The sequence below is a fragment of the Nocardia sp. NPDC003482 genome (genome assembly GCF_053588115.1).
Map to the genome: position 1 here is coordinate 57,672 of NZ_JBSFPI010000012.1, position 177,884 is coordinate 235,555.

Genomic DNA, 177,884 nt, shown 5'->3' on the forward strand with positions numbered 1-177,884 from the left:
CGCCGCCGATGGTGAAGAAGTCGTCGTGCACGCCCAGATCGGCGGCGTCGACACCCAGCACCTCCGCCCACACCGCGGCGACGGCGCGTTCGGTGTCGGTGCGCGGGGCCTCGGAGCGCTCCCGGCGGTGTTCCGGATCGGGCAGCGCCTTGCGATCGACCTTCCCGCTGCGGGTGAGCGGGAGCGCGGCCAGCCGCACGAAATGCGACGGGACCATATACCCGGGCAGGCGCTCGGCGAGGTGGTCGGCCACGGTGGCCGCCGTCGCCTCGCCGGTGTAGTAGGCGACCAGAGTCGTCGCGTTTCCGCTGATCCGGGTGTGGACGATTCCCGTACCCACACCGGGGCATTCCCGTAGGGCGTTGTCGATCTCGCCGAGCGTCACGCGGTTGCCGCGGACCTTCACCTGGTCGTCGAGGCGGCCGAGATATTCGAGGGTGCCGTCCGCGAGCCAGCGGACCAGATCGCCGGTGCGGTAACGTCGCCCGCCGGGGACACGTTCGTCGGCGACGAAGGCGGCGGCGGTGAGGTCGTCGCGGCCGCGATATCCGCGTCCGACACCGACTCCCGCGATATTGAGTTCGCCCGGCACGCCGAGCGGGCAGCGCCGACCGCGGTCGTCGAGCACCAGCAGCGCGATATTGTCGATCGGCCGTCCGATCGGCACCCGCACCGGATCGTCGGTGAGTTCGATATGCGAGACGTCGACCGTGGCCTCGGTGGGTCCGTACAGGTTGATCAGCCGGACGTGCGGCAGGCCGAGGTCGGCGAACACCTGCCGGAAGCGCCGGACCAGGGCGGGGGCGAGCGCCTCACCGCTACAGAACACCAGGCGCAGCGAGCCCAGTCTCGTTGCGTCGATGGCGTTTTCGGTGAGGTGGTCCAGGAACGGTCCCAGCATGGACGGCACGAAGTGCAGGACCGAGACGCGGTGGCGCTCGATGGCGTCGGCGATGCGGCGCGGATCCCGTTCGCCGCCGTGCGGCAGCAGGGCGAGTCGCGCGCCGGTCACGGCCCACCACATCAGCTCCCAGACCGAGACGTCGAAGGTGGCGGGCGTCTTCTGGAGGATCACGTCGTCGGGGGTGATCGGGTAGGCGCGCTGCATCCAGGTGAGGCGGTTGACGACCGAAAGATGTTCGATCATCACACCTTTGGGCACGCCGGTCGAGCCGGAGGTGTAGATGATGTAGGAGAGATCGGTCGGCGACGCGCTGGGCTCGGTACGCGAAATACCTTGTGCGGAGCCCGGTTCCACGCGTGCGATGCCGAATTCCGTGGACAGCTCCTCGAATTCCGTGCCCGCGACGATCGCGCGGGCCGCGCAGTCGCGCAGGATCGTGCGAATGCGGGCCGCGGGGAAATCCGGATCGATGGGCACGTAGGCGCCGCCCGCGGCGAGCACGGCGTGCACGGCCACCACCAGATCCGGCGAACGGCGCAGCAGCAACGGCACCGGCTCCGCGCGGCGCAGGCCGAACTCCCGCAACCGCGCGGCCAGTGCGGCGACCCGGTCGCCGAACTCGCGGTAGGTCAGTACCGCGACCGTACCGTCGGCATCCGACCAGGACAGCGCGGGTGCCTGCGGCGTGCTCTCGATCCGCGCGGAGACGAGCCGATCGATCGTCGCCGACTCGTCCAGCGGAGCCGGGGGCGGTCCCTCGAAGGACCGCAAGCGGTCCACGTCCGCGGGAGCGAGCGGATCCAGTTCCCGCAGCGGCGTTCCCGGATGCCGCAGGCCCGTGTCGAGCAGCCCGAACACGTGCCGGATCAGGTCGTCGACGGCGAAATCCGCGTCGAACACATCGTCGGCGTAGAACACGTCGACCTCGAAGACGCCCTCCTCCTTCAGTTCCCGGACCACGATGTTCAGCGCGTCCAGCGAGTACCCGGAGGAGAGGATCTCCCGCTCGCTCACACCGACCGAGAGCCGCCCGTTCGGAACCGTCAGATAGGAGTAGGTGACGTCGAACAACGCGCCCGTGCCCGACCCCTGTTCGCGCAGCGCCTCCTGGAGATCGCCGAGCGGAAAGCGTTGGTGCGCCTTGATTTCCGCGACCGCTGCCGCCGTCCGGGTGAGCTGTTCGTCGAAGGTCGCGGACTCGTCGATCGGCACCAGCAGCGGCAGCATATTGGTGACATTGCCGACGGTGAGCATGTCCCCGGCGCGCCGGTTGAGCAACGGCACGCCGATCACGATATCGCCGTCGCGGTGGATACGGCGCAGGTACCAGGCCAGTGCGGTCGTCGTCACGGAGAAGACCGATTTCCCGGTGGCGCGCAGGCGTTTCGCGGCCTCCCGGTCGAAGCGCATCGTGCGCCGCGAGCGGGTGTGGTCGCTCGTGCCGGTGCGGCGCGTGAAGAGGGCGGGGGTGACGTCGGTGAACCGGTCCACCAGGACGTCGCGGTCGCGCCGATAGCGGGCGGAGGAGCGATAGTCGAGATCGGCCTCGATGACGTCGAGGTAGCTCGACGAGTTCGTCGGGATCGGCAGGTCGGTGCCGAGGTATTCCGCGCACAGCTGATACAGGGCGATCGAGAGCGCCCACCCGTCGGCGATCGCGTGGTGGGCGTTGAGATAGAAGACGAAGGATTCGGTGTCGTCGACGAGCGCGGCCGGACGGATCAACTGGCCGTCGGGCGGCAGCACCTCGTCGGTCGCCTGTCGCATCCAATCCCGCGCTGCCACACGGGGTTCCGGCTCGGCGAGGAAATCCACCACCTCGATCTCGTCGATGCCCTCGGCGGGCCGCTGGGTCATCGTGCGGGCATCGATCCGCAGCCGCAACGCGTCGTGCCGGTCCGCCACCGCACGCGCGCAGTCCTGGAGGCGGGGCAGATCCAATGGGGCATCGATGCGCACATAGCCCGCGAGCTGAGCGAGCGGCAGATCGGGAAACACCGTGTCCACCGTCAGGATGTCCCGCTGATACGGCGTCAACGGCCAGGCTGTACTCACTTCGGACCCCCCTCTGGGCTTGCGGAATCGATCGCCCCGTGCGGTCACGAAGCGAGGTGGACGTCGAACCGCACAAGCGAGCGTTCCGTGTGTTGTGCTGAGCGACAGGCGAATTCCGCGAGGTTCGCCGCGGGACGTCCCTTACCTCGGACGCGGGCGACATTGCCCGCGCACCTCCGAGGTTCGAACCAATGGCGAGTATGCCATTGGGAGATGTAACAGCATATCGATTCCGCTGTGAGGATTTGCACAAGGCCATGTGGTCGGCAATGAAATCTTCAAAGAGCGACCGGTTGGCCGCTTTTTGCGCCGGTCTCGTCTATGGGTCCTGACGGAGGCGAGGAGTTGCTGGGGGCCGGGACGGCGGGTACGCATTCGATGCTCCTCGGGCACAGCGGGTTTGGTATAGGTGGGGTGATCGGAGGCGTGGCGTCCGTACTGCGAGGAGCAGCTACCTCCGGGTAACCGACTGTGCGAGATCCTTTTACGCGTTCGCGGAGGCTTTGCCGGTTTCACGGAGTCGCGGCGACCCGAGCGATATGGTCCCGAGGGGCGGATGGTGGTTTATCCTTGGATTTCGGGCCGAAGCGTTCGACAGCGGGGGATGACGCAGTGGAGAACAGGCAGGATTCTCCCTTCGTCAGGTCGATGATCACTCGAATCGGTCGACGGGCCACCGCTTACTCGACCGAGGTCGATGAATTCCTGGCGCTGCCGGTAGCGGAGCGGCGCGGGCCACGCGAACAACAGCTAGTGGACTCCCTCACCGATTGCGTCGAATTCCTGCTGGGGAAATACGATCCACCCGGACTTCGGCGGCGAAGTGACGGACTCGTCTTCGATCACATCTACGAAGACGCTTTCCGGATGAAGCGTATCGCCGGATCCGGTGTCACGGATCTGCTGGCCGCATTTCTGGCGGCCGAAGTCGAGTATCGCGGTCCGTTGCGGCTGTCCAGAGCCCAGAATCGGGAGCTCGGCGCCGTTTACGAGCGTTTGGGCATCGCCCTGCGCGACCCGCTCCCGGCCCACGCGGCTCTCGCATTCCGGCGCGCGGCCAGCCAGTACTACCAGGATGAGGACAAGGAGGCTCAGGATCGTTGCCACCTGCGAATGCTGCGTGCGCGCCGACGTACGCAGCCGGTGCGGTGGCGTCGGATCGCCAGTGTCCTACCGGATTTGATCTGTGGCTACGGGTTCACCCCGTTCCGCATGCTGTTCTGGGTGGCCGCGCAATTGATCGTGTTCACCACGATCGTATGTCTCGGTTCCGATCAGGCCGTCATGTCCACGATCTACGAATGCCTCGCCAATTATCTGAATCCCTTGGGGCCCTCCGACACCGCCGGGCTGGAAGGCGCCGCCCGCCTCATCTTCGTGCTCGAGGCCTATACCGGACTGTTGACCACATCGGTATTCTTCGCGCTCCTGGTGCGGCGCTGGTTTCGGCTCTGATCACCACTCACTGTTGCCGATCTTGGATTTGCACAACAGATCGTATGTAGCGGTGGCCATTCGGTCGCGCAGCTGGTTGACCCTCGACGACCATTGTCTGCTGAAGCCGGGATCGTCCTCGACTTCCTGCCACAGACTCTCGAGCCGACCGGGAGTGTGCGCGCCCGGCATCCAGAGCGGAACGATCTGCTCCAGCACGGGCGCGAGGATGGTCACCGGATCATGTTTGACATAGCCGTAGCAGTCCGCCGTGGCGAGCAGGTTGGTGAGCGTGGTCAGCAGCCAATCATGAACCGCCAGATCCTCGCAGAACCGTTGCGCCGCTTCGAATCCGTCCTCGCCGATCCTGATCCGGACCGAGCGGAGCGTGTCGGAATCCATCGAGAACGCGAACGCGAACGGCCGCTCGTCGCCGGTGACAACCTCGGCCGCCCAACGCAATTGGGTCTCAGCGGCCCGAAAGGGCACCGCATGCTCGAGCTGGGTGTCCATCCGAAGGTCGGTGGCCATGCGTCCGCTGATCGACGCCAGATCCAGCCTGTCGGAGGGGCCGCCCTTCAGATACCCGACCGCCAGTCGTGCGCCGAGGTCGGCGTCGACGCCGCTCAGCGCCTCGACGGTGCCGACCTTCGCGAGGTAGTACGGCCACGGCCTGGGGTTGCTGTTCTCGGCCGCGACAACGCGAGTTCGCGACGAGCTCTGAAGGATTCGGCCGCCGACAACGAGGGCGCGGGTCAGAACGGTGCCGATACCGCGGACGGTGCGCCCGGACCGCACCGGAAGTTCGCAATCCACTCCCTCCGCGCAGTCCGCCGAGATCACCAGTGGCACAGGTCTTTCGCGCGAGAACACCGGGCTGCCCTGCCGCACGGCGCTGAGCAGTTCGACCGCGGCATCGGTGTCCACCACGTTCGGCGACGGCAGCAGGCACGTGCGGATGTGGCCCAGCACCACCGATGAGGGGGCGACGGTTCGGTCCGTGACGGCGTTCACGTCAGGCCTCATCGAGCAGCATGATCGACAGGCGGTCGGTGACATCCCTCGGCAGCCGGACCGTAACCGATTCGCGCGCAGCGCGATTCATGATCTGGTCGTACACATCCCTATCGATGTCCACATGGTCGAGAATGGTGTGTACGGCATGCTCGATTCCGAGGTACCGGCGCGGCAGGATGGACAACGCCCGGTACGCGGCGAACGGCTTCGCCGCGGGGTTCAATTGCGTCACGGTCGGCATCTCGCTCCACGTGTCCGGCCAGCCGTCGCTCGGCTTCCACGCGTGCGGTCGCGCGACAGCCGCGCCGTTGTATCGCAGCATGCCGAGCCGGAGAAGTTGCCAGACCGCGGCGAGCAGTGGGCACGACCAGCGCCTGTCGTCCGCGCCGGCCCGGGACACCTTGTCCCAGAGTTGGACATCCAGGAATATGGAGTGCTCTCGCCGACCATTCTGTACCGGTTCTCGATACGGTTGTTTGCGCATCGCTTGTATCGGATCGAAATCGGAGGATCGGCGGCCGTTGCACATCCAGCCCGAGTCGATATCGGGCGGGCGCTTCCCGCTGGTGTTTTCGATGGGTTCCGGGACGAGCCGAGACGTGACGACGTCCGCGAGCGGAATCGGAGTTGTGGTCGGGAGGCCGTCCACATATACGGGTGCGAGGGCGCAGCCCGCCTCTCTTGCGAGATAGTCGATCGAGAGTTTGCATTCGGCGGCCACGCCCAACAACTTGTCCAGAATTTTTGCCGGTTTCGTGGAGGGGCCGAAGAAGTCGTCGATCAGGAAACATGTGCTGACTCGCGCCCCCTTGCCGAATCTTGTTTCCGCGTCCTGCGTATGGAAATCCACGAGGCGCGCGACATACTGGAACTGCGATCGAATGTTGTCCTCGCCGTTGCGAAGATCGGACATATAGAAGTGGCCGGTTTCGATCGAGAGATGAGAGAGGGCGACCTCCTCCATCTTCGTATTTTCTGTCGATTCGCTGTATCCGCCGAATTCCTCTATTGTCATTCGTTCTCCCAAACGGCGTCCTCCACGAGGTCTGTGGCTATCTTCGTGAAGGAAAGGACGGTGCCCTCGTTGGCTATCTCCATGCTGACGTCGGAGTCCAGGATTATCTGTTCCCGCCATTGCAGTACCGGCTCTATGGGAGTGGAGCCCAGCACCACGCCATCGCCCAGCTCGTTCCTGATGGCGAGCCGCCGCAGGGTCTCGTTCTGCGTCTGCAACCACTCGGATTGCGCCTCGCGAGTACGGATCGACGCATCGCTCGCGAGCGGGACGGCGGTTCGAACATATCTGATCGAGCCGAGCAGCCGCTGGGCATCGTGCCCCCATTCCTTCGCGGCCTCCAGAAGTCCGTGGGGACCATGGATCAAGTCATTGGCCGCGAGGATATGCTGTCGTGTCCAGCGGTGAAAAATCAGCCAACGGACCACAGAATTGCGCAATTGTGGTGCGGCGGTCGCACGCAGGGCTATTTCCAGCGCGGCCGACCGACCCGCGCTCAGATCCACGATGATGATGTCGAATTCCTGCTCGAGGCGGACGAACAGTTCCGCGCATCGCCTGACTATCGCGTCATCGGAAGCGGAGAATTCTGCGCCGCCGCGATCTCCGGCGTAGAGAATCAGCTTGTACGGAGACCTCGGCGCACGCAATTCGACGCGACTGGTTTCTTTGCGCACATCATGTTTGGCAGGCGAAGTGTTCTCGCCCAACAGATATTGATGGAGACCCCTGCCGCCGCTCGTTCCTTTGTCCAGACCGCTGATCTCGAAAAGAGCTCCCGCGGTCGGCGAGCCGAAATCGAAATCGAGGTATGCGACGTTGCGACCCGCCGTGCTGAGGCGGTAAGCGATATTGCAACTCGTCACGGTTCGGCCCGTGCCGCCCTTGTCCGAGGTCGAGAATACGAGCATGGTCGTCACACGCTCCTCATGGCGTCGTCGGCGGCGAACTGCAATTTGTCCAGCCGCCGAAGGACTTCGGCGCAGATGCTCAGGGTCGTCGCGGGCCGCTCGTCCAGTGTGCTCCGGGCGCGGGCCACTTCCCGCACCATTTGCTCGAGCCCACGTTTGTTCGCGGAGTCCTCGCTCAGCTCGAGCAGCCTCTGGTTGAGCAGGTGCTCGGCCTCGGTGAGCGCCTCCAGCGCCCGCATTCGCGATGTCGAGGAGGACAGCGGAGGCTGGCGGAACATCTCGTCGGCGACCACCAGACATTCGATGACCCGCTCGGTCAGATACCAGGAGGGGGAGCAGTCGGCATCGAGCGGAGCCGGGTCCGGCGGCTCGTCGGGACCGCGCTCGAGTGCGAAGACCCGCTCGGCGTTGTCCCACAGTCCGGCGGCCGGTCCCTCCAGGAACGCGCGGCTTTCCAGATGCTCCATCGTGGATTGAGCGAGCCGGAGCAACCGGTCGCGAGTAGCCAGATCGCCGGAGAGTCGCGCGGTCTGAAGGGTTCGCTTGAGAAGTACCGGTTCGTAATCCGATACCGTCCAGTGCAGCAGCGGACCGTTGTCGACGGTCTCTGATCCCTTCAATTTCAGGCGAACGCCGGGGACATGGAGTTGGCGCGCGCTGTCGTCCTCGGTCACACGTCGGGTGATTTTCCCCCGGGTCGCCAATTCTTCGAAGATGGGCGCCGCTCTGGCGAGGTCGTCCTCGCTGGCCTCCCGGTTGAAAAGGTCTTGAATGAGTACGGCCGAGACGGAAAGACTGAAGTAATCCGATTCCTCGCCATCCGACGTTCGCCACGGAATGTCCTCGAGCGGCCATTTCCTCTCCCCGTAGCGCGCCATTGCGGACCAGTAACTCTGGGCGAGGTCTTTGCGTAGTTGCAGCGCATCGGACAATCGGCGTTGCACCGGATCCAAAAGCTCCCGGGTGTAGGTGGCCGTGAGGTCGTTGATACCGTCCAGCGCTACTACGGTGAAATAAAGATACGGCTGATCTATCGCAATGCCCGGCTCCTTGGCGATCGCCATATCGATGTCGACGAAGTTGACCGGTTCCGCCTGACGTGCGATGCCCCATGTCCAGCCGCATTCGAAGAGCAGCTTCGGATCCTTCAAATCCTCTTTGGATTCCTCGCTGAGGGTGAGATCCTGGCGGATACGAATACGAAGTCGTTCGAGCCGCTGGGCGACCCCGTCGATGACCTTCTCCGTGGGTTGATGGGTCTGATTGAACATGGAGAGCATGGCTCGACCGGCACGGGACCCGGGTTCGACGGTATGCACCACGAAGCTCCTGATCAGGCCCGTCATCGCCGCGGTCAGTCGGCGGCTGATGCGACTCCGGAGGAGTTCGACGCGCGAACCCATCGCGCTCTGGGGAGATCGTGAACTGAGGTAGCGACCATACGCACGCAAAAACTTCAAACCGGCTATGCAGAGCGTCAGCGACATCGAGTACGAATCCACCACATCCAATGCGAGCTGCCTGTCCGTCGGCGCGTTCTCGCTCTCGGAGGTCAGGTAGCGGTCCGCGGAGAAAGTGGGTTCCCCGGTGGGCTCCGTATAGCGGTCCAGATAACTCTCGAGTATCTCCACTATCTTCGGGCAGATATTCGTGCTGCGACCGAAGTAAGGTTCGAGTGCGGCGCGCACGTCGGCTTGAATGACGTCCGGATTGTCCAGCGCGAAGCTCTCGATTTCCGTCGCCGGATACAGGAGGCACAGCAACTGTTCCGCATCGCTGATCGAGTTCGCGCCGTCGCACCCGCCCCAGGTCCACTCGCCGCCGGCGCAACAATTTTCGAGAAGGGCTCGCCAAACGTCCAGGATCTGTTGCCTCGGCCGGATTTTCATCATCGCCGGTCCCTTGCTGTTCGTTGTGGATACGTCGCGCCGCGGTCAGATCGGGAACTCGGGCGGCGGAGATCGGTGGAAAACTAGCATGGTCAAAGACCTTTCACCAAGATCGGCACGCTTCGGACGTCAAGCAAACCAACCGTACGGACTTATCATTGATCGGTTTTGTCGGCGATACGAGCCACGGTGCTCGGATCCCCTATTTCGCCATTGTCCGACATCGACCGATCACGTTCGGTTCAACGAGCCGATGATCTTCGAGCACGACCGACCGGCGTCATCGTCGGACGATGCGCCGCGACACGGTTTCACCGCCGATATGCCCCAACTTCTCCGGGTTCCGCACCGCGTACAGCGCCGCGATCCGTCCCTCGTCCAACCGTGCGGTCAGTACCGTGTCCAACTTCCCGCCCAGGTACACCGCGAGCCCGGCTTGCCCGTTGACCACGATGGGGTGTAGCGCGAGGCCGGGAAGACGCGCGCTCTGGCCCAACAGCAGCCGAGCCACCTTGTCCGCCCCGGAGATCGGGCGGGGGATGGTCTGGGCGATGCCGCCGCCGTCGCCGATCAACACCACGTCGGGAGACAGGATGTCCATAAGTCGTTGCAGCTCACCGGTTTCCACGGCGTGTCGGAAGGCGGTGAGGGCGGCGTCGGTTTCTCGCGGGTCGACGGGGGTGCGGGGGCGGCGGGAGGCCACGTGGGTGCGGGCTCGGTGGGCTATCTGGCGGACGGTGGCGGGGGTTTTGTCCACGGCCTCGGCGATGTCGTCGTAGTCCATGGCGAAGACCTCGCGGAGGACGAAGACGGCGCGCTCGGTGGGGGTGAGGGTTTCCAGGACCAAGAGCATGGCGGTGGAGACGCTGTCGACGAGTTCGACGTCGTCGGCGATGTCGGGGGTGGTGAGCAGGGGTTCGGGGAGCCAGGAACCGACGTAGGTCTCCTTGCGGCGGTTGAGGGTTCGCAGACGGGTGAGGGATTGACGGGTGACGATGCGGACGAGGTAGGCGCGGGGGTCCTGGACGGTGGCGGGGTCGACGGTGGACCAGCGCAGCCAGGTCTCCTGGACGATGTCCTCGGCGTCGGCGGCCGAGCCCAGCATTTCGTAGGCGACCGTGAACAGCAGGTTGCGGTGGGCCACGAAAGGCTCGGTCTCGGGCATCGGTCCTCCAGTGTGGTGCGGGTCATATCGGGCGGGTGTCACGGAAGTCCGCGGCGCGGCGTCTTGATGCGCGTACGAACAACCCGCCAAGGAGTCATCATGAACCTCGCCCTCTGGATCGCCGCGAGCCTCCTCGCCCTCGTCGCGCTGACCGGCGGAATCAGCAAGACGTTCATTCCCAAGGACAAACTCGCCGAGATGCCGAACGGAAGCTGGACCGGGCACGCGAGCGCGGCCTTCGTCAAGACGCTCGGCGTTCTCGAACTGCTCGCGGCGCTCGGACTGATCCTGCCCGCCGCGCTCGACATCGCCCCGGTGCTGGTGCCCGTGACCGCGGTGTGCTGGATCGCGCTCATGATCGGCGCGATGATCACCCACTACCGCATGGGGGACATGAAGGTCATCGGACTGAATCTGGTCTATTTCGCGCTGGCCGTGTTCATCGCGTGGGGTCGATTCGGACCCGAGTCCTTCATCGGCTGAGCGCTTACTGGCATGCTGTCAATATGGCTGACATTCGCCTGGACGTCTCGGACTCCATCGCCACCATCACCCTCGACCGCCCGCGGCAGCTCAACGCCTTCACCACCGCCATGGGGAACGAGCTGATCGACGCCTTCGACCGCTATGATCACGACGATCGCGTTCGCGCGATCGTCGTGACCGGTGCCGGGCGTGCCTTCTGCGCGGGAGCGGATCTGTCCGGCGGCGCGGAAACCTTTGCGGCCGAGGAGGATTCGGAGTCGTTCCGGGACGGCGGCGGCGAGGTGGTGCTGCGCATGTTCGACTGCCGCAAGCCGATCATCGCGGCCGTCAACGGTCCGGCCGTGGGCGTCGGCATCACCATGACCCTCGCGGCGGACTTCCGCCTCGCCGTCGACACCGCCCGCATCGGCTTCGTGTTCAACCGGCGCGGCATCGTGCCCGAGTCCTGCTCGAGCTGGTTCCTGCCCCGGCTCGTTCCGATGCAGACGGCGCTGGACTGGGTGTATTCGGGTCGGCTGGTCGAGGCGGCCGAGGCGCGCGAGGCCGGGCTGTTCTACGGGCTGTACCCCGCCGACCAGCTGATGGACGAGGCGCTCGCGCTCGCCCGCCGGATCACCGAACATTCCGCGCCCGTCTCGGTCGGGCTGTCCCGGCAGATGTTGTGGCGCGGGCTCGGCGCGGACCATCCGATGATCTCCCATCGCGTCGAATCCCGCGGGATTCATCGGCGCGGCGCGAGCGCTGATGCGCGCGAAGGGGTTTCGGCGTTCCTGGAGAAGCGGCCGGCGCGCTTCGCTGACAGCGTCGACCGCGACTTCCCCGACATCTTCGGCGCGGATCTCGCGACGCCGCCGTTCCGCGCCGACGGCGTCAGCGCCGGGTGAGCCGGACCACCGGATACTCGCGGTCGGACTTCTGCTGATACTTCCCGTATCGGGGCTGGTCGGCCACGATCGCGGTCCACGCCGCGGCGCGCTCGTCGCCCGCGAGCCGCTCGGGCCGGACCGGGATCGGCTCCTCGCCGTGGAACTGGATCGACACCTGATCCGGATGCGCGGTCAGGTTGAGATACCAGTCCGGATCCCGGCGCCCGCCGCCGGAAGCGACCAGCAGCCAACCGTTTTCGCCGTCCGCGAACCAGGTCAGCGGGGAGCGCCTGGGCTGGCCGGTGCGGCGGCCCACGGTGTGCAGGATCAGCAGATCCATCCCGAGGTATTTGCCGCCCTTGCGCTCGATCCGCCGGACCGTCCGGGTGTTCATCCGCCGCTGTATCCCCAGCGACAGTTTCCGCAGTGTGCCGCGCTTTCGCTGGTCGTCCGCCATCGCGTCCTCCGATCGGTGTCGTTCGTGTGGGATTCACGCTAGGCCGAGCGGGGGAGCGAATCTTCTCGATTCCTGACGGGTCACGGAATCAGAATCGTCTTCCCTGGCAGACGGCCCGCGTCCGCGTCGGCGTGGACCGCGGCGAGTTCGGTCAGCGGGCGTCGGTCGGCGACGTCGAGGCGCAGGTCACCGGCGTCCACGGCGGCGACCAGCTCTGATAGCTGGGCCGCGTCCGGGCGGACGAAGACGCGGGCCGTGCGCACCCGGTCGGTGTCCTCGGCGGCGGGGGTCGTGGTGCTGACGAAGATTCCGCCGTCGGCGGTCAGGGCGACGAGGTCGGCGGTCTCCTCCGGGGTCGTGGGGACGAGGTCGAGCACGACGTCGAAGGGTTGCCCGGCGACCGCGAGCGGCCGGGTCGAGTAGTCGAGATGACCCAGGATCCGGTCGATTCCATACGCGCGCAAGCGATCCGCGCTGCGCGCGCCCGCGGTTCCGGTGACGATCGCGCCCGCGCGTTTCGCCAGTTGGACCGCGTAGCCACCGACCGCGCTCCCCGCGCCGTTGATCAGGATGGTCTGCCCGGCCTTCAGCTCGGCGTGTTCGAACAGGGCCTGCCAGGCCGTCAGCCCGACCACGGGCAGGCTCGCGGCGTCGGCGAGGGGCGTGGTGTGCGGGGCCGCGGCCAGCGCGTCGGCCGGGGCGAGCACGTACTCGGCCGCCGAACCGTCCCCGGTCATGGGCAACATGGCCACCACGGCGTCGCCGACGGTCCAATCGCCCACGCCCGCACCGAGTTCCGCGACGGTCCCGGCGACATCGATCCCGGGCGTGCGCGGGAACGTGGTCGGGAAAACGTCGGCCAGGTATCCGGCGCGCAGGGCGGTGTCGACAGGATTGAACGCGCTCGCGGCCACTTTCACCAGGACTTCGCCCGCGCCCGGCGAGGGGCGTGAAACATCCTCGTGCACAAGGACATCCGTGTCGCCGTAGCGGTGATAACGCACTGCCTTCATGATGCTCTCCCGGATCCATTTGCTTCGATTTCGAAGCATGTGAAGACCATAACCGCTTCGACTTCGAAGCAATAGGGGGAGTGGTGGTGACCCCGCTCACATCACTTCGATATCGAAGCAACTACGCTGCACACCGTGGCCGAACCCCTCGAACCCGAAGAGTTGCAGACCTATTTCGCGCTGATGGAGGCCGTCAGCCTGTTGCAGCACGCGGTGGAACAGCAGCTCCGGGCGGCCGCCGACCTCAGTTGGGTGCAGTTCCAGCTGCTGGCGCGGCTCGCCGGGTCGTCGGGACGGCTGACCATGACCGAACTGGCCGACGGCGTCGTCTACAGCCGCAGCGGCCTCACCCATCAGGCCGGACTCCTGGAACGGGCGGGCCTGATCACCCGCGCGCCCAGCCCCGACGATCAGCGCGCCACCCTGGTCACCCTCACGGCGGAGGGGCGCGGGCTCGTCGAGCGGGCGCTGCCCGGACATGTGGAGGTCGTGCGGCGGATGCTGTTCGATCCGCTGTCGGGGCGCGACATCCGCGCGCTCGGGGCGGTCATGACGCGCGTCCGTGACCATATGCGCGCCCAGCCGCCGCGCTCGGCCGCGACCCGGCGGCGCCGCGCCGCCGAATGACCGTGGGCGGCGGCTACTTTCGCGGATACACGTGGACGACCGAGCCGTCGAGATTCGCGGCCAGATACGCGCCGCCGTAATCGTCGGCCAGGTAGACGCGCAGCGTCGGGCGATTGTCGTTGAAGGTCCACGCCGGGTCGACGATCACATAGCGGTTGGTGGGCTTGGGGATGCCCAGCTGTTGGTCGGCCGCGGCGAAAAGCCCTGGGAGAACGGACCAATCGATCGAGCGCAGCGCGATGGTGGGATCCGACAGCTGACCGCCCGGTCCGGTCCGCGCGGCCTTGCCGTCGCGAAAGGTGAACTCGTCGTACAGCTTCGGCTGACCCGGCACCGGCGCGCCGGTATTGAGATAGGTCGGATAGATCGTGGTCTCGGTGAATTGCTCTCCCCCCGAAACCTTTTCGAGCGCGGCCACCGCCGTGCGCATCCCGTCCGGACTGTGCAGATCGACCTTCGCGGCGGCGACGGTGGTGGCCGCCACGGGCGGTCCGGGCACGGGAGCCAAGACGGTCCCCCCGAGCACAGAAGGCGTCCCCGGCCCGCCGAGACTCTCGCCCGGCGCGGACGCCGTGGGCCGCAGGACCAGCGCCGCGACGATCACGCCGACACACGCGACGCTCACCAACCCGGCCGCGATCCACACACCACGCGATCGCGAGGGGGCCGCCGACCGGAAACCGTCCGGGGCCGAGGGGGAGGGGGCGAAGCCGGGCGAGTGCGAGTCGGCTCGCGTGGTGGGGGAACCGAATCCGGCCGAATCCCGACCCGCCCCAGCCGAATACGAGGGCCCGGTGTCGACCGGGGCCGCGGACTCGGCAACCTGGGCGAGCATACGGTCCAGATCGTCGATGCCGGGGCGGAGGTTCGGGTCGGGCACCAGGAGGGCGTTCAGGACGGGCGCGAGCGGTCCGGCCCGCCGGGCTTGCGGCACTTCGCCTTTGATGACGGCCGCGAGCGTGGTCACCGAGGTCTCCCGGCGCATGGGCTGATAGCCCTCGACGGCCACGAACAGCACCAGGCCGAGCGACCACAGGTCCGAGGCCGGGTGACCCTCGATGCCGTTGAGGCGTTCGGGCGCGACGTATTCCAGCGAACCCACCACGCTGCCGGTGGAGGTGAGTCCGGTCTGCCCGTGCACGGCCGCGATGCCGAAATCGGTGAGCACCGGCGAACCGTCCTCGCGCAGCAGCACATTCGCTGGTTTCACGTCCCGGTGCAGCACACCGACCGTGTGCGCGGCGCGCAGCGCGGCCAGCACGCCGCGCCCGATCCGGGCGGTCCGCTGCGGGGACAGCGGACCCCCGGCGAGCAGATCGGACAGCGATCCGCCGCGCACGAGTTCCATGACGATCCACGGATGCTTCTCGGCGGGCGAGTCGACGATGTGATGGATGGCCACCACATTCGGATGTCCGATCCGGGCCAGGGCGCGGGCCTCGCGCAGCACCCGTTCGCGCTGCTGACGGTCCTGCGGGTCGTCGCGAACCTCCTTGAGCGCCACTTCGCGGTGCAGCGCCACATCGTAGGCGCGCCACACCGTACCCATACCGCCGCTGCCCAGCGGTTCGATCAACTCGAACCGCTGGTCGACCACCGTCCGCCCCGGATTCACCGGGTCAGCTTATGGTTTCGGCGGTCCCGGCGCGAGAGCGCTGTGCGCGGTCCCCCCGACAGGACCCGGCCCGTACCCGAGGGCGCTGTCAACGGGTGCGCAGGCACAGCGTGTAGCTGTTGAGCGCGCCGAGGGAACCGGTGACGGTGACCTCGTAGTAGGCGTCGGTATCGGGATAGGAGGTCTCGCACATGGATTGCCCGGAGGCGAACGGCACTCGCCCCAGCACCTCGGCCTCGGCGCGCGGGTCGGTGCAGGCCACCACCTCGACGTCGGGATTGTCGTCGTCGGTGCCGGTGTGCGGATGCTTGTTGTACACGCAGTCGCCCGCCTTGGCGGTGGACGGGCCGCTCGACTTGGGCGCCGGGGCGCTCGACCTGGTGGCCGGTGCGGTGGTCGGGGCGTGCCGAGTGGAGGTCGTCCCGGCCGTGAAAGCCGTTGCCGTGTGGTTCGTTCCGGACGACGAGCCGCCCGTCACCGCCGCCGCGACGATCACGCCGACCAGCGCGAGCGGCACCAGCAGCCCGATCATCTGCGGTCGTCTGGTCAGCGGCGCACCGGGGTTCATCGGCTGATAGGGGCTGCCCGGAATCGGGGGTGGCAGGGCGGCGACCTTCGACCGGGCGGGGAGATTGCTCAGCATGGTGATCGGATTGATGACGAACGACAGCAGTCCCCACCAGCCCTGCCACAGGCTGTCCCCGGTCATCCTGCGGAACGTCGCCAGCCCGCAGTCGCGGCAGAACGGCCCGCGCGCCGTGCGGAACTGCATGAGGAAGATCAGCCCGCGATGCGCGCGGAAGTTCACCGGTACGGCCGGGGTGGCCCCGCAGTGCGCGCAGTAGATGCCGTTGGCGGTCGAAGGTGGTTGCGGGACAGGTGGAAAGGACACATTCCCCCCAAATCGTGGTTTGCGATAACGGGACATTGAACCACAGCCGGTACGCCGGCGCGCACTCGAGACTTTGGTCCCTTGTGAGCCGTGTCGACGATCTGTCAGGGTGGGGCTCCGGCTCGAATTGAAAGTTGAACCTCATGTCCGTCCTGTTGTGGGTCGTATTGCCCTACAGCGCCTTTCTGTGTTTCCTCCTGGGGCAGGTGTGGCGCTATCGGCACGACCGGTTCGGCGCGCCCGAACTGGGACCCGACGCCGGGCGGCTGGAGCGATTCGGACCGGCGGTGTTCCGCCTGGGCGTCGGAGGTGTTCTCGTCGGCCGGGTGCTGGAACTGATCGGGTCGCAGCCGCGGGCGACGGGTTCGCTGCACGGCGTGGCCACGGTCGTCGAACAGGTCGCCCAGCCGCTCGCGGTGCTGGGCGCGCTGATGCTTCTGGTGCCGCCGCTGGTCGGGGCGGTGCCGCGCACGGTGGTGAGCCCGCTGGACCGGATCACCCTGCCCGTCCTCGCGGTCGCCGCGTTCACCCGGGTCGCGGTGAACTTCGCCCCGACCGCCACCGGCGGCGGCTTCCACACCACCGACACGCTGTTCGTCTGGGCGCGATCGCTGTGGGCCCTGCATCCGGATCCGGACAGCATCGCGCACGCGCCGCTGGTCTTCCAGGCCCGCGGCCTGGCGATCCTGCTGCTCATCGCGATCTGGCCGTACACCCGGCTGGGCGGCACCTTCGCCGGGCCGATCGTCCGTGCCCTGGACCGCCGCAGGAGCGCTCTGCGCCAACGTGTTTCGGTGCACGACCCGGTCCGATAGCGAGGTTTGAACGGGCGCCCTCCGGGGTACCCGCCGCACCCCCGATCGGGGTCCCGCGACACGCCGGGCGACACGCGAACCGAGCTGCGAAATTCGCTCTGTGCCTGCGGCGTGGTCCGGGCAAGTTCCGTTATCGTTCACCTCACTGTCCGATGCTGCTGCTGGCGCGCCAGGGCTGGTTCGTCGATCCGGAGCGTTATGGACCGGGTACGGCTGCCTGCCCGAACGTGGCCGAGACCGTCCCGAAAGATCGAGGGAACGTGCCCGCACCCGTTACTCTCACCGGCCGCCGCGTACGGCTGGAAACGCTTGCACCGCATCATGTTCCGGGGCTCGCCGAGGCGGGCGCCGGGGGCCGCGACGCCTATGCCTTCACCCCGGTGCCGCAGGGCCTCGACGAGGCCGCCCACTACGTGTCCCAGGCCGCCGCCGGCCATGCCGCGGGCACCGTGCTGGCCTTCGCCATCGTGTCCAACGCGGACGGCCGCGTGCTGGGATCGACGCGGTTCAGCCGCTTCGACTACTGGCAGGGGCCGCTGGTGTGGCCGATCGTGCACGGCCTGCCCTGCGGCGATCCCGTGCACGCGATCCCCGACGCCGCCGAGATCGGCAACACCTGGCTGTCGGTGCAGGCGCGCGGTTCGGGGGCCAATCTGGAGTCCAAATTCCTGCTGTTGCGGCATGCCTTCGAGGAGTGGCGGGTGCGGCGCATCGCCATGCGCGCCGATGTCCGAAATCTCCGCTCCCGCATAGCGATCGAGCGTCTGGGCGCCACCAGCGACGGCATCCGGCGGGCGCACTCGCGCGGGCTGGACGGCCAGGTGCGCAGCACGGCCTTCTACTCCATCCTCGACGAGGAATGGCCGACGGTGCGCGCCACGATCGAACGGCTGATGTCGTCGAGCAACCGGTTGCTCAACGCCTGAACCGGATCAGCCCGCGGTGACGAAACCGCGGGCGACCAGCCAGTCCCGCGCGACCACGGCCGGTTCGCGGCCGTCGATGTCGACCTGCCGGTTGAGTTCGGTGATCGTTTCGTTGGTCAGCAGCCGCGTGATCGGCGCGAGGACCTCGGCGACCCGCGGATGCGCGTCGGCGAACGCCTTGCGCATGACCAGGGCCGCGTTGTACTTCGGGAAGAAGCCCTGGTCGTCGTCGAGCAGCCGCAGGCCCAGCGCCGGGATGCGGCCGTCGGTGGCGGCGACCGAACCGAACTTGCAGGTCCCGTTGGCGACGGCGGTGAACACCAGCGCGTCCTGCATGATCTGCTTGCGCGCCTTGCCCGTATCGATCCCGTACTTGCGGGCCATGCCGGGGAAACCGTCCTGGCGGACACTGAATTCGGTGCCCAGGCAGGTGTTCGCCGCGCCCGGATCGCTGTTCACCAGCTTCGCGTAGTCCGACAACGTGACCGCCCCGCCCGGGGTGGTCACCAGCGCGTAGGTGTTGTTCATCGGGGCCATATCGGCCCAGGTCATGCCGTGCGCGGCGAGGTCGGCGTCGCGGACGGCCTGAAATTGCTTGTCCGAGTCGGGAATCGGGTTCTCGTTGCCGAGGTAGTTGATCCAGCCGGTGCCGGTGTAGTCGAAGGCCACGTCGACCTGACCGTGCAGCTGGGCGTCGCGCAGACTGTTGGAGCCGGTGATGTCGGTGAGGTCGCGCACCTCGGCCCCGGCGGCGGTGAGCGCGAACTCGATCAGGTAGCCCAGGATGTTCTGTTCGGTGAAGTCCTTGGAGCCCACCGTGATTCGCACGCCCTTCAGATCGGGCACGGGCTGGATCGAGGCGGGCCCGACCCGCAGCGGCACCGCGCCCCCGGCCTCCAAACCGCATCCGGCCAGCAGGCCGAGGATGAGCAGCAGCAGCGGAAGTCGTCTCATCGCAGCCCCCTGGGGCCGAGGAAGCGTTCGGCCAGCGCGCCCAGCCAGTCCACCAGCAGCGCCAGCGCGACCGCCAGCAGCGCCCCCACCCACAGCGTCACATTGTCGCGCAGCTTGTAGCCGGTATCGATGAGGATGCCGAGCCCGCCCGCGCTGACCAGGAACGACAGCGTCGCGGTCCCGACCGCCAGCACCAGCGAGGTGCGCAGCCCGGCGAGGATGTAGGGGACGGCGAGCGGAAACTCGATGCGGCGCAACACCGTTGCCGTCGACATGCCCTGCCCGCGACCCGCGTCGACCAGCGTCGGATCCACCTGCTGATACCCCAGAATCGTGTTGCGCAGCACCGGAAGCAGCGAATAGATCGCGACCGGTCCGACGCCCACCCAGAACCCGGTGGTCTCGGTCCACAGATACGCCAGCACGATCAGGCCGATGGTCGGCGCGGCCATGCCGACATTGGCGATGCCGACGAAAACCGGTGCGAGGGAACGATATCGGGGCCGGGTGAGCAGCGTGCCCAGCGGCACCGCGATCACCACGACGATCACCATGACCGTCAGGGTGATCACCACGTGCTGCCGGGTGGCGGTGGTGATGTTGCTCGCCGACAGGCTGGCCCGCTGGGTGACGGTCAGCTGCCGGTCGAACGCCCACACCAGCACCCCGACCGCCAGCGCCAGGGCCAGCACCGGCTGCGCCAGCAACCGGATCCGTTCCGCGCGCCGTTCGGTGCCCGGTCCCGCCGTGCTCATGGCCGCGACTCCGCGCGCCGTTCGGTGCCCGCCGTGCTCATGGCCGCGACTCCGCGCGCAGCCGGGCCAGATGGGTGACGAGGGTGTCGATGGCGATCAGGCCGAGGTATTCGCCGTCGTCCCCGGTGACCACGGCCTGCGCGGTGGCCTCGGTGAGCATGGTCTCGAGCGCCTCCTGCAACGTGGCGCGGCAGGGCACCGTGCCGGTCACCGGCGAGCCGAGGTCGGTCAGCGAATCCGCGTGCGCGAGTTGCTCTTTCGACACCCAGCGCAGCGGGCGGCCGGCGTCGTCGAGGATCAGGCCCCAGTCCTGGTCGCCGAGCGCGGCGCGCAGGGTGTCGGCCGGGTCGGTGACGCGGGCGGTGGGGCTGGGGGTGGGGCTGGGGGTGGGCTCGATGTCGGCGACCCGCGCGAGGGTGAGCTGTTTGAGCGCGGCGTCGGTGCCGATGAATCCGGCGACCGTCTCGTCGGCGGGGTCGGCCAGGATCGCGGCCGGAGTGTCGTATTGCAGGACGCGGGAACCCTTGCCCAGCACCGCGATTCGATCACCGAGCTTGACGGCCTCGTTGAAGTCGTGGGTGACGAACACGATCGTCTTGTGCAGCTCGGCCTGCAACCGCAGCAGCTCGTCCTGCAACAGTCCGCGGGTGATCGGATCGACCGCGCCGAACGGCTCGTCCATCAACAGCACCGGCGGATCGGCGGCCAGCGCACGGGCCACGCCGACGCGCTGCTGCTGACCGCCCGACAGCTGCCGGGGGTAGCGGCCGCGGAACTCGTCCGGGTCGAGCCCGACCAGCGTGAGCATCTCGTCGACGCGGGCCGCGATGCGCTTGCGATCCCAGCCGAGCAGGCCGGGCACGGTGGCGATATTGCGGGCGACGGTCAGGTGCGGGAACAGTCCGGCCTGCTGGATCGAGTAGCCGATGCCGCGGCGCAGCCGGTCCGCGTCCATGCCGGTGATATCGCGCCCGGCGATCGTGATGGTCCCCGAGGTGGGTTCGATGAGCCGGTTGATCATGCGCATCGTGGTCGTCTTGCCGCAGCCGGACGGGCCCACCAGGACCGCGATCTCGCCCGCCGGGACGGTCAGCGAGATGTTGTCGACGGCCGGATCACGTTGTCCCGGATAGCTTTTGGACACCGAGTCCAATACGATCTCGGCCCGCTCGGTATCAGTCACGAATTCCCCTCGGGGTGGTGAGGCGGCCGATCAGCAGCAGCACGCCGTCGAGCAGCAGCGCCAGCACGATGATCAGCAGGGTTCCGGTGAGCGCGTGCGGGACCGCGGTCGGGCTGCCGATCCGCGCCAGCCCGGAGAAGATCAGATTGCCCAGGCCGGGGCCCTTGGCGTACGCGGCCATGGCGAGGATGCCCATGATCATCTGGGTGCTGACCCGGATCCCGGCCAGGATCGACGGCCACGCCAGCGGCAGTTCGATCCGGGCGAGCACGCGCAGCCGGTTCATCCCGACCCCGCGCGCGGCGTCGGCCACGGCCGGATCCACCCCGGCCAGTCCGACGATGGTGTTGCGCAGGATCGGCAGCAGCGCGTACAGCACCAGCACGGTGACCGTCGGCCGTACGCCCAGTCCCAGCACGGGGATGAGCAGGCCGAGCAGCGCGAAGGACGGGACGGTCAGGATGATGCTCGCGGCGGCGGTCGACAGCGCCGAACCCCACGGGCTGCGCTGGACCGCCACGGCGACGAGCACCGCGACGACGGTCGCGATGAGCACCGACTGAACCACCGCGGACACGTGCAGATACGAGTCGGTGAGCAGTTGAATCCGGTGGTCGACAACGAAATTCCACAACGTGTTCAGGTGCCGCCCTCCCACCTTCTCGGCGTCCGCGCGGGGTGAGTGTATCGGCGTCGGGCCCGTCGGCGCGGCATTTCGGGTGGTTTGTGGCGTGCCGGGTGCCGCGGGCGACGACCTTTGGCCAAAATCACCACTACGAACCGGCGGCCGTTGCGGGTAAGGTCGTTGCGGTCGTCTGCGAAACGTATTCGCCCACGCGGTGGATATCTCGACTGGCGGGGGAGGGCGCCACGCGCGCCGAGCCCTACGATGAACCCGGCGGTGCCCGGCAGCGCCGCCGTCGCGGTCCCTGTCCTGCTGCCCCCTCATCGGCAGGACGGGGATCTGCATCGTGCAGGGCCCTATTCCGATACAGCGAGGTTGTTCCGAACTCATGGCGTGGATCGACTACGGCGAATTCGGTGAGCGTTTCGTACGCCACGCGGTGACACCCGCGCGCATCGAGGCCGCGGTCTCCGGAATAGCCGGGGACGGAATGACTCTCGGGCCGTTCTCCCTCGGGCCCGCCGGCTTGGCCGGACTGGTCGCCGAGGGCAAGATCGGCGCACCCGTCATCGCCCGCAGCGGTCCCGACGTCACCTTCGAGGTGCGGGTCCCGGTGAGCATGCATGTCACCGTCACCCTGGGCGGGCAGCGATTACGGCTCGAGGCCGTGGTCGAGATCGATCTCACGCTGCACGCGCGGACCGCGGATCCGCTGCTGGTCGTGATCGATATCCGCCGAATCCGCTCGCGCGACGTGAGTTTCGTGATGCGCGCCCAGGCCGTCGGCGCGGCGTTCGAGGTACTGCTCGATCCGATTGCGGTCCTGATGCAGCGCGAGGTGGCCAACCGGCTCAACGCCGCGATCGCCGATCCGGCGGCGCGGCGCGGTCGAGTGTTCGACGTCGAGGCCATCATGAACGGCGCACGCTCCGAACATCGTTCGGCCGAGCGGTTCGAGTGGATCGACTACGAGGAGTTCGGCCGCCGGTTCTTCCCGCGCATAGTCACCGCCGACCGGGTGCGGGAAGTGGTGCGCGGCATGGCCGGACGGCCGATCGAGGTGGGACCGATCCAGGCCGGACCGCGAGAGGCGGCGACGGTCGAGGTCACCGGCGTCATCCGAGTACCCCGCGTGACCCCGCGCCCCGGCGACGATCCGGTGACGTTCGACCTGGTGGTACCGGTCGAGCTGAACGTCGTCGTGGATGTCTTGAAGGCCAACCGCTATCGCGCCGACGTGGAGATCCCCTTGGTCCTCGTCGCCCGCGCCGCCGACCCGCTGCTCATCGTCATAGACGCGGAACCCCCTGCGGCCGAGCACATTTCGGTGATCATGGAAGCCGAGGGCTGGCGCGCCAAGGCGCTGGGCGCGGTCGGGGGGATTCGCAAGCAGATCGCGGCGCAGGTGGCCCGGGTGGTCCGGAAGGAGCTGGCGGATCCGAAGGGGCGGACGATCGATGTGGCGGCTCGGCTGGACAAGTTGGTGTAGCGCAACCCCTGTGACTCGTGATGCCGCTGAGCCCCCTGAGCCTGGCGGTTCTGCTGTGCATGTGGTGAAATGAGGCGACGTTCGAGGCTCCCGGCGCGCGGATGGCATCTGTGATGCCGTCGGGGAAGGTGCGCCGGGTTTTTCCTGTGGTGGGTTCCGCGTGGAGGAGGTCGTCGATGCGTTCCGGGTCTTTGTCGCGGCGGGCGTTGTTGGGGGGTGCGGCCGGGGTTGTCGTGGGGGCGGCGGTGTCGCCTCGGGCGTGGGGGGTGGGACGGGCTCGGCTGGGGACGTTGGTGGACTACGCGGGTGGGGTGCCCGCGGCGGAGGCGATCAAGGCGGCGGGGCACGCGGGGGCGATTCGGTATGTGTCGGATCGGCGGCCGGGGGCGGAGTGGATGGTGGGGAAACCCTTGCTGGCGAGGGAGGTCGACGCGCTGCACGAGGCCGGGTTGAGCATCGTGTCGTGCTATCAGTTCGGGAAGGGGCCGACCGCGGATTGGCGGGGTGGGCTCGAGGCCGGGAAGAAGCACGCGGATCGGGCGTTGCAGCTGCATCGGGAGGCGGGTGGACCCGACGGGGTGCCGATCTACGCGTCCATCGATGACAATCCCTCGGCCGCGGACTTCGCGGCGATGATCGCGCCGTATCTGCTCGGATGGCAATCGGTCGTCGGCAACGAGAACCTCGGGGTCTACGCCAACTCGCCCACCATCGACCTGGCGTCCGTCGCGGGCCTGGGTTCCTGGTTCTGGCAACACAATTGGGGCACCCCGCCGGGATTCGTACACCCCGAGGCCCACCTACACCAGTTCGAGATCGACGACCGGACCGTCGACGGCGTCGGCGTGGATGTGAACGCCATCCTCGCCCCGGAGTACGGGCAGTGGTGAGCGCGCCCGTCACCCGAGGGGCCGCTGGTGCGGCCGTGGTGCATCGCCCCTAGGTCTGGCAGTGACAGGTCGGATCCTTGCTCAGATCCGGCTCGTCCGGCATGACCCGCAGCGCGGGCCGGGCCTCGGGCGCCGCGCGCTCGCCCATCCAGGACAGCAGCGACCAGCGCGACAACCCGGAGAACGCCGAACCCACACTGAAGAACGACCCGGCCGAGCAGATCGACAGCACCGAACCGACGCTGCCGACCGACAGGATGGAGTAGGCCGAGCCGATCGACAGGATCGAGCCCTCCGACCGGATCGACAGAATGGACCGGTGGGAGCGGCTCGACAGCACCGACTTGTAGGAGCGGCGCGACATCACCGAACGGGTGGGACGCGCTGGTACTGCTGACCGTTCGATCTGATCGACAGTCGCCATGAATAGGGGTCTACCACAGCCCCGGACCGATCCGGTGCGGATTTCCCCGAGTGTCGCGTATGGGCCGCTTGCCGGACCTCAGCGGGCGACGGTGAAGAAGCCCAGCGTCGGCAGGAACGAGCAGGTGATCGGCGCCTGATCCGCGGCGGGCTGAGTCGTCAGCGAACCGGACACCACGGCCACCACGCGACCCGCGCCGGTGTCGGCGATCGCGGACAGCGTCGCCGGGCCGTCGGGGTTGATGTGCGCGGCATCGGTCAGCGGCAGCGTGCCGCCCCGGCCGGAGTCGAGGTTGTACCACTGCACGACCAGCGGCGGATTCTGCTGCGGGACAAGACCTTTGGTGCCCAGCGCGGTGAACACGAAACCGGCCTGACCGGCCGCCGGACCCGGCGGGGGCAGTTCGGCGGGACCGGGCACGGCCAGCGCGGTGCCGACCGAATCGGCGCCCGGGCCGATGCAGCCGCGGCCGATGCTCGGGTAGAGGAACTGCGCGATGGCCGGGCCGTCCTGCGGGATGTCCGGGCCGCCGCCGTTGCTGCCGCTGAGGAACGCGATGATGGCCTGCAACGTCGTCTTGATCTGCGGCGGAATGCCGGGGCTGTTGAGCAGGTTCTGCGCCTGATCGAGGATGGTCTGCTGACCGGGCGAGGCGATATTGCCCGCCTGCGCGGCCGCGCCCACGATGGCGGGCGCGAGGTTGGCGAGCACGTCGACCGGGACACCCTCGGGCACCAGCGGAACGGTCGCGGACGTCTGCGGCTTCGGGGCCGGGGCTGCGACCGCCATCGATGACGCGGTCAGTGTCGCACCGGCCGTCAAGGCCACCACTGACAATGCGAACCGCGTTCCTCTGCTGCGAAGCACTGGTGTAGCCGTCCTTACCTCGGGTACCACAACGTCGGCGATGCTGGGCGCATCGTTGCGCGTCACTCTAGGGATCGAGTCCAGCGTTGTACAGCCATGGTGTGATCTTGCCTGCACTTGCCGCTCCGGTCGGCGAACCGGCCGGTGCGTCGTCAGAAGATACCCCTGATTAATCTTGTCCAGGCCCGGCACCCGACCCGAAAGCTTGCGCGCCGTGACTCGAAATCCGCGATCGGCCCTCGGCGGACGCCGGTTGGCCGTCGCCGCACTGGGCCTGTCGGTGCTGATCCGACTGTTGTGGATGGCCACCCCCAACGGGATGAACCTCGTCGATCTGCACGTCTACGTAGGGGGTGCGGCCGATCTGGGCACCGGACACCTCTACGACTTCACCTACGCGGAGAAGACGCCGGACTTCCCGCTGCCGTTCACCTATCCGCCGTTCGCGGCCGTCGTGTTCTATCCGCTGCACTATCTGCCGTTCACGGCGGTGGCGATCGGCTGGCTGCTGTTGATCGTGGCGGCGCTGTACGCGGTGGTGCGGCTGAGCCTGTCGCTGCTGCTCGGCGCGGCCGCGCGCGAAAGTCGTTGGCGCACCGCGGCGATCGGCTGGACCGCGGTCGGCATGTGGCTCGAGCCCGTGCGCACGACCATCGACTACGGGCAGGTCAATGTGTTCCTGGTGCTCGCCGGGATGCTCGCCGCCTACTCCGCGCGGTGGTGGGTGTCGGGTCTGCTGGTGGGCGTGGCCGCCGGGGTGAAGCTGACCCCGGCCGTCACCGGCCTCTATCTCGCCGGGCGCCGGCGCTGGGCGGCGGCGGTGTGCTCGGCGGTGGTGTTCGCCGCGACCGTGGGCCTGAGCTTCCTGCTCTCGGCGGAGGAGACGCGGACCTACTTCGGCCCGCTGCTGGGCGACGCGAATCGGATCGGGCCGGTGGGTTCGGTGTGGAATCAGTCGCTGCGCGGGGCGTTCACCCGGCTGCTCGGGCACGACGCGGGCTCGCCGTGGGAACTGGCCGGGCATCGAATCCCGTTCGGGCCGTGGTGGCTCGGGGCCGTGCTGGTGATCGCGGTGATCGCGGTCCTGGCCTGGCGGGCGCTGGCCTTCGACGATCGTCTGGGCACGCTGCTGGTGGTGCAGCTGTTCGGGCTGATGGTCTCGCCGATCTCGTGGTCGCATCACTTCGTGTGGCTGCTGCCGCTGATCCTGTGGCTGCTGTACGGGCCGTTGCGCGCGGCCGCGGGCGCCCGGGTCCTGGCCGGGTACTGGTTGATCACCACCCTGGTCGGCGTGCCCTGGATCCTGTCGTTCTTCCAGCCCACCATCTGGACGATCTCCCGGCCGGGCATTCTGTCGTGGCTGGGCGCGGTCGACGTGATCGGCGTGGTCGCGCTGTTCGTGTGGATCATCCGGGTCGGCCCCCGGCACGAGAGGACCGAGCCGGGGGACGAACCCGTCAGCTCCGCGCGGCCAGCCGATCGATCTCCCGCGCCAGATCCACATCCAGCCGGGTGAGCCCGTCGGCGTCGTGGGTGGACAGCGTGAAAGTGACCCGGCGCCAACGGATATCGATATCGGGATGATGGTTGGCCGCCTCCGCGGCCTCGGCGACCCGGCCGACCAGGTCGATTCCGGCCAGGAAGCTCGGGGCCTCGACCGTGCGGGTGATGGAATCGCCCGTGCGGGTCCACTCGGGCAGCCCGGTGAGGGCGGTGGCGATCTCGTCGTCGGTGAGTCGTGGAGTACCCATGTCTCCGGTGTACCCACTGTCCGGACCGACACCGGAATTGGTCGTCCCCGGTATTTCGGTACTGTGTAGCTGGCCGCATGCCCGGTGAGTTCCTACCGCACCTGTCTTGCTCGTCCCCTCTACGGCGAGGGTCGGCCGAACCACATCATTCAGCAGGAGGATTCAAACGTGTCGTCTGTCGAGTTCCGTAACGTGGCCATCGTTGCGCACGTCGACCACGGCAAGACGACGCTGGTCGATGCCATGCTCAGGCAGTCCGGTGCGTTCGCCGAGCGAGCCGAACCGGTCGACCGGGTGATGGATTCCGGCGATCTCGAGCGCGAGAAGGGCATCACCATTCTCGCCAAGAACACCGCCGTGCACCGGCACAACCCCGACGGCAGCGTCACCGTGATCAATGTCATCGACACCCCCGGCCACGCCGACTTCGGCGGCGAGGTCGAGCGCGGGCTGTCGATGGTCGACGGCGTCGTGCTGCTGGTCGACGCCTCCGAGGGCCCGCTGCCGCAGACCCGGTTCGTGCTGCGCAAGGCGCTGGCCGCGTCGCTGCCGGTGATCCTGGTGGTCAACAAGACCGACCGGCCCGACGCCCGCATCGCCGAGGTCGTCGAGGAGAGCCACGACCTGCTGCTGGATCTGGCGTCCGATCTCGACGACGAGGCCGCCGAGGCCGCCGAACTCGCGCTGGATCTGCCGGTGCTCTACGCCTCCGGCCGCGAGGGCAAGGCGTCCACCGAACGGCCCGAGAACGGGCACGCCCCCGACGCGGAGAACCTCGACGCGCTGTTCGAGATCCTGCTCAACTACATCCCCGCGCCGAAGGGCGATGCCGCCGCCCCGTTGCAGGCGCACGTCACCAACCTCGACGCCTCGCCGTTCCTGGGCCGGTTGGCGCTGCTGCGCATCCACAACGGCACCCTGCGCAAGGGGCAGAACGTGGCGTGGATGAGCGCCGAGGGCGTCAAGCCGGTCAAGATCACCGAGCTGCTCAAAACCGTTGGCGTGGAACGCAATCCGGCGGAGGAGGCGGTCGCGGGCGATATCGTCGCGGTCGCGGGCATCCCGGACATCATGATCGGTGACACGCTCGCCGATCCGGAGAATCCGGTCGCGTTGCCGCGCATCACCGTCGACCAGCCCGCAATCTCGGTGACGGTCGGCATCAACACCTCCCCGCTCGCCGGGCGCAACGGCGGCACCAAGCTGACCGCCCGCATGGTGAAGGCGCGGCTGGACCAGGAACTGGTCGGCAACGTGTCGCTGCGGGTGCTCAATACCGAACGCCCCGACACCTGGGAGGTGCAGGGCCGCGGTGAGCTGGCGCTGGCCATCCTGGTGGAGACCATGCGCCGCGAGGGTTTCGAGCTGACCGTGGGCAAGCCGCAGGTGGTCACCCGCACCGTCGACGGCAAGGTGCACGAGCCGTTCGAGGAGCTGACCGTCGACGTGCCCGAGGAGTACCTGGGCGCGGTCACCCAGCTGCTGGCCGCCCGCAAGGGCAAGATGGTGCAGATGACCAACCACGGATCCGGTTGGGTCCGAATGGAATTCATCGTGCCCTCGCGCGGGCTGATCGGTTTCCGCACCGACTTCCTCACCGAGACCCGCGGTACCGGCATCGCCAACGCCGTCTCGCACGGATACGCGCCGTGGGCGGGGGAGATCCGCGCCCGGCACACCGGGTCGCTGGTGTCCGACCGCGCGGGCAGCGTCACCGGGTACGCCATGCTCCAGCTCGCCGACCGCGGCACCTTCTTCGTCGAGCCCGGCGCGGAGACCTACGAGGGCATGGTGGTGGGCATCAACCCGCGCGCCGAGGACCTCGACATCAATGTCACCCGCGAGAAGAAGCTGACCAATATGCGCAGCGCGACCGGTGACGTGCTCGAGACGCTGGCCCGCCCGCTGGTGCTGGATCTCGAGGGCGCCCTGGAGTTCTGCGCGGGCGACGAGTGCGTCGAGGTCGGTCCGAACGTCGTCCGCGTCCGCAAGGTCATCCTGAGCGCCACCGAGCGCGCCCGCGACCTGTCCCGCCGCAAGGCCCGCGACCGCGCCGCCCAGAACGCGTAGGCCCCTCCGGGTCCCTCGGGTCCCTCCCCGGGCCCGGCGGAACGACGAATGCAGGACGGTAGAGTGCCCAGCGTGATGCCGGGGGCAGTGAGACACACGACGGCGCGTGTAGTGGTGGTGCTGGCGACCCTCGTGACGGTGGTCGCCGGGTGTACCGCGAATCCGCCGCCGCCCATCGAGAGCACCGACAGCCCGAAGACGACCCCGGCCAAACCCACCAAGAGCACGGTGGTGGTGGCCGTGGACGACATCGGGATCGGATTCAATCCGCATCTGCGGTCCAATCAGTCGCCCGCGACCAATGCCGTTGCGTCGCTGGTGTTTCCGAGCCCGTTCAAGCCGGTGCCCGCGCCCAACGCGCCGGGCGCGACGGAGTGGGTGCCCGACACCGCGCTGATGGCCTCGGCCGATGTGACCGCGCAGGAGCCGTTCACGATCACCTACAAGATCCTCAACCAGGCGTCGTGGTCGGACGGGGCGCCGATCGCGGCGGAGGATTTCCGGTACCTGTGGCAGCAGATGATCACGCAGCCCGGGGTGGTTGATCCGGCAGGGTATCGGCTGATCGCCGACATCGCCTCCTCCGACGGCGGCAAGACCGTGACCGTCACCATGAACGCGCCCTATCCGGCGTGGCGGGAGCTGTTCACCGATCTGCTGCCCTCGCATCTGCTCAAGGATCAGCCGGGCGGATTCCAGCGGGCGCTGGCCGTGGAGCGCGGGCTGATCAATCAGAATCCCATCTCCGGCGGGCAGTTCCGGGTCACCCAGGCCGACTCGGGCCGGGAGGAGATCCTGCTCGATCGCAACGATCGCTACTGGGGTACGCCCGCGGTACCGGATCAGATCCTGATGCGCCGGGGCGGGACCGCCGCGCAGCTGGCCGAGTCGCTGCGCGCGGGGGACGCGCAGCTGGCGCTCGCGCACGGGGGAGCGGCCTTGCAGGCGCAGCTGGCCGCGATCCCGGCCGTGCGCACCGCCGTGATGGCCCAGGCGCGCGAGATGCAGCTGGCCCTCAACGCCCGCACGGGTGAGCTGGCCGATCCGCGGGTGCGCCGGGCCGTGCTGGCGCTGCTGGATCCGGCGCTGCTCGCGACCGTCGGGGCGCAGACCGGGGCGTGGGTGGAACCCGCTCGCGCCCAGACGCTTTCGCCGTCGGATCCGGGCTATGTGGCGACCGCGCCGCCGCGACCGTCGGCGGACGAGGCGTACGCGCTGCTGGCGCAGGCCGGATTCGGGCGCGCTCCCGAACAGCCGCAAGGCAATTCGCCGACCTCGCCCGCCCCGCAGCCGCGCCCGATCGCCAAGAACGGCAAGACGCTCACGGTGCGGATCGGGGCGGTCGACAAGGATCCGACGACGCTCGCCGTGGCCAGCACCGCCGCGGACCAGTTGCGCAGCGCGGGCGTCGACGCCAGCGTGCGCAGCCTGCCCGCCGACGAGCTGTACGGCAAGAACCTGCTCGACGGCAGCGTGGACGCGATCGTCGGCTGGGAACGCTCCGGGCAGGACGCCTCGACGCTGCTGGCCTCCCGCTACGGCTGCCCGCCGCCGCCCCCGGCCACGCCCGAGGAGGACACCGCCCAGCTGGACGCGATGCGCAAGGCGCCCAGCAATGTGTCCGGGGTGTGTGATCCGGCGTTGCAGGCGCAGATCGACAACGGGTTGCGCGGCATCGATGTGCCCCGGACCCTCGCCGACGCCGAGCCGAAGCTGTGGGAGCTGGCGACCGTGCTGCCGATCGTGCAGGACAGCGGGGTCGCCGCGGTCAGTTCGCGGATGGACGGGGTGTCGCTGAGCGGCTCGACCCAGATCGGGATGTTCGCCGGGGCGGCCACCTGGCGGCGGTTGTCGTGACGACCGGTGGCATCGTCCTCGTCCACGCGCACCCCGACGACGAGACCATCGTCACCGGCGGGACCATCGCGCACTATCGCCGCCGCGGCGTCCCCGTGACGGTCGTGACGTGCACCCTCGGCGAGGAGGGCGAGGTCATCGGGGCCCGATGGGCGCGCCTGGTGAGCGCCGAGGCCGATCAGCTCGGCGGCTACCGGATCGGCGAACTCGACCGCGCCCTGGCCGAATTGGGCGCGGGCCCACCGCATTTCCTCGGCGGCGCGGGGCGCTGGCGCGACTCCGGCATGACCGGCACGACCGCGGATCCGCAACCGATGGAACCCCTCCATCCGCGCGCGTTCGTGAAGTCCGGGGACGCGGCGGTCGACGAACTCGTGCGCGTCCTGCTGGATCTGCGCCCCCGCGTGGTGGTCGGCTACGACCCCCGCGGCGGCTACGGCCACCCCGACCACCGCCACGCCCACCGCGTCACCATGGCCGCCGTCGACGCCGCCGCCGAAAACGGTTGGGCCACACCGAAGGTCTACTGGACCGTCACCGACGCCACCGTCCTGCGCCGCCACACCGAGGCGCTGGCCCGCCGCACGGTCGACCGGCTCCCCGGCGCGCTGCCGTCCGGCTGGCGCCTCCCCGCCGAGGGCGAATTACCTTGTGTCGCCAGCGATTCGGTAACCACCACCATCGACGTCTCCGACGTCCTCCCCGCCAAACGCGCCGCCCTGCGCGCCCACGCCACCCAGGTCACCGTCGCCCCCTCGGGCCGCGAATTCGCGCTGTCCAACAACATCGCCCAACCGATCCTCCCCGAGGAGCACTACCTGCTCGTCCGCGGCCGCCTGGGCCCGGTAGCCGCCGACGGCCGCGAGGACGACCTCCTGGCGGGCCTGCCCGACTAGAGTCCCCCCTCATGACCGAGCTAACCAGCTGCCGCCCCAACCTCGAGGTCCACGACCTGGAACCCACGGTCACCCACCTCACCGCGATCCTCGGTTTCGAGCTCGAACTGCTCGAGCCCGAAATGGGCCTGGCCCTACTCCACCGCGACACGGTGGGCCTGGCCGTCGTCCGCACGACGAACCCAGCGGTCAACGAGACCACCGCGTGTTATATCGGCGTCACGGGTGTCGACGAGTTCTACCGGCACTGCGGTTCGCTGGGCGCGACCATTTCGGTGGATTTGACCGATCACCCTTGGGGGCTACGGGATTTCGTGGTGGAGATCCCGGGCGGACATCGCTTGGCCTTCGGCGAGCGGATCGTCGCGACCGGGGCTGATACCGGCGGCATAGACTGATCAACATGTACAACTGGGCCCTGCAGGATGCCATTGCGGCGTTCGTTCAAAGCCAGCAGCCGTATTGGCAGGCGCAGCATGAGCTTTATCTGGCGGTGTTGCACGGGTTCGTGGAGATGCAGAGTCAGGTGTTGACGCTGCTCGGCTTTCCGCCGGTGCCGTGACGGCCGCGGCTGTCGGACGCGCCGGGGTGGCGGCGCGGGGGCCGGTGTGGGGGGTGGTCGGGGCGCTGGTGGCGGGGGTGTTGGTGGTCGACGGGGTGTTGTCGCTGGCGCTCGAGGTGCTGTATCTGCCGATGTATGTGGGGGCGACGCCGGTGCCGGTCACGGCGGCGGTGGCGGCGGTGGTGAATGTGTTGCTGGTCGCCGGAATGGGGGTTGTGGCGTCGCGGCCCGCGGCGTTGGGGTTGCCGTTGATCGCGTGGCTGCTGGGATATTTGATCTGTTCGACCGCGGGGCCGGGTGGGGACGTGCTGTTGCCCGCGGACTGGACGGCATTGTTGCTGTTGGCTTGCGGTCTGATCCCCGCGGGGTTCTATCTGTTCCGGCGCGCGTTTCCGGCTCGGGGGTGAGGGCGGTCCCGCGCCGGCGGTTCTTCATTAGCCGTTCGTGTGCTGTTGGTTCGCCGCGAATTCGGCTGGACCGCAATTCGATTCGGCGTGGCCGGGCCGTGTCACGAATATGCGCTATGTGTAGTTGAAATGGGATGTTTTCGTTACTCTCTCTCGCTGTACGGGTGAACCGCACTTCGGGCAGCGCGAGGAGGTCGGGCGGTGCAATGGGCAGGACTGCGCCGAGATGGGGTGCGGGGTCGGGTGAGTGTGCGCGTGCGGTTGCTCGCGATCGTGCTCATCTCCAGCATCACACTGTTGGCGATCGGTGTCGGCGCGGCGGCGTATCTGGTCAAATCGGGCCGCGAGGCCAAGGACTGGGCCGAGCTGGCCAGTAGTACGACCGCTCCCGCGATCGCGATGGTGCAGGGCTTCGAGGAGGAGCGCCGCCTGTCGATGCTGTATCTGGCGGGGGATCCGGACGCCCAGCGGCTGCTCGTCCCGGCCCGGCAGAAGTCCGACGAGGCGCTGGCCCTGGTGATCGCCCGCGGCGACGCCGCGCGAAAGTTGAACCCCGCCAACGCCAAAGCCGATATCGAGGGCTACAACAAGCTGTTCAACGCGGTCCCGCAGGTGCGCGCCGGCGTGGACGCCCGACAGGCCCCGCCGGAACAGATCTTCGGCTTCTACACCCAGGTGATCGGGACGATCATCGCGGCGTCCATGCTGGCCGCCCGCGTCGCCCCGGACGCCGCGGTCGCGGTCGAACTGGGATACGGCGTGGATCCGTTGCGCGCGGGCGAGGCCCTCTCGATCGCCGACTCCCTCGGCGCGGTGGGCCTGACCCTCGGCGAGCTGACCCCGCAGCAACTCGTCGAATTCAACGCGCACGTCGGCGAATTCCGCGGCGAGATGGCCTATTCGGCGGCCACGCTGAAGGGGCAGCGGCTCGACGAGCTGAAGACGCTGATGGCCTCCCCCGACTATCAGAACGTGATCGCCATGCAGGACGCGATCATGCTGCGCGGCCCGGTCACCCCCGAGACGAGCGACACGTCCTCCCGTTCGGCGCGCGACGCCCGGCCCGCCACCGCGACGGTCCCGCTGCCGAGCACGACCGCGGCCTGGCAGGACGCGTCGGTCCGCGTGACCCAGCGCCTGCTGAAGCTGTGGGAGGACCAGAGCCAGGACGCGCACGTCGTCGCCCGGCAGCAGGGCGACGACACCGAGCGGCGCTCGCTGCTCGGCGGCGCGGCCGTGCTCGCGATCTCGCTGCTGGCGTTCGTGCTCGCGCTGCTGCTGGCCAACCGGTTCATCGGCCGGATGCGCCGATTGCGCGGGGAGACACTGGAATTGGCCGACGAGCGGCTGCCGGATCTGATGCGCCGCCTCGGCGAGGGCAAACCGATCGACGTGACCGAGGAGGGTTCCCGGCTGGACTTCGGTTCCGACGAACTGGGCCAGGTCGCGAGCGCGTTCAACCGTGCCCACGTCGCGGCCGTCTCGGCCGCGGTCGCCGAGGCCAAGACCCGCACCGGCGTCAACGCGGTCTTCCTCAACATCGCCCACCGCAGCCAGGTCGTGGTGCATCGCCAGCTGGCGCTGCTCGATCAGGCCGAGCGCCGCGAGGAGAACTCCGATCAGCTCGAATTGCTGTTCCAGCTCGACCATCTCGCGACCCGCGCCCGCCGCAACGCCGAGAACCTGATCATCCTCGGCGGCGAGCAGCCGGGCCGCCGCTGGCGCAAACCGGTGCGGTTGGTGGATCTGGTGCGCGGCGCGGTCGCGGAGAGCCTCGACTACACCCGCATCCAGACCGGCCGCGTGCCGGAGGTCGCGGTGATCAGCAGCGCGGTCGCCGACCTCATCCACCTGCTGGCCGAGCTCATGGACAACGCCACCGCCTTCTCCCCGCCGCAGGCACGGGTGGAGGTGACCGGCGCGATCGTCGGCCGCGGCGTCGCGGTCGAGATCATCGACCAGGGACTGGGCATGTCCGAGACCGAGTTCGCCGAGCGCAACGACCTGCTCGCCAACCCGCCGGACTTCAGCGTCGCGGCGCTGTCCAGCAACACCCGCCTCGGCCTGTTCGTGGTCGGGAAATTGGCCAACCGCCACGGGATTTCGGTGAAGCTGGGCGAATCCGACTACGGCGGCGTGCGGGCCGTGGTGGTCGTCCCGACCGCCCTGCTGGCCACCGACGCGACCCCCGAGGAGCCCGAGCGGCAGCCCGTCGCGATCCCCGACCGGCAGCCCGCCGCGCTCGCGGCCGCGCCCGAGCGATCCGGGCGGGCCGAGCGCCCCGAGCGGATCGAACGCGTGGAACGGGTCGAACCCGCCCCCGAACCGGTGGCGCACCGCTCGGCCTGGTTCACCCCCGCCTCGGAATCCGGCGGTTTCCCGGCGGTCCCGAAGGGCTTGGCGGACAATGGGTTCCACGCCGCCCCGCCGCCCCCGGCGCCGGTGGTCAAGCCGCCGCTGCCGCGTCGGCAGCGGCAGTCGGTCACCGCGACCGACGAGCCGCCAGCGGTCGCGCCCGCGCGCCAGCGCAGCGCCGACCAGGCGCGCTCCCTGATGAGCGCGATCGAGCACGGAACCCGGGAGGGCCGCCGCTCGCGCGCCGAATCCGATTCCAGCGCAACATCTTTCACCCGACGAGAAGGCGACGATGACTACTTCCCAGCGAACTGACCTCGGCTGGCTGCTCGACGATCTGATCAACGGGCTGTCCGGCGCCGAGTCCGCGGTGCTGTTGTCGACCGACGGACTGCTACTGGGCCGGTCCCGCGGGCTGGAACAGTCCGAGGCCGAACGCTTCTCGGCGATGGCCTCGGCCCTGCACAGCCTGGCGCGCAGTGCCGGTCACCATTTCAAGGCCGGTGGCGTGTGCCAGACGGTGATCGAACTCGATCACGCGGTGCTGTTCATCACCTCGGCGGGCGCCAACGCGTGCCTGGCCCTGCTGGCCGCCGAGAACGCCGATATGGGCATGGTGGCCTACGAGATGAATCAGACCGTGCAGCGGGTCGGTTCGCATCTCGGCGTCGATCCGCGCCCGCAACAGACCCGGCCGACACCACAGCCATGAACGACGAACGCGAATCCTGGTACGAGGAGGACGCCGGGCCCCTGGTCCGGCTCTATGCCGTCACGCGCGGCCGGGGTCGCGTCGCGCGTCCGGAACTGAATATGGCGACGCTGGTCGTCGACGCCCATCGCGGCGCGGCGCTGCGCCGCACCGAGCCCGAGTACATCGCGATCGTCGAGCTGTGCCGGACCCCGCAGTCGGTGGCGGAGGTCTCCGCCCGTCTCCGGCTGCCCCTGACCCTCACCAAGGTGCTCATCGGTGATCTCATCGACGACGGCCGCCTCGTCTACCGGGCGCCGCACACCACCGTGACCGTCGAATCCGAGCTGAGCCTGCTCCAGGCCGTCCTCGAGGGTATCCGCGCCCTCTGAAGAAGAATCGGGCCCCGGGTTGTTGGGACGAGGCCCGGAGACGTCCGTGCGACGGCTCAGATCAACTGGGAGACAAGCCGTTTGGCGTTCATGTAACCGATGGCCTCGATGGAGACCATCGGGTTGACGCCCGAGGAGGTCGGGAAGCAGGAGGCGTCGGCGACGACGATATTGGGGACCTCCCAGGTGGCCCCGTCGGGGTTGGTGGCCGACATCTCGGCGCTGCCGCCCATCCGGGCCGAGCCCATGATGTGCAGGGCGCCCAGCGAGCACCGGCCGGGACCGTAGCCCGCGGCCTCGCAGGCGGCGGAGAACTCGGCGTGCGACCCCGTGCGGCCGGGCTCGTAGGAGATGCCCGCCTGATGGCCGGAGAAGATGCGCGTGGCGCCCGCGGCCTCCAGAATGCTTGCGGCGCCCTGGATTCCGGTGTGCAGATGCGCGGCGTCGTAATCCGACAGCCGGTACTTGACCACCGGCTCACCGGTCTTGTCGATGGTGACCTGCCCCGGATCGCGGTCGCGGGTGATGATGCCGATGGCGTTCGTGCGCCCGAAGTTCGACATCACCTCGCGGTGGCTCTCCGCCCCGCGCCAGCTCATGAAGCCGATCGCCGCGCCCGGATGCAGCGGCCCGGTCTCGTAGATGACGCCGTAGCCGTTGCCGTCCAGATCCGCGTGCCGGCGGCAGATCCGGCCCTGCAACGCGCCCTCCCAGGGCCGGATCTCCTCGTCGAACAGGCCGAAGACCGCGGCGGCGGGATGCAGGCGCAGGTACCGGCCGATGTTGTCGTTGCGCAGGCCCGATCGCCGCAGCAGCGCGGGGGTCTGCAACGCGCCCGCGGACACCACGACCGCGCGCGCCCGCACCTTGATCTCGACGCCGGTGGAGGTGCGCGCCGAAACCCCGTGCGCGCGACCGTGATGCACGTCGATCTCGCGCACGTCGGCGTCGACCACCAGGCGCGCGCCCCGCTCGGCGGCGTCGGCCAGCCAGGTCTTGACGACCGACTGCTTGGCGCCCATCCGGCAGCCGGAACCGCAACGGCCGCACTCGATTCCGGCGTCGCAGGCGTCGGAGACGTTGCGCGGCAAGGGGCTGACCTCCCAGCCCAGCGCCTGAGCGCCGCGCTCGAGGACGCTGTCGCGCGAGGACAGCGGTGAGCGGGTGTCGGTGACGCGCAGTCGTCGCTGCACCGCGTCGAGGGCCTCGTCGAATTCGTCCTTGGCGAACTGCTCCGCGCCCAGGTCCGCCCATTCGGCGCGCACGGCGTCGGGGGTGGGCAGCGAGGTGCTCCAGTTGACCACGGTGCCGCCGCCCAGGCACGATCCGGCGACCAGGGTGATCTGACCCTCGGCCGAACTCGCCCCCGGGGCATAGAGTTTCTGGAGTGCGGGCAGTTCGCCCGCTCCGAAATCACGGTCGTCGTAATAGTTCCCGCGTTCGAGCACGATGACGTCGAGCCCGGCCTCCGCGAGTACCGCCGCCGCGGCGCCGCCGCCCGCTCCCGAACCGACGATGACGACATCACAGTTCAGCGTCGTCTTCTCGGTGAAACGCAGCGGATTCAGCGCCGGTTCCGGCGCGGTGGGCAGCGGTCCGGTCGGCGCGGGATAACCCATTCGCTCCCACAGCGGATTCACGCCGGTGGGTCCGGGAGTCACGTTGTAGGCCAGCAGCGCGGCCGATTTCAGCGCCTGGAAGATCGAGCGGACGGGAGCCAGATTGGAATCGCCGAGGCGGAGCAGCGCGCGTTCGCGTTCGGCCTGCGACAGCGACGAGAACCGCCGCGGCCCGCTGCCGGTGAGTAGACCGGTGATGCGAGAGTCCCACAGCCCCAACAACATTGCGAGCTGTTTCTTGTCCGCCTCCCGGGGGCTGCGGCTCAGCAGGTCGAAGACGGTGTCCACCGCTCCGAGTTCGCTCGCGGGCGGCAGCGTCGCACCGTCGCCGGGAACGAACGTATCGCAGATCATGCTCAGCGCGGCGCGCTGTTCGGCCGTAGGCTCCATGAGAAAAATCACCCTTCGTGATGCCTGCTGTGTTCTATCACGAAGGGGGAATTCGCGCTCACTAACGAGATTCCTTGCAGCCGAAACGGCCGAAATAATATAAGAATCCGCGCTTACTTCAGCGGTGTCCGCGCAGGCCGGGCGTGACCGCGTCGAGGACCTCCCACGCGCGCTCGATCGGAATGTCGACGAGGTGGTAGCGCTTCTTTCCCGCGGCGGTTGCCGCGGTGACCGTGGCCAGACCCGCGCGACGCTGGAAAAACGTCTGCCGGACCGTCCAGCCGATGATCCCCGGGGCCTCGAGACAGTCGCGATCGCGATCCAGCGAACCGTGCCGGGTGATGAGCCAGATAGGGGTTGCGGGCAGCACCGCGTGCCCCAACCCGCGGTAGCGGTCCTCGGCCAGCAGGGCCGCGCCGACCGCGAGCAGCGCAAGCACCGGCCACGTCCAGTACGGAACCGCCACGCCCGCAAGCGAACTCGCGACGGCTGCGACCGCGAGCAGCGCGACCGGCGACAGCGCCCGCACGTACCGCCGCCGCCGGGCGCGCGGGCCGTGCCGGAGCAGCTCCACCCGGGCGGGCGCGGCGGCGTCGCCGTGGCGTCCGCGCGAGGCGAGCAACCGGGCGAGGGTGCGTTCGACCGCCGCCCGGGGGGCCTGCGGCAACAGCTTGCGGCGCGCGTCGGTGCCGGTCATGACGGCCTCGAGTTCGGCGCCCCCGGCCAGCCGCAGCAACAGCGGCTCGTTGACCGTCGCGCCGCGCAGGCGGGCCAGATCGAGGGTGGTCTGCCGGGTGGTGAACAGCCCGTGCCGAATGTGCAGGGTCTTGCCGTCGTCGAGCACGCGCAGCCCGTGATACGTGGCCAGGTAGTGCGCGCACGCCGCGACCGCGGTGACCGCGATCAGAACGGCGATGCCGATCAGCACCAGCAGCGCGAGGAACACCGCGCCGTGGTCGCCGAGGTCCCGCACGGTCCGCGAGTCCACGACCACTTGCGCCACACCGTATTTGAACGCCAGGCCCACGATCGGCCCGACGATGGCCAGCCCGGTCAGCGACAGCGGCGCGTACCGCACCCAGGACGGCCGCCACTCGGCGATGTCCACGCCCTCGTCCGTCGTCGGCGCGGCAGTGTGTCCGGTGTCCTCGGCCTCGGGCCCCTCGGCCAGCAACAGCGCCCGCAGTTCGGGCACCCGCCGGGCGTCGAGCCCGTCGAGATGGAACCGCTCCTCCCGGTCGGCCCGCTGCCCGGTGCCGATGGTGAGCACGGCCAGCCCGAGCACCCGATGCAGCGGATCGGCGTGCACGTCCACCGACCGGATGCGCGAGCGCGGCACGGTCAGGGTGCGCCGCCGCAACAGACCGCGCCGCAACTGAACGTGCTCCGCCCCGATCCGATACGTGGTCGTGAACCAACGCCCCACCGCCAGAACGACGATCACCCCCAACCCCACCAGCCCCCACAGCGGATTGTCGCTCCGACTCCCCACCACGACCGTCACCACCAGCACCGGAATGTACCGAACCGCCTCCCGCACCGGATGCACCAACAACATCCGCCCATCCAGCCGCCGCCACGGCCCCTCGACAACCCGCCCCTCGGTCACGCATACCCCCGATATGTGCTGGCCCGTTGGGCCACGCGACCTTTCGTGTGTGCGGCGGCCCTTCCGGTCATGTGGCGTCCCCTCGATGGGCGGCGGCCACCTCGGTCAGGCGGGCAACGGTTCGTTCGGCGATCGGGAGGTCGAGGGCGGTGATGCGGACCGCGCCTGCCGAGGATGCGGTCGTGACCGTGACGGTGGCGAGGCCCAGGAGGCGTTCGAGGGGGCCGCGTTCGGTGTCGACGGTTTGGACTCGGGTGATGGGGGCGACGCGGCTCTCCTGGGTGAGCCAGCCGGTGCGGGTGTAGACGGCCTCGTCGGTGATCTCCCAGCGGTGCACGGCGTAGCGCCACAACGGCACCCCGACGCAGACGAACAGGGCGGCAGCCAGGGTGATCACCACGGCGGTCGCCTGGATCGCCCGGTGCCGCGCGTCGAACACGATCCAGATCGCCTCGCCGAGCAGCACGATCGCCCAGACGAACGCGGGACCGATCGCCCACAGCAGTTTCGCCCGGGGGCTGGGACGCCAGGCGGGCGCCGCCATGATCGGTTCGGTCATGTCGCCCATGGTTTCACGAACGGCCGGTCGCGCAAGTGTCGTCCCGGGCCGGAATAGTGTGGTCGACGGCGAGGTTGTCCTCGCTCACAGGCACTGGAAGGAGACCGTCCGGATGGGTAGCGCATGATCGACGGAGTGACCGAACTGCCGAACCCGAGCATTCCTTCTCCGCCGCCGACGGCGTCGGCGATGCGCCGGGCCCTGCGCCGCGCGCGCGACGGGGTGACGCTGAACGCGGACGAGGCCACCGTGCTGCTGCACGCCCGCGGCGAGGATCTGGCCGAGCTGAGCCGCAGCGCCGCCCGCGTGCGCGACGCCGCGCTGGAGTCGGCGGGCCGGGCGGGGGTGGTCACCTATTCCAAGAACGTCTTCATCCCGCTGACCCATCTGTGTCGCGACAAGTGCCACTACTGCACATTCGTGACCGTGCCCGGCAAGCTGCGCGCCGAGGGCCGCGGCATGTACCTCGAACCCGACGAGGTGCTCGAGATCGCCCGCCGCGGCGCCGAATTGGGTTGCAAGGAAGCGCTTTTCACCCTCGGCGATCGTCCCGAGGACCGCTGGCCCGAGGCCGCGCAGTGGCTCGACGAGCGCGGCTACGACTCCACCCTCGACTATCTGCGGGCCGTGTCGATCCTGGTGCTCGAGGAGACGGGCCTGCTCCCGCATCTGAATCCGGGCGTCATGTCCTGGGCGGAGATCGCGCGGCTCAAGCCGGTGTCGCAGTCCATGGGCCTGATGCTGGAGACCACCGCGACCCGGTTGTTCACCGACAAGGGCGAATGTCATTACGGCAGTCCGGACAAGGACCCGGCGGTGCGGTTGCGCGCCATCACCGACGCGGGCCGGTTGTCGGTGCCGTTCACCACCGGCATCCTGGTCGGCATCGGCGAGACATTGCGCGAGCGGGCCGAGTCCATTCTCGCGATTCGCAAGCAGCACAAGGCGTTCGGGCACATCCAGGAAGTCATCGTGCAGAACTTCCGGGCCAAGCGGGACACCGTCATGCGCGACGCCCCCGACGCCGACATCGAGGAGTTCCTGGCCACCGTGGCGGTGAGCCGCCTGCTGCTGCCGCCGGACGTCGCGGTGCAGGCGCCGCCGAATCTGGTGTCGCACAGCGAATGTCACGCCCTGCTCGCCGCCGGTATCGACGACTGGGGCGGGGTGTCGCCGGTGACCCCCGACCACGTGAATCCCGAACGCCCCTGGCCGAATCTGGACACCCTCGCCGAGATCACCGAGGCCGCGGGTTTCCGCCTGGCCGAACGCACCTCGGCCCATCCGCGCTACGTCCGGGCCGGGAACCCGTGGGTGGATCCGCGGATCGGGGCGCACGTGGCCGCCGTCTCGGACGCGCGCACGGGCCTGGCGAATCCGGACGCCGTCGTGCGGGGCCTGCCCTGGCAGGAGCCCGACGAGTCCTGGGAGTCGACGGGCCGGATCGATCTGAACACCGCGATCGACACCGACGGCCGAAACACCGAGTCCCGCAGCGATTCCGGACTCGGCGACGAGGTGCTGGGCGCGTTCGGCGACTGGGAGACCATTCGCGAACAGGTGCGGGAGCTGGCCGCGTCGGCCCCCGAGCGGTTCGACGCCGACGTGCTCTCGGCGCTGCGCGCGGCCGAACGCGATCCGGCCGGGCTGACCGACGAGCAGTATCTGGCGCTGGCCACCGCGGACGGCGCGGAGCTGGAAGCCGTTGCGGCCCTTGCCGATCAGCTGCGCCGCGACGCCGTCGGCGACGACGTCACCTACGTGGTGAACCGCAACATCAACTTCACCAACATCTGCTACACCGGCTGCCGGTTCTGCGCGTTCGCCCAGCGCAAGGGCGACGCGGACGCGTTCACCCTGAGCACCGACGAGGTCGCCGACCGCGCCTGGGAGGCGCACGTCGAGGGCGCGACCGAGGTGTGCATGCAGGGCGGCATCGATCCGGATCTGCCGGTCACCGGGTACGCCGATCTGGTGCGGGCGGTGAAGAAGCGGGTGCCGTCGATGCACGTGCACGCCTTCAGCCCGATGGAGATCGTCAACGGCGCCTCGCGCGGCGGGGAGAGCGTGCGCGACTGGCTCGCGGCGCTGAAGGAGGCGGGGCTCGGGTCGATTCCGGGCACGGCCGCGGAGATCCTCGACGACGAGGTGCGCTGGGTCCTCACCAAGGGCAAGCTGCCCGCCTCCGCCTGGATCGAGGTCATCAGCACCGCCCACGAACTCGGCATCCCGTCCAGCTCCACGATGATGTACGGGCATGTGGACAGCCCCCGGCACTGGGTCGGGCACCTGCGGGCGCTGCGCGAAATCCAGGACCGCACCGGCGGTTTCACCGAATTCGTGCCGCTGCCGTTTGTCCACCAGAGCGCCCCGCTCTACCTCGCGGGCGCGTCCCGCCCGGGACCCACCAACCGCGACAACCGCGCGGTGCACGCCCTGGCCCGGATCATGCTGCACGGCCGGATCGCCAATATCCAGACCAGCTGGGTCAAACTCGGCGTCACCGGCACCCGGGTCATGCTCAACGGCGGCGCCAACGACCTCGGCGGCACCCTCATGGAGGAGACCATCTCGCGCATGGCCGGTTCCGAGCACGGGTCGGCCAAGACGGTCGCCGAGCTGAACGAGATCGCCGAGGGCATCGGCCGACCGGTGCGGGAACGGACGACGGTCTACGGGGTGCCGCCGCATCGGCCGGCGCCTATGACGTTGTCGCTGAGCTAGTTTCGACGCCGCGGCGGCGCGTCGCCTCGGTGCGCAGCAGCACCAGGGCGAAGGCGACCGCCGCCGCGGTCGGCACCGCCGCGAACAGCGGCAGAGACCGCATCCCGGTCCCGTCGGCGATCCAGCCGCCGAGGCGGCCCGCCAGCGCCGCGGCGAGCTGATAGGCGGCCGCGTTGATGGCCAGCGCGAGGGTGGGCGCCCCCGTGGCCGCGCCGATGACGCGGGCCTGCATGCCGGGGATCACGGCGAAGGCCAGCGCGCCCAGGGCGAACACGAGAACCGCTGTGGCCGTGCGATTTCCGAGTGCCACCCAGAACAGCGCCAGCGCGCCCACCGAGGCCGCCAGCAGTCCGGTCACGGCGGGCAGCGGGGCCCGATCGGCGAGGCGGCCGCCGAGCTGGTTGCCCACGATCGCCCCCGCCCCGTAGAGCAGCAGCAGGGCCGGAACCGCGGCGGTGGCGAAGCCCGCCACCTCGGTCAGCAGCGGGGCGATGTAGGTGAAAACCATGACCGCGCCGAGGTTCCCGACGGCGGTGAGGGCGATCGCGGCCAGCAGCCGCCGGTCGGCCAGCACGCGCAGTTCCCCGATGATCGGCCCGGTCGCGGCCGGGGGCAGGTCGGTGACGAAGCGCAGCACGAGCGCCAGCCCGACCGCGCTCACCACCGCAACGGCCGCGAAAGTGGCCCGCCAGCCCAGGTATTGGCCGACCACGGTCCCCAGTGGCGTCCCCAGCACCATGCCCAGATTCAGGCCGAGCGCCACCCGCGCCACGGCCGACGCCGCCTTCCCCTCGGGCGCGAGCCGCACGGCGGTCGCGATGGCGAGCGCGAAGAACGTCGCCACGATCAATCCGGCCGCGAAGCGCGTGACCAGCAGCACCGGCTGATTCGGCGCGAGCGCCGAACCGAGATTGGCCAGCACCGCGAAGCCGACCAACCCGGCGATCAAGCGCCGTCGCGGGACGCGGGCGGTCAGCGCGGTCAGCACCGGCCCGCCCACGATCATGCCCAGCGCGTACGCCGTGACCAGCAGGCCGGCCGAGGACACCGGCACCGCCAGCGCGTCGGCCACCTCCGGCAGGATCCCGGCGATCACGAATTCGCCCGTGGTCAAACCGAATACGACCAGGACCAGCGACAGGACGGGGAGTCGCATCATCACCCCTAATAGTTACAGTTCGAATGATTCGAGCTATAACTATCACAGTTGTAATCATCTCCGCTAGACTCGGCGCATGGCCCGGCAGACCCCGGTCGACAGCGAGATCGACCGCGACGTGTGCTTTCTCGTGCATTCGTTCACCCGGCGGCTCGACGGGCACGTCCGCCGCGTCGCCGACCAACTCGGCCTGACCCCCTCGCAGGTCATCGCGCTGCGCGAACTCGACGCCCCGATCACCGCCCGCGAACTGGCGGCCCGCATGTCGTGCGAGCCCTCCAACGCGACCTTCGTGCTCGACCGGCTCGAGGCGCAGGGTCTGGTCGAACGGGTGCCGCATCCGACCGACCGCCGGGCCAAGCGGATCGAGCTGACCGCCGCGGGCCGCGGCAGCCGCAAGGCCGTGCTGGCCAAGCTGGAGACGGGGTCCCCGCTGACCCGCCTCGGCGCCGCTCAGCAGCGCGAACTTCGCGATCTGCTACGACTGTTGGTGGGGGCGGAGGACCTCGATCCGGCGGCGGCGAACGGGGGATAGCCGATGCCGTCGCCGCGATAGAAGTTAGGCAAGGCTGACCAGTAGTAATGTGTGGGTGCCGGGATACTGTTGCGCGGGCGCGGAAGTATCCCGCGGGCCAGGACCAGACTAGGAGAGCGGCAGTGCCGTACATCATCGCTGAACCGTGCGTTGACGTGAAGGACAAGGCGTGCATCGAGGAATGCCCCGTGGACTGCATCTACGAGGGCGGTCGCATGCTGTACATCCATCCGGACGAGTGCGTGGACTGTGGTGCATGTGAGCCGGTGTGCCCGGTGGAGGCGATCTTCTACGAGGACGACACCCCGGACCAGTGGAGCGGGTACGTCAACGCCAACGTCGACTTCTTCGACGAGCTGGGTTCGCCCGGCGGCGCGACCAAGGTCGGCAAGGTCGACTACGACCCGCCGTTCATCGCCGCGCTACCGCCGATGGCGAGCGAGTAGGACCGTTGTCGACGCGTGGCCGGGTGAGTAGCTCCCTACCCGATTTCCCTTGGGACACCATCGCTTCGGTGAAGCGACGGGCCGCCGAACATCCCGACGGCATCGTCGATCTGTCGGTCGGCACGCCCGTGGATCCGGTCGATCCGCTGATCCGGCGGGCGCTGGCCGCGGTGGCGGAGGTGCCGGGCTATCCGGCCACCCACGGCACCCCCGAGCTGCGCGCGGCCGTCGCGGACGCGCTGCGGCGGCGCTTCGGCATCACCGGCGTCGAGCCCGACGCGGTGCTGCCGGTGATCGGCACGAAGGAACTGATCGCGGGTCTGCCCCGGCTGCTCGGGCTCGGGGCCGCGGATCTGGTGGTGATCCCCGAGGTGGCGTATCCGACCTACGAGGTCGGCGCGTTGCTGGCGGGCACGCGGATCGCGCGCGCCGACGGCCTGACCCAGCTCGGCCCGCAGCGGCCCGCCCTGATCTACCTCAACTCCCCGTCCAATCCGACCGGCCGGGTGCTGGGGGTGGACCACCTGCGCAAGGTGGTGTCCTTCGCCCGCGAGCGTGGCGCGATCGTCGCCTCCGACGAGTGCTATCTGGGCCTGGCGTGGGACGAGGAGGCCGTGTCGATCCTCGATCCGCGAGTCTGCGACGGCGACCACACCGGGCTGCTGGCCATCCACTCGCTGTCCAAGACCTCCAATCTCGCCAGCTACCGCGCGGGTTTCGTCACCGGTGACCCGGAGTTGGTGCGCGAACTGCTGGAGGTGCGCAAGCATTCGGGCCTGATCGTCCCGTTCCCGGTGCAGTCGGCCATGACCGCCGCGCTCGGCGACGACGCGCACGAGGCGGCCCAGCGCGAACGCTACCGCGCGCGCCGCGAGATCCTGCGAAACGCCTTGACCGAGGCCGGTTTCCGCATCGATCACTCGCAGGCCGGGCTGTATCTGTGGTCCACCCGCGACGAACCGGCGCGCACCACCCTCGACTGGCTGGCCGACCGCGGCATCCTCGCCGCCCCCGGCGACTTCTACGGGCCGTCGGGCGCGCGACACGTCCGCATCGCCCTCACCGCCACCGACGAGCGGATCGCCGCGGCCGTCAAACGGCTCATCGCCGCCTGAGTCAGCGGGGGGCGAATCCTCTTCCGGCCCAACGCATCAATGCCACCTGAGCTAGCGGGGCGGCGAATCCTCCTCCGGCCCAGCGGGTTCGATGCGTGGATCGGCGAAAACCGTTGCGCCCGTGCCGGTTCCGGTGAGGCGGGTGGCGGCGGATTCGGTGACCCGCAGGGCGAACAGGCAGGTAGCGGGGTCGACGCAGATGAGGCCGTAGTCGACGTCGACATCGTCCGCGGCGAGCCGCAGCTCGCGCAGGGCGTCGCTCATGGTCGCGCCCTGCGGGAGCTGGACGGTGAGCAGCAGCATCACACCACGCTACGCCCGATCGGGAGTCCGTCGCAGCTCCGCGAGCAGGGCCGCGGTGTCGGCGATGCCGTACCCGTAGTCGTAGTCGAATCCCTGGCCGCCGCGGTCGGAGGCGGTGCGCTGGAGCAGTTCCCGCAGCCGGGCGGGCGGTAGCGCGGTGGCCGACCACTTCGTGCGGATGGCCGCGACCAGTCCGGCCGCCACCGGGCACGCCGCGGAGGTGCCGGTGTCGGGTTCGTCGCCGAAGGCCCCTGATCCGGTGAAGTGCGTGTACGTGCACACGTCCGGTTTGCGATCGGTCAATCGCCCCGGTCCCTGCGACGAGTAGCCGACGCGCTGATTCTTCGTGTCGACCCCCGCGATGCTCAGCACGCTCGGATGCGAATTCGCCCCGGTGATCGGACGATCCGGGTACCCGCACCGGGCGTCGGGGCAGTCGCGGCCGCAGTTGCCCGCGGCGAAGAGGATGTCCGCGCCCGCCGCCTCCAGCGAGCCCACGATCACGTTGAACGGGTGCGCCGGATTGTCGGAGTAGTTGCCCGCCTGACCCACCGGATAGTCCCAGCTCGGCGCGAACGAACCCCAGCTGTTGCTGATCACCAGCGCGCGGGTGGCCGCGGGCTGATTCGTCAGCACCGTGCGCAGATGCGCGTATCCGGCGAGCGCGTCGGAGAGCAGGCCGTCCATCTGGGTCTTGCCCTGCCGGGTGCTGCGCAGCACGGGCAGGTCCAGGAACGACGCCTGCGGTGCGGCCAGCGACGCGTCGAAGGCGCACATGGTGCCGTGGTCCACGGGGAAGGCGCCCGCGGTTCCGTTGACGCCCTGCGGGTTCCAGCTACGCGCGGCATCGATGGTGAGACGACCGCCGCGCACCTTCTCGACCTGCGCGGCGTTGATGCCGGTGTCGACGATCGCCAGCGCCACCCCCTGCCCGGTCAATCCGGCCTTCGCGAGGTCGTCGGCGCGCAGCAGCGCCGCCACCGCGTGCCAGTCGCCGACCGCGGGATCGCCGCCGCAGGTCAGCACGGGTTCGATGGCGGGGTCGGCGAAAACCCCGGTGACGGAATCGGTTTCGCTGATCCGGCGGTGTTCGTCGGGATCGTCGCCGATCCGGCCGCGCACCACGACGGTGGCGTGCTCCGGAGACATCGACGGACTCGGACCGCCGAGCCAGGGGATGGCGACCGGCTCGAAGTCCGGGTCGAGGTCGAGGCCGGGCAGTTCCCCGGCGACGTCCGCCGCGGTGACCCGGACGTCCGGATCGGCGACGGCGGTGATCAGTTCGGCGGTGGGGCGAAGCTCGATGACGACGCGCATGATCGACATCCTGCCGTCCCGGGCGCGAATTCGCTCAGCGTGTGCCGACTTCCGCACGCGCAGCGCGCGTTCAGAGCAGCGGACGGCCGAGGCGACGGCGAATTCGCATGTCCAGCAGGTAGTAATTGAACGGGAACCGGCGCAGCGGCGCGGGCAGCCGCACCCACACGAACGAGATCGCCCGCAGGATACGGGTATAGCGGCGCTCGTCGCGTTCGGTCCAGGTCATGCCCATCTGGTCGCGCAGATGCGGGGGGAGCAGGGCGGTCACGCCGAATCGGTGCAGCCGCCCGAAGATCTTGCGCGGCACCGGATGCAGCATCCTCAGGTCGATGAGGTCGTCGAAGTAGCGCTTCACCGGTTCGTCGATGGTCCGCTGGGTGAGGTTGTCCTCCCAGTAGCGGTAGAACGCCGACCGGTCCGCGGGCCACATCTCCGGACGCATCTGCAAGGTGGTGCCCAAGCGCGCGGAGTACTGGTAGAAGGCTTCGGCCAGTGCGGGTTCCATCGGTCCGCGCATCCGGGTGTAGAGGTCGTCGAAGCCCCAGTACAGGCAGGCCGCCACCCACAGTTGCAGCTTCGGGTCGAAGGCGTTGTACTTCACCGGCGCGCCCGGCTCGGAGTGGATCGGCCGATGCGAGCCGTTGACGGCTTCGCGATAGGCGCGCCGATCCTCCTCGGTGCCCATCCACGCGACCGCGAGATAGGTCAGCGTGGTGCGCAGGCGCTTGAGCGGATGCACCATGACGCTGCCGCTCTCGACCGGGCTCTCCAGCACGCCGTAGCCGACGGGCGGATGGCTCAGCTGCATGACGACGTTGGCCGCGCCGCCCAGGAACGCCGCGACACCGTCGAGATGGGGTCGGACGTCCTCGGGCGTGAGAATCCGGATGGGCGGCTCGGTGGGCTCGTGGTCGTAGCGCAGGGGGGCGGCGGTCATCGTTGATCCGTCTCCTCGGTCCGGCTTCGCGCCCGCGGGCGGACGAAGGGTGAGAAACTTCCTCTCGCACCTTCTCATCGAACCGACCGGCCTGTCAATGCCATAGGAGCCCGGCTGATCCTATGGGAAGATCGCCTTGTCATCGTTTCGTGTCGCCGAAAGGGGCCCAGCACATGGCCAAGCCGGCCAACCTGTTGCCGCTGGTCCGGGAGGCGGGTCCGGAGGACCGGAATCAGGCCAAGGTGCTCGATGCGGCCCTGCTGGCCTTCCTCGACTTCGGGATCAAGCGGACCAGCATGGTCGAGGTGGCCCGCCGCGGTGGTCTGTCGCTGGCCACGCTGTATCGACGGTTCGCGGGGAAGTCGGATCTGATCCAGGCGGTCGGGCTGCGGCAGGCCCGGCAGTTCGTCGAGCGGGTGGACGCCGCGGTGCAACCGCAGATCGACCGCGGGGCTGCGGCCGAGGATCAGATCGTGGAGTTGTTCGTCGCCTTCCTCGACGGGTTGCGCGGCAATCGGCTGCTGGATCGGCTGCTGAAGACCGAGCCGGAGGTGGTGCTGCCGCATCTGACCGTGCGCGGCGCGCCCGTGATCGAGCTCGGGCGCGACTATCTCGCGGAGTTCATCGCGCGGTTGCAGGCCGAGGGCAAGCTCGAGTCCTACGATCCGCTGCCGCTGGCCGAGTTGATCGCGCGCAACGCGCTGTCGATGGCGTTGACGCCGCAGACGGTCATTCCGCTCGACGACGACGCCGCGCTGCGGCGGTTCGCCCGGGAGCACATCGTGCCGGGGTTCCGGGTGCGTTAGACCGGGCGCAGACCGAGCTGGCGGCGTAGGCGCAGGTCGGTCAGCAGGATGTGCATCGGAAACAGCCTGAGCCGCTGGGGAATTCGCTCCTCGACCGCGCCGACGGCGCGCAGCAGCAGGGCCAGGCGTTGTTCGTCGCGGTCGGTCCAGGTCATGCCCAGTCGCGCGCGCAGATCCGGCGGCAGCAGGCCCGCGACCAGCCAGCGGTGAAAACCGGCGCAGGACAACTGGATCGGGCGCGGGAACATCCTCAGGTCGACCAGTTCCAGGAGGTGGGCGCGCACCGGCGGATCGAGGGTCGCGCTCGCGAGGGTGGCGGCCCAGTACTCGTCGAAGGCGTTACGGTCGGGCGGCCACAGCGCGGGCGGCATCTGGAGCGTCGTGCCGAAGCGGGCGCAATGGTTGTAGAAGGCGTCGGCGTCGGCCTCGCTCATCCGGCCGTGCATGCGCTCGTACAGATCCCGCGCGCCCCAGTACAGGCAGGCCGCGACCCACAGTTGCAGGCGGGGGTCGAAGGCGTTGTAGCGCACCGGACTCGACGGACCCGAGCGGACCCGGCGATGGGACCGGTTGACCGCCTTGCGGTAGGCGGCGCGCTCGGTCTCGTCGCCGAGCAGGGCGACGACCAGATAGGTGAGCGTGGTGCGGGTGCGCTTGATCGGATGCAGCATGATCTTGCCGCTGTCCACAGCGCTCTCGACGACGCCGTAGCCGACGGGGGCCGCGCTGAGTTGCAGGATCACATTGGTCGCCGCGCCGAACAAGGCCGTGGTGCCGTACAGGTAGCGGGTGATGTCGAAATCGTCCCGCCGCACCGGCGAATCGTGCGTCGTCGCGCGAAGTGGCCCGGTCATCGTCGACCTCGTACTTCTCGAGAGGCTGTGAATCAAAGCTCTCATTGCGTCATCGGCATGTCAACGGCCGCGCGGCGAGGGTGACCGTTTCGCAATTACGGGGCGCGAGCAGCGAATTGGTAGGTTGGGCGGGTGTCTTTCGCGTCGTCGCCGCTGCTGCGCTCACTGAATCCGGCCGCCGTTGCCGCGGGGGCCGATATCCCCGACGCGGTCACCGTCGACGGGCAGACGCTGTCCCGCAGCGATGTGCTGGGCGCGGCCACCTCGGTCGCCGAGCGGATCGCCGGGGCGGGCCGGGTCGCGGTGCTGGCGCGGCCGACGGTGACGACGGTATTGGCGGTGGTCGGCTGTCTGATCGCGGGGGTGACGGTGGTGCCCGTCCCGCCGGATTCCGGGGCGGCCGAACTCGAGCACATTCTCGCCGACTCCGGCGCGCGGGCGTGGCTGGGTGAGGCGCCGGAGGGGTCGGCGTTGCCGGTGGTGCCGGTGCGCAGGCACGCGCGGTCGTGGCACACGTATCCCGAACCCGACTCGCGGGCAACGGCTTTCGTGTTGTACACCTCCGGGACGACCGGGGCGCCGAAGGGGGTGATGCTGAGCCGCGGGGCGATCGCGGCCGGGCTGGATGCCTTGGCCGAGGCGTGGGCGTGGACGTCGAACGACGTTCTGGTGCACGGACTTCCGTTGTTCCATGTGCACGGGTTGATTCTGGGCCTGCTCGGGCCGTTGCGGGTGGGGAGTCCGCTGGTGCACACCGGTAGGCCGACGCCCGCGGCGTACGCGGCGGCGCGGGGGTCGTTGTACTTCGGGGTGCCGACGGTGTGGTCGCGGATCGTCGAAGACCCCTCGGCGGCAAGGGAATTGGCGAGTGCGCGGCTGCTGGTCTCGGGGAGTGCGCCGCTGCCGGTGCCGGTGTTCGAGCGGCTGCGCGAGCTGACCGGGCACGCTCCGGTCGAGCGGTACGGGATGAGCGAGACCATGATCACGCTGTCCACGCGGGCGGACGGGGAGCGGCGGCCCGGCTGGGTCGGGACGCCGGTGGCGGGGGTGGAGACGCGGCTGCGGGACGAGGCCGGGAACGCGGTCGTGCACGACGGAGAGAGCATCGGCGGGTTGCAGGTGCGCGGGCCGATGCTGTTCGACGGGTACCTGAATCGGCCCGAGGCGAGCGCCGAGTGCTGGACCGAGGACGGCTGGTTCCGGACCGGGGACGTCGCCGCGATCGACGCGTCCGGCTTTCATCGGATCGTGGGGCGGGAGTCGGTGGATCTCATCAAGTCCGGCGGGTTCCGGATCGGGGCCGGGGAGATCGAGACGGCGCTGCTGGGGCACGCGGGCGTCGCGGAGGCGGCGGTGGTCGGGGTGCCCGACGACGATCTCGGGCAGCGCATCGTCGCGTTCGTCGTCCCCCGCGGCGAACCCGCCGAGGATCTCGCCACCGACCTGATCGACCATGTGGCACAACAACTCTCGGCCCACAAACGCCCCCGCGAGGTCCGCCTGGTCGACGCCCTCCCGCGCAACGCCATGGGCAAGGTCCAGAAGAAGCTCCTCACCCCTTGACCTGCACCGCACTCGAGGTCCTAGGCTCCCCATCATGATCGCAACCCTGTCGCCCGCCCAGATCGACTATCTGCGCACCCAGCGGCTGGGCCGCCTGGCCACCATCCGCCCCGACGGCACCCCCCAGAACAACCCGGTCGGCTTCCGCTACAACGAATCCCTCGGCACCATCGACATCGCCGGCCACAACCTCGGCGCCTCCCAGAAGTTCCGCAACCTCACCAAACACGAGAAGGTCGCCTTCGTCGTAGACGACATAAAATCCCTGTCCCCCTGGACAGTCCGCTGCCTCGAAATCCGAGGCACCGCCCAACCCCTCCGCGACGTGGAAACCTACCTCCCCGGCGGCACCCCGGAACTGATCCGCATCACCCCGGAACGCATCCTCGCCTTCGGCATCGAGTAACCCCTCGCTCCGCTCGGGGACAGGGTAGGTGCGCGACCGCAGCCGCGCTGTAGGCGGACCCCTCGCTTCGCTCGGGGACAGGGTAGGTGCGCGACCGCAGCCGCGCTGTAGGCGAACCTCTCGCTTCGCTCGGGGACAGGGGGGAGAGCTCGTCGGCAGGCTGTTAGTGGGCGCGGCCCTCATGGCGACAGTCACGGGCGCACTTGGGGCGTCTGCCCCCTGATCGACAGCGACACCGGAAACCTGGTGTGGCACAGGACGATAGACGATTCCCTCGCCGAGCGACCGATCCGCCGCCCCGACCGGGGATCGCTGTGCTTCACCCCGGACGGCACTCGTCTCGCGCTCGGACTCGACACCGGAATCATCTGGCTGGACGCCGAGACCGGTGCACCGGTGCACACCGAATCCACCGGCGCGGTCAGCGCTTTGGCCTACGCACCCCACACGGGAATGCTGGCGCTGACCGCCGAGGGACCTCGCCGCCTCAGTTGGCGTGCAACGCCGCGTTGAGTTCGATCCCGGTTCCCTTGCGCGCCACCACTTCCACCGCACCCGAGAGCGAGTTACGCCGGAACAGCAGGTTGGACTGGCCCGACAATTCCGACGCCTTGGCGGTGCGCCCATCGGGGAGGGAGACCTTGGTCCCCGCGGTGACATACAGCCCCGCCTCGATGACGCAGTCGTCTCCGAGGGAAATGCCCAGACCCGCGTTCGCGCCCAGCAGACACCGTTCCCCGATCGAAATGACCTGCTTGCCGCCGCCCGACAGCGTGCCCATGATCGAGGCCCCGCCGCCCACGTCGGAGCCGTTGCCGACGACGACGCCCGCGGAGATCCGGCCCTCGACCATGGAGGCCCCGAGGGTGCCCGCGTTGTAGTTGACGAAGCCCTCGTGCATGACCGTGGTGCCCTCGGCGAGGTGGGCACCGAGGCGGACGCGGTCGGCGTCGGCGACGCGCACACCGGTCGGCAGGACGTAGTCGACCATCCGGGGGAACTTGTCCACGCCGAACACCGTGACCGGCCCGCGGGCGCGCAACTTCGCGCGGACGAGCTCGAAATCCTCGACCGCACACGGCCCGTGGTTGGTCCACACCACGTTCGCCAGCAGGCCGAAGATACCGTCGAGATTCGCGCCGTGCGGGCGCACCAGCCGATGCGAGAGCAGATGCAGCCGCAGATAGACGTCGTGCGCGTCCACCGGCGCGGCCGACAGGTCGGCGATCGTGGTGCGCACCGCGACCACCTCGACCCGGCGGGCCTCGTCGGACCCGACCAGCTCCGCGAACCGGGCGTACTCCGGATCGGCGGCGCTGATCCGCTCCGTCCCGGCCTGCCGGAACTCGCCCAGCTCGGGATACGGGTACCAGGTGTCGAGGACCGTGCCGTTGACGGTCACCGTCGCGAGGCCGACTGCGGATGCTCCCTGAGTGCTCACGACGAGCAGTTTAAGCAACCGAAATATTAGGGTGGACGGGGTGACCATCGATCTGCGCGCCGACCCCATCGCCCTCACCGCCGCACTCGTCGACATGCCGAGCGTCTCGCGGGACGAGGCGGCCATCGCCGACACGGTCGCCTGGGCGCTGCGCGAACAGACCGAGGGCTTCGAGGTGCTCCGCCACGGCAATACGGTGCTGGCCCGCACGAACCGGGGCCGCCCCACCCGCGTCGTCCTCGCCGGCCACCTCGACACCGTCCCGATCGCCGACAACGTGCCCGGCCACTTCGTCACCGAGGACGGCGTGGAGAAGCTCTACGGCTGCGGCAGCGTCGACATGAAATCCGGCGACGCGGTCTTCCTGCACCTGGCCGCCACCGTCGCCGACCCGGTCTGCGATCTGACCCTGATCTTCTACGACTGCGAGGAGATCGCCGCCGAGTACAACGGCCTCGGCCGCATCGAACGCGAACTGCCCGACTGGCTCGACGCCGACCTCGCCATCCTCGGCGAACCCTCCGCGGGCTGGATCGAGGCGGGCTGTCAGGGCACCCTGCGCGCCCGGCTCACCACCTCCGGCACCCGCGCGCACACCGCGCGAGCGTGGCTGGGCGACAACGCGATTCACCGTCTCGCCCCCATCCTGGAACGGCTGCGCGACTACCGTCCCCGGGAGGTCGACCTCGACGGCTGCGTCTATCGCGAGGGCCTGTCGGCGGTGCGGGTCGGCGGCGGCGTCGCGGGCAATGTGGTGCCCGACGAGGCCGAGGTGGTGGTGAATTTCCGCTTCGCCCCGGACCGTTCGCTGGACGAGGCGACCGAGCATGTGCGCCAGGTCTTCTCGGGCCTGGACGTCGAGTTCGAGCGCACCGACGGCGCTCCCGGCGCGCTGCCCGGCCTGTCGGCCCCGGCCGCCAAGAACCTCGTCGACCAGGTGCACGCGCACGGCGGCGGCGGAGTACGGGCCAAGTACGGGTGGACCGACGTCTCCCGCTTCGCCGCCCGCGGCGTTCCCGCGGTGAACTTCGGCCCCGGCGACCCGAATCTGGCCCACAAGGTCGACGAGCATGTGCCCACGGCCCAGATCACCACGGTCACCGAGATTTTGCGCGGCTATCTCACCGGGCGGGCGTGACGCGCCGTCGGTCGATCGTGGGAGACGTGTTGTCCGCCATGCGGCCGCGCCGTCGGTGGACCGCGCACCGCCGGTGGGGGTATGGCCGCGTGACACGTTGTTCGCCGGATGGTCGGGCGTCCGTGACCGGGCGGCGGTAGCGGATCGGTAGCGTGGATTCATGTCCACCGAGTCCGATCGCGGCGTCGCCCCGCCGCCGAAGTCCACGCCGAAATTCCGCGGGCCCATCATGCTGCGCCGGGACCGCAAACAGGGCACTACGACCACCGATCAGCATTTGCTCGACGGTCGCGGCCCCACCGATTGGGTGCACACCGACCCCTGGCGCGTACTACGGATTCAGAGCGAGTTCGTGGAGGGTTTCGGCGCGCTCGCCGAAATCCCCAGGGCCGTCACGGTTTTCGGCTCCGCACGCACCGCGCCGGACAGCCGCGAGTATCAGGCGGCCCGCGAGATCGGCGGGGCGCTGGCCCGCTCCGGATTCGCGGTGATCACCGGCGGCGGACCGGGCGTGATGGAGGCGGCCAACCGGGGCGCGTCGGAGTCGGGCGGCTACTCGATCGGGCTGGGCATCGAACTGCCGATGGAACAGGGCCTCAACGACTGGGTCGATCTGGGCCTGAACTTCCGGTACTTCTTCGCGCGAAAGACCATGTTCGTCAAGTACTCCCAGTCGTTCATCTGCCTGCCCGGCGGATTCGGCACGCTGGACGAGCTGTTCGAGGCGCTCACCCTGGTGCAGACCCACAAGATCACCCGTTTCCCGATCATTCTGTTCGGCAGCGAATTCTGGGCCGGTCTGGTGGACTGGATACGGAATACGCTGCTGGCCTCGGGCAAGATCTCGCCCGGCGACGTGGAGCTGCTGCACGTCACCGACAGCGTGGACGAGGTCGTCGAGATCGTGCTGCGGGCGGCGGAGAGTCGCGGCCGGGACGCGATCGGCACGGAGGATCAGTGGTGAGCTTCGCGGTGTGCGTCTACTGTTCGGCGAGTACGCAATCCCTCGAGAGCATCGAGCTGGCGACCGAGGTGGGCGCCGAAATCGCCCGGCGCGGTTGGCAATTGGTGTCCGGCGGCGGCAATGTGTCGATGATGGGCGCGGTGGCGACCGCGGCCCGCGCGGGCGGGGCGCGCACGATCGGCGTGATCCCGAAGAACCTCGTGCATCTCGAGGTCGCGGACGTCGCGGCCGACGAGCTGATCGTCACCGACACCATGCGCGAACGCAAACGGATCATGGAGGCCCGCGCGGACGCCTTCCTCACCCTGCCCGGCGGCGTCGGCACGCTCGAGGAGTTCTTCGAGGCGTGGACCGGCGGCTATCTCGGCCAGCACGACAAGCCGCTGGTGGTGCTCGATCCGCACGATCACTATCGCGGGCTGTTCGCGTGGCTCGATGAGATAAAGAGTGCCGGGTTCATCGGTTCGGCCGCGCTGGACCGGGTTACGGTGACCTCGGACCTGGCGGCGGCGTTCGAGGCGCTCGCCCGGCCGAGCTGAGTTCGAATCCTGGTGGAGGGACCCGTGACCGCCGACGCTCGTAACGTCTCCCTGTTCGATCTGGCCCGCCGACTGCCCGGCATGGCGTGGGACGCGCCCGGAATGCTGCGCGGCGCGCTCGGCATGTTGGTGCGCGGGCACGATCGGTCGTCGGTGGGGCTGTATTTCCAGCGCGCGGCCGAGCGGGTGCCGGATCGGCCGTTCCTGCGGTTCGAGGGGCGCGATTACAGCTACGGGTCGGCCAACGCGGAGGTCAACCGGTACGCCGATGTGCTGACCGCACGCGGGGTGGGGCGCGGTGATGTGGTCGGGGTGTTGATGACCAATCGGCCGGAGACGGTGTTCGTGGTGCTGGCCGCGGTGAAGCTCGGCGCGACGGTCGGCCTGCTGAACACCAATCAGCGCGAACAGGTGCTGGCGCACAGTTTCGGGTTGCTCGACAGCGTGGTGAACGTGATCGGCGAGGAATGCCGCGAGGCGCTCGACACGCTGCCCGAGCAACCCGCGAACGTGCTGTGGTCCGGTGCGCTGGAGGAGTTGGCGCGCGGCGCGGACGCCACGAATCCGCCTGTGTGCGAGGACATTCGAGCCCGCGAACGCGCCTTCCTGATCTTCACCTCCGGCACCACCGGCATGCCGAAGGCCAGCGTGATGACGCATCTGCGGTGGACCAAGAGCATGAACGGCCTTGGCGCACTGGGGATTCGGCTGCGCGGGGACGACACGATGTACTGCTGTCTGCCGCTGTATCACAACAACGCGCTGACGGTGGCGCTGGGCGCGGTGCTCGGGGCGCGCGCGACGCTGGCGGTGGGGCGGAAGTTCTCGGTGTCGCGGTTCTGGGACGAGGTGGTGGCCTCGCGGGCGACGGCGTTCATCTACATCGGCGAGCTGTGCCGGTATCTGATCAATCAGCCGGAGAAGCCGCAGGAGCGGCAGCATCGGGTGCGGCTCGCGGTGGGCAACGGGTTGCGGCCGGAGCTGTGGGACGAGTTCCGTGAGCGGTTCGGGATCAAGCGGATCGTCGAGTTCTACGGGGCGAGCGAGGCGAATATCGCGTTCATCAACGCGTTCGGGGTGGATCGGACGGCCGGATTCGGGCCGCTGCCCTACGCGGTGGTCGAATTCGACGATGCCACAGGCAAACCCGAGCGTTTCCCGGACGGGCGGCTGCGGCGGGTGCGGCCCGGCGGGGTCGGGCTGCTGCTGGCGAAGGTGACCGACAGCTCGCCCTTCGACGGCTACACCGATCGGGAGGCGAGCGAGGCCAAGCTCGTCCGGGACGCCTTCACCGACGGGGATTGCTGGTTCGACACCGGCGATCTGGTACGGGATCAGCACTGGCGGCACATCGCGTTCGTGGATCGGCTGGGCGACACGTTCCGGTGGAAGGGGGAGAACGTGGCGACGACGGAGGTCGAGGGCGCCTTCGACGGCGCCGCCTCGATCGAGGGAGCCGTCGTCTACGGCGTCGAGGTCCCCGGCGCCGACGGCAAGGCCGGGATGGCCGCGGTGACCCTGCGCCCCGGCGCCGACTTCGACGGCAAGGCCGTCGCCGCCCACCTCTACGACCGCCTCCCCACCTACGCCGTCCCCCTCTTCATCCGCGTCGTCCCCGAACTGGAGACCACCTCCACCTTCAAGAGCCGCAAGGTAGACCTCCGCAAACAGGCCTACACCCCCGACGACCACACCGACCTCTACGTCCTCACCACCCGCACCGACGGCTACATCCCCTTCTACGACACGTACCCCGAAGAGGTAGCCGCCGGCAAAGCCCCCCGGCCCTGACCGCCCCCCCAGGCCCACGAACCCAGCCGCACCCCTTATTCGGATCCGCACCCGTTGTATGGCTATGCAGGGGGTGCGGATCCGAATAAAGGGTGCGGCTGGGGTGCCTTGCGTTGGGGTGGTGGGCCGCTGTGGGGTTGCTGCTCGGGTCTCTCGCGCTTGCCTCACGTTCCGGGGCCGCTGTCTTCCGTGTTCCCGGGTCGTTGTCTTCCATGTTCCCGGGTCGTTGTCTCCGATGTTTCCGGCTCGCCTTCTCACATGTTCCCGGCTCGCCTTCTCTCATGTTCCCGCCGAAGGCAGGGGCGGGACAGGGGTCGGTACAGTCGGGGGCATGAGTTCGACGCCGGGGTTGTCCACTTTGTGCGGGAAGCCGGTGGCGGGGGATCGGGCGTTGGTGATGGCGATCGTGAATCGGACGCCGGACTCGTTCTACGACCGGGGGGCCACGTTCAGCGACGAGGCGGCCATGGCGGCGGTGGGGCGGGCCGTGGCCGAGGGGGCGGATCTGGTCGACATCGGGGGTGTGAAGGCCGGGCCGGGGGCGGAGGTGGACGCCGCGGAGGAGGCGCGGCGGGTGGTGCCGTTCGTGGCGGCCATTCGGGAGGCGTATCCGGAGCTGTTGATCAGTATCGATACGTGGCGCTCCGGGGTGGCTCGGGCGGCGGTCGCGGCGGGGGCGAATCTGATCAACGACACGTGGGCGGGGGCCGATCCGGAACTGGTGGGGGTGGCCGCGGAGCTGGGGGTGGGGATCGTGTGCAGTCACACCGGCGGGGCGCGCCCGCGGACCCGGCCGCATCGGGTGCGGTACGCCGATGTCGTGGCCGAGGTGACCGAGACCGTCGTGCGAGCCGCCGAGGAGGCCGCCGCGGCGGGTGTCGCCAAGGATTCGATTCTGATCGATCCGACCCATGATTTCGGCAAGAACACTTACCACGGGCTCGAACTGTTGCGGGCTGTGGACGTTCTTGTAAATACCGGGTGGCCAGTCTTGATGGCGTTGAGCAATAAAGATTTCATCGGAGAGACTCTTGGTGTCGGTCTATCCGAGCGATTGGAGGGCACATTGGCGGCAACCGCGTGGTCCGCCGCGGCCGGCGCCCGAGTGTTCCGTGTCCACGAGGTCGCCGCGACCCGGCGCGTGGTGGACATGATCGCCGCGATCCAGGGCATCCGGCCCCCCGCACGAACCTTGCGAGGTCTGGTATGACAACCAACCCCGAAATTCTCGACAACACAACCGACTGGGCGCTCTCCCGTACCTGGGACCGCCCCGAATGGACGGTCGACGAACTGGTCGCCGCCAAGGACGGGCGCACGGTCTCCGTGGTGCTGCCCGCGCTGAACGAGGAACGCACCGTCGCCGAGGTGGTGGCGAGCATCCGGCCGCTGCTCGGCACGCTCGTCGACGAACTCGTCGTGCTGGACTCCGGTTCGACCGACGCCACGATCGAACGGGCGCGCGCGGCCGGGGCCCGGGTGGTCACCCGGGAACAGGCCGTGCCCGAACTGGATCCGGTGCCCGGTAAGGGCGAGGTGCTGTGGCGCTCGCTGGCCGCCACGAGCGGCGACGTCATCGCCTTCGTGGACTCCGATCTGATCGACCCCGATCCGATGTTCGTGCCCAAGCTGCTCGGCCCGCTGCTGACGGTCGAGGACACGCATCTGGTGAAGGCGTACTACCGGCGCCCGCTGCGGCAGGGGCAGTCGGTGGACCACAACGGCGGCGGCCGGGTCACGGAGCTGGTCGCCCGCCCGCTGCTGTCCGCTCTGCGCCCCGACCTGTCGAAGGTGTTGCAGCCCTTGGGCGGTGAATACGCCGGGACCCGCGAACTGCTCACCGCGGTCCCCTTCGCCCCCGGCTACGGCGTCGAGATCGGTCTGCTCCTCGACACCTACGACCTGCTCGGCCTGCCCGCCATCGCCCAGGTCAACCTCGGCGTCCGCACCCACCGCAACCGCCCCCTCTCCGACCTCGGCGTCATGAGCCGCCAGATAGTCGGAACCATGCTGCGCCGCAGCGGAATCCGCGACTCCGGCGCCGCCCTCACCCAATTCCCGTTGATAGGCGACGAATTCACGGCCCTCTCCACAGAGGTCTCCCTCGCCGACCGCCCTCCGATGAACACCCTCCGGCCGTCGAGAGTGGCGGCCTGACCCCACCACTCGCTTCGCTCGTGGCGGGGTACTTAGTGGTCTCGCCGCGGCGGTACAAAGTGATCTCGTCGTGGCGGGGTACAACGTGGTCTCGTCGAGGCGGGGTGCTGAGTGGTCCCGCCATGACGGGGTATTGAGTGGTCCCGCCGTGGCGAGGCACCAAGGGGTTCACGTCATAGCGAGCACTGAGCCCCGACATGAACAGGCAACCCAGCCGCACCCCTTGTTCGGATCCGCACCCCTTGTAGAGCCCTGCAAGGGGTGCGTTTGCGAATAAAGGGTGCGGCTGGGTTCGTGTACCTGGGGGTGGTCCGCTGAACTGAACGCCCCCAGGTGTAGGCAGCTCAGCCGCACCCTTTATTTGGATCCGCACTCTTTGTGGAGCCCTGCAACGGGTGCGGATTCGAATAAGGGGTGCGGCTGGGTTCGTAAGCCTGGGGGAGTTCACCTTTCGTGGCGGTAGATGGGGGTTAGGAGGTCGGCTTCCAGGGGTTCGCCGGTGTTGCGGTCGTAGCGGACGCCTACTACTGCGGAGAAGGGGTGGGTGGTGGCTCGTTCGTGGAGGGTGGCCAGGCGGGTGGCCAGGAGGCGGATGGCGCCGAGGGAGCCGGGTGGGTGGAGGCCGTCTATGACTAGGACGGTGCCTCGGGCGTCGGGGCGGGGGAGGCGGGCGAGGTAGGCGATGTCGTAGGGTTCGGTGCCGCCGGGGCGGTAGACGCGGCGGGCGGCTCGGTCCTCGATGCCGCGGCGGACCCGGCCCGCGCGGGCGACCGTGCGGCGGAGGCGGGGGTCGGCGGCGACGAGGTAGCGGAGGCTGGGGGAGAGTTCGGGGCCGCCGAGGACGATGAGACCCTCGCGGTCGAGGTCGAGGGGGCGGCCGGGGAGGAAGCGCTCGACGGCGACCGTGAAACCCAACTCGCGCAACAACTCCACGAGACGATGCGGCGCCGCGGGATCGGGAGCGCCGACGAGGGGAGCCGCGCGGGTGGTGCTGCGAACGTCGGGGGCGAGAATCGTCAACGGGCCGTGGCCGAAGAACAGCCCCTCCGGCACCGGACCCTGAGTACTCACCTGATGGATGCGCGCGCGTGAAAGTCCCGCCGCCGCACCGATTCTGGCGAAGGTCCACCCCTCGGCGTGCAATTCGCGAATGACGGCCCGTCGAATACGCGTGAGCTCATTGATGGTCTGCTGGGCCTGAGCAACCCCTTCGGTGGCCGCTTTCAGGCGCTCGACCTTGTCCTCGATAGCGAACACCCGTGCCACCTCGTCGGCTGACATGTGCGCAGTCTAGAGCGCTCGACAGCCGGATGTGTCCAGTCGGCTTGACTACCCCCCGACCCCCTAATCGCTGTCCCGCAACCCTATTGGCCTGCGAAAACACCTCCCGATCACCCGCATGGCCGGTAACTTGCGCCGAACCCTGCGGAAATCGTTATGTCGCGTCGAAGTCGATCGGGGGTTTTTCGTTGCGCGACAGCGGTTTCGGCGTCTCCGGCGGAGTGTAATCCAGCGGTGGGGAATATTCCGAACCAATAGAAGTACTGGTCGGTTTGTCGAACTTTCCGGTGAACAACGAATCATCCCCGTCGAGAAGATGTTTCGTGACCATCGACCGCGGCGTCATTCCCCGGAAGTCGTTGAACGGCCGCCGCAACTCGTTGAGTTCCTCGAGCGGTTTACGCAATTCGTCGAGTTCGGGTCCGAGTTCGGTGCGCAGCTGCGTCGTCGCGCCGCTGGCGTAGTCGCGGACCTGCCGCAGACTCTGCGCGGTCCAGCGGATCGCGCCGGGCAGCCGCTCGGGACCCAGGATCACCAACGCGGCGACCACCAGGATCACCATCTCGGGCCAGCCGATGTTGAACACACAGACAGGCTACCTGGGCCGACGCGCGCCGGACCAGGTAGCCCGCCGGGTCTCAGTCGGATTCGAGGCGCACCGGAACGTCCACGCGGCGGCCGTCGCGAATCAGCTGAACGTTCACCGTCTCGCCGATCTGATGGGACATGACCGCGACGGTCAGCTCCGCCTTCTCGGTGACGTCGCGATCGCCGACGCGAACGATGATGTCGCCCTCACCGATTCCGGCCTTGGCCGCCGGACCGCCCGGCTTGACGTCGGCCACCTGCACACCGCTGAGGTTGTCGTTCTCGATCGGCTTGGTGCGCGCGCTCAGGCCGATGTCGGGGTGATGCACCGAGCCGTCGCGGATCAGCGTCTGGCTCACCTGCTGCACGAGGTCGACCGGGATGGCGAAGCCGAGGCCGACCGAGCCGCCGCTCTCGCTGCGGATGGCGGTGTTGATGCCGATCAACCGGCCCTGGTCGTCGACGAGCGCGCCGCCGGAGTTGCCGTGGTTGATCGCGGCGTCGGTCTGCACGGCGTCGAACGCGCCCGCGGAGTCGTCCCCGGCCTCGGGCTGCTCCTCCATCGCGCGATGCAGCGCGCTGACGATGCCGGAGGTGACGGTCTTGGTCAGGCCCAGCGGCGAGCCGATGGCGAGTACGTCGTCGCCGACCTGCACATCGGAGGATTTGCCGAGGCGGGCGACGGTCAGACCGGTGACGTCGACCTTGAGCACGGCCAGATCGGTCTTCGGATCGCGGCCGACGAGCCGCGCGGGGGCCTTCTTGCCGTCGAAGAACGACACCTGGATCTTGGCCTTGCCGGACTTGTCCATCGCGGCCATCGAGATGACGTGGTTGTTGGTGACTATGTAGCCGTTGCCGTCGATCACCACGCCCGAGCCGAGCGCGCCGTTGTCGCCGACGGTTTCGCGGATCGACACCACCGCGGGCACGACCGCGTCGGCGACCTTGGCCACCTGGGTGCGCGGCTTGTCGCCCGAACCCTCCTGCTGGAGGGTGACCTTGCGCGAGGTCAGCGCGGCGGTGGTCTCGGCCGTCAGCCGCCCGATGAGACCGCCGGCCAGACCGATGAGCAGCGCCAGCACACCGAGCAGGGCCAGCGCCTTGGGCGCCACCCGGCCGCCGAAGAGGACCTCGCGGGCGCTGAGTTTCGTTGCGGGCGGCAGGCTTTGGGTCCGCGGCGTGGGGATCGCGGGATCGCCCAGGCGCGCACCGGAATCCGGATCGCGCCACGGATCGGCGGGCGGCGCGGCCGCGGTGGTCTCGTCGGTCGCGTCCGGATCCCGTTGCAGCACTTCGGTGGAGCCCTCGGGCCGCCCGAACGCCTCGGCCAGCACCGCGTCCGGCGGACGGTTCACCAGTTCGGGACCGTCGTGGCGCGGCGTCGCGGCGGCGGGGGTGTGCGGGGCGAAGGATCCGGCCTGCCCACTGGGGCGACGGAACGCCCGGGTGGTGTGGGTGTCGATGTGGGGGCGATAGACCGGGCGCGGACCCAGGACGGGCGCGTCCGGCGGCCTCAGGTTCCCCCTGTCGGCGGCCGAATCCGACGCGCCGCGATCCTCGGAGGTCGATCCGGCGTTCGTGGAGTCGGAGGTCACGGGGTGAACTCTACTTGCGCCACCAGCCGGTCCACCGCCTGCTGTCGGAGACGAAGTGGAACGAATCCGCCCGCAGCCCGAGGAAACTCGTGCCGCGCGACATCTCGTCCACGCCGGGCCCGGTCAGGTCGGCGAGCGGAATGCGGCTCAGGGTGTCGTGCAGATTCGTGGGCGCGGAGATCTGCATCTGCGCGGCGCGGCGCAGCGCGACGCGGGCCTGCTGCTGGGCCTCGACCTCGGCCGCGCATTCGGCGCACTTGGCCAGATGCTCGGCGGCGCGCAGATAGGCGTTCATGCGAAGCTCGCCGTCCACGTAGGCGGCGATGGCCTCACTGGCCAGATGCTCGGTGGGGGCGAATCGGGGTCGGTTCGCCGCGGCATCCTCGCCACTCATACGGTGCACACCCTTCCGACGGAACTTCAGCTGCGCCGGGTCGCGTCACCCGACCTTCTCATTATGCGCAAGGTACTCGCGCAGTGCCTGGCGCCCACGGTGGATCCGACTGCGCACGGTGCCCAGTTTCACGCCGAGCGTGGCGCCGATCTCCTCGTAGGACAGGCCCTCGATATCGCAGAGCACCACGGCCGCGCGGAACTCCGGCGCGAGCGAGTCCAGCGCCGATTGCAGATCGGGGTCGAGCCGGGAGTCGTGGTACGCCTGCTCGGGGCCGGGGCCCTCGGACGGGAGACGGTCGTAGTCGTCGGGCAGCGACTCCATGCGAATCCGGTTGCGCCGCCGGACCATGTCCAGGAACAGGTTGGTCGTGATGCGATGCAGCCAGCCCTCGAAGGTGCCGGGCTGGTAGTTGGACAGCGAGCGGAACACGCGGATGAAGGTCTCCTGCGTGAGGTCCTCGGCGTCCTGGGGATCGCCGGTGAGGCGATAGGCCAACCGGTAGACGCGGTCGGCGTGTTCGCGGACCAGCTCGTCCCAGGTGGGCATCATGGTCCGGTCGCCGGTGGCGTCGAAGGCCGCGGTGCCGGACAGGTTGTCGTTGTCGGGGACGGGGTCGCCGTCCTCGGCGGTGGGCAGCTCGTAGTCGGCCGGGCCGTCGATCGGCAGGCCGGACTCGGGCAGGGTGGCGAACTCACGCGCCGCATCGACCATGTGGATGGGGTTACCTCCTACTCGGGACCGTGGTCGGCGCAATACCACGACAGTTCGTGGTGCAAACGAGACAACCGATCGTCGGAGCCGGTTGTTCCCGCGGCGTCGCCCGGCGGTCGGCCGGCCTTTGCGTAGCCCTTACTTTGTCGGGTCCCGATGTGGCCGTCGTATGGGGAGGCTGAGGGACACCTGAGAAAACGAACGGGCTCGTCGTTGGCGACGCCGACGGGCCTCCGCCGTTAGCCTCATACCCGTGAGTCAGTTACCCACTGCTGCGGCCGCGCAGCGCAACCTCGCCTATGTCGAGGATTCGGTCGTCGAGGACGAGATCCTCCTCGCGGCGCGGGAGCGGGCCACCGAGCTGGGCGCCGGGCCGGTGCCGCCGTCGGTGGGTGCGTTGCTGAGTATGTATGCCCAGCTCCTGGGCGCGCGGGCGGTCGTCGAGGTGGGTACGGGCGCGGGGATCAGTGGACTGTGGCTGCTGGACGGGATGCGGGAGGACGGGACCCTCACCACGATCGACTCCGAACCCGAGCATCAGCGCGCCGCCCGCGACGCCTTCCGGGCGGCCGATATCGCGCCCGCGCGCACCCGCCTGATCAACGGCCGCGCGCTGGACGTGCTGCCGCGCCTGGCCGACGGCGCCTACGACCTGGTGTTCATCGACGCCGCCCCGCTCGAGCATCCCCAGTACGTGGCGCAGGGCGTCCGCCTCCTGCGCGAGGGCGGCGCGATCGTGCTGCACAACGCCCTGCTGGGCGGCCGCGTCCCCGACCCGGCCCAGCGCGACCCGGCGACCCAGGCCGTCCGCGCGGCCACCCGAGCCATCGCCGAGGACCCCGACCTGACGTGCGTGCTGATCCCGGTGGGCGACGGACTGCTCTGCGCCTCGCGGGGGTGAGCGCGACAGGGCGCTGATCCCGGTGGGCGACGGACTGCTGTGCGCCTCGCGGGGGTGAGCGCGACAGGGCGCCGATCCCCGTGGGCGACGGGCTGCTTGGCGCCTGGCGCGGCCCGATGGCACCCCGGCTGATTGGCGACGCCCCGGACTGGGTATGGCGAGGGGTGGACGCGTCGGCCGGGCCGCTGTCCGGCCATCAGAACCGAGGTGATCGCATGCCGCTTCCGGATCGTATTGTAGCCCAGACGTTTTCGGCCCTGGCGCGGGTGCGTCGGGCGCGTGTGTTCCATCCGGAGGGGTTGCCGCTCACCGGGTGGTTGCACGCGGTCGACGACGACTACGCCCGGTTGATCGGGGCGCGCGACAAGCCCGCGCTGGCGCGTATGTCGAAGGCCACGGGGATGCCCGGCGGGATTCCGGACGCGCTGGGATTGGCTGTGCGCGTGCTGGATTGGCAGGATCGGCCGTGGGATCTGGCGCTGGCCACCACCGGCACCGGCACGCTCGGGCGGTTCGTGGTGCGGCCGGTGCGCAGCTGGGCGCAGGCCCGGTACGGCAGTCTGATGGCCTACTCGTTCTTCGGCGGTCCGCCCGCGTGGGTGTTCGCGGAGCCGGATTCGGCTCAGCCGCAATCGGTTTCGATCCAGTCGCTGTGCGACTACCGGGACGGGCACCGGCTGGGCTTCACGCTGCGGTCGTCCTCGCTGCTGGGTCCGGAGCGGACGCTGGCCGAGATCACGCTGTCCCGGCCGGAGATCGGCGAGCACGCCGCGCCCGGCTTCTTCGATCCGGTGCTGAACCGGCCGCCGGAGGTGCGTCTGCTGCCGGAGGCGGTGGCGACGCTGCGCGAATGGGCCTACGCCGGAAGCCGCGACGGGCGCGGCGAGCACGCGGCCGTCGCCGAGGAGGGCATGCCCGCCTTCCAGGGCTGGCAGATTCGCTGAGCCGGGTCCGAGGACACCGAAACGCAGGTAGATTGGCTCTTGCGTGCGGATTGAACACGCGTTTAGTATATTGAACATGTGTTTAAAGGAGCAGCCGTACCGGAAGGATCCGCCGACGATCTGAGCACCCGCGCCCGCATCCGGGACGCCGCCGTCGTCGTCTTCGGCGAGCAGGGGTTCGGGGTGGGGGTGCGCGCCATCGCCGCGGCGGCGGGGGTGTCCCCGGGATTGGTCAATCACCACTTCGGTTCCAAGGAGGGACTGCGGGAGGCGTGCGACGATCACGTGCGGGACGTCATCCGGGCAGTCAAGACCGAGTACATCCGCCACCCCACCACCAAGGGGTTGCTGGAGGCGATGGCGGACATGGAGGACTTCGCGCCCTACACCGCCTATCTGATGCGCAGCTTCCAAGCCGGGGGCGACCTGATGGTCACCATGTTCGAGCACATGGTCGAGGACGTGGAGGGCTACCTCCGCGCCGGTGTGGAAGCGGGAACCATTCGCCCCCAACCGGATCTGAAGGCGACCGCGCGTTACCTGGCGATGCACAACGGTGGCGGTTTCTTCTTCTTCCTCCAGCTCTACACCGCACGCCACGGCGGCAAGCTCGACTACCGCAAGGCGCTGCGTGACTACGCCGACCAGGTCATGCTGCCGGCGGTCGACATCTTCACCAATGGCCTGTTCGCCGACTCCACCACGTACGACACCCTGCTGGGGGGTGGCGGCGAACTCTGAGATCTCACAAGGAGATTCGATGTCATCGGCAATCAGCGTCCGAGATCTGCACAAGCATTTCGGACGGGTGCACGCCCTCGACGGCCTCGACCTCGAGGTCGTCGAGGGGGAGGTGCACGGCTTCCTCGGCCCGAACGGCGCCGGGAAATCGACCACCATCCGGATCCTGCTGGGCATCCTCGCCAAGACCTCCGGTGACGCCCGCGTGCTCGGCCGCGATCCCTGGGCCGACGCGGTCGCGCTGCATCACGAGATCGCTTACGTCCCAGGCGATGTCACGTTGTGGCCGTCGCTGTCGGGCGGGGAGACCATCGACCTGCTGGCCCGCATGCGCGGCGGCCTGGACGCCGACCGGCGCGCGGAGCTGATCGAACGCTTCGAACTCGATCCGCGCAAGAAGGCCCGCACCTACTCCAAGGGCAATCGGCAGAAGGTCGCGCTGGTCTCGGCGTTCTCCTCCGACGCGCGGCTGCTGCTGCTCGACGAGCCCACCTCGGGCCTGGATCCGTTGATGGAACAGCAGTTTCGCGACTGCGCCCGGGAGGCGGCCGAGCGGGGCGTGACGGTGTTGCTGTCCAGCCACATCCTCTCCGAGGTGGAGGCGCTGTGCGATCGGGTCACGATCATCCGCGACGGCCGGACCGTGGAGAGCGGCACGCTGGCCGAGATGCGGCATCTGTCGCGGACCTCGATCAAGGCCGAATTGCTCGGTGACCCGGGCGATCTCGGCCGGATCCCGGGTGTCGAGGACATCAGCATCGACGATCACACCCTGCACTGCCAGGTCGACGGTGAGCATCTGGGCGAGCTGATCCGGGTGCTCGGCGACGTCGGGGTGCGCAGCCTGATCAGCCAGCCGCCGACGCTGGAAGAGCTGTTCCTGCGGCACTATTCGATCAACGGACGCGAATTGGCGGAGGCGTCGAAATGACCACGGCCACCGTCGCCCGTCCCCGTCCCGCCGAATTCGCCCGGGGCGGTGGGGATTTCACCGGCACGCTGAGGTTGCTGCGGTTGTATCTGCGCCGCGACCGGATCGTGTTGCCGCTGTGGGTGTTGTTGCTGTCCGCGCCGTTGGGCAGCGTGTACATCGACAGCACCGAGAAGGTGTACTCGACGCCGGAGCAGGTGCAGAACTTCGCGCACTCCATTCTGTCCAATCCCGCGATGCTGGCCATGTACGGGCCCATCTACAACACCACCTCGGGGGCGGCGGCCGGGTTGTGGAAGGCGGGCATGTTCCACACGCTGATCGGGGTCGCCACGATCCTGGTCGTCATCCGGCACACCCGCGCCGAGGAGGAGACCGGGCGGGAGGAACTGCTGGCCTCGACCCGGTTGGGCCGCTTCGCGAATCTGACGGCGGCGCTGATCGTCGCCTGTGGCGGCGCGCTCGTCACCGGATTGATCGGCGCCGCCAGCATCGCGGGCGCCGGGGAACCGGGCGTGGACGCGCTGGCCTTCGGACTCGCCGAGGCCGCGTCGGGCATCGTGTTCGCGGCCGTCGCCGCGGTGGCCGCGCAGCTGAGCGCGAGCGCCCGCACCGCGCGCGGCATCGCCTTCGCGGTGCTCGCGGCGTGCTACGGGCTGCGCGCGCTCGGCGACGTCCGCTCCGCCGGGGGGTCGACCAGCGTGCTCACCTGGCTCTCCCCGCAGGGGTGGTCGTTGCAGGTTCGGCCATTCGCGGGCAACCACTTCGGGGTCCTGTTGCTGCACGCGGTCACCGCGGTCGTGCTCGTCGCGGTGGCGTACACGCTGCTGAACCGGCGGGATCTGGGCGCGGGCATGATCGCCGAACGGCTCGGCGCACCGGCCGCGGGGCCCGCGCTGACCGGGCCGTTCGGGTTGGCGTGGCGCTTGCAGCGCGGCACCCTGCTGGCGTGGACGATCGGAATCGCGTTGTACGCCTTGGTGTTCGGCAGTGTCATCCACGATCTGGGCGACGAGCTCGGGGACAGCAAGGCCGTCGCCGACATCATCGCGCGGCTCGGCGGGGCGCAGGTCGTCGAGGACGGCTTCGTCAATATGGCGTACACGCTCATCGGGGTGGCGGCGTCCGCGTACGCGATCTCGGCCGCCCTGCGGTTGCACTCCGAGGAGAGCACGCAGCACGCCGAAACCGTGCTCACCGGCTCGATCGGCCGGATGCGTTGGGCCGCTTCCCATCTGGTCTTCGCGGTGCTGGGGCCGGTGGTGATGTTGCTGGTGGCCGGTGTGGTGGGCGGTCTGGTCTACGGCGTCGCCGCGGACGACATCGGCGGCAAACTGCCGCGGGTGCTGGGCGCGGCGCTGGTGCAATTGCCCGCGGTGTGGCTGTTCGCCGGGGTGGCGATCGTGCTGTTCGGGCTGGTGCCGCGGTGGGCCCCGGTGGCCTGGGGAGTGTTCGTGGCCGCCCTCGCGGTGTATCTGCTCGGCGCGGTTTCCGGTGTGCCGCAATGGGTTCTGGATCTGGCTCCGTACAGTCACCTGCCGAAGCTGCCCGCCGAGGCGTTCCGGGCGGCGCCCGTGGTGATCATGATCGGGGCGGGGATCGTGCTGACGGCGGTGGGGCTCATCGGGTTCCGGCGCCGGGATCTGCGGCAGTAGCCCTCGCCGAATGCCGCCCGCTCCGGGATACTGGGGCGGGCGGCCGAGGTTTTCCCCCGCGCGGGTGGGTATCCGGTCGGCAGCGAGTCGAGCACGGGCCCGACGAGCATCCGGGTGTCCGACGGCTGCGATGCGGAGGGACGAGCGATGGCCGCTGACGAATACGGTGAGGTCGGAATATTCTTCGGCGAGCACATGCCGCGCGGCTGGCTGTGGCCCGCCATCGTGGTGCTGTTGGGAGTGCTCGCCGCGGCCATCGTTGTCATGGTCCTGGTGAGCAACGCGCATTTCGACCCGAGCCCGACCACCGTCCCGACGACCACCCCGGGAACCTGCGAACCGTTCTGCACGGGAGGCAGTCTCGCGCCCGCGCAACCCCACTGATCCCGAGCCCCGCGTTGCAGCCCCTCGGTCCCGAGCCCGCTGGCCCGGAGCCCAAGGCGGGTGTCCTTGCAGCCCCGCCGATCTGGGGCCGCTGTTTCCCCACCCCGCACCGCAGCCCTTGATCTCGGGGCCCAAGGCGGGTGTCCTTGCAGCTCCGCTGATCCGGGGCCGCTGTTTCCCCACCCCGCACCGCACCCTTGATCTCGAGCCCGCTGGCCCGGAGCCCGGCGCGGGTGTCCTTGTGGCCCCGCCCATCTGGGGCCCGCTGTTCCCCGCCCGCCATCGCGGCCCCTCGATCTCGGGGCCGCCGCGTCGTACCCCCGGGTGGTTATCATTGAGCGCAAAGGGGTTTGGGTAGCGGGTGAGGAGATGGGATGGTCTTCCAACGCGGGATCATCATCGAGGCGTTGGCGCCGCGGGGATGGCTGGTGCTGGCGGCGGTGGCGTTGGGGCTCGCGGTGTTCGTCGCGCTGCTGGTGCTGTTGTTGGTGACCAACAACGTGTTTCACGAACCCGCGCCGGTGCCCAAAGGGTCGTGCTACCCGTTCTGCACGGTCACCCAGGAGCCGCCCCCGCCGGGGTCCGGCTGGGGGTAGGCCGGGTGGGTCTCAGACCCACACGCCCTTGCCGACGGTCACCACGCCGCCGTTGCTGACCGCGAACCGTTCCCGGTCCCGCGCGAGATCGACGCCGATGATCTCGCCCTCGCCGACCATGACGTTCTTGTCCAGGATCGCGCGCCGCACCACCGCGCCCCGGCCGATCCGCACGCCCGGCATGAGCACGCTGCCCTCCACGGTCGCGCCGTCCTCGACGAACACATTGGAGCTCAGCACCGAATTGCGGACCGTCGCCGCCGACAGGATGCTGCCCGCGCCGACGATCGACTCCTGCGCCAGGCCGCCCTGGGCGAACTTCGCGGGCGGCAGGTTCTCCGCGGCCCCGCGAATCGGCCAGTGCCGGTTGTACAGATTGAAGATGGGGTGCACCGATACCAGATCCATGTGCGCGTCGTAGAAGGCGTCGATCGTCCCGACATCGCGCCAGTAACCGCGGTCGCGGTCGGTGGAGCCGGGCACGTCGTTGCGCGCGAAGTCGTACACGCTCGCCTCGCCCTGCGCGACGAGGGCCGGGATGATGTCGCCGCCCATGTCGTGATCGGAGTCGGAGTTGTCGGCGTCGGCGCGGATGGTGTCGACGAGCACCTTGGTGCTGAAGACGTAGTTGCCCATCGAGGCGAAGGTCATATTCGGATCGTCGGGCGTGCCCGGCGGATGCGCGGGCTTCTCCAGAAAGCCCGTGATGCGGCCGGATTCGTCGGAGTCGATGCAGCCGAACGCGCTGGCCTCCGCGCGCGGCACCCGAATCCCGGCCACCGTCACCCCGGCGCCGGAGTCGATGTGGTGCTGCACCATCTGCTCGGGATCCATGCGGTACACGTGGTCGGCGCCGAACACGACGATGTAATCGGGATCCTCGTCGTAGATGAGGTTCAGCGATTGCAGGATCGCGTCGGCGCTGCCGGTGTACCAGCGCGGGCCGAGCCGCTGCTGGGCCGGGACCGGGGTGATGTACTCCCCGGTGAATCCCGACAGCCGCCAGGTCTGGGAGATGTGCCGGTCCAGCGAGTGCGACTTGTATTGCGTGAGTACGCACAATCGCAGATATCCGGCGTTGACGAGGTTGGACAGGACGAAATCGATGAGCCGGTACGCGCCCCCGAACGGGACCGCGGGTTTGGCGCGGTCCTTGGTGAGCGGGAAGAGGCGCTTGCCCTCACCGCCGGCGAGCACGATCCCGAGTACGTGCGGCTGGCTCCTCACAAATCCAACCTACAGGGTTCCCGGGCGCGTCCGCTGGGTTGCGGGCCGGACCGACCGGCGCGAGTGGGCAAGCTCGCTCCGGAGCCGTTAGTTTGGAGCGGTGAGTTTCGGCGCGGATGGCGGTCACGAGCCCGAGCGATTGCGGGTGGCGATGCTGACCCGGGAATGGCCGCCCGAGGTGTACGGCGGCGCCGGGGTGCACGTCACCCAGCTGGTCCCGCGGTTGCGGGAGATCTGCGAGGTGACCGTGCACTGCATGGGGGTGGCCCGCGCGGACGCCGTGGTGCACCAACCGGATCCGAATCTGTACGCGGCGAATTCGGCCGTGCAGATGATGTCGGCGCAGTTGCGGATGGCCGACGCGGTGGGCGAGATCGACGTGGTGCACTCGCACACCTGGTACACCGGCTTCGCGGGACATGTGGCGGGCACGCTGTACGGGGTGCCGCACGTGCTGACCGCGCATTCGCTCGAACCGCGCCGCCCGTGGAAGGCCGAGCAGCTCGGCGGCGGCTATCGACTCTCGTCGTGGTCGGAGCGCAACGCCATGGAGTACGCCGACGCGGTCGTCGCGGTGAGCGAGGGCATGCGCCACGACGTGCTCGACGCCTACCCGACCATCGATCCCGCGCGAGTGCACGTGGTGCACAACGGCATCGACGCCCTCGCCTGGCATCCCGGCGATCCCGCGCCCGAGGCCCGCGACGTGCTCGCCGAACTCGGGGTCCGGCGCGATCTGCCGATCATCGCGTTCGTCGGGCGGATCACCCGGCAGAAGGGCGTCGCCCACCTGGTCCGCGCGGCCCGTGACTTCGATCCGGACCTGCAACTGGTCCTGTGCGCGGGCGCCCCCGACACCCCCGAGCTCGAGGCCGAGGTCTCCGCCGCCGTCGCCGAGCTGGCCCGCAGCCGCGGCGGCGTGTTCTGGGTCCGGGAGATGCTCCCCACCGAGCAGGTACGCCAGATACTCTCCGCCGCAACGGTTTTCGTCTGTCCGTCGGTCTACGAACCGCTGGGCATCGTCAATCTGGAGGCGATGGCCTGCGGTACGGCCGTGGTCGCCTCCGATGTCGGCGGAATTCCCGAGGTGGTGGCCGACGGGGTCACCGGACGGCTGGTGCACTACGACGGCGAACGTCCCGCCGACTACGAGCACGCCCTCGCCGAGGCGGTCAACGCGATCGCCGGGGACGCCGACCTCGCCCATGCCCTGGGCGTCGCGGGCCGGGATCGGGCCATGGCCGAATTCGACTGGTCGCAGGTGGCTCGCCAAACCGTCGCGCTGTACGAGAGTGTGCGTAAGGGCTGACTCACCGCGGCCGGTACGTCGATACCGTCACCGAGGCCGTCACCCGAACGATCTCCGGTAGCCCGGCGATCCGCTCGTCCCGTTCCGCCGCCTCGTGGTGCGCCGAGGGACCCATCCCCGCCACATCGCGAATATCGTTGTGCCCCAGCGGCATCGGATACTCCACCCGCGCCCGGTCGACCAGCTCGAAACGAGCGGACAGGGATTCGGCGAGCCGGTCGTCCTTGGCCTCGTCGACCCGCACCATCCGCAGCGGCTCGATGAGTTCGGCCAGATGGTTCGGGGTGGGCGTGACCACGACGAAGCGGCCCTCGGGGGCGAGGACGCGGGCGACCTCCTCGGGATTGCGGGGGGCGAAGACCGACAGGACGTGGGTCATCGTCGCGTCGCGGAGGGGGAGGGGTCGCCAGGCGTCGGCGAGGATCGAGGCGGCGCGAGGGTGCGCGCGAGCGGCGCGACGAGCCGCGGGTTTGGCGACGTCCAGGGCGATGCCGTGCGCGCCGGGGGCGGCGTCGAGCACCGCCGCGAGGTAGTAGCCGGTGCCGGAGCCGATTTCCAGCAGGGTGCGCGGGGGCGCCGCCGCGGTGGCGGCCGTGACCAGTGCGTCGGCGATCGGGGCGAAACGACCCGAACCCTGAAAGGCGGCCCGCGCGTCCAGCATCGCCGCGGTGTCGCCGCTCATCTTGGTCGACGCACCGGTCAGCAGGCTGACATAGCCCTGTCGGGCGAGGTCGAAACTGTGGCCCCGCGCGCAGGCAAGCGAACGGTCGCGCACGGCCATGTCGTCCCGGCATTCGGGACAGGCGAGCAACCGCGCGACCGCGGTGAGCGGCTCGGCGCCGGAATTCACCGGCATCGATGACGACGAGCGACTAGCTGGTGACTTCGGTGAGCTCTTTGCCGAGGGCCGCGGCCTCTTCCGGCGTGAGCTCCACGACCAGACGCCCGCCACCCTCGAGTGGAACCCGCATGACGATTCCACGCCCTTCCTTGGTTGCCTCGAGGGGACCGTCCCCGGTGCGGGGCTTCATGGCCGCCATCCTCTGCTCCCTCCAGATCCGCGCGGTCTGCTGCGCACTTTCTTGGAACTCGTGTTGTCACCAACCGGCAGCCGCCCCGCACGCGGAAACCGCGCCCGGAGGGCTGCACCCCGCCCATTCTTCCTCATCACGGAAGTGGGCGGGTACCTGAGTTCGAAAACCGACCGCCGTGGCGCGTGTTCACCCGCGCGGGGAGACCCAGCAATCGGCCAGATGATCGTCGACCATACCGGTCGCCTGCATCAGAGCGTAGGCCGTGGTGGGACCGACGAAACGGAAGCCTCGGCGTTTCAGTTCCTTTGCCAGGGCAACGGATTCGGGCGTCACCGCGGGCACGTCTCCGGTCGTGCGCGGGCGCGGGCGCGGCGGCGGGGCGAACGACCACAGCAGCTCGTCGAGGCCGATGTCGAGCTCGGCGGCGACCCGGGCGTTGCCGATACAGGATTCGATCTTGGCGCGATTGCGGACGATGCCGGGATCGTTCAGCAACCGCTCGGCGTCCGCGTCGGTGAAGGCGGCCACCCGCTCGATGACGAACCCGTCGAACGCCGCGCGGAAGGCGGGCCGCTTGCGCAGGATGGTGATCCAGGACAGCCCCGACTGGAACGCCTCCAGGCACATCCGCTCGAACAGCGCGTCGTCGCCGTGCAGTTCGCGGCCCCACTCCTCGTCGTGGTAGTCGCGGTACAGCTGCGAGGACTCCGCCCAGGCGCAGCGGATCCGATCGTCGCCGGTCATCGGGCGTCCCGGGACTCGGCGCGGGTGTCCTCGACCAGTTGCGCGGGCGGCTGCACCTGGGGGATCGGCGGGGGTTCGGCGGGCAGGCCGCGGACCTGGGTGAGCTGGGCCTCGAGTTCATCGATGCGGGCGGCGAGCCGGGCGAGGGCCCAATCCACCTCGCCCGCCTTGTACCCGCGCAGGACCTGCTGGAAGCGCAGGGCCCGCACATCGGCGCCGGTGATGCCGTCGGCCGGGAGGACCGTGGCCGTGGTGCCCTCCGGCAGCGGGCCCAGCTCCTCGCCGCGGCCGAACACCGCGCTCGCGACCACGAACAGCAGCGCGGCGACCAGGCCGACGATGAGCACGTACAGCAGCAGCGTGAGCATAGGCACGAGGATAGGGGCAGCGCCCGACAGGTACGGACCGGCGTCGCGCCGACCGTGCCCGCCGGATCGGACCCCCATCGCCCGACCCGGCGGGCACGGCGGAAAGCGTGCCGCGAGTTCGAGAATTCGGCGCGCCGGGCTCGGGAGTCTGCTCGTTCGTTGCGGAGGTGTCGCTCAGTGTTCGCCGGTGCGCCGGAAGCAGTACGCCGCCGCCGCTAGGTACTGACGACAGCCGCCGCCGTGCCCCGCGTGCACCGCGAGGATGAAGCGCGCGCGGTCGTAGGTGAGGTCGAGCGGTTCGTGTGCGCAGTCGCGGCTGGCTGCCAGCCACAGATCTCGAACACCGGGGGTGGGTGTGTTCACGGCGATACCTCCAACAGGAGAACGGAGCATCCGGCGCCGCCACCGAACCTTGGGATCGCCGGCTCGGTGCTGGTTGTCACGGCTGCGAAGGATGTGTCGCCTCGACGCCGGATGCACTTAGTACTTTCGCCGTGTTCCGACCGATATGAAATCGCACACCGTTGGTGTTGCTGTTGGCCTACTGTTGGCACGGACACGGGAAACAAGGACGTAACAATGGTGTTGGGTCGACCCTGGACGGGGTTCGAGGCGGTCGCGTTGCAGGAAGCGATGCGAAAGTCGGTGCGCGAGTTCGCGGCTCACCTGGGCATCGAGATGACGACGGTGGCCAATTGGCGATCCGGGCTGAGCGCGGTCACGCCGCGCCCGCTCACCCAGGAACTGCTGGACACGCTGCTGGTTCAGGTCAGTCCGGAGGTGCGCGAGCGGTTCGAGCAGATTCTGGCCGAGGGCGAGCAGGCCCTCGGCTCGCGCCGGTTGCCCACGCGCCGAACCGTTTCCGCCGCGGCGGGCGCGACCGCCGCGGGCAACGACGCGGCGCTGCTGGCCCGGCTCGACGACGCCCGCACGCTGGTGGATCGGACGCTGGCGGCGTGCACGATCGCCCCCTCGATGGTCGAGCTCATGGAGGAGCGCGCCGCGGGCCGGGTGCTCACCTACACGAGCACCCCGCCCTCGCAGGTGTTGGCCACGGTGTTGCCGGATGTGCTGGAGGTGCAGTCGATCTCGACGCAGCGCCAGCCCGCCGCCATCCAGTCGCGGCTGTCGGAGGTCACCGCCGTGTTGGGATTGCTGATCGCCGACGCGCTGATGAAACTCGGTCAGATCGAGCGCGCCAACTTCTGGTACGGCACCGCGCGGATGGCCGCCGACGACACCGGCAACCTGCGGCTGCGGGCGCGGGTGCGGGCGCAGCACGCGATGTTGCCGTACTACTACGGCAGTCCCGAACACGCCGTGATGCTGGCGCGCGCGGCCCAGGCCCAGCTGCCCGAAACCGCCGACGACGCAACGGCATTGGCGGCCGCGGCGGAGGCGCGGGCGCTGGCCCGGCTGGGGGACGCGGACGGGGCGGAGTCGGCGATGCGGCGGGCCCGCGCGCACACCGCGGCGTTGGGGGAGATGTCCTCCGACGAGGCATTCCGCTTCGGTGAGAAACGTCTGCTGCTCTACCTTTCCGGCACGCTGACCAATCTCGGCCGGGTGGCCGAGGCGCGGCGGGTGCAGGAACAGGCGTTGCGGTTGTATCGGGACAGCCCCGGCGTGGTCGTGGATCCGGCGCTCATCGAGCTGGACATCGCGATCGGTTACGCGCTCGAGGGTGCGGTGGACGAGGCGTGCGAACAGGCGGCGCGGGTGCTCACCACGCTGCCGGGCGAGCATCGGACCACGATCGTGGTCTCGCGGGCGGCCGCGGTGGTCGACGCGATACCGGAGGCCGCGCGCGGCCGTAGGACGGTGGAGGAACTGCGGCACCTGGTCGCCGCCGGAGCGAGCGAACTGCGGTGATCGCCATGTCGGAGCCGATGACGACGGGAGCGCCCGGCTTACCCTTCACGCCCCGCCGGACCCGGTGGATTCTGCAACGGGCTTGCGGCGCAGGCGGTTTCGACGCCACCGGGGCGCAGCTGCTGCGGCATCACACCAACGCCGTGTACCGGTTGGTGAGCGCGCCGGTGGTGGTGAAGATCGATCGGCCGTTCGGGGTGCGGCCGCCGGTGGACGTGGTGGCCCTGGTGCGCTGGCTGCGGGAGCGGGGCGTGCCGACCGTGCCGCCGACGGCCATCGCGCAACCGCTGCGGATCGGCGGCTGCACGGTGACCTTCTGGGACTACCTGCCCCAGCACCGCCCGATCGCGGCCGTCGATCTCGCCGCCCCGCTGGCCGCCCTGCACGGCCTGCGCACCCGCCCCGCCCAATGGCTGCCGGACCGTCATCTCGACGAAGCCTTCGCCCATATCGCCCGCTCCATCGAGGCGAGCACCATCCTCTCGCCCTTCGACCGCCGCCTCCTGCACGACGAACGCCTCCGCCTGGCCGCCGCGGCCCCCGCCGTCGACTTCCCCCTGCGCCCCGCCCTCATCCACGGCGACGCCCACCATCGAAACACGTTGTGGGACCCCGTCTCCCGCCGCGGCGTCCTCTGCGACTGGGAGAGCGTCGCCGTCGGCCGCCCCGAATGGGACCTGGTCACCCTCGAGGTCCACTGCCGCCGCTTCGCCCATCCCCCCACCGAATACGAAACCTTCTGCGACGCCTACGGTTTCGACATCCGCACCTGGCCCGGCTACCCCTGGCTCCGCGACCTCCGCGAACTCCGCATGATCACCACCAACGCCTACAAATCCACCCCCGGCACCCCCACCGCCCAAGAGGTCCTCCGCCGAGTCCAGGGCCTCCGCGAGGACATCGCCCTGCGCTGGAACATCTTGTGACGCGGCCTCATCGGCGTTCGGTCAGCGCCCCCAGGTCGACGGTCAGCGGGAACGGCGACTCCACGGTGACGATGCCCGTCGCGCGCGGGGTGATGTGGTACTCGCCGGTGGTGTCGAGGGTGTAAATCGTCAGCCCGACGGACTCCGGATCCAGGATGTCGATCACCCAGTAGTGGGCGATCTTGTTGGCCGCGTATTCGCCCGCCTTGACCGCGTAGTCGCGCACCGCGGACTCCCCGGACGTCGCGATCTCGACGGCGAGGGCGATCTGCTCGCTGCGCACCCGGGTCTGCTCGTCGACTTCCACGGGGGCGACCACGAGATCGGGAACCCGCCGGGGCGACCGACCCGCCAGTTCGGCCTCCAACTCCGCGAATGCCTCCCAGCCCGTGGGCAATTGGCTGTCGAGCTGGGCGACCAGTCGGGTGACGGCACGGCTGTGCAGGGGTGCGGGGCGAGCGTTCACGAGCAAGAATCCATTCTCGATCTCGTAACGATGGGCGGTGTCGACCGGCAGAGCGTCGAATTCTTCCACGGTGATCGACCGCCTGCGGGGCATCTCAATGTCCACCGTCATCATCGCCTCCGTGCGCGAGCCACTGGTGTGCGTTCTGGTGCCATCATCGCATCCGCCCGACTGCCGTGGCGGACGCCGGAACGCCTACAGGTGGCGGGTGGTGTCGATGCTCAGGGACATGCCGGCCAGGCCGCGGCGGCGGACGGCCAGTTTTTCGGAGATGGCGAGGAGGGACTCGGCGGCGGGGTCGGTGGGGTTGGACAGGACTATAGGGGTGCCCTCGTCGCCGGCTTTGCGGAGGTCCTGGGTGAGGGGGATCTGGCCGAGGAGGGGGACGTCGGCGCCTACCGCGCGGGAGAGGCGGTCGGCGACGGCCTGGCCGCCGCCGGAGCCGTAGAGGTCCATGCGGGTGCCGTCGGGGAGGTCGAGCCAGGACATGTTCTCCACGACGCCCGCGATGCGCTGGCGGGTCTGGAGGGCGATGGCGCCGGCGCGCTCGGCGACCTCGGCGGCGGCGGGCTGGGGGGTGGTGACGACCAGGATCTCCGCGTTGGGGATGAGCTGTGCGATGGAGATGGCGACGTCGCCGGTGCCGGGCGGGAGGTCGAGCAGCAGGATGTCCAGGTCGCCCCAGAACACGTCGGCGAGGAACTGTTGCAGCGCGCGGTGCAGCATCGGGCCGCGCCACACGACGGGCGTGTTGCCCTGGGTGAACATGGAGATCGAGATGACCTTCACGTCGTGCGCGATCGGCGGCATGATCATCCGCTCGACCTGGGTGGGCCGGGCGTCGGTGCCGAGCATGCGCGGCACCGAGTGACCGTAGATGTCCGCGTCGAGCACGCCCACCGACAGTCCGCGCGCGGCCATCGCGGCCGCGAGATTGACTGTGACACTGGACTTTCCGACGCCGCCCTTACCCGAGGCGATGGCGTACACCCGGGTCAGCGAGCCGGGCTGGGCGAACGGGATGACCGGCTCGGGCGAATCGCCGCGCAGCTTCTTGCGCAACTCGGTGCGCTGCTCGTCGTTCATGACGTCGAGGTCGACGGTCACCGCGCCCGCGCCGGGGACGTCGGCGACCGCCTTGCGCACCATCTCGGTGAGCTTGGTGCGCAGCGGGCAGGCCGCCGTTGTCAGGTAGATCTCGACATGGACACCGCTGTCGGCGTCGATGGCGACGCTCTTCACCATGCCCAGTTCGGTGATCGGTTTACGGATCTCCGGGTCGTCCACCTTCGCGAGAGCAGCCCGCACATCCGATTCCGTTACCACTGGCATGACGCCCAGCTTAGCGGCGGCCGTCCGGGCCCCCGAGGGGCAGCTTGCGTAAGCACGTCCAGGGCCCGGGAACGTCGGACTCAGATCCGGGGCAGCTGGCTGGCCTGCGGGGCGACGCCGGTGCGGTACGCCACCTCCCAGGCCATCACGTTCGCCACGTAGGCCATCGAGTTGTTGTAGCGCATGATCGCCTTGGACTGCTGGGACAGATCGTTCATGTCCAGCCCGCCGGAGCACAGGTACTTGCCCGCGGTCAGGGCCGCGTCGAACAGGTTCTGCGGGTCGGAGATGCCGTCGCCGTCGCCGTCCGCCGCGAACTTGCGGTAGGTCTCGGGCAGGAACTGCATCGGACCCACCGCGCGGGTGAAGCCGCGCATACCGCCGTCGAGCTCGCCGTCGGTGGCGCGGACCATCTGGTTGCCCGCGAGGCTGCCGTCGAGCACCGGGCCGTAGATCGGGTCGATCGGATTGCCCTTGGCGTCGGCCTTGCCGTTGGCGTGATGCGATTCGATCCGGCCGATCCCGGCGAGCACCGACCACGGCATGTGGCAGTCCGGATTCTCCTGGGCCAGTACGCGTTCGGCGTTCAGATAGGCCGCGTGCGCGATGCCGGGCATGCCGAGCGGACCGGCGGGCAGATCCGCCGCGACCCGATCCCCGCTCTGGGCAACGGTTTTCACGATCGGGGGCCCGGGATGCTTGGCGGCGTGCAACAACTCGTCGGCGACCACCGCGGCCCGCGGGGCGACCTCGGCGCTCGCGCCCTCCGAAAGCTGTTGCGGCGCGGCCACTGCCGCGTGCTCCGCGGTCTCCACATCCGATGCCGAGGCCGCGCTGACGGCGACGACTCCCGCGGGCACCAGCCCGGTCAGAGCGATGACTGATCCGCGCCGGACGGTGACGGTCGGCGGCTTGCGATGACGTCCCACTGTGCGGTGGCCCTCCAATGCTCGCTGTGAGCCTTTCGTGACACAACGAGATGAGGTTACCGCATCCGAGATCTTTTCGTTACTTCTTCGTGACCGGGTTTCCGGTTTATCTCACGCAGGCGGGGCGGGGAGCGGCACCACGATGCCGAACGGCAGGGTGATCGCGGGCGGCGGGGGCGCGGGCGCCTCGGCGGGCGCCTGCTCGGGCGGCGCGGCCGGGCCGGGTTCCGGTGTCTTGGTGGGAGCTTGGGGCTGCTCCTCCTCGAGCGCCGGACCCTGCGGCGCGGGCGGCTGTCCCGGCGCGGCGGGTGCGGCGGGCTGGCCCGGGGCGGGCTGCTGCTGCGGGGCCGCGCACTGGGCCTGGCGCTGGGCGTCCGAATTCCGCGGCGCCGCATTGGGATCCAGCGGCTTGTTCGGGTCCTGGCCCACCTGCGCCTGGTCGTTCGCCGACCAGCGTTGCGTATCGGCCGGTTTCGCCGGTTCGCCCGGTTTGGGCATCGGCGCCGGATTCGCCGCCGGGTCACACGGTTTCGGCGGGGGCGGCGGGCAGAAGATGCCGCACGGGATCGGCGGCAGCCCGGGGATGTTGATCATGACCTGGGTGGGCTGCTGGGGCGTGGTGGTGGTCGCCGCGGAGCTGGGCGGTTCGGTGGTGGTCGTGGTCGAGTTCGGGCTCGGATAGGTCGTATTGACCGCCAGCATGGTCGAACCCGCGCCCTCGGGCATCGCCCCCGGCGGGATCAGATCGGGGGAGATCTGCACCTGGGTCGGGGCGCCGCCGTTCTTGTAGGCGTTGGACCAGCTCAGCACCTGCGCGGCGTAGGCCACGGAGTTGTTGTAGCGCAACACCGCTCGCAGCTCCTGCTGCGGATCGCGCAGATCCAGTCCGCCCGAGCACAGGTACTTGCCCGCGCCGAGCGCCGCGTCGAAGACGTTGTTGGGGTCGGAGATCCCGTCGCCGTTGCCGTCGGAGGCGTAGTGCGCCCAGGTGCCGGGCAGGAACTGCATCGGGCCGACCGCGCGCACGAAACCGCCGTCGGCGGCCTTGATGACCTCGTTGCCGGGCAGTGTGCCGTCCAGGGCCGGACCGTAGATCGGCCCGACCGTGGTGCCGTTGGCGTCCGTGCGTCCGAAACCCGCGTGGTTGGACTCGATCTTGCCGATGCCCGCGAGCAGGTGCCAGCTCACCCCGCAGTTGGGCATCGAGGATTGCAGGGCGAGCTCGGCGTTGCGGTAGGCCGCGAGCACGACCTCCGGGATGCCGAGCACCCCGCCGCCGGGCAGCGAGATGTTCTGCAACGGCACGGTCCCCGCGAACGGGGGCAGGCCGTCGCTCGGCGGGATCATTGCCCGGAGTTTGCGAGGCGGTTCGGGAGCGGCCGGAACGAGGCCGACGGCCTGGGCGGTCGCGGTATCGGCGGCGTCGGCGGGACCGGTCGCGGCGGCCAGCTGCGCCTCGGGGGCCTTGGGCGCGGCGGGCTTGGCGACCGGCTGCACGGCCGTCGAACCCGAAGCCATCAAACCCGCTACCACCAGCGCCGATACGGTTATCGGACCAGACATTCGCATCGGCACACCAAACCCCTTCGTAGTCGGTGAGCGACCGGGTCGACACCCCGTCCGGGCCGGTCGCTCCGGACAACGTGATCCAGGTTACCCGGCGGTCAGCTTGTTGTTGTCGATATTTACGGTCAGTTGCCTTCGATCTGTGGAGAAATCGGTACCCGCCCCCGCTTTCTATCGGTACTCTTCTTCGATTTGGCCGCCGCCACAGATTCTTCTCCGGCGCTCGGCGCGCCCGCCTCGAGACGCGCCAGCGTGTCCTTGATGTCCTCGAGTTCGCGGCGCAGATAGTCGCGGGTGGCGACCTCGCCGACGGCGATCCGCAGCGAGGCCAGTTCGCGGGCGAGGAATTCGGTGTCCGCCTTGGTCTGCGCGGCGCGCGAGCGGTCCTCCTCCAGCGACACCCGGTCCCGGTTGTCCTGCCGGTTCTGCGCGAGCAGGATCAGCGGCGCGGCGTAGGCGGCCTGGGTGGAGAAGGCCAGATTCAGCAGGATGAACGGATACGGATCCCAGCGCAGCGCCGCGACGAAGACGTTGACGATGATCCAGACGATCACCACCACGGACTGCAGGACGAGATAGCGCCCGGTGCCGAGGAATCGGGCGATGCGCTCGCTCGTGCGGGCCATGGCCTCGGCGTCGAGTTCGAACCGGAACCGCGATTCGACCGGGGTCTCGAGGCGCTGGCGTGCGATCGGCTTGTCGGCGCGCTCGTTCATGGGCGTTCTCCCGTTCCCGTGGCGGCGGCGGCCGCGGCGGTGGCATTGCTGTCCTCGTCCTGCTCGCGCCAATCCTCCGGCAGCAGATGGTCGAGCACGTCGTCGACCGAGACCGCGCCCAGCAGGTGGTTCTCCTCGTCGACGACCGGGCCGCAGACCAGGTTGTAGGTGGCGAAGTAGCGGGTCACCGCGCTCAGCGAGGCGGCCGGCCGCAAGACCGTCAGATCGGCGTCGACCAATCCGCCGACCAATGTCGCCGGAGGTTCGCGCAGCAGTTGCTGAATGTGTACGCAGCCGAGGTAGCGCCCGGTCGGGGTGGCCGTGGGCGGCCGGACCACGAAGACCAGGGAGGCCAGCGCCGGGGTGAGGTCCGGATCCCGCACGCGCGCCAGGGCTTCGGCGACGGTCGCGGCGGGCGTGAGCACGACCGGGCGCGGCGTCATCAGACCGCCCGCGGTGTAGGGCGAGTACTCGAGCAATCGGCGCACCGGCTCGGACTCCTCGGGGTCCATGAGCGACAGCAGCGCCTCGGCCTCACCGGTCGGCAACTCGCCCAACAGGTCCGCCGCGTCGTCGGGGTCCATCGCCTCGAGCACGTCGGCGGCGCGCTCGACCCCGAGCTGCTGCAGGACCGTGACCTGATCGGTCTCGGGCAGTTCCTGCACGACGTCGGCGAGCCGTTCGTCGTCGAGCGCGCGGGCCAGTTCGATGCGCCGCTTGCCCGGCAGCTCGCGCATCAGGTGCGCGACGTCGGCGGGGCGCAAACCCTCGAACTGGCCGAGCAATTGGGTCACGTCCTGGCCCGGCAGATTCAGCTCGTACGGGGTCAGCCCGCGCACGTGGTTCCAGTCCACGACGTGGATCGCCCGGCGGCGACCGAGGCGGCGATGCCCGCGCACCGCGACCCGCGAGACCAGCCAGTCGCGGGTGCGGGTCTGCTCGATGCCCAGATCCACCACGAACAGATCGACGTCGTGCAGATCCGGCAGCTCCGGATCGTCCACGCGGACCGTGGAATCCAGCACCTGGGCCAGCGCCAGCATCTCGCCGGGCCGTTGCTCGAAGCGGCGCAGGCTGACCGTGCCGGTGTTCAGGTTCACCGAACCGGGCTCGATCGCGGTCACCCGCAGCATGGGCACGAATATTCGTTTGCGCGTGGGCAGTTCGACGAGCAGGCCGAGCACCCGGGGTTGCTGGCGGTCGTATCGGATGGAGATCACCACGTCCCGGACCCGGCCGATAGACTCGCCGTCCGGACCCAGCACCACCAGGCTCGCCAGCCTGGCGGCGAAAACCCTCGTCGCTGCCATGATGCCCAGGCTAGAGGGTGCTCTGTCCGGATACTGGAGGAGATGTCGCATGTCAGTCCGCCGTTCGGTGCTCGCCGTGCCCGGCAGCAATCCCCGCATGATCGAGAAGGCCATGGGTTTGCCCGCGGACGAGGTCTTCCTCGACCTCGAGGACGCGGTGGCGCCCGGGGCGAAGGCCGCCGCCCGGGCCAACATCATCGCCGCGCTCAACTCCTCGGGCTGGGGTGAGCAGCTCAAGGTGGTGCGGGTCAACGACTGGACGACCGAATGGACCTACGCCGACGTGATCGCCGTCGTCGAGGGCGCGGGCGCGGCGCTGGACGCGATCCTGCTGCCGAAGGTCACCGACGGCGGTCAGGTGCGGGCGCTGGATCTGCTGCTGACCCAGGTGGAGAAGGCCGCCGGCCTCGCGGTCGGCCGCATCGGCATCGAACCGCAGCTCGAGAACGCCCTGGGCCTGCGCAATATCGATGACATCGCGACCGCGAGCCCGCGGGTGCGGACGCTGGTCTTCGGGCCCGCGGACTTCATGGCGAGTATCAATATGCGCACCCTCGTCGTCGGCGAACAGCCGGAGGGCTACGAGCCCGGCGACGCCTACCACCACATCCTGATGACCATCCTGCTCGCCGCGCGGGCGCACGGCCTCCAGGCCATCGACGGACCCTATCTCCAGATCCGCGATCTCGACGGCTTCCGCCGGGCCGCATCCCGAACGGCCGCACTGGGTTTCGACGGCAAGTGGGTGCTGCACCCCACCCAGATCGAGGCGGCCAACGAGATCTTCTCCCCGCGCCAGGCCGACTACGACCGGGCCGAGGAGATCCTCGACGCCTACGCCTTCCACACCTCCGAGGCCGGGGGTGCGCGCGGGGCGGTCATGCTGGGCGACGAGATGATCGACGAGGCGAGCGCGAAGATGGCGCGCGTCATAGCCGAGAAGGGCAGGGCCGCCGGAATGGCGCGAACCACGCGTTTCACTCCCCCGTCGCCGGCGGATCAATAGCATGATGGAGCCATGACTAGTCCGTTGGGGAACTCCAACCGCAATCGGCCCGGCCTGCCGACGCCGCCGTCGGGTTGGCCCGTCGGGTCGTATCCCACCTATGCCGAGGCGCAGCGGGCGGTCGACTATCTGGCCGACAACCAGTTCCCGGTCGAGAACGTGACCATCGTGGGCGTGGATCTGATGCAGGTCGAGCGGGTGCTGTACCGGTTGACCTGGGGCAAGGTGATCGGCGGCGGCATGGTGTCGGGTGCGTGGCTGGGCCTGTTCCTGGGTCTGCTGCTGAGCCTGTTCACCACCGGCGGCGCGCTCGGCCCGCTCGTGGTGGGTCTGGTCGGCGGTGTCATCTTCGGTGTCATCTCCACCTCGATCCCCTACGCCGCCACCCGCGGGCAGCGCGATTTCGCCTCCACCATGCAGTTGGTCGCCGGGCGCTACGACGTGCTGTGCGAGCCGAAGGAGGCCGAGGCCGCCCGCGACATGCTGGCCCGGCTGGCCATCTGACGTGCGCGTGCTCGACGAGGTCCGGGCCGCGACGCTCGGCTATTTCGGTGTGCCCTCGGCGGATTCGGCCTCGGTGACCTTCCTGGGGCTGGAGCCGATCGAGATCCTGCGGATCCCCGACGGCGAGGTGCTGCACTACGTGACGCTGGGCGGTTCGCGCCATCCCATGACCGATCCGTCCGACGCCCTGGCCGATCCGGTGCGCGGCCCGCGCGCGGAGCTGGTACTCACGTTGCGCGCCAAGGGATCTCACGCCGGGATCGCGCGGGGGCTCGGCGTGCTGATCGCCTCCCCTGCGGTGGAAGGCGTTGTGCTGCAAGCGGATGCGCTGCTGGATCTGGGAGAACCCTTGTGGGACAAGGCCCCGTTCACCGCGGTGCTGCTCGGCCCCAGCGAACTGCCCGAGGTCGCGCTGCCCGAACCGGCCGAACCCGTGCGGTTCCTGTCGGTCGCGCCGCTGACCGCGACCGAGGCGGCGTGGGTGCGGGTGCGCGGGGCGCAGGCGCTGCGGGAGGCGTGGGCCGAGGCGGGCATCGACGTCACCGATCCGGGGCGCGGCGCGGCGACGCTGTGAGCGTCACAGCCAGTTGTTGCGCCGGAAGGTGACCAGCAGGGCGCCGCAGATCACCACGATGACGACGATCACCAGGGGATAGCCCAGCGTCCAATGCAATTCGGGCATGTGGTCGAAATTCATGCCGTAGATGCCCGCGATCATGGTCGGCACCGCGGCCATCGCGGCCCAGGCCGAGATCTTGCGCATATCGGTGTTCTGCTGCACGCTCACCTTCGCCAGAGCGGCGTTGATGAGCGAACTCAGCGATTCGTCGAAATCGCTGATCCGCTCGGCGACCTGGGTGTGATGGTCGGCGACGTCGCGCAGATAGCGCCGGATCTCCTTGGGCAGCGGCAATTCCGAACTGCGCGAGAGCAATTGCAGCGGCAGCGCGAGCGGATTGACCGCGCGGCGCAGCTCGACCACCTCGCGCTTGAGCTGATAGATGGCCTCGATGGCGAGATTGCTGCGCGGGGTGAAGACCTTCTCCTCCATCTCCGCCACATCGTCCTCGATGTCCTGGGTCACGTCGACGTAGGAGTCCACGACGTGGTCGGCGATGGCGTGCAGCACCGCGCCCGGGCCGAGCGCGAGCCGTTCCGGATTGGCCTCGAGGTCGCGGCGCACGCCGGTGAGCCCGGTGTGCTCGCCGTGCCGCACGGTGACCACGAAATCGCGGCCCACGAAGATCATGATCTCGCCGGTCTCGACGATCTCGGAGATGCTGTTCGGATCGTGCTCGACGTATTTCACCGTGCGCAGCACCAGGAACAGGACGTCGTCGTAGCGTTCGAGTTTCGGCCGCTGATGCGCCTGCACCGCGTCCTCGACGGCCAGTTCGTGCAGGCCGAAAGTGGTTGCGACATCGGCCATCTGGAATTCGTCGGGCGCGTGCAGGCCCACCCACGCGAAGCCGGCCCCACGCTCGCGCACCGCGGCCAGCGCCTCGGCGTGGGTGAAATGGCCGGGCAGCCGGTGCCCGTCGACGTAGACGCCGCAGTCGATGATCGCGCGCGCGGTGGGCACCGGGATGCGCGGACGCGGTTCCACCGCCTTGCCGCGGCCGCGGAACGAGGGCAGGGGTGGCATCTGGGGCACGAGTTGCGATGCTAGTCGCTGCCGTTCGGCAAGATGGACGGGTGCGCATCGACCTGCATACCCATTCCAACGCCTCCGACGGCACCGACACCCCGGCCGAACTGGTCCGCAACGCCGCGGCGGCCGGATTGGACGTGGTCGCCCTCACCGATCACGACACCACCTCCGGCTGGACCGAGGCCGCCGAGGCGCTGCCGAACGGGATGACCCTGGTGCGCGGCATGGAGATGTCGTGCACCGGCCCCGGCGAGGACGGCTGGCCGGTGTCGGTGCATCTGCTGGCCTACCTGTTCGATCCCACCGACGCGGCCTTCGCGCGCGAACGCGAACGGCTGCGCGGCGAGCGCGTGGCCCGGGTCCGGGCCATGGCCGAGCGGATGGCCGCCGACGGCCTGCCGGTCGACGCCGACGAGGTGCTCGCCTCCGCCGGGGCCTCGGCCGGACGACCGCATCTGGCCCGTGCCCTGGTGTCCGCCGGGGTGGTGCCGACCGTCGGCGCCGCCTTCGAGAGCCTCCTCGCCCCGCGCGGCCGCTACTACGTCGAGAAGGCCGACACCCCCTTGCGGCGCGCGGTCGAAATGGTCTCGGCCGCAGGCGGAGTCAGCGTCGTGGCGCACCCCCGCGCCCGCACCCGCGGCCGCCTGCTCGCCCTCGACGAGATCCGCGCCCTGCCCGCCCTGGGCCTGTCCGGCCTCGAGGTCGACCACCCCGACCACAACGCCGCCGACCGCGCCCTGCTGCGCGACCTCGCCGCCGAACTCGACCTCCTCACCACGGGATCGTCGGACTACCACGGCGCGAACAAGACCATCCACCTCGGTGACTGCACCACCGCCCCGGAGCAGTTCGAACGGCTCGCCGACAAGGCGAGCGGGGTGGGGGTGATCGTGTCGTGAGACTCCCTGTGTACGGGGGATATTCGCTGGGGGCGGGGTGATCGTGTCGTGCGACGGGTAGGACGGATCGTTCGGGGTGAGGGGAGGCTGTCGTGAGGTTGGTGCGCGGGTTGAGCGGAATCGTGGCGGGTGGACTCGTGGTGCTGTGCCTGGTGGTGATCGGGGCCGAGGTGCTCGGGGCGCGACGGGGATTTCCGGGCCCGGGGGCGGCGACGGTGGCGTGGCATGTGGGAATCGCGTTACTGGCCGTGTGCGCGCAGGTATTCGCGGATCGGCGACGGGGTTTTGCGGCCTTTTTCGGGGCCGTGGTCGTTTTCTGTGCGGCGGGTTATCTTTTGGTTACGCAGTGGTGGAATTAGGGCGAGCGTAATGGTTGCCATCGGGTGAATTGTGCCCGAATATTTTCCTTTGTGGGCGTGCTGGAGTCGGATGTGCTGGTGGTGGGGGGTGGTCCCGCGGGGGCGTGGGCCGCGCTCGCCGCGGCGCGCTCCGGGGCCCGGGTGATCCTGGTCGACAAGGGGCGGTGCGGGGCCAGCGGACCGACCGCGAAAAGCCTTGTGGCCCTGGCGAATTTCCCACCCGGACCGGCTCGGGAGGAGGCGGTCCGGCTGGCCTTCGCGCGCGGCGGCCGACTCGGCGATCCGGAATGGACGCACCGCGTGCTCGCCGAGACCCACCTCCGGCTCGACCATTTGTTTCGTCGCGGCCGGGTGCCGCACGCTGACCGGTCGGGCGGCCCGACCCGGATTCGCCTGAGCGGCGCCCGCTACCTCGGCCTGCTGCGGCGGAGCCTGCTCGTGGCGGGCGTGCGGATCCTGGACCATCATCCGGCGCTGCGGCTGCTCGTCGACGCCGAGGGCGTCGTGGCCGGGGCGAGCGGATTGTGCTCGGCACGCGGCTACGAGGAGTGGTCCGTGCGGGCGGGCGCGGTGGTGCTGGCCACGGGCGGCTGCGCGTTCCTGTCCGGCGCCGCGGGCGCCGATGTCGCCACCGGCGACGGCTTGCTGATGGCCGCCGAGGTCGGCGGTGAGCTGTCGGGCATGGAATTCTCCAGCGCCTACACCCTCGCCCCGATCGCCCCACTGCCGCCCACCCCGACCCCCCGCTTCGCCGCCTTCCACGACGAATCCGGCGCGCCCCTCGAAAACCCCGCCCTCGGCCCCCACGCCGCCGCCCTCGAGGCCCTCGCCAATGGCCGCCGGGTCTACGCGACGCTCGAGGAGATCGATGGGCCGGGAGGCGCGGAGCCTCGGGTTCGCCCCAAGCTTGCGGAGGCCGGTGGGTCGGAAGGCGCGGAGCCTCGGGTTCGCCCGACGCTTGCGGAGATCGATGGGTCGGGAGGCGCGGAGGCTCGGGTTCACTCGAGCTTCGCGGAGGCCGGTGGGCTGGAGGGCGCGGAGGCTCGGGTCGACGGTCGAGGGATCTTCGCCACGCTGGAGGCGCTCGCCGGGCTGGGGAGCACCGGCGACGGCGGAGGGGGCCTCGGAGTTGGAGGCTCGGAACACGTTGGCGCTCCGCGTGTTTCGGGTGCGGTTCAGGTGCGGGCGGTGCTGGCCGGTACGGTGCGCGGTACCGGTGGGCTGCGGCTCACCGGGTTCGATTGCGCCACAACGGTTCCCGGGTTGTTCGCCGCGGGGGACGTGACCTCGCGGGAAGCGATCGCCGGGGCGTACGGGGGCGTCGGTGGGCAGCGGGCGGCCTGGGCGATCGCCTCCGGGATGTGGGCGGGTACGGGGGCGGTGCGGTTCGCGCGCGGGCGGGGGCGGGCGGTTCCGGCCCGGGCGGGCGGGGGGCTGCGCGCGGTCGCCGGGATCGATCCGCGGGCGGTGATCGGGCTCGTGCAGGAGCACACCCTGCCGCTGCGGCGCAGCTACTGGCGCAGTGCGGGAAGCCTGCGGGACAGCATCGCGGAACTCGACGCGCTGTGGCCGGTCACCGAATGCGATCTCGGCGGCGCCGGGGCGGAACTGCTGCGGGCCCGCGAGGCGGCCGCGCTGCTGGCCGTGGCACGCTGGACCAAGCACAGCGCGCTGGCCCGCACCGAGAGCCGCGGCATCCACCGCCGCACCGACCATCCCGGCGAGGACGAGGACTGGCGGCTGCGCCTGCGCACCGGGGGCGTGGGGACCGTCTGGGTCGCGCCCCCGCGCGACCTCACTCGGCCGGCCGCCGAATGCGAGTTTCCGCTTACGTCGGGGTAATTCGCGCGCCCTAGGCTCGGACAATGGCAGCCCGCTCGCCCCCGCGCCACCCGCCTCGCGCAGGCGATTTGGAAACCGCTCACCTTTCCTGGCAGAATGTTCCGATCCCTGGCCGACGCCACCGCCCGGTCCGGGAGGTCGGTGAACCGGCACCCGTGACGCACTGCTCCGGATGCGCGGTACGCCCCAACGGCATTACCCGGACACACCCGTCCGGTTTCCGGCTCGACGGATCTCTGCGGCGATACGCCGTAATACCCGGTGCGGCACACCGCGATGTCACCATCGAACGGTATTGCGCGGCAAGCGAGTGTGATCAACGCACCTGCCGAGTAACCGAAAACCATTGATACCAAATACCCGACGGTAACCGCGAGACGGTTCAGTCGACACCGAGCAGGAGTGAAATCGTGTCACCCGTGACTGATGCACCGAACGCCGCCACGGCGAGCCGTGAAACCGATTCGGCGAACCTGTCCGCCATTACGCACGAGGAAATTTTCGCGGGTCATCTGGGGGGCAAGCTCTCGGTGGAACTCACGTCCCCGCTGGAGACCCAGCGCGATCTGTCCATCGCCTACACGCCCGGCGTGGCGCAGGTGAGCCGGGCCATCCACACCGACGCCGCGCTGGCCAAGCGCTACACCTGGACCGACCGTCTCGTCGTCGTGGTCAGCGACGGCACCGCGGTGCTCGGCCTCGGCGACATCGGTCCGCGCGCCTCGCTGCCGGTGATGGAGGGCAAGGCCGCGCTGTTCAAGAAGTTCGCGGGTCTGGATTCGATTCCGATCGTGCTGGACACCAAGGACGTCGACGAGATCGTCGAGACCCTGATCCGGCTGCGCCCGAGCTTCGGCGCGGTGAACCTCGAGGACATCTCCGCGCCGCGCTGCTTCGAGATCGAGAAGCGCGTCATCGAGGCGCTGGACTGCCCGGTCATGCACGACGACCAGCACGGCACCGCCATCGTGGTGCTGGCCGCGCTCAACGGCGCCGCGAAGGTGCAGGGCCGCGACATCGAGGGCCTGAAGGTCGTGGTGTCGGGCGCGGGAGCGGCCGGTGTCGCGTGCACCAACATCCTGCTGGCCGCCGGTGTCTCCGACATCGTCGTGCTCGACTCCAAGGGTGTGGTGAGCCGCGACCGCGCCGACCTCAACGAGGTCAAGGCCGATCTGGCCCAGCGCACCAACCCGCGCGGCATCACCGGCAGCGCCGCCGACGCGATGGCGGGAGCCGATGTGTTCCTGGGCCTTTCGGCGGGCACGATTCCCGAGGCGCTCATCGCGGCGATGGCCCCCGAGTCCATCGTGTTCGCGATGTCCAATCCGGATCCGGAGATCCACCCCGAGATCGCGCACAAGTACGCCGCGATCGTGGCCACCGGCCGCAGCGACTTCCCCAACCAGATCAACAATGTGCTGGCCTTCCCCGGCGTGTTCAAGGGCGCGCTGGACGCGGGCGCCCGGCGCATCACCGAGGGCATGAAGATCGCCGCCGCCGACGCCATCCTGGCCGTGGTCGGCGACGAACTGGCCGCCGACAAGATCGTCCCGAGCCCGCTCGATCCCCGGGTCGCGCCCGCGGTCGCCGAGGCCGTGGCCGCCGCCGCCCGCGCGGAAGGCGTTGCCTAGCAACGATATTCGAACAGCACTCGGGCGCTTCGTTTTCGAACGAAGCGCCCGTCGCCGTTGTCAGCCCTTGCACGCCTTGCGGAGGTCGCGCAGCGGCTGGCGAATGTCGCGGAACTCCCGCAGCTCCTGCTGATGCGACTGCCGATACGCCTGCAATTCGGTGTGCCGCTGATCCTTCGGAAGCGTCCGCACCTTCGCGAGTTCGGCGGCCAGATCCGGATGCGCCGCCAGGTAGTCCGCGGTCCGGGAGGCGACCTGGGCGTGAACCTGCGCGCGCGCCTGCGGACCGCAATCGGGCCCGTCGGCCGAGGCGACGCCGGGCACCGCGACGAGCAGAGCGGCCGCGCCCGCGGTCCCGGCGAGCAGAGCGGCAAGGGTTCGCTTCATCAGAGCAACTCCATTCGAGTCGAGAAATCTTCCACCCACGAATCTGCCCGTCCGGAACGCCTTTCGCCGCTATCCGCCCCCCTTCTTCAGCCGATCCTCAGGCCCGCGCGGGAGCGGCAGTTCGAGCCGGAACAGCGCGCCCGGGCCGTCGTCCGGGGGCGCCAGGCAGCGGAGGTCGCCGCCGTGGGCGCGGGCCGTGCCGCGGGCGATGGTGAGGCCGAGGCCGGAGCCCTCGGCGGAGGCGGGGGTGAGGCGGACGAGTCGCTCGAAGACGCGCTCGCGGTCGGCGGCGGGGACGCCGGGGCCCGAGTCGCGGACGTCGAGGACGGCGGTGGTGGGAGTGTGGGTGAGGTGCACGGTGATTGTGCGCGTGGGGGTTTCGGCAACGGCGCGGGCGGCGTTGTCGAGCAGGTTGGCGAGGATCTGGCCGAGGCGTTCGGGGTCGGCGGTGACGGTGACCGGCGTGCCGTCGAGGCGGAAGTCGATGTCGGGGTGCAGCACGCGCTGTTGTTCGAGGCGGGTGCGGGCCAGGTCGTACAGGTCCACCGGTTCGGTGCGCAATTGCAGGCCCGCGTCGATGCGGGCCATGTCGAGCAGATCGTCGACCAGGCGTCCGGCGCGGCGGGCCTCGCGGATCAGCAGGACGTACAGGCGTTCGCGTTCGGCCGGGTCGGCGTCGGCGGGCTGGTGCAGGACGGCCTCGGCGACGGCGCGGATACCCGTGACGGGGGTGCGCAGTTCGTGGGCGGCGTCGGCGACGAAATCGCGCAGGCGCCGCTCGGAGGCGCGGGCGCGGGCCTCGGCCCCCTCGAGGGCGTCCAGCATCTCGTCGAAAGCGCTCGCGGTGCGGCCCAATTCGGTGTCGGTGCGGGTGGGGGAGAGGCGGCGGCCGCGGTCGCCGCGGGCGATGGCGCGGGCCAGTCCGGTCATGGTGTCCAGCGGGGCGAGGGCCTGCCGCACGCCCAGCCAGAGCCCGCCGGTGAGGATGGCGAGCGCGGCCACGACGGAGCCGAGCAGGACGAATCCGAGCCGGGACTGCACCCGGCTCAGCAGCGGCGAATCGATTTCCAGGGTCAGCCGGGCGCGGTCGAGTTCGCCGGGCCCGGTGAGCAGCAGCCGCCGCGACGGACCGCGGACGTCCTCGCCGCGCCCGCCGATCCCGTCGTAGTCCCGCCCGTCGGCCAGTTCGAGCCGGGCCCGGATGGACCGATTGTCCAGCTGCCGCATGAGATCGGGCGCGGAGACGTCCTGCTGCGCGAGCTGCCGGGCCAGCCGGGCGCGGTCGGCGAGGATGGTATTCTCGCCGCGCTGCACGGCCACGGCGAACAATCCGTGCACCAGCACCACCGCGACCAACAGCGCGATCCCGGAAACCATTGCGGCGGTGAGGGTTACCCGCCGACGCAGCGATACCGTCCTCATCGCTCACCCACCCGCAGCGCGTAACCGAGTCCGCGCACGGTGTGCAGCAGCCGGGGGCCGTGCTCCTCGAGTTTGCGCCGCACCGCGCTGACGTACACCTCCACCAGATTGGGGTCGTAATCCTCGTAACCCCAGACGGCCGTGAGGATCTGGGTCTTGGTGAGTACCCGGTCCCGATGCGCGGCCAGGTGGGCGAGCAGCCGGAACTCGGTGGCGGTCAGCGTGATCGGCGTCCCGCCCCGCGTCACCGTCCCCCGATCCACGTCGATCTCGAGATCGCCGACGGTGATCCGCGTCCGCAGCCGTCCCATCCGCCGCAACAGCGCCTCCACCCGGGCCACCAGCTCGGCGAGGTCGAACGGCTTCACCACGTAATCGTCGGAGCCCGAACGCAATCCGCGCACCCGATCGGCCACCTCGTCCCGCGCGGTCAACATCAGCACCCCCGCCTCGCACCGGGCCCGGACGATATCGAGCAGTTCGAACCCGTCCCGCCCCGGCAGCATCACGTCCAGCACGACCACATCGGGCCGGAACCGCTCCAGATCCTGTTCGAGACCCGCGCCGTGCTCGCGCGCCAGCACCCGATGCCCCGCCGCGCCGACGGCCGCGGCGACGGCCGTCCGGATGGCGTCGGCGTCCTCGACCAGCAGAATGCGTCCCGGTTCCTGCACGAGCGACATTCTGCGCCGCGGCCCGCCCGGATTCCACCCGCCCTCCACCCGCGGGTGGTGGGCGCGCGCGCCCGCGACGGCGACGCTGAAACGCATGAGCATGATCATCGAGGGCGTCGCGATCGTCGCGGTGCTGGTGTGGATCGCGGTGCGGCAGACGCGGTGGCGCGAACTGGCGGCGGGTCGGATGTGGCGCACCCCCCTCGTCATCGGCGGGGTCGGCCTCGTCGAGCTGAACGGCGAGATCGCCCACGAGACGATCGACGCGGTGACGGTCGCGCTGCTGGCCGTGTCGGCCGCGCTGAGCCTGGCGGTCGGCGTCGCCATGGGCATGCTGTCGCGGATCCGCGAATTCGACGGCAGAGTGTGGGCGCGCACCGGCCGGGCCGGATCGGCGCTGTGGTTCGCGCTGCTGGCCGTGCGCGTCGGAGTGGACGTGTGGGCGCACGCGATCGGCGCGCGGCTCGTCACCTCCGTCGCTGTGATCCTGGTGATGCTCGCCCTCAATCGCGTCGGCCGCACGCTGGTGCTGCTGCGGCGAGCCGAGCGTTTCCGTCCGGTTGCGGCACACTGAATCCGATGACCGAACCGTTGCCGATCACGGGCCTGTCCAGGTTGCTGCGCCTGGTCGGGCTGGTCGCCGTGATCGCGACCTCGGCGCCCGCGGTGCGCTGGCAGCATCCGTGGCTCGCGGCGGGGGTGCTCGTGTCCTGGGCCGGATGGGCGGGGTGGACGGTGGCTCCGGCGGGCGCCTCGCGCTGGTGGCCGCGAACGGCGTTGTGCGCCATGGCGATCGGCGGCGGACTCACCGCGGCCCGTGCGACCGGTTCGGCGATCACCGCCTTGGCGACGGTGTTCAGCGTTCTGTCGTGGGTCGCCGAATCGGTGCCCGTCTGCGCGGCGATCGCGGCCGTCGCCGTGCTGTGCGGCGGCCTGTCCGCGGCCGTCGCGCCGCATCCGGTGCGCGCCCTGCCGGATCTGCTGTTCGCGCTCCTGGTCGCCGGGCTGATGGGCTGGAGCCGCCGCCAGTCCCGCACGGCAGCGGTGCGCAATCGCCTACTCCTGGAACAGAATCGGGTGATCCGTGCCGAACGCGACCGCGCCGCCGCCCTGGCCGAACGCGCCCGCATCGCCCGCGACATCCACGACGTGCTCGCCCACACCCTCGGCGGGCTGGTGCTGCAACTCGACGCCGCCGACGCGCTGTTCGAGGCCGACGAGAACGACCGCGCCGCCGAACGGGTCCGCGCCGCCCGCGGCCTCGCCGCCGACGGACTCGACGACGCCCGCCGGGTCGTCGGCGCGCTGCGGTCCGACGGTTTCGACCTCACCGCGGAGCTCCAGGACCGCTGTCACCAACACCGTTGCGCCGGTGGGCAAGTGGTGGTCGACACCGAAGCCGAGCTGCGCGGTCTGGACGAACAGGTGGCGATCGCGCTGGCGCGGGCGGTGCAGGAGGCGCTCACCAACGCCCGCAAACACGCCCCCGGCCGCCCGGTGACGCTCACCCTCCGCGACCAGAGTGACCAGCTGGCCGTCACGATCGCCAATCGCATTGCCCCCCAACGCATTCCGCTCACGGGTTCGGGCACGGGCGCGGGCCTGCTCGGGATGCGCGAGCGGATCGAGGCGGTCGGCGGCACCGTGGCGGCCGGAAAGGAGAACGGGCAGTGGACGATTCGAATCCTGGTGCCGCGCCGCTGATCACGGTCGTGGTCGCCGACGACCAGACCGTGGTGCGCGACGGGCTCACCACCGTGCTGTCCCTGCTGCCCGATATCGAGGTGGTCGGCGAGGCCCGCGACGGCGCCGAGGCGATCGACCTCGTGCGCCGCCGCTCGCCCCGGGTGGCCCTGATGGACCTGCGGATGCCCGGCGTCGACGGGGTCACCGCCACCGGCGTGATCGCCACGGACCATCCCGGCACCGCCGTTCTCGTCCTGACCACCTACGCCGACGACGCCTCGGTCGCCGCGGCACTGCGCGCGGGCGCCCGCGGCTACCTCACCAAGGATGCGGGCCGCGCCGAGATCGCCGCGGCCGTCCGCGCGGTCGCCAGCGGTCACACCACCCTCGCCGCGGAGGTCGGCGCCCGGCTGGTCTCCGGTCTGCGCGTCGCGCCCCCGCCCGATATCGATCTGACCGACCGCGAACTCGACGTGCTCCGCCTGATGGCCGCGGGCCACAACAACTCCGAGATCGCCGAGGCGTTGTTCATCGGCGTCAGCACCGTCAAGAGCCACATCAACTCGTTGTTCGCCAAACTCGGCGTGCGCGACCGGGGTCAGGCCATCGCCTACGCGCACCGCGCGGGCCTCGCGCGCTGAGTCGTGCGGGGCTATCCGCGCACCGGGCGGCGCAGGCGGCCCGTGCCCGGCGCGCTGGCCCACACCGCCCAGGCCAGCAGTCCGTCCAGGACGAGGGCCAGCGCGGCGACCAGCAGCGCGCCCACCAGCACCCGGTCGTACTTGTAGAGGCTGATGCCGTCGAAGATGTAGCGCCCGAGCCCACCGAGGTTCACGTACGCCGCGATGGTCGCGGTCGCCACGACTTGCAGTGTCGCCCCGCGCAATCCGGACAGCAGTACCGGCAGCGCGTTGGGCACCTCCACCCGCAACAGCACCCGCCGCTCGGTCATCCCCATCGCCCGCGAGGCGTCGACCACGTCCGGGTCGACATTGGCGATGCCCGCGTACGCGCCCGCCAGCAGCGGCGGCACCCCGACGGTCACCAGGGCGAGCAGCGGCGGCAGCAGACCCAGGCCCAGACCCAGCACCACGAAGGTGAGCACGCCCAGGGTGGGCAGCGCCCGCATGGCGTTGGCGAAGCCGACGATCACGCCGCCGCCGCGCCGGGTGTGCCCGACCAGCGCCCCGATCGGCAGCGCGATCACCGCCGACATCGCCACGGCCAGGAAGCTGTACCACAGGTGTTCGAGCAGCCGTCGGGTGATTCCGGCGGGGCCGCCCCAGTTCGCCGCCGTGCTGAGATAGTGCCACGCATCGAGGAAAAGGTTCACGCCCCAACGCCTTTCGCGGGATCGATCGCCGTGCGCACGCGCCGTGCGAGGCCGGGCCGATCGGTGCGCAGCCACGGCGTGGCCCAGCGGCCGAGCACATACAGCACCCGGTCGACCACCAGCGCCAGCGCCAGCACCACGATGATGCCCGCCACGATCTCGTCCGGATAGTCGCGCTGATAGCCCTGGGTGAACAGCTTGCCGAGCCCGCCCACCCCGATCAGCGCGCCGACGGTGACCGCGGAGATGTTGGTGACCGCGACGACCCGCAGATTGGCCACGAAAACCGGTACGGCCAAGGGGAATTCGACGGTAAGGACGCGCCGCAGCCGGGGGTAGCCGATCGCGTCGGAGGCGTCCAGCACCGCCGCGGGCACCGAGTCCAGCGCGGTCGGCACCGCGATGACCAGCAGCGCCACCGAGTACACGCTCAGTGCGATCACCACGTTCAGCGGATCGATGGTGGCGATCCCGAGCAGCGGCGGGATGATCACGAACAGCGCCAGCGACGGCACGGTGTAGGCGATGCTCGCCACCGTCGTCGTGATCCTGCGCAGCCAGCGCACGCGCCGCGCCAGGGCGCCCACCGGAATCGCGATCACCAGCCCGACGACCAGGGGCGTCAGCGCGAGATACAGATGGGTGCGCGCGAATCCCGCGATCTCGGCGAAGTTGTCGAGGAGGTAGCGCACCGGTCACCCGGCCTCGTGGTCGAAGAAGTGCCGGTTGCGTTCGGCGTCCTCGTCCGCGCGCTGGCGGGCGAGCTGCTCGATCACCTCGGTGGCCAGCAGCCCGCCGATCGCCGCACCCGAATCATCCACGGCCACACCGATTCCCGAGGGGGAGGAGATGGCCGCGTCCAGCGCCTGCCGCAGGTCCCCGCCGGGGGTGAACAGCGAGCCCCCGGCCGCCATGCAGTCGGCGAGCGCGTGCCCGGCGCGCACGCCCTCGACGCCGGTGACGTCGACCCAGCCCAGCGGGTGTCCGGCGGCGTCGACCACCAGCACCCATTCGCCGGATTCGAGCCGCAGCTCGCGCACCTGCTCGGCGGTGGCGGTGCGAAGCTCGTGCGGCACAACGCCGTTCGCCGCCCGGAACGACAGCCCGCGGTAGCCGCGATCGCGACCGGCGAATCCGGCGACGAAATCGGTCGCGGGCTGGGCCAGCACGGTCTGCGGCGCGTCGTACTGTTGCAGCACGCCGCCGGGCGCGAAGACCGCGATCCGGTCGCCGAGCCGGATCGCCTCGTCGATGTCGTGGGTGACGAAGACGATCGTCTTGCGCAATTCGCTTTGCAGCCTGCGCATCTCGGCCTGGAGCTCCTCGCGCACCACCGGATCGACGGCGCTGAACGGCTCGTCCATCAACAGGATCGGCGGATCGGCGGCGAGTGCCCGCGCCACCCCGACGCGCTGCTGCTGCCCGCCCGACAGCTGGGCCGGATACCGGCGGGCCAGCGCGCGATCCAGGCCCACCCGGTCCAGCACCTCGAGCGCGTCGGCCCGCGCGGCGCGGCGGGACTTCCCGCGCAGGATCGGCACGGTCGCGACATTGTCGAGCACCGTGCGATGCGGGAGCAGGCCGCCGCTCTGGATGACGTAGCCCATGCCGAGCCGCAGCCGCACCGGATCGGCGGCCGAGATGTCCTCGCCCGCAACGGTGATCGTGCCCGAGGTGGGCGCGATCATCCGGTTGATCATCCGCATCGAGGTGGTCTTGCCGCAGCCGGACGGCCCCACGAAGACGGTGAACGAACCGGACTCGATGCGCAGGTCCAGCCGCGTCACCGCGGTGGTGCCGTCCGGATAGGTCTTGGTGACGCCGCGGAACTCGATATCGGACACTAGGCGACCGGCTTGTTCAGCCCCTGCGCGGCCACCCAGTTCTTCGCCGCGGCCGCGGGCTCGGTCTTGGTGGCGCCGGAGACCGCCTCGTTGAGCGAGATGAGCTCGGCCGTGGTCAGTTTCGCCGACACCGCGTCGAGCACCTTCAGAGCCTTGTCGGACTTCTTCTTGGCGTTGAAGACCGGCACCACGTTCTGGGCGGGGAAGTTGTGCTTGGGGTCGGCCAGCACGACCAGGTTGTTCTGCTTGATCGCGGGGGAGGTGGTGAAGATATTGGCCGCGGTCACCTGGCCGTCGGTCAGCGCGCGCACGGTGGCCGGGCCGCCGCCGTCGGCGATCTGGACGAACCGGTCCGCGGGGATGTCGAGGCCGTAGTTCTTCTTCAGGCCGGGCAGTCCGCCCGCGCGCTCGGCGAATTCGGTCGGCGCGCCGAGCTTCACCTCGGCCGAATGCGCCGCCAGATCGGCGATGCTGGTCAGATTCCACTTGTCGGCGGTGGCGCGGGTGACCACGACCGCGTCGGAGTCCTCGCCGGGCGCGGGCGTCCCGGCGGCGAGATCGGTGCCCAGCGCCTTGGTGAGGGCGGCGTTCACCTCGTCGGCCGCGGTCGCGGTGGCGGATTTGTCCAGGTATTGCAGCAGATTGCCGGTGTAGTCCGGGATCAGGCCGATCGAGCAGCTGCGCAGCGCGGGAACGTACGCCTCCCGGCTGCCGATATTGAGCTTGGTGTCGACGGTGAAACCGTTGGCGCGCAAGGCTTCCGCGTAGACGTCGGCCACGGTCTCGGACTCCGGGAAGTTCGCCGAACCCACGGTGATCTTGTTCGCGTCGCCGCCGCAGTCACCCGAACCGCTGGACAGCGGATCGGAGTTGCCGCAGGCCGACAGGGCCATCGCGGCGGCCAGGGCGACGGCGGTCGCGAGCACTCGGGCGGCGGTGGTGATGGTGGATTTCAAGACTGTCCTTCCGGTCCGATTACCATCCGAGTCCGGACGGCCATCTTCTGGCTGTCCATACTGTCAGCCGGGAGTCGTTCTTTCTATCCGATCGGGAGTGGGTGTCGCCGCATGAATTCGGTCGCGTCGGTGCGAATGCTGATCGCCGCGCTGGCCGCGACGCTGGCCGTCTCCTGTTCCGGCGCGGAGTCGGCGGATCCGATCGTCGTCGGGGCGGGCGACTCCCCGCAGTCGCGGATGATCGCCGAGATCTACGCGGGCGCGCTGGCCCGCACGGGCGCGCGCACGGCCGTGCGCGACGGGCTCGGAACGCGCGGCGACACACTGGCCGCGCTGGACGCCGCGACCGTCACCGTGATCGGCGACGACAGCGGCGATCTGCTGCGCGCGCTCGATTCCGGGTCGCCCGCTCGACTGCCCGACAAGACCACTCCCGATCAGGCCCTGAAGGACGCGGCGGGACAACCGCTCCCGAGCGTGGCCGAGGCGCTCGACGCCGCGTTGCCCGAGGGCCTGGCCGTCTCCGATCTCGCCGACGGCACCGATCTGCGGCCGAGTTTCGCCCTGGCCCTGGCGGATTCGGCCGCCACCCTGAAGAACCTGGCGCCGCGCTGCGGGGAGTTAACCCTCGGCATCGCGACGGGTTCCGAACTCGATCCGCTGCGCCCCGCGCCCGACCCGCGGCGGGATGTGCTCGACCCGCTGCACGCGGTCTATCACTGCGATGTCGCCGCGCACGTCGTCTTCGGCTCGGATACACAGCTGCGAGACGCCCTGCGCGACGGGCACGTTCAGGCCGGGGTCTTCACCGCCCCCGCGACCCTGCTGCCCGGGGGCGCCGAGGAGCTGACCCTGCTCGCCGATCCGGACCACGCCTTCCGCGCGCAGACCATCGTGCCGGTGTTCCGCAAGGGGGCGCTGAGCGACCGGCAGATCAAGAAGCTCAACTACGTCGCGGGCGAACTCACCACGGCCGACCTCGCCACGCTCGTCCGTCGCCTGCGCGATGAGCACGTCCCCGCGGTCGAACTGGCCCGGGGCTGGCTCGACGAGCACTCGCTGTAATCCGCTCGGGCGCGAGCGGCCTGGGGGCGGCAGGGGAGGCGAGCGCCCCGGGCGCGGCAGAGGAGGCGAGCGGCCCGGGCGCGGCAGGGGGCCGGTCGCCGGGCGGGTTCACTGCCGCAGGGCCTCGGTCAGGGCGGGGCTGAGGGCCAGTGCGGGGAGGGACTCGACCAGCATGTCGATCAGTTCTTCGCGCGAAATCGTTTCCTGGCGAAGCCAACTCAGCGTCGTCTCCTCCACGAACGCGATCCAGCCGCGCACGGCCAGCCGCAGGCGCGGGTGGTCGGGGTCGTCTACGAGCAGGTGCGCGCTGACCAGGATCCGGTCCACGATCGTCGCGCGCGAGTATTCGGCGAGCGCGGCCAGTTGCGGATCGGCGCTGCTGGGTCCGCGCAGGATCGCCAGATAGGGGGTGCGGTTGGCGCTGACGTAGTCCACATAGCGCTCCACCGAATCGCGCAGCATGTCGAACAGGCCCAGGTTCGGATCGGGGGCGGTCCGGTCGAGCAGTTCCTCGTTGGCATTGCGCAGGATGGCGAGCTGGAACTCCTGCTTGGAGGCGAAATAGTGGAACAGCAGGCCGCGCGAGATCCCGGCCTGCTCGGCGATCTCCCCGATGGAGATGTCCTCGATGGCTCGCTCGCGCAGCATCTCGGTGCCGAGCGCGATGAGCTGCCGACGACGTTCTTCCGGGCTCAGACGTACCCGCTTGGCTGGTTCTCCGGAGTTTCTGTCGGTCACCCGACAATCGTACTGAACGAGAGTCAATACTGTTGACTGCTGCTCAATAAGCGCTTAGGCTCGGTTACATGAGTCGCAAGGTTACAGACAAAGATGTCGACCGCGCCGCCCGGCACGTGCACATCCTGATCGTCGGCAGTGGGTTCTCCGGGCTGGGCATGGCGATCCGGCTCCGTCAGCAGGGTCAGGACGATTTCCTGGTGATCGAGCGCGGCGGCGACGTCGGCGGCACCTGGCGCGACAACACCTACCCGGGCGCGGCCTGCGATGTGCCCTCGCATCTGTACTCCTACTCCTTCGCGCTCAACCCCGACTGGACGCGCTCGTTCTCGCGGCAGCCGGAGATCCAGCGCTACATCAGCGACGTGGCGGATCGCTATCAGGTCCGTGACAAGCACCTGTTCGACACCGAGATGACGAGCGCGCGCTGGAACGAGGCCGACGCCCGCTGGGAGGTCCAGACCAGCCGGGGCGCGTTCACCACCGACATCCTGATCTCGGCCATCGGCGCGCTGTGCGAGCCGAATCTCCCGGATATCAAGGGCATCAACACCTTCGAGGGCCAGATCTTCCACTCCGCGCGCTGGGATCACGACGCCGAACTGCGCGGCAAGCGGGTCGCGGTGATCGGCACCGGCGCCTCGGCCATCCAGATCGTGCCCGCCATCGCGCCCGAGGTGGCGCATCTGGACGTGTACCAGCGCACCGCGCCGTGGCTGCTGCCCCGGCTGGACCGGCCCTACACGCTGCCGGAACGGTTGGCGTTCAAGCACATTCCCGGCGTGCAGCGGCTCTCGCGCGCGGCCATCTACGCCGCCCGGGAGACCCAGGTCGTCGGCCTGGCCAAATTCCCGCCCGCCATGCGCGCCTTCGAGCTGCTGGCCAAGGCCAAGCTCGCCTACGAGGTGCGCGATCCGGAGCTGCGCCGCAAGGTCACCCCGAACTTCCGCATCGGCTGCAAGCGCATGCTGATCTCCAACGAGTACTACCCGGCGCTGGGCCGCGACAATGTCGACGTGGTCACCGACGGCATCCGCGAGATCCGCGCGAACTCGATCGTCACCACCGACGGCACCGAGCGCGAGATCGACGCCATCGTCGTGGCCACCGGCTTCCACGTCACCGACAACCCGGCCTACGAGACCGTGGTCGGGCGCGACGGCCGCTCGCTGGCCGAGCAGTTCGACGCCACCGGACAGCAGGGCTACAAGGGCGCGGCGATCGCCAACTACCCCAATATGTTCTTCCTGCTCGGCCCGAACGTCGGCCTGGGCCACACCTCGATGGTGTACATGATCGAATCGCAGATCAACTACATCGCCGACGCGGTGGCCACGTTCGACCGGCAGCACCTGCGCACGGTCGAGGTGCGGCAGGACGCGCAGGACCGGTTCAATCGCGAGTTGCAGGCCAAACTGGTCGGCAGCGTGTGGAACACCGGCGGCTGCGCCAGCTGGTACCTCGACAAGCACGGCAACAACACCACGTTGTGGCCCGACTTCACCTTCCGATTCCGTAGGCTCACAGAGAAATTCGACGTGGCGGCCTACGACACGACAACCGAGACGGCCCGCGTGGGTTCCGATGTGAAAGTGGTGGCAGCACAGTGAGCAATGACGCTTACTTCACGGGCAAGGTCTGTGTGATCACCGGCGCCGGTTCCGGCATCGGCCGGGCGCTGGCGGAGAACCTCGCGCGGCGCGGCGCGAAACTCGCCCTCTCCGATATCGATACCGAGGGCCTGGCCGAAACCGTCCGGCGCTGTGAGGCTTTGGGCGCGCAGGTCAAATCCGATCGGGTGAACGTGGCCGAGCGCGAGGCCGTGCTGCTCTACGCCGAGGCGGTGCGCAAGCACTTCGGCGTGGTGCACCAGATCTACAACAACGCCGGGATCGCCTTCCACGGCGAGGTGCTCGACTCCCAGTTCAAGGACATCGAGCGCATCATGGACGTCGACTTCTGGGGAGTCGTCAACGGCACCAAGGCATTTCTGCCGCATCTCATCGAATCCGGTGACGGCCACGTCATCAACGTGTCCAGCCTGTTCGGGCTCATCGCCATTCCGGGCCAAAGCGCTTACAACGCGGCCAAATTCGCGGTGCGCGGCTTCACCGAATCGCTGCGCCAGGAGATGCTGGGCCGCAGGCATCCGGTCAAGGTGACCTGTGTGCACCCGGGCGGCATCAAGACCGCCGTCGCCCGTAACGCCACCTACGCCGAGGGCATCGACGCCAAGCAGTTCTCCTCGTTCTTCGACAAGCAGCTCGCGCTGCACACCCCGGAGATGGCCGCGCAGACCATCACCGAGGGCGTGCGCAAGGGGCACGGCCGGGTGCTGATCGGCTGGGAGGCCAAGCTGCTCGACATCTGGGTGCGCGCCACCGGCTCCTGGTACCAGCGCGCGTCCGCCATCGTCAACCGGCGCATGATGCCCTGATCGACGAAAGTCTCACGCATGTACGGCATTTCGCTACCGTCCCCGGTCGCCCGGGTGGTCCTGCACCCGATCTTCCGCTACTCACTGCACCACCGCGCGCCGTGGCGGTTGCAGCGGGCCATGCTCGACACGGCCGCGCGTCTGCAGTTCCTGCCGCGCGGCACCCGGGTGGAGCGGCAACGGTTGGGCGGGCGCCCGGCGGAACTGATCACCGTCGGCGCGCCCACCCGGTCCGGGGCCGTGCTCTACCTGCACGGCGGCGGGTACACCGTCGGCTCGCCCGCCTCGCACCGGTCGCTGGTGGCGCATCTGGCGCAGCGGCTCGGGCGGCCGGTGTATTCGCTGGATTACCGTCTGGCGCCGGAACATCCGTTCCCCGCGGCGCTCGACGACGCCGAGGCGGCGTTCCTGGAGCTGGTCTCCCGGGGCCTGCGCCCGCACGAGATCGCGGTCGCGGGCGACTCGGCCGGGGGCGGGTTGTCCCTCGCGCTGTCGCTGCGACTACGGGACGAGCACGGGATGCGTGCTGCCGCACTGGGTTTGATCGCGCCGTGGTCGGATCCCAACGAGGTCGACGACCGGTACCGCGATCTGGTGACCAGCAAGCCGTGGTCGACCGCGTGCGCGGCGGCCTACCGGGGCGAGACGGACGGCCGCGATCCCGGCTACGCGCCGCTGCTCGGCGACCTGCGCGGGCTGCCGCCGACCTATGTGCAGGTCGACGTGAGCGAGCGCCTGCACGATCAGTGCGTGCGCCTGGTCGCCGCGCTGGAGGCCGCCGGGGTGTCCACGCGGTTCTCGATCACCCGCGGGCTCTGGCACGTGGCCCAGTTGCAGGCCTCGCTGGTTCCGGCGGCCGCGGTGGCCGTCGACGAACTCGCGGACTTTCTCGATGAGTCGCTTCGACCTGCGCAAACGCGGTCAATAGGATAGAAGGAACCGCGTCGTCGCGGCGCCCGGCCTCGCCAACCGGGCGGTCGGGCGGTGACCGCCGTCTCGGCTTGGCGTACATTACCGGTGAGTTAACCACGTGGAAGGGCACCGATGCGAGAGTTCGAAGTCCCGGCTACCTACACCATTCCCGAAGTCGTCAACATGTGCGACGGCGCCTTCCGGCATGCCGAGCGCACGCCCGACCTGGTGGTGTTCAACAGGCCGGACGGCAAGGGTGGGTGGACCGACGTCACGGCCGCGGAATTCGCGAAGGCCGTCACCGCGGTGGCCAAGGGACTGATCGCGTCCGGCATCGAACTCGGCGACCGGGTCGGCATCATGGCCGCCACCCGCTACGAGTGGGTGGTCCTGGACTTCGCCGTCTGGGCCGCGGGCGGCTGCACCGTCGCGATCTACGACAGCTCCTCGCCCGAGCAGGCGCGCTGGATCCTCGCCGACTCCGCCACCAAACTGCTGGTGGTCGAGAACGCCAAGCATCGCGCGACCATCGCCGAGATCGAGTCGGGCCTGTCGGACCTGAGCGAGACCCTGGAGATCGCCACGGGCGCGATCGACGAACTCGTCGCGCGCGGCAAGGACGTCGACGACCAGGCCGTCCACGATCGCCGCGCCCAGGTGAAGGCCGCGTCCCCCGCGACGCTGATCTACACCTCCGGCACCACCGGCCGCCCCAAGGGCGTCATGCTCTCGCACGCCAACCTGTACGCCGAGTCGGCCGCCGACCGCGGCCAGATGGGCCGGTTCCTCCAGCCCGGCAAGCGCTCGCTGCTGTTCCTCCCGCTGGCCCACATCTTCGCGCGGGCCGTCGCGCTGGCCGCCTTCGACGCGGGCGTCACCGTCGCCCACACCGCCGACTGGTCCACGCTCGTCGACCAATTCGGCCGGTACAAGCCCGATTTCATCCTGTCGGTGCCGCGCGTGTTCGAGAAGGTCTACAACGGCACCAAGCAGAAGGCGCAGGAGGGCGGCAAGGGCAAGATCTTCGATATCGCCGCCGATACCGCCATCGCGTACAGCGAAGGGCTGCAGAAGGGTTCGATCGGCCTCGGATTGCGTTTGAAGCACGCGGTTTTCGATCGCTTGGTGTACAGCAAGCTGCGCGAGGCGATGGGCGGCCGCTGCGAGAGCGCGGTCTCCGGCGGCGGCCCGCTGGGCGCGCGCCTGGGCCACTTCTTCCGCGGCGCGGGCGTCACGATCTACGAGGGCTACGGCCTCACCGAGACCACCGCCGCCATCAGCGTCAACGTGCCCGACCACATTCGCGTCGGCACGGTCGGCCAGCTGCTCCCCGGCCACGCCGCCAAGATCGCCGACGACGGCGAACTGCTGCTGCGCGGCCCGGTCGTCTTCGGCGGCTACTGGAACAACCCGACCGCCACCGAGGAGGCGTTCGAGGACGGCTGGTTCAAGTCCGGCGACCTGGGCGCGATCGACGACCAGGGCTTCATCACCATCACCGGCCGCAAGAAGGAGATCATCGTCACCGCGGGCGGCAAGAACGTCTCCCCGGCGATGCTCGAGGACGCCCTCCGCGCCCACGCCCTGATCAGCCAGGTGATGGTGGTCGGCGACGGCCAGCCCTACATCGCGGCCCTGATCACCCTCGACCCCGAGGCGCTGCCGAAGTGGAAGGAACGGCACAACCTTCCGGCCGATACGCCGATCGAGAAGTTGATCTCGAATCCGGAGTTGGTGGCCGAGATCGATGAGGCTGTGGCACAGGCGAACAAGCTGGTGTCGCATGCGGAGCAGATCAAGAAGGTGCGGATCCTGCCGGTGGATTGGACGCAGGAGACGGGGGAGTTGACGCCCAAGATGTCGTTGAAGCGGGCTGTGGTGATGAAGAATTACGCGGCTGATGTGGAGGCTATCTACAGCTGAGCGGGTTTGCCTGAGGCCCCAGCCGAATTCGGTTGGGGCCTCAGGTCTTTCACCGTGGATCAAGCTTCGGCCCGAGCAGGTCCCACCGGTTTCCCGCGATGTCGAGAAAGACGGCAACCTGCCCGTACGGCTCGGTGCGCGGTGCGGTGACGAATTCCACGCCCGCATCGGCCAGTCGGCGGTATTCCCCGGCGAAGTCGTCCACTCGGAGAAAGAACCCGACTCGCCCGGCGACCTGGTCTCCGATGGCGCGACGTTGCCGCTCCCCGTCCGCCCGGGCGAGAAGGATGCCGGTGGCCGCGTGGGGTGGGCGAACGACGACCCATCGTTTGGGTCGTCCGTCGTTGGTGAGGGAGGGCGAATCCTCGATCAGGTCGAAACCGAGTGTGCCGACGAAGAATTCGATGGCCGAGTCGTACTGCTCGACAACGATCGTTATCAACTCCAGGTGCACCCGGCAAGTCTTACGCGTTCGATCCCTCGGGCTCAATGGAACCCACGGAATCCACGAGACATACGCCGACGGACGTGCCGTTTCGTTCCCATCCGTGGGCTGTTCGGCGACGAAACACAATTCGTGCCGTAACGGCTTTCCGGGATGGAGCTCCGCGAGAGGACGCACGTTGTCTGCTGGCGGCGGCCGTGGTGGTCGTCCTCGCGCCCGAGGCGGCGGCCGCTCGGGCGCCGAAGGGCCCGGCCACGTTCACGATGGACTCCTTGAGGTCGAGAAGCGGACCTCGCTGTCCTGCCCGGCTACCGGAAAGGCGGTCCCCGGCAGTGCTCCCGCGTCCGTAGACCGGTGGGGCAACGAGGTCACCTGGGAGGCGACCCTGACGCACGTCGACTCCAAGGGATCGCACACGGCCAAGGAGAACGGAACCGGGCAGCGGGTGACGGTCGAGGGAAGGACCGTCGACGCGGAGGACCGGATCACCATGGAAGGCCGACCTGAGGTCCGGCGGCAGGGTGGAAATCAATGGGACGCTCGAGTGCACACGCCCGAAAGCCCACCGCTCGATCCAGCTGAAGTTCACGGGCACAACGCCATCGGGCTCCGAGGTGACGGGAAACGGGTCGGTCGATGCCGATTGCCATCCCCAACCCGGCACCCCGGTGCCGTGGCACGCGCTCATCGATACCACCGCCACGGAATCCCAGTTTTCCGAGGGTTGCTATGACGATGACGAGGTGTCGGCGACTGTCGACACGAGTAAGGATCCGGGAGAATTGGCCGAGGTCTTCGCGCTGATGGACCCTGCTCTCTGCTGACGAGCGACGGTCGGCCTTGAGGTCAGTTTTTCGGGCTCAACAGAACCAACGGAATCTCGCGAGTGGTCCGTTCCCTTGATACCCCGCGTAAATCCATCTTTCCGTCAACGGACACACCGTAACCGGTACTCGGACGGAAACGATTGTTCCGCAAGGCTTTTACAAGGGCGCGAAGTATTCAGATGTTCTCCAAGCTGACCCATACCCCGTCATGCCGCAGCGGTTCCCGCACGATCTCATAGATGCGCTCCGGCCGAGATCGCTGGTGGGAAGCCATGTCAGGCAACGAGATCGGCGACAATTGATTGGATTTCGACTCGAAGGCCGGGTTACTGTCGGACAGTGGTTCATTTCGCGGTGACGGTGGCGCTTGCCGGGGAGACCGGCTCCGAGGATCTCGAGCGCGTTCTGGCGGAGGTGCTGGCTCCGTTCGATGAGAATCTTGTTGTGCCGCGGTATGTGAAGTTCACGAAGGCCGAGCTGATCGCGCATCGTCGGCTGGAGATTCTGGAATACCGTGACACGCTGTATGCCGAGTACATCTCGGACCCTGAGGCCTACCGGGCGAAGCATGTCGACTATCCGCAGCACGTCGAGCATCTCCGGAAATTTCCGGAGCAGTTGCGGTGGAGCGACGAGCAGGTCTACGCCGACGCGGTCAGGTTCGAATCGCGGGAGAATATCGGTCCCGCCGGTGAGGTGTACTCCGAGGACAACCCCCAAGGCCATTGGGACTTCTGGATTTTGGGTGGACGATACGGCGGCCGGTGGACGCTCGTCGACGATGCCGCCCGGGAGTCGTCGGTGGGCGAACCCTGGCGGGGTGTCGACGCCATCGCCGCGGAGCGGAGTTTGCGAGCCGAGATCGGCCTGCCCGAGGACCCGCCACGCCCCGAAATCGGCCCCAGGGCAACCGATCTGGCTCGTTTACGCGATATCGACCCGGCCTCGCACGAGCCTTCGCCGGTTCTGCTGACGCTCGACCGTGTGTGGCATGAGCGCGAAGACATGTGGAGGACCAGGCCGGACGCACCGATCAAATGGGCAAGGTTCTATTGGGAGCAGATGGCTCTGCTCCCGCCCGACACCTGGCTGGCCAATGTCGACTGCCACGTCTGACCGTGGCAGTGCTTCACTTCCTCGGGCTCAACAGAACCAGCGGGATCTCCCGACTGGTCCGCTCCTGATACCCCGCGTAAACCTTGTATTTCCCAATGACTTTCGGCCACAACTCGGCCCGCTCCTCGGGCGAGGCGACCCGAGCCGTCATCGGTTTACGCGGGCCGCTGCGGAACGAGACCTCCACCTCCGGATGCTCACGCAGGTTGAGGTACCACGCCGGGTGCACCGGGTCGCCGCCTCGGGATGCGACGACAACGATGGTGTCGCCTTCGACAAAGGGGGCGGTGAGCATCACCGAGTGTGGGCGGCCCGATTTCCTGCCGATGGTCGTCAGTTCCAGGGAGGGCATTCCGCTGAACGTGTTGCCCAGCTTGCCGCCGCTGATGCGGAGCAGGCCGCGGTGGACCATGTTCATCGTCTTCAATGCCCGATCCGACGGCATGGGGTCTCCTGTCTCGATGTTCGTGCGCTCAGGGCAAGAGTAACCAGGTTGCGTCGGTTCGGGATTGGAGAAGCGCGACTCCCCGGCTACCCGACCGGGCCTTGACCGAGTTTGGCCTGGACGGTCCCGGTTCGCCCGGTCCGGTCGGTCACCGTCAATGTGATCGTGTCACCCGGGTGGTAGCGGTCCATGGTGTTCACCAGTGTGGTCGCCGAGTCCACCGGATAGTTGTCGATCTTGGTGACGACCGTGCCCGCGCCCAGGCCGAGTTGGTCGGCGGGGCCGCCGCGGACGACGTTGCGGATCAGTGCGCCGCCGTTGGTGTCGCTCACCGACACGCCGAGGAAGGCGGTCGCGCCGATGTGCACGCGGTCGGAGGCGGTCTTGGCCTGGATCTGTTTGGCCACCGACAGCGCCTTGTTGATCGGGATGGCGTAACCCTCGCCGTTGCCCGCGCCCATGCGGAAGCCCTGGGAGGCGGCGGTGTCGACGCCGATGACCTGGCCCGCGTTGTTGATCAGCGGGCCGCCGGAGTCGCCGGGCTGGATGTCGGCGGCGACCTGGATGAGGCCGGTCAATTGTTCCGAGGCGCCGGAGGATTCGTCGCTGGCGGTGATGGACTGGTTCAGGGCGGTCACGCGGCCCGCGGCGGCGGTGGGTGTTCCGGTGCCGCCCGCGTTGCCCACGCCGACGATCGCGTCGCCGACCTTGACCTTGTCGGAGTCGCCCAGGGGCGCGGTCTTCAGGCCCGAGGCGTTGCTCAGATGGATGACCGCCAGATCGTCCTGGCGGTCGTATCCGGTCACCGTCCCGGAGTACGTCTTGCCGTTGCCGACGTCGGTGACCTCGACCTTGGTCGCGCCCTGGACGACGTGGTTGTTGGTGAGGACGTCCCCGTCCGAGGTCAGGACGATTCCCGTACCCGCGCCCGCGCCGTTCTGGAGTCCGAGTTCGGTGTTGACCAGGGCGATGCCCGGCGTGACCTTGTCGACGGCGTCGGTCAGGTCGGCGGGTGTCGTCTTGTTGTCGACCGGTTCGAGGACGCTGCTGCCCGGTGCGTTGGCGAAGGGGGCGCTCGAGTGCGGTCCGGGCATGGTGAACCGCGACGACACCAGCCCGATCGCGACGGCCATGGCCAGCACGATCACGGCCACGACGCCGAAGATCGACCCGTGCCTGCGCCGCGGCGGCTGTGGCGGTGGCGGCGGTGCGTACGGTCCTTGTGCGGGCCAACCGTTCTGATTCGGATACACGCTCATCACGTCCTCGCTCATGCCCAACGTTGATTCCATTAAGCGCCCGATCCCTGAGAGCTCGCTGGGTTCTTCCAGTGGGAACGCAACGTGCTCGAGGGCACATTCCGGGATGCCCGGTTCTGACGAATCCATGACGGCCCGCTTTCGTTCGGCCGCTCGGGCCGTCGCGGAACGTAGGCTCGCGCCATGATCGGTTCTGGGGCCCGGGTGGCCTGTGGGATTGTGGCGGGGGCGCTGGTGGTGGGCGTCGCGGAGCTGGTCGCGGTGCCTGTCGGGGCGGGCAGTGCGCCGCTGGCGGCGGTGGGCGGGGCGGTCGTGGATCGCACGCCGACCTCGGTGCGGGAGGCCGTGATCGACGCGGTCGGGACCAATGACAAGTTGCTGCTGTTTCTCGCGATGGCGGCGGTGGCGCTCGTCGTGGCGGGGATCGCGGGAGTTGTCGAGCGGGCTGGACGGCCGGTGGGGTCGGTCCTGTTCGGGGTGTTCGGGATCGTGGCGGCGTGGGCGGCCGTGAGTCGGCCGGGGGCGGGGTGGACCTGGGTGTTGCCGTCGGTGGTGGGGGCGGTGTGCGGGATCGCGGCGTTGCGGTGGCTGGTTCGGCGGGGGGAGGGTGATGAATCCGGTTCCGGGACACGGGAATTCGCGTCTTCTGTTCGGGGGAGTACGCGTTCTTCCGTGCCTGTCGAGGGAGGTGGCACCGAGGCGGCGCGTGCGGCCGCGCCCGAGGCGGACGGCGCGAACGTGGCCGGGCCGCGATCCGAGGTCGGCCGGGGTTCGACGGCTGCTGGCGATTCCAGCCACGAACGGGGCGTGGGCCGTCGGCAATTGGTGCGGGGAATCGTGGGTGTCGGCGCCCTCGCCGCGGCGGCGGGGGTGGCGGGGCGCGTCCTCGGCTCCCGGGCGAACAATGTCACCGCCGAGCGCGCCGCGGTCCGCTTACCGGTCCCGAATTCGCCCGCCCCGCCGATCGATCCGGCCGCCGATCTCCGAATCCCCGGTCTCGCACCGTATCTCACGCCGAACAGCGACTTCTACCGGATCGACACCGCCCTGCTCATGCCGCAGGTGAGTACCGACACCTGGTCGTTGCGCATCCACGGCATGGTGGACCGCGAGGTTCGCCTCCGCTACGACGATCTGTCGTCCCGGCAGGCCGTCGAGCGGCTGGTCACCCTGACCTGTGTCTCGAATCCCGTGGGCGGCGACCTGATCGGCAACGCCCGCTGGCTCGGCTACCCGCTGCGCGACCTGATCGCGGAGGCGGGGCCGCACGCCGACGCCGATATGGTGCTGTCCCGCAGCTTCGACGGGTTCACCGCGGGCAGCCCCTTGGCCACCCTGACCGACGGCCGCGATGCCCTGCTCGCGGTCGGCATGAACGGCGAGCCGCTGCCCGTCGAGCACGGGTATCCGGCGCGGCTCGTGGTGCCCGGCCTGTACGGCTACGTCTCGGCGACGAAATGGGTTACCGAATTGGAGATCACGAGATTCGATCGGGCGCAGGCGTATTGGACCAAGCGGGGATGGTCGGCGCGGGGGCCGATCAAGACGGGGACTCGGATCGATACGCCGCGCGACGGCAGGGATGTCCATCCGGGCCGGGTTCCGATCGCCGGTGTCGCCTGGGCTCAGCATCGCGGCATCACCGGAGTCGAGGTCCAGATCGACGACGGCCCTTGGGAAACCGCGCGCCTGGCGACCGAGCCGTCCATCGATGCCTGGCGGCAATGGGCGTACGACTGGGACGCCACGCCCGGCCTGCACAAGATCCGGGCGCGGTCGATCGATGAGACCGGCCAACCGCAGACGGCGGAGAACCGGGATGTGCTGCCGGACGGGGCGACGGGTTATCCGGCGATCACGGTGCATGTGAGCTGACTCACTAGAGGGCGCCCTTGCATCCTGTCCTCTGTAGAGCTGACAGGGCTCTCAGCTCTATACACAGGCTGCTGTGTATAGTAGAAGACGATAGACGGCTCTACAGAGTGTCTATAGAGAGACGTACGAGGCCGAGATGTCGGGCGGGAGGCAGATGGACGTTACCGAGTTGGAGGCCCTGCTGGGCGAGTGCAGGAGTCTGGGCGGGGATCACAGTACGTGTGAGATCAAGAAGTCCCAGCGGGGATTCCCGCATACGACTTGGGAGAGCATCAGCGCTCTCGCGAATGCCCAGGGCGGGTGGATCATCCTGGGAGTGGACGAAAAACGAGACTTCACCGTCGTAGGGGTCGAGGATCCGGCACAGATCGAATCTCAATTGGCCGCTGCGTGCTCGGAAATGGAGCCTCCGGTGCGGTCGGAGATTCGCACGGTGCACGTAAATGGAAAGTCTGTAATCACCGCCTACATTCCTCCGATTCCCCGAGACCAACGCCCCTGCTATAGAAGGAGCCTCGGCCCTTATGCGGGATCTCGGGTCCGGGTGTCCGACGGCGACCGAAAATTTACCGACTACGAGGTGTCGGTTCTTCTGTCCAACCGTACCGAACCGCGTCATGATATCAGCCTGGTGCATTCTTCATCGATGGCGGACCTCGATGAAGAGATGTTGTCTTCTTTTCTGAGACGGGTCAGGGAGACCAAAGGCGAGATTTTTCGCCGAGTGGACGACGTGCGGGCTTTGACGATGCTCAATGTCGTCAAAGAGTACGATGGTCGTGTCGTCCCTACCTTGGCAGGTCTTCTCGTCTTCGGGCTCTATCCACAGACTTTCGAACCTCAGCTCGATTTGACCTTTGTCGCGTATCCGGCAGGTGAGCCGGGTATGCTCGGAACGGTTGGCGAGCGCTTTACTGAAAACAGGGCGATTGACGGGTCGATTCCGGTCATGGTCAATGAATGCATCCGAGTGCTGAAAAGAAATATGAAGCGCCGGAGCATCGTGACCGGTATATACCGTGTCGATGAATGGGAGTACCCGGAAGAGGTGCTCCGAGAAGCCTTGGTAAATGCACTAGTGCACCGTGACTATTCCGAACATGCGAGGGGTATGCAGGTCCAGGTGGAGATGTATCCGGACAGGCTTTTGATTCGAAATCCTGGCGGGTTGTATGGGCCGGTCTCTGTTGACAACCTCGGGGTCGATACAGTTTCTTCCTCTCGCAACAAAGCACTGTTGAAGATCCTCGAAGACACCCCTTACGGTGAGGGTCATATGGTTTGCGAAAATAGAGGTAGCGGTATTACCAGGATGCGGATCGCTCTCACGGAAGCCGGGATGGAGCCGCCTCGATTTCTGGATAGTATATCTTCCTTTACCGCCGAATTTCCCAACCATACTCTCCTCGACGAAGAGGCGCTTGCCTGGTTGCAAAACCTCGACAACCGTCCTTTGAGTCGCTCCCAGATGACCGCTCTCGTCATTCTGCGCAGCGGTGCGGCGCTGACCAATAGCGCATATCGTCAGGCTACCGGGATTCAGGACAGTCGAGTGGCCAGTCGTGAGTTGAAGGAGCTGGTCGACAGGCAGCTCATCGATCAGGAAGGGACGCGGGGTACCGCTACTTATCACTTGGCCGGAAGGCCGACGCAAGCGGAGCTTACTATTGACGGGGAGCAAGAGGTAGTGAATGTGCCGATGCCGAGCACGGCTCCCCTTACTCCCTTGCAGCAACAGGTCTTGGACGCGGTCGGAGAGGATGAGGTTTCGCGCTCGGAGGTCGAGAAACGCACCGGACTTGCCTCGAGCCAGGTTATCGCGGTATTGCAGACTCTCCGTGATAAGGGGCGCTTGGAAATGGTAGGTCGTCCACGCTCGAGAACCGCTACCTGGCGGGTAGCACGTCGGGCCTGAAACATAAATGGGTGATACCTGTTGCTGTTTGCCCGTCCAGCGCGAAGTGCTGGGATAACGGTAGTGCGAGTCAGTACTGGCGGGAGGGCTGTAGCTGCCGTGCCGGAGCGATACCCACCCACCTCAGGGCAGAGGTGGTGTTAGCCAGTACGACCACGAGAGCGACCAGCACAGCCCCGACGAGGATGGCGATCCTCGCATCCCACGTCGCCGCGAACGGGCCGCAGAGAGCCCCCATGCCGATCAGTTCCAGCGGGGCAAGGACATTCAGCAGCGTGCGGCCACCGTTGCGACGGTTGAACAGGAGGATCGCGGCGGTGACCCAGAGCATCGCGAGGACGATCGCGACCCCGGCGATCACCCGCTGTTGGAGGATGTCGCCGCTGTAGTCGAACTCCGACGAATCGAAGTCGGAGATGAGCACGAAGGCTTGGACAGCGGCGAAGACCGTGATCAGGGCGACCAGGATCGCCAGAATGCCGCTGATGATCGCCGCGGCACTGCGCGGGGATCGCGGCAGCGGCGGGTACGCCGGAAAACCTTGCGGCGGATAATGATTCGGCTGCGGAGGGTACGCGGGCGGCGGATACCCCGGCTGACCGTACGGATAGTTCACAGAAGTCCCCCTTCTCGCACGAGGACAACCCTATCCGGGCCGAACGCCACACGTACGGTGAACCCCATGGGCACCGTAACCCTCTCGGGCATGGGGGCTTTATTCGGATTCCGAATACTTCCGGAAGGGCGATGGCCCGCCCCCCGAAGGAGACGGGCCACCGAAAACCCTTGCGGCGCAGCCTCAGTGACCCACATCCACCGGAACAGCAGCGTCCCGCTTCTCGGCCTCAGCACGCTTCGACGCCCGCGAGCCCACGAACAGCGCCGAGGCCAAGGCCCCGATGATCAAGACGAAGGCGGGCAGGTACATCGATTCGCTCAGGGCTGTGCTGATCTTGTCGAGGATCTGGGGTGGGACGTGGCCCATGCCCATGCCCTCGCCCTGGTTGCCGCCGTCGAGGCCCTGGGCGGACATGCGGGAGGCGAGGAGGGCGCTGATGGCGGCGCTGCCGAGGACGGAGCCGACCTGGCGGGTGGTGTTGTAGACGCCCGCGCCCGCGCCGGCTTGGTGCATGGGGAGGTTGCGGGTCGCGGTGGAGGCCAGGGGGCCCCAGATGCCCGCGTTGGCGAAACCGGCGAGGGCGGCGGCGAGGAGGAAGACGGGGATGGAGCTGTCGGGGGTCATCAGGGAGACGAACCAGAAGACCGACACCGAGAACAGGGCGAAGCCGATGGTGGGGATGACCCGGGGCGGCATGCGGTCGGAGATGCGGCCGACCAGCGGGGCCGCGATGCCGGTCACGATGGCCATGGGCGCGAAGACCAGGGCGGACTTGGTGGGGGAGTAGTCGCGGACGGTCTGGAGGTAGAAGTACCCGGGGACCATCAGGGACGCCGTCGCCACGCCCATGGTGGCGATGGCCAGGCTGGACAGCGCGAAGTTGCGGTCGCGGAACAGTTGCAGCGGGACCAGGGGTTCGCCCTTGTTGCGGGCCTGGTTGACCACGAACAGGCCCAGCACCACGAGGCCCGCGATGATCATCGCCCAGATCAGGCCGTCCCAGTCGCGGGTCTTGCCCTCCTGAATCCCGAAGACCAGCAAGAACATTCCCACACCGCTGAGCACCACGCCCACGAGGTCGAACTTGTGCTCGTGGGTCTCCAGCGACGGAACCAGCCACAGCGCCAGCGCGAAGGCGACGATGCCGATCGGGACGTTGATGTAGAAGATCCAGTTCCAGCCCAGGTTGTCGACCAGGACGCCACCCAGCAGCGGCCCGACCAGGGTGGCCAGACCGGCCACGCCGCCCCACAGGCCCATGGCCGCGCCGCGCTTGTCCGGCGGGAAGGTGCGGGTGATGACGGCCATCGTCTGCGGGGTCATGAGCGCCGCGCCGAGGCCCTGCACCGCGCGGGCCGCGATCAGCATCTCGATGGTGCCGGACATGCCGCACCACAGCGACGCGAGGGTGAACACGGTCAGGCCGACCAGGTAGACGTTCTTGGGGCCGAAGCGGTCGCCGAGGCGGCCCGTAACCAGCAGCGGCACAGCATAAGTCAGCAAATAGGCGCTGGTGACCCAGATGACCTTGTTGATGTCGGTGTGCAGATCGGTGAGGATCTTCGGGTTGGCGACCGCGACGATCGTCATGTCCAGCAGGATCATGAAGAATCCGACGACCAGCGCGTACAGCGCCAGCCAGGGATTGCGTTGGGTTGTCATGGGGATTCCTATCGAAGTCTGTCTCTGCGGATCTCGGCCAGGACGTCGTCGGTGACCGACGAGCCCCAGTCGGAGCCGATTCCGCTTGCGGGAGAGTCGATTCGGGCGCCGTCGGAGTCGAATTTCTCCCACTCCAACGTGCCGTCGCCCAGTTCGGCGACAATGCGGCGTAACCAGGTGAGTTCGGCGTCGAGCTGGCCGCGCAGGTACTCGATGACCATCCAGTAGCGGCGCGGTACCTCCTTGCCGACCAGCCAGCCGCGCAGGGCGTCGAGTTCGGTGAGGTCGCCCTCGAGCGAGCCGATGCGCTCGGTCAGCAGCGAGATCACCTCGGCCGCGGGCAGGTTGTGTGCCTCGGACATGGCGACCGGGAAGATCGGATACTCCCGGATGGGGCAGCGGAGGATCGCTCCGATCCGCTCGCGCAGGGCGGCGGTCCCGGACGACGCGATCCGATAGATCGTGCGTTCGGGGCGATTGCCCGCGCGGCCGGTGCCCTCGGCGTGCACTATGCCCTGGTCGGCCAGGCGCGTGACGGTGTGATACAGCGAACCGGGGCGGATCTTGATCAGGTAGTCCTCCCGGCGTTGCAGCAGCGTCTGATACATCTCGTACGGATGCATCGGCCGCTCCTCGAGCAGCGCGAGCACGGCCATCGCCAACGGCGTCAGCTCCGCACCCGGCTGCTTGGTCATCCTCGAGCTCCCTTCTACGCCGCCGAGCCTAGCGCGGCCGCATGACATCATCCGCATCAAATATTCCACGCCGAATATACGGCTTGGAAGTGGAGGCGGACAAGCGAGATCGTGCTCACAACGCCGCGCGCGGGCTATAGATGTCGCAGGTAGCGGTCGGGCGCGTCGAGGAAGGCGCGCCAATTGCGGACCATGTCGAGCTGCTCCCACTCCCGGTACTCGATGCCCTCTCCGGTGAGTTCCATGATCTCCGCGCCGGGACAGGCCGCCAGGACGGGGGAGTGGGTGGCCATCACGACCTGCGAGCCCTCGGCCGCCAGATCGGTCAGGACGCCGAGCAGGGCCAGGCAGGACTGGAACGACAGCGCCGCCTCGGGCTCGTCGAGCAGCCAAAGCCCTTGTCCCACGGGACGATCCGCGACATATCGGAGAAACGACTGGCCGTGCGAGAGCGCGTTCCAGCGGGGATCGGTCTCGCGCACCCGGAGGGCGTCGGCCTGTTCGAACAGGCTCACCATGGTCTCCGCGCGCAGGAAGCCGCCGTTGGTGGGGCGCGGGAACACGCCATCGATCCGCAGATGCTTCCACAGATCCGCGTCCCCGGAGGTGCCGCCGGGCAACCACAGATCGTCCGCGCCGCGCATCCCCCGCTCCCAGGCGGTGGCGATCGCCTCGACCAGCGTGGACTTCCCGATCCCGTTCTCGCCCACCAGGATTGTCACCGGTCGCTCGAAAACCAGTCCGTCCGCGCACATCTCGGCTACCGCGGGCACGTCCAGATACCAGGCGTTCGGATCGAGATCGTCGCGCGGCGCGAATTCGATTCCGCGCAGGATCAATCGGCTCACACTTCCCCCTCGAGACGGCGAACGCCGGGCCCGTGGAATCCGGACCCGGCGCTCATCGGCACACTCTAGACCGTCGGCGCGAACGCCTCTTCGATGATCTCCTGCTGCTCCACCGCGTGCACCTTGCTCGACCCCGAGGACGGGGCGGACATGGCGCGCCGCGAGATCCGGCGCAGCTTGTTGAACCGCTCCGGCAGGATCTCCGGCAGGTTCAGGCCGAAGAACGGCCACGCGCCCTGGTTGGCGGGCTCCTCCTGGACCCAGACGAGATCGGTGGCGTTCGGGTAGGTCGCCAGCTTCTCGTTGAGGCGGTAGGACGGGATCGGGTAGAGCTGCTCGATGCGGATGATCGCCACATCCTCGCGGCTCTTCTTGGTCTTCTCCGCCGCGAGCTCGTAGTAGAGCTTGCCCGAGGTGAGCAGGATCCGCTTCACCTTGCCGCGGTCGCCGTCGCCGCTCTCGTAGGTCGGCTCCTCGAGCACCGAACGGAACTTGTTGTCGGTGAAGTCCTCGATATTGGAGACCACGGCCTTGTTGCGCAGCATCGACTTCGGGGTGAAGACGATCAGCGGGCGGCGGATGCCGTCGAGCACGTGCCGCCGCAGCAGGTGGAAGTAGTTCGACGGGGTGGACGGCACCGCCACCGTCATCGAACCCTCCGCGCACAGCTGGAGGAACCGCTCGATGCGGCCCGAGGTGTGGTCGGGACCCTGACCCTCGTGCCCGTGCGGCAGCAGCAGCACGACCTCCGAGAGCTGACCCCACTTGGCCTCACCCGAGGAGATGAACTCGTCGATGATCGACTGCGCGCCGTTGACGAAGTCACCGAACTGCGCCTCCCACAACACGAGTGCGTCCGGGTTGCCCAGCGAGTAGCCGTATTCGAAACCGACAGCGGCGAATTCGCTCAGCGCCGAATCGTGCACCGCGAACCAGCCCGGATTCTTCGAGCCGATGTTGTGCAGCGGGGTGTACTCCGCGCCCGTCTTGCGGTCGATGACCACGGCGTGCCGCTGGGTGAACGTGCCGCGCCGGGAGTCCTGACCGGTCAGGCGCACCGCGCGACCCTCGTCGATCAGCGTGCCGAAGGCCAGCAGCTCGGCGAAGGCCCAGTCGACCTTGCCCTCGTAGGCCATCTCGCGCCGCCGCTCCAGCACCGGCTTCACGCGCGGGTGGACGGTGAACTCGGCGGGCACGTTCAGGAACGCGTCGCCGATGCGCTGCAACACCGTCTTGTCCACGGCCGTGATGACCGTGCTCGGCACGGTCTGTTCCATCTCGACCGACGGGCTCGGCGACGGCGGGTACTTCTCCAGCTCGCGCACCTCGTTGAAGACGCGCTCGAGCTGACCCTGGTAGTCGCGCAGGGCGTCCTCGGCCTCTTTCATCGAGATGTCGCCGCGGCCGATCAGGGCCTCGGTGTACGCCTTGCGGACGCTGCGCTTGGTGTCGATGACGTCGTACATGTACGGCTGGGTCATCGACGGGTCGTCGCCCTCGTTGTGGCCGCGGCGGCGGTAGCAGATCAGGTCGATGACCACGTCCTTGTGGAACTTCTGCCGGTAGTCCACGGCCAGGCGGCACACCCAGTCGCACGCCTCGGGGTCGTCGCCGTTGACGTGGAAGATCGGCGCGCCGATGAATTTCGCGATGTCCGTGGCGTATTCGGTGCTGCGGCTGTTCTCCGGGGCGGTGGTGAAGCCGATCTGGTTGTTCACCACGATGTGCACGGTGCCGCCGACGCGGTAGCCGCGCAGGCCCGACAGGTTCAGCGTCTCGGCGACCACGCCCTGCCCGGCGAACGCCGCGTCGCCGTGCAGCATCAGCGGCACGACCGAGAAGGTGCGCGCCTCCTCGCCCTTGGTGACCAGGTCCTCCTTGGTGAGCAGATCCTGCTTGGCGCGGACCAGACCCTCCAGCACCGGGTCGACGGCCTCGAGGTGCGACGGGTTGGCCGTCAGCGAGACCTCGATGTCGTTGTCGCCGAACATCTGGATGTAGGTGCCCTGCGCGCCGAGGTGGTACTTCACATCGCCCGAGCCGTGCGTGGCGGCCGGGTTCATATTGCCCTCGAACTCGGTGAAGATCTTCGAGTAGGGCTTGCCGACGATATTGGCCAGCACGTTCAACCGGCCGCGGTGCGGCATGCCGATGACGACCTCGTCCAGGCCGTGCTCGGCGCACTGGTCGATGACCGCGTCCATCATCGGGATGGTGGTCTCGGCGCCCTCCAGCGAGAAGCGCTTCTGGCCGACGTACTTGGTCTGCAGGAAGGTCTCGAACGCCTCGGCCGCGTTCAGCCGGGACAGGATGTACTTCTGTTGCGCGACAGTCGGTTTCGCGTGCTTCTGCTCGACCCGCTCCTGCAACCACTTCAGCTGCTCGGGGTCGAGGATGTGGGTGTACTCGACGCCGATGTGGCGGCAGTAGGCGTCGCGCAGGATCGACAGGACGTCGCGCAGCTTCATCCGCTCCTGGCCGTGGAAGCCCGCGACGTTGAATTCGCGGTCCAGGTCCCACAGCGTCAGGCCGTGCTGGGTGACGTCGAGGTCGGGGTGGCTGCGGAACTTGTCCTTGACCAGGCGTAGCGGATCGGTGTCGGCCATCAGGTGGCCGCGGCTGCGGTAGGCCGCGATCAGCTCCTGCACGCGCACGCTCTTGTCGACGCCGCGTTCGGTGATGTCCTTGCGCCAGCGGATCGGCTCGTAGGGCACGCCCATGCCGTGGAAGATCTCGTCGAAGAACTCGTCGGAGATCAGCAGCTGATGGATCGTGCGCAGGAAGTCGCCCGACTCCGCGCCCTGGATGATGCGGTGGTCGTAGGTGGAGGTCAGCGTCATGAGCTTGCCGATGCCCATCTCGGCCAGCTGCGCGTCGCTCATGCCCTGGAACTCGGCCGGGTACTCCATCGCGCCCGCGCCGATGATCGCGCCCTGACCCGGCATCAGCCGCGGCACCGAGTGATTGGTGCCGATGGTGCCCGGGTTGGTCAGCGAGATCGTGACGCCGGTGAAGTCCTCGGTGGTGAGCTTGCCGTCGCGGGCGCGGCGGACGATGTCCTCGTAGGCGCTGTGGAACTGCGCGAAGGTCATCGACTCGCAGTTCTTGATGGCGGCGACGACCAGGGTGCGGTTGCCGTCCTTGCCCTGCAGATCGATGGCCAGGCCCAGATTGGTGTGGGCGGGGGTGACCGCGTTGGGCTTGCCGTCGACCTCGGCGTAGTGCCGGTTCATGTTCGGAAATGCCTTGACCGCCTGGACGATCGCGTAACCCAGCAGGTGGGTGAACGAGATCTTGCCGCCGCGGGTGCGGGCCAGGTGGTTGTTGATGACCAGCCGGTTGTCGATCATCAGCTTGGCCGGGATGGCCCGGACGCTGGTGGCGGTCGGGATGGTCAGCGACGCCGACATGTTCTTGACGATCGCGGCGGCCGGACCGCGCAGCACCTTCGACTCGTCCTCGGCCTGCACGGGCACCTGCGGGGCCGACTTGGCCGGGGCCGCATTGGAACTCGGGGCCGGGACGGTGCGGGCCTCCCCGCCACGCGCCTGCGGGGGCGCGGCGGCGTTGGAGGCGGCGGCGTTCACCTTGGCGGCGGCGGGCGCTGGGGCCGGGGCGGGGGCCTGGGCCGGTGCGCTGCGGGTGGGAGCCGACTGAGCGGGCGCGGGGGCCGGGGCCGGGGCGGGCGCGGCGGCGGTGGGCGCGGGTGTGGCGGCGGGCTTGCTGTTACCAGTGTCTCCCGGCGTCTCCGGGGTGTAGTCGGCCAGGAACTCGTGCCAGCTCTCGTCGACCGACGACGGGTCTTGCTTGTACTTCTGGTACATCTCGTCGACGAGCCACTGGTTCTGTCCGAACTGGGATGTTGAGCTGCTCACAGCAGGTGTTCGCCTCATTTCGTTCTTCGCGCTGCGACGTTTGTGACGTGCTCGGCACGGGTAATCGGCTCGATGCGCGCCGATGCGCCCTTTCTGAGGATAGGCCCAGCCCTTCTCCGGTGTCCCCTGGCCGTGACCGCGGGTCCCTCGAGGTTTGCTCACTTCCCCCGTCTCGGGCTCCGCGGCCGACGATCACGGGCCGCCGGACAAGCCCAGCCTCTTATGGTGTCGACTCGTCCGTGACTGAGAATATTCCTTCGCTTCCGAGTGGCGCTCCCCACACTCCTCCGATGTCGCCGCCCACAGTCGGGAGTACGGTCCCGAGGCCGTGAGCAGTTCGGTGTGCGGGCCGATTTCGGCGATCCGGCCGTGTTCGACGACGGCGATCCGATCGGCCCGCGCGGCCGTCGCCAATCGATGCGCGACGATGACCGACGTGCGGTTACGGGTCAGCGATCGGCTCGCCGCCAACACCTTCTCCTCGCTGTCCGGGTCGAGCACCGCGGTGGCCTCGTCCAGCAGCAACAGGTCCGGATCGACGAGTTCGGCGCGGGCCAGCGCGATGAGCTGCCGCTGGCCCGCCGACAGGCCGCGCCCGCCCTCGCCGACGGGCTGGCCCATGCCCTGCGGGAGCGCGGTGATCATCTCCAGCGCGCCGACCGTCTCAGCGGCCCGCTCGATCTCCGCGGGTGTGGCGGACGGTTTGCCGAACGAGATGTTGCTCGCCACGTCGCCGGTGAACAGGTGAGCCTCCTGCGGGACGACGCCGAGCCGGGCGCGGTAGTCGGCGAGACGGTAGCGGCGGATGTCGGTGCCGTCCACGCCGATCGGACCACCGCCGGTGTCGGGCGGCAGGTCGTAGAGCCGGGCGAGGAGCTTCACAATGGTGGACTTACCCGCTCCCGTCGGACCTACCAGGGCCAGACTCGTTCCGGCCGGAATCGTCAGCGAAACGCCTTGCAGCGCGGGATTCCTCGCTTCCGGATAGCGGAAGTCGACCGCGTCGAAGGCCACGTCCCCGCGCAGCCGTCCCGGGATCGCGACGGCGTCGGGCGGATCGGCGGCGATCGAGGACGGGGTGCGCAGCAGCGCCTCGATCCGGCGCAGCCCCACCCGGGCCTGCTGATACCCGTCGAAGACCTGGGAGAGCTGCATGATCGGACCGAACAACAGGCCGAGGTACAGCACGAAGGCCACCAGCGTGCCCGGGGTGACGGAACCATGGGCAACATCGCGGGCCCCGACATAGACCACCGCGGCCTGCGCGAGATCACCCCACGCGATGACCGCCGCGAAGTACAGCGCGATCGCCCGCTGCGCGCGCATCCGGCTGCGGCGGTAGTCGTCGGAGTAACCGGTGAAGCGCCGCGCGGCATCGGCCTCGTGCCGGTACGCCTGGGTGGCGCGCAGGCCCGCGACGTTCTCCTGGAAGTCGGCGTTGACCACGGCGACGCGTTCGCGGGCGGCCGAATACGCCGAGGCCGAGATCTTGCGGAACACCAGCGTGGCCGCGATCAGCGGGGGCAGGGTCGCGAAGACCACCATCGCGAGTCCGGCATCGATGAGCAGCAGCGCGCCCGCGATGCCCAGCGCGGTGACCAGACTGATCAACGCAGTGCTCAGCCCGGTTTGCAGGAACGTCGACAGCGCGTCGATATCGGTGGTCATCCGGGTCATGATCCGGCCGGACAGTTCCCGCTCGTAGTAGTCGAGGCCGAGCCGTTGCAGATGCGCGTAGCTGCGCACCCGCAGGCCGTACAGCAGTCGTTCGCCGCCGCGCGCGGACAGCAGCGTGTTCGCGGTCTCGTCGGCCCAGCCGAGCGCGACCAGGATCAGGCCGCCGATCGCGGCCGCCGCCAACGCCTTTCCGCTGTGGGCGGCCACGCCGTCGTCGAGCGCGTAGCGGGTCAGCGCGGGGAAGGCCACGCCGATGACGCCGTCGACGGCCAGCAGCGTCACCACCGCGGCGAGCAGCCAGCGCACCGGGCGGAGCAGGCCGCGCAGCCGGAAATTCGGTTCGGGGCGTTCGAATTCGGCGGTGTCGAGGCCGGGTTGTTCGGTCGCCGCGGGCAGCCGCGCGAGGGGGCCGCGCAATTCGGCGGGGATGTCGGTCTCGGGCGGTTCGGGCGCGGCGTCCCGGCCGCGCCACGGGTCCCCGGTGCCCGCGGGTTCGGGCGGGTCGAGCCGGATCACCCGGTCGGCGTGGGCGAGGGTGGATTCGCGGTGGGCGAGGATGAGCGTCGTGCGGTCGGGGCGGCTGGGCAGGGCGTCGAAGATGGCGGCCTCGGTGACCGCGTCCACGGCGGAGGTGGCGTCGTCGAGGACCAGCACGCGCGGATCGGCGAGCAGGGCGCGGGCCAGGGCCAGGCGCTGACGTTGCCCGCCGGACAGGGTGAGCCCGCGTTCGCCGACGACGGTGTCGTAGCCGTCGGGCAACTCGTCGATGAACTCGTCGGCCGCGGCCTGTTTGGCGGCGCGGCGGATCTCGGCGGCGCTGGCGTCGGGACGGCCGAGGGCGATATTGGCGGCGATGGTGTCGGAGAACAGGAACGGGTCGTCGAACACCACGCCGACGGCCGCGCGCAGCTCGCTCGCCCGCACCGCGCCGATATCGACCTCGGAGTCGTTGCCGCGCAAGGAGATTCGGCCCGAATCGGGTGCGAACAGGCGCGGCAGCAGCACCGCCAGGGTGGACTTGCCGGAGCCGGCCGGACCGATGATCGCGACCGTCTCGCCGGGCCGCACGCTCAGGTCGAAATCGCGCAGCACCGGCCGGTCCGGATCGAATCCGAAGGTGACACCGCACATTTCGATGCCCAGCGGTCCGTCGGGCACGGGCCGCGGATCGGCCGGGTCGGCGGTGTCGGGCGAGTCGTCGATGACCTGGTAGACCCGTTCGGCGGCGGCGCGGGTGAGCTGGGCCATGACGATCACGTTCGAGACGATGCGCGTGCTCGAGGCCAGCATGGTGACGTAGGCGGCGAAGGCGAGGAAGGTGCCCACCCCGATCTCGCCGTGCAGGGCCAGCGTGCCGCCCAGCGCGATCACCGCCACCAGGCCGATCTGCGGGACGGCCGCGACCAGCGGCTGGAAGCGGGATTCGATGCGGGCCGCGCGCATCCGCTCGGCGTAGAGGCGGCGGCCGTGCCCCTCGAGCAGCCCGACCATCCGGGCCTCCTGCCCGAAGCCCTTCACCACCCGGACCCCGGTGACGGTCTCCTCGACGTGTTGGGCGAGGTCGGCGGCCCGCTGCTGCGCCGACCAGGTGGCGGCGTGGAACCTCGGCCGCGCGCGCCGGATGACCCAGCCCAGCACCGGCATGGTCGCCAGCGCGACGACCGCCAGCAGCGGGGACAGCACCAACATGACCGCGGCGGCCATGACGAAGATCAGGACCGAGGCCGCCGACAGCGGGACCATCGCCAGCAGGCCCTGCACGAGTTGCAGATCGCTGATCGACCGCGACACCACCTGTCCGGTGCGCAGCCGATTCTGGCCCGGCCCGTCGTAGCGGTGCAGCGCGGTCAGCAGGTTCACCCGCAGCCCGTGCTGCACGTCGAGGGCCAGCCGCCCGGCCAGCCAGCGCCGCCCGTAGGACGTCGTGAAGCGAATCAGCGCCAGCGCCACCAGAATCCACGCGACCACGGCGATCCCGCGCACATCCCCCACCCGGGCCTCGTCGAGCGCGCGCTTGGCCGCCACCGGCACCGCCACCTCGGCCCCCGCGCCGCAGACGATGCTGACCACGACCCCGGCCGTCACCCAGGGATGCTCCAGACAGGCAGCCCACAACCGCCGCACCCAGCCGCGCGTTTCCACTCGATCGACGGTACTCACCGCCGCCGACAGGAGGCGGACGGTCCGATGCCCGGGCGGCGCACCACCCGGGCATCGGGATACGGGAACTACGGGGTCGAGTAGCCGATCAGAGCGCCGATGCCCGCGCCGATCGGGACGGTGACCAGCGCGCCGACACCGCCGAGGAAGAAGCCGATGACCGCGCCGATCCCCGCGCCGATGAGCGCGCCCACGCCCGCGTTGTACTGCTTGCGGGCGATGGTGTCCTGGGCCTCGTCGACGGCCTGGGCGACCTCGGTCCCGGCGGTCTGCGTGGTGAGGGTCAGCGTGCGGCCCTCGTCGGCGATGGTCGGGGTCAGGGCCACCGTGTTCGCGGCGGTCCGCAGCCCGAGCGGAATCGACGCGACGACCTCGCCGGAGGCGCCGGTGAGCGTGATCGAGGCGGCGTCGGGCGCGAGCGCGAAGCGGCCGCTGTCGACGGTGGTGACGACCCCCCGATGGTCCGTGGTCGGCGCGGTGACGAAGCCGATGCCGTGATCGGTCGCGTGCACCGCGATCTCGGTGCCGCTGGCGGGTGCCGGTTGGGCATTGACGGCGCCGGCGGTGATTCCGGTGGCGCCGATGGCGAGCAGGGCAATGGCGGCGAACTTGGTGGTTCTCATCGGTTTCCCTACATTCGTTCGGCTGAACCGCCGGACCACATTCCGCAAAGACCGTGCCCCGGCGAATCTTTCGGCTGACCACCGAATCCGGTGATCGGGAGGTAATATTACCGGTTCGACGCGTATCGCGTGGGGGTCCGAGACCAGTTGGTCCGAGGGCGACGGCGGTGTGGCAGAACGGGTTTGGCGCGCCCGCGCCACGATCAGACGTCGCGCTGCCGCACCGCCCACCATGCCCACGCGCCCGCGGCCGCCGTCCACACGAGCAGCACCACCGCGGCGGCGGGGCTCGGGGCGAACAGCCGGTTGGTGGTGAACGAGCCGACCGCGACCGTGGCGATGGTGGCCGAACCCGGGAACACGACGGCCAGGCCGTGCGAGTCGGCGCCGTGCGCGACGAGCCACACCAGGGGTTCGATGATCACCAGCCAGCCCAGCGCGGCGCCGAGCGCCGCGACGGTCCCGCGCAGCAGCAGGCCCAGGCTCGCGCCGATCACGCCCCAGCACACCGCGACGAGCAGGCCGCCGCCGAACACGGCCACCAGCCGCAGCCCGAATTCGATCTTGTCGCGGCCCGCCACCACCAGCGCGAGCACCGCGCCCACCTCGGCGGCGGCGGCCAGCAGCAGCGAATACGCCGCGGTGACAGCCATTTTCGCGCCGAACAGCAGATCGCGATCCGGGGTGAACAGCGCGGTCATCGAAATGGCGTCGTAGCGGTACTCCCCGGCGGCCGCGACGGCCCCGCTCACCAGCGCCGCGAGGGCCGCCACCGCGATCCCGACGTACAGGCCCAGGCTGGCCGTGCCGGTCGCCGGATTCTGATTCGCTTGCGGCCCATGGCCGATGGTGACACTCACGATCGTGGCCAGCAGTCCGACCAGACCGCACAGCGGCAGCAGCCCCCAGGCCCACCGCAGGGTGGTGAGCTTGCGGGCCTCGGCGGTCGCGGCCCGGCTCACGTCCGGAGGCAGGGTGCGGATCATCGGGACGCTCCGTACGGGATCTGGGGGACCGGGGCCGCGCTGTCGGTGAGGGTGGCGAGGACGCGATCGGGGTGGACCGGTTCGGGCACGAGGTCGGTCAAATGCACCTTGGCGGCGCGGGCGGCGTCCTCGATCTCGGTGCGCGATGCCTCCGCGACCGCGAGCCTGCCGTCGGCGCGCATCACCGCGTCGGTGAAGCCCCGCGCCGCCAGCACGGTCGCCAGCGCGATCGGGCTGGACGCGCCGACGATCAGCCGATCCGGATGACCGCGCCGCAGCCGCCGGGGACTGCCCTCGAACACCACCGTGCCCGCGCCGAGCACGACCAGCTGATCGGCCACCGGCAGCGCCGCGGCCAGGCTCTGCGCGGTGAACAGGGTGGTGCCGCCGCGGCGGGCGTGCCCGCGCAGCAGCTCGAACAGCCAATCCCGTTCGGCCCCATCGAGTCCCGCGAGCGGATCGTCCAGCAGCAACAGCGGCGGATCGTCGAGCAGCGCGACGGCCAGCGCGAGGCGGCTCGCCAGCCCCGGCGACAGGGCGCCCACCCGCAGGTCGGCGACCGGCTCCAGTCCGGTGAACGCCAGCACCGCGGCCGCCCGCTCGTCGCTCACGCCCGCCGCGGCGGCCCAGACCCGCGACTCGCCGCGCACGGTGCGGCCCGGATGCAGGCCGCGCGGTTGCAGCACGACCCCGACCGAGCGCTTGCCGGGCCGCGCCCTGGATCCGGGGCCGCCGACCGCCGCCGTCCCGGAATCGGGGGCGAGCAGTCCCGCGAGCACGCGGATCAGGGTGGTCTTACCGGAACCGGGCGGGCCGACGAGCGCGGTGGTGGTGCCCGCGGGCACCGTGAAGCTCACGTCCCGCAGCGCGGGCACCTCGCCGAACCGCTTGTGCAGCCCGGTGATCGCGAAGGCGAGCGATCGCGGCGCGCTCACCGCGGCTCGTTCCCGGGCGAATCGTCCAGTGCCGGAAGCGGATCCGCGTCGATCACCATCGGTCCCCGCCAGCCGCGCGGCGGCGGCCCGAAGGCGTTGTGCGCGTTGCCGATCACGGTGCGGCCGATGGCGCGGTTGCCGAAACCGCCGATGGCCGCGCCGATTCCGGCCGGGATGACCTTGCCGACCATCAACGCGCCGCGCTTGGCCAGGAACTGCATCACGAACCGCTTCACCAGCGTGTCGTTCATCCCGCTGATGCCGGGAATCCTGGTGGCCAGCAACGTGCCCCAGTTCTTGGCGGAATGCCCGACGCTCTTCTCGACGATCTCCATACCGCTCTCGCCGAGCACGACCGCCAGCACCAGGGCCCGTCGTCGCTCGCTGTCCTCGGGCGCGATGCCGTGCACCGCGGCGACGGCCAGGGTGAACACCGCCGACGCCTCCAGGAAGAACGCCGTCTCCGCGCTCATGGCCGCCAGCGAGGTGATCGTGCCGACGCCCGGGATCGCGGCCGTCGCGCCCACGGCTGTACCGCTGCCGGTGACCGCGGTGAGGTACTGCCGCTCGAGCCGTTCGACGATCTGGGCCGGGCTCTCGTCGGGGTGGGCGCGTCGTAGCCGCTCGACGTACTTCGCGACCGCGGGCGCCTGCACCTGCGCTCCGTTGTCCAGCAGCGACACCACGGCCTTCTCCAGGCCGGATCTGAACATCGCCAACAACCCCTCTCGTTCGCTCAGCTGAGACTCTAACGAACGGACTCCGCGCGCCGGTTCCGTCGCGACGACCTACCGTGGAGGACGTGAGTGGCGTGTCCGAGGGCGCGAAGGGTGTGCCGCATCCGCGACTGCGGCCGTTCCTGCGCGGATACGACGGCTATCTGCTGCGCGGCTTCCCGCCGGGCCGCCACATCGGCATGCCGAGCACCACGCTGACGGTCATCGTGACCATCGACGAGCCCCTCGACCTGCCCGTCGCCGGACATCCCGCCCAGCCCGGCGGCCGGTGGGACACCCTGGCCAGCGGGCTGACCGTGCGGCCCAGCGTGATCGCGCACCGCGGCTTCCAGCACGGCATCCAACTGGCCCTCACGCCGCTGGGTTCACGGGCCCTGCTCGGCGTGCCGGTGGCCGCGCTCGGCGCGTGGGTGATCGATCTGACCGATCTGCTCGGCCGCGACGCCGTCGAACTGCGCGAGCGGATCTCGGCCACGGACGTGTGGGCCGAGCGGTTCGCCGTCCTCGACGAGATCCTGTTGCGGCGGGTCGGCGAGGTGGCCATCGATCCCGCCCTGGATCGGGCCTGGCGGCTGCTGACCGACCGCTCCGCCGTCCCGCGCGTCGCCGACGTCGCCACCGAGATCGGTTGGAGCCGAAGGCATCTCGGCCATCGCTTCGCCGCCGAATTCGGCATCACGCCCAAGGACGCGGCCCGGCTGGCCCGCTTCGAGGCGTCGCACCGGATGCTGCGGTCGCCCGGCACGACCATCGCCCGCGTGGCCGCCGCGACCGGCTACTACGACCAGGCCCACATGGCCCGCGAGTGGCGGGAACTGGCCGGGGTGCCGCCGTCGCGGTGGCTGGCCGACGAACAGTTCCCATTCGTCCAAGACGACGCCCCCGCCCCCGCGCGAGGCTCGTACCCATGAGCGAGACAACCACTTCCAAGACCGTGATCTGGCCGACGTTCGTCTACCGCGACGCCGACAAGGCGATCGCCTTCCTGATCGAGGCGTTCGGCTTCGTCCAGCGCGCCCGCTACGACAACGGCGACATCGTCGAACACGCCGAACTCGGCTGGCCGGGCGGCGGCGGCATCATGCTCGGCTCGGTGCGCGAGGGGATGGCGCTGTGCGATCAGCCGCCCGGCGTCGGCTCGGCCTACGTCGTGGTCGACAACCCCGACGAACTGTACGAGCGCGCCAAGGCTGCCGGGGCCACCATCACCCGCGAACTGCGCGACGAGGACTACGGCTCCCGCGGTTTCACCTGCCGCGATCCGGAGGGCGTCTACTGGAGCTTCGGCACCTACGCGGGCACCCAGTGATCGGCGGGCACCCGCTCCGCCGGTAGCGGCGGCGGGGGCGGGGTTCCGTCGCCGAAGGGCTTGCCGCCCAACGCCTCTCGGCCGTGCGGGGTGAGCCAGCCGGACAGGTCCGGGCCCTTCGGCACGATCCGGGTCGGGTTGATGTCGGTGTGCACGATGTAGTAGTGCTGCTTGATCTGGGTGAAGTCGGTGGTGTCGCCGAATCCCGGGGTCTGGAACAGATCCCGGGCGTAGGCCCACAGCACCGGCATCTCGGCGAGTTTGGCGCGATTGCACTTGAAATGCCCGTGGTAGACCGCGTCGAAGCGGGCCAGCGTGGTGAACAGCCGCACATCGGCCTCGGTGATGGTGTCGCCCACCAGATATCGGCGATCGGCCAGCCGCTCGGACAGCCAGTCCAGCGCGGCGAACAGCCGGTCGTAGGCGGCCTCGTAGGCGGCCTGGTCCCCGGCGAAGCCGCAGCGGTACACGCCGTTGTTGACCTCGGTGTAGACCCGCTTGTTCACCTCGTCGATCTCCGCGCGCAGCGGTTCGGGGTACAGCTGGGGCGCGCCCTCGCGATGGAATTCGGTCCACTCCGTGGCGAAGTCGAGGGTGATCTGCGCGAAGTCGTTGGTGGCCACGGCCCCGGTCGGCACGTCCACGATCGCGGGCACCGTGATGCCGCGCGGATAGTCGGGGACGCGCTTGAAGTACGCGTCCTGGAGGAAGTGGATCCCGAGCACGGGATCGACCTCACCCGGATCGAGATCGAAGGTCCAGCTGCGCTTGTCGTGGGTGGGTCCGCACAGACCCAGCGAGATCACCTGTTCGAGGCCGAGCAGCCGCCGCACGATCAGCGTGCGATTGGCCCACGGGCACGCGCGCGCGGCGATCAGCCGATAGCGGCCCGGCTCGACCGGATAGCCGTCGCGGCCGTCGGCGGTGATGCGGGTGGTGATGTAGTTCGTGTCCCGTTTGTACTCGCCGGGCTCGACGTAGCTGCCGTTGTTGGACGACGAGGTAGTCACCCGGCCAGTCTTCCACGCTTTCGCCGGGATCGATGACTGGATAGATTCGGCGGATGAGCGATTCGAGCACCCCGGCCGGAACCCAGCTGACCCGCGTCGAGACCGACAAGGGCGCCGAACTGGCCGTCCTGACCATCGACAACCCGCCGCTGAACCTGTTCGACAAGGCGCTGATGGAGTCGATCGCCGCCGATATCGCCGATCTGGCCGCCGCCCCGCCGCGCGCGGTGCTGCTGCGCGCCGCGGGCAAGGTCGTCTCCGGCGGCGTCGACGTGCACGTCTTCGACGGGCTGTCCGTCGAACAGGGCGCCGAGCTGTGGCGCGACCTGTTCGAGCGGATCATCCATCCGCTCGAATCCCTGCCCTGCCCGGTGGTCTTCGCCGCGCACGGGCTGACCCTCACCGCGGCCTTCGAGATCGCGCTGGCCTGCGACATCATCCTGGCCGCGCCCAAGGCGAGGTTCGGCCTGGTGGAGACCGTGGTCGGGCTGACCCCGTCGATGGGCGGGCCGCAGCGGCTCGCCGAGCGCGCGGGCTCGGGCCGCGCCCGCGAACTGGTGATGACCGGCGACCTCTACGACGCGACCACCCTGGCCGACTGGGGCGTGGTCAACGCCGTCCACGACGATGTCGACACCGCCGCCCGCGCGCTGGCCGCGCGCCTGGCCGACGGCCCCACCAAGGCGCACGCGGCGACCAAGGCCATCGTGGACGCGTGGCGTTCCGGCGGTGTGGCACACGCGGATTCGGTGGTTCCGGAGGTGTCGGGCGAGCTGTTCGCCACCGCGGATCTGCAGGGTGCGGTCCGCAGCTTCCTCGAGGTCGGTCCGGGCAAGGCGAGCTACACCGGGCGGTGACGCGCCGGACACGTTCGTCGCCTATTCGCCCGCGCTTGTGATGTGCATCATATAGTCACAGGTGCGCGCATCGAGGCACTCGGAGGAACGCATGGCGCAGTCACTGGTGGAGTACCCGCAGCGAGTCTGCCGGCCAACGGATTTCGCGCCGCTGGCCCGCGGGGCCGACGGGGTGTTGCGGTACGGCAATCTGAATCCGGCCCTCACCGAGCTGCTCGACGTGCAGGTCCACGCGTTCTCCGGCCGCGAGGCGGTGGTCGAGATCGGCGGTCCACGACTGACCTATCGACAGCTGTGGCACTCCGCCTCGCGCATCGCGGGCGGCTTGCAGGAGCACGGCATCGGCTACGGCGACCGGGTCGCGGTGCGGCTGCCGGTCGGGGTGCGCTGGGTGCAGGCGTTCCTGGGCGCGCTGCTGTCGGGCGCGGTGCCGGTGCTGGTGCAGGACGGGCTGCCCGCGGCGGTCGCCGAGCGCGTCCTCGCCGACAGCGACGCCGATTTCGTGCTCGCCGACGACTTCCCGGACGGGGCCGCCTACATCGACGACGGGGCGGCCCTGAACGAACTGGCGCTGCTGTGCTACACCAGTGGCGCTGTCGCGCAGGATGATTCGATCACGCCCAAGGGCGTCGAGCTGACCAACGAGAATCTGCTCTCGGCGATCCGCTCGGTCGTGGGCGCGCTCGACCTGCCGACCGACGGCATGCGCAATCTGGTGCTGCTGCCCTTGGCGCACGCCAGCGGCTGCGTCGATCAGCTCCTGCCCACGTTCGCGGTCGGCGGCACGGTGGTGCTGGTGCCCGAGCCGGCACTGATCGCGGAAACCATTGTGGCCGAACGCATCGACATGGTCTCGGCCACGCCGCGCATCTTCGCCGGGCTGCTGCCGGAACTGGCCGGGCTGCGCGCGGAGGGCGTGCGCCAGGTGTGCAGCGCGGGCCATCGCACCGAGGTCGCCGCCACCGGGCCGGGCACCTGCGAGGTCGTCTCGGCGGCCCTGCGCGAGGTGTTCCCGCTGGCCCGGCAGTGGTCGGTGTGGGGCGCCACCGAGACCAGCGGGATCGGCCTGGCGCTGGCCGACGGCGGCGAGACCCACGCGGCCGATCTGCTCGGATTCCCCTTCGGCGGAACCGAATTGGCCCTGTGGGGCCCGCGCGCGAGCGCCGGTCGAGGCGAATTGCTCTGCCGCGGACCGAATGTCGCCCCCCGCTACTGGAACGACCCGCAGACCACCGAATCCCGCTTCACCGGCAGCTGGTTCCACACCGGCAACCAGGTCGAGATCGACGCCGAGGGCCTGGTCCACCGGGCCGAATGAGCCGGTGCCGCAGGCGTTTCCGCGGGCGACTCACTGCTGTAGCCGTTCCCGCAGGCGGCTCACTCCGGTAGCCGTTCCCGCAAGCGCTCACTCCAGTAGCCGTTCCCGCAGCCGTTCCCGCAAGGGATCGCTCAGCCCGATCGCGTCCAGGTAACCGTCCAGGTCGCCGTAGATCCGCTGCATCGACGCGGTGCCCGCCGCGAGGTACTCGGGGTCGACGCCGAGCACGTCCAGCGGCAGTTCCACCCGGCCGCCGGAGTTGATCTCGACATCGCGTCGCAGGTGCTCGACCGCACCGTTGCTGAGCAGGAAGTCCTCCAGGATCTCGGTCTCGGTGACGCCGACCGCGCGCAGCAGGGTGGCGATGGCCCAACCGGTGCGATCCTTGCCCGCCGCGCAGTGCACCAGCACCGCGCCGTCCCCGCGCACCAGCGATTCGGCGATGGTCACCAGCGCGACCCCGGCCTCGGCCATGGCCGGGAAGGACGCGTACACCTGCATCATCTCCGAGCGGCCGTCCTGGTAGACCACCTCGTGCGGCGGCTTCTCCCCGATCTTGGTGTCGAACGGGCTGAGCTCCAGCCGCACCCGCGGCGGCAGCACGTCGTGGCCGAGATGCTCGATCTCGCGCGGGCCGCGCAGATCGTGCACGGTCGCCACGCCGAGTTCGCGCAGGGTGGCCTGCCCGTCCTCGTCGAGCCGGCACAGATGCGCCGACCGCAGCAGCACGCCGCTGCGGACCTTCGCGCCGCCGGCCGTGCGCAGGCCGCCGACGTCGCGGTAGTTGAACGTGCCGGAGATGAGCAGATGATCGGGTCGTGCGCTGGTCATCAATCAAGGCTAGGGCGGGGGCGGTAGCGCGGGGGTGTCGTTTGCCGATCGAACGGACGAATCCGCGGTGGCGTGTGGGATCGGCCACAGCTGGGGGATTCAACCCCCCGGACACCGTAAAGTTTGCTGGTCGGACGAAACGAGGGCGCACGCGTCCCCGCAGCGTTCGTTCGGTCGCGAGGCGGTACCGGAGCGGTAACAAAACAATCTTCCGGTTTGAAAATCCGATTTAAACTGATCGCGATCCTTGAAAAAGCTCTAATATTGATCAAGTTGGACGGGTCGACCGGGGCGATCCCGGTGCGATCGAAGCAGACCGCAAACCCGTTGAGCGAGCCGCGCCAGGCGAGGTGCGCGCGTTCTTTCGCCCGAGGGAGTCGTTGTGAGCGCAAGTAGAGAGATGATGGTGATCCGACCGCGTCCGGCGGTCGCGCAGGCCGTCGAACAGGCGGCGGCCGCACTGGACTACACCGGCACCCGCGCGCTGCGGGTGCTGTTACATGCCGGGGTGAGCGCGATGTGGCCGAGCATCAAGGCCGCGCCGGACAAGCATCTGCGCTCCTACGAGTCCGCGATCGCCGCGCTGCGCCGGCGCTGGGGCAGCCGCGGCGAGTGCGCGGCCGATTCGGTCGCGGCGGAGATGTTCCGCGATCTCGACGCCGAGGCCGCCGCCTTCCTGCAACTGTGCGCCGAGCGCTCGCGCACCGAATGGCTCGAACCGGTCGAGGCCGTGGCCGCGTACTCGGTAGCCGTCCTCCAGGGCACCGTCCTGCGCTGGCTGGCCGACTGCGACGACGAGACCACGCTGGTCGTCATCGACGATCTGGTGTCGAGCCTGTCCACCAAGGCCGCCGACCTCTGAGGTCATCTGGACGCCTGACCAGTTTCATGGTTCAGTGGAACCCGTGACAGACGTGTCGCCGATTCCCGGCCTGCACGCGGCCACGGCCGAGCTGGATCCGCCGCTGGCCGCCCTCGATCTCACCGCCCTGCGCGCGAACGCGGCCGATCTCGTGCGCCGCGCCCGCGGGGTGCCGATCCGGGTCGCCAGCAAGTCGGTGCGCTGCCGGGCGGTGCTCGAGGAGGTGTTGGGCGGGGGCCTCACCGCCGCCGGGGGCTTCGCGGGGATCATGTCCTACGCGCTGCCCGAGGCGATCTGGCTCGCGCGCCGGGGCGCGGGCGACATCCTGCTGGGCTATCCGACCGCGCATCGGGCCGCGCTCGCCGAACTCGGCGGTGACGAGACGTTGCGCGCCGCCATCACACTCATGATCGACGATGTCGCGCAGCTGGATCTCATCGACGCCGTGCTCGCCCGGCGCCGCGCCCGGCCGCGGGTGTGCCTGGACGTCGACGCGTCGCTGCGGATCGGGCCGCTGCACCTGGGCGTGCGCCGCTCGCCGATCCGCACCCCCGAGCAGGCCGCCGAGCTCGCGCGCACCGCGCGGGCGCGCGGCTACGACGTCGTCGGCGTCATGACCTACGAGGCGCAGATCGCCGGGCTGCCCGATACCAATCCCATTGTGCGCCTGGTGAAACGGGCCTCGGCCCTCGAGATCGCGGAGCGGCGGCGGCAGGTCCTCGACGCGGTGCGGTCGGTGGTCGGCGAGCTCCGGATCGTCAACAGCGGCGGCAGCGGTTCGATCGAGGTGAGCGTGGCCAGTCCGGAGGTCACCGAGGTGACCGCGGGTTCGGGCCTCTACGTGCCCACCCTGTTCGACGGCTACCGCGGTTTCACCCCGCGCCCCGCGCTGTTCTTCGCGCTGCCGGTGCTGCGCCGCCCGGCTCGCGGCATCGCCACGGTCTTCTCCGGCGGCTACATCGCCTCCGGCCCCGCAGGGAAATCCCGCGTGCCGAAACCGGTGTGGCCCAGCGGTTTACGGCTCATCGGCACCGAGGGCGCGGGCGAGGTGCAGACCCCGCTGACCGGCGCGCGGGAACTCACCGTGGGCGACCGGGTCTGGTTCCGCCACGCCAAGGCCGGCGAACTGTGCGAACGCTTCGACGAACTCCACCTCGTCGATGCCGACGGCACCCGCGTCGCCGTCCCCACCTACCGCGGCGAGGGACGCGACTTCGGCTGACCCGCGGGCAGCGCGGCGCGTCGCCGCGTGGCGAACCACGCGCCCGTCACCAGCAGCGCCGCGCCCGCGGCCTGGAGCGGAGCGATGGTCTCCCCGAGCAGCGCCCACGCGCACGCGAGACCGAACACCGGCACCAGGAACATCGCCGAGGCGGCCGTCGCGGCCCCGACCGCGCGCACCGCGCGGTAGTAGAGCGAATACGCCAGCGCGGTGGGAAGGACGCCCGAATAGACTGTGCTCCACCAGAACTCGGCACTCAGATCCGACCAGGCGACCGTCTCCAGGGCGGGCGCGGCGAGCAGACCCAGCGCCACCGTGCCGACCGCGGTCGCGTACGCGGTGACCGCCGGGGCGGGCAGCCGCGCCAGCACGGGCGCGCCGAAGAACGTGTAACCCGCCCAGCACACCGCCGCCGCCACGAACACCGCGTCCCCCAGCAGCCGATGCGGCCCCGACCCCGCGATGCCCGCGAAGAACAGCGCGCCCCCGGCCGCGGCCCCGATCAGACCGGCGATCCGCTTGCGCGCCAGGCGTTCCCGCCCCAGCAGCGCCGACACCACGACCACGACGAGCGGCGCGGTCATCGGCACGATGACGCTGCCGTCGGCGGCCGGGGCGAGCGAGAGCGCGAGGAAGAACAGGGCGTTGTACCCGAACACACCGAGCAGCCCGAGCCCCCCGGCGCGCGCCGCGTCGGCCGGGGCCAGCCGGGGCGGGCCGAGCGCGAGCAGAACCAGCGTGCCGATCCCGAACCGCAGGAATCCGGCGACCTCGTGGGGCGCCGCGGCCACGGCCAGTTTCGAGGAGGCGAAGGCGCTGCCCCACAACGCCATCACCGTGACCAGGAGGAGAGTGATTCGCACCCGGCGATCGTCCGCGCCCGGACGGCGCGGGGTCTTGAACGCTGGTGCGACAATGGCGCTGTGCGCGACCGGGAATGGGTGGCCTACCGGCGACTGCCGGACAGTCCGGTGGAGGCCCTGCACGCCCACTTCGACGATCATGTCTACGCCCTGCACAGCCACGAGGCGTATTCGTTCGGCTACACCGAATTCGGCGCGCAGGCGTTCGGCTGCCGGGGCGGCTCGCACACCAGCGCGGCGGGCATGCTCATGGCGTTCAATCCGGACGATCCGCACGACGGACGCAGCGGACACGAGCAGGGCTTCACCTATCGGATCGTGCACATCGGCCCGGACCTGGTGGCGCGGTTGCTGACCGAACGCGCCGGACGGCCCGCGGGGCTGCCGCTGTTCCCGGATCCCGTGCTGCGCGACCCGCGCCTGGTGCGCGCGTTGGAACGGCTCTGTCGCAGCGTCGAGGGCCCGGCCACGGCGCTGGCCCGGGACGAGGCGGTCGCGGCGACCGTGGACAGCGGCGCCCGGCACGCGCCGCGCCCGGCGGCCGGACCGCGCGACGGGGCCGCGGCCGAATTGGCCCGGCACGCCCGGTGTCTGCTGCGCGACCGCTACGGCGACGATCTGTCCGGCGCCGAACTCGCGGCCGCGGTCGGCTGCGACCGGTTCACGCTCGCGCGGGCCTTCCGGGCGCGATACGGCATGCCGCCCAGCGTCTTCCAGCGCCAGGAGCGGTTGCGGGCCGCGCGCCGCCTGCTCGCGAACGGTCGGCCGATCGCCGCTGCGGCGGTGGAGGCGGGGTTCGCCGATCAGGCCCATCTGACCCGCTGGTTCCGCCGCTGCTACGGCATCACCCCGGGCATGTTCCGCGCGGCGTGATCAGGGATTGGACAGTTCCAGGAACGCGGCCAGATCGGCCAGCTCCGAGGGGGTTTCGGGTAGGTACTCGGTGAGCAGGGCGGAGTGCACGATCACCGCGGACCACATGGCGCGCGAGACCGCGGTGGTCAGCCAGTGGCGGGACAGCAGCGCGCCGATGCCGTGGGGCGCGTCGGCGGGGGTGGAGGTGGCGGTGGAGACCAGCACCACCGCGGCCTCGCGGCCCTGGAACCGTTCGGTCGTGCCGACCACGACGTCCTCGATCCGGGCCCGCGACAACAGGGTTCGGATCCGCGCCACCTGCGCGTGATAGGGCGCGACCACGAGGATGTCGTGCGGATGCAGCCTGCGGGTCACCGCGCCCTGCCGCCACGGCAGGCCCAGCAGCGCGCGCACTTGGCGCACGATCTCGCGGGCCTCCTCCACCGATTCGGTGCCGTTGCCGCGGTGCCGCACCGGCACCATCCGCACGCCGGGCGGGATATCGGCCAATTCCCGTGCGAGGGTGACGGTTTCGTTGGAGCGCAGCCGGTCGCCGTAGCGCAGCCGGGACACCGGGGCGCACAGCTGCGGGTGCATCCGCCAGGTGCGGTCCAGGAAGTAGCCGAATTCCGGTGGCAGCGTGGGGGATTCGCCGACCAGGCGGCCCAGTGCCGATTCGGCGACCGGTTCCGGGTGGGTGCCGTGCGTCGGCAGCGGCGCGGGATCGCCGAGCAGCAGCAGATTGCGCGCACTGCCCGCCACCGCGACCGCGTCCGCGAGCGGGAAATGCCCCGCGTCGGGCAGCACCAGCAGATCCAGTACGCCGGGGGCGATGCGCTCGGGATCAGCGAAATCCCCAGGCAGGCCGCCGATCACGCAGCCGTTCACGGCATTGTCGAGGAACCGGGGGTAGCGGGCCGGATCGATCGCCAGCCACTCCGGCGCGACCTCCTGGGGATCGGATTTGGCCACCAGCTCCGGCAGCACCCCCGCCCGCACCACCGCGTCGAGCACCTCCTCGACGGCCGAATGTGATTGCGCCACCACGCCTATCCGCCACTTGTGCCGGGTCACGAGCCGTTCGACGACCCGCGCGCCGGTATCGGTCTTCCCGGTGCCGGGCGGTCCCTGCACGGCCACGCAGGAGTCGTCGAGATCGAGCACCGCGGCCGTGACCGCGGCCGCGTGATCACCGAACACCTCCGGCAGCTCCCCACCCGACAGCAGCCGGGGCGGGCGGCGGCACAGCAGATCGAACGCGGCCGTCAGCGGCGCCTCCGGCAGCGTGACCAGCAGCTGATTGGCCGTGGCGGTCAACGCCGCCGCGATATTCTCGTCCCCACCGGGCGGCCGCGGCACGATCGCGATCGGCAACTCGTCATAGGGCGCGCACCCCTCCGGCAGCAGCTCCTCAACGCGCACGATGTCATCGGAGTTGTCGTCGCGCGCACACCCGAGCACGGTCGCCGCCGCCACAGCCCGCCGCCCCGGCGCCGCCGACATGCCCGGCATTGCCGAGGAGTCCGGCATCGCCGAGGAACCCGGCGCTGCCGAACAACCCGGCATCGCTGACGAGCCCGAGATCACCGACGTACCCGGCATCACCGACATGCCCGGCACCGGACGGTCGTACAGCGTGAGCACCGGCGTGCCGGGCGGCGGCGTGCTGCCGGTGCCCAGCCGCCCGGTGAGTTTCAGATAGCGGCGCATCGGGCGCTGCCCGGTGCTGTGCCATTTGGTGTCCACGCTGCCCCAGTCCGCCACGAGAACCCCTGGGCCGTCGGCCCATTCGGCGATGGGGCGGTGCAGGCGGTCGGTGTGGGCCCAGTGCAGTGGGCGGCGTTCGCGGCGGTGGTAGGCCAGCACGGCGGCGGTGAGGGCGGCGATCTCCTGGCCGGGGGTGCGGGGTTCGTCTGTGCCGTAGGCGAATTCGCGCAGGGCGGACTCGACCGCCGACGGTGTCTCGGGCACGGTGTCGCGCGGGGCGGGGCGGGGGCGCACGTCGTGCTCGTCGGCCAGCGCGCGCAGCCGATCGCGCACCAGCAGGGTGAGCGCGGTCGCGGATTCGATGGGATCGCAGTCGGATTCGGGCACCCGGTCGAGCAGGGTCGCCAGATCCGTGAGCCGATACGACGGCTCGCCCACCAGCAGCGCCGCCCGCACGATCGGATACAGGTCCAGCAACGCGCCCAGCAGATCGTCCACGATGCCCTCGTCGACGCCGCAGCGGGCGCACAGGTCGGCCAGCACCTCCCGCGCGGCCGAACGGTAATGGTAGATCCGCAGATCCGGATGGCGTTCCTGCCGATCGGCCAGGAACTCCAGCAGCGCGGCCGGATCATGGGCGATGTCGAAGGCGTGGAACAGGATCGCGGGCGGTTCGCCCTCGTCGCTGGTGCGGGTGGGCGCGACGCCGACCCCGGCCACCGTGGCCGGCGTACCCGCCAGGGTGAGGAAGACGTCGCCCGGGGTGGTCGGCGGCAGCGCGGCCAGCGCGGTCGCGTCGGTGACCACGCACACCGGCTCTCCGGTGCGCTCGCGGCGCAGTTGCGCCTCGGCCTGGCGGCGCAGCGTCACGAAGGTCTGGGTGGCGACGCCGCGCACCGCCGTCTCGGTCCGTGCCAGCCGGTCCACGGTGGTGATGCCCGCGGCGTGCAACTGGGCGCGCACCGCCGGGCGCATGCCGGCCACCAGTAGCAGGTCCCGGCCCGTCACCAATTCGGCGGTGCAGGTGGCGCATTCGCCGCACGCCAGATAGCGGGGATCGCCCCACTGCACGGGCAGCAGCTCGTCCTGTTTGGCCTCGAGGATGGCCGCCACCCGGCGGCGGCGCGCCCGCACGACCGTCATGGCGGCGGACAGCTCGTGCGCCCGTTCGCCGCCCGCGCTTCGCACGAGGACGCGAGGATGAACCCCGAAACCGTTGCGCTGCAAGGCTTCCGCGCAGGCGGCGGCGCGGATCAGTCCGACGATCGGGGCGTCGCCGGTGGCGTCGTAGAGCTGATAGGTCGTCTCCGGCGGCGCGACCGGATCGTCGGTCGCGGCGGGCGGCGCCAGCGCGCCCGGGGCCCAGCCGTCCGGGCCGGGGGTCGACCGGTCGAGGGCGTCGCCGTCGATGACCTGTTCGTAGGCCGCCTCGTCGAGCGGGAACAGCCAGCGCTGATCCTCCGGCACCGGGGTCTGTTCGGGACGTTCGCGCGGTGCGGCGCGCGAGGGCGGCGCGGCGGCCTCCTCGACCGGCTCCGGGGTCGCGGGCGGCATGGGCGGCGCGGGGGTGCGCACCAGCGCGCTGCCGTGCGCGACGAGGGCGCCGTCGAAGAACACCGGCCCGAGGATCACCTCCGCCCCGGCCGACAGGGCGGCGATGGTTCGATCGTGGGCGCGGGTCAGCGCCGCGACCGTCTCGGCGGGCGAACCGAATTCGACCGGACCGATGCGGACGGGCTCGTGCCCGAACCGTTCTCGCAGGTCGTCGCCGAATCCCTCGGGCGGGGACGCGAAATCCAGGCCGCACCCCGCGCGGCCGCCGAGGCCGAGTTCGGCATCGAGCGCGCGCAGCAGCGCGAACTCGCAGCGCGCCGCCTCCACCAGGTCGCCGGTGCTGCACACGACACGATCACCGAACAGAATCAATCGCGGCCCTCCTGAGTTTCGGACACCCGCACCAGACCGCACATCCTCGTGTGTCAGCCGCGCTCAGCGTAATCATTCGAGGTGGCGGGGCGTGGCGTGAGGGGGGCGTGTCGCGCCTGCGACCGAACGGAAGGAAAATCACGGTCATGCAGACCGGTCAACCCAGCCGCACCGCGATGGCGGCCGCCCGCCATCGAGCCGACCATCAGGAACTGGAGGGCGGCAGCATCTTTCGCGACCCCCTCGCCCGCGCCGTGCTGACCGGGGTCGAGCCCCGCGGCGACCACCTCGCGCACGCGGGGCGGCAGCGCATGCGCGGATTCATCGTGCTGCGCGCCCGATTCGCCGAGGACGCGCTCGCCGACGCGGTGGCGAACGGAACGGACCAGGCGGTCGTCCTGGGCGCGGGACTGGACACCTTCGCCTACCGCAACCCCTATTCGAATCTCCGGGTATTCGAGGTCGACCATCCCGCCACCCAGGAGTGGAAGCGGGAGCGGTTGGCGGCGGCCGGAATCGCGATCCCGGAGTCGGTCGCCTACGTGCCCGTCGATTTCGAACGGGACGATCTGGGCGCGAGCCTGCGCGCGGCGGGATTGGCCGCAGACCGCCCCGCGTTCGTGATCTGGCTGGGCGTCACGGTGTACCTGACCCGCGCCGCCCTCGCCGAAACCCTGCGCGCGCTGGGCGAACTCGCCCCGGGCAGCGAACTCGTCTTCGACTACGGCACCCCCATTCCGCCCCCGGCCACCCCGGAGGAGCGGACCGCGCACGAGGATCGGGAACGCCGACTGGCCGCGGCGGGCGAGCGGTGGATCACCTTCCTCACTCCGGCCGAGGCGGCGGAGTTGTTGCGCGACAACGGCTTCCATGTCCTCGAGGACAACCCGGTCGGCGCCCTGACCCCGCGCTACATCGACGGCGCGCCCACGGTGGCGGCCGGTCCGCGGCTGGTGCGGGCCCGCGTCGGCGGCTGATCCGGTGCCGTACTTCCAGGGCGGCCGCGGCCGGTTGCACTACCGGATCCGGGCGGTGCCGCGCCCGCGCGCCGTGGTGGCGCTGCTGCCGGGCAGCGGCCAGCACAGCGGGCACTATCAGCGGTTCGCGCGCGCGTTGAGCGCGCGCGGCATCGAGACCTGGGCCCTGGACACCGCGGGTCAGGGCCTGAGCGAGGGAGATCCCGACAATCCCGGCGCCCCCGCGGAATTGGCGGCCGACGCCCGCGCGTTCACCGATCTGATCCGCGCCCGCCACCCGGATGTGCCGCTCGTCGTCGTGGGTCATTCGCTCGGCGCGGCCACGGCGGTGACCGCGTGGCTCGAATGCGCCGCCATGGTCCTCACCGGCACCCCGGCCCGCGCGGTCGCGGCATTGCCCGAGGTCCCGGCGCATCCGCCGGTGCTGGCACTGCACGGCGTGGACGATCGTCGCGCGCCGATCGATCCGATCAGGGAGTGGACCGCGCGCGGGCGCTCGATAGGCTTGCGTGAGTACGCCGATGCCGGGCACGATCTCCTGCACGAGCCGGTACACGCACGGGTCACGGCCGATATCGCGGAGTGGATCGACGGCGTCGTCGCCGAATGGCATGACGACCGGATGAACCGAGCACGAGAAAGGGGGACCGGTGCAATCTCAGGAGAAGGCGGATCTGCGCGCTGATGTCGCGGCCCTGTCGCAGGCGGTCGAGGACGGCACGCTGTGGATCGACGGCGTCCACGTCACCGAGGGCACGCACGAGCGCTGCGCCCAGCGGTACGAGGAACTGGCCGAACGGATCGAGAGCCAGCTCGGCGGGCTGCGCGCGGCGGTGTCGCTGCCCGGCTTCGGCGGTTTCGAATCCGGCAACGCGCTGCGGCGCGGTTTCGAGAGCAAGGCCGCCGAGGCGCTGCAACGGTTGCAGGAGTACGCCGACGCCGCCCGGCAATTCGCGGATACGCTGCGCGCGGCGGGCGCGGTGTACGCGCGGCACGATTCGGACGCGGCCACGGCCCTCGGCCGGATCGGCGCGCAGACCGTGGGGGTGGGTCATGCATGAGGTGGGCGGGCGCGCGGCCACCCCGGGCACCGATCCGGACTACGCGCCGAACTGCGAGGTGTTCGATCATCTCGGCTACGACGAGATCTATCGCGGTGTGGCGCAACTGAAGCCGGAGGTGCTCACGGCCGGGCGGCAGGCGTGGCAGCGCTCGGCGACCGGGGTGGGGGAGGCGGTGCAGCAGGCGCACGCCGAGATCCGCGGGGCCATGGCCGACGGCTGGCGCGGTCCGGGCGCGGCGGTGGCGGCGGCGGCGATGCAGTCGTTCGAGGAACTGGGACAACATCTCTCGGATGTGCTGGCCGTGGTCGGGCAGCGGCTGGACCAGGCCAACGACGCGGCCGAGACGCTGCGCGCGGCCCTGTCGAAACCGGTTGCGGCGCAACCCGATCTGGAGGCCGCGCTGCTGGATCCCAAGCAGGCCACCGCGAATACGGCCCTACAGAAGACGGCGGAGAATCTGCGGCTGGACGCCGTGCGGGTGATGCACACGGTGTACGAGCAGACGTTCCTGCCGACCGGCTCCCAGGTGCCCGCCTTCCACAGCGGCGGGCTGTACCCGAATACGGTGGTGGTGGAGGGGCCCGCGGATCCGACCGCGCCCGGGGGCGGGTCGGCCGATGTCATGCGACCCGGTGCCGTGGTGGGCGGGGACGCGGTGGTGCGGCCGGTCGCCGAATCCGTCACGCCGACAGCGGAATCCGTGGCGGATGGGGCGAGCGCACGGGAAGGTGAGGTGGCCGAAGGGGTTTCGGCTGCGGCTCCGACTTCGCCCGCCGCGGCGACCGCTCCCGCGGCTGCGGCCGTGCCCAATGTGGCAACCGCGCCCGCGTCCGTTCCGGCATCGGAACCGGTCACCGCACCGACTGTCCCCGCATCGAATACCGCTGCGCCGCATGTCGTTTCGCCGAACGGTGCGCCCTCTGCGTCCCCCGCGGCCACCGCGCCGATCTCGGCCCCCGCCACCCGGATCGCCGCCGCCGACAGCGAACAGCAGCGCAAACGCGACGACCGCCGCGACGGGAACGGCACCGGCGGCACCGATGCCATCGGCGGTATGGGCGCGGGCGTGGTGGGCGGTCTGGCCTCCGGCGCCTTCGCCGCGAGCGGTGACACCATGCGGCCCGCCGCCGCGACACCGATGCGCCCCAAGGTCGTTCGGTTCGACGACGAGGACGACGACGAGTACTACTCCGACTTCGACGAGCCCACCTATCTGGAACCGGGCGAGCCCGGCGGCGATCTGGTGGGCCGGATGGATCCGACCACCCCGCCGGTGCTGGGGGAATGGGCTGAGGAGTGAGATGGACCCTCACCCCCGATCAGTTCGCGCTGGCGTGGGAGCGCACCGACGGTGATCGCATCCCGTATCCGCTGGCGGTCCGGCTGTCGGCGCGCACCAGCGACGAGCGGGCCGCCCAACTGCCCGCGCTGAACGAATGGTGCGCCCGCACACTGGATCCCGATCTGGAGGCGGCGCTGCGGGTGCTGGCCCGGCCCGCCATCCGGGTCGAGGTGTTCGGGGAGCAGGGTCCGCCGGAGCAGGCGCAGCCGGTCCGCGTGCTGGGCGCCACGGCCGGACACGTCGCGGTGGTGGCGGCGCAGCGAGCGGGCGCGGATCCCGAGCGCGGCGAGGCCGTGCGGTTGTTTGTCGGACATCCCAAAACGCTTGCCGCGCGGGTGATTTCGGTGCTGCCCGAGAAGGAGCCCGGTGGCCTGCCGCGCTACACCGCGCCGCTGAACCGGGTGCGGGAGGACAGCCGGGATCTGGTGACCGTCCCGGTCTCCGGTCCGACGGTCTCCGCGCGCATGCGGCGGCTGCTGAAACAGCCGCGCGAGGGCATCGGGCAGATCGTGGTGTCGGTGCGGCGCGCGGACGATACGGTGCGCCCGCTGGGGGTGCTGTGCTGGATCGATGTGGCGGGCGACGGGCGGTACGCGATCCGCACCCGCACCGATGTCGACATCGTCCCGGTGACGGCGGAGGCGTTCGCGGCCCAGCTGCGCCCGGTGCTCGCCGCCGCGGAGCGGCTGATCGCCGACCACGCGGTGTGGTGACCCGGCGTCACCCCGCGCCGTCCCGCAACAACTCCACGACCTCGTCGTCCTCGAGCTGGTGGAAATCCTCGTAGGCCCCGCCGACGCCGCCGAGCACGCGGGGGACGAAGGGGCACACGACCTCGTCGGCGAGGGGTTCGACGCGGTGCAGCGCCTCGATGGAGGAGACGGGGACGGCGACGGTGATGCTGCGGGGGGCGTGCATACGGGTGACTCGGCAGGCGACGGCGACGGTCGCGCCGGTGGCCATGCCGTCGTCGACGATGACCGCGGTGCGGTCGGCGAGGGGGACGGGCGGGAGTTCGGCGCGCAGAAACCGTTGGCGGCGTTCGAGTTCGGTGAGTTCGGCGTCCTCGACGTCGACGAGCTGGTCGGGGGTGACGCCGGTGTGCTGGACGACGTCGTCGTTGAGGACGCGGACGCCGCCCTCGCCGATCGCGCCCATGGCCAGTTCGGGCTGCCACGGCACGCCGAGTTTGCGGACCAGCAGCACGTCGAGTTGGCCGCCGATCACCGAGCGCACGCCCGCGGCGACCGGCACCCCGCCCCGGGGCAGGCCCAGCACCAGGGGGTGCGCCGCCCGCAGGTGGGTCAGCGACCCACCCAGCGCGCGCCCGGCCGCGACCCGATCGGGGTAGATCATGGTGCGGTCCAGTCTAGGGCGAGATGGTGAAACGCCGCAGCGACAGACTCGGATTGGTGGTGCGGACCTGCTCGAGGTGGTCGAGGTCGACCCGGGCGGTGGCGATGCCGTCGGCCTCGCCGAGTTCGGCCAGCACGACGCCCATCGGATCCACGATCATCGACGCGCCCGCCCCGCGCGGCGTCGCCTGATCGGCGGCGGCCACGTAGACGGTGTTCTCGATGGCCCGCGCCCGCAGCAGCGTCGTCCACTGGTCCACCTTGGCCGGACCCGGAATCCATTGCGCCGGAAGCAGAATCACGTGCGCCCCGGCCGCGGCGACGCGACGGCAGCCCTCCGGGAAGCGCAGATCGAAACAGGTCTGCAAGCCGAACACCACCCCGTCCACGGTGAATGTGGCCGGATCGGCGATATCGCCCGCCAGCACGATATCGGACTCGCGGAAGCCGAACGCGTCGTACAGATGCACCTTCCGATACACCGCCGCGAAGTCCGCCTCGGGCCCCGCCGCCACGAGCGTGTTGTAGATCCGCCCGCTCTCCTCGCCGCCCGGCGACTCCACCACCCCCGCCACCAGATGCACCCCGAATTCGGCTGCCAGCCCGCGCAATCCGGAGACGAACTCCCCCGTGATCGGCTCGGCCGCCGCCACCACCCGCTCGTCCAGCCGTTTCACCGCGAACATCGAATACTCCGGTGCCACCACCACCCGCGCCCCGTACTCCGCCGCCGCCCGCACATGCTCGCGCAACATCGCGAGATTCGCCGCCTTGTCGGTGTACGGCCCGAACTGCACCACGGCCACATCCACCGCCCGCGCCGGCGTCGGCACCGGCGCGGGCGCCGGACTCGGCTCCGCCACCGCCTCCGTCCCACCCACCGGAACCGACCCACCGGCCTGCACGGCCGTCGAACTGCTGATCACGACCGACGGCACCACGCCGGACACGGACTGCTGGGGTTGCATACGTCTCACCGTATTGTCCCGACGCCCCGCCCGCCCACCAGGAGCCTCGAGACGAGCGTGATTGTTGTAAACCACATCGGATTGCGGGTGGTGCGAGGCTCGCCGTCGTGTCCGCGCCGAGCGACCTGCTCGCCGAAATGAGCCATCCCATCGACGGGACTGGTTGTGCGGCAGACTGTTTCGTGGCATGGACCACGATGGTCCGCGTGCGTCGCGACGAGCCCCTGGACTGCGGTGTGATGCTCCGCACGGCGTGACGCACGTCCCGGTGATACCGCTGGTCACGGCGCTGACTCGGGGCGCGGGCGGGTGTCGGTGGCCGACCGGGGTCCGGGATCGGCGGGTTCGGGGACTCGACCCGAGGCAGCAGTGGCGGTGGGTCGAACCTCAGCTAGTAAACTGCTGGTCAATATGAACACTCCACCGGTCGACAGCGTTGCCCATGACAACGAGAGGGACGCAGCCGACCCGTCCTTCGCCGATCTAGGTATCGATGACCGCCTGCTCGCGGCCATCGCCGATGTCGGCTACGAGTCTCCCTCCCCGATTCAGGCGGCGACGATTCCGCCGTTGCTGGCGGGGGCCGATGTCGTGGGGCTGGCGCAGACGGGGACCGGGAAGACGGCGGCGTTCGCGATTCCGATCCTCATGGGGCTCGAGGGGAAGGGGAAGGCGCCGCAGGCGCTGGTGCTCGCGCCGACGCGGGAGCTGGCCATCCAGGTGGCCGAGGCGTTCGGGCGGTATTCCTCGCATCTGCCGGGGGTGCACGTGCTGCCGGTGTACGGCGGGCAGAACTACGCCGTGCAGTTGTCGGGGCTGCGCCGGGGCGCGCAGGTGGTGGTCGGGACGCCGGGGCGCATCATCGATCACCTCGAGCGCGGCACGCTGGATCTGACCCAGCTGCGGTATCTGGTGCTCGACGAGGCCGACGAGATGCTCAAGATGGGTTTCCAGGAGGACGTCGAGCGGATTCTCGCCGACACCCCGGCCGACAAGCAGGTGGCCCTGTTCTCGGCGACCATGCCGTCCGCGATCCGCAAGATCTCCAAGCAGTATCTGAAGGATCCGGTCGAGATCACGGTCAAGACCAAGACGACCACCAACACCAACATCACCCAGCGCTACGTGCAGGTGTCGCATCAGCGCAAGCTCGACGCGCTCACCCGCATCCTCGAAGTCGAGTCCTTCGAGGCGATGATCATCTTCGTGCGCACCAAGCAGGCCACCGAGGAACTGGCCGAAAAGCTCCGCGCCCGTGGCTATTCCGCCGCGGCCATCAACGGCGACATCGCGCAGAACCAGCGCGAGCGGACCATCGGCCAGCTCAAGGCCGGATCGCTGGACATCCTGGTCGCCACCGACGTGGCCGCCCGCGGACTCGACGTGGACCGCATCTCGCATGTGGTCAACTACGACATCCCGCACGACACCGAGTCCTACGTGCACCGCATCGGCCGCACCGGCCGCGCGGGCCGCACCGGTGAGGCGCTGCTGTTCGTCGCCCCGCGCGAACGCCGCCTGCTCGACGCCATCGAACGCGCCACCCGCCAGCCGCTCACCGAGATGCAGCTGCCCACGGTCGAGGACGTCAACGCCCAGCGCGTGGTGAAGTTCCAGGACGCCATCACCGAGAACCTCGCCTCCGACAATCTGGCGCTGTTCCGCAAGCTCATCGAGGACTACGAGGCCGAGCACAACATCCCGCTCGCCGATATCGCCGCCGCGCTGGCCGTGGGCGCGCACGACGGCGAGAACTTCTTCATGGAACCCGAGCCGGAGCCCGAACGCGGTCGCCGCGACCGGGACCGCCGCCGCGAGCCCGGCGCCCCCGCCGGCCCGAACCGCGTCACCGGCGGCGAGATGGCGACCTACCGCATCGCCGTCGGCAAGCGGCACCGCGTGGTCCCCGGCGCGATCGTCGGCGCGATCGCCAACGAGGGCGGCCTGCGCCGCAGCGACTTCGGCCACATCAGCATCCGCCCCGACCACAGCCTGGTGGAACTGCCCGCCGACCTCCCCCCGGAAACCCTGGACGCCTTGCGCCGCACCAGAATCAGCGGCCAGCTCATCCAACTCCAACTCGATCAGGGCCCACCCAACCACCGCACGATGCCCCGCAACCATCGCCGCGACCCCAAGCGCCCGGACCGCCGCAAGCCCCGTTCCTGAATCACCAAGGCCCGCGGCGGAATCCGCCCTCGCAGTCGAGCACCTGCCCGACCACCCAGCGCCCCGCATCGGACACCAGCCAGGCGACGAGCCGCGCCGGATCGTCCGGATGCCCGGCCTCGCCGCGCGGGAAGGCCCGCCGGAGGCGGTCCAGGCCCTCGGGGGAGAGGTATCCGGTGTCGACGGGCCCCGGGTTGACGGTGTTGAGCAGGATGCCCCGCCCGACGAGTTCGGCGGCGACGGTGGCGGTCAGCCCGGCCAGCACGGATTTCGCTGCGGCATAGGCGATTTCGCCCGGCAGCGGGCCCAGATGCTGTCCGGAGGTCAGCCACACCACCCGCCCGCGATCGGTGACCGCGTCGCGTTCGGGGCGGTAGCGCCGCGCGAACTCGCGGGTGAGCAACAGCACCGAGCGCGCGTCGACGGCCCAATGGGTGTCCAGCATGTCGGCGTCGATGTCGAGCAGGGTGCCGTCGCCGCCGCTGCGCGCGTGATTGGCCACCAGGATGTCCACGTGACCGAATTCGCTTGCGGCGGCTGCCATTACGCGCTCCGGTGCGACGGGATCGACGAAATCCACACTCATATCGGATATCCGGGTCACCGCCGCGAGTTCCCGCCGGATCGCGTCGATGTCGTCCGCGCCCCACGGCTGCGCCTCGTCGTGCGGAACCCAATGCGTCACAAGGAGATTCGCGCCCATGGCGGCCAAGCGCCGCGCGACCGCGAAGCCGATTCCCTGCCGTCGGCTCACCCCCGTGACGACCGCGACGCGCCCCGACAGTTCCCCCGGCATCGGCTCACCCCTTCGCCCGCGTCCCGCGCATCGGCTGACACTGCGACGACATCATCGGCGCGCGCTCGGCGTCAACCGGTTTTCGCGACGACGACCGGCCCGGCCTCGCCGGACGCTCGTGCCCCGATACCGCCGGGGGAACGCGGGCGTCCCCCGATCAGTTGGGCGTCACCGGTCCGTTCTCGCCCGGCGCGCCCTTGTCGTCCGTGGTGCCCGAACGCGGTGCGGGTCGTCCCGGCGCGGCGGACGGGCTCGGAACCGGTTGGGCCGGAGCGGCATTCGGATCCGACGGCAGGGGCTCGTCGGCGACGCTGAACATGCCGACGGTCGGGGTCATCACGCACAGGGACGTCGGGTAGTTGATCGTGCCCCACATGGTGGCGACGATGGTGCCCGCGCCGGTCTCGACCGTCTTGGACAGGCCGGGCAGGTGGTAGTCGGTGAGATCGTCGAGCGGGTCGATTCCGGCGCGGCCGTTGTTGACATTCACCCAGGCGACGGTCAGGCCCGAGGAGATCGGGAAGCCCGTCACGGCGGGGGTGGCCTGGAAGGTCAGGGTGCCCGGGGCGCCCGCGATACCGCGCGTCGACCCGGCCGCGCCCGAGATCCCCGAGGCGGCGGTCAGGGTGAAGAAGGTGTCGCCGCAGCCGACCGTCGGCGCCTGATACGCGAACGGCGCGAAACCGCCCGCGACCTGCTCCAGGTGCGCGGCGGTGATGAGATGCGCGGCCCTCGCGGTGGACTCGACCCCGGCGCGGGCCGCCGGATCGTCGCCCGCCGTGGCGGTCAGCCGCTCGATCGCGGTGTCGAGGGGGGATTGCGCGGGTTCCGCGATGGCGCTGCCGAACGTGGCCGCCGCCCCCACTGCGAGGGCGGCCGCGGTCACGGCCAGGCGCGCGATGGTCCTGCCGGTCATCCGAGCAACGTACCAGTTCGTCAACGGATCGCGCCGCCTCGGTTACATCCACGCCACCCCGGGCAGACTGTGATCCAGCGGACAACCCTCCATTACCGAGGGGTAGGTTTGATCACGGACAGTCCGAACACGGTGGGAGACGCCCATGAAACTTGCCTTGTCACCCGATGAGGTGGCCTTCCGGGACGAACTGCGGGAGCTCTACCGGACCAAGATTCCGGCGGAGATCCGTGACAAGATCAAATACGGCCGGGAGCTCTCCCGCGACGACATCGTCACCTCGCACAAGATCCTGCACGAGCACGGCCTGGCCGTGCCGAACTGGCCGGTCGAGTGGGGCGGCAAGGACTGGACGCCGATCCAGCGCCACATCTGGGAGGACGAGCTGCAACTGGCGTGCGTGCCCGAGCCGCTGACGTTCAACGCCAACATGATCGGCCCGGTGATCGCCCAGTTCGGCTCGCAGGAACTCAAGGAGCGCTTCCTCCCGCCGACCGCCGCCCTCGACATCTGGTGGTGCCAGGGCTTCTCCGAACCGGACGCGGGTTCGGACCTCGCCTCGCTGCGCACCACCGCCGTGCGCGACGGCGACTCCTACATCGTCAACGGTCAGAAGATCTGGACCACCCTCGCCCAGTACGCCGACTGGATCTTCTGCCTGGTCCGCACCGATCCGCAGGCGCCGAAGAAGCAGGCGGGCATCTCGCTGCTGCTGTTCGACGTCAAGACCCCCGGCGTGACCATCCGCCCGATCAAACTGATCGACGGACATCACGAGGTGAACGAGGTCTTCTTCGAGAACGTCCGCGTGCCCGCCGACCAGCTCGTCGGCGAGGAGAACATGGGCTGGACCTACGCCAAGTTCCTGCTGGGCAACGAGCGCACCGGCATCACCGGCGTGGGCCGCACCAAGGTGAAACTCGCCGTCGCCAAGGAGTACGCGGCGAAGACCTCGGTCGGCGACGGCACCCTGCTCGAGGATCCGCTGTTCGCCTCCCGCATCGCGGAATTGGAGAACGAACTGCTCGCGCTGGAGCTGACGCTGCTGCGGGTGGTCGCCAATTCCCAGGAGGGACGGCCGAATCCGGTCTCCTCGGTGCTCAAGCTGCGCGGTTCGGAACTCCAGCAGGCCGCCACCGAACTGCTGCTCGACATCGCCGGCCCGGACGCGCTCCCGGTGAACGCCGAGGGCATCGGTTCCCCGGACTGGGCCCAGCGCACCGGGCCGTCCTATCTGAACTACCGCAAGACCACCATCTACGGAGGCTCGAGCGAGGTGCAGCGCACCATCATCGCCTCCACCATTCTCGGATTGTGAGGCGCCGCAATGGATTTCGAACTCACCGATGAACAGGGCCTGTTGCGCGACACGGTCCGGGATCTGCTGACCCGCGCCTACGACCCGGAGACCAGGCTGAAGGTCGTCGACACCGATCTGGGCTGGAGCCGCGAGGTGTGGTCCCAGCTGGCCGAATTGGGCGTGCTGGGCCTGAGTTTCAGCGAGGAGGACGGCGGCGTCGGCGCGGGTCCGGTCGAGACGATGGTCGTGGTCGAGGAGATCGGCCGCCGCCTCGCGCCCGAACCGCTGGTGGACGCGGTCCTGCTGCCCGGCGGGCTGATCGCCCGCGCCGGTACGGCCGAGCAGCGCCAGCGGGTGCTGCCGGAGGTGGTGAGCGGCGCGAAGCTGCTCGCCTTCGCCCACGACGAGCCCGGTTCGCGCTGGCCCGCCGTGACGGTGACGACCACGGCGACCGCCGACGGCGACGGCTATCGGCTCACCGGCACCAAAAACCCGGTGGCGCACGGTGATTGCGCCGACGAGCTGGTGGTCAGCGCGGCGCTGCCGGACGGCGGCACCGGACTGTTCCTGGTCGCGGCCGACGCCGAGGGCGTGACCCGCACGCCGTACCGCACGTTCGACGGCCGCCGCGGCGCGCAGATCGAATTCGCCTCGGCCCCCGCGGAACTGCTCGGGGAGGGCGACGCGAGCGCCGCCGTCGCCGACGAGATCGGGGTCGCCCAGGCCGCCCTGTGCGCCGAATCCGTCGGCGCCATGGCCGAGGCGCTGCGGCTGACGACCGAATACCTCAAGACGCGCAAGCAGTTCGGCGTCACGCTGTCGAAGTTCCAGACCCTCACCCAGCGCGCCGCCAACCTGTACGTCTCGCTGGAGCTGGCCCGCAGCATGAGCTACTACGCCACCGCCTCCCTGGCCGACGGCGCGGTGAACCCGATCGCCCTGTCCCGCGCTCGGCTCCAGGTGGCCCGCTCCGGCCGGCACATCGCCCAGGAGTCCATCCAGATGCACGGCGGCATCGGCATCACCACCGAATACCCCGTGAGCCACTACGCCGCCCGCCTCACGGCCCTGGAACGCACCCTCGGCGCCCCCCTGGACCACCTCCACATCCTCACCGCCCACACCCCCACCTACGACCTCGTAGAGCTGTAACGGCAACCCAGCCGCACCCTTTATCCGAATCCGCACCCCTTGCAGAGCCATGTAAGGGGTGCGGATCTCGAGAAGGGGTGCGGCTGGGGTCAGTCGGTGTGGGTGGCGGGTTCGACTCGGAGGGTGGGGGTTTCGTGGGGGGCCGCGGCGGGGGTGGTCGGCTGGGAGGTGGGGGCCGGGGTTCGCGCGGGGGTGGGTTGTTCGGAGGTGGCCGGGGGGAGGGAATTCTCGGTGGGGGTGGCCGAAGGGGTGATCGGGAGGTTCTTGGTGGTCTCCGGCTCCTCGGGGGCCTCGACCGGGCGGGGCGGTTCCGGTGCGGCGGCGGGGGATTCGTTGCGCGGCAGATCCGGTGCGGCGGCGGGGGATTCGTTGCGCTGTGGTTCCGGTGCGGCCGCGGGGGATTCGTTGCGCGGCGGTTCCGGTGCCGGAGCCGGGGATTCGTTGCGGGCCGGTTCGGCGGGGCGGGGCTGGCCGTCGGCCGGTTCCACCGGGGGATTGCTCGTGGTGGTGGAGGTGGTGGCGCTGGTCGGGGTGCGGCGCGGGGGCGTGTTGATCGCGATGCGCCAGGTGGGCGACGGCGGAATCAGCACGCCGGGGGTGGTGCTCGTGGAGCGGGTGCCGGGCTGGGCGCTCTGGAGATCCGAATTCAGCGGCGGCGGTGCGACATAGATGTCCTGATGTCCCAGACCACACGAACCGATCAGAACCAAACCGAGCGAGACCGCGCCCGCGGCGATCGCGGGACCCGTCACCTTGGCGGTCAGCCGGCGTGAGGTGTCGTCGGCGCGATCACCCGCGCTCTCCCTGCTGCCGTCCATGCGAGTGGTGCTCCTCAATTGTCGAGTCGCCTCACCTTAATCGAGGTCGAGGCATCGGGCTAGGCAGGCCGGTCGGTCGGCAAGATACCCCGGGGGTAATGTCAAACATTACTGATTCATATATCGAATTGATTACTTCGGCGTGTCGCGGGCACGTGTCGTGTGAAGATTCCGCAACGGAGTCGTACCGTGTGAGCAAAGTTACACGTGAGACGCCTGAAATGTATTGAGGGACAACCGCGAATGTCGCAAACCCCCGACGGGCGTCATCGAGGAGTGATGATGGGAGCATATTCGACATCCCCGCTGCGTGCGGTGTCGGACAACGATTCGGGCGCAACCGAATCCGGCCGCACCGGGTGGGCGATCGTCTCCCGCGTGCTGGCGTGGTCGATCTTCCTCGGCGGACTGACCGGCGCGGTGCTCGGCATCGCGGGTCTGCGCGTGGAGATCACGGTCGCCGGACTGATCCTCGCCTGCACGGCCGGTCTGGTGTTGTTGAAGCTGCGCGCCGACGCGCACGCCGAACGCTGAATTCCCTGGGCTCGGCGGGCATTCGCGCCTACCGTGAACATGTATGAGGATCGAGCTGACCGAGGACGCCGGTGAGTTCCGGCGTCGGGCGGGGGAGTTCCTGTCGCGTGATCCATTGCGGCACACCGTGGTCGCCACCGCCGTCGACAATTTCGTCAGCGGGCTGAGCGACGGGCACGCGCTGTTCGCGGCCGTGACCGCCGGGGACGACGTGATCGGCGCGGGTATGCGGACCGGCGGGCAGAGTGTGTATCTCAGCGACGTGCCCGATCCGATCGTGCCGGAACTGGCCCGCAGCTTCGCCGAACGGGAACCCACCGCGCCGGGGGTGGAGGCCGCGCCGGGCATCGCCTTGGTCTTCGCCGAACAGTGGACGGCGTTGCACGGCAGCAAGTTCCGGATGGACTTCGCCAGCAGGCTGTATCGGCTCGGAACCCTGCGCGCGCCGGAGGCGGCCGGGTCGGTGCGCCGCGCGGTCGACGCCGATCTCGAGCTGTGCGTCCGCTGGCTCGACGGTATGCGCGCGGAGGTGGGCGTCGGCATGGACCGCGCCGCCGTCCGGGTGCGCATCGCCCTGGGCCGACTGTGGTTGTGGGAGCGGGACGGTCGCCCCGTCTCGATGGCCGCCCACCAGGCCCGCGCCTACGGCTGGAGCCGGATCGGCCCGGTCTACACCCCGCCGGAGGAACGCCGCAACGGCTACGCCGCCGCCCTGACCGCCCATGTCTCCCAATGGCTCCTCGACCGCGGCACCCGCGTCTGCCTCTTCGCCGACCTCGCCAACCCCACCTCCAACAAGATCTACCGATCCATCGGCTACGAACCGGTCCGCACCTACGCCCACTACGCCTTCGAGTAACCCCAGCCGCACCCTTTGTTCGAATCCGCACCCCCTGCATGGCCCTACAACGGGTGCGGATTCGAATAAAGGGTGCGGCTGGGTTGGTTCAATTGGGGACGCGGGTGGGGTCGATGGGGGTGTTCTGGGCGGCGGCGAGCCACCAGTGGTCGTCGCGGTGGATCAGGATGTAGAGGGCCAGTTCGGAGAAGGCTGTGGGATCGGTTGCGCGCCTGGCGATTTGGGTGATGACGACGTTGGGGGCAGGGCTGGTGGCGGTGACGACCTCGAAGGTCGAGGCGGGGGCGATCCGGTCGCGCATGAGTTGGTGGTGGATGGCGTTGAGGTGGGCGTAACCGGTGACGGTGGCGCCGAAGGGGGAGCCCCAGAGGATGTCGGCGGCGAAGGAGTTGTCGTAGCGGTCGGCGTCGGAGGCCTCGACCGCCTGCTGGAGTTCCGCCGCCAGGTTCGCGGCGACCGCGTGTGCCTCCGCCTCGGTGGCCAGGTCGGACAGGGTGGGCCGGGTGATCGTCATGGTCTGCTCCGTTCTCGAAGATCGATCCGACCCTAAAATCTGAACTCCACTCGAGGTCAAGCGCGCCGGAGCCTACCCCGGCAGTCGGCCTTGGTTGATGTCGAATCCTTGCAGCCGCACGTATTCCACACCGTCGCCGGTCCCGGGGTTCCGACCCGAGGAGTCGTCCTGCTCGGAAAGCGGTCGGGTCAGCGGGCACTCCGCGCACTCGCCGGAGGCGGCGGTTGTGCTGGCCCCGGACCCGTTGGCGCGCAGCCCGATTCGGATCGGTTCGGTCGCTCGGTACAACCGGCCGCCGGTCGGCGCCCCGCCCGGTTCCGCGGATTGTGGCGGCGGCGGATAGTCCGACAGGCGAGCGGTCCATCGCGCGGGCGACAGCGTCCTCAGCGCGAACGGTCCCTGGCAGTCGCCGCACTTCTCGAAGATGACGGTGATCGACTGGTACCAGGTTTCGACCAACGCGCCGGACTGCCGCCGCAGCGAGCTCGGTGGGTCGTCATCGGTGTCGAGCAACCCGAGGGTGACCCTCCCGAAGACTGGATGCATTGCCTCCATCGAGAACTCCAGAGTCTTCAGCCGCACCGAGTCGGCATCGTCGCCGCGCAGGACCTTCACGACACGCGAGCCGAGAAAGTCGAGTATCGGCAACGGCGGCGGCAGGTTCACGACCAAGGTCGCGCCGAAACCGCTCAGGCTCAACGTGAAGCTCTCACCGACCTTCGGCAGCGCGGCGGCGTCCGGAGCGGCGACGGCGGGAGCGGCCGGGGCGAGTAACCCCCAGCCGGCGAGCGCTCCGGTGTAGCCGAGCAGGCCGCGACGGCTCAGTGCAGGTGTCATAGCCGTCGATTATGACCCCGAGGTGTCCCGGCCCCGAGATTCCCACGCCCGTGATCTGTCCGGACGTGGGGTCGCCGTCCGGTGGTAGCTCGCCGCGAGTGGGGACCGGCGTCCACGGCGATCCTCAGTGTGCGGGTGTGGCTGCCCCGAGGACGTGTCGCAGCGCCGCCCGGACCGCGCCGTCGAGATCGGGGGGCATAGTCCGCGCGCGCCAGGCGATGATCTGGTCCGGACGTACCAGGACCGCGCCGGAGCGGTCCACACCCACTGTGTCGCACCAGGATTCGTCTAGAGTGTGGACCTGGACCGACTGTCGCGCCGACTGCCAGGCTTCGCCGTCCGGCCCGGTGAGCAAGACGAAGTCCGTACCTATGAGATCGAGGGTGGACCTGCCGTCGGTCGAGAACCGGTGGGGGAGGCGGGTTCCGGGCTGGCCGTGTAGGTCGAGGCGGGTCATTGTGTGTGGGCTGTCGTCGGGTACGAGAGCGCCTGTGGCGTAACGGGTTCCGAGGATGAGGGCGATCGGGTCGGTCAATGGGGTGCCGTCGGTGGAATCGGTTGTCATGCGGCGTAGGTCGGGGGTGCGGATGCTGGATTGGTCGGCGATGTGCCAGCCGGTGGGGTGGCGTTCGGTGTGGTAGCTGCCCAGGAGGGTCGGGTCCGCGTCGCCGCGCAGCACCCACGCCAGTTTCCAGGACAGGTTGTGGGCGTCCTGGATTCCGGTGTTGGCGCCCGCGGCCGCGTACGGGGGCATGACGTGTGCGGCGTCGCCGGCGAGGAAGACGCGGCCCGAGCGGTAGGCGTCGGCGACGAACATTCCTGGCTCCCAGGTCAATATGCTGAGTATCTCCGGGTGCGCGTCGGGCACGCCGAGGGCCTCGCGCACCACCTCGGCCCAGTCGTCCGCCGGGCGATCGATGTCCACGGCCGTGCTGAAGATCCACCGGCATCGCCCGTCCACGGAGAGGAAAGCGCCTGGCGTCACGGGGTTTTCGATCTGGCAGAGATTGAACTCCCGGCCCCGCACCACATCCGACAGGTCGGCCCGGAAGTACACGTTCACCGCGCGTCCCAGCGTTCCGCGTCCGCTGCGCGCGATCCCGAGCCGCCGCCGGATCGGGCTCGCGGCCCCGTCCGCCGCGATCAGCCAGGCTGCGCGCATCACGCTCACCGAACCGTCCGCGGACCGCAGTGTGACATCGAGACCCGTTGCGTCCTCGGTGAATTCGACGCATTCGACACCGAATCGGATATCCGCGCCGCGTTCCTCCCCGAGTCGGCGCAGCACCGGTTCCAGCGTGTCCTGGGCGCACAGGCACGCCGCGGTCGGGGTGATGGTGTCCCACTCGGGCACGCCGCCGGGCAGGGTGAACGGGAGCCGCTCGGCCTCGGCCAGCGTGGGACCGGCTGCCATCGCCTGGAATTCGGCCAGATCGGCCGCGGCGGCGAACACCTCCTCCGCGATGCCGATCTGCCGGAACAACTCCATGGTCCGGATGTTCACGCGCCGGGCCTTCGGCTGCGGCGACGTCGTCTCCCGCCGCTCGACCAGCGTGACCGCCACACCGTGATACCGCAGGAACAGCGCCGCAGACAGGCCGACCAGGCCGCCGCCGACGATCAGAACGCGAGGTTCGTGTATCTCGTACACCATGTGTACTTAGTACACGAATGGTTGAATGCGGGCAAGGAGGTGTGATGACCGACGAGGCGCCCGGCCCGCTGATCTGGTCGCTGCCCGAACCCCCGGGACGGCCGACGACGAGCCTGAGCCGGGCCGACATCCTGCGCGCGGCCCTGGCGATCGCCGACGCCGAGGGCGCGCGGGCGCTCACCATGCGCCGGGTGGCCACGGCCGTGGGCGCGTCCACCCCTATGTCGCTGTACCGCTATGTGGGCAGCAAGGACGGTCTGGTCGATCTCATGATCGACGCCGTCTACGGCGAGATCCCGCTCCCCGCCGACGCCGGGAGCTGGCGACTGGGCCTCGAGCGATTGGCGCTGAACACGTGGGAGGTGATCCGCCGCCACCTGTGGTTCGGTGAACTCGTGCACACCCGCCCCCCGCTGGGCCCGAACGCCTTGCGCTACTTCGATTTCCGCTTCGCGCTGCTGGAGCCGCTGGGGCTGTCGGCCGACGAGCTGACCCTGCTCACCGGGGCGGTGGACGGCCACATCGTCGGCGCCGCACTGCAATCGGCCGAGGAACTGCGCATGCGCGACCGGATCGGCCTGCGCACCGACGCCGAACTCGAGGCGGCCGCCCGCCCGTTCGTGGAGCCGATGCTGTCCGACGATCGCTATCCGGCCTTCGCGCGCTGGTTCCGGGGCCGGACCGGTTCGGGGCCGGACGATCCGGTCGCCTGGACGCTGGCGTGCCTGCTCGACGGAATCACCGACCGCCTGGGGTTGCCTCGATAACGCTCGATCAGCGGCGGCGTTTGCGGCGCATCGGCGGATTGACCTCGGGCGCTTCGGGTTCGCGCTCGAGCACCAGGACGGCCAGGGCGGTGTCACGGATCAGCAGATCGAGATCGTCGAGCAGGCCGGTCACCGCGTCGCTGGCCTCCCGGAGTTCGGCGTCGGTGTCGGAATGTCGCTCGAAAACCGCACGCAGCGAATGTAATTGCAAACCGACATCGAACAGGTGCCGCACCAAGCGGTCGCTCAGGGTGGTGAACTCGGCTCGATCGCTCAGCGACTCGTCGCGCTGAATGCCTTGGGGCGCGGGAAGATTCACGCCATTGCGGTCGTGCACAGAATCCACGTTTCCTCCGGTCGCGAACGGCGGTGGTCGCGAGCCTCGCTGTTGGACTCGGAAAGGTGTCGTTTCAATACTAGTCCGATTCGTGAGCGTTCACGTCCGGTGCGGCCGCCCGGATCCCCAGACCGCCAAGGATAATCGGGGCATGGCGGACCGAAGCCGGCGAGAGCTGCGCGAACTGACCAATGGTGATGCCCTGCGACTGCTCGGATCGGTGCGATTCGGCCGGATCGTGTTCGCGCGGCACGCCCTGCCGACCATCCGTCCGGTCAACCACCTCCTCGACGGCGAGCAGGTGATCGTCTACGCCAACCTGAACATCGTGGCCATGCATTCGGACCGCCAGGTGGTCTCCTACGAGGCCGACACCATCGACCACCAGACCCAGCTCGGGTGGTGCGTAATCCTCACCGGCACGGCCGAACCCGTCCTCGACGCCGACGAGGTCGCCCACTACGACGGGCTCGTCGAGCCCTGGCTGCCGGGCGCGCAGCACCGGATCGTGCGGATCAAACCCGATATCGTCACCGGGATCGAGTTGATCGACAAGCTCGAGGACGATCAGGACTGATCGAGCGCGGCGATCTCGGCGTCGGACATGCCGAGCAGTTCCCGCAGCACCTCGTGGGTGTGCTCGCCCAGATCGGGGCCGACCGCGCGGATCGGCAGCGAGCGGCCGCCGATGACGGGCACGATGCCGGGGAAGCCGACGGGTTTGGGTTCCGGTTCGCCCACGTCCACCGGGAAGGTCTGAATCATGTTGCGGGCCCGATACTGTGGATCGTCGGCGATGTCGGCGGCGGTGTAGATCGGGCCGCACGGAATGGCGGCCTCCTCCAGGATCCGCAGGGCCTCGTCCCGGGAGTGCCGCCGGGTCCACTCGGCGATGGCGGCGTCGAGCCGTTCGCGGTGCCGCCAGCGGCCCGCGTTGTCCTGGAGTTCCGGGTCGGCGGCCAGATCGGCCCGGTCGATCACCCGCATGTAGCGCTGGAAGATGGCGTCGCCGTTACCGCCGATGATGATGCTGGTGCCGTCGGAGCAGGGGTAGGCGTTGCTGGGGGCGATGCCCTCCATGCGCCCGCCGACCCGCTCGCGGCGGATGCCGTAGGCGAGGTAGTCCGGGACGAGCGACTCCATCACCGACAGGATGGATTCGTTCAGCGCGACGTCGATCACGCGCTGGTCCAAGGGGATTCGGCCGTCCGCGCGATCGCGCCGGAACAGGGCCATGACCGTGCCGAACGCGGCGTAGATGCCCGCGATCGAATCGCCGATCGACACGCCGACCCGCACCGGCGGGCGATCCGGATCGCCGACCAGTTCGCGCAGGCCGCCGACCGCCTCGGCCACCGCCGCGAAACCCGGGCGACCCGCCAGCGGCCCGGTCTGCCCGTAGGCGGAGATCCGGGTGACGACCAGATCCGGATTGGCCGCGTCGAGCACGTCCGGACCCAGTCCCCATTTCTCCAGCATCCCGGGCCGGAAGTTCTCCAGCAGCACATCGCAGTGCCGGATCAGATCCAGCACGACCGCACGGCCCGCCGCGGTGCGCAGGTCCAGGGTGATGGAGCGCTTGTTGCGGTTGACCGTGCGGTACAGCATCGAGGTGTCACCCCCGTAGAGCCGCCAATTGCGAAGCTCGTCACCGGTTTTCGGGCGCTCGACCTTGATCACGTCGGCGCCGAAGTCGCCGAGTATGCGCCCGGCTGTCGGCGCCGCGATGTAGTTGCCGAGTTCGAGCACCCGAATCCCGTCCAAGGGGCGAATCTCCATGCGGAGAGCATGCCAGCTAGGCCGCGCGGACGTCCTCGACGATCGAGTAGTGCCCGGCGTCGCCCGCGATCGGCGTGCTGGGCACGCCGTCCACGCCGACCGGGATGTCGCCCGCGAGGGTGATGCGGGTCAGCTTGCGGTGCTCGGCGCCGTCGTAGTCGTCGATCGCGTAGTGCTGGGTGGCGCGGTTGTCCCAGATGGCGACGTCGCCGAGCGACCAGTTCCAGCGGGTGGTGTGTTCGAGGCGGGTCACCCGATCCTGGAACAGCCGGAACAGCGCCTGCGATTCGGCGCTCGACACCCCCACGATCTGCTTGACGAAATGGCCGAGCAGCAAAGCCTTTTCGCCGGTTTCGGGGTGGACGCGCACGACCGGGTGTTCGGTCTCGTAGAAGGTGGACTCGAATTCGGTGCGATCGGTGCGGGCGCGGTCGTGTTCCTCGCTGACGTAGTCGTAGACGTTGGAGTGCCGGGCGCGCAGACCCTCCGCGAGCCGCTTCAGCGGTTCGGGCAGCGAGTTGTACGCCGCGACCGTGGACGCCCAGGTGGTCGAGCCGCCGTAGCTGGGCAGGGTCACCGCGCGCAGGATGGACGCCTTGGGCACGCGGTCGACGAAGGTGACGTCGGTGTGCCAGCTGTTGGCCCGGCCGTGCTGGGAGTCGATGGCCAGGCTCTTGATCCCGCGGGAGGTGACCGTCGGATGCGGGGTGGTCGGGGTGCCGAGCAACTGGGCGAATTCGTACTGGCCGTCCTCGGTGAGGTGCTGCTGCCCCTGGAAGAAGATCACCTTGTGCTCGTTGAGCGCCGCGCGGATCGTCGCCACCGTCTCCGGGTCGAGGTCACCGCCGAGCCGCACCCCATCGATCCGCGCGCCGATGTGGGTACCGAGCTTGACCACCCGCACGGCGGTCTCCGTGGCTGCTGCGTAATCGACAGACATACAAGGCCTTTCGTTGGAACCGAACGGCTCCGAGCAGACCACGGCCGGGCTCTCCGGGGACACCATTACGGTCACCCGGATCGCAAAGTGCTACCCCACGTGCTCGCGCAGATACGCCATGTCCTCGGCCAACCCCTCGGCGGGCGTCTCCAGCACGACCGGCGCGTCGGCGGTGCGGCAGACCTCGGCCAGCAGTTGCGGATCGATCGTGCCGTCCGCGAAATTGGCGTGCCGGTCCGCGCCGGAGTTGAACTCGTCGCGGGAGGAGTTGAGGTGGACCAGATCGATGCGACCGGTGATGGCGCGGATGCGCTCGACCACCCCGACGAGCTCCTCCCCGCCCGCCCAGGCGTGGCAGGTGTCGAGGCAGAAGCCCGCGCCGTGGTCGCCGACGGCGTCCCAGAGCCGGGCGATGGCGTCGAAGTGGCGGGCCATCGCGTGATTGCCGCCCGCGGTGTTCTCGATCAGGATCGGGACCGCGAAACCGCCCTTGTCCGCCTGGCGTTCGAACAGCTTGCGCCAGTTGTCGATTCCGGCCTCGATCTCGGCGTCGGAGCGCACATGGCCGCCGTGCACGACCAGGCCGAACGCGCCGAGGTCCGCGGCGGCCTGTGCCTGCTGGGCCACCGCGTTGCGCGAGGGCATCCGCAGCCGGTTGTTCGTGCTGGCCACGTTGATCTGATACGACGAGTGCACCACCACGTCGATGGGACTGGACTTGATCTCGTCGGCCCGCGGGTGCGGCGTCGGTTTCTCCCAGCCCTGCGGATCGATGACGAACATCTGGATGACCTCGGCGCCCAATCGCTCACCGAAGCCGATCGGATCACTGTCTTGGCGGACGTGTGCTCCAATGCGCATGATCACGAGGGTATCGGTAGGCTCCGACAGGAATGTCCGGGCGGGCATCGAACCGGGGGCGGGGACGGGGACGTATCAATCTCCGTCGGCGTGGCGGTCCTGCGGGACTGCTATGGTTTCGGTGTTTTCCGTGGTCGGTCCGAGGGCGGCGACGGGCATTTCATGCGGTACTGCCGTGCGAAGGCGGGTCCCGTCGCGCGGTACGGGAAGTGGGAGCTTGCATGCTGGCCAACGGTGACGAATTCGCTGGCTATGTCATCGAGCGGTTGCTCGGCCGCGGTGGCATGGGATCGGTCTATCTGGCGAAACATCCGCGCCTGCCGCGGATGACGGCGTTGAAACTGCTCAATCGGGAAATGGTGGCCGACACCGAGATTCGGGCCCGTTTCGAACGCGAGGCCGACCTGGTCGCGCAGCTGGACCATCCCAATATCGTCACCGTGTACGACCGCGGGCTCGAGGACGGTCAGCTGTGGATCTCCATGCAGTTCATCGACGGCATCGACGCCGCCAGCGTGGAACCGCGCACGCTGCCGCCCGAGCGGGCCGTGCAGATCATCGCCGAGGTCGCCGAGGCCCTGGACTACGCGCACCGCAACGGAGTGCTGCATCGGGACGTCAAGCCGGGCAACATGTTGCTCGCGCGCTCGACCGGCGGCCGCGGGGAACGGGTGTACCTCACCGACTTCGGCATCGCCCGGCTGCGTGACGACGGCGGCCATCTCACCCAGACCGGCACGTTCACCGCGACGCTGGCCTACGCCTCGCCGGAACAGCTCACCGGGGCCAACCTCGACGGCCGTTCGGATCAATACTCGTTGGCGTGCAGCCTGTTCTGGCTGTTCACCGGGACCGGGCCGTTCAGCGCGCCCAATCCCGCGGCCGTCATCCGCGGTCATCTGCAGAGTCCGCCGCCGGTGCTGAGCAGCGTGCGGCAGGGTCTGCCCGCGGGGCTGGACGGCGTGCTCACCAAGGCGATGTCCAAGCGCGCCGACGACCGTTTCGACACCTGCGCGGACTTCGCCGCCGCCGCCCGCCGGGCCTTCGCGCCGTCGAGCGCCCCGGCCGTGCCGTTCGCCACCCCGCCCCGTTCCACGACCGGTCCCGGCATGATGACCCAGGGCCGACCGGGCACCGGGCCCGGCATGCCCGTGGTCCGGGGTCAGGGCGCGACCGCGTGGGGTAGCAGCCCCGCGAATCCGGTGGCCCCGAGCAGCGGGCAGAACGCGGGTGGCCCGGCGTGGGGCAGCAACCCGGCGCATCCCGCGGTCCCGAGCAGCGGCCAGAACGCCGGGTGGAGTGGCGGCGCGGCGGCTGCGAGCGGCGGCCAGAACGCTGGGTGGAGTGGCGGTGCGGCGGGCGCGAGCGGCGGTGGGCAGAGTGCGGGGGGCTCGGCGTGGGGGAGCGGTACCTCGCATCCCGCGGTCCCGGGCGGTGGGGCGCAGAACGCCGGTGGTCCGGCGTGGGGGAGCAGTGCCGCGAATCCGCTTGCGGCGAGCGGGAATCAGCAGGCGGCGGGTCCCGCGTGGGGAGCGGGGGCGCCGCGCCCGGCGACGGGGCCCTCGAATCCGACCGTCGGGCCGGCGCCCTATCCGAATCCGGCGGCCGTGCGGTCGGCGACCCCGCCGCCGCAGCCGGTCTACCGGTCCACGCCCGGCTATCCGCAGCAGCAGGGCGGCTACGGGTATCGGCCGCCCGCGCCGCGCAACAAATCCAATGTGGGACTGGTCCTCGCGATCATCGTGGGCGTGGTGGTGCTGCTGGTGGTCGTGCTGGCCATCATCGGCGCGCTGGCCGGGGGCTAGCCCGACCGCTCGGCCGCGGGCGGGTGGCGATCCGGTACCCGATCAGGCAGACGATCAGCCACAGCGCGCCCAGGCACCAGCCCGCCAGCACGTCGGTGAACCAGTGCACGCCCAGGTACAGGCGCGAAAGACCCACGGCCACAACGAAGATCGTGGCCACCGTGCTCACCGTGAGTTTGACCGCGCGCCGCGCGGGGGACAGCAGGACCAGCACGGTCAGCGCGCCCACCACCGCCGTGGCGCCGAGGGTGTGCCCGGACGGGAACGACGGATGGGCCACGGCCACCAGCCGATCCAGCGGCGGCGGCCGATCGCGGCCCACCGCCGGTTTCAGCACCGAGCCGATCACCGCCGCGCCCACGGCCGCGCTCGCGACGAAGGCCGACTCCGCCCAGCGCCGCCGCCACGCCAGCCACGCGCAGGCCGCGATCGCCACCGCACCCATCGTGGTGGTCGCGCCGAGATCGGTCACGGTCGTCGCGAGCGCGGTCAGCCAGCCTCGCCGGTGCGGGACCACCCAGTTCAACGCGGTCGGATCGAACCGGGCCGCGCCGTTGTCCGTGACCACGTCGCGGGTGAGTTCGATCGCGCCCGCGCTCAGGGTGGCGACCGCGACCAGCGCGCAGGCGCCCGCCCAGCGCAGGGTCCCGCGCCGCACGAGGACCGCCGTGACCAGGGCGGCCAGCAGGGCCAGCGCGAGCAACGCCATGGCAACGAGAATAGGCGCGACGGCGGAAGCGGGTTTCCGCCCCGGGTATTGGGTGAAAATCCGGATGGCGCGACGGTGGCGTGGCCGCAAGACTGGAGAGCATGACTGCCGATGCCCTAGGCACCGAACCCACCGCATCAACGGCGACCGCGCTCGCGGCTCGCGCCATCGACCTGGTCAAGCTGTACGGAATGGGGGACACCCAGGTCCGCGCCCTGGACGGGGTGTCGGCGGATTTCGTCCAGGGGGAATTCACCGCGATCATGGGCCCGTCCGGATCCGGGAAGTCCACCCTCATGCACTGCCTGGCCGGACTGGACACCGCCACCTCGGGGACCGTGCACATCGGTGACACCGATCTGACGGGCCTGTCCGACAAACAGATGACGCGGCTGCGTCGCGACCGGGTCGGATTCGTCTTCCAGGCATTCAATCTGGTGCCGACGCTCACCGCGCTGGAGAACATCACGCTGCCGCTGGACATCGCGGGCCGCGAACCGGATCAGCGGTGGCTCGACACGGTCATCGGCCGCCTCGGCCTCGGCGACCGGCTGAGCCACCGGCCCAGTGAGCTGTCCGGCGGTCAGCAGCAGCGCGTGGCCTGCGCGCGGGCGCTGGCTGGCAAGCCCGACATCATCTTCGGCGACGAACCCACCGGCAATCTCGACTCGCGCTCCTCCGGCGAGGTGTTGTCGATCCTGCGCGCGGCGGTCGACGAGTTCGGTCAGACCGTGGTCGTGGTGACCCACGAACCGCACGCCGCCTCCTACGCCGACCGCGTCGTCTTCCTCGCCGACGGCCGCATCGTCGACGAATTGCGCGATCCCACGGCCGAATCCGTGCTCGATCGGATGAAGTCGCTGGAGAACGTCTGATGGCCAATCCGATGCGCAAGGTCGTCCTGCGCAACCTCGGCGCGCACAAGGTGCGCCTGGCGCTCACGCTGCTGTCGGTGATCCTCGGAACCGCGTTCATCGCGGGTTCGTTCGTCTTCACCGACACCTTGCAGAACACGTTCAACGGCATCTTCGCCGAGCAGGCCAAGGGCGTCGACGTGCGGGTGAGCCCGAAAGAGCGCCAGTCCCTCGGCGTTCCGGTGGCCGCGGCCGACGTGGTGTCGAAGATCGACGGGGTGCGGGCCATCGCGCCGAGCGTGAACGGCCCGGTGGTGCTGCTGAAGGACGGGCACGCCGTGCAGACCGGCGGCGCGCCCAGCTGGGGGCAGTCCTACATCCCGCCCGATCGCGCCATCGCGGAACCGCAGAAGATCATCGACGGCGCGGCCCCGGCGAATCCCGGTGAGATCGCGCTCAATTCGGGCGGGGCCAAGCGGGCCGGGCTGAAGGTCGGCGACAAGGCGAAGGTGCTGATCCCCTCGCGCGGCACCATCGATGTGACCGTCTCCGGCATCTACTCGGTGCCGTCGGACACCGGCGGCTTCGTCGGGTTGTTGTTCAGCGATCAGCAGGCGCGGCAGTTGTTCACCGACGGGCACTACGTGGCCTATGTGGACGTCGCGGCCGCCCCCGGGGTGCGGGCCGACGACCTGCGCGATCGGATCGCGAAGGCGTTGCCGGACTTCAAGGTTCAGGACGGGCCGCAGGTCCGGGAGGACCTGAAGGCGCAGATCGGCAACGCGCTGAAGTTCGTGAACTACTTCCTGCTGGCCTTCGGCGCGATCGCGCTGCTGGTCGGCACGTTCATCATCTACAACACCTTCTCGATGATCGTCGCCCAGCGGCTGCGCGAACTGGCGTTGTTGCGCGCGGTGGGCGCCAGCCGGGGGCAGGTCGGGTTGTCGGTGGTGTCGGAGGCGTTGGTCATCGGATTGGTCGGCAGCGCAATCGGTCTCGGGGCGGGTATCGCGCTGGCCTTCGGCCTGTCGGGGCTGCTGAACGCGTTCGACCTCGGCCTGCCGACCGGGGCCATGTCGGTGCGGCCGCGCACCGTGGGCGTGGCGATCGGGATGGGCGTGGTGGTGACCGTGCTCAGCGCCTACGCGCCCGCCCGGCGCGCGGCCCGCATCCCTCCGGTGGAGGCGATGCGGGAAGAGTTCGCCTCGGTCGGGGAGTCGCTGCGCTGGCGGACGATCATCGGCACGGTGCTCGCGATCGCGGGCGTGGTGCTGGCGGTGCTGGGCGCGCGATCGACGGGCGGCGACGCCGCGCGCACGGTCGGAATCGGTGCGGGCGCACTGATTCTCGCGGTGCTGCTGGCCTCGCCGTGGTTGTCGCGACCGGTGGTGGGAACGCTCGGCGTGGTGGTCGCCGCGCTCGGGCCGATCGGGCGCATGTCGCGCAACAACGCGGTGCGCAATCCGCGCCGCACGGCCGCGACCGCGTTCGCGCTGACCCTCGGCGTGATGCTGGTGACCGCCATCGCCATGCTCGGCGCCTCGGCCAAGGCGAGCATCGGCGAGCTGGTCGACAAGGGCGTGCGGGCCGACTACATCCTGGCGGGCCCGACCGGCAGTTTCGTCGGCGTGCCGGTCGCGGCCGGGGACGCGGTGAAATCCGTTGCGGGAGTTCAGGATGTGGTCGCCGTCCGCGGCACGAATCTGAAGGCCGGGTCGGACTCGATGGTGGCCACCTCGCCGGACGGGCCGATCGAGGCGGCGTTGAATTTCGAACTGCGGCAGGGTTCGCGGGCCCTGGGCGACGGCGATCTGCTGATCTCGCAGGGCCTGGCCGACGAGCGGGGCTGGCGGGTCGGGGAGCGGGTCGAGCTGACCAGCATGGATAACAAGAAGGTTCCGCTGACGGTGTCCGGGGTCTACAAGGACACCCAGCTGCTCGGCAAACTCGTCGTGCCGCCCGCGGTGTACGACCAGGTGACGCCGGTGTCGCTGCGTTCGGACTTCCTGGTGCTGGTCACCGCGAAGCCCGGCACCGACCTGTCCGCCATGCGCGCCGATCTGGAGAAGGCCACCGATCAGTTCGCGATCGTGCAGGTCCAGGATCACGAGCAGTTCAAGGGCACGCAGGGCCAGCAGATCAACACCATGCTCGCGATCCTCTACGGCCTGCTCGCCCTCGCGGTGGTCATCGCGGTCCTCGGCATCGTCAACACGCTGGCCCTGTCGGTGGTGGAGCGCCGCCGGGAGATCGGCATGCTCCGCGCGGTCGGCATGCAACGCCCGCAGGTGCGGCGCTCGATCTACCTGGAGTCCATTCTGATCGCCGTCTTCGGCGCGGTGATCGGCGTGGTCCTCGGGCTCGGCCTGGGCGCCGGATTCCTGCGCACCCTGCGGGATCTGGGAATCGATCAGATCGCGGTGCCGTGGTCGCAGGTGGCGCTGATGCTGGTGGGCTCCGGCGTCGTCGGCGTGCTGGCCGCATTGTGGCCCGCGGTCCGGGCGGCCCGCACCCCGCCGTTGGCGGCCATCGCGGATCTCTGAGGGGTTCGAATCGGCCACGGCGGCAGCTCTTTTCGCGAAGGGCTGCCGCCCTCTCGGCCATCGGCGGCGGAATTCGCGGCGGTCGCACCGGACACCGGTTCCCGGGTGAGTGCCATGGCGACGGGGCTGGTGCGCGTGCCCGCATCCGCGAAAGCCGATGTGGCGCTGGGAGTTTCGAAGGCGGTCCGGGTCATGGTCTGCCCGCGTTGGTGTCGGCCCAGGCTCGGATGTCGCCGCGGTTGAGGGCCTGGGCGAGGAGGTCGGGGAAGCGGTCGGGGGTGCAGGCGAAGGCGGGGATGCCGAGAGCGGCCAGGGCCGTGGCGTTTTCGTGGTCGTAGGCGGGGGCGCCGTCGTCGGAGAGGGCGAGCAGGACGAGGACCTGTACGCCCGCCTCCTTCATGGCGGCGGTGCGGCGGAGCATCTCGGCGCGGATACCGCCCTCGTAGAGGTCGGAGATCAGGATGAACAGGGTGTCGGCGGGGCGGGTGACGAGCTGCTGGCAGTAGGCGATGGCCCGGTTGATGTCGGTGCCGCCGCCGAGTTGGGTGCCGAACAGGACGTCGACGGGGTCGTCGAGCTGGTCGGTGAGATCCACGACGGCGGTGTCGAAGACGACCAGCGAGGTGCGCAGCGCGCGCATGGACGCCAGGACCGCCCCGAAGACCGAGGCATAGACCACGCTCGAGGCCATCGATCCGGATTGGTCGATGGCCAGCACGACATCCCGGTGCACCGCCCGGGCGCGGCGGCCGTAGCCGACCAGGTGTTCGGGGACGACGGTGCGGTGCTCGGGCAGGTAGTGCGCGAGGTTGCGGCGGATGGTGCGATCCCAGTCGATATCGCGCGGCCGCGGCCGGGCGACGCGCGCGGCCCGGTTGATCGCCCCCGAGACCGCGGCGACCGTGCGCGCCGCGACCCGCCGTTCGATCTCGCGCACCACCTTCTCCACCACCGAACGCGCTGTGGCCCTGGTGGTTTCGGGCATCACCCGGTTCAGGCTCAGCAGCGTGCCGACCAGGTGCACGTCGGGTTCGACGGCCTCGAGCAACTCCGGTTCGAGCAGCAGCTGGGTGAGGTTCAGCCGCTCGACCGCGTCGCGCTGCATCACCTCGACCACCGTCGACGGGAAGTAGGTGCGGATATCGCCCAGCCAGCGCGCCACCTTCGGCGCGGACCCGCCGAGTCCGGCCGAGCGCTTCTCCGACGGACTCTGCTCGTCGGCGTTGTACAGCGCCGACAGCGCCCGGTCCATGGCGATGTCCGCCGCGTCGGCCAGGCCGCCGAGCCCGGTCTCCGCGGGTGCGCCCAGCACCAGCCGCCAGCGTCGTTCCGGTGCGCTCATCGGGTCCCCCGCTCGTTCGTTCGCGTGTGTCATCGTGCCGCCACGAGGATTTCGGTCAGCGCGGCGAGTGCCGTCGCGCCGCGGTCGGGATCGAGGTCCACGACGTCCCTCGGCCGGTGCGCGGCGCCGCGGCCGACGGCCTCGCCGATCGAGCGCCGCTCGCCCGCCTCGAACGATCCGAAGGTCCGGCGCAGCAGGGGGAGCGTCGTGACGAACTGGTCCTCGTCGAGCCCGGTGAGCCAGGAGTCGATGAGCCGCAACAGTTCTCGGTCGTGGACGAGCAGCAGACCCCGGCCGCCGACGAAGCCGTCGATCCACGCGGCCTTGTCGGCGGGGCTGTGCCCGACCGAGAGGGCGGCCGACAGGCGGCGCGCGGATTCCGCGTCGTCGATGATCCCGGCGTCGCAGAGCAGGCGGACCGCGCGGCCGACGAGGGCCCCGTGCACGTCGTCGCGGTCGGCGAGGGTGCGCAGGGTGGTCAGCCAGATATCGGTCGCTCGGGCGTCGTCCCTGGTCGCGACGGCGAGATGGGCGGCGTCGATCTGAGTGCGCAGCGCGGCAGCCGCGTCGGCGTCCAGACCCGTTACGGCACTGGGCAATCCGGCGCCGATACGGATGAGCAGCCCGTCGGCCACCCGGGTGAGCGCGCCGAGGTCGGTGCCGCGCACATCGCCGTAGCGCAGGGTGCGGACGAGGTTGGGCAGCGCCGCGAGCAGATGGGTGACGTCGTGGTCGAGGGCGGCCACGGTCTCCAGCCGCCGTACCAGGCCCGCGACGGCGTCGGGCAGATCGGCCAGCAGCGCGTCCGCCAATGCGCCGCTGAGCTCGCCGAGGGTGGTGTCGGCGGCGGCCCGGTCGAGGATTCTGGCCTCGGCCGCGGTGCGGATCGTGGTGCCCCAGCGCGACGCCTCGACCACCGCGACCGACAGCTCCGGCTCCCAGCGCAGCGTCCACGTCTCCCGGAAGGTCCCGGTATTGCGCACCTCGCTGTCGGTCTTGACGCCCCATCGGATGTCCAGCAGCGAGAGCCGGTGCAGCAGATGGGATCTCGCCACATCGCGGTCCTTGCGCAGATCCAGGTCGAGCTGCTGGGCGAGGGCCTGCGGTTTGAGCCGCAGCGTGCGCGCCCGCGCCCGCAGGTCCGCGTCCAAGGGGACGGTCGGGGTGTCCTCGGGAACCGTGCCGAGCGCCTCGCCCACCACCAGTTCGGCGGTGACGAGCCGCAACATCGTCTCGTCCCCCTCGCACAGTACGGCCCGGGTGGCGTCGGTGACCTCCGACAGACCCGGCAGCGGTCGCCCGCGCAGGGCGGCGAGTGTCTCGGCGAGCCGGACGGATTCGATGATGTGCGCGCTGGACACGGGCAGGTCGTGGCGTCGCAGGGTGCCCGCGACCATGGTGAGCCAGCGGGCGATCGGCCGCTCGGTGCGGGTGAACAGATGGTGGTACCACCCCGGCGAGGTCACCCCCGCCCCGTACCCCGACGCCCCGGCAAGGCGCGAATGAGTCCACGGCACCCACGTCAGCGTGGTCTTGACCTTCGGCAGGCCCTTGAGCAATCGGGCGTCCGGCGCGGCGGGCCCCAACTTCCCGGTCAGCGCCGGGGCGTGCCAGGCCCCGCACACGACGGCGAGCCGAGTAGCGCCCTCCTTCAAGGCTTTTCGCATGACCTGCCGCATGTACGCCTCGCGGACGAGGGTGTGCCGGTCGATCGTTCCCGCCGTCGGCGGTGCAACGTGCTCCGAGACCTCCTGTGCCGCAGCCGAATCCGGCTGCTCCAAGGTGGCGGGGGTGAGGTCTTCGCGCAGGGCGGCCATCGCCTCGGTGACCGCGTCGAAGATGTCGGCGTCGGCGGCGGATTCGATGACGGCGTCCCACCAGCGTTCGGGGTCGTCGTAACCCGCGGCGGCGGAGAGGGCGGCGAGCGGGTCGCCGCGGTCGCCGGGTTCGGTCTCGAGGGCGAGGGTGTGGGTGGCGGGGAGGTCGCAGAAGCGCACGGAGACATCGGATTCCGTCGCGTAGCGCAGCGCCTGCCACTCGGGGGAGAAGACGGCGAAGGGCCAGAACGCCGCTCGTGCCGGGGCGTCGGGGACGTAGGCCAGCACCGCCACCGGCGGGCACAGTTCCGCGGACGAGACGAACCCGACCAGGGGGTCGGCGTCCGCCGGACCCTCGATGAGGATCATGTCCGGCCGGAACCGTTCCAGCGCCAGCCGCAGCGAGCGCGCCGAACCGGGGCCGTGATGACGGATGCCGAAAACCCTTGTGACCGAGTCCGTTTCCGGCGGGGCCGCGGGAGTCATGGGTGCACCTCGCGGCACGCGCGGTAGAAGTCCGACCACTCCGGCCGCTCGCGCACCACGGCCTCCAGATACTCGGTCCACACCACGGAGTCGGCGACCGGATCCTTGACGACCGCGCCCAGCACGGCGCCCGCCACGTCGGAGGCGCGCAGCACGCCGTCGCCGAAATGGGCCGACAGCGCCAGGCCGTTGGTGATCACCGAGATCGCCTCGGCCGTGGACAATGTCCCCGACGGCGACTTCAGTTTGGTGCGGCCGTCGGCGGTCATCCCGGAGCGCAGCTCCCGGAAGACCCGCACCACGCGCCGCACCTCCTCGGCCGCGGCGGGCACGGTCGGCAGTTCCAGTGCCGTGCCGAGCTGTTCGACGCGGCGGGTCACGATGGCGACCTCCTCGTCCTCGTCGGCGGGCAGCGGGAGCACCACCGTGTTGAAGCGGCGGCGCAGCGCGGAGGACAGCTCGTTCACGCCGCGGTCGCGGTCGTTGGCGGTGGCGATCACGTTGAAACCCTTGGCGGCCTGCACCTCCCGGCCCAGTTCGGGAATCGGCAGGGTCTTCTCCGACAGGATGGTGATCAGCGCGTCCTGCACGTCGGAGGGGATGCGGGTCAGCTCCTCCACCCGCGCGATCGATCCGTCGCGCATCGCGGTCATCACCGGCGAGGCCACCAGCGCGCCCTCGCTCGGACCCTCGGCGAGCAGGCGGGCATAGTTCCAGCCGTAGCGGATCGCCTCCTCCGCGGTGCCCGAGGTGCCCTGCACCAGCAGCGTGGACGTCCCGCAGATGGCGGCCGAAAGATGTTCCGACACCCAGGTTTTCGCGGTGCCGGGCACACCGAGCAGCAGCAGCGCGCGGTCGGTGGCCAGGGTGGCGACGGCGACCTCCAGCAACCGGCGCGGCCCCACGTACTTCGGGGACACCACGGTCCCGTCGGCGAGAACGCCGCCGAGCAGATAGGTCACCACGGCCCATGGTGACAGTCGCCAGGACGGCGGACGGGGACGGTCGTCGATCGCGGCGAGCGCGGTCAGTTCGTCGGCGAAGGCCTGTTCGGCGTGCGGGCGCAGCAGTTCGTCGCGCGGGGACTCGGTCGTGGTCACTGGAGCTCCTCGAGCATCGTGGTGCGTTCGGTCAGGTTCTCGGCGAGTTGTTCGAAAGCGTTCTGCCAGTACGGATCCGGGCAGCGGTGGGCCGTGCGGGCGACGGCCCCGGCCGCGGTGACCGGAAAGTTCAGCGTGGCCGTGTGGAACAGGGTGCGATAGGACGCGGGGGAGTGGCCGGGCGCGTCCGGGCGCGCGGCCGCCACCTGCGCCCGGTCGGCCAGCAGTCGCAGCACGTGGTCTGCCAGCGGCGTCGGCCACGGGCGCGGGACGGCGGCGAGGAGCAGTTCGATCTCGGCCAGCCAGCTGCTGTCCAGCCGCCGCAGGCGGCGCACCCGCTCGTCCAGCGGCAGCAGGGCGAACAGCTCGCGCCGCACGTTCGGGTCGGTGCCGAGCGTCGGGGTGTCGGTGAGGATGTCGAACAGCACAGCGGCCCACCGGTCGTCGCGTTGCGCGCGGGCGGCGTCGGCCCAGCCCGCGAACATCGGGCCCAGCATCCGCTCGTCCATCCGCAGCGAGGTCACGCGGCGCGGGCCGTCGAAGAGGTCGGTCCAGTGCGTCAGCGGCGTCCCGGCCACCAGCCGGCGCAACCGTTCCGCGGCCGCGTCGGGGGAGCCGTCGACCCGGTAGGGGGTGTCGCCGGTGCGGTCGGCGAGCCCGTCGGCGCGGGCCGCGTCGTCCAGCGCCGACGGGAATTCGACGGTCAGCCGGTCGCCGTCGAGCCGGATCCATTGCGCCGCGCGCCGCCGCATCCGGTCGGCGAAGGCCGAATCGGGCAGGCGCGCCAGCAGATCCGCCGCGACCCGGCGGACATCGGCGCGGGCGTCGTCGAGCGCGGACTCGAGCAGCGGCTCGTCGGCCGGGGTGAGCCCCGTCGCGAGGACCGCCAGCAGATCCGCGCGGGCGGCCGCCGCCTCGGTGCGCCAACTGTCCGCGAGCGCCTCGCGGGCCGCGCGCGGCTCCCGTTCCCGCACGGCCGCCAACCAGGCCCGCCGCTCGGCCGGACGGCCGTGCGACCAGACCGACGGATCGTCGGCGTCGGCCCGAATCAGCGTGCGCCACTGCGGATTACGCTGCGCCAGCCAGCGTCCGCGCGGGCCCGCCAGCCGGAGCAGGGGTTCGCGCAGCGCCGCTCGGGCCTTCGCCTGGTCCAGCAACAGGCTGCACAGGGCGTCGGGCGCGCGGAAGTCGTGCGGGGCGGCGGCGTCGAACCATTCGGGCAGGAACGGCGAATTCTCGCGCACCAATCGGGCCAGGCGGCGGGCGGCGGCGGCCGGGAGCAGTGGCCGATCGTCGTCGGGTGCGGGATCGGGAAGCGTCGCCCGCGCGGGCACGACGCCGCCGCGCGCGTAGAGGTCCTGCGCCGCGGCGGCGTCGAGCAGGCTCTCGGCCGGATCCCCGCCCG

General features: G+C 69.7%; 169 protein-coding genes (1 of these 169 only partly in view). 82 read left to right on the forward strand and 87 right to left on the reverse strand.

Annotated elements, in window-relative coordinates:
* Positions 1 to 2,959: the 5' portion of an amino acid adenylation domain-containing protein gene (locus ACWDSJ_RS20095; protein ID WP_450033545.1), read on the reverse strand. The gene continues 4,037 nt to the left of window position 1, outside the view; 2,959 of the gene's 6,996 nt are visible here — the first part of the coding sequence; it begins with the start codon at positions 2,957 to 2,959; its stop codon lies off the left edge, out of view.
* A gap of 612 nt (positions 2,960 to 3,571) precedes the next feature.
* On the opposite strand from ACWDSJ_RS20095, the gene ACWDSJ_RS20100 reads away from it, so the two are divergent.
* A complete protein-coding gene (locus ACWDSJ_RS20100; RefSeq protein WP_450033546.1) occupies positions 3,572 to 4,414 on the forward strand; it encodes a hypothetical protein in 843 nt (280 codons plus the stop codon).
* Here the strand turns inward: ACWDSJ_RS20100 and ACWDSJ_RS20105 are convergent, their stop codons facing one another.
* The 5 genes from ACWDSJ_RS20105 to ACWDSJ_RS20125 form a co-directional block, all read right to left on the reverse strand.
* Positions 4,415 to 5,407 carry an SCO2521 family protein gene (locus ACWDSJ_RS20105; protein ID WP_450033547.1) on the reverse strand — a complete coding sequence of 331 codons (993 nt, stop codon included), beginning with the start codon at positions 5,405 to 5,407 and terminating at the stop codon, positions 4,415 to 4,417.
* 1 nt (position 5,408) lies between these two features.
* A complete protein-coding gene (locus tag ACWDSJ_RS20110) occupies positions 5,409 to 6,425 on the reverse strand; it encodes an SCO2522 family protein (RefSeq protein WP_450033548.1) in 1,017 nt (338 codons plus the stop codon).
* Positions 6,422 to 7,336 (reverse strand): SCO2523 family variant P-loop protein, encoded by a 915-nt coding sequence (locus ACWDSJ_RS20115; RefSeq protein WP_450033670.1) that lies wholly within the window; start codon positions 7,334 to 7,336, stop codon positions 6,422 to 6,424. Before ACWDSJ_RS20115 ends, ACWDSJ_RS20110 begins: the two co-directional genes overlap by 4 nt.
* Before the next feature lie 5 nt (positions 7,337 to 7,341).
* Positions 7,342 to 9,228 (reverse strand): SCO2524 family protein, encoded by a 1,887-nt coding sequence (locus tag ACWDSJ_RS20120; RefSeq protein WP_450033549.1) that lies wholly within the window; start codon positions 9,226 to 9,228, stop codon positions 7,342 to 7,344.
* Positions 9,229 to 9,505: 277 nt separating this feature from the next.
* Positions 9,506 to 10,390, reverse strand: a complete 885-nt coding sequence (locus ACWDSJ_RS20125; protein ID WP_450033550.1) for an RNA polymerase sigma-70 factor — start codon at positions 10,388 to 10,390, stop codon at positions 9,506 to 9,508.
* A gap of 99 nt (positions 10,391 to 10,489) precedes the next feature.
* Here ACWDSJ_RS20125 and ACWDSJ_RS20130 point away from each other — a divergent pair, with 99 nt between their 5' ends.
* On the forward strand, positions 10,490 to 10,873 hold the full coding sequence (locus tag ACWDSJ_RS20130; RefSeq protein ID WP_450033551.1) for a DoxX family protein: 384 nt from the start codon (positions 10,490 to 10,492) through the stop codon (positions 10,871 to 10,873).
* Between the two features lie 23 nt (positions 10,874 to 10,896).
* On the forward strand, positions 10,897 to 11,760 hold the full coding sequence (locus ACWDSJ_RS20135) for a crotonase/enoyl-CoA hydratase family protein (RefSeq protein WP_450033552.1): 864 nt from the start codon (positions 10,897 to 10,899) through the stop codon (positions 11,758 to 11,760).
* On the opposite strand, the gene ACWDSJ_RS20140 is transcribed toward ACWDSJ_RS20135, so the two are convergent.
* Together ACWDSJ_RS20140 and ACWDSJ_RS20145 are read right to left on the reverse strand one after the other, a co-directional pair.
* Complete coding sequence (locus ACWDSJ_RS20140; protein WP_450033553.1) at positions 11,747 to 12,199, reverse strand: nitroreductase family deazaflavin-dependent oxidoreductase; 453 nt, start codon at positions 12,197 to 12,199, stop codon at positions 11,747 to 11,749. The genes ACWDSJ_RS20135 and ACWDSJ_RS20140 overlap by 14 nt on opposite strands.
* 80 nt (positions 12,200 to 12,279) lie before the next feature.
* Positions 12,280 to 13,212 (reverse strand): NADP-dependent oxidoreductase, encoded by a 933-nt coding sequence (locus ACWDSJ_RS20145; RefSeq protein ID WP_450033554.1) that lies wholly within the window; start codon positions 13,210 to 13,212, stop codon positions 12,280 to 12,282.
* A gap of 135 nt (positions 13,213 to 13,347) precedes the next feature.
* On the opposite strand from ACWDSJ_RS20145, the gene ACWDSJ_RS20150 reads away from it, so the two are divergent.
* Positions 13,348 to 13,839: a MarR family winged helix-turn-helix transcriptional regulator gene (locus tag ACWDSJ_RS20150; protein ID WP_387363476.1), complete on the forward strand. Its 492-nt coding sequence runs from the start codon at positions 13,348 to 13,350 to the stop codon at positions 13,837 to 13,839.
* 13 nt (positions 13,840 to 13,852) lie between these two features.
* Here ACWDSJ_RS20150 and ACWDSJ_RS20155 read toward each other — a convergent pair whose 3' ends face one another.
* Both ACWDSJ_RS20155 and ACWDSJ_RS20160 read right to left on the reverse strand, forming a co-directional pair.
* Positions 13,853 to 15,454 (reverse strand): serine/threonine-protein kinase, encoded by a 1,602-nt coding sequence (locus ACWDSJ_RS20155; protein WP_450033555.1) that lies wholly within the window; start codon positions 15,452 to 15,454, stop codon positions 13,853 to 13,855.
* Between the two features lie 88 nt (positions 15,455 to 15,542).
* Complete coding sequence (locus tag ACWDSJ_RS20160; RefSeq protein WP_450033556.1) at positions 15,543 to 16,346, reverse strand: LppU/SCO3897 family protein; 804 nt, start codon at positions 16,344 to 16,346, stop codon at positions 15,543 to 15,545.
* 143 nt (positions 16,347 to 16,489) lie between these two features.
* Here ACWDSJ_RS20160 and ACWDSJ_RS20165 point away from each other — a divergent pair, with 143 nt between their 5' ends.
* Together ACWDSJ_RS20165 and ACWDSJ_RS20170 are read left to right on the forward strand one after the other, a co-directional pair.
* Positions 16,490 to 17,161 carry a respiratory nitrate reductase subunit gamma gene (locus ACWDSJ_RS20165; RefSeq protein ID WP_450033557.1) on the forward strand — a complete coding sequence of 224 codons (672 nt, stop codon included), beginning with the start codon at positions 16,490 to 16,492 and terminating at the stop codon, positions 17,159 to 17,161.
* Positions 17,162 to 17,421: 260 nt separating this feature from the next.
* Positions 17,422 to 18,087: a GNAT family N-acetyltransferase gene (locus ACWDSJ_RS20170; RefSeq protein ID WP_387363486.1), complete on the forward strand. Its 666-nt coding sequence runs from the start codon at positions 17,422 to 17,424 to the stop codon at positions 18,085 to 18,087.
* A 6-nt stretch (positions 18,088 to 18,093) separates the two neighbouring features.
* Here ACWDSJ_RS20170 and ACWDSJ_RS20175 read toward each other — a convergent pair whose 3' ends face one another.
* The 4 genes from ACWDSJ_RS20175 to ACWDSJ_RS20190 are packed head-to-tail and all read right to left on the reverse strand — an operon-like array spanning position 18,094 to position 21,622.
* Positions 18,094 to 19,041, reverse strand: a complete 948-nt coding sequence (locus ACWDSJ_RS20175; protein WP_387363488.1) for a glycine betaine ABC transporter substrate-binding protein — start codon at positions 19,039 to 19,041, stop codon at positions 18,094 to 18,096.
* Positions 19,038 to 19,796 (reverse strand): ABC transporter permease, encoded by a 759-nt coding sequence (locus ACWDSJ_RS20180; RefSeq protein WP_387363491.1) that lies wholly within the window; start codon positions 19,794 to 19,796, stop codon positions 19,038 to 19,040. The genes ACWDSJ_RS20175 and ACWDSJ_RS20180 overlap by 4 nt, the downstream gene beginning before the upstream one ends.
* Positions 19,797 to 19,833: 37 nt before the next feature.
* On the reverse strand, positions 19,834 to 20,979 hold the full coding sequence (locus tag ACWDSJ_RS20185) for an ABC transporter ATP-binding protein (RefSeq protein ID WP_450033558.1): 1,146 nt from the start codon (positions 20,977 to 20,979) through the stop codon (positions 19,834 to 19,836).
* Entirely contained in the window at positions 20,972 to 21,622 is a 651-nt protein-coding gene (locus tag ACWDSJ_RS20190) for an ABC transporter permease (RefSeq protein ID WP_387364244.1), read from the reverse strand. Before ACWDSJ_RS20190 ends, ACWDSJ_RS20185 begins: the two co-directional genes overlap by 8 nt.
* Positions 21,623 to 21,992: 370 nt before the next feature.
* On the opposite strand from ACWDSJ_RS20190, the gene ACWDSJ_RS20195 reads away from it, so the two are divergent.
* Both ACWDSJ_RS20195 and ACWDSJ_RS20200 read left to right on the forward strand, forming a co-directional pair.
* On the forward strand, positions 21,993 to 23,093 hold the full coding sequence (locus tag ACWDSJ_RS20195) for a hypothetical protein (RefSeq protein WP_450033559.1): 1,101 nt from the start codon (positions 21,993 to 21,995) through the stop codon (positions 23,091 to 23,093).
* A 176-nt stretch (positions 23,094 to 23,269) separates the two neighbouring features.
* Positions 23,270 to 23,983, forward strand: coding sequence for a DUF1906 domain-containing protein (locus ACWDSJ_RS20200; protein WP_450033560.1), 714 nt, complete (start codon positions 23,270 to 23,272; stop codon positions 23,981 to 23,983).
* Between the two features lie 49 nt (positions 23,984 to 24,032).
* Here the strand turns inward: ACWDSJ_RS20200 and ACWDSJ_RS20205 are convergent, their stop codons facing one another.
* Both ACWDSJ_RS20205 and ACWDSJ_RS20210 read right to left on the reverse strand, forming a co-directional pair.
* The gene (locus ACWDSJ_RS20205; protein ID WP_450033671.1) at positions 24,033 to 24,347 is read right to left on the reverse strand and encodes a hypothetical protein; all 315 of its coding nucleotides are present in this window, start codon (positions 24,345 to 24,347) and stop codon (positions 24,033 to 24,035) included.
* A gap of 138 nt (positions 24,348 to 24,485) precedes the next feature.
* Positions 24,486 to 25,274: an Rv1157c family protein gene (locus tag ACWDSJ_RS20210; protein WP_450033561.1), complete on the reverse strand. Its 789-nt coding sequence runs from the start codon at positions 25,272 to 25,274 to the stop codon at positions 24,486 to 24,488.
* Positions 25,275 to 25,479: 205 nt separating this feature from the next.
* On the opposite strand from ACWDSJ_RS20210, the gene ACWDSJ_RS20215 reads away from it, so the two are divergent.
* Positions 25,480 to 26,790 (forward strand): mannosyltransferase, encoded by a 1,311-nt coding sequence (locus ACWDSJ_RS20215; RefSeq protein ID WP_450033562.1) that lies wholly within the window; start codon positions 25,480 to 25,482, stop codon positions 26,788 to 26,790.
* Here ACWDSJ_RS20215 and ACWDSJ_RS20220 read toward each other — a convergent pair.
* The gene (locus ACWDSJ_RS20220; RefSeq protein WP_387363512.1) at positions 26,732 to 27,025 is read right to left on the reverse strand and encodes a 4a-hydroxytetrahydrobiopterin dehydratase; all 294 of its coding nucleotides are present in this window, start codon (positions 27,023 to 27,025) and stop codon (positions 26,732 to 26,734) included. The genes ACWDSJ_RS20215 and ACWDSJ_RS20220 overlap by 59 nt on opposite strands.
* 168 nt (positions 27,026 to 27,193) lie before the next feature.
* Between ACWDSJ_RS20220 and typA the strand changes: the two genes are divergently transcribed.
* The 9 genes from typA (at position 27,194) to ACWDSJ_RS20265 (ending at position 36,255) form a co-directional block, all read left to right on the forward strand.
* On the forward strand, positions 27,194 to 29,095 hold the full coding sequence (gene typA / locus ACWDSJ_RS20225; RefSeq protein WP_450033563.1) for a translational GTPase TypA: 1,902 nt from the start codon (positions 27,194 to 27,196) through the stop codon (positions 29,093 to 29,095).
* Positions 29,096 to 29,170: 75 nt separating this feature from the next.
* Positions 29,171 to 30,952 carry an ABC transporter family substrate-binding protein gene (locus ACWDSJ_RS20230; RefSeq protein WP_450033672.1) on the forward strand — a complete coding sequence of 594 codons (1,782 nt, stop codon included), beginning with the start codon at positions 29,171 to 29,173 and terminating at the stop codon, positions 30,950 to 30,952.
* Positions 30,949 to 31,848 carry an N-acetyl-1-D-myo-inositol-2-amino-2-deoxy-alpha-D-glucopyranoside deacetylase gene (gene mshB / locus ACWDSJ_RS20235; RefSeq protein ID WP_450033564.1) on the forward strand — a complete coding sequence of 300 codons (900 nt, stop codon included), beginning with the start codon at positions 30,949 to 30,951 and terminating at the stop codon, positions 31,846 to 31,848. Before ACWDSJ_RS20230 ends, mshB begins: the two co-directional genes overlap by 4 nt.
* 11 nt (positions 31,849 to 31,859) lie before the next feature.
* A complete protein-coding gene (locus ACWDSJ_RS20240; RefSeq protein WP_450033565.1) occupies positions 31,860 to 32,246 on the forward strand; it encodes a VOC family protein in 387 nt (128 codons plus the stop codon).
* A 5-nt stretch (positions 32,247 to 32,251) separates the two neighbouring features.
* A complete protein-coding gene (locus tag ACWDSJ_RS20245; protein ID WP_387363526.1) occupies positions 32,252 to 32,410 on the forward strand; it encodes a hypothetical protein in 159 nt (52 codons plus the stop codon).
* Positions 32,407 to 32,817 (forward strand): hypothetical protein, encoded by a 411-nt coding sequence (locus tag ACWDSJ_RS20250; RefSeq protein ID WP_387363528.1) that lies wholly within the window; start codon positions 32,407 to 32,409, stop codon positions 32,815 to 32,817. The genes ACWDSJ_RS20245 and ACWDSJ_RS20250 overlap by 4 nt, the downstream gene beginning before the upstream one ends.
* A 243-nt stretch (positions 32,818 to 33,060) precedes the next feature.
* Complete coding sequence (locus tag ACWDSJ_RS20255) at positions 33,061 to 35,487, forward strand: sensor histidine kinase (RefSeq protein WP_450033566.1); 2,427 nt, start codon at positions 33,061 to 33,063, stop codon at positions 35,485 to 35,487.
* Positions 35,465 to 35,884 carry a roadblock/LC7 domain-containing protein gene (locus ACWDSJ_RS20260; RefSeq protein WP_387363534.1) on the forward strand — a complete coding sequence of 140 codons (420 nt, stop codon included), beginning with the start codon at positions 35,465 to 35,467 and terminating at the stop codon, positions 35,882 to 35,884. The genes ACWDSJ_RS20255 and ACWDSJ_RS20260 overlap by 23 nt, the downstream gene beginning before the upstream one ends.
* On the forward strand, positions 35,881 to 36,255 hold the full coding sequence (locus ACWDSJ_RS20265) for a DUF742 domain-containing protein (protein WP_387363536.1): 375 nt from the start codon (positions 35,881 to 35,883) through the stop codon (positions 36,253 to 36,255). The genes ACWDSJ_RS20260 and ACWDSJ_RS20265 overlap by 4 nt, the downstream gene beginning before the upstream one ends.
* Before the next feature lie 56 nt (positions 36,256 to 36,311).
* Here the strand turns inward: ACWDSJ_RS20265 and ACWDSJ_RS20270 are convergent, their stop codons facing one another.
* From ACWDSJ_RS20270 to ACWDSJ_RS20280, 3 genes are all read right to left on the reverse strand, one after another.
* The gene (locus ACWDSJ_RS20270) at positions 36,312 to 38,264 is read right to left on the reverse strand and encodes an FAD-dependent oxidoreductase (protein WP_450033567.1); all 1,953 of its coding nucleotides are present in this window, start codon (positions 38,262 to 38,264) and stop codon (positions 36,312 to 36,314) included.
* A gap of 118 nt (positions 38,265 to 38,382) precedes the next feature.
* Positions 38,383 to 39,873 carry a PH domain-containing protein gene (locus ACWDSJ_RS20275; RefSeq protein WP_450033568.1) on the reverse strand — a complete coding sequence of 497 codons (1,491 nt, stop codon included), beginning with the start codon at positions 39,871 to 39,873 and terminating at the stop codon, positions 38,383 to 38,385.
* A 67-nt stretch (positions 39,874 to 39,940) separates the two neighbouring features.
* Entirely contained in the window at positions 39,941 to 40,441 is a 501-nt protein-coding gene (locus tag ACWDSJ_RS20280) for a PH domain-containing protein (RefSeq protein WP_387363543.1), read from the reverse strand.
* A gap of 114 nt (positions 40,442 to 40,555) precedes the next feature.
* Here ACWDSJ_RS20280 and ACWDSJ_RS20285 point away from each other — a divergent pair, with 114 nt between their 5' ends.
* A complete protein-coding gene (locus ACWDSJ_RS20285; RefSeq protein ID WP_450033569.1) occupies positions 40,556 to 43,156 on the forward strand; it encodes a bifunctional FO biosynthesis protein CofGH in 2,601 nt (866 codons plus the stop codon).
* Here the strand turns inward: ACWDSJ_RS20285 and ACWDSJ_RS20290 are convergent.
* Positions 43,134 to 44,315, reverse strand: a complete 1,182-nt coding sequence (locus ACWDSJ_RS20290; protein WP_450033570.1) for an MFS transporter — start codon at positions 44,313 to 44,315, stop codon at positions 43,134 to 43,136. The two genes, ACWDSJ_RS20285 and ACWDSJ_RS20290, sit on opposite strands and share 23 nt — an antisense overlap.
* Positions 44,316 to 44,391: 76 nt before the next feature.
* On the opposite strand from ACWDSJ_RS20290, the gene ACWDSJ_RS20295 reads away from it, so the two are divergent.
* The 3 genes from ACWDSJ_RS20295 (at position 44,392) to dapC (ending at position 46,411) form a co-directional block, all read left to right on the forward strand.
* Positions 44,392 to 44,850: a MarR family winged helix-turn-helix transcriptional regulator gene (locus ACWDSJ_RS20295; protein ID WP_450033571.1), complete on the forward strand. Its 459-nt coding sequence runs from the start codon at positions 44,392 to 44,394 to the stop codon at positions 44,848 to 44,850.
* A 122-nt stretch (positions 44,851 to 44,972) separates the two neighbouring features.
* Positions 44,973 to 45,296, forward strand: coding sequence for a ferredoxin (fdxA, locus tag ACWDSJ_RS20300; RefSeq protein WP_251914113.1), 324 nt, complete (start codon positions 44,973 to 44,975; stop codon positions 45,294 to 45,296).
* 5 nt (positions 45,297 to 45,301) lie between these two features.
* Positions 45,302 to 46,411, forward strand: coding sequence for a succinyldiaminopimelate transaminase (gene dapC / locus ACWDSJ_RS20305; protein WP_450033572.1), 1,110 nt, complete (start codon positions 45,302 to 45,304; stop codon positions 46,409 to 46,411).
* Between the two features lie 51 nt (positions 46,412 to 46,462).
* Here dapC and ACWDSJ_RS20310 read toward each other — a convergent pair whose 3' ends face one another.
* The 3 genes from ACWDSJ_RS20310 to ACWDSJ_RS20320 all read right to left on the reverse strand — a co-directional run bounded on the left by ACWDSJ_RS20310 (position 46,463) and on the right by ACWDSJ_RS20320 (position 48,971).
* Positions 46,463 to 46,714: a hypothetical protein gene (locus ACWDSJ_RS20310; RefSeq protein WP_450033573.1), complete on the reverse strand. Its 252-nt coding sequence runs from the start codon at positions 46,712 to 46,714 to the stop codon at positions 46,463 to 46,465.
* 9 nt (positions 46,715 to 46,723) lie between these two features.
* Positions 46,724 to 48,031 (reverse strand): S8 family serine peptidase, encoded by a 1,308-nt coding sequence (locus ACWDSJ_RS20315; protein ID WP_450033574.1) that lies wholly within the window; start codon positions 48,029 to 48,031, stop codon positions 46,724 to 46,726.
* Between the two features lie 70 nt (positions 48,032 to 48,101).
* Entirely contained in the window at positions 48,102 to 48,971 is an 870-nt protein-coding gene (locus ACWDSJ_RS20320) for an oxygenase MpaB family protein (protein ID WP_450033575.1), read from the reverse strand.
* Positions 48,972 to 49,144: 173 nt separating this feature from the next.
* Between ACWDSJ_RS20320 and ACWDSJ_RS20325 the strand changes: the two genes are divergently transcribed.
* Positions 49,145 to 49,777 carry a TetR/AcrR family transcriptional regulator gene (locus ACWDSJ_RS20325; protein WP_387363568.1) on the forward strand — a complete coding sequence of 211 codons (633 nt, stop codon included), beginning with the start codon at positions 49,145 to 49,147 and terminating at the stop codon, positions 49,775 to 49,777.
* Here ACWDSJ_RS20325 and ACWDSJ_RS20330 read toward each other — a convergent pair.
* The gene (locus ACWDSJ_RS20330) at positions 49,774 to 50,631 is read right to left on the reverse strand and encodes an oxygenase MpaB family protein (protein ID WP_450033576.1); all 858 of its coding nucleotides are present in this window, start codon (positions 50,629 to 50,631) and stop codon (positions 49,774 to 49,776) included. The two genes, ACWDSJ_RS20325 and ACWDSJ_RS20330, sit on opposite strands and share 4 nt — an antisense overlap.
* 132 nt (positions 50,632 to 50,763) lie before the next feature.
* On the opposite strand from ACWDSJ_RS20330, the gene ACWDSJ_RS20335 reads away from it, so the two are divergent.
* From ACWDSJ_RS20335 to ACWDSJ_RS20345, 3 genes are all read left to right on the forward strand, one after another.
* Positions 50,764 to 52,194, forward strand: a complete 1,431-nt coding sequence (locus ACWDSJ_RS20335; protein WP_450033577.1) for an acyl-CoA synthetase — start codon at positions 50,764 to 50,766, stop codon at positions 52,192 to 52,194.
* A 34-nt stretch (positions 52,195 to 52,228) separates the two neighbouring features.
* Positions 52,229 to 52,600: a PPOX class F420-dependent oxidoreductase gene (locus ACWDSJ_RS20340; protein WP_450033578.1), complete on the forward strand. Its 372-nt coding sequence runs from the start codon at positions 52,229 to 52,231 to the stop codon at positions 52,598 to 52,600.
* Positions 52,601 to 52,846: 246 nt separating this feature from the next.
* The gene (locus ACWDSJ_RS20345; protein ID WP_450033579.1) at positions 52,847 to 53,113 is read left to right on the forward strand and encodes a hypothetical protein; all 267 of its coding nucleotides are present in this window, start codon (positions 52,847 to 52,849) and stop codon (positions 53,111 to 53,113) included.
* On the opposite strand, the gene dapD is transcribed toward ACWDSJ_RS20345, so the two are convergent.
* Positions 53,088 to 54,041 (reverse strand): 2,3,4,5-tetrahydropyridine-2,6-dicarboxylate N-succinyltransferase, encoded by a 954-nt coding sequence (dapD, locus tag ACWDSJ_RS20350; protein ID WP_387363581.1) that lies wholly within the window; start codon positions 54,039 to 54,041, stop codon positions 53,088 to 53,090. The two genes, ACWDSJ_RS20345 and dapD, sit on opposite strands and share 26 nt — an antisense overlap.
* 40 nt (positions 54,042 to 54,081) lie before the next feature.
* On the opposite strand from dapD, the gene dapE reads away from it, so the two are divergent.
* The 6 genes from dapE to ACWDSJ_RS20380 all read left to right on the forward strand — a co-directional run bounded on the left by dapE (position 54,082) and on the right by ACWDSJ_RS20380 (position 60,630).
* Positions 54,082 to 55,179, forward strand: a complete 1,098-nt coding sequence (dapE, locus tag ACWDSJ_RS20355; protein ID WP_450033580.1) for a succinyl-diaminopimelate desuccinylase — start codon at positions 54,082 to 54,084, stop codon at positions 55,177 to 55,179.
* Positions 55,180 to 55,339: 160 nt separating this feature from the next.
* Positions 55,340 to 56,143, forward strand: coding sequence for an LOG family protein (locus ACWDSJ_RS20360; RefSeq protein WP_450033581.1), 804 nt, complete (start codon positions 55,340 to 55,342; stop codon positions 56,141 to 56,143).
* Positions 56,140 to 56,682 carry an LOG family protein gene (locus tag ACWDSJ_RS20365; protein WP_450033582.1) on the forward strand — a complete coding sequence of 181 codons (543 nt, stop codon included), beginning with the start codon at positions 56,140 to 56,142 and terminating at the stop codon, positions 56,680 to 56,682. The genes ACWDSJ_RS20360 and ACWDSJ_RS20365 overlap by 4 nt, the downstream gene beginning before the upstream one ends.
* A 24-nt stretch (positions 56,683 to 56,706) precedes the next feature.
* Positions 56,707 to 58,473: a long-chain-acyl-CoA synthetase gene (locus ACWDSJ_RS20370; RefSeq protein WP_450033583.1), complete on the forward strand. Its 1,767-nt coding sequence runs from the start codon at positions 56,707 to 56,709 to the stop codon at positions 58,471 to 58,473.
* Between the two features lie 331 nt (positions 58,474 to 58,804).
* The gene (folP, locus tag ACWDSJ_RS20375; protein WP_450033584.1) at positions 58,805 to 59,683 is read left to right on the forward strand and encodes a dihydropteroate synthase; all 879 of its coding nucleotides are present in this window, start codon (positions 58,805 to 58,807) and stop codon (positions 59,681 to 59,683) included.
* The gene (locus ACWDSJ_RS20380; protein WP_450033585.1) at positions 59,680 to 60,630 is read left to right on the forward strand and encodes a glucosyl-3-phosphoglycerate synthase; all 951 of its coding nucleotides are present in this window, start codon (positions 59,680 to 59,682) and stop codon (positions 60,628 to 60,630) included. The genes folP and ACWDSJ_RS20380 overlap by 4 nt, the downstream gene beginning before the upstream one ends.
* Positions 60,631 to 61,074: 444 nt before the next feature.
* Here ACWDSJ_RS20380 and ACWDSJ_RS20385 read toward each other — a convergent pair whose 3' ends face one another.
* The 5 genes from ACWDSJ_RS20385 to sigE all read right to left on the reverse strand — a co-directional run bounded on the left by ACWDSJ_RS20385 (position 61,075) and on the right by sigE (position 65,205).
* A complete protein-coding gene (locus tag ACWDSJ_RS20385; protein ID WP_450033586.1) occupies positions 61,075 to 61,911 on the reverse strand; it encodes a hypothetical protein in 837 nt (278 codons plus the stop codon).
* A gap of 154 nt (positions 61,912 to 62,065) precedes the next feature.
* Positions 62,066 to 62,473, reverse strand: coding sequence for a Sec-independent protein translocase protein TatB (tatB, locus tag ACWDSJ_RS20390; RefSeq protein WP_450033673.1), 408 nt, complete (start codon positions 62,471 to 62,473; stop codon positions 62,066 to 62,068).
* A 76-nt stretch (positions 62,474 to 62,549) separates the two neighbouring features.
* Complete coding sequence (locus tag ACWDSJ_RS20395) at positions 62,550 to 64,097, reverse strand: trypsin-like peptidase domain-containing protein (protein WP_450033587.1); 1,548 nt, start codon at positions 64,095 to 64,097, stop codon at positions 62,550 to 62,552.
* 10 nt (positions 64,098 to 64,107) lie between these two features.
* Positions 64,108 to 64,491 (reverse strand): hypothetical protein, encoded by a 384-nt coding sequence (locus ACWDSJ_RS20400; RefSeq protein WP_387363605.1) that lies wholly within the window; start codon positions 64,489 to 64,491, stop codon positions 64,108 to 64,110.
* A gap of 45 nt (positions 64,492 to 64,536) precedes the next feature.
* Positions 64,537 to 65,205 (reverse strand): RNA polymerase sigma factor SigE, encoded by a 669-nt coding sequence (sigE, locus tag ACWDSJ_RS20405; protein WP_387363608.1) that lies wholly within the window; start codon positions 65,203 to 65,205, stop codon positions 64,537 to 64,539.
* A 253-nt stretch (positions 65,206 to 65,458) separates the two neighbouring features.
* Here sigE and ACWDSJ_RS20410 point away from each other — a divergent pair, with 253 nt between their 5' ends.
* The 7 genes from ACWDSJ_RS20410 to ACWDSJ_RS20440 all read left to right on the forward strand — a co-directional run bounded on the left by ACWDSJ_RS20410 (position 65,459) and on the right by ACWDSJ_RS20440 (position 71,357).
* Complete coding sequence (locus ACWDSJ_RS20410; protein WP_387363611.1) at positions 65,459 to 66,106, forward strand: O-methyltransferase; 648 nt, start codon at positions 65,459 to 65,461, stop codon at positions 66,104 to 66,106.
* A 266-nt stretch (positions 66,107 to 66,372) separates the two neighbouring features.
* Positions 66,373 to 67,050 (forward strand): phosphodiesterase, encoded by a 678-nt coding sequence (locus tag ACWDSJ_RS20415; RefSeq protein WP_450033588.1) that lies wholly within the window; start codon positions 66,373 to 66,375, stop codon positions 67,048 to 67,050.
* Positions 67,051 to 67,128: 78 nt separating this feature from the next.
* Positions 67,129 to 67,791: a TetR/AcrR family transcriptional regulator gene (locus ACWDSJ_RS20420; protein WP_387363617.1), complete on the forward strand. Its 663-nt coding sequence runs from the start codon at positions 67,129 to 67,131 to the stop codon at positions 67,789 to 67,791.
* Between the two features lie 19 nt (positions 67,792 to 67,810).
* The gene (locus ACWDSJ_RS20425) at positions 67,811 to 68,722 is read left to right on the forward strand and encodes an ATP-binding cassette domain-containing protein (RefSeq protein ID WP_450033589.1); all 912 of its coding nucleotides are present in this window, start codon (positions 67,811 to 67,813) and stop codon (positions 68,720 to 68,722) included.
* Positions 68,719 to 70,377, forward strand: a complete 1,659-nt coding sequence (locus ACWDSJ_RS20430) for an ABC transporter permease (RefSeq protein ID WP_450033590.1) — start codon at positions 68,719 to 68,721, stop codon at positions 70,375 to 70,377. The genes ACWDSJ_RS20425 and ACWDSJ_RS20430 overlap by 4 nt, the downstream gene beginning before the upstream one ends.
* A gap of 147 nt (positions 70,378 to 70,524) precedes the next feature.
* On the forward strand, positions 70,525 to 70,761 hold the full coding sequence (locus ACWDSJ_RS20435) for a hypothetical protein (RefSeq protein WP_450033591.1): 237 nt from the start codon (positions 70,525 to 70,527) through the stop codon (positions 70,759 to 70,761).
* A 374-nt stretch (positions 70,762 to 71,135) separates the two neighbouring features.
* Complete coding sequence (locus ACWDSJ_RS20440; protein ID WP_450033592.1) at positions 71,136 to 71,357, forward strand: hypothetical protein; 222 nt, start codon at positions 71,136 to 71,138, stop codon at positions 71,355 to 71,357.
* A gap of 12 nt (positions 71,358 to 71,369) precedes the next feature.
* Here ACWDSJ_RS20440 and glgC read toward each other — a convergent pair whose 3' ends face one another.
* Positions 71,370 to 72,584, reverse strand: coding sequence for a glucose-1-phosphate adenylyltransferase (glgC, locus tag ACWDSJ_RS20445; protein WP_387363632.1), 1,215 nt, complete (start codon positions 72,582 to 72,584; stop codon positions 71,370 to 71,372).
* Positions 72,585 to 72,723: 139 nt separating this feature from the next.
* Between glgC and glgA the strand changes: the two genes are divergently transcribed.
* A complete protein-coding gene (gene glgA, locus ACWDSJ_RS20450) occupies positions 72,724 to 73,893 on the forward strand; it encodes a glycogen synthase (RefSeq protein WP_450033674.1) in 1,170 nt (389 codons plus the stop codon).
* Between the two features lies 1 nt (position 73,894).
* On the opposite strand, the gene ACWDSJ_RS20455 is transcribed toward glgA, so the two are convergent.
* The 5 genes from ACWDSJ_RS20455 to ACWDSJ_RS20475 form a co-directional block, all read right to left on the reverse strand.
* The gene (locus ACWDSJ_RS20455) at positions 73,895 to 74,749 is read right to left on the reverse strand and encodes a putative RNA methyltransferase (protein ID WP_450033593.1); all 855 of its coding nucleotides are present in this window, start codon (positions 74,747 to 74,749) and stop codon (positions 73,895 to 73,897) included.
* A gap of 16 nt (positions 74,750 to 74,765) precedes the next feature.
* Complete coding sequence (locus tag ACWDSJ_RS20460) at positions 74,766 to 74,933, reverse strand: DUF3117 domain-containing protein (protein ID WP_019929283.1); 168 nt, start codon at positions 74,931 to 74,933, stop codon at positions 74,766 to 74,768.
* A gap of 180 nt (positions 74,934 to 75,113) precedes the next feature.
* Positions 75,114 to 75,671 (reverse strand): DNA-3-methyladenine glycosylase I, encoded by a 558-nt coding sequence (locus tag ACWDSJ_RS20465; protein WP_450033594.1) that lies wholly within the window; start codon positions 75,669 to 75,671, stop codon positions 75,114 to 75,116.
* A complete protein-coding gene (locus ACWDSJ_RS20470) occupies positions 75,668 to 76,039 on the reverse strand; it encodes a DivIVA domain-containing protein (protein ID WP_450033595.1) in 372 nt (123 codons plus the stop codon). The genes ACWDSJ_RS20465 and ACWDSJ_RS20470 overlap by 4 nt, the downstream gene beginning before the upstream one ends.
* Before the next feature lie 174 nt (positions 76,040 to 76,213).
* Positions 76,214 to 76,402, reverse strand: a complete 189-nt coding sequence (locus tag ACWDSJ_RS20475; RefSeq protein ID WP_387363645.1) for a hypothetical protein — start codon at positions 76,400 to 76,402, stop codon at positions 76,214 to 76,216.
* Between the two features lie 216 nt (positions 76,403 to 76,618).
* Between ACWDSJ_RS20475 and ACWDSJ_RS20480 the strand changes: the two genes are divergently transcribed.
* Together ACWDSJ_RS20480 and ACWDSJ_RS20485 are read left to right on the forward strand one after the other, a co-directional pair.
* Complete coding sequence (locus tag ACWDSJ_RS20480) at positions 76,619 to 77,911, forward strand: hypothetical protein (RefSeq protein WP_450033596.1); 1,293 nt, start codon at positions 76,619 to 76,621, stop codon at positions 77,909 to 77,911.
* A 5-nt stretch (positions 77,912 to 77,916) separates the two neighbouring features.
* Positions 77,917 to 78,837: a phosphotransferase family protein gene (locus ACWDSJ_RS20485; RefSeq protein ID WP_450033597.1), complete on the forward strand. Its 921-nt coding sequence runs from the start codon at positions 77,917 to 77,919 to the stop codon at positions 78,835 to 78,837.
* A 7-nt stretch (positions 78,838 to 78,844) separates the two neighbouring features.
* Here ACWDSJ_RS20485 and ACWDSJ_RS20490 read toward each other — a convergent pair whose 3' ends face one another.
* From ACWDSJ_RS20490 to ACWDSJ_RS20515, 6 genes are all read right to left on the reverse strand, one after another.
* Positions 78,845 to 79,414 carry a Uma2 family endonuclease gene (locus ACWDSJ_RS20490; RefSeq protein WP_450033598.1) on the reverse strand — a complete coding sequence of 190 codons (570 nt, stop codon included), beginning with the start codon at positions 79,412 to 79,414 and terminating at the stop codon, positions 78,845 to 78,847.
* An 84-nt stretch (positions 79,415 to 79,498) separates the two neighbouring features.
* Complete coding sequence (locus ACWDSJ_RS20495) at positions 79,499 to 80,635, reverse strand: Mrp/NBP35 family ATP-binding protein (protein ID WP_450033599.1); 1,137 nt, start codon at positions 80,633 to 80,635, stop codon at positions 79,499 to 79,501.
* Positions 80,636 to 80,715: 80 nt separating this feature from the next.
* Positions 80,716 to 81,564, reverse strand: a complete 849-nt coding sequence (locus ACWDSJ_RS20500; protein WP_450033600.1) for a lytic transglycosylase domain-containing protein — start codon at positions 81,562 to 81,564, stop codon at positions 80,716 to 80,718.
* Positions 81,565 to 81,675: 111 nt separating this feature from the next.
* Entirely contained in the window at positions 81,676 to 83,082 is a 1,407-nt protein-coding gene (locus ACWDSJ_RS20505) for a lytic transglycosylase domain-containing protein (protein WP_450033601.1), read from the reverse strand.
* A 173-nt stretch (positions 83,083 to 83,255) separates the two neighbouring features.
* Positions 83,256 to 83,846, reverse strand: coding sequence for a DUF1003 domain-containing protein (locus tag ACWDSJ_RS20510; protein WP_387363665.1), 591 nt, complete (start codon positions 83,844 to 83,846; stop codon positions 83,256 to 83,258).
* Positions 83,843 to 85,156, reverse strand: coding sequence for a magnesium transporter MgtE N-terminal domain-containing protein (locus ACWDSJ_RS20515; protein WP_387363668.1), 1,314 nt, complete (start codon positions 85,154 to 85,156; stop codon positions 83,843 to 83,845). Before ACWDSJ_RS20515 ends, ACWDSJ_RS20510 begins: the two co-directional genes overlap by 4 nt.
* Positions 85,157 to 85,205: 49 nt before the next feature.
* Here ACWDSJ_RS20515 and ACWDSJ_RS20520 point away from each other — a divergent pair, with 49 nt between their 5' ends.
* The 3 genes from ACWDSJ_RS20520 to ACWDSJ_RS20530 are packed head-to-tail and all read left to right on the forward strand — an operon-like array spanning position 85,206 to position 87,240.
* Positions 85,206 to 86,162 carry an HpcH/HpaI aldolase/citrate lyase family protein gene (locus ACWDSJ_RS20520; RefSeq protein WP_450033602.1) on the forward strand — a complete coding sequence of 319 codons (957 nt, stop codon included), beginning with the start codon at positions 85,206 to 85,208 and terminating at the stop codon, positions 86,160 to 86,162.
* 12 nt (positions 86,163 to 86,174) lie between these two features.
* Complete coding sequence (locus ACWDSJ_RS20525; RefSeq protein ID WP_387363674.1) at positions 86,175 to 86,666, forward strand: general stress protein; 492 nt, start codon at positions 86,175 to 86,177, stop codon at positions 86,664 to 86,666.
* A gap of 1 nt (position 86,667) precedes the next feature.
* The gene (locus ACWDSJ_RS20530; protein WP_450033603.1) at positions 86,668 to 87,240 is read left to right on the forward strand and encodes a suppressor of fused domain protein; all 573 of its coding nucleotides are present in this window, start codon (positions 86,668 to 86,670) and stop codon (positions 87,238 to 87,240) included.
* 3 nt (positions 87,241 to 87,243) lie between these two features.
* On the opposite strand, the gene corA is transcribed toward ACWDSJ_RS20530, so the two are convergent.
* Entirely contained in the window at positions 87,244 to 88,311 is a 1,068-nt protein-coding gene (corA, locus tag ACWDSJ_RS20535) for a magnesium/cobalt transporter CorA (RefSeq protein WP_450033675.1), read from the reverse strand.
* A gap of 50 nt (positions 88,312 to 88,361) precedes the next feature.
* Between corA and ACWDSJ_RS20540 the strand changes: the two genes are divergently transcribed.
* Positions 88,362 to 89,216 (forward strand): PHP domain-containing protein, encoded by an 855-nt coding sequence (locus ACWDSJ_RS20540; protein WP_387363680.1) that lies wholly within the window; start codon positions 88,362 to 88,364, stop codon positions 89,214 to 89,216.
* A 239-nt stretch (positions 89,217 to 89,455) separates the two neighbouring features.
* On the opposite strand, the gene ACWDSJ_RS20545 is transcribed toward ACWDSJ_RS20540, so the two are convergent.
* On the reverse strand, positions 89,456 to 89,596 hold the full coding sequence (locus tag ACWDSJ_RS20545) for a hypothetical protein (RefSeq protein WP_450033604.1): 141 nt from the start codon (positions 89,594 to 89,596) through the stop codon (positions 89,456 to 89,458).
* Positions 89,597 to 89,626: 30 nt separating this feature from the next.
* On the opposite strand from ACWDSJ_RS20545, the gene ACWDSJ_RS20550 reads away from it, so the two are divergent.
* Together ACWDSJ_RS20550 and ACWDSJ_RS20555 are read left to right on the forward strand one after the other, a co-directional pair.
* Positions 89,627 to 91,417, forward strand: a complete 1,791-nt coding sequence (locus tag ACWDSJ_RS20550) for an FAD-dependent oxidoreductase (RefSeq protein ID WP_450033605.1) — start codon at positions 89,627 to 89,629, stop codon at positions 91,415 to 91,417.
* Between the two features lie 419 nt (positions 91,418 to 91,836).
* The gene (locus ACWDSJ_RS20555) at positions 91,837 to 93,048 is read left to right on the forward strand and encodes an NAD(P)-dependent malic enzyme (protein ID WP_450033606.1); all 1,212 of its coding nucleotides are present in this window, start codon (positions 91,837 to 91,839) and stop codon (positions 93,046 to 93,048) included.
* Positions 93,049 to 93,108: 60 nt separating this feature from the next.
* Here the strand turns inward: ACWDSJ_RS20555 and ACWDSJ_RS20560 are convergent, their stop codons facing one another.
* The 3 genes from ACWDSJ_RS20560 to ACWDSJ_RS20570 form a co-directional block, all read right to left on the reverse strand.
* Positions 93,109 to 93,435, reverse strand: a complete 327-nt coding sequence (locus tag ACWDSJ_RS20560; protein WP_387363688.1) for a hemophore-related protein — start codon at positions 93,433 to 93,435, stop codon at positions 93,109 to 93,111.
* 69 nt (positions 93,436 to 93,504) lie between these two features.
* Complete coding sequence (locus ACWDSJ_RS20565) at positions 93,505 to 94,857, reverse strand: ATP-binding protein (protein ID WP_450033607.1); 1,353 nt, start codon at positions 94,855 to 94,857, stop codon at positions 93,505 to 93,507.
* Complete coding sequence (locus ACWDSJ_RS20570) at positions 94,854 to 95,540, reverse strand: response regulator transcription factor (protein WP_450033676.1); 687 nt, start codon at positions 95,538 to 95,540, stop codon at positions 94,854 to 94,856. Before ACWDSJ_RS20570 ends, ACWDSJ_RS20565 begins: the two co-directional genes overlap by 4 nt.
* 85 nt (positions 95,541 to 95,625) lie before the next feature.
* Here ACWDSJ_RS20570 and ACWDSJ_RS20575 point away from each other — a divergent pair, with 85 nt between their 5' ends.
* The 3 genes from ACWDSJ_RS20575 to ACWDSJ_RS20585 are packed head-to-tail and all read left to right on the forward strand — an operon-like array spanning position 95,626 to position 97,858.
* Positions 95,626 to 96,105 (forward strand): hypothetical protein, encoded by a 480-nt coding sequence (locus tag ACWDSJ_RS20575; protein WP_450033608.1) that lies wholly within the window; start codon positions 95,626 to 95,628, stop codon positions 96,103 to 96,105.
* Between the two features lie 5 nt (positions 96,106 to 96,110).
* Positions 96,111 to 97,235, forward strand: coding sequence for a sensor histidine kinase (locus ACWDSJ_RS20580; protein ID WP_450033609.1), 1,125 nt, complete (start codon positions 96,111 to 96,113; stop codon positions 97,233 to 97,235).
* A complete protein-coding gene (locus ACWDSJ_RS20585; RefSeq protein WP_450033610.1) occupies positions 97,202 to 97,858 on the forward strand; it encodes a response regulator in 657 nt (218 codons plus the stop codon). Before ACWDSJ_RS20580 ends, ACWDSJ_RS20585 begins: the two co-directional genes overlap by 34 nt.
* Positions 97,859 to 97,869: 11 nt before the next feature.
* On the opposite strand, the gene ACWDSJ_RS20590 is transcribed toward ACWDSJ_RS20585, so the two are convergent.
* From ACWDSJ_RS20590 to ACWDSJ_RS20605, 4 genes are read right to left on the reverse strand one after another with little or no spacing between them, the layout of a single operon-like run.
* On the reverse strand, positions 97,870 to 98,550 hold the full coding sequence (locus ACWDSJ_RS20590; RefSeq protein WP_387363704.1) for an ABC transporter permease: 681 nt from the start codon (positions 98,548 to 98,550) through the stop codon (positions 97,870 to 97,872).
* Positions 98,547 to 99,242, reverse strand: a complete 696-nt coding sequence (locus ACWDSJ_RS20595; protein WP_450033611.1) for an ABC transporter permease — start codon at positions 99,240 to 99,242, stop codon at positions 98,547 to 98,549. Before ACWDSJ_RS20595 ends, ACWDSJ_RS20590 begins: the two co-directional genes overlap by 4 nt.
* A 3-nt stretch (positions 99,243 to 99,245) precedes the next feature.
* Positions 99,246 to 100,394: an ABC transporter ATP-binding protein gene (locus ACWDSJ_RS20600; protein WP_450033612.1), complete on the reverse strand. Its 1,149-nt coding sequence runs from the start codon at positions 100,392 to 100,394 to the stop codon at positions 99,246 to 99,248.
* Complete coding sequence (locus tag ACWDSJ_RS20605) at positions 100,394 to 101,287, reverse strand: ABC transporter substrate-binding protein (protein ID WP_450033677.1); 894 nt, start codon at positions 101,285 to 101,287, stop codon at positions 100,394 to 100,396. Before ACWDSJ_RS20605 ends, ACWDSJ_RS20600 begins: the two co-directional genes overlap by 1 nt.
* A gap of 174 nt (positions 101,288 to 101,461) precedes the next feature.
* Between ACWDSJ_RS20605 and ACWDSJ_RS20610 the strand changes: the two genes are divergently transcribed.
* Positions 101,462 to 102,415: a glycine betaine ABC transporter substrate-binding protein gene (locus ACWDSJ_RS20610; RefSeq protein WP_450033613.1), complete on the forward strand. Its 954-nt coding sequence runs from the start codon at positions 101,462 to 101,464 to the stop codon at positions 102,413 to 102,415.
* A 108-nt stretch (positions 102,416 to 102,523) separates the two neighbouring features.
* Here the strand turns inward: ACWDSJ_RS20610 and ACWDSJ_RS20615 are convergent, their stop codons facing one another.
* On the reverse strand, positions 102,524 to 103,153 hold the full coding sequence (locus ACWDSJ_RS20615; RefSeq protein ID WP_450033614.1) for a TetR/AcrR family transcriptional regulator: 630 nt from the start codon (positions 103,151 to 103,153) through the stop codon (positions 102,524 to 102,526).
* Between the two features lie 68 nt (positions 103,154 to 103,221).
* Here ACWDSJ_RS20615 and ACWDSJ_RS20620 point away from each other — a divergent pair, with 68 nt between their 5' ends.
* The 4 genes from ACWDSJ_RS20620 (at position 103,222) to ACWDSJ_RS20635 (ending at position 108,425) form a co-directional block, all read left to right on the forward strand.
* Positions 103,222 to 104,763, forward strand: coding sequence for a flavin-containing monooxygenase (locus ACWDSJ_RS20620; protein ID WP_387363719.1), 1,542 nt, complete (start codon positions 103,222 to 103,224; stop codon positions 104,761 to 104,763).
* The gene (locus tag ACWDSJ_RS20625) at positions 104,760 to 105,590 is read left to right on the forward strand and encodes an SDR family NAD(P)-dependent oxidoreductase (RefSeq protein ID WP_450033615.1); all 831 of its coding nucleotides are present in this window, start codon (positions 104,760 to 104,762) and stop codon (positions 105,588 to 105,590) included. The genes ACWDSJ_RS20620 and ACWDSJ_RS20625 overlap by 4 nt, the downstream gene beginning before the upstream one ends.
* Before the next feature lie 18 nt (positions 105,591 to 105,608).
* Entirely contained in the window at positions 105,609 to 106,523 is a 915-nt protein-coding gene (locus ACWDSJ_RS20630) for an alpha/beta hydrolase (protein ID WP_387363725.1), read from the forward strand.
* 111 nt (positions 106,524 to 106,634) lie between these two features.
* Positions 106,635 to 108,425 carry an AMP-dependent synthetase/ligase gene (locus ACWDSJ_RS20635; protein ID WP_450033616.1) on the forward strand — a complete coding sequence of 597 codons (1,791 nt, stop codon included), beginning with the start codon at positions 106,635 to 106,637 and terminating at the stop codon, positions 108,423 to 108,425.
* 49 nt (positions 108,426 to 108,474) lie between these two features.
* Here the strand turns inward: ACWDSJ_RS20635 and ACWDSJ_RS20640 are convergent, their stop codons facing one another.
* Positions 108,475 to 108,879: a VOC family protein gene (locus ACWDSJ_RS20640; RefSeq protein ID WP_450033617.1), complete on the reverse strand. Its 405-nt coding sequence runs from the start codon at positions 108,877 to 108,879 to the stop codon at positions 108,475 to 108,477.
* A 512-nt stretch (positions 108,880 to 109,391) separates the two neighbouring features.
* Here ACWDSJ_RS20640 and ACWDSJ_RS20645 point away from each other — a divergent pair.
* Together ACWDSJ_RS20645 and ACWDSJ_RS20650 are read left to right on the forward strand one after the other, a co-directional pair.
* Positions 109,392 to 109,694: a hypothetical protein gene (locus ACWDSJ_RS20645; RefSeq protein ID WP_450033618.1), complete on the forward strand. Its 303-nt coding sequence runs from the start codon at positions 109,392 to 109,394 to the stop codon at positions 109,692 to 109,694.
* A gap of 342 nt (positions 109,695 to 110,036) precedes the next feature.
* Positions 110,037 to 110,813 (forward strand): hypothetical protein, encoded by a 777-nt coding sequence (locus ACWDSJ_RS20650; RefSeq protein WP_450033619.1) that lies wholly within the window; start codon positions 110,037 to 110,039, stop codon positions 110,811 to 110,813.
* A gap of 13 nt (positions 110,814 to 110,826) precedes the next feature.
* Here ACWDSJ_RS20650 and ACWDSJ_RS20655 read toward each other — a convergent pair whose 3' ends face one another.
* Positions 110,827 to 111,258, reverse strand: a complete 432-nt coding sequence (locus ACWDSJ_RS20655; protein WP_450033620.1) for a nitroreductase/quinone reductase family protein — start codon at positions 111,256 to 111,258, stop codon at positions 110,827 to 110,829.
* 86 nt (positions 111,259 to 111,344) lie between these two features.
* Positions 111,345 to 112,550: a S1C family serine protease gene (locus ACWDSJ_RS20660; protein WP_450033621.1), complete on the reverse strand. Its 1,206-nt coding sequence runs from the start codon at positions 112,548 to 112,550 to the stop codon at positions 111,345 to 111,347.
* Between the two features lie 150 nt (positions 112,551 to 112,700).
* On the opposite strand from ACWDSJ_RS20660, the gene ACWDSJ_RS20665 reads away from it, so the two are divergent.
* Both ACWDSJ_RS20665 and ACWDSJ_RS20670 read left to right on the forward strand, forming a co-directional pair.
* Positions 112,701 to 114,392 (forward strand): molybdopterin-dependent oxidoreductase, encoded by a 1,692-nt coding sequence (locus ACWDSJ_RS20665; RefSeq protein WP_450033622.1) that lies wholly within the window; start codon positions 112,701 to 112,703, stop codon positions 114,390 to 114,392.
* A 154-nt stretch (positions 114,393 to 114,546) separates the two neighbouring features.
* Positions 114,547 to 116,307, forward strand: a complete 1,761-nt coding sequence (locus ACWDSJ_RS20670) for an ATP-binding protein (RefSeq protein ID WP_387363756.1) — start codon at positions 114,547 to 114,549, stop codon at positions 116,305 to 116,307.
* Between the two features lie 70 nt (positions 116,308 to 116,377).
* Here the strand turns inward: ACWDSJ_RS20670 and ACWDSJ_RS20675 are convergent, their stop codons facing one another.
* The 10 genes from ACWDSJ_RS20675 to ACWDSJ_RS20720 all read right to left on the reverse strand — a co-directional run bounded on the left by ACWDSJ_RS20675 (position 116,378) and on the right by ACWDSJ_RS20720 (position 131,100).
* Positions 116,378 to 116,923, reverse strand: coding sequence for a hypothetical protein (locus ACWDSJ_RS20675; RefSeq protein ID WP_450033623.1), 546 nt, complete (start codon positions 116,921 to 116,923; stop codon positions 116,378 to 116,380).
* 183 nt (positions 116,924 to 117,106) lie between these two features.
* The gene (locus ACWDSJ_RS20680) at positions 117,107 to 118,588 is read right to left on the reverse strand and encodes a DHA2 family efflux MFS transporter permease subunit (protein ID WP_387363762.1); all 1,482 of its coding nucleotides are present in this window, start codon (positions 118,586 to 118,588) and stop codon (positions 117,107 to 117,109) included.
* Between the two features lie 8 nt (positions 118,589 to 118,596).
* Positions 118,597 to 119,283 carry a PadR family transcriptional regulator gene (locus ACWDSJ_RS20685; protein ID WP_450033624.1) on the reverse strand — a complete coding sequence of 229 codons (687 nt, stop codon included), beginning with the start codon at positions 119,281 to 119,283 and terminating at the stop codon, positions 118,597 to 118,599.
* 134 nt (positions 119,284 to 119,417) lie between these two features.
* Positions 119,418 to 120,131, reverse strand: coding sequence for an AAA family ATPase (locus tag ACWDSJ_RS20690; protein ID WP_387363768.1), 714 nt, complete (start codon positions 120,129 to 120,131; stop codon positions 119,418 to 119,420).
* A gap of 65 nt (positions 120,132 to 120,196) precedes the next feature.
* Positions 120,197 to 124,024, reverse strand: a complete 3,828-nt coding sequence (locus ACWDSJ_RS20695; protein ID WP_450033625.1) for a multifunctional oxoglutarate decarboxylase/oxoglutarate dehydrogenase thiamine pyrophosphate-binding subunit/dihydrolipoyllysine-residue succinyltransferase subunit — start codon at positions 124,022 to 124,024, stop codon at positions 120,197 to 120,199.
* Positions 124,025 to 124,198: 174 nt separating this feature from the next.
* Positions 124,199 to 127,825 (reverse strand): ABC transporter ATP-binding protein, encoded by a 3,627-nt coding sequence (locus tag ACWDSJ_RS20700; RefSeq protein WP_450033626.1) that lies wholly within the window; start codon positions 127,823 to 127,825, stop codon positions 124,199 to 124,201.
* A gap of 86 nt (positions 127,826 to 127,911) precedes the next feature.
* Positions 127,912 to 128,466, reverse strand: a complete 555-nt coding sequence (locus ACWDSJ_RS20705) for a hypothetical protein (protein ID WP_450033627.1) — start codon at positions 128,464 to 128,466, stop codon at positions 127,912 to 127,914.
* Between the two features lie 203 nt (positions 128,467 to 128,669).
* Positions 128,670 to 129,452: an ABC transporter permease gene (locus ACWDSJ_RS20710; protein WP_450033628.1), complete on the reverse strand. Its 783-nt coding sequence runs from the start codon at positions 129,450 to 129,452 to the stop codon at positions 128,670 to 128,672.
* A complete protein-coding gene (locus tag ACWDSJ_RS20715) occupies positions 129,449 to 130,387 on the reverse strand; it encodes an ATP-binding cassette domain-containing protein (RefSeq protein WP_450033629.1) in 939 nt (312 codons plus the stop codon). Before ACWDSJ_RS20715 ends, ACWDSJ_RS20710 begins: the two co-directional genes overlap by 4 nt.
* On the reverse strand, positions 130,384 to 131,100 hold the full coding sequence (locus tag ACWDSJ_RS20720; protein WP_387363786.1) for a hypothetical protein: 717 nt from the start codon (positions 131,098 to 131,100) through the stop codon (positions 130,384 to 130,386). Before ACWDSJ_RS20720 ends, ACWDSJ_RS20715 begins: the two co-directional genes overlap by 4 nt.
* Positions 131,101 to 131,189: 89 nt before the next feature.
* Between ACWDSJ_RS20720 and ACWDSJ_RS20725 the strand changes: the two genes are divergently transcribed.
* The gene (locus ACWDSJ_RS20725) at positions 131,190 to 132,035 is read left to right on the forward strand and encodes a helix-turn-helix domain-containing protein (RefSeq protein ID WP_450033630.1); all 846 of its coding nucleotides are present in this window, start codon (positions 131,190 to 131,192) and stop codon (positions 132,033 to 132,035) included.
* On the forward strand, positions 132,032 to 132,433 hold the full coding sequence (locus ACWDSJ_RS20730) for a VOC family protein (protein WP_450033631.1): 402 nt from the start codon (positions 132,032 to 132,034) through the stop codon (positions 132,431 to 132,433). The genes ACWDSJ_RS20725 and ACWDSJ_RS20730 overlap by 4 nt, the downstream gene beginning before the upstream one ends.
* Here the strand turns inward: ACWDSJ_RS20730 and ACWDSJ_RS20735 are convergent.
* Entirely contained in the window at positions 132,415 to 133,443 is a 1,029-nt protein-coding gene (locus ACWDSJ_RS20735) for a glutathione S-transferase family protein (RefSeq protein ID WP_450033632.1), read from the reverse strand. The genes ACWDSJ_RS20730 and ACWDSJ_RS20735 overlap by 19 nt on opposite strands.
* A 53-nt stretch (positions 133,444 to 133,496) precedes the next feature.
* On the opposite strand from ACWDSJ_RS20735, the gene ACWDSJ_RS20740 reads away from it, so the two are divergent.
* The gene (locus ACWDSJ_RS20740; RefSeq protein WP_450033633.1) at positions 133,497 to 134,300 is read left to right on the forward strand and encodes an enoyl-CoA hydratase/isomerase family protein; all 804 of its coding nucleotides are present in this window, start codon (positions 133,497 to 133,499) and stop codon (positions 134,298 to 134,300) included.
* 91 nt (positions 134,301 to 134,391) lie between these two features.
* Positions 134,392 to 135,618: a class I adenylate-forming enzyme family protein gene (locus ACWDSJ_RS20745; RefSeq protein WP_450033634.1), complete on the forward strand. Its 1,227-nt coding sequence runs from the start codon at positions 134,392 to 134,394 to the stop codon at positions 135,616 to 135,618.
* A gap of 87 nt (positions 135,619 to 135,705) precedes the next feature.
* On the opposite strand, the gene ACWDSJ_RS20750 is transcribed toward ACWDSJ_RS20745, so the two are convergent.
* A complete protein-coding gene (locus ACWDSJ_RS20750) occupies positions 135,706 to 136,449 on the reverse strand; it encodes a tyrosine-protein phosphatase (protein WP_387363802.1) in 744 nt (247 codons plus the stop codon).
* A gap of 382 nt (positions 136,450 to 136,831) precedes the next feature.
* Between ACWDSJ_RS20750 and ACWDSJ_RS20755 the strand changes: the two genes are divergently transcribed.
* Both ACWDSJ_RS20755 and ACWDSJ_RS20760 read left to right on the forward strand, forming a co-directional pair.
* A complete protein-coding gene (locus ACWDSJ_RS20755; RefSeq protein WP_387363805.1) occupies positions 136,832 to 137,311 on the forward strand; it encodes a TetR family transcriptional regulator in 480 nt (159 codons plus the stop codon).
* 52 nt (positions 137,312 to 137,363) lie between these two features.
* Positions 137,364 to 138,533 (forward strand): amino acid deaminase/aldolase, encoded by a 1,170-nt coding sequence (locus ACWDSJ_RS20760; protein ID WP_450033678.1) that lies wholly within the window; start codon positions 137,364 to 137,366, stop codon positions 138,531 to 138,533.
* On the opposite strand, the gene ACWDSJ_RS20765 is transcribed toward ACWDSJ_RS20760, so the two are convergent.
* Positions 138,503 to 139,396 carry a DMT family transporter gene (locus ACWDSJ_RS20765; RefSeq protein WP_450033635.1) on the reverse strand — a complete coding sequence of 298 codons (894 nt, stop codon included), beginning with the start codon at positions 139,394 to 139,396 and terminating at the stop codon, positions 138,503 to 138,505. The genes ACWDSJ_RS20760 and ACWDSJ_RS20765 overlap by 31 nt on opposite strands.
* 60 nt (positions 139,397 to 139,456) lie before the next feature.
* Here ACWDSJ_RS20765 and ACWDSJ_RS20770 point away from each other — a divergent pair, with 60 nt between their 5' ends.
* On the forward strand, positions 139,457 to 140,269 hold the full coding sequence (locus ACWDSJ_RS20770) for an AraC family transcriptional regulator (protein WP_450033636.1): 813 nt from the start codon (positions 139,457 to 139,459) through the stop codon (positions 140,267 to 140,269).
* Here the strand turns inward: ACWDSJ_RS20770 and ACWDSJ_RS20775 are convergent, their stop codons facing one another.
* Positions 140,270 to 143,884: an AAA domain-containing protein gene (locus tag ACWDSJ_RS20775; RefSeq protein ID WP_450033637.1), complete on the reverse strand. Its 3,615-nt coding sequence runs from the start codon at positions 143,882 to 143,884 to the stop codon at positions 140,270 to 140,272.
* Between the two features lie 146 nt (positions 143,885 to 144,030).
* On the opposite strand from ACWDSJ_RS20775, the gene ACWDSJ_RS20780 reads away from it, so the two are divergent.
* Genes ACWDSJ_RS20780 through ACWDSJ_RS20800 form a run of 5 tightly spaced genes read left to right on the forward strand, consistent with a single transcriptional unit; the run spans position 144,031 to position 147,980 of the window.
* Complete coding sequence (locus ACWDSJ_RS20780; protein ID WP_450033638.1) at positions 144,031 to 144,861, forward strand: class I SAM-dependent methyltransferase; 831 nt, start codon at positions 144,031 to 144,033, stop codon at positions 144,859 to 144,861.
* 4 nt (positions 144,862 to 144,865) lie between these two features.
* The gene (locus tag ACWDSJ_RS20785; RefSeq protein ID WP_450033639.1) at positions 144,866 to 145,546 is read left to right on the forward strand and encodes an alpha/beta hydrolase; all 681 of its coding nucleotides are present in this window, start codon (positions 144,866 to 144,868) and stop codon (positions 145,544 to 145,546) included.
* Positions 145,512 to 145,922 (forward strand): hypothetical protein, encoded by a 411-nt coding sequence (locus ACWDSJ_RS20790; protein ID WP_387363816.1) that lies wholly within the window; start codon positions 145,512 to 145,514, stop codon positions 145,920 to 145,922. Before ACWDSJ_RS20785 ends, ACWDSJ_RS20790 begins: the two co-directional genes overlap by 35 nt.
* The gene (locus ACWDSJ_RS20795) at positions 145,915 to 147,225 is read left to right on the forward strand and encodes a PPE domain-containing protein (protein ID WP_450033640.1); all 1,311 of its coding nucleotides are present in this window, start codon (positions 145,915 to 145,917) and stop codon (positions 147,223 to 147,225) included. Before ACWDSJ_RS20790 ends, ACWDSJ_RS20795 begins: the two co-directional genes overlap by 8 nt.
* Entirely contained in the window at positions 147,222 to 147,980 is a 759-nt protein-coding gene (locus ACWDSJ_RS20800) for an ESX secretion-associated protein EspG (RefSeq protein WP_450033641.1), read from the forward strand. The genes ACWDSJ_RS20795 and ACWDSJ_RS20800 overlap by 4 nt, the downstream gene beginning before the upstream one ends.
* A 7-nt stretch (positions 147,981 to 147,987) precedes the next feature.
* Here the strand turns inward: ACWDSJ_RS20800 and ACWDSJ_RS20805 are convergent, their stop codons facing one another.
* The gene (locus tag ACWDSJ_RS20805; RefSeq protein ID WP_450033642.1) at positions 147,988 to 148,623 is read right to left on the reverse strand and encodes a phosphoribosyltransferase; all 636 of its coding nucleotides are present in this window, start codon (positions 148,621 to 148,623) and stop codon (positions 147,988 to 147,990) included.
* Positions 148,624 to 148,636: 13 nt separating this feature from the next.
* On the reverse strand, positions 148,637 to 149,590 hold the full coding sequence (locus ACWDSJ_RS20810) for a carbon-nitrogen hydrolase family protein (RefSeq protein WP_450033643.1): 954 nt from the start codon (positions 149,588 to 149,590) through the stop codon (positions 148,637 to 148,639).
* A 411-nt stretch (positions 149,591 to 150,001) separates the two neighbouring features.
* Here ACWDSJ_RS20810 and ACWDSJ_RS20815 point away from each other — a divergent pair, with 411 nt between their 5' ends.
* Positions 150,002 to 151,759: a DEAD/DEAH box helicase gene (locus tag ACWDSJ_RS20815; protein WP_450033644.1), complete on the forward strand. Its 1,758-nt coding sequence runs from the start codon at positions 150,002 to 150,004 to the stop codon at positions 151,757 to 151,759.
* Between the two features lies 1 nt (position 151,760).
* Here the strand turns inward: ACWDSJ_RS20815 and ACWDSJ_RS20820 are convergent, their stop codons facing one another.
* Both ACWDSJ_RS20820 and ACWDSJ_RS20825 read right to left on the reverse strand, forming a co-directional pair.
* On the reverse strand, positions 151,761 to 152,555 hold the full coding sequence (locus ACWDSJ_RS20820; protein ID WP_450033645.1) for an SDR family oxidoreductase: 795 nt from the start codon (positions 152,553 to 152,555) through the stop codon (positions 151,761 to 151,763).
* A 157-nt stretch (positions 152,556 to 152,712) separates the two neighbouring features.
* The gene (locus tag ACWDSJ_RS20825; RefSeq protein WP_450033646.1) at positions 152,713 to 153,471 is read right to left on the reverse strand and encodes a hypothetical protein; all 759 of its coding nucleotides are present in this window, start codon (positions 153,469 to 153,471) and stop codon (positions 152,713 to 152,715) included.
* Positions 153,472 to 153,616: 145 nt separating this feature from the next.
* On the opposite strand from ACWDSJ_RS20825, the gene ACWDSJ_RS20830 reads away from it, so the two are divergent.
* Both ACWDSJ_RS20830 and ACWDSJ_RS20835 read left to right on the forward strand, forming a co-directional pair.
* Positions 153,617 to 154,789 carry an acyl-CoA dehydrogenase family protein gene (locus tag ACWDSJ_RS20830; RefSeq protein WP_450033647.1) on the forward strand — a complete coding sequence of 391 codons (1,173 nt, stop codon included), beginning with the start codon at positions 153,617 to 153,619 and terminating at the stop codon, positions 154,787 to 154,789.
* A gap of 9 nt (positions 154,790 to 154,798) precedes the next feature.
* Positions 154,799 to 155,923 (forward strand): acyl-CoA dehydrogenase family protein, encoded by a 1,125-nt coding sequence (locus ACWDSJ_RS20835; protein WP_450033648.1) that lies wholly within the window; start codon positions 154,799 to 154,801, stop codon positions 155,921 to 155,923.
* Between the two features lie 89 nt (positions 155,924 to 156,012).
* Here the strand turns inward: ACWDSJ_RS20835 and ACWDSJ_RS20840 are convergent, their stop codons facing one another.
* Positions 156,013 to 156,741, reverse strand: a complete 729-nt coding sequence (locus ACWDSJ_RS20840) for a hypothetical protein (protein ID WP_450033649.1) — start codon at positions 156,739 to 156,741, stop codon at positions 156,013 to 156,015.
* 282 nt (positions 156,742 to 157,023) lie between these two features.
* Here ACWDSJ_RS20840 and ACWDSJ_RS20845 point away from each other — a divergent pair, with 282 nt between their 5' ends.
* On the forward strand, positions 157,024 to 157,275 hold the full coding sequence (locus ACWDSJ_RS20845; RefSeq protein WP_387363854.1) for a hypothetical protein: 252 nt from the start codon (positions 157,024 to 157,026) through the stop codon (positions 157,273 to 157,275).
* 43 nt (positions 157,276 to 157,318) lie between these two features.
* Complete coding sequence (locus tag ACWDSJ_RS20850; protein ID WP_450033650.1) at positions 157,319 to 158,134, forward strand: GNAT family N-acetyltransferase; 816 nt, start codon at positions 157,319 to 157,321, stop codon at positions 158,132 to 158,134.
* An 88-nt stretch (positions 158,135 to 158,222) separates the two neighbouring features.
* On the opposite strand, the gene ACWDSJ_RS20855 is transcribed toward ACWDSJ_RS20850, so the two are convergent.
* The 3 genes from ACWDSJ_RS20855 to ACWDSJ_RS20865 all read right to left on the reverse strand — a co-directional run bounded on the left by ACWDSJ_RS20855 (position 158,223) and on the right by ACWDSJ_RS20865 (position 161,139).
* Complete coding sequence (locus ACWDSJ_RS20855) at positions 158,223 to 158,648, reverse strand: nuclear transport factor 2 family protein (RefSeq protein ID WP_450033651.1); 426 nt, start codon at positions 158,646 to 158,648, stop codon at positions 158,223 to 158,225.
* A 72-nt stretch (positions 158,649 to 158,720) separates the two neighbouring features.
* Positions 158,721 to 159,485 carry a hypothetical protein gene (locus tag ACWDSJ_RS20860; RefSeq protein WP_450033652.1) on the reverse strand — a complete coding sequence of 255 codons (765 nt, stop codon included), beginning with the start codon at positions 159,483 to 159,485 and terminating at the stop codon, positions 158,721 to 158,723.
* Positions 159,486 to 159,609: 124 nt separating this feature from the next.
* Positions 159,610 to 161,139 carry an FAD-dependent oxidoreductase gene (locus ACWDSJ_RS20865; RefSeq protein ID WP_450033653.1) on the reverse strand — a complete coding sequence of 510 codons (1,530 nt, stop codon included), beginning with the start codon at positions 161,137 to 161,139 and terminating at the stop codon, positions 159,610 to 159,612.
* Between the two features lie 44 nt (positions 161,140 to 161,183).
* Here ACWDSJ_RS20865 and ACWDSJ_RS20870 point away from each other — a divergent pair, with 44 nt between their 5' ends.
* On the forward strand, positions 161,184 to 161,906 hold the full coding sequence (locus ACWDSJ_RS20870; protein ID WP_450033654.1) for a TetR/AcrR family transcriptional regulator: 723 nt from the start codon (positions 161,184 to 161,186) through the stop codon (positions 161,904 to 161,906).
* A gap of 7 nt (positions 161,907 to 161,913) precedes the next feature.
* Here ACWDSJ_RS20870 and ACWDSJ_RS20875 read toward each other — a convergent pair whose 3' ends face one another.
* Positions 161,914 to 162,252, reverse strand: coding sequence for a hypothetical protein (locus ACWDSJ_RS20875; protein WP_450033655.1), 339 nt, complete (start codon positions 162,250 to 162,252; stop codon positions 161,914 to 161,916).
* A gap of 142 nt (positions 162,253 to 162,394) precedes the next feature.
* On the opposite strand from ACWDSJ_RS20875, the gene ACWDSJ_RS20880 reads away from it, so the two are divergent.
* Complete coding sequence (locus tag ACWDSJ_RS20880; RefSeq protein WP_387363874.1) at positions 162,395 to 162,820, forward strand: pyridoxamine 5'-phosphate oxidase family protein; 426 nt, start codon at positions 162,395 to 162,397, stop codon at positions 162,818 to 162,820.
* Here the strand turns inward: ACWDSJ_RS20880 and ACWDSJ_RS20885 are convergent.
* The 3 genes from ACWDSJ_RS20885 to ACWDSJ_RS20895 form a co-directional block, all read right to left on the reverse strand.
* Positions 162,811 to 164,022, reverse strand: a complete 1,212-nt coding sequence (locus ACWDSJ_RS20885) for a CaiB/BaiF CoA transferase family protein (protein ID WP_450033656.1) — start codon at positions 164,020 to 164,022, stop codon at positions 162,811 to 162,813. The two genes, ACWDSJ_RS20880 and ACWDSJ_RS20885, sit on opposite strands and share 10 nt — an antisense overlap.
* A 16-nt stretch (positions 164,023 to 164,038) precedes the next feature.
* A complete protein-coding gene (locus ACWDSJ_RS20890; RefSeq protein WP_450033657.1) occupies positions 164,039 to 164,962 on the reverse strand; it encodes a TauD/TfdA dioxygenase family protein in 924 nt (307 codons plus the stop codon).
* Between the two features lie 90 nt (positions 164,963 to 165,052).
* Positions 165,053 to 165,823, reverse strand: coding sequence for a deoxyribonuclease IV (locus ACWDSJ_RS20895; protein WP_450033658.1), 771 nt, complete (start codon positions 165,821 to 165,823; stop codon positions 165,053 to 165,055).
* A 221-nt stretch (positions 165,824 to 166,044) separates the two neighbouring features.
* On the opposite strand from ACWDSJ_RS20895, the gene ACWDSJ_RS20900 reads away from it, so the two are divergent.
* Positions 166,045 to 167,628, forward strand: coding sequence for a protein kinase domain-containing protein (locus ACWDSJ_RS20900; protein WP_450033659.1), 1,584 nt, complete (start codon positions 166,045 to 166,047; stop codon positions 167,626 to 167,628).
* On the opposite strand, the gene ACWDSJ_RS20905 is transcribed toward ACWDSJ_RS20900, so the two are convergent.
* On the reverse strand, positions 167,603 to 168,337 hold the full coding sequence (locus tag ACWDSJ_RS20905) for a phosphatase PAP2 family protein (protein WP_450033660.1): 735 nt from the start codon (positions 168,335 to 168,337) through the stop codon (positions 167,603 to 167,605). The genes ACWDSJ_RS20900 and ACWDSJ_RS20905 overlap by 26 nt on opposite strands.
* 101 nt (positions 168,338 to 168,438) lie before the next feature.
* Between ACWDSJ_RS20905 and ACWDSJ_RS20910 the strand changes: the two genes are divergently transcribed.
* On the forward strand, positions 168,439 to 169,212 hold the full coding sequence (locus ACWDSJ_RS20910; RefSeq protein ID WP_450033661.1) for an ABC transporter ATP-binding protein: 774 nt from the start codon (positions 168,439 to 168,441) through the stop codon (positions 169,210 to 169,212).
* Complete coding sequence (locus ACWDSJ_RS20915) at positions 169,212 to 171,734, forward strand: ABC transporter permease (protein WP_450033662.1); 2,523 nt, start codon at positions 169,212 to 169,214, stop codon at positions 171,732 to 171,734. The genes ACWDSJ_RS20910 and ACWDSJ_RS20915 overlap by 1 nt, the downstream gene beginning before the upstream one ends.
* Before the next feature lie 190 nt (positions 171,735 to 171,924).
* On the opposite strand, the gene ACWDSJ_RS20920 is transcribed toward ACWDSJ_RS20915, so the two are convergent.
* The 4 genes from ACWDSJ_RS20920 to ACWDSJ_RS20935 form a co-directional block, all read right to left on the reverse strand.
* Entirely contained in the window at positions 171,925 to 173,076 is a 1,152-nt protein-coding gene (locus ACWDSJ_RS20920) for a VWA domain-containing protein (protein ID WP_450033663.1), read from the reverse strand.
* Positions 173,077 to 173,105: 29 nt separating this feature from the next.
* Entirely contained in the window at positions 173,106 to 175,379 is a 2,274-nt protein-coding gene (locus tag ACWDSJ_RS20925; protein ID WP_450033664.1) for a DUF5682 family protein, read from the reverse strand.
* The gene (locus ACWDSJ_RS20930) at positions 175,376 to 176,479 is read right to left on the reverse strand and encodes an ATP-binding protein (RefSeq protein ID WP_450033665.1); all 1,104 of its coding nucleotides are present in this window, start codon (positions 176,477 to 176,479) and stop codon (positions 175,376 to 175,378) included. The genes ACWDSJ_RS20925 and ACWDSJ_RS20930 overlap by 4 nt, the downstream gene beginning before the upstream one ends.
* Positions 176,476 to 177,884: DUF5691 domain-containing protein (locus tag ACWDSJ_RS20935; protein ID WP_450033666.1), on the reverse strand; the 1,409-nt coding region annotated here is incomplete at its 5' end. The genes ACWDSJ_RS20930 and ACWDSJ_RS20935, both read right to left, overlap by 4 nt.

What these genes read in the sequence shown, in the direction of transcription:
- ACWDSJ_RS20110 (WP_450033548.1), bottom strand. Translation starts at nt 6,425, where the DNA reads ATGACAATAGAGGAATTCGGCGGATACAGCGAATCGACAGAAAATACG.
- ACWDSJ_RS20115 (WP_450033670.1), bottom strand. Translation starts at nt 7,336, where the DNA reads ATGCTCGTATTCTCGACCTCGGACAAGGGCGGCACGGGCCGAACCGTG.
- ACWDSJ_RS20120 (WP_450033549.1), bottom strand. Translation starts at nt 9,228, where the DNA reads ATGATGAAAATCCGGCCGAGGCAACAGATCCTGGACGTTTGGCGAGCC.
- ACWDSJ_RS20125 (WP_450033550.1), bottom strand. Translation starts at nt 10,390, where the DNA reads ATGCCCGAGACCGAGCCTTTCGTGGCCCACCGCAACCTGCTGTTCACG.
- ACWDSJ_RS20130 (WP_450033551.1), top strand. Translation starts at nt 10,490, where the DNA reads ATGAACCTCGCCCTCTGGATCGCCGCGAGCCTCCTCGCCCTCGTCGCG.
- ACWDSJ_RS20135 (WP_450033552.1), top strand. Translation starts at nt 10,897, where the DNA reads ATGGCTGACATTCGCCTGGACGTCTCGGACTCCATCGCCACCATCACC.
- ACWDSJ_RS20140 (WP_450033553.1), bottom strand. Translation starts at nt 12,199, where the DNA reads ATGGCGGACGACCAGCGAAAGCGCGGCACACTGCGGAAACTGTCGCTG.
- ACWDSJ_RS20145 (WP_450033554.1), bottom strand. Translation starts at nt 13,212, where the DNA reads ATGAAGGCAGTGCGTTATCACCGCTACGGCGACACGGATGTCCTTGTG.
- ACWDSJ_RS20165 (WP_450033557.1), top strand. Translation starts at nt 16,490, where the DNA reads ATGTCCGTCCTGTTGTGGGTCGTATTGCCCTACAGCGCCTTTCTGTGT.
- ACWDSJ_RS20175 (WP_387363488.1), bottom strand. Translation starts at nt 19,041, where the DNA reads ATGAGACGACTTCCGCTGCTGCTGCTCATCCTCGGCCTGCTGGCCGGA.
- ACWDSJ_RS20180 (WP_387363491.1), bottom strand. Translation starts at nt 19,796, where the DNA reads ATGAGCACGGCGGGACCGGGCACCGAACGGCGCGCGGAACGGATCCGG.
- ACWDSJ_RS20195 (WP_450033559.1), top strand. Translation starts at nt 21,993, where the DNA reads ATGGCGTGGATCGACTACGGCGAATTCGGTGAGCGTTTCGTACGCCAC.
- ACWDSJ_RS20200 (WP_450033560.1), top strand. Translation starts at nt 23,270, where the DNA reads ATGCGTTCCGGGTCTTTGTCGCGGCGGGCGTTGTTGGGGGGTGCGGCC.
- ACWDSJ_RS20205 (WP_450033671.1), bottom strand. Translation starts at nt 24,347, where the DNA reads ATGTCGCGCCGCTCCTACAAGTCGGTGCTGTCGAGCCGCTCCCACCGG.
- ACWDSJ_RS20220 (WP_387363512.1), bottom strand. Translation starts at nt 27,025, where the DNA reads ATGGGTACTCCACGACTCACCGACGACGAGATCGCCACCGCCCTCACC.
- ACWDSJ_RS20230 (WP_450033672.1), top strand. Translation starts at nt 29,171, where the DNA reads ATGCCGGGGGCAGTGAGACACACGACGGCGCGTGTAGTGGTGGTGCTG.
- ACWDSJ_RS20240 (WP_450033565.1), top strand. Translation starts at nt 31,860, where the DNA reads ATGACCGAGCTAACCAGCTGCCGCCCCAACCTCGAGGTCCACGACCTG.
- ACWDSJ_RS20245 (WP_387363526.1), top strand. Translation starts at nt 32,252, where the DNA reads ATGTACAACTGGGCCCTGCAGGATGCCATTGCGGCGTTCGTTCAAAGC.
- ACWDSJ_RS20260 (WP_387363534.1), top strand. Translation starts at nt 35,465, where the DNA reads ATGACTACTTCCCAGCGAACTGACCTCGGCTGGCTGCTCGACGATCTG.
- ACWDSJ_RS20265 (WP_387363536.1), top strand. Translation starts at nt 35,881, where the DNA reads ATGAACGACGAACGCGAATCCTGGTACGAGGAGGACGCCGGGCCCCTG.
- ACWDSJ_RS20270 (WP_450033567.1), bottom strand. Translation starts at nt 38,264, where the DNA reads ATGGAGCCTACGGCCGAACAGCGCGCCGCGCTGAGCATGATCTGCGAT.
- ACWDSJ_RS20280 (WP_387363543.1), bottom strand. Translation starts at nt 40,441, where the DNA reads ATGGGCGACATGACCGAACCGATCATGGCGGCGCCCGCCTGGCGTCCC.
- ACWDSJ_RS20285 (WP_450033569.1), top strand. Translation starts at nt 40,556, where the DNA reads ATGATCGACGGAGTGACCGAACTGCCGAACCCGAGCATTCCTTCTCCG.
- ACWDSJ_RS20290 (WP_450033570.1), bottom strand. Translation starts at nt 44,315, where the DNA reads ATGATGCGACTCCCCGTCCTGTCGCTGGTCCTGGTCGTATTCGGTTTG.
- ACWDSJ_RS20295 (WP_450033571.1), top strand. Translation starts at nt 44,392, where the DNA reads ATGGCCCGGCAGACCCCGGTCGACAGCGAGATCGACCGCGACGTGTGC.
- ACWDSJ_RS20310 (WP_450033573.1), bottom strand. Translation starts at nt 46,714, where the DNA reads ATGCTGCTGCTCACCGTCCAGCTCCCGCAGGGCGCGACCATGAGCGAC.
- ACWDSJ_RS20315 (WP_450033574.1), bottom strand. Translation starts at nt 48,031, where the DNA reads ATGCGCGTCGTCATCGAGCTTCGCCCCACCGCCGAACTGATCACCGCC.
- ACWDSJ_RS20320 (WP_450033575.1), bottom strand. Translation starts at nt 48,971, where the DNA reads ATGACCGCCGCCCCCCTGCGCTACGACCACGAGCCCACCGAGCCGCCC.
- ACWDSJ_RS20325 (WP_387363568.1), top strand. Translation starts at nt 49,145, where the DNA reads ATGGCCAAGCCGGCCAACCTGTTGCCGCTGGTCCGGGAGGCGGGTCCG.
- ACWDSJ_RS20330 (WP_450033576.1), bottom strand. Translation starts at nt 50,631, where the DNA reads ATGACCGGGCCACTTCGCGCGACGACGCACGATTCGCCGGTGCGGCGG.
- ACWDSJ_RS20340 (WP_450033578.1), top strand. Translation starts at nt 52,229, where the DNA reads ATGATCGCAACCCTGTCGCCCGCCCAGATCGACTATCTGCGCACCCAG.
- ACWDSJ_RS20360 (WP_450033581.1), top strand. Translation starts at nt 55,340, where the DNA reads ATGTCCACCGAGTCCGATCGCGGCGTCGCCCCGCCGCCGAAGTCCACG.
- folP (WP_450033584.1), top strand. Translation starts at nt 58,805, where the DNA reads ATGAGTTCGACGCCGGGGTTGTCCACTTTGTGCGGGAAGCCGGTGGCG.
- ACWDSJ_RS20380 (WP_450033585.1), top strand. Translation starts at nt 59,680, where the DNA reads ATGACAACCAACCCCGAAATTCTCGACAACACAACCGACTGGGCGCTC.
- ACWDSJ_RS20385 (WP_450033586.1), bottom strand. Translation starts at nt 61,911, where the DNA reads ATGTCAGCCGACGAGGTGGCACGGGTGTTCGCTATCGAGGACAAGGTC.
- tatB (WP_450033673.1), bottom strand. Translation starts at nt 62,473, where the DNA reads ATGGTGATCCTGGTGGTCGCCGCGTTGGTGATCCTGGGTCCCGAGCGG.
- ACWDSJ_RS20400 (WP_387363605.1), bottom strand. Translation starts at nt 64,491, where the DNA reads ATGAGTGGCGAGGATGCCGCGGCGAACCGACCCCGATTCGCCCCCACC.
- sigE (WP_387363608.1), bottom strand. Translation starts at nt 65,205, where the DNA reads ATGGTCGATGCGGCGCGTGAGTTCGCCACCCTGCCCGAGTCCGGCCTG.
- ACWDSJ_RS20425 (WP_450033589.1), top strand. Translation starts at nt 67,811, where the DNA reads ATGTCATCGGCAATCAGCGTCCGAGATCTGCACAAGCATTTCGGACGG.
- ACWDSJ_RS20430 (WP_450033590.1), top strand. Translation starts at nt 68,719, where the DNA reads ATGACCACGGCCACCGTCGCCCGTCCCCGTCCCGCCGAATTCGCCCGG.
- ACWDSJ_RS20435 (WP_450033591.1), top strand. Translation starts at nt 70,525, where the DNA reads ATGGCCGCTGACGAATACGGTGAGGTCGGAATATTCTTCGGCGAGCAC.
- ACWDSJ_RS20440 (WP_450033592.1), top strand. Translation starts at nt 71,136, where the DNA reads ATGGTCTTCCAACGCGGGATCATCATCGAGGCGTTGGCGCCGCGGGGA.
- ACWDSJ_RS20455 (WP_450033593.1), bottom strand. Translation starts at nt 74,749, where the DNA reads ATGCCGGTGAATTCCGGCGCCGAGCCGCTCACCGCGGTCGCGCGGTTG.
- ACWDSJ_RS20460 (WP_019929283.1), bottom strand. Translation starts at nt 74,933, where the DNA reads ATGGCGGCCATGAAGCCCCGCACCGGGGACGGTCCCCTCGAGGCAACC.
- ACWDSJ_RS20465 (WP_450033594.1), bottom strand. Translation starts at nt 75,671, where the DNA reads ATGACCGGCGACGATCGGATCCGCTGCGCCTGGGCGGAGTCCTCGCAG.
- ACWDSJ_RS20470 (WP_450033595.1), bottom strand. Translation starts at nt 76,039, where the DNA reads ATGCTCACGCTGCTGCTGTACGTGCTCATCGTCGGCCTGGTCGCCGCG.
- ACWDSJ_RS20480 (WP_450033596.1), top strand. Translation starts at nt 76,619, where the DNA reads ATGGTGTTGGGTCGACCCTGGACGGGGTTCGAGGCGGTCGCGTTGCAG.
- ACWDSJ_RS20485 (WP_450033597.1), top strand. Translation starts at nt 77,917, where the DNA reads ATGTCGGAGCCGATGACGACGGGAGCGCCCGGCTTACCCTTCACGCCC.
- ACWDSJ_RS20490 (WP_450033598.1), bottom strand. Translation starts at nt 79,414, where the DNA reads ATGACGGTGGACATTGAGATGCCCCGCAGGCGGTCGATCACCGTGGAA.
- ACWDSJ_RS20495 (WP_450033599.1), bottom strand. Translation starts at nt 80,635, where the DNA reads ATGCCAGTGGTAACGGAATCGGATGTGCGGGCTGCTCTCGCGAAGGTG.
- ACWDSJ_RS20505 (WP_450033601.1), bottom strand. Translation starts at nt 83,082, where the DNA reads ATGGCTTCGGGTTCGACGGCCGTGCAGCCGGTCGCCAAGCCCGCCGCG.
- ACWDSJ_RS20510 (WP_387363665.1), bottom strand. Translation starts at nt 83,846, where the DNA reads ATGAACGAGCGCGCCGACAAGCCGATCGCACGCCAGCGCCTCGAGACC.
- ACWDSJ_RS20515 (WP_387363668.1), bottom strand. Translation starts at nt 85,156, where the DNA reads ATGGCAGCGACGAGGGTTTTCGCCGCCAGGCTGGCGAGCCTGGTGGTG.
- ACWDSJ_RS20520 (WP_450033602.1), top strand. Translation starts at nt 85,206, where the DNA reads ATGTCAGTCCGCCGTTCGGTGCTCGCCGTGCCCGGCAGCAATCCCCGC.
- ACWDSJ_RS20525 (WP_387363674.1), top strand. Translation starts at nt 86,175, where the DNA reads ATGACTAGTCCGTTGGGGAACTCCAACCGCAATCGGCCCGGCCTGCCG.
- corA (WP_450033675.1), bottom strand. Translation starts at nt 88,311, where the DNA reads ATGCCACCCCTGCCCTCGTTCCGCGGCCGCGGCAAGGCGGTGGAACCG.
- ACWDSJ_RS20545 (WP_450033604.1), bottom strand. Translation starts at nt 89,596, where the DNA reads ATGGCAACCATTACGCTCGCCCTAATTCCACCACTGCGTAACCAAAAG.
- ACWDSJ_RS20560 (WP_387363688.1), bottom strand. Translation starts at nt 93,435, where the DNA reads ATGAAGCGAACCCTTGCCGCTCTGCTCGCCGGGACCGCGGGCGCGGCC.
- ACWDSJ_RS20565 (WP_450033607.1), bottom strand. Translation starts at nt 94,857, where the DNA reads ATGAGGACGGTATCGCTGCGTCGGCGGGTAACCCTCACCGCCGCAATG.
- ACWDSJ_RS20570 (WP_450033676.1), bottom strand. Translation starts at nt 95,540, where the DNA reads ATGTCGCTCGTGCAGGAACCGGGACGCATTCTGCTGGTCGAGGACGCC.
- ACWDSJ_RS20575 (WP_450033608.1), top strand. Translation starts at nt 95,626, where the DNA reads ATGAGCATGATCATCGAGGGCGTCGCGATCGTCGCGGTGCTGGTGTGG.
- ACWDSJ_RS20580 (WP_450033609.1), top strand. Translation starts at nt 96,111, where the DNA reads ATGACCGAACCGTTGCCGATCACGGGCCTGTCCAGGTTGCTGCGCCTG.
- ACWDSJ_RS20605 (WP_450033677.1), bottom strand. Translation starts at nt 101,287, where the DNA reads ATGGCCCTGTCGGCCTGCGGCAACTCCGATCCGCTGTCCAGCGGTTCG.
- ACWDSJ_RS20610 (WP_450033613.1), top strand. Translation starts at nt 101,462, where the DNA reads ATGAATTCGGTCGCGTCGGTGCGAATGCTGATCGCCGCGCTGGCCGCG.
- ACWDSJ_RS20620 (WP_387363719.1), top strand. Translation starts at nt 103,222, where the DNA reads ATGAGTCGCAAGGTTACAGACAAAGATGTCGACCGCGCCGCCCGGCAC.
- ACWDSJ_RS20630 (WP_387363725.1), top strand. Translation starts at nt 105,609, where the DNA reads ATGTACGGCATTTCGCTACCGTCCCCGGTCGCCCGGGTGGTCCTGCAC.
- ACWDSJ_RS20635 (WP_450033616.1), top strand. Translation starts at nt 106,635, where the DNA reads ATGCGAGAGTTCGAAGTCCCGGCTACCTACACCATTCCCGAAGTCGTC.
- ACWDSJ_RS20655 (WP_450033620.1), bottom strand. Translation starts at nt 111,258, where the DNA reads ATGCCGTCGGATCGGGCATTGAAGACGATGAACATGGTCCACCGCGGC.
- ACWDSJ_RS20660 (WP_450033621.1), bottom strand. Translation starts at nt 112,550, where the DNA reads ATGGAATCAACGTTGGGCATGAGCGAGGACGTGATGAGCGTGTATCCG.
- ACWDSJ_RS20665 (WP_450033622.1), top strand. Translation starts at nt 112,701, where the DNA reads ATGATCGGTTCTGGGGCCCGGGTGGCCTGTGGGATTGTGGCGGGGGCG.
- ACWDSJ_RS20670 (WP_387363756.1), top strand. Translation starts at nt 114,547, where the DNA reads ATGGACGTTACCGAGTTGGAGGCCCTGCTGGGCGAGTGCAGGAGTCTG.
- ACWDSJ_RS20680 (WP_387363762.1), bottom strand. Translation starts at nt 118,588, where the DNA reads ATGACAACCCAACGCAATCCCTGGCTGGCGCTGTACGCGCTGGTCGTC.
- ACWDSJ_RS20685 (WP_450033624.1), bottom strand. Translation starts at nt 119,283, where the DNA reads ATGACCAAGCAGCCGGGTGCGGAGCTGACGCCGTTGGCGATGGCCGTG.
- ACWDSJ_RS20695 (WP_450033625.1), bottom strand. Translation starts at nt 124,024, where the DNA reads ATGAGGCGAACACCTGCTGTGAGCAGCTCAACATCCCAGTTCGGACAG.
- ACWDSJ_RS20705 (WP_450033627.1), bottom strand. Translation starts at nt 128,466, where the DNA reads ATGAGAACCACCAAGTTCGCCGCCATTGCCCTGCTCGCCATCGGCGCC.
- ACWDSJ_RS20710 (WP_450033628.1), bottom strand. Translation starts at nt 129,452, where the DNA reads ATGATCCGCACCCTGCCTCCGGACGTGAGCCGGGCCGCGACCGCCGAG.
- ACWDSJ_RS20720 (WP_387363786.1), bottom strand. Translation starts at nt 131,100, where the DNA reads ATGTTCAGATCCGGCCTGGAGAAGGCCGTGGTGTCGCTGCTGGACAAC.
- ACWDSJ_RS20730 (WP_450033631.1), top strand. Translation starts at nt 132,032, where the DNA reads ATGAGCGAGACAACCACTTCCAAGACCGTGATCTGGCCGACGTTCGTC.
- ACWDSJ_RS20740 (WP_450033633.1), top strand. Translation starts at nt 133,497, where the DNA reads ATGAGCGATTCGAGCACCCCGGCCGGAACCCAGCTGACCCGCGTCGAG.
- ACWDSJ_RS20745 (WP_450033634.1), top strand. Translation starts at nt 134,392, where the DNA reads ATGGCGCAGTCACTGGTGGAGTACCCGCAGCGAGTCTGCCGGCCAACG.
- ACWDSJ_RS20750 (WP_387363802.1), bottom strand. Translation starts at nt 136,449, where the DNA reads ATGACCAGCGCACGACCCGATCATCTGCTCATCTCCGGCACGTTCAAC.
- ACWDSJ_RS20780 (WP_450033638.1), top strand. Translation starts at nt 144,031, where the DNA reads ATGCAGACCGGTCAACCCAGCCGCACCGCGATGGCGGCCGCCCGCCAT.
- ACWDSJ_RS20795 (WP_450033640.1), top strand. Translation starts at nt 145,915, where the DNA reads ATGCATGAGGTGGGCGGGCGCGCGGCCACCCCGGGCACCGATCCGGAC.
- ACWDSJ_RS20805 (WP_450033642.1), bottom strand. Translation starts at nt 148,623, where the DNA reads ATGATCTACCCCGATCGGGTCGCGGCCGGGCGCGCGCTGGGTGGGTCG.
- ACWDSJ_RS20810 (WP_450033643.1), bottom strand. Translation starts at nt 149,590, where the DNA reads ATGCAACCCCAGCAGTCCGTGTCCGGCGTGGTGCCGTCGGTCGTGATC.
- ACWDSJ_RS20815 (WP_450033644.1), top strand. Translation starts at nt 150,002, where the DNA reads ATGAACACTCCACCGGTCGACAGCGTTGCCCATGACAACGAGAGGGAC.
- ACWDSJ_RS20820 (WP_450033645.1), bottom strand. Translation starts at nt 152,555, where the DNA reads ATGCCGGGGGAACTGTCGGGGCGCGTCGCGGTCGTCACGGGGGTGAGC.
- ACWDSJ_RS20825 (WP_450033646.1), bottom strand. Translation starts at nt 153,471, where the DNA reads ATGACCGGCAGGACCATCGCGCGCCTGGCCGTGACCGCGGCCGCCCTC.
- ACWDSJ_RS20830 (WP_450033647.1), top strand. Translation starts at nt 153,617, where the DNA reads ATGAAACTTGCCTTGTCACCCGATGAGGTGGCCTTCCGGGACGAACTG.
- ACWDSJ_RS20835 (WP_450033648.1), top strand. Translation starts at nt 154,799, where the DNA reads ATGGATTTCGAACTCACCGATGAACAGGGCCTGTTGCGCGACACGGTC.
- ACWDSJ_RS20840 (WP_450033649.1), bottom strand. Translation starts at nt 156,741, where the DNA reads ATGGACGGCAGCAGGGAGAGCGCGGGTGATCGCGCCGACGACACCTCA.
- ACWDSJ_RS20845 (WP_387363854.1), top strand. Translation starts at nt 157,024, where the DNA reads ATGGGAGCATATTCGACATCCCCGCTGCGTGCGGTGTCGGACAACGAT.
- ACWDSJ_RS20850 (WP_450033650.1), top strand. Translation starts at nt 157,319, where the DNA reads ATGAGGATCGAGCTGACCGAGGACGCCGGTGAGTTCCGGCGTCGGGCG.
- ACWDSJ_RS20855 (WP_450033651.1), bottom strand. Translation starts at nt 158,648, where the DNA reads ATGACGATCACCCGGCCCACCCTGTCCGACCTGGCCACCGAGGCGGAG.
- ACWDSJ_RS20860 (WP_450033652.1), bottom strand. Translation starts at nt 159,485, where the DNA reads ATGACACCTGCACTGAGCCGTCGCGGCCTGCTCGGCTACACCGGAGCG.
- ACWDSJ_RS20865 (WP_450033653.1), bottom strand. Translation starts at nt 161,139, where the DNA reads ATGGTGTACGAGATACACGAACCTCGCGTTCTGATCGTCGGCGGCGGC.
- ACWDSJ_RS20870 (WP_450033654.1), top strand. Translation starts at nt 161,184, where the DNA reads ATGACCGACGAGGCGCCCGGCCCGCTGATCTGGTCGCTGCCCGAACCC.
- ACWDSJ_RS20880 (WP_387363874.1), top strand. Translation starts at nt 162,395, where the DNA reads ATGGCGGACCGAAGCCGGCGAGAGCTGCGCGAACTGACCAATGGTGAT.
- ACWDSJ_RS20885 (WP_450033656.1), bottom strand. Translation starts at nt 164,022, where the DNA reads ATGGAGATTCGCCCCTTGGACGGGATTCGGGTGCTCGAACTCGGCAAC.
- ACWDSJ_RS20890 (WP_450033657.1), bottom strand. Translation starts at nt 164,962, where the DNA reads ATGTCTGTCGATTACGCAGCAGCCACGGAGACCGCCGTGCGGGTGGTC.
- ACWDSJ_RS20895 (WP_450033658.1), bottom strand. Translation starts at nt 165,823, where the DNA reads ATGCGCATTGGAGCACACGTCCGCCAAGACAGTGATCCGATCGGCTTC.
- ACWDSJ_RS20900 (WP_450033659.1), top strand. Translation starts at nt 166,045, where the DNA reads ATGCTGGCCAACGGTGACGAATTCGCTGGCTATGTCATCGAGCGGTTG.
- ACWDSJ_RS20905 (WP_450033660.1), bottom strand. Translation starts at nt 168,337, where the DNA reads ATGGCGTTGCTCGCGCTGGCCCTGCTGGCCGCCCTGGTCACGGCGGTC.
- ACWDSJ_RS20910 (WP_450033661.1), top strand. Translation starts at nt 168,439, where the DNA reads ATGACTGCCGATGCCCTAGGCACCGAACCCACCGCATCAACGGCGACC.
- ACWDSJ_RS20915 (WP_450033662.1), top strand. Translation starts at nt 169,212, where the DNA reads ATGGCCAATCCGATGCGCAAGGTCGTCCTGCGCAACCTCGGCGCGCAC.
- ACWDSJ_RS20920 (WP_450033663.1), bottom strand. Translation starts at nt 173,076, where the DNA reads ATGAGCGCACCGGAACGACGCTGGCGGCTGGTGCTGGGCGCACCCGCG.
- ACWDSJ_RS20925 (WP_450033664.1), bottom strand. Translation starts at nt 175,379, where the DNA reads ATGACTCCCGCGGCCCCGCCGGAAACGGACTCGGTCACAAGGGTTTTC.